222 protein-coding genes and 1 tRNA gene (2 of these 223 cut by a window edge) are annotated in these 220,751 nt (G+C 68.5%); 92 read left to right on the top strand and 131 right to left on the bottom strand.

Translation table 11 applies throughout. From position 1 onward, the window contains the following. Both VPA02S_RS31710 and VPA02S_RS14850 read right to left on the bottom strand, forming a co-directional pair. Positions 1 to 3, bottom strand: partial view of a DUF6088 family protein gene (locus VPA02S_RS31710; RefSeq protein ID WP_062364335.1) — the start only. The gene continues 609 nt to the left of window position 1, outside the view; 3 of the gene's 612 nt are visible here — the first part of the coding sequence; the start codon lies at positions 1 to 3; its stop codon lies beyond the left edge, outside the window. 77 nt (positions 4 to 80) lie between these two features. Next, positions 81 to 1,148: a fumarylacetoacetate hydrolase family protein gene (locus tag VPA02S_RS14850; RefSeq protein ID WP_062364333.1), complete on the bottom strand. Its 1,068-nt coding sequence runs from the start codon at positions 1,146 to 1,148 to the stop codon at positions 81 to 83. 134 nt (positions 1,149 to 1,282) lie between these two features. Between VPA02S_RS14850 and VPA02S_RS14845 the strand changes: the two genes are divergently transcribed. Beyond that, entirely contained in the window at positions 1,283 to 2,515 is a 1,233-nt protein-coding gene (locus tag VPA02S_RS14845) for a DUF3108 domain-containing protein (protein WP_062364331.1), read from the top strand. A gap of 87 nt (positions 2,516 to 2,602) precedes the next feature. Next, on the top strand, positions 2,603 to 2,914 hold the full coding sequence (locus VPA02S_RS14840) for a BTH_I0359 family protein (protein ID WP_018907341.1): 312 nt from the start codon (positions 2,603 to 2,605) through the stop codon (positions 2,912 to 2,914). 77 nt (positions 2,915 to 2,991) lie between these two features. On the opposite strand, the gene VPA02S_RS14835 is transcribed toward VPA02S_RS14840, so the two are convergent. After that, positions 2,992 to 4,053: an AbrB family transcriptional regulator gene (locus tag VPA02S_RS14835; RefSeq protein ID WP_062364330.1), complete on the bottom strand. Its 1,062-nt coding sequence runs from the start codon at positions 4,051 to 4,053 to the stop codon at positions 2,992 to 2,994. Positions 4,054 to 4,179: 126 nt separating this feature from the next. Here VPA02S_RS14835 and VPA02S_RS14830 point away from each other — a divergent pair, with 126 nt between their 5' ends. Next, complete coding sequence (locus tag VPA02S_RS14830) at positions 4,180 to 4,950, top strand: ChaN family lipoprotein (protein WP_081247536.1); 771 nt, start codon at positions 4,180 to 4,182, stop codon at positions 4,948 to 4,950. 37 nt (positions 4,951 to 4,987) lie between these two features. Here the strand turns inward: VPA02S_RS14830 and aptA are convergent, their stop codons facing one another. Then, positions 4,988 to 6,322: an omega-aminotransferase AptA gene (gene aptA, locus VPA02S_RS14825; RefSeq protein ID WP_062364326.1), complete on the bottom strand. Its 1,335-nt coding sequence runs from the start codon at positions 6,320 to 6,322 to the stop codon at positions 4,988 to 4,990. A gap of 67 nt (positions 6,323 to 6,389) precedes the next feature. Between aptA and purU the strand changes: the two genes are divergently transcribed. Continuing rightward, positions 6,390 to 7,247, top strand: coding sequence for a formyltetrahydrofolate deformylase (gene purU / locus VPA02S_RS14820; protein WP_062364324.1), 858 nt, complete (start codon positions 6,390 to 6,392; stop codon positions 7,245 to 7,247). Between the two features lie 27 nt (positions 7,248 to 7,274). Here the strand turns inward: purU and VPA02S_RS14815 are convergent, their stop codons facing one another. The 4 genes from VPA02S_RS14815 to VPA02S_RS14800 form a co-directional block, all read right to left on the bottom strand. Continuing rightward, a complete protein-coding gene (locus VPA02S_RS14815) occupies positions 7,275 to 7,652 on the bottom strand; it encodes a YXWGXW repeat-containing protein (protein ID WP_015867551.1) in 378 nt (125 codons plus the stop codon). 132 nt (positions 7,653 to 7,784) lie between these two features. Next, positions 7,785 to 9,053 carry a GDSL-type esterase/lipase family protein gene (locus VPA02S_RS14810; RefSeq protein ID WP_062364322.1) on the bottom strand — a complete coding sequence of 423 codons (1,269 nt, stop codon included), beginning with the start codon at positions 9,051 to 9,053 and terminating at the stop codon, positions 7,785 to 7,787. 122 nt (positions 9,054 to 9,175) lie between these two features. Continuing rightward, positions 9,176 to 12,472: a carboxyl transferase domain-containing protein gene (locus tag VPA02S_RS14805; RefSeq protein WP_062364320.1), complete on the bottom strand. Its 3,297-nt coding sequence runs from the start codon at positions 12,470 to 12,472 to the stop codon at positions 9,176 to 9,178. A gap of 11 nt (positions 12,473 to 12,483) precedes the next feature. Further along, positions 12,484 to 14,097: an AMP-binding protein gene (locus VPA02S_RS14800; protein WP_062364318.1), complete on the bottom strand. Its 1,614-nt coding sequence runs from the start codon at positions 14,095 to 14,097 to the stop codon at positions 12,484 to 12,486. Between the two features lie 86 nt (positions 14,098 to 14,183). On the opposite strand from VPA02S_RS14800, the gene VPA02S_RS14795 reads away from it, so the two are divergent. The 3 genes from VPA02S_RS14795 (at position 14,184) to VPA02S_RS14785 (ending at position 19,833) form a co-directional block, all read left to right on the top strand. Further along, positions 14,184 to 14,882 (top strand): TetR/AcrR family transcriptional regulator, encoded by a 699-nt coding sequence (locus VPA02S_RS14795; RefSeq protein ID WP_062364316.1) that lies wholly within the window; start codon positions 14,184 to 14,186, stop codon positions 14,880 to 14,882. Between the two features lie 29 nt (positions 14,883 to 14,911). Beyond that, complete coding sequence (locus VPA02S_RS14790; protein ID WP_062364314.1) at positions 14,912 to 16,174, top strand: branched-chain amino acid ABC transporter substrate-binding protein; 1,263 nt, start codon at positions 14,912 to 14,914, stop codon at positions 16,172 to 16,174. A gap of 434 nt (positions 16,175 to 16,608) precedes the next feature. Next, positions 16,609 to 19,833: a bifunctional cytochrome P450/NADPH--P450 reductase gene (locus tag VPA02S_RS14785; protein ID WP_062364311.1), complete on the top strand. Its 3,225-nt coding sequence runs from the start codon at positions 16,609 to 16,611 to the stop codon at positions 19,831 to 19,833. A gap of 16 nt (positions 19,834 to 19,849) precedes the next feature. On the opposite strand, the gene VPA02S_RS14780 is transcribed toward VPA02S_RS14785, so the two are convergent. The 5 genes from VPA02S_RS14780 to VPA02S_RS14760 all read right to left on the bottom strand — a co-directional run bounded on the left by VPA02S_RS14780 (position 19,850) and on the right by VPA02S_RS14760 (position 24,326). After that, the gene (locus VPA02S_RS14780) at positions 19,850 to 20,623 is read right to left on the bottom strand and encodes an esterase/lipase family protein (RefSeq protein ID WP_062364309.1); all 774 of its coding nucleotides are present in this window, start codon (positions 20,621 to 20,623) and stop codon (positions 19,850 to 19,852) included. A gap of 89 nt (positions 20,624 to 20,712) precedes the next feature. Beyond that, entirely contained in the window at positions 20,713 to 21,348 is a 636-nt protein-coding gene (locus VPA02S_RS14775; RefSeq protein ID WP_015867559.1) for a TetR/AcrR family transcriptional regulator, read from the bottom strand. Between the two features lie 50 nt (positions 21,349 to 21,398). Next, the gene (locus tag VPA02S_RS14770) at positions 21,399 to 21,944 is read right to left on the bottom strand and encodes a phasin family protein (protein WP_062364307.1); all 546 of its coding nucleotides are present in this window, start codon (positions 21,942 to 21,944) and stop codon (positions 21,399 to 21,401) included. Positions 21,945 to 21,961: 17 nt separating this feature from the next. Continuing rightward, positions 21,962 to 22,519, bottom strand: a complete 558-nt coding sequence (locus tag VPA02S_RS14765; protein ID WP_062364305.1) for a hypothetical protein — start codon at positions 22,517 to 22,519, stop codon at positions 21,962 to 21,964. 136 nt (positions 22,520 to 22,655) lie between these two features. After that, positions 22,656 to 24,326, bottom strand: a complete 1,671-nt coding sequence (locus tag VPA02S_RS14760) for a WS/DGAT/MGAT family O-acyltransferase (protein ID WP_062364303.1) — start codon at positions 24,324 to 24,326, stop codon at positions 22,656 to 22,658. 153 nt (positions 24,327 to 24,479) lie between these two features. Here VPA02S_RS14760 and VPA02S_RS14755 point away from each other — a divergent pair, with 153 nt between their 5' ends. Together VPA02S_RS14755 and rocF are read left to right on the top strand one after the other, a co-directional pair. Beyond that, a complete protein-coding gene (locus tag VPA02S_RS14755) occupies positions 24,480 to 26,573 on the top strand; it encodes a prolyl oligopeptidase family serine peptidase (RefSeq protein ID WP_062364301.1) in 2,094 nt (697 codons plus the stop codon). Then, positions 26,570 to 27,493 (top strand): arginase, encoded by a 924-nt coding sequence (gene rocF, locus VPA02S_RS14750; protein ID WP_015867564.1) that lies wholly within the window; start codon positions 26,570 to 26,572, stop codon positions 27,491 to 27,493. The genes VPA02S_RS14755 and rocF overlap by 4 nt, the downstream gene beginning before the upstream one ends. 6 nt (positions 27,494 to 27,499) lie before the next feature. Here rocF and VPA02S_RS14745 read toward each other — a convergent pair whose 3' ends face one another. From VPA02S_RS14745 to VPA02S_RS14725, 5 genes are all read right to left on the bottom strand, one after another. Beyond that, the gene (locus tag VPA02S_RS14745; protein WP_244883464.1) at positions 27,500 to 28,549 is read right to left on the bottom strand and encodes an FUSC family protein; all 1,050 of its coding nucleotides are present in this window, start codon (positions 28,547 to 28,549) and stop codon (positions 27,500 to 27,502) included. Positions 28,550 to 28,554: 5 nt separating this feature from the next. Beyond that, entirely contained in the window at positions 28,555 to 29,046 is a 492-nt protein-coding gene (locus VPA02S_RS14740) for a MarR family winged helix-turn-helix transcriptional regulator (protein WP_018906600.1), read from the bottom strand. 50 nt (positions 29,047 to 29,096) lie between these two features. Beyond that, complete coding sequence (locus VPA02S_RS14735; protein ID WP_155736568.1) at positions 29,097 to 29,789, bottom strand: DUF2242 domain-containing protein; 693 nt, start codon at positions 29,787 to 29,789, stop codon at positions 29,097 to 29,099. Positions 29,790 to 29,872: 83 nt separating this feature from the next. Next, positions 29,873 to 30,526 carry a nucleoside/nucleotide kinase family protein gene (locus VPA02S_RS14730; RefSeq protein ID WP_062364297.1) on the bottom strand — a complete coding sequence of 218 codons (654 nt, stop codon included), beginning with the start codon at positions 30,524 to 30,526 and terminating at the stop codon, positions 29,873 to 29,875. Between the two features lie 31 nt (positions 30,527 to 30,557). Then, positions 30,558 to 31,829 (bottom strand): Glu/Leu/Phe/Val family dehydrogenase, encoded by a 1,272-nt coding sequence (locus VPA02S_RS14725; protein ID WP_015867569.1) that lies wholly within the window; start codon positions 31,827 to 31,829, stop codon positions 30,558 to 30,560. Between the two features lie 201 nt (positions 31,830 to 32,030). Here VPA02S_RS14725 and VPA02S_RS14720 point away from each other — a divergent pair, with 201 nt between their 5' ends. Further along, a complete protein-coding gene (locus VPA02S_RS14720; RefSeq protein ID WP_018906597.1) occupies positions 32,031 to 32,492 on the top strand; it encodes a hypothetical protein in 462 nt (153 codons plus the stop codon). A gap of 25 nt (positions 32,493 to 32,517) precedes the next feature. Here VPA02S_RS14720 and VPA02S_RS14715 read toward each other — a convergent pair whose 3' ends face one another. Further along, the gene (locus tag VPA02S_RS14715; protein WP_062364295.1) at positions 32,518 to 35,499 is read right to left on the bottom strand and encodes an L-glutamate gamma-semialdehyde dehydrogenase; all 2,982 of its coding nucleotides are present in this window, start codon (positions 35,497 to 35,499) and stop codon (positions 32,518 to 32,520) included. A gap of 88 nt (positions 35,500 to 35,587) precedes the next feature. Here VPA02S_RS14715 and VPA02S_RS14710 point away from each other — a divergent pair, with 88 nt between their 5' ends. Continuing rightward, positions 35,588 to 36,061: an Lrp/AsnC ligand binding domain-containing protein gene (locus tag VPA02S_RS14710; RefSeq protein WP_062364293.1), complete on the top strand. Its 474-nt coding sequence runs from the start codon at positions 35,588 to 35,590 to the stop codon at positions 36,059 to 36,061. Positions 36,062 to 36,067: 6 nt separating this feature from the next. Here VPA02S_RS14710 and VPA02S_RS14705 read toward each other — a convergent pair whose 3' ends face one another. Beyond that, positions 36,068 to 36,766, bottom strand: a complete 699-nt coding sequence (locus VPA02S_RS14705; RefSeq protein WP_062364291.1) for a YggS family pyridoxal phosphate-dependent enzyme — start codon at positions 36,764 to 36,766, stop codon at positions 36,068 to 36,070. A 51-nt stretch (positions 36,767 to 36,817) separates the two neighbouring features. Between VPA02S_RS14705 and VPA02S_RS14700 the strand changes: the two genes are divergently transcribed. The 3 genes from VPA02S_RS14700 to VPA02S_RS14690 are packed head-to-tail and all read left to right on the top strand — an operon-like array spanning position 36,818 to position 39,977. Then, a complete protein-coding gene (locus tag VPA02S_RS14700; RefSeq protein ID WP_015867574.1) occupies positions 36,818 to 37,861 on the top strand; it encodes a type IV pilus twitching motility protein PilT in 1,044 nt (347 codons plus the stop codon). 27 nt (positions 37,862 to 37,888) lie between these two features. Beyond that, a complete protein-coding gene (locus VPA02S_RS14695; RefSeq protein WP_015867575.1) occupies positions 37,889 to 39,025 on the top strand; it encodes a PilT/PilU family type 4a pilus ATPase in 1,137 nt (378 codons plus the stop codon). A 43-nt stretch (positions 39,026 to 39,068) separates the two neighbouring features. After that, complete coding sequence (locus tag VPA02S_RS14690; protein ID WP_015867576.1) at positions 39,069 to 39,977, top strand: NAD(P)-dependent oxidoreductase; 909 nt, start codon at positions 39,069 to 39,071, stop codon at positions 39,975 to 39,977. Between the two features lie 47 nt (positions 39,978 to 40,024). On the opposite strand, the gene VPA02S_RS14685 is transcribed toward VPA02S_RS14690, so the two are convergent. The 3 genes from VPA02S_RS14685 to VPA02S_RS14675 form a co-directional block, all read right to left on the bottom strand. Further along, positions 40,025 to 40,801 carry a BON domain-containing protein gene (locus tag VPA02S_RS14685; RefSeq protein ID WP_015867577.1) on the bottom strand — a complete coding sequence of 259 codons (777 nt, stop codon included), beginning with the start codon at positions 40,799 to 40,801 and terminating at the stop codon, positions 40,025 to 40,027. After that, positions 40,798 to 41,442: an SIS domain-containing protein gene (locus VPA02S_RS14680; protein WP_018906593.1), complete on the bottom strand. Its 645-nt coding sequence runs from the start codon at positions 41,440 to 41,442 to the stop codon at positions 40,798 to 40,800. Before VPA02S_RS14680 ends, VPA02S_RS14685 begins: the two co-directional genes overlap by 4 nt. A gap of 87 nt (positions 41,443 to 41,529) precedes the next feature. Next, positions 41,530 to 41,901, bottom strand: a complete 372-nt coding sequence (locus VPA02S_RS14675) for a YraN family protein (protein WP_015867579.1) — start codon at positions 41,899 to 41,901, stop codon at positions 41,530 to 41,532. A 45-nt stretch (positions 41,902 to 41,946) separates the two neighbouring features. On the opposite strand from VPA02S_RS14675, the gene rsmI reads away from it, so the two are divergent. After that, on the top strand, positions 41,947 to 42,903 hold the full coding sequence (gene rsmI / locus VPA02S_RS14670) for a 16S rRNA (cytidine(1402)-2'-O)-methyltransferase (protein WP_018906592.1): 957 nt from the start codon (positions 41,947 to 41,949) through the stop codon (positions 42,901 to 42,903). A gap of 9 nt (positions 42,904 to 42,912) precedes the next feature. Here the strand turns inward: rsmI and VPA02S_RS14665 are convergent, their stop codons facing one another. Further along, a complete protein-coding gene (locus VPA02S_RS14665) occupies positions 42,913 to 43,752 on the bottom strand; it encodes an IclR family transcriptional regulator (protein ID WP_026284233.1) in 840 nt (279 codons plus the stop codon). Between the two features lie 100 nt (positions 43,753 to 43,852). On the opposite strand from VPA02S_RS14665, the gene VPA02S_RS14660 reads away from it, so the two are divergent. The 4 genes from VPA02S_RS14660 to VPA02S_RS14645 are packed head-to-tail and all read left to right on the top strand — an operon-like array spanning position 43,853 to position 48,018. Then, entirely contained in the window at positions 43,853 to 44,845 is a 993-nt protein-coding gene (locus VPA02S_RS14660; RefSeq protein ID WP_062364289.1) for a tripartite tricarboxylate transporter substrate binding protein, read from the top strand. A 37-nt stretch (positions 44,846 to 44,882) separates the two neighbouring features. Beyond that, positions 44,883 to 46,397 (top strand): class I adenylate-forming enzyme family protein, encoded by a 1,515-nt coding sequence (locus VPA02S_RS14655; RefSeq protein WP_062364287.1) that lies wholly within the window; start codon positions 44,883 to 44,885, stop codon positions 46,395 to 46,397. Between the two features lie 17 nt (positions 46,398 to 46,414). Beyond that, entirely contained in the window at positions 46,415 to 47,200 is a 786-nt protein-coding gene (locus VPA02S_RS14650; RefSeq protein WP_062364285.1) for a citryl-CoA lyase, read from the top strand. Then, the gene (locus VPA02S_RS14645) at positions 47,197 to 48,018 is read left to right on the top strand and encodes an SDR family NAD(P)-dependent oxidoreductase (RefSeq protein WP_015867585.1); all 822 of its coding nucleotides are present in this window, start codon (positions 47,197 to 47,199) and stop codon (positions 48,016 to 48,018) included. The genes VPA02S_RS14650 and VPA02S_RS14645 overlap by 4 nt, the downstream gene beginning before the upstream one ends. A gap of 30 nt (positions 48,019 to 48,048) precedes the next feature. Here the strand turns inward: VPA02S_RS14645 and VPA02S_RS14640 are convergent, their stop codons facing one another. Both VPA02S_RS14640 and VPA02S_RS14635 read right to left on the bottom strand, forming a co-directional pair. Next, a complete protein-coding gene (locus VPA02S_RS14640) occupies positions 48,049 to 48,780 on the bottom strand; it encodes a glutathione S-transferase (RefSeq protein WP_015867586.1) in 732 nt (243 codons plus the stop codon). 54 nt (positions 48,781 to 48,834) lie between these two features. Then, positions 48,835 to 49,467, bottom strand: coding sequence for an FMN-dependent NADH-azoreductase (locus tag VPA02S_RS14635; protein ID WP_015867587.1), 633 nt, complete (start codon positions 49,465 to 49,467; stop codon positions 48,835 to 48,837). Positions 49,468 to 49,571: 104 nt separating this feature from the next. Between VPA02S_RS14635 and VPA02S_RS14630 the strand changes: the two genes are divergently transcribed. Next, a complete protein-coding gene (locus VPA02S_RS14630; protein ID WP_062364284.1) occupies positions 49,572 to 50,474 on the top strand; it encodes a LysR family transcriptional regulator in 903 nt (300 codons plus the stop codon). Positions 50,475 to 50,696: 222 nt separating this feature from the next. Here VPA02S_RS14630 and VPA02S_RS14625 read toward each other — a convergent pair whose 3' ends face one another. Further along, positions 50,697 to 51,269, bottom strand: coding sequence for a helix-turn-helix domain-containing protein (locus VPA02S_RS14625; protein ID WP_062364282.1), 573 nt, complete (start codon positions 51,267 to 51,269; stop codon positions 50,697 to 50,699). A 188-nt stretch (positions 51,270 to 51,457) separates the two neighbouring features. Between VPA02S_RS14625 and VPA02S_RS31375 the strand changes: the two genes are divergently transcribed. Beyond that, on the top strand, positions 51,458 to 51,787 hold the full coding sequence (locus VPA02S_RS31375) for a helix-turn-helix domain-containing protein (RefSeq protein ID WP_307595564.1): 330 nt from the start codon (positions 51,458 to 51,460) through the stop codon (positions 51,785 to 51,787). Positions 51,788 to 51,885: 98 nt separating this feature from the next. Here the strand turns inward: VPA02S_RS31375 and VPA02S_RS32390 are convergent, their stop codons facing one another. From VPA02S_RS32390 to VPA02S_RS14615, 3 genes are all read right to left on the bottom strand, one after another. Beyond that, the gene (locus tag VPA02S_RS32390) at positions 51,886 to 52,308 is read right to left on the bottom strand and encodes a hypothetical protein (RefSeq protein WP_162269814.1); all 423 of its coding nucleotides are present in this window, start codon (positions 52,306 to 52,308) and stop codon (positions 51,886 to 51,888) included. A gap of 235 nt (positions 52,309 to 52,543) precedes the next feature. Next, positions 52,544 to 52,618, bottom strand: a tRNA-Arg gene (locus tag VPA02S_RS14620). 43 nt (positions 52,619 to 52,661) lie between these two features. After that, positions 52,662 to 53,342, bottom strand: a complete 681-nt coding sequence (locus VPA02S_RS14615) for a TetR family transcriptional regulator (RefSeq protein WP_015867590.1) — start codon at positions 53,340 to 53,342, stop codon at positions 52,662 to 52,664. Positions 53,343 to 53,518: 176 nt separating this feature from the next. Here VPA02S_RS14615 and VPA02S_RS14610 point away from each other — a divergent pair, with 176 nt between their 5' ends. The 4 genes from VPA02S_RS14610 (at position 53,519) to VPA02S_RS14595 (ending at position 60,115) form a co-directional block, all read left to right on the top strand. Next, positions 53,519 to 54,793 (top strand): efflux RND transporter periplasmic adaptor subunit, encoded by a 1,275-nt coding sequence (locus VPA02S_RS14610; protein ID WP_015867591.1) that lies wholly within the window; start codon positions 53,519 to 53,521, stop codon positions 54,791 to 54,793. A 16-nt stretch (positions 54,794 to 54,809) separates the two neighbouring features. Beyond that, complete coding sequence (locus VPA02S_RS14605; protein ID WP_015867592.1) at positions 54,810 to 57,974, top strand: efflux RND transporter permease subunit; 3,165 nt, start codon at positions 54,810 to 54,812, stop codon at positions 57,972 to 57,974. Next, on the top strand, positions 57,967 to 59,391 hold the full coding sequence (locus VPA02S_RS14600; protein WP_015867593.1) for an efflux transporter outer membrane subunit: 1,425 nt from the start codon (positions 57,967 to 57,969) through the stop codon (positions 59,389 to 59,391). Before VPA02S_RS14605 ends, VPA02S_RS14600 begins: the two co-directional genes overlap by 8 nt. Positions 59,392 to 59,506: 115 nt before the next feature. Further along, positions 59,507 to 60,115, top strand: a complete 609-nt coding sequence (locus VPA02S_RS14595; RefSeq protein WP_015867594.1) for a c-type cytochrome — start codon at positions 59,507 to 59,509, stop codon at positions 60,113 to 60,115. A gap of 68 nt (positions 60,116 to 60,183) precedes the next feature. Here VPA02S_RS14595 and VPA02S_RS14590 read toward each other — a convergent pair whose 3' ends face one another. The 3 genes from VPA02S_RS14590 to VPA02S_RS14580 are packed head-to-tail and all read right to left on the bottom strand — an operon-like array spanning position 60,184 to position 62,256. Next, positions 60,184 to 60,735 (bottom strand): DUF2946 family protein, encoded by a 552-nt coding sequence (locus VPA02S_RS14590; RefSeq protein WP_027729890.1) that lies wholly within the window; start codon positions 60,733 to 60,735, stop codon positions 60,184 to 60,186. Between the two features lie 5 nt (positions 60,736 to 60,740). Beyond that, complete coding sequence (locus tag VPA02S_RS14585) at positions 60,741 to 61,751, bottom strand: YheT family hydrolase (RefSeq protein WP_038107951.1); 1,011 nt, start codon at positions 61,749 to 61,751, stop codon at positions 60,741 to 60,743. A gap of 52 nt (positions 61,752 to 61,803) precedes the next feature. Then, positions 61,804 to 62,256, bottom strand: coding sequence for a YybH family protein (locus VPA02S_RS14580; protein ID WP_015867597.1), 453 nt, complete (start codon positions 62,254 to 62,256; stop codon positions 61,804 to 61,806). Between the two features lie 218 nt (positions 62,257 to 62,474). Between VPA02S_RS14580 and rutA the strand changes: the two genes are divergently transcribed. From rutA to rutF, 6 genes are read left to right on the top strand one after another with little or no spacing between them, the layout of a single operon-like run. Continuing rightward, positions 62,475 to 63,590 (top strand): pyrimidine utilization protein A, encoded by a 1,116-nt coding sequence (gene rutA, locus VPA02S_RS14575; RefSeq protein WP_018906585.1) that lies wholly within the window; start codon positions 62,475 to 62,477, stop codon positions 63,588 to 63,590. A 13-nt stretch (positions 63,591 to 63,603) separates the two neighbouring features. Continuing rightward, a complete protein-coding gene (rutB, locus tag VPA02S_RS14570) occupies positions 63,604 to 64,362 on the top strand; it encodes a pyrimidine utilization protein B (protein ID WP_018906584.1) in 759 nt (252 codons plus the stop codon). 34 nt (positions 64,363 to 64,396) lie between these two features. Then, positions 64,397 to 64,789: a pyrimidine utilization protein C gene (rutC, locus tag VPA02S_RS14565; RefSeq protein WP_062364280.1), complete on the top strand. Its 393-nt coding sequence runs from the start codon at positions 64,397 to 64,399 to the stop codon at positions 64,787 to 64,789. Between the two features lie 2 nt (positions 64,790 to 64,791). Then, positions 64,792 to 65,592: a pyrimidine utilization protein D gene (gene rutD / locus VPA02S_RS14560; RefSeq protein ID WP_027729892.1), complete on the top strand. Its 801-nt coding sequence runs from the start codon at positions 64,792 to 64,794 to the stop codon at positions 65,590 to 65,592. Beyond that, positions 65,589 to 66,188 carry a malonic semialdehyde reductase gene (locus VPA02S_RS14555; RefSeq protein ID WP_018906582.1) on the top strand — a complete coding sequence of 200 codons (600 nt, stop codon included), beginning with the start codon at positions 65,589 to 65,591 and terminating at the stop codon, positions 66,186 to 66,188. Before rutD ends, VPA02S_RS14555 begins: the two co-directional genes overlap by 4 nt. Positions 66,189 to 66,219: 31 nt before the next feature. Then, a complete protein-coding gene (rutF, locus tag VPA02S_RS14550; protein ID WP_015867603.1) occupies positions 66,220 to 66,762 on the top strand; it encodes an NADH-dependent FMN reductase RutF in 543 nt (180 codons plus the stop codon). A 160-nt stretch (positions 66,763 to 66,922) separates the two neighbouring features. Here the strand turns inward: rutF and rutR are convergent, their stop codons facing one another. Next, on the bottom strand, positions 66,923 to 67,681 hold the full coding sequence (gene rutR, locus VPA02S_RS14545; protein ID WP_015867604.1) for an HTH-type transcriptional regulator RutR: 759 nt from the start codon (positions 67,679 to 67,681) through the stop codon (positions 66,923 to 66,925). A 202-nt stretch (positions 67,682 to 67,883) separates the two neighbouring features. Between rutR and VPA02S_RS14540 the strand changes: the two genes are divergently transcribed. From VPA02S_RS14540 to VPA02S_RS14510, 7 genes are all read left to right on the top strand, one after another. After that, positions 67,884 to 68,888: an isopenicillin N synthase family dioxygenase gene (locus tag VPA02S_RS14540; protein ID WP_027729893.1), complete on the top strand. Its 1,005-nt coding sequence runs from the start codon at positions 67,884 to 67,886 to the stop codon at positions 68,886 to 68,888. A 325-nt stretch (positions 68,889 to 69,213) separates the two neighbouring features. Next, positions 69,214 to 69,600, top strand: coding sequence for a VOC family protein (locus tag VPA02S_RS14535; protein ID WP_015867606.1), 387 nt, complete (start codon positions 69,214 to 69,216; stop codon positions 69,598 to 69,600). A 67-nt stretch (positions 69,601 to 69,667) separates the two neighbouring features. After that, positions 69,668 to 70,783: a BMP family ABC transporter substrate-binding protein gene (locus tag VPA02S_RS14530; protein WP_062364277.1), complete on the top strand. Its 1,116-nt coding sequence runs from the start codon at positions 69,668 to 69,670 to the stop codon at positions 70,781 to 70,783. A gap of 25 nt (positions 70,784 to 70,808) precedes the next feature. Next, entirely contained in the window at positions 70,809 to 72,347 is a 1,539-nt protein-coding gene (locus tag VPA02S_RS14525) for an ABC transporter ATP-binding protein (RefSeq protein WP_062364275.1), read from the top strand. Then, positions 72,340 to 73,491, top strand: a complete 1,152-nt coding sequence (locus tag VPA02S_RS14520; protein ID WP_062364273.1) for an ABC transporter permease — start codon at positions 72,340 to 72,342, stop codon at positions 73,489 to 73,491. The genes VPA02S_RS14525 and VPA02S_RS14520 overlap by 8 nt, the downstream gene beginning before the upstream one ends. Then, complete coding sequence (locus VPA02S_RS14515; protein ID WP_062364271.1) at positions 73,488 to 74,420, top strand: ABC transporter permease; 933 nt, start codon at positions 73,488 to 73,490, stop codon at positions 74,418 to 74,420. Before VPA02S_RS14520 ends, VPA02S_RS14515 begins: the two co-directional genes overlap by 4 nt. Next, positions 74,417 to 75,091, top strand: coding sequence for a cysteine hydrolase family protein (locus VPA02S_RS14510; RefSeq protein ID WP_062364270.1), 675 nt, complete (start codon positions 74,417 to 74,419; stop codon positions 75,089 to 75,091). The genes VPA02S_RS14515 and VPA02S_RS14510 overlap by 4 nt, the downstream gene beginning before the upstream one ends. 7 nt (positions 75,092 to 75,098) lie before the next feature. On the opposite strand, the gene VPA02S_RS14505 is transcribed toward VPA02S_RS14510, so the two are convergent. After that, a complete protein-coding gene (locus VPA02S_RS14505; RefSeq protein ID WP_062364268.1) occupies positions 75,099 to 75,860 on the bottom strand; it encodes a hypothetical protein in 762 nt (253 codons plus the stop codon). 56 nt (positions 75,861 to 75,916) lie between these two features. Here VPA02S_RS14505 and VPA02S_RS14500 point away from each other — a divergent pair, with 56 nt between their 5' ends. The 3 genes from VPA02S_RS14500 to VPA02S_RS14490 are packed head-to-tail and all read left to right on the top strand — an operon-like array spanning position 75,917 to position 77,992. After that, positions 75,917 to 76,510 carry a LemA family protein gene (locus VPA02S_RS14500; RefSeq protein ID WP_027730126.1) on the top strand — a complete coding sequence of 198 codons (594 nt, stop codon included), beginning with the start codon at positions 75,917 to 75,919 and terminating at the stop codon, positions 76,508 to 76,510. A gap of 16 nt (positions 76,511 to 76,526) precedes the next feature. After that, positions 76,527 to 77,465 carry a TPM domain-containing protein gene (locus VPA02S_RS14495; protein ID WP_027730127.1) on the top strand — a complete coding sequence of 313 codons (939 nt, stop codon included), beginning with the start codon at positions 76,527 to 76,529 and terminating at the stop codon, positions 77,463 to 77,465. 2 nt (positions 77,466 to 77,467) lie between these two features. After that, positions 77,468 to 77,992, top strand: a complete 525-nt coding sequence (locus VPA02S_RS14490; RefSeq protein WP_027730128.1) for a TPM domain-containing protein — start codon at positions 77,468 to 77,470, stop codon at positions 77,990 to 77,992. A 116-nt stretch (positions 77,993 to 78,108) separates the two neighbouring features. Here the strand turns inward: VPA02S_RS14490 and pdeM are convergent, their stop codons facing one another. Beyond that, on the bottom strand, positions 78,109 to 78,792 hold the full coding sequence (gene pdeM, locus VPA02S_RS14485; RefSeq protein ID WP_062364267.1) for a ligase-associated DNA damage response endonuclease PdeM: 684 nt from the start codon (positions 78,790 to 78,792) through the stop codon (positions 78,109 to 78,111). 76 nt (positions 78,793 to 78,868) lie between these two features. Here pdeM and trxC point away from each other — a divergent pair, with 76 nt between their 5' ends. Then, positions 78,869 to 79,318: a thioredoxin TrxC gene (gene trxC / locus VPA02S_RS14480; protein WP_015867617.1), complete on the top strand. Its 450-nt coding sequence runs from the start codon at positions 78,869 to 78,871 to the stop codon at positions 79,316 to 79,318. A gap of 15 nt (positions 79,319 to 79,333) precedes the next feature. Here trxC and VPA02S_RS14475 read toward each other — a convergent pair whose 3' ends face one another. The 20 genes from VPA02S_RS14475 to VPA02S_RS14380 form a co-directional block, all read right to left on the bottom strand. Then, positions 79,334 to 82,102, bottom strand: a complete 2,769-nt coding sequence (locus tag VPA02S_RS14475) for a ligase-associated DNA damage response DEXH box helicase (protein ID WP_062364265.1) — start codon at positions 82,100 to 82,102, stop codon at positions 79,334 to 79,336. Then, on the bottom strand, positions 82,099 to 83,754 hold the full coding sequence (locus VPA02S_RS14470; RefSeq protein ID WP_028254167.1) for an ATP-dependent DNA ligase: 1,656 nt from the start codon (positions 83,752 to 83,754) through the stop codon (positions 82,099 to 82,101). The genes VPA02S_RS14475 and VPA02S_RS14470 overlap by 4 nt, the downstream gene beginning before the upstream one ends. Beyond that, the gene (locus VPA02S_RS14465; protein WP_028254168.1) at positions 83,751 to 84,881 is read right to left on the bottom strand and encodes a ligase-associated DNA damage response exonuclease; all 1,131 of its coding nucleotides are present in this window, start codon (positions 84,879 to 84,881) and stop codon (positions 83,751 to 83,753) included. The genes VPA02S_RS14470 and VPA02S_RS14465 overlap by 4 nt, the downstream gene beginning before the upstream one ends. A gap of 72 nt (positions 84,882 to 84,953) precedes the next feature. After that, the gene (locus VPA02S_RS14460; protein WP_062364263.1) at positions 84,954 to 85,478 is read right to left on the bottom strand and encodes a DUF3617 domain-containing protein; all 525 of its coding nucleotides are present in this window, start codon (positions 85,476 to 85,478) and stop codon (positions 84,954 to 84,956) included. 71 nt (positions 85,479 to 85,549) lie between these two features. Next, a complete protein-coding gene (locus tag VPA02S_RS14455) occupies positions 85,550 to 86,257 on the bottom strand; it encodes a phosphatase PAP2 family protein (protein WP_062364261.1) in 708 nt (235 codons plus the stop codon). Positions 86,258 to 86,306: 49 nt separating this feature from the next. Further along, positions 86,307 to 87,470: a Gfo/Idh/MocA family protein gene (locus VPA02S_RS14450; protein WP_062364259.1), complete on the bottom strand. Its 1,164-nt coding sequence runs from the start codon at positions 87,468 to 87,470 to the stop codon at positions 86,307 to 86,309. A 151-nt stretch (positions 87,471 to 87,621) separates the two neighbouring features. Next, complete coding sequence (locus tag VPA02S_RS14445; RefSeq protein ID WP_027730147.1) at positions 87,622 to 88,587, bottom strand: substrate-binding domain-containing protein; 966 nt, start codon at positions 88,585 to 88,587, stop codon at positions 87,622 to 87,624. Positions 88,588 to 88,645: 58 nt separating this feature from the next. Continuing rightward, the gene (locus VPA02S_RS14440) at positions 88,646 to 89,647 is read right to left on the bottom strand and encodes an ABC transporter permease (RefSeq protein WP_028254172.1); all 1,002 of its coding nucleotides are present in this window, start codon (positions 89,645 to 89,647) and stop codon (positions 88,646 to 88,648) included. After that, positions 89,634 to 91,175, bottom strand: coding sequence for a sugar ABC transporter ATP-binding protein (locus VPA02S_RS14435; RefSeq protein ID WP_028254173.1), 1,542 nt, complete (start codon positions 91,173 to 91,175; stop codon positions 89,634 to 89,636). The genes VPA02S_RS14440 and VPA02S_RS14435 overlap by 14 nt, the downstream gene beginning before the upstream one ends. Next, positions 91,172 to 92,341 carry an ROK family protein gene (locus tag VPA02S_RS14430; protein ID WP_028254174.1) on the bottom strand — a complete coding sequence of 390 codons (1,170 nt, stop codon included), beginning with the start codon at positions 92,339 to 92,341 and terminating at the stop codon, positions 91,172 to 91,174. The genes VPA02S_RS14435 and VPA02S_RS14430 overlap by 4 nt, the downstream gene beginning before the upstream one ends. Positions 92,342 to 92,578: 237 nt before the next feature. Beyond that, on the bottom strand, positions 92,579 to 92,998 hold the full coding sequence (locus tag VPA02S_RS14425) for a F0F1 ATP synthase subunit epsilon (protein ID WP_015867628.1): 420 nt from the start codon (positions 92,996 to 92,998) through the stop codon (positions 92,579 to 92,581). A 12-nt stretch (positions 92,999 to 93,010) separates the two neighbouring features. Further along, positions 93,011 to 94,411: a F0F1 ATP synthase subunit beta gene (gene atpD / locus VPA02S_RS14420; RefSeq protein ID WP_015867629.1), complete on the bottom strand. Its 1,401-nt coding sequence runs from the start codon at positions 94,409 to 94,411 to the stop codon at positions 93,011 to 93,013. Positions 94,412 to 94,538: 127 nt separating this feature from the next. Next, entirely contained in the window at positions 94,539 to 94,928 is a 390-nt protein-coding gene (locus VPA02S_RS14415; RefSeq protein WP_018906554.1) for a hypothetical protein, read from the bottom strand. Positions 94,929 to 95,015: 87 nt separating this feature from the next. Further along, the gene (atpG, locus tag VPA02S_RS14410) at positions 95,016 to 95,891 is read right to left on the bottom strand and encodes a F0F1 ATP synthase subunit gamma (protein WP_018906553.1); all 876 of its coding nucleotides are present in this window, start codon (positions 95,889 to 95,891) and stop codon (positions 95,016 to 95,018) included. Positions 95,892 to 95,912: 21 nt separating this feature from the next. Then, positions 95,913 to 97,466, bottom strand: a complete 1,554-nt coding sequence (atpA, locus tag VPA02S_RS14405; RefSeq protein WP_015867632.1) for a F0F1 ATP synthase subunit alpha — start codon at positions 97,464 to 97,466, stop codon at positions 95,913 to 95,915. A 48-nt stretch (positions 97,467 to 97,514) separates the two neighbouring features. Beyond that, on the bottom strand, positions 97,515 to 98,045 hold the full coding sequence (locus VPA02S_RS14400; RefSeq protein ID WP_062364257.1) for a F0F1 ATP synthase subunit delta: 531 nt from the start codon (positions 98,043 to 98,045) through the stop codon (positions 97,515 to 97,517). Between the two features lie 8 nt (positions 98,046 to 98,053). Further along, on the bottom strand, positions 98,054 to 98,524 hold the full coding sequence (locus VPA02S_RS14395) for a F0F1 ATP synthase subunit B (RefSeq protein WP_007830193.1): 471 nt from the start codon (positions 98,522 to 98,524) through the stop codon (positions 98,054 to 98,056). A gap of 77 nt (positions 98,525 to 98,601) precedes the next feature. Beyond that, positions 98,602 to 98,865, bottom strand: a complete 264-nt coding sequence (gene atpE, locus VPA02S_RS14390; RefSeq protein WP_007830191.1) for a F0F1 ATP synthase subunit C — start codon at positions 98,863 to 98,865, stop codon at positions 98,602 to 98,604. 60 nt (positions 98,866 to 98,925) lie between these two features. Next, positions 98,926 to 99,795: a F0F1 ATP synthase subunit A gene (atpB, locus tag VPA02S_RS14385; RefSeq protein ID WP_015867634.1), complete on the bottom strand. Its 870-nt coding sequence runs from the start codon at positions 99,793 to 99,795 to the stop codon at positions 98,926 to 98,928. Between the two features lie 4 nt (positions 99,796 to 99,799). Beyond that, positions 99,800 to 100,285 carry an ATP synthase subunit I gene (locus tag VPA02S_RS14380; RefSeq protein ID WP_015867635.1) on the bottom strand — a complete coding sequence of 162 codons (486 nt, stop codon included), beginning with the start codon at positions 100,283 to 100,285 and terminating at the stop codon, positions 99,800 to 99,802. A 157-nt stretch (positions 100,286 to 100,442) separates the two neighbouring features. Between VPA02S_RS14380 and VPA02S_RS14375 the strand changes: the two genes are divergently transcribed. Genes VPA02S_RS14375 through lipA form a run of 4 tightly spaced genes read left to right on the top strand, consistent with a single transcriptional unit; the run spans position 100,443 to position 103,353 of the window. Beyond that, a complete protein-coding gene (locus VPA02S_RS14375) occupies positions 100,443 to 101,348 on the top strand; it encodes a D-amino acid aminotransferase (protein WP_062364255.1) in 906 nt (301 codons plus the stop codon). Next, positions 101,345 to 101,662, top strand: a complete 318-nt coding sequence (locus VPA02S_RS14370; RefSeq protein WP_062364253.1) for a YbeD family protein — start codon at positions 101,345 to 101,347, stop codon at positions 101,660 to 101,662. Before VPA02S_RS14375 ends, VPA02S_RS14370 begins: the two co-directional genes overlap by 4 nt. 19 nt (positions 101,663 to 101,681) lie before the next feature. Beyond that, positions 101,682 to 102,362 (top strand): lipoyl(octanoyl) transferase LipB, encoded by a 681-nt coding sequence (lipB, locus tag VPA02S_RS14365; protein WP_062364252.1) that lies wholly within the window; start codon positions 101,682 to 101,684, stop codon positions 102,360 to 102,362. A 7-nt stretch (positions 102,363 to 102,369) separates the two neighbouring features. Continuing rightward, complete coding sequence (gene lipA / locus VPA02S_RS14360) at positions 102,370 to 103,353, top strand: lipoyl synthase (RefSeq protein ID WP_062364250.1); 984 nt, start codon at positions 102,370 to 102,372, stop codon at positions 103,351 to 103,353. A 20-nt stretch (positions 103,354 to 103,373) separates the two neighbouring features. On the opposite strand, the gene VPA02S_RS14355 is transcribed toward lipA, so the two are convergent. Then, a complete protein-coding gene (locus tag VPA02S_RS14355; protein ID WP_015867640.1) occupies positions 103,374 to 104,942 on the bottom strand; it encodes an MFS transporter in 1,569 nt (522 codons plus the stop codon). A 112-nt stretch (positions 104,943 to 105,054) separates the two neighbouring features. Here VPA02S_RS14355 and VPA02S_RS14350 point away from each other — a divergent pair, with 112 nt between their 5' ends. The 6 genes from VPA02S_RS14350 to VPA02S_RS14325 all read left to right on the top strand — a co-directional run bounded on the left by VPA02S_RS14350 (position 105,055) and on the right by VPA02S_RS14325 (position 110,792). Next, positions 105,055 to 105,960: a LysR family transcriptional regulator gene (locus tag VPA02S_RS14350; protein WP_015867641.1), complete on the top strand. Its 906-nt coding sequence runs from the start codon at positions 105,055 to 105,057 to the stop codon at positions 105,958 to 105,960. A gap of 111 nt (positions 105,961 to 106,071) precedes the next feature. Further along, the gene (locus VPA02S_RS14345; RefSeq protein WP_015867642.1) at positions 106,072 to 107,604 is read left to right on the top strand and encodes a class I adenylate-forming enzyme family protein; all 1,533 of its coding nucleotides are present in this window, start codon (positions 106,072 to 106,074) and stop codon (positions 107,602 to 107,604) included. Next, positions 107,585 to 108,721 (top strand): SLC13 family permease, encoded by a 1,137-nt coding sequence (locus VPA02S_RS14340; protein ID WP_015867643.1) that lies wholly within the window; start codon positions 107,585 to 107,587, stop codon positions 108,719 to 108,721. Before VPA02S_RS14345 ends, VPA02S_RS14340 begins: the two co-directional genes overlap by 20 nt. A gap of 37 nt (positions 108,722 to 108,758) precedes the next feature. After that, positions 108,759 to 109,472 (top strand): helix-turn-helix transcriptional regulator, encoded by a 714-nt coding sequence (locus VPA02S_RS14335; RefSeq protein WP_015867644.1) that lies wholly within the window; start codon positions 108,759 to 108,761, stop codon positions 109,470 to 109,472. A gap of 71 nt (positions 109,473 to 109,543) precedes the next feature. Further along, positions 109,544 to 110,395, top strand: a complete 852-nt coding sequence (locus tag VPA02S_RS14330; protein WP_015867645.1) for a DMT family transporter — start codon at positions 109,544 to 109,546, stop codon at positions 110,393 to 110,395. A 73-nt stretch (positions 110,396 to 110,468) separates the two neighbouring features. Further along, entirely contained in the window at positions 110,469 to 110,792 is a 324-nt protein-coding gene (locus tag VPA02S_RS14325) for a hypothetical protein (RefSeq protein ID WP_015867646.1), read from the top strand. A gap of 78 nt (positions 110,793 to 110,870) precedes the next feature. On the opposite strand, the gene VPA02S_RS14320 is transcribed toward VPA02S_RS14325, so the two are convergent. The 12 genes from VPA02S_RS14320 to VPA02S_RS14265 all read right to left on the bottom strand — a co-directional run bounded on the left by VPA02S_RS14320 (position 110,871) and on the right by VPA02S_RS14265 (position 120,357). Further along, a complete protein-coding gene (locus VPA02S_RS14320) occupies positions 110,871 to 111,914 on the bottom strand; it encodes an NADP-dependent oxidoreductase (protein WP_015867647.1) in 1,044 nt (347 codons plus the stop codon). A 104-nt stretch (positions 111,915 to 112,018) separates the two neighbouring features. Beyond that, positions 112,019 to 113,416 (bottom strand): HAMP domain-containing sensor histidine kinase, encoded by a 1,398-nt coding sequence (locus tag VPA02S_RS14315; protein ID WP_015867648.1) that lies wholly within the window; start codon positions 113,414 to 113,416, stop codon positions 112,019 to 112,021. After that, positions 113,413 to 114,111, bottom strand: a complete 699-nt coding sequence (locus tag VPA02S_RS14310) for a response regulator transcription factor (protein WP_026284223.1) — start codon at positions 114,109 to 114,111, stop codon at positions 113,413 to 113,415. The genes VPA02S_RS14315 and VPA02S_RS14310 overlap by 4 nt, the downstream gene beginning before the upstream one ends. 50 nt (positions 114,112 to 114,161) lie before the next feature. Further along, positions 114,162 to 114,569, bottom strand: coding sequence for a hypothetical protein (locus tag VPA02S_RS14305; RefSeq protein ID WP_018906539.1), 408 nt, complete (start codon positions 114,567 to 114,569; stop codon positions 114,162 to 114,164). Further along, positions 114,563 to 115,063: a DUF4260 domain-containing protein gene (locus VPA02S_RS14300; protein WP_015867651.1), complete on the bottom strand. Its 501-nt coding sequence runs from the start codon at positions 115,061 to 115,063 to the stop codon at positions 114,563 to 114,565. The genes VPA02S_RS14305 and VPA02S_RS14300 overlap by 7 nt, the downstream gene beginning before the upstream one ends. Then, the gene (locus VPA02S_RS14295; RefSeq protein ID WP_015867652.1) at positions 115,056 to 115,523 is read right to left on the bottom strand and encodes a Spy/CpxP family protein refolding chaperone; all 468 of its coding nucleotides are present in this window, start codon (positions 115,521 to 115,523) and stop codon (positions 115,056 to 115,058) included. Before VPA02S_RS14295 ends, VPA02S_RS14300 begins: the two co-directional genes overlap by 8 nt. Before the next feature lie 42 nt (positions 115,524 to 115,565). Continuing rightward, on the bottom strand, positions 115,566 to 115,937 hold the full coding sequence (locus VPA02S_RS14290) for a hypothetical protein (protein WP_015867653.1): 372 nt from the start codon (positions 115,935 to 115,937) through the stop codon (positions 115,566 to 115,568). Positions 115,938 to 116,073: 136 nt separating this feature from the next. After that, positions 116,074 to 117,870, bottom strand: coding sequence for a phosphoenolpyruvate--protein phosphotransferase (ptsP, locus tag VPA02S_RS14285; protein ID WP_015867654.1), 1,797 nt, complete (start codon positions 117,868 to 117,870; stop codon positions 116,074 to 116,076). 10 nt (positions 117,871 to 117,880) lie between these two features. Further along, entirely contained in the window at positions 117,881 to 118,150 is a 270-nt protein-coding gene (locus VPA02S_RS14280; RefSeq protein WP_015867655.1) for an HPr family phosphocarrier protein, read from the bottom strand. Then, positions 118,119 to 118,574, bottom strand: coding sequence for a PTS sugar transporter subunit IIA (locus VPA02S_RS14275; protein ID WP_015867656.1), 456 nt, complete (start codon positions 118,572 to 118,574; stop codon positions 118,119 to 118,121). The genes VPA02S_RS14280 and VPA02S_RS14275 overlap by 32 nt, the downstream gene beginning before the upstream one ends. After that, on the bottom strand, positions 118,571 to 119,818 hold the full coding sequence (locus VPA02S_RS14270; RefSeq protein ID WP_062364248.1) for an MFS transporter: 1,248 nt from the start codon (positions 119,816 to 119,818) through the stop codon (positions 118,571 to 118,573). The genes VPA02S_RS14275 and VPA02S_RS14270 overlap by 4 nt, the downstream gene beginning before the upstream one ends. Next, complete coding sequence (locus VPA02S_RS14265; protein ID WP_015867658.1) at positions 119,815 to 120,357, bottom strand: hypothetical protein; 543 nt, start codon at positions 120,355 to 120,357, stop codon at positions 119,815 to 119,817. Before VPA02S_RS14265 ends, VPA02S_RS14270 begins: the two co-directional genes overlap by 4 nt. An 89-nt stretch (positions 120,358 to 120,446) precedes the next feature. Here VPA02S_RS14265 and VPA02S_RS14260 point away from each other — a divergent pair, with 89 nt between their 5' ends. Both VPA02S_RS14260 and VPA02S_RS14255 read left to right on the top strand, forming a co-directional pair. Further along, positions 120,447 to 120,944, top strand: a complete 498-nt coding sequence (locus VPA02S_RS14260; RefSeq protein ID WP_015867659.1) for a TlpA disulfide reductase family protein — start codon at positions 120,447 to 120,449, stop codon at positions 120,942 to 120,944. A 202-nt stretch (positions 120,945 to 121,146) separates the two neighbouring features. Continuing rightward, on the top strand, positions 121,147 to 121,734 hold the full coding sequence (locus VPA02S_RS14255) for a GNAT family N-acetyltransferase (protein ID WP_049808416.1): 588 nt from the start codon (positions 121,147 to 121,149) through the stop codon (positions 121,732 to 121,734). A gap of 12 nt (positions 121,735 to 121,746) precedes the next feature. On the opposite strand, the gene VPA02S_RS14250 is transcribed toward VPA02S_RS14255, so the two are convergent. The 23 genes from VPA02S_RS14250 to VPA02S_RS14140 all read right to left on the bottom strand — a co-directional run bounded on the left by VPA02S_RS14250 (position 121,747) and on the right by VPA02S_RS14140 (position 138,910). Continuing rightward, a complete protein-coding gene (locus tag VPA02S_RS14250) occupies positions 121,747 to 122,253 on the bottom strand; it encodes a peroxiredoxin (RefSeq protein WP_028256245.1) in 507 nt (168 codons plus the stop codon). A 94-nt stretch (positions 122,254 to 122,347) separates the two neighbouring features. Continuing rightward, positions 122,348 to 122,617, bottom strand: a complete 270-nt coding sequence (gene rpsQ / locus VPA02S_RS14245; RefSeq protein ID WP_015867662.1) for a 30S ribosomal protein S17 — start codon at positions 122,615 to 122,617, stop codon at positions 122,348 to 122,350. 9 nt (positions 122,618 to 122,626) lie between these two features. Next, on the bottom strand, positions 122,627 to 122,836 hold the full coding sequence (rpmC, locus tag VPA02S_RS14240; RefSeq protein ID WP_026284221.1) for a 50S ribosomal protein L29: 210 nt from the start codon (positions 122,834 to 122,836) through the stop codon (positions 122,627 to 122,629). 55 nt (positions 122,837 to 122,891) lie between these two features. Beyond that, entirely contained in the window at positions 122,892 to 123,308 is a 417-nt protein-coding gene (gene rplP, locus VPA02S_RS14235; protein WP_015867664.1) for a 50S ribosomal protein L16, read from the bottom strand. Positions 123,309 to 123,336: 28 nt separating this feature from the next. Continuing rightward, positions 123,337 to 124,263 carry a 30S ribosomal protein S3 gene (rpsC, locus tag VPA02S_RS14230; protein WP_015867665.1) on the bottom strand — a complete coding sequence of 309 codons (927 nt, stop codon included), beginning with the start codon at positions 124,261 to 124,263 and terminating at the stop codon, positions 123,337 to 123,339. A gap of 17 nt (positions 124,264 to 124,280) precedes the next feature. Continuing rightward, on the bottom strand, positions 124,281 to 124,613 hold the full coding sequence (rplV, locus tag VPA02S_RS14225; protein WP_007838134.1) for a 50S ribosomal protein L22: 333 nt from the start codon (positions 124,611 to 124,613) through the stop codon (positions 124,281 to 124,283). A 9-nt stretch (positions 124,614 to 124,622) separates the two neighbouring features. Next, positions 124,623 to 124,901, bottom strand: coding sequence for a 30S ribosomal protein S19 (gene rpsS / locus VPA02S_RS14220; RefSeq protein WP_007838132.1), 279 nt, complete (start codon positions 124,899 to 124,901; stop codon positions 124,623 to 124,625). Positions 124,902 to 124,911: 10 nt separating this feature from the next. Then, a complete protein-coding gene (gene rplB / locus VPA02S_RS14215; protein WP_015867666.1) occupies positions 124,912 to 125,736 on the bottom strand; it encodes a 50S ribosomal protein L2 in 825 nt (274 codons plus the stop codon). A gap of 2 nt (positions 125,737 to 125,738) precedes the next feature. After that, positions 125,739 to 126,074 (bottom strand): 50S ribosomal protein L23, encoded by a 336-nt coding sequence (gene rplW / locus VPA02S_RS14210; RefSeq protein WP_007838129.1) that lies wholly within the window; start codon positions 126,072 to 126,074, stop codon positions 125,739 to 125,741. Further along, entirely contained in the window at positions 126,071 to 126,691 is a 621-nt protein-coding gene (gene rplD, locus VPA02S_RS14205) for a 50S ribosomal protein L4 (RefSeq protein WP_013543942.1), read from the bottom strand. The genes rplW and rplD overlap by 4 nt, the downstream gene beginning before the upstream one ends. Then, entirely contained in the window at positions 126,691 to 127,371 is a 681-nt protein-coding gene (gene rplC, locus VPA02S_RS14200) for a 50S ribosomal protein L3 (RefSeq protein ID WP_015867667.1), read from the bottom strand. The genes rplD and rplC overlap by 1 nt, the downstream gene beginning before the upstream one ends. A 255-nt stretch (positions 127,372 to 127,626) precedes the next feature. Then, positions 127,627 to 128,178, bottom strand: a complete 552-nt coding sequence (locus VPA02S_RS14195; protein ID WP_062364246.1) for a hypothetical protein — start codon at positions 128,176 to 128,178, stop codon at positions 127,627 to 127,629. A 17-nt stretch (positions 128,179 to 128,195) separates the two neighbouring features. After that, positions 128,196 to 129,776, bottom strand: a complete 1,581-nt coding sequence (locus VPA02S_RS14190) for a hypothetical protein (protein ID WP_062364244.1) — start codon at positions 129,774 to 129,776, stop codon at positions 128,196 to 128,198. A gap of 145 nt (positions 129,777 to 129,921) precedes the next feature. Further along, the gene (gene rpsJ, locus VPA02S_RS14185) at positions 129,922 to 130,236 is read right to left on the bottom strand and encodes a 30S ribosomal protein S10 (RefSeq protein ID WP_007838118.1); all 315 of its coding nucleotides are present in this window, start codon (positions 130,234 to 130,236) and stop codon (positions 129,922 to 129,924) included. Between the two features lie 21 nt (positions 130,237 to 130,257). Further along, complete coding sequence (gene tuf / locus VPA02S_RS14180; RefSeq protein ID WP_012745744.1) at positions 130,258 to 131,451, bottom strand: elongation factor Tu; 1,194 nt, start codon at positions 131,449 to 131,451, stop codon at positions 130,258 to 130,260. A gap of 196 nt (positions 131,452 to 131,647) precedes the next feature. Further along, positions 131,648 to 133,747 carry an elongation factor G gene (gene fusA / locus VPA02S_RS14175; RefSeq protein ID WP_015867670.1) on the bottom strand — a complete coding sequence of 700 codons (2,100 nt, stop codon included), beginning with the start codon at positions 133,745 to 133,747 and terminating at the stop codon, positions 131,648 to 131,650. A gap of 96 nt (positions 133,748 to 133,843) precedes the next feature. Then, entirely contained in the window at positions 133,844 to 134,317 is a 474-nt protein-coding gene (gene rpsG, locus VPA02S_RS14170; RefSeq protein ID WP_007829591.1) for a 30S ribosomal protein S7, read from the bottom strand. Between the two features lie 153 nt (positions 134,318 to 134,470). Next, on the bottom strand, positions 134,471 to 134,848 hold the full coding sequence (gene rpsL, locus VPA02S_RS14165; protein ID WP_013543948.1) for a 30S ribosomal protein S12: 378 nt from the start codon (positions 134,846 to 134,848) through the stop codon (positions 134,471 to 134,473). 190 nt (positions 134,849 to 135,038) lie between these two features. Continuing rightward, on the bottom strand, positions 135,039 to 136,208 hold the full coding sequence (locus VPA02S_RS14160; RefSeq protein WP_015867671.1) for a D-alanyl-D-alanine carboxypeptidase family protein: 1,170 nt from the start codon (positions 136,206 to 136,208) through the stop codon (positions 135,039 to 135,041). 52 nt (positions 136,209 to 136,260) lie between these two features. Next, complete coding sequence (locus tag VPA02S_RS14155; RefSeq protein ID WP_062364242.1) at positions 136,261 to 136,893, bottom strand: alpha/beta hydrolase; 633 nt, start codon at positions 136,891 to 136,893, stop codon at positions 136,261 to 136,263. Between the two features lie 72 nt (positions 136,894 to 136,965). Then, entirely contained in the window at positions 136,966 to 137,319 is a 354-nt protein-coding gene (locus VPA02S_RS14150; RefSeq protein ID WP_015867673.1) for a (2Fe-2S) ferredoxin domain-containing protein, read from the bottom strand. Between the two features lie 32 nt (positions 137,320 to 137,351). After that, on the bottom strand, positions 137,352 to 138,467 hold the full coding sequence (locus VPA02S_RS14145; RefSeq protein ID WP_018905078.1) for a VanZ family protein: 1,116 nt from the start codon (positions 138,465 to 138,467) through the stop codon (positions 137,352 to 137,354). A 14-nt stretch (positions 138,468 to 138,481) separates the two neighbouring features. After that, complete coding sequence (locus VPA02S_RS14140; RefSeq protein ID WP_015867675.1) at positions 138,482 to 138,910, bottom strand: CopD family protein; 429 nt, start codon at positions 138,908 to 138,910, stop codon at positions 138,482 to 138,484. Between the two features lie 364 nt (positions 138,911 to 139,274). On the opposite strand from VPA02S_RS14140, the gene hemB reads away from it, so the two are divergent. Both hemB and VPA02S_RS14130 read left to right on the top strand, forming a co-directional pair. After that, positions 139,275 to 140,264 (top strand): porphobilinogen synthase, encoded by a 990-nt coding sequence (gene hemB, locus VPA02S_RS14135; RefSeq protein ID WP_018905079.1) that lies wholly within the window; start codon positions 139,275 to 139,277, stop codon positions 140,262 to 140,264. Positions 140,265 to 140,267: 3 nt separating this feature from the next. After that, positions 140,268 to 141,428, top strand: coding sequence for a magnesium transporter CorA family protein (locus VPA02S_RS14130; protein WP_018905080.1), 1,161 nt, complete (start codon positions 140,268 to 140,270; stop codon positions 141,426 to 141,428). Between the two features lie 90 nt (positions 141,429 to 141,518). On the opposite strand, the gene VPA02S_RS14125 is transcribed toward VPA02S_RS14130, so the two are convergent. Next, a complete protein-coding gene (locus VPA02S_RS14125; RefSeq protein ID WP_018905081.1) occupies positions 141,519 to 141,887 on the bottom strand; it encodes a LamG domain-containing protein in 369 nt (122 codons plus the stop codon). 259 nt (positions 141,888 to 142,146) lie between these two features. On the opposite strand from VPA02S_RS14125, the gene VPA02S_RS14120 reads away from it, so the two are divergent. Beyond that, entirely contained in the window at positions 142,147 to 143,046 is a 900-nt protein-coding gene (locus VPA02S_RS14120; RefSeq protein ID WP_018905082.1) for a LysR family transcriptional regulator, read from the top strand. A 21-nt stretch (positions 143,047 to 143,067) separates the two neighbouring features. Here VPA02S_RS14120 and VPA02S_RS14115 read toward each other — a convergent pair whose 3' ends face one another. Both VPA02S_RS14115 and VPA02S_RS14110 read right to left on the bottom strand, forming a co-directional pair. Then, positions 143,068 to 143,751, bottom strand: coding sequence for a dienelactone hydrolase family protein (locus VPA02S_RS14115; protein WP_015867680.1), 684 nt, complete (start codon positions 143,749 to 143,751; stop codon positions 143,068 to 143,070). A 40-nt stretch (positions 143,752 to 143,791) separates the two neighbouring features. After that, positions 143,792 to 144,397 (bottom strand): 2-hydroxychromene-2-carboxylate isomerase, encoded by a 606-nt coding sequence (locus VPA02S_RS14110; protein WP_174545063.1) that lies wholly within the window; start codon positions 144,395 to 144,397, stop codon positions 143,792 to 143,794. A 73-nt stretch (positions 144,398 to 144,470) separates the two neighbouring features. Between VPA02S_RS14110 and VPA02S_RS14105 the strand changes: the two genes are divergently transcribed. Then, positions 144,471 to 145,217, top strand: a complete 747-nt coding sequence (locus tag VPA02S_RS14105; protein WP_062364240.1) for an SDR family oxidoreductase — start codon at positions 144,471 to 144,473, stop codon at positions 145,215 to 145,217. Positions 145,218 to 145,219: 2 nt separating this feature from the next. Continuing rightward, complete coding sequence (locus VPA02S_RS14100) at positions 145,220 to 145,870, top strand: MarC family protein (RefSeq protein WP_062364238.1); 651 nt, start codon at positions 145,220 to 145,222, stop codon at positions 145,868 to 145,870. A 6-nt stretch (positions 145,871 to 145,876) separates the two neighbouring features. Here VPA02S_RS14100 and VPA02S_RS14095 read toward each other — a convergent pair whose 3' ends face one another. From VPA02S_RS14095 to purT, 10 genes are all read right to left on the bottom strand, one after another. After that, on the bottom strand, positions 145,877 to 146,338 hold the full coding sequence (locus VPA02S_RS14095; RefSeq protein ID WP_062364236.1) for an EVE domain-containing protein: 462 nt from the start codon (positions 146,336 to 146,338) through the stop codon (positions 145,877 to 145,879). A 7-nt stretch (positions 146,339 to 146,345) separates the two neighbouring features. Continuing rightward, complete coding sequence (locus VPA02S_RS14090) at positions 146,346 to 147,512, bottom strand: ABC transporter substrate-binding protein (RefSeq protein ID WP_018905086.1); 1,167 nt, start codon at positions 147,510 to 147,512, stop codon at positions 146,346 to 146,348. 43 nt (positions 147,513 to 147,555) lie between these two features. Then, positions 147,556 to 149,436: an AMP-dependent synthetase/ligase gene (locus VPA02S_RS14085; protein ID WP_062364234.1), complete on the bottom strand. Its 1,881-nt coding sequence runs from the start codon at positions 149,434 to 149,436 to the stop codon at positions 147,556 to 147,558. Between the two features lie 4 nt (positions 149,437 to 149,440). Beyond that, the gene (locus VPA02S_RS14080) at positions 149,441 to 150,214 is read right to left on the bottom strand and encodes an ABC transporter ATP-binding protein (protein WP_018905088.1); all 774 of its coding nucleotides are present in this window, start codon (positions 150,212 to 150,214) and stop codon (positions 149,441 to 149,443) included. Positions 150,215 to 150,689: 475 nt separating this feature from the next. Next, a complete protein-coding gene (locus VPA02S_RS14075; RefSeq protein WP_062364232.1) occupies positions 150,690 to 151,511 on the bottom strand; it encodes an ABC transporter ATP-binding protein in 822 nt (273 codons plus the stop codon). Further along, positions 151,508 to 152,584: a branched-chain amino acid ABC transporter permease gene (locus VPA02S_RS14070; RefSeq protein ID WP_018905090.1), complete on the bottom strand. Its 1,077-nt coding sequence runs from the start codon at positions 152,582 to 152,584 to the stop codon at positions 151,508 to 151,510. Before VPA02S_RS14070 ends, VPA02S_RS14075 begins: the two co-directional genes overlap by 4 nt. 94 nt (positions 152,585 to 152,678) lie before the next feature. Next, a complete protein-coding gene (locus VPA02S_RS14065) occupies positions 152,679 to 153,554 on the bottom strand; it encodes a branched-chain amino acid ABC transporter permease (RefSeq protein ID WP_018905091.1) in 876 nt (291 codons plus the stop codon). Between the two features lie 17 nt (positions 153,555 to 153,571). Next, on the bottom strand, positions 153,572 to 154,402 hold the full coding sequence (locus tag VPA02S_RS14060; RefSeq protein WP_062364230.1) for a helix-turn-helix domain-containing protein: 831 nt from the start codon (positions 154,400 to 154,402) through the stop codon (positions 153,572 to 153,574). Positions 154,403 to 154,522: 120 nt separating this feature from the next. After that, on the bottom strand, positions 154,523 to 155,467 hold the full coding sequence (lipP1, locus tag VPA02S_RS14055; protein ID WP_062364228.1) for a LipP1 family hormone-sensitive lipase: 945 nt from the start codon (positions 155,465 to 155,467) through the stop codon (positions 154,523 to 154,525). Positions 155,468 to 155,530: 63 nt separating this feature from the next. Then, a complete protein-coding gene (gene purT / locus VPA02S_RS14050; RefSeq protein WP_018905094.1) occupies positions 155,531 to 156,733 on the bottom strand; it encodes a formate-dependent phosphoribosylglycinamide formyltransferase in 1,203 nt (400 codons plus the stop codon). 178 nt (positions 156,734 to 156,911) lie between these two features. Between purT and VPA02S_RS14045 the strand changes: the two genes are divergently transcribed. From VPA02S_RS14045 to VPA02S_RS14035, 3 genes are read left to right on the top strand one after another with little or no spacing between them, the layout of a single operon-like run. Then, positions 156,912 to 157,760 (top strand): 3-hydroxybutyryl-CoA dehydrogenase, encoded by an 849-nt coding sequence (locus tag VPA02S_RS14045; protein ID WP_018905095.1) that lies wholly within the window; start codon positions 156,912 to 156,914, stop codon positions 157,758 to 157,760. Positions 157,761 to 157,794: 34 nt separating this feature from the next. After that, on the top strand, positions 157,795 to 158,610 hold the full coding sequence (locus VPA02S_RS14040; protein WP_062364226.1) for a crotonase/enoyl-CoA hydratase family protein: 816 nt from the start codon (positions 157,795 to 157,797) through the stop codon (positions 158,608 to 158,610). A gap of 10 nt (positions 158,611 to 158,620) precedes the next feature. Further along, positions 158,621 to 159,955 carry a serine hydrolase domain-containing protein gene (locus tag VPA02S_RS14035; protein WP_062364225.1) on the top strand — a complete coding sequence of 445 codons (1,335 nt, stop codon included), beginning with the start codon at positions 158,621 to 158,623 and terminating at the stop codon, positions 159,953 to 159,955. An 18-nt stretch (positions 159,956 to 159,973) separates the two neighbouring features. On the opposite strand, the gene VPA02S_RS14030 is transcribed toward VPA02S_RS14035, so the two are convergent. After that, positions 159,974 to 160,744 (bottom strand): type III pantothenate kinase, encoded by a 771-nt coding sequence (locus tag VPA02S_RS14030; protein ID WP_015867697.1) that lies wholly within the window; start codon positions 160,742 to 160,744, stop codon positions 159,974 to 159,976. A 134-nt stretch (positions 160,745 to 160,878) separates the two neighbouring features. Here VPA02S_RS14030 and lysM point away from each other — a divergent pair, with 134 nt between their 5' ends. Beyond that, positions 160,879 to 161,340 (top strand): peptidoglycan-binding protein LysM, encoded by a 462-nt coding sequence (gene lysM, locus VPA02S_RS14025; RefSeq protein WP_018905098.1) that lies wholly within the window; start codon positions 160,879 to 160,881, stop codon positions 161,338 to 161,340. A 355-nt stretch (positions 161,341 to 161,695) separates the two neighbouring features. Here the strand turns inward: lysM and VPA02S_RS14020 are convergent, their stop codons facing one another. Next, positions 161,696 to 162,109 (bottom strand): rhodanese-like domain-containing protein, encoded by a 414-nt coding sequence (locus tag VPA02S_RS14020; RefSeq protein ID WP_062364223.1) that lies wholly within the window; start codon positions 162,107 to 162,109, stop codon positions 161,696 to 161,698. A gap of 221 nt (positions 162,110 to 162,330) precedes the next feature. Here VPA02S_RS14020 and VPA02S_RS14015 point away from each other — a divergent pair, with 221 nt between their 5' ends. The 3 genes from VPA02S_RS14015 to VPA02S_RS14005 all read left to right on the top strand — a co-directional run bounded on the left by VPA02S_RS14015 (position 162,331) and on the right by VPA02S_RS14005 (position 166,106). Beyond that, a complete protein-coding gene (locus tag VPA02S_RS14015; RefSeq protein WP_062364221.1) occupies positions 162,331 to 163,443 on the top strand; it encodes a TRAP transporter substrate-binding protein in 1,113 nt (370 codons plus the stop codon). 81 nt (positions 163,444 to 163,524) lie between these two features. Continuing rightward, the gene (locus VPA02S_RS14010) at positions 163,525 to 164,193 is read left to right on the top strand and encodes a TRAP transporter small permease subunit (protein WP_062364219.1); all 669 of its coding nucleotides are present in this window, start codon (positions 163,525 to 163,527) and stop codon (positions 164,191 to 164,193) included. Next, complete coding sequence (locus VPA02S_RS14005; protein ID WP_081247519.1) at positions 164,190 to 166,106, top strand: TRAP transporter large permease; 1,917 nt, start codon at positions 164,190 to 164,192, stop codon at positions 166,104 to 166,106. Before VPA02S_RS14010 ends, VPA02S_RS14005 begins: the two co-directional genes overlap by 4 nt. 49 nt (positions 166,107 to 166,155) lie before the next feature. Here the strand turns inward: VPA02S_RS14005 and VPA02S_RS14000 are convergent, their stop codons facing one another. Beyond that, positions 166,156 to 168,219, bottom strand: coding sequence for a PEP/pyruvate-binding domain-containing protein (locus VPA02S_RS14000; RefSeq protein WP_062364217.1), 2,064 nt, complete (start codon positions 168,217 to 168,219; stop codon positions 166,156 to 166,158). A 138-nt stretch (positions 168,220 to 168,357) separates the two neighbouring features. On the opposite strand from VPA02S_RS14000, the gene VPA02S_RS13995 reads away from it, so the two are divergent. Together VPA02S_RS13995 and gorA are read left to right on the top strand one after the other, a co-directional pair. Further along, on the top strand, positions 168,358 to 170,298 hold the full coding sequence (locus VPA02S_RS13995) for a DUF6600 domain-containing protein (RefSeq protein ID WP_062364215.1): 1,941 nt from the start codon (positions 168,358 to 168,360) through the stop codon (positions 170,296 to 170,298). 98 nt (positions 170,299 to 170,396) lie between these two features. After that, on the top strand, positions 170,397 to 171,755 hold the full coding sequence (gene gorA, locus VPA02S_RS13990; protein WP_062364213.1) for a glutathione-disulfide reductase: 1,359 nt from the start codon (positions 170,397 to 170,399) through the stop codon (positions 171,753 to 171,755). On the opposite strand, the gene VPA02S_RS13985 is transcribed toward gorA, so the two are convergent. Then, positions 171,752 to 172,648 carry a ketopantoate reductase family protein gene (locus VPA02S_RS13985; RefSeq protein WP_062364211.1) on the bottom strand — a complete coding sequence of 299 codons (897 nt, stop codon included), beginning with the start codon at positions 172,646 to 172,648 and terminating at the stop codon, positions 171,752 to 171,754. The two genes, gorA and VPA02S_RS13985, sit on opposite strands and share 4 nt — an antisense overlap. Positions 172,649 to 172,756: 108 nt before the next feature. Here VPA02S_RS13985 and VPA02S_RS13980 point away from each other — a divergent pair, with 108 nt between their 5' ends. Then, positions 172,757 to 174,274, top strand: coding sequence for an AMP nucleosidase (locus VPA02S_RS13980; RefSeq protein ID WP_015867707.1), 1,518 nt, complete (start codon positions 172,757 to 172,759; stop codon positions 174,272 to 174,274). A 150-nt stretch (positions 174,275 to 174,424) separates the two neighbouring features. Next, complete coding sequence (locus VPA02S_RS13975; RefSeq protein WP_018905106.1) at positions 174,425 to 175,384, top strand: Bug family tripartite tricarboxylate transporter substrate binding protein; 960 nt, start codon at positions 174,425 to 174,427, stop codon at positions 175,382 to 175,384. A 9-nt stretch (positions 175,385 to 175,393) separates the two neighbouring features. Here the strand turns inward: VPA02S_RS13975 and VPA02S_RS13970 are convergent, their stop codons facing one another. Next, positions 175,394 to 176,095 carry an ArsR/SmtB family transcription factor gene (locus VPA02S_RS13970; protein ID WP_062364209.1) on the bottom strand — a complete coding sequence of 234 codons (702 nt, stop codon included), beginning with the start codon at positions 176,093 to 176,095 and terminating at the stop codon, positions 175,394 to 175,396. A gap of 83 nt (positions 176,096 to 176,178) precedes the next feature. Here VPA02S_RS13970 and VPA02S_RS13965 point away from each other — a divergent pair, with 83 nt between their 5' ends. Continuing rightward, positions 176,179 to 177,357, top strand: coding sequence for a cytochrome P450 (locus VPA02S_RS13965; RefSeq protein WP_244883461.1), 1,179 nt, complete (start codon positions 176,179 to 176,181; stop codon positions 177,355 to 177,357). A 20-nt stretch (positions 177,358 to 177,377) separates the two neighbouring features. Here VPA02S_RS13965 and VPA02S_RS13960 read toward each other — a convergent pair whose 3' ends face one another. Next, a complete protein-coding gene (locus tag VPA02S_RS13960; protein WP_062364208.1) occupies positions 177,378 to 178,349 on the bottom strand; it encodes a pyridoxamine 5'-phosphate oxidase family protein in 972 nt (323 codons plus the stop codon). After that, positions 178,346 to 179,008: a glutathione S-transferase family protein gene (locus tag VPA02S_RS13955; protein WP_028254222.1), complete on the bottom strand. Its 663-nt coding sequence runs from the start codon at positions 179,006 to 179,008 to the stop codon at positions 178,346 to 178,348. The genes VPA02S_RS13960 and VPA02S_RS13955 overlap by 4 nt, the downstream gene beginning before the upstream one ends. Before the next feature lie 133 nt (positions 179,009 to 179,141). On the opposite strand from VPA02S_RS13955, the gene VPA02S_RS13950 reads away from it, so the two are divergent. The 7 genes from VPA02S_RS13950 (at position 179,142) to VPA02S_RS13920 (ending at position 185,954) form a co-directional block, all read left to right on the top strand. After that, positions 179,142 to 180,032 carry a LysR family transcriptional regulator gene (locus tag VPA02S_RS13950; RefSeq protein WP_028254223.1) on the top strand — a complete coding sequence of 297 codons (891 nt, stop codon included), beginning with the start codon at positions 179,142 to 179,144 and terminating at the stop codon, positions 180,030 to 180,032. A 56-nt stretch (positions 180,033 to 180,088) separates the two neighbouring features. Beyond that, positions 180,089 to 181,072 (top strand): ATP-binding cassette domain-containing protein, encoded by a 984-nt coding sequence (locus VPA02S_RS13945; protein ID WP_018905112.1) that lies wholly within the window; start codon positions 180,089 to 180,091, stop codon positions 181,070 to 181,072. A 12-nt stretch (positions 181,073 to 181,084) separates the two neighbouring features. Then, complete coding sequence (locus VPA02S_RS13940) at positions 181,085 to 181,927, top strand: ABC transporter permease (RefSeq protein ID WP_062364207.1); 843 nt, start codon at positions 181,085 to 181,087, stop codon at positions 181,925 to 181,927. Between the two features lie 664 nt (positions 181,928 to 182,591). Next, positions 182,592 to 183,050, top strand: coding sequence for a MarR family winged helix-turn-helix transcriptional regulator (locus tag VPA02S_RS13935; RefSeq protein ID WP_062364206.1), 459 nt, complete (start codon positions 182,592 to 182,594; stop codon positions 183,048 to 183,050). 89 nt (positions 183,051 to 183,139) lie between these two features. Continuing rightward, complete coding sequence (locus tag VPA02S_RS13930; RefSeq protein WP_015867717.1) at positions 183,140 to 183,565, top strand: organic hydroperoxide resistance protein; 426 nt, start codon at positions 183,140 to 183,142, stop codon at positions 183,563 to 183,565. Between the two features lie 202 nt (positions 183,566 to 183,767). Then, complete coding sequence (locus VPA02S_RS13925; protein WP_174545062.1) at positions 183,768 to 184,886, top strand: DUF2855 family protein; 1,119 nt, start codon at positions 183,768 to 183,770, stop codon at positions 184,884 to 184,886. Between the two features lie 33 nt (positions 184,887 to 184,919). Continuing rightward, positions 184,920 to 185,954: a serine/threonine protein kinase gene (locus tag VPA02S_RS13920; RefSeq protein ID WP_062364204.1), complete on the top strand. Its 1,035-nt coding sequence runs from the start codon at positions 184,920 to 184,922 to the stop codon at positions 185,952 to 185,954. 5 nt (positions 185,955 to 185,959) lie between these two features. On the opposite strand, the gene VPA02S_RS13915 is transcribed toward VPA02S_RS13920, so the two are convergent. After that, positions 185,960 to 186,931, bottom strand: coding sequence for a LysR family transcriptional regulator (locus VPA02S_RS13915; protein WP_062364202.1), 972 nt, complete (start codon positions 186,929 to 186,931; stop codon positions 185,960 to 185,962). A 91-nt stretch (positions 186,932 to 187,022) separates the two neighbouring features. Between VPA02S_RS13915 and VPA02S_RS13910 the strand changes: the two genes are divergently transcribed. The 3 genes from VPA02S_RS13910 to VPA02S_RS13900 all read left to right on the top strand — a co-directional run bounded on the left by VPA02S_RS13910 (position 187,023) and on the right by VPA02S_RS13900 (position 191,218). Then, the gene (locus VPA02S_RS13910) at positions 187,023 to 188,735 is read left to right on the top strand and encodes an acyl-CoA dehydrogenase family protein (protein ID WP_062364200.1); all 1,713 of its coding nucleotides are present in this window, start codon (positions 187,023 to 187,025) and stop codon (positions 188,733 to 188,735) included. 34 nt (positions 188,736 to 188,769) lie between these two features. Continuing rightward, entirely contained in the window at positions 188,770 to 189,756 is a 987-nt protein-coding gene (locus tag VPA02S_RS13905; protein WP_062364198.1) for a Bug family tripartite tricarboxylate transporter substrate binding protein, read from the top strand. 310 nt (positions 189,757 to 190,066) lie between these two features. Continuing rightward, entirely contained in the window at positions 190,067 to 191,218 is a 1,152-nt protein-coding gene (locus tag VPA02S_RS13900) for a CaiB/BaiF CoA transferase family protein (protein WP_062364195.1), read from the top strand. Here the strand turns inward: VPA02S_RS13900 and VPA02S_RS13895 are convergent. The 5 genes from VPA02S_RS13895 to VPA02S_RS13875 form a co-directional block, all read right to left on the bottom strand. Beyond that, positions 191,213 to 192,118 carry a LysR family transcriptional regulator gene (locus VPA02S_RS13895; protein WP_062364193.1) on the bottom strand — a complete coding sequence of 302 codons (906 nt, stop codon included), beginning with the start codon at positions 192,116 to 192,118 and terminating at the stop codon, positions 191,213 to 191,215. The genes VPA02S_RS13900 and VPA02S_RS13895 overlap by 6 nt on opposite strands. Positions 192,119 to 192,155: 37 nt before the next feature. Further along, on the bottom strand, positions 192,156 to 192,641 hold the full coding sequence (locus VPA02S_RS13890; protein ID WP_028254072.1) for a hypothetical protein: 486 nt from the start codon (positions 192,639 to 192,641) through the stop codon (positions 192,156 to 192,158). Further along, positions 192,638 to 194,674, bottom strand: a complete 2,037-nt coding sequence (gene htpG / locus VPA02S_RS13885; RefSeq protein WP_015867726.1) for a molecular chaperone HtpG — start codon at positions 194,672 to 194,674, stop codon at positions 192,638 to 192,640. Before htpG ends, VPA02S_RS13890 begins: the two co-directional genes overlap by 4 nt. A 110-nt stretch (positions 194,675 to 194,784) precedes the next feature. Further along, positions 194,785 to 195,828 carry an ABC transporter substrate-binding protein gene (locus VPA02S_RS13880; protein WP_018905121.1) on the bottom strand — a complete coding sequence of 348 codons (1,044 nt, stop codon included), beginning with the start codon at positions 195,826 to 195,828 and terminating at the stop codon, positions 194,785 to 194,787. Between the two features lie 57 nt (positions 195,829 to 195,885). Then, complete coding sequence (locus VPA02S_RS13875; protein ID WP_015867728.1) at positions 195,886 to 196,803, bottom strand: LysR family transcriptional regulator; 918 nt, start codon at positions 196,801 to 196,803, stop codon at positions 195,886 to 195,888. 97 nt (positions 196,804 to 196,900) lie between these two features. Between VPA02S_RS13875 and VPA02S_RS13870 the strand changes: the two genes are divergently transcribed. After that, entirely contained in the window at positions 196,901 to 197,911 is a 1,011-nt protein-coding gene (locus VPA02S_RS13870) for a zinc-dependent alcohol dehydrogenase family protein (RefSeq protein WP_062364191.1), read from the top strand. A 174-nt stretch (positions 197,912 to 198,085) separates the two neighbouring features. Then, positions 198,086 to 198,802: an aquaporin Z gene (aqpZ, locus tag VPA02S_RS13865; protein WP_062364490.1), complete on the top strand. Its 717-nt coding sequence runs from the start codon at positions 198,086 to 198,088 to the stop codon at positions 198,800 to 198,802. 3 nt (positions 198,803 to 198,805) lie between these two features. On the opposite strand, the gene VPA02S_RS13860 is transcribed toward aqpZ, so the two are convergent. From VPA02S_RS13860 to VPA02S_RS13840, 5 genes are all read right to left on the bottom strand, one after another. Continuing rightward, a complete protein-coding gene (locus VPA02S_RS13860; protein ID WP_062364189.1) occupies positions 198,806 to 199,144 on the bottom strand; it encodes a hypothetical protein in 339 nt (112 codons plus the stop codon). A 111-nt stretch (positions 199,145 to 199,255) separates the two neighbouring features. Then, positions 199,256 to 200,659, bottom strand: coding sequence for a sensor histidine kinase (locus VPA02S_RS13855; protein ID WP_062364187.1), 1,404 nt, complete (start codon positions 200,657 to 200,659; stop codon positions 199,256 to 199,258). Beyond that, positions 200,656 to 201,312, bottom strand: a complete 657-nt coding sequence (locus VPA02S_RS13850; protein ID WP_018905127.1) for a response regulator — start codon at positions 201,310 to 201,312, stop codon at positions 200,656 to 200,658. The genes VPA02S_RS13855 and VPA02S_RS13850 overlap by 4 nt, the downstream gene beginning before the upstream one ends. Before the next feature lie 86 nt (positions 201,313 to 201,398). Then, on the bottom strand, positions 201,399 to 202,520 hold the full coding sequence (locus VPA02S_RS13845) for a winged helix DNA-binding domain-containing protein (RefSeq protein WP_062364186.1): 1,122 nt from the start codon (positions 202,518 to 202,520) through the stop codon (positions 201,399 to 201,401). A 10-nt stretch (positions 202,521 to 202,530) separates the two neighbouring features. Further along, complete coding sequence (locus VPA02S_RS13840; RefSeq protein WP_015867735.1) at positions 202,531 to 203,352, bottom strand: pseudouridine synthase; 822 nt, start codon at positions 203,350 to 203,352, stop codon at positions 202,531 to 202,533. Between the two features lie 148 nt (positions 203,353 to 203,500). Between VPA02S_RS13840 and VPA02S_RS13835 the strand changes: the two genes are divergently transcribed. The 4 genes from VPA02S_RS13835 to VPA02S_RS13820 all read left to right on the top strand — a co-directional run bounded on the left by VPA02S_RS13835 (position 203,501) and on the right by VPA02S_RS13820 (position 206,934). Continuing rightward, complete coding sequence (locus VPA02S_RS13835) at positions 203,501 to 204,640, top strand: MGDG synthase family glycosyltransferase (RefSeq protein ID WP_026284077.1); 1,140 nt, start codon at positions 203,501 to 203,503, stop codon at positions 204,638 to 204,640. After that, complete coding sequence (locus tag VPA02S_RS13830; RefSeq protein WP_062364184.1) at positions 204,637 to 205,128, top strand: hypothetical protein; 492 nt, start codon at positions 204,637 to 204,639, stop codon at positions 205,126 to 205,128. The genes VPA02S_RS13835 and VPA02S_RS13830 overlap by 4 nt, the downstream gene beginning before the upstream one ends. After that, a complete protein-coding gene (locus tag VPA02S_RS13825) occupies positions 205,125 to 205,703 on the top strand; it encodes a dual specificity protein phosphatase family protein (RefSeq protein ID WP_062364182.1) in 579 nt (192 codons plus the stop codon). Before VPA02S_RS13830 ends, VPA02S_RS13825 begins: the two co-directional genes overlap by 4 nt. Before the next feature lie 100 nt (positions 205,704 to 205,803). Next, complete coding sequence (locus VPA02S_RS13820; RefSeq protein WP_062364181.1) at positions 205,804 to 206,934, top strand: zinc-binding dehydrogenase; 1,131 nt, start codon at positions 205,804 to 205,806, stop codon at positions 206,932 to 206,934. A 148-nt stretch (positions 206,935 to 207,082) separates the two neighbouring features. On the opposite strand, the gene kdpE is transcribed toward VPA02S_RS13820, so the two are convergent. After that, entirely contained in the window at positions 207,083 to 207,775 is a 693-nt protein-coding gene (kdpE, locus tag VPA02S_RS13815; protein WP_062364179.1) for a two-component system response regulator KdpE, read from the bottom strand. A gap of 4 nt (positions 207,776 to 207,779) precedes the next feature. After that, positions 207,780 to 210,536 (bottom strand): DUF4118 domain-containing protein, encoded by a 2,757-nt coding sequence (locus VPA02S_RS13810; RefSeq protein WP_062364177.1) that lies wholly within the window; start codon positions 210,534 to 210,536, stop codon positions 207,780 to 207,782. Positions 210,537 to 210,665: 129 nt separating this feature from the next. Here VPA02S_RS13810 and VPA02S_RS13805 point away from each other — a divergent pair, with 129 nt between their 5' ends. Then, the gene (locus VPA02S_RS13805) at positions 210,666 to 212,039 is read left to right on the top strand and encodes an MFS transporter (RefSeq protein WP_062364175.1); all 1,374 of its coding nucleotides are present in this window, start codon (positions 210,666 to 210,668) and stop codon (positions 212,037 to 212,039) included. Between the two features lie 36 nt (positions 212,040 to 212,075). On the opposite strand, the gene kdpC is transcribed toward VPA02S_RS13805, so the two are convergent. Genes kdpC through VPA02S_RS32305 form a run of 5 tightly spaced genes read right to left on the bottom strand, consistent with a single transcriptional unit; the run spans position 212,076 to position 216,728 of the window. Continuing rightward, positions 212,076 to 212,657, bottom strand: a complete 582-nt coding sequence (gene kdpC / locus VPA02S_RS13800) for a potassium-transporting ATPase subunit KdpC (protein WP_062364173.1) — start codon at positions 212,655 to 212,657, stop codon at positions 212,076 to 212,078. A 13-nt stretch (positions 212,658 to 212,670) separates the two neighbouring features. After that, positions 212,671 to 214,767, bottom strand: coding sequence for a potassium-transporting ATPase subunit KdpB (kdpB, locus tag VPA02S_RS13795; RefSeq protein ID WP_062364488.1), 2,097 nt, complete (start codon positions 214,765 to 214,767; stop codon positions 212,671 to 212,673). 11 nt (positions 214,768 to 214,778) lie between these two features. Continuing rightward, positions 214,779 to 216,506, bottom strand: coding sequence for a potassium-transporting ATPase subunit KdpA (gene kdpA, locus VPA02S_RS13790; RefSeq protein ID WP_062364170.1), 1,728 nt, complete (start codon positions 216,504 to 216,506; stop codon positions 214,779 to 214,781). A 1-nt stretch (position 216,507) separates the two neighbouring features. Next, positions 216,508 to 216,606: a K(+)-transporting ATPase subunit F gene (kdpF, locus tag VPA02S_RS13785; protein ID WP_018905139.1), complete on the bottom strand. Its 99-nt coding sequence runs from the start codon at positions 216,604 to 216,606 to the stop codon at positions 216,508 to 216,510. Beyond that, positions 216,603 to 216,728: a hypothetical protein gene (locus tag VPA02S_RS32305; protein WP_018905140.1), complete on the bottom strand. Its 126-nt coding sequence runs from the start codon at positions 216,726 to 216,728 to the stop codon at positions 216,603 to 216,605. The genes kdpF and VPA02S_RS32305 overlap by 4 nt, the downstream gene beginning before the upstream one ends. Positions 216,729 to 216,904: 176 nt before the next feature. Here VPA02S_RS32305 and VPA02S_RS13780 point away from each other — a divergent pair, with 176 nt between their 5' ends. After that, positions 216,905 to 217,573 carry a helix-turn-helix transcriptional regulator gene (locus tag VPA02S_RS13780; RefSeq protein WP_062364168.1) on the top strand — a complete coding sequence of 223 codons (669 nt, stop codon included), beginning with the start codon at positions 216,905 to 216,907 and terminating at the stop codon, positions 217,571 to 217,573. Between the two features lie 41 nt (positions 217,574 to 217,614). After that, positions 217,615 to 218,196 (top strand): superoxide dismutase, encoded by a 582-nt coding sequence (locus tag VPA02S_RS13775; RefSeq protein WP_062364166.1) that lies wholly within the window; start codon positions 217,615 to 217,617, stop codon positions 218,194 to 218,196. 31 nt (positions 218,197 to 218,227) lie between these two features. Here VPA02S_RS13775 and VPA02S_RS13770 read toward each other — a convergent pair whose 3' ends face one another. Further along, positions 218,228 to 218,605 (bottom strand): VOC family protein, encoded by a 378-nt coding sequence (locus VPA02S_RS13770; protein ID WP_062364164.1) that lies wholly within the window; start codon positions 218,603 to 218,605, stop codon positions 218,228 to 218,230. A 256-nt stretch (positions 218,606 to 218,861) separates the two neighbouring features. On the opposite strand from VPA02S_RS13770, the gene VPA02S_RS13765 reads away from it, so the two are divergent. Further along, entirely contained in the window at positions 218,862 to 219,839 is a 978-nt protein-coding gene (locus tag VPA02S_RS13765) for a Bug family tripartite tricarboxylate transporter substrate binding protein (protein ID WP_062364162.1), read from the top strand. Between the two features lie 60 nt (positions 219,840 to 219,899). Next, positions 219,900 to 220,751 carry the 5' portion of an MBL fold metallo-hydrolase gene (locus VPA02S_RS13760; RefSeq protein ID WP_062364160.1) on the top strand. The gene runs 198 nt beyond the window's last position, so only the first 852 of its 1,050 coding nucleotides appear in the window; it begins with the start codon at positions 219,900 to 219,902; its stop codon lies off the right edge, out of view.

Below are 220,751 nucleotides of genomic sequence, written 5' to 3'. Positions count from 1 at the left end.
CATTTTTGCCACGAAAAATAGCAGTTATTCGTGGCAAAAACAAGGCATTCAGCTTTTCACAACCCAGAAAGCGCGCTGCTTCAATCGTCCGAGACTTCAGATGACGGATCGACCAGCGACACCGACGCCACCTTCGGCCGCCCCGCCGCCGACACGATTTCCTGGTCGATCGCGCCGAACAGCGAGCGGCCATCGAGCCCCTTCATCTCGATGCGGATGGTGTCGCCGAACTTCATGAATTCGGTCACGGGCTCGCCGCCCTGGATGGTTTCGATGCAGCGCTTCTCGGCAATGCACGAATAGCCCTTGGGCCAGTCCATCTGGCCGTTCTTTTCCACGCCCTTGTTGCTCACGGTGCCGCTGCCGACGATGCTGCCGGCACGCACGTTGCGCGTCTTGGCGATGTGGGCGATGAGCTGGCCGAAATGGAAGGTCATCTCGGGCCCGGCGTCGCACATGCCGACCTTGCGGCCGTTCCAGCTGCTTTGCAGCGTGAGGTGCACGCGGCCGTGCTGCCAGGCTTCGCCGATCTCGTCGAGCGTCACGGCCACGGGGCCGAAGGCGGTGGCCGGCTTGCTCTGGAAGAAGCCGAAGCCCTTGGCCAGCTCGGCAGGGATCAGGTTGCGCAGGCTCACGTCGTTGGCCAGCATCACCAGGCGGATGCCGTCGAGCGCCTGGTCGGGCGTGGCGCCCATCTTCACGTCGCCGGTGATCACCGCGATCTCGGCCTCGAAGTCGATGCCCATGGCTTCGCTGGGCACGACCACGTCGTCTGTCGGGCCGAGGAAGTCGTCGCTGCCGCCCTGGTACATCAGCGGGTCCTGGTAGAAGCTCTCGGGCACTTCGGCATTGCGCGCCTTGCGCACCAGCTCGACATGGTTCAGATAGGCCGAACCGTCGGCCCACTGGTAGGCGCGCGGCAGCGGCGCCATGCACTGGACGGGGTCGAACGGGAAGGAATGGCGTGCGCGGCCGGTGTTGACCGCGTCGTACAGGTCCTGCAGCTGCGGGCTCATGAAGCCCCAGTCGTCCAGCACCTGCTGCAGCCGGCTGGCAATGCCGGTGGCGTAGTGGGCGAGCGTGAGATCGCGCGAGACGACGACGAGCTGGCCGTCGCGCGAGCCGTCCTTCAGGGTGGCGAGTTTCATGATGGCAAATGCGTGATGAAGGACACGGCGCGAACACGAGAGCCGGCGCCGCGCCCACTAAACTGGTTGAACGGGCGGCAGTGTACCGAGGTGCTCCCGGTGAACCTCGGCACCGGCGCCCACTCCACCACCTCATGCCGACGCTTGTCGCCTCCCAGTTGCCGTCCTCCGCCGCCCCGCCCGCACGCCCGTCATGGCGGGCGCTGGCCGGGCTGACGCTGGCGGTGGCGCTGGCCCACGTGCTGCTGCTGGACCTCGCGCCCACGGCGATCGGGCCCGACCCCTCGCCGCTCGCGAACAAGTTCATCACCCGGACCATCGTGATTGCGCCGCCGGCCGCGGAAAAACCGGCCGCGCCGGCCGCCGCAGCGCCGGTGGCCGAGGCCAAGCCGCCGCCGCCCGCAAAGCCGCGCCGGCCGCGCGAACCCTCCAGGCCCCGGCCGGTGGCGCCACCACCACCCGAGCCGGTGCCGCAGCCGGCGCCCCAGGTTTCGGAACAGCCCCCGGCGCCCCCCGCACAGACGCCCGACCTCACGGCGCAGAACGCTACCGATTCAGGAGCGCCAACTGCCGAGCAGCCGGCCAGCGCCCCGGCAGGCGCGGCACTGGGCGGGGCGGGCAGCACGGCCAACGCCGGCGTCGGAAACGGCGCGCCCGGCGAGGCTGCCGGCGCCGCCAGCGCCGCAGCGGGCAATGTCGTCGGACCCGAAGCGCTGCGCATCCCCGGTTCGGTCAAGCTCGCCTTCGCGGTCACGGGCCAGCAGGGCGCCTCGCCGATGCAGGGCGTTTTCGGCGACCTGGTCTGGCTGCAGGACGGCAGCAGCTACGACGCCCGGCTCTCGCTCAAATTCCTGTTCCGGACCATCCGCAGCCAGCACAGCACCGGCCGGATCGGCCCCACCGGCATCGAGCCGGCGCGCTTTTCGGAGAGCCGCAAGGGCGAGGTCGCCTCGCACTTCCTGCGCGACCAGGGCCAGATCATGTTCAGCAACAACGCGCCCAGCGTGCCCCTGCTGCCCGGCGCGCAGGACCGGCTCAGCGTGGTGATGCAGTTGGGCGGCATGCTGGCGGGCGATCCGGGCCGCTACCCGGCCGGCAGCCGCATTTCCATCCAGACCGCCGGGCCGCGCGACGCGGGCGTCTGGGTGTTCAACATCGAGGGCGAGGAGCAGATGAGCGTGCCGGCGGGCGACTACGCCGTGCGCAAGCTCACGCGCAGCCCGCGGCGCGAGTTCGACGACAAGATCGAGATCTGGCTCGCGCCGGCGCTGGGGTACCTGCCGGTGCGGATGAAACAGACACAGCCCAACGGCGATTTCGCCGACATGCAGTTGCGCGAATCCCTTCCCGCGGGGCCGTCCAGCTGATAGTACAAATGAGGTAAAGAAACACCGTTGTGACCGCAATGCGACAACCCTTCTTGAAACTGGCGCGTTGATTGCTATCTAAACCCCATGAACGCCATCGACATCCTCACAGGCCCCGCAATGAACATGCTCTATGACTCGGAGTCCTTCGTCGTCGTGCACGTGCAGCCGAACGAAAGCGACGCCCCGGACCAGCCCAACGTCCCGGTGCTGGAACGCCACGGCTTCGAGATCGTCGACAAGCGCTCGGGCAAGGAGGTCTACCTCGACGGTTCCTGGGCCGAACTGTTCCAGCAGCAGATCGCCGCCTGGCAGCTCAACACGCCCACGCAGGAAGAAGTGGAAGACACGCTCGAGGGCTATGCCGAGCTGGCGCACACGCCGGTGCTGGTGCACTGAAAACCCGGGTTCCCCGCCCGCCCGAACAAGAAAGCGCCCGAGCGGCGCTTTTTTTGCGTCTTTTCAGCGCCTGCCGCTCATTTCCGTTGGTAAATCCATCGGTACATCGGCCCCACGAGCAACAGCACCGCCACCAGCCGGCAGACCTGGAACGCCGTCACCACCGGCACGCCCAGCTGCAGCACCTTGGCGGTGATCGACATCTCGGCAATGCCGCCCGGCGAAGTGCCCAGGATCATGGTGGCGGGGTGCAGCCCCGTCGCCCAGGCCAGCAGCCAGGCGGCCCCCGCGCACAGCACCAGCATGCCGACGGTGCCCAGCGCCACCGATCCCAGCCAGCGCGGCGCCGTGTGCAGGAATTCGCGGCTGAAGCGCACGCCCAGGCTGACCGCAATCACGAGCTGCGCGGTGTTCGACATCCAGCCGGGCACGGCCGACAGCGGCTGGCCGGCGATGGTGAAACCCATCGCCACCACCAGCGGCCCCATGAACCAGGGGTTGGTGCGGCCCAGCGCCCGCATCGCAAGCCCGCCGGCGGCGGTGGCCAGCGCGAGCAGCAGGAGCCCGCCCGCATTCACTTCGCGCACCGTGGACGGATTGACTTCGAGCCCGTGCAGGCCGCTCCACTGCATTGCGAACGGAATGGCGATGGTCACCACCACCAGCCGCAGGCTGTGCGCCGCGGCCACGAGGTCGGTGCGCGCGCCGGCCGATTCGGCCAGCAGCGTCATCTCGGAGGCGCCGCCGATGGCGCCAGCGAAGTAAGTCGTGGCTCTCATGGAGCTGTCCGGCACATGCGGCATTCGCCGGGCGTGCAGCCCATGCAGCCAGCGCCCGAACCCCCAGCCGAGCAGCAGGGCCCAGGCGATGGCCAGCGCAATGGCCCACCAGACGCCGGCCACCAGCGCCACCACCTGCGGCGTGAAATAAAGGCCCAGCACCGTGCCGATGGTCCATTGCCCGGCATTGCGCAGCGGCGTGAAGCTGGCCGTGGGCGCGCCGGCAATCGACGCCAGCGACACCGCCAGCAGCGGGCCGATCATCCACGGCAGTGGGGTGTGCAGGGCGAGGCAGATTTCGGCCGCGGCGAGCGCGAGCAACAGCGTGGCCAGCACGCGAACCAGGAAGCGGAGAGACACGGGCAGGAAGGGAAGAAGCGGAATTGGATGGCACTGCGTGCGAGCGCCAGCGCATAGTATGGCGCGATGCGATGCCAACCCTTTTCCGCACGGGCTTCCCGATTGCTGCTGCCCCTGTTCGCTGTCATGGCCCTTGCGGGTTGCACCGCGTTTCAGGACGGCCCCGATGCGCCGGTGGCGCGGCGCGCGGCGGCGCTGCTGCCGGTGGACGCGCTGATCCTCGGCGAGCAGCACGACGCCCCCGAGCACCATGCGATCGAGCGCGAAACCGTCCAGGCGCTGGCCAGCCGGGGCCAGCTGGCCGCGCTGCTGCTCGAAATGGCCGAGGAAGGCCACAGCACCCTCCGCCTCGACGCCGTGGCCACCGATGCGCAGGTGCGCGACGCGCTGGCCTGGAACGACAAAGCCTGGCCCTGGCAGAGCTACGGCCCCGTGGTGATGGCCGCGGTGCGCGCCGGCGTGCCCGTCATCGGCGCCAACCTGCCGCGTTCGCGCATGAAGAACGCCATGGCCGACGTCTCGCTCGACGTGCAGCTCAACGGCGAGGCCTACACCGCGCAGCAGGACGCCGTGCGCGAAGGCCACTGCAAGCTGCTGCCCGAGCCGCAGATCGTGCCGATGACGCGCATCCAGGTGGGGCGCGACCGCGCCATGGCGCAGGCCATCGTCAAGGCGCGCCAGCCGGGCAAGACGGTGCTGCTGGTCAGCGGCGCGGGCCATGCCACCAAGGTGCTGGGCGTGCCGCAGCACCTGCCGACCGACGTGTCGGTCAAGTCGGTGCGGCTGCAGGCCGGCGAATCGCCGGACGAGGAGCAGGACAAGGAAGCCTACGACGCCGTCTGGCGCACGGCCCCGCTGCCGCCGAAGGACTACTGCGCGGACATGCGCACCCGATAGCCGCGGCCATCGCCCTGGATGAAGGCCGCGCGCCGGCTCAGGCGAACTTCCTGATCGAATCCGCGAGCGTGTTGACCAGCGTGTCGATGTGCTGCTTCTCCACGATGTAGGGCGGCGCAATCACCAGCACGTCGCCCGCGGGCCGCACCAGCGCGCCCTTGTGGAAGCAGTCCAGGAAGATGTCGTAGGCGCGCTTGCCCGGCATGCCCGCGATGGGCGCGAGCTCCACCGCGGCGGCCAGGCCGAGGCTGCGGATGCTGACCACGTTCGGCAGGCCCTTGAAGGCGCTGTGGAAGGCATCGCCCAGCACCTTGCCCATTTCGCCGGCGCGCGCGAACAGGTTTTCTTCCTTGAACAGGTCGAGCGTGGCAATGGCGGCGGCGCAGGCCACCGGATGGCCCGAGTAGGTGTAGCCATGGAAGAACTCGACCACGTGCTCGGGCGCGTCGGTCTTCATCATCGCGTCGTAGAGCTTGTCGCGGCAGATCACGCCGCCCAGCGGAATCACGCCGTTGGTCACGCACTTGGCAAAGTTCAGCATGTCGGGCACCACGCCGAAATAGTCCGACGCGAAGTTGGTGCCCATGCGGCCGAAGCCGGTGATGACCTCGTCGAAGATCAAGAGGATGCCGTGCCTGTCGCAGATCTCGCGCAGGCGCTTCAGGTAGCCCTTGGGCGGCAGGTACCAGCCGGCCGAACCGGCCACCGGCTCGACGATGATCGCGGCGACGTTGCTCGGATCGTGCAGCGGCAGGATGCGCGTTTCGAGTTCGACCAGCGGGTCTTCGGCCCACACCGGCTCCTCGTTGTGGATGTAGGCATGGTTCACCGGATCGTGGATGAAGCGCATGTGGTCCACGCGCGGCAGGAAGGCCGAGCCGAACACCTTGCGGTTGCCCGGGATGCCGCCCACCGACATGCCGCCGAAGCCCACGCCGTGGTAGCCCTTCTCGCGGCCGATGAACACGTTGCGGTGGCCCTCGCCGCGCGCGCGGTGGTAGGCCAGCGCCACCTTCATCGAGGTGTCGGCCGCCTCGGAGCCCGAATTGCAGAACAGCACCTTGTTGAGGTCGCCGGGCGCCAGCGAGGCGATCATCTCGGCCGCCTTGAAGGCCTTGTCGTTGCTGACCTGGAAGGCGGTGGCGTAGTCCAGCGTGTCCAGCTGCTTCTTGATCGCCTCGTTGATGGGCTTGCGGTTGTGGCCCGCGCCCACGCACCAGAGCGACGAGATGCCGTCGATCACCTTCTTGCCGTCGTGCGTGGTGAACTCCATGCCGTCGGCGGCCACGAAAACGCGGGGGTCTTTCTGGAAGTGGCGGTTGGGAGTGAAGGGCAACCACTGGTTGCCCATGTTGAAGTCCTGATAAGCCATCGATTGCTCCTGCTTAACGCGCACCAAAAAACGGCATTCTGGCACCCCTGCGACAATCGTGCCCCTCATGACGACCACAACGCCCGCTTACATCCTGACCCTCTCCTGCCCCGACCGGACGGGTATCGTGCATGCCGTTTCGGGCTTCCTGCTCGAACGCGGCGGCAACATCGAGGAAGCCGCCCAGTACAACGACCACGACACGGGCCTGTTCTTCATGCGCGTGCGCTTCGCCTGCATCGACCACCCCGAGGCGGCGCTGCGCGAACAGCTCGCCACCTTCGGCGCCGGCTTCGGCATGAGCCTGCAGCTGCACGCCGCGGCCGAGCCCATGAAGACCGTGATCCTGGTCAGCAAGGAAGGCCACTGCCTGAACGACCTGCTGTTCCGCTGGAAGAGCGGGCTGCTGGCCATCGACGTGCGCGCCATCATCTCGAACCACCGCGACTTCTACCAGCTGGCCGCCAGCTACAACGTGCCCTTCCATCACATTCCCGTGACGGCCGCCACCAAGGCGCAGGGCGAAGCAAAACAGCTGGAGATCATCGAGTCCGAGGGCGCCGAACTCGTGGTGCTCGCGCGCTACATGCAGATCCTGAGCAACGGCCTGTGCAAGAGCCTGGCGGGCCGGGCCATCAACATCCATCACTCGTTCCTGCCCAGCTTCAAGGGCGCCAAGCCCTACTACCAGGCGCACGACCGCGGCGTGAAGCTCATCGGCGCCACCGCGCACTACGTGACGGCCGACCTCGACGAAGGCCCGATCATCGAGCAGGACGTGGCGCGCGCCGACCACACCGATACGGTCGAGGACCTCACGGCCCGCGGCCGCGACACCGAGAGCCAGGTGCTGGCCCGCGCGGTGAAGTGGCACAGCGAGCACCGCGTGCTGTTGAACGGGCACCGCACGGTCGTGTTCCGGTAGGCGGCGCCCGTCCAGGCATACCGCTAGTCAATACCGGTTCGGATTGTCCGGGCGGCGGTCGTAGCGGTTCGGCACGCCGTCGCGGTCGCGGTCCCAATAGCCGCGGCGGTATTCCCAGCGGCCATCGCGCTCGCGCCATTCCGGCGGACGGTAGGCGTAGCCCGGGCGGGCGCGCACCCACATGCCCCGGACCCACACATGGTTTCCACCGCGCCATTCATAGTGCCCCGGCGCCCACACGTAGCCGCGGCGCGGCGGCGGAATGCGCTCGTGGCGGGGCGGGGGCGGCGGCACTTCGACATACACCCCGGGCTGCGCCTGGGCGGCGGTCGGCACCATCAGCGCGCCACCCACCGAGAACAGCGAAGCAGCGGCAACGGAAAGGGTCATTGCGAGTTTTTTCATGGGGATCCCCTCATGAGTGGTTGGAGCCTTCATGCTGACCAACCCATGTGAAGCGCCTGTAAGCACTCGGCGGGACTTTGTGTAGAGGTGTTTCCTCGAAAGTAGTACCTTTGTAGGCACTTACTGCGCCCGCTACTCCTGCAGTTCGCGCAGATCGACGGCCGCGGCCATGGCGGCATGGCCTGCCTTGTTGGGGTGCAGGTGGTCGCCGTTGTCGTAGGCGGGGTTCAACGTCGTCGGATCGGCCGGGTTGCGCAGCACGGCGTCGAAATCGATCATGCCGTCCACGTCCTGGCGGCTGCGGATCCAACGGTTGACCTCGCCACGCATGGCCTCGGTGGCCTCGGTCCAGTAGGGCGTGTTCCTGAACGGCGGCACGGTGCCGATCAGCACCTTCACGCCCTTGGCGCGGGCCTGCTTGATCAGCTGCTGCAAACCGTCGGTGATGCGCTCGGCCGTCGCCACCTCATGGTCCGGCGTCGGCCGCCCCGGCAGCACGAACACGCTGCGGCCGATGTCGTTGGTGCCCAGCAGGATCATCACGTGCGTCACGCCGCTCTGCCCGAGCGCATCGCGCGCAAAGCGCGACAGGCCGTTGGGGCCGATGCCATCGACCAGCAGCCGGTTGCCGCCGATGCCCATGTTCAGCACCGAGACCGCCTGCGCCGCCGCAGGACTGTTGCGCAGGCGCGTGGCGAGCAGTTCGGGGTACGAGCCGTCGCCCGCCTCGCCGCCGCCCGCGGTGATCGAGTCGCCGAAGGCCACCACGGTGCGCACGGGCTGCGTCGCCATCACGTCGAGTCCGGTCACGATGTGGTTCAGCGGCAGGGGCGCGGCATCGTGCAGCCTCGGCGTTGCGACCGCATTGCCGCCCGCCACCCAGCTGGTGTCGGGCGACCGCAGGTGAACGGTCGCAAAGGGCACGGCGCGATCGAAGAAGGCACTCACCGCCACCGCCTGCCCGGCCTCGACCTTCAGGTCGGTGCCGTCGCTCCAGACTTCGGCGCCCGGCGCGACGACCGTGCTTGCGCGCCCGCCGAAGCGCAGCTTGCGCAGCGTGGCCGGCGAGACCGCGCCGCCACCGGTGCCCCGCCCCACGCTGGCCTCGGCGATGCGCAGGGGCGTCTTGCCGAAGCGGTTGGAAAAGCGGATGCGAACGCGTTCGCCACGCAGCGCAGACTCGAGCTGCTGCCGCAGCGTCTGTCCGCGGAACGCATCGCCGCCGGGCCGGGGCGCCGCAGCCGTGAGGAGCGGATTCGCACTGAGTTCGCGGAAATCCACTGGCGCGGCCGCCCATCCGGCCACCCAGTGCGCCTCGGCAGGCTGCTTCGGCCGCGCGTCGGGCTGAACGGCCTGCACGGCCACGGCCACGACGAACAGCAGGCAACCCACTGCGGCCATCCAATGCCGCAGAGCACCTCGGCGAAGAGCGAAGAACCAATGCGAACCCAGTTTCATGCGCGCAAAGCGCTTCAGTTTACGAAGCCGCCTTGCCATTGCATGTGACGAGGTCTAGTGCATGGTTACCAAGTGTCTACATAGGGCGACACGGTTTGCGCAGAGCGCCCCGCGGAGGCGAGTCCGCGCACCAGCCAGGTGCGGGTTTCGGCGGGATCGATCACCGCATCGATCTCGAGCGTCTGCGCCATGTGGATCGCCTCGCCATTGGCGTATTGCTGCGCCACCAGCGTCTTGAACAGCGCGTCGCGCTCGGCGCCCTCGGCCGCCGCCGCCAGCTCCTTGCGATAGCCCAGGCGCACCGCGCCCTCGAGCCCCATCGCGCCGAATTCTCCGGTCGGCCAGGCCACCGTGAACACCGGCGCATCGAAGCCGCCGGCCGTCATGGCCTGCGCGCCCAGGCCGTAGCCCTTGCGCAGCACCACCGCAAAGAAGGGCACGCGCAGGTGCGAAGCCACCATGAACATGCGGCAGACATGGCGCACCTGCGCCTGCGCCTCGATCTCGGGGCCGACCATGAAGCCGGGCGTGTCGCACAGCGAGACGATCGGCAAGCCGTGCGCATTGCACAGCTGCATGAAGCGCGCCGATTTGTCGGCCGCCTCCACGTCGATCGCGCCGCCCAGGTGGTGCGGGTTGTTGGCCATCAGCCCCACCGGCTTGCCCTCGATGCGCGCGAGCGCAGTGACGATGCCGGCGCCGAAGCCCGCGCGCAGCTCGAGCAGCGAGCCCGTGTCGGCCACGCCGCGCATCGCGGCGCGCACGTCGTACACGCGCAGCCGGTTCTCGGGCACCACGTGGCGCAGCGCGCGCGGGTCGGCGCATTGCCAGTCGCTCACCGGCCCCTGGAAATACGAAAGGTATTGCTTTGCCGCAGCCACTGCCGCAGCCTCGTCTTCCACCAGGATGTCGATCACGCCGTTGCGCGACTGCACGCTGCTCGGCCCGATCTGCTCGGGCGCGAAGCTGCCGAGCCCGCCGCCTTCGATCATCGCGGGGCCGCTCATGCCGATGTTGCTGCCGCGCGTGGCAATGATCACGTCGGCGCAGCCCAGCAGCGCCGCATTGCCCGCGAAGCAGCGGCCATGCACGATGCCCACCACCGGCACCTTGCCCGAGAGCGCCGCGAACTGGCTGAAGGTGTGGTTGTTGAGGCCCGCGACGATGGGCATGTCGGTGTCGCCGGGCCGTCCGCCGCCGCCTTCGGCGAACAGCACCACCGGCAGCCTGAGCTGGTGCGCGATCGACAGCATGCGGTCGGTCTTGTGGTGGTTGCGCATGCCCTGCGTACCGGCCAGCACCGTGTAGTCGTAGGCCAGCACCGCGCAACGCGAAGCCTCGGGGCCGAACTGCTTCGCGTTGATGCTGCCCAGGCCCGTCACCATGCCGTCGGCCGGCGTGTTGGCGATCAGGTCTTCGAGCGTGCGGCGGCGCGTTTGCGCGGCGATGGCGAGCGCGCCGTATTCGATGAAGTTGCCGAGGTCGGAGGCGGTGTCGCACAGGTCGGCGATGTTCTCGCGCGCGGTGCGGCCGCCCTGCGCATGCCGCTTGGCCACGGCCGCGCCGCGGTTGGCATCGAGCGTGAAGGCATGGCGGTCGATCACCTTCTGCAGGTCGGGGCGGATCGCATCGAGGTCCTGTTCGGTGCGCGCCTCGGCTGCCGCCGCCTCGGCATCGACCGGCTCCAGCCGCACCAGCGACTGGCCTTCGACGAGGTAGTCGCCGGGTTCGGCCAGCAGCGCAACCACGCGGCCCGCGACCGGCGCGTGCAGCAGGTGCTCCATCTTCATGGCCTCGAGCACGCCGAGCTGCGCACCGGCAGGCAGCACATCGCCCACCGCCACTTCGAACTGCACCAGCTTCGCGGGCATCGGCGCCTTGACCGTCAGGCCGTCCGCATCGTCGTTTTCGATTGCCGCCGCCTGCGCATCGACAGGTGCGATCTTCTTCGCATGCTTTTCAAGCGATGCCGCGGCGGCCAGCAGGTCGCCCAGATGCGCTTCGACGAAGCGCGTGTGCACCGCCTGGCTTGCGAACTCGGGCCGCGCCGCAATGGCGCGCAGCAATGCAAGATTGGTCGCGATGCCGTCGATGTGGCATTCGTCGAGCGCGCGCAGCGAGCGGCGCAGCGCGTCGGCAAAACGCGGCGACGGCGAATGCACGATCAGCTTGGCAAGCAGCGTGTCGTAGTGCGGCGATGGCGCAAGCCCTGCATAGCCGTGCGTGTCGACGCGCACGCCGGGCCCGCTCGGCAGGTCGAAGCGCGCGAGCGTGCCGCCCGAAGGCCATGCGCTGCCATGGGCATCGAGCGTCTCGGCGTTGATGCGCCATTGCACTGCAAACCCGCGCTGCACCGCCGTGCGGCCGGCTTCCACGCCGAGCGCCTTCAAGGACTGGCCGGCTGCCACAGCCATCTGCAGCTGCACGAGATCCAGGCCCGTCACGGCCTCCGTCACCGTGTGCTCGACCTGCAGCCGCGGGTTCGCCTCGATGAAGACGAAAGGGAGCGTGGCCGATTCGGCATCGACGAGGAATTCGAAGGTGCCCAGGCTGCGGTAGCCCGCGGCCTGGGCCATGCGCAGCGCGGCCTGCGTGATGGACGTGCGCAGCGCATCGGGCAGCGAGGGGCTGGGCGCGATCTCCACCAGCTTCTGGAAGCGCCGCTGCAGGGTGCATTCGCGCTCGCCGAGGCTGGCCACGGCCTGGCCGTCGCCGAGCACCTGAATTTCGATATGGCGCGCATTGCGCATCAGGCGCTCCACGTACACGCCTTCGACGCCGAAGGCCGCCTTGGCCTCGGACATGCAGCGCGCATGTGCTTCGGCGAGCTCGTCCGCATTCATGACAGCGCGCATGCCGCGCCCGCCGCCGCCGCCAATGGCCTTGATCATCACGCCCGCGGCGCCCTGCGCCTGCTGCTCGGCAAAGAAGGCCTGCGCCTGCGCGAGCGTCACGGCGCCGGCGCTGCCGGGCATCACGGGAACGTCGCATTGCGTGGCAAGCGCGCGTGCGCGCGCCTTGTCGCCGAACAGCGCCAGCTGCTCTGGCGCGGGGCCGATGAAGACCAGCCCCGCCTCCGCGCAGGCCTCTGCAAAGTCCGCGCGTTCGCTCAGGAAGCCGTAGCCGGGATGCACCGCGTCGCAGCCCTGCGCCTTTGCTACGCCGATCAGCGCGGCAACATCGAGGTAGGCCGAGGGCCCGGCCGCATCGAGCGCGACGGCCACGTCGGCCAGCTGCACATGCAATGCCGAGGCATCGTCGCGCGCATGCACCGCCACGCTCGCAATGCCGAGGTCGCGCAGCGCACGCACCAGGCGCACCGCGATCTCTCCGCGGTTGGCAATCAGGACTTTGGAGAACAAGGGAGGACCTTTCAGGCTTTGTCTTTCAGCAGGCGCCGCAGCACCTTGCCGGCACCGGTGGTCGGCAGGGCATCGATGAAGCTCACGGCGCGCGGGGCCTTGTAGCTGGCCATGTTGTCGCGCGACCAGGCGATGAGCGCATCGGCCTCGAGCGCCGCGCCGGGCTTGCGCACGATGAAGGCCTTGACCACCTCGCCCTTCTCGGCATCGGGCTGCGCGATGACCGCGGCCTGGGCCACCGCGGGATGCTTGATGAGGATGGTCTCGACCTCCTCGGGGAACACGCTGTAGCCCGAGACCTTGATCATCTCCTTGAAGCGGCCGATGAAGGTCAGGTAGCCATCGGCATCGAGCTTGCCCATGTCGCCGGTGTGCACCCATCCATTGCGCAGCGTGGCTGCCGTGGCCTCGGGCTTGTTCCAGTAGCCCTTGAAGGAGCCGGGGCTCGCGAGCACGATCTCGCCGACCTCGCCCGCGGGCAGGTCGGCTTGCGTGTCGGGGTCGACGATGCGGATGCGCACGCCCGGCACCGCAACGCCCTGCGTGCCCCAGCGCGGCGCATGGTGCGGCGTGTAGGTGTCGCAGGTGTGGGTTTCGCTGAGCCCGTAGGCGGCCTCGAACGACGTGCAGTTGGGCGCATGCGCGCGCCACTGCGCGGCCAGCGGCTCGGTGAAGGCGATGCCGAAGCTCGTGACCGGATTGCGCCGCAGGCTCGAGAGGTCGAAGCTGGCGATGTCGGGCACCTGCATGCAGGCCACGTTCATCGGCGCGATGCTGTACCACCAGCTCACCTTGTAGCGCGCAATGGCCTGCAGCACCGCGCGCGGATCGAAGCGGTGCAGCAGCACCGAGGCCGCGCCGCTGAGCACCGGCACGTTCACGCCCATCAGCATGCCGGCGATGTGATAGAGCGGCGCAATGGAAAGCAGCACGTCGTCGCCGGCCACGCCGTTGCAGTCGGCCGCCGCGCGGGTCTTGAAGAGCGCATTGCCGTAGCTCAGCATCGCGCCCTTGGGCAGCCCGGTGGTGCCGGAGGTGTAGGTCATGAGCGCCACGTCGTCGAGGTCGATGGCCACGGGCCGGGGCACCGCGCCGCCCTGCATCACGGCCAGGAAGTCTTCGCACCCTTCGGGCACGCTGCGCGGGGCGCTGCGCTCGGCGAGCAGTTCGGCGGGAAGGTCGGGCACGGGCTCTTCGGGCAGCAGGTCGGCGTAGTGCACCACGAACACATGAGCGAGCGCGCTCTGCGGCTGCACCTTGCGCACCACCGGCAGCAGCGGCGCGGCGGCGACGATCACGCGCGCCTGCAGGTCGTTGACCTGGTAGGCCAGCTCGTGCTCCTTGTTGAGCGGGCTGCCCGGGCAGACGATGGCGCCGATCTTCTGGATGCCGAAATGCGCGACCAGGTACTGCGGGCAGTTGTTGAGGAACAGCACCACCGGCTCGCCCTTCTTCACGCCGATGGCCTGCAGCCGCGCCGCGAAGGCGTCGCTCGCGCGGTCGAGCTGGGCCCAGCTCATGGCGTGGCCGTACCAGAGGCAGGCCGGGCGTTCGCCGCGCTCGCGCGCGTGGGCGCGCAGGTATTCGTGCAGGGGCTGTTGCGGACGGTCGGGCAATGTCTCCATGGCGTCACTTTCTCAGGGTTATCGATAGCCGGCTGCAGGAGCCAAGCGCTTGCCAATGGGTGCATGGTGCACCAACAATCCTACCCATGGGTATAACTTCCGCGACACGGCACAAACCCTCTGGCAAGGCCGAAACCTCGGCCGCCGCCACGGCACGGCCGCACCTGCCCCAGGGCACCGGGCGCCAGCGCGCGGCCACGCAGGGCACCGACCTGCAGCGCGAGCGCATCCTGCAGGCCGCGGCGCAGCTCTTTGCGGCGCAGGGCTATGCCAACACCACCATGGCGCAGATCGTGCGCGCGCTGGGCATGACCAAGCCCTTCGTGTACTACTACTTCCGCGACAAGCAGGAGATCTTCGAAACGCTGTCGTGGCGCCCCGCGGTCGACTGCTTCACCGCACTCGACTTTGCGGCCGGCGATCCGCGCCGCGCGAGCGAGAAGGTGCTCGAAGGCATCGAACGGCTGATCCGCGCGACCATTGCGCACCATCCCTGCGCCTTCTTTCCGTACCGCGAGCCGCAGGTGTACCGGCCCGAATACATCGCGGCGCAGAAGAAGCTCGCACATCACTTCTACGACCTGCTCTGTCCGCTGCTCGAAGAAGCGCGCCGTGACGGCGACCTGGACTTCGAGGAAACCAAGATCACGGCCCTCGCGGCCTGCAGCCTGCCGGGCTTTCTCTACAGCTGGTACCGGCCGAACGGCCGCCTCTCGCCCGACGAGGTGGCGACCGAGCTCACGAAGCTCGCGAGCCGCGTGATCGGCCTTCGCAGCCCGGACTGACTTCCCCCAAAAACCGAGAGAGACAAACCATGAAGCCCAAGCACGCGCCACTGGCGCCGATCGCCCTCGCCTGCCTGCTGGCCGTTGCCGGCGGCGCCCAGGCACAGCAACAGCAGCCCAGCTACAAGATCGCCTATATCGACCCGCTCTCGGGGCCGTTCGCGAACGTGGGCGAGCTGATGCTCACGCACACGCAGTACGCCATCGAGGAGATCAACGCCAAGGGCGGCGTGCTCGGCGGCACGAAGCTGCAGCTGCTGCAGTTCGACAGCAAGCTCTCGGCGCAGGAGAGCCAGAGCGCGCTGCAGGCGGCCATCGACCAGGGCGCCCAGGCCATCGTCACGGGCGGGTCGGGCTCCTCGGTGGTGACGGCGCTGGTGCAGTCGGTGGCGCGCTGGAACCAGCGCAATCCGGGCAAGGAGCTGATCGTGCTGAACCATTCGTCGATCGATCCCGAGATGACCGGCAAGAACTGCAGCTTCTGGCACTTCCAGACCGAGGCCAACACGGCGATGAAGATGAAGGCGCTGGCCAACTACATCAAGAAGACGCCGGACGTGAAGAAGGTCTACCTGCTGAACCAGGACTACGCCCACGGCAAGCAGTGGGCGAGCTACGGGCGCCAGCTGGTGGGCCTGGCGCGGCCCGACGTGCAGTTCGTCGGCGAAACGCTGCATCCGATCGGCCGCGTGAAGGACTTCTCGCCCTACATCGCGAACATCAAGCAAAGCGGCGCCGACTCGGTGATCACCGGCAACTGGGGCCAGGACATGACGCTGCTGCTCAAGGCCGCGGGCGATGCGGGCTACAACCTGCGCTACTTCAACCACAGCGCGGGCTCGGTGCCGGGCACGGTGCTGGCGGTGTCGCAGGCCAAACTCGGGCAGCTGACCTGGGTGGCCGAATGGCATCCGGGGCAGACCGACACGCCGCGCGCCGATGCGCTGGCCAAGGCCTACAAGGCGAAGACGGGCAAGGACTTCCTCGCGCCGCGCATCGACTTCACGCCGCGCCTGCTGGCCGCCGCCATCAACAAGGCCGGCTCGACCGACACGGTGAAGGTGGCGCGTGCGCTCGAGGACATGAGCTACGACTCGGTGGTGGGGCCGATCCGCATGCGCGCCGAGGACCACCAGCTGCTGCTGCCGCAGGTGGTCAACACGATTGCGCCGGTCGATGGCAAGACCGTGAAGGTGGGCTGGGAAGGGACGAACTACGGCTTCCGGACGGACGCTGTCTACACGGGCAACGAGCTGGCGCAGGGGTCTGACTGCAAGATGGTTCGGCCTTGAGGGCTTCTGCTTGCTGTTGCGGCTGAAGTCCTTCAGGGCGCGTGCACAGATCACCGGGTACTCCCCTCCGCGAATGTCCCCCGGGCTTCGCCCTCCTCCTTGATTTCGCTGCGGGGAGCACCCGATGCTCTGTGCACCAGGGCACGCTCCGGGTGCACCACTGATCAACCAGTGCCCTGATCACGCTCCCGCCGATGGGGTGCCTTGCGCAGCGAAATAAAGGAGGAGCGCGAAGCGCGGGGGACATTCGCGGAGCAAGGTACCCCGTCGGCGGGAGCGCGCCCTGAATCAGCGGCGCCACTAAACAAACAAAGGCAAAGGCACCGAACCAGCCTAAGGGAAACCCCGTCCTGCCCCCCACCGGTGCCCTCGGGATACTCCGGAGTCACACGCCGGAATCTCCGAAGCGGGTCCACTCCAAAGGCACGACACCCATGGCAGGCAAAAACTCGCTCCATCCGATCCCGCATCCCGCAAAGAAGCCCTTCGTCGGCAACCTGCTGTCGATCGGCTCCGACTCCCCCGTGCTCGACATGTGGAAGATCGCGCAGGACCTCGGCGGCATCTACTGGCTCGACATGCCGGGCATGCCGGTGATCGTGGTGTCCTCGCCCGCGCTGGTCGACGAGCTGTGCGAAGAGGCGCGCTTCGACAAGAGCACGCGCGGCGCGCTGCGGCGGCTTCGCGCAGCGTCGCACGGCCTCTTCACCTCCGACACGCACGAGGAAACCTGGTCGAAGCCGCACAACATCCTCCTGGCCAACTTCAGCCAGCGCGCGATGCAGGCCTACCACCCGATGATGCTGGACATCGCGGGCCAGCTGGTCACCAAGTGGGAGCGCCTGAACTTCGACGAAGAGGTGGACGTGGTGCGCGACATGACCGCGCTCACGCTCGACACCATCGGCCTGTGCGGCTTCGGCTACCGCTTCAATTCGTTCTACCGCGAGGGCTTCCATCCTTTTGTCGATGCAATGGTGCGCACGCTGGAGACGGTGCAGAACCGCCGCGGCCTGCCGCTCGAGGAGTTCATGCTCAAGAAGGAGCTCGCGCAGCAGCGCAAGGACATCCGCTTCATGCACAAGATGGTGGAGGACATCATCGAGGAGCGCCGCGCGGGCGGGGCCGACATTGCCACCAAGCCCGACCTGCTGAGCTACATGATCGCGGGCGTCGACAAGAAGAGCGGCGAAAAACTCACCGACAAGATGATCCGCGACGAGTGCATCGAATTCCTGATCGCGGGGCACGAGACCACCAGCGGCCTGCTCTCGTTCGCGATCTACTTCCTGCTGAAGAACCCCGAGGCGCTGGCCAAGGCGCAGGCCGAGGTCGACAACGTGTTCGGCCCCGACACCTCGCAGAAGCCGACCTATGCGCAGGTCAACCGCCTGCAGTACGTGATGCAGGTGCTCAAGGAGGCGCTGCGCCTGTACCCGACCGCGCCCGCCATCGCGATGCGCGCGAAGGAAGACACCACCATCGGCGGCCAGTACACGATCAAGAAGAAGAACATGGTCATCATGCATGCGCTGGCGCTGCATCGCGACAAGGGCATCTGGGGCGAGGACGCCGACGAGTTCAACCCCGACCACTTCAGCCGCGAGGCCGAGCGCGAGCGGCCGGTGAATGCCTTCAAGCCCTTCGGCAACGGGCAGCGCGCCTGCATCGGGCGCCAGTTCGCATTGCAGGAAGCGGTGCTCACGCTGGGCATGATCCTGCAACGCTTCGACCTCGTCGACCACACGGGCTACAAGCTCCGCATCAAGGAGGCGCTCACGATCAAGCCGGAAGGCCTCAAGATCAAGGCGCTGCTGCGCGACCCGGCCACGCGGCCGCGCGGCAACACCGCCGATGCGGCCGCCGCGCCGGTGCAGCCCAGGCAGGCCGCCGCGCGCAAGCCGCAGGCCGCGCGGCACGGCACCTCGCTGCTGGTGCTGCAGGGCTCCAACCTCGGCACGGCCGAAGACCTGGCGCGCCAGCTGGCCGAGGCCGGCGAGCTGCGCGGCTTCTCGACACAGGTGGCTTCGCTCGACGACTACGCCGAGCGGCTGCCCGCCAATGGCGCCGTCGCCATCGTCTGCGCCTCGTACAACGGCGTGGCGCCCGACAACGCGGCCGAGTTCCACCGCTGGCTCGACAAGGCCGACGATTCGCTCAACGGCGTGCGCTTCAGCGTCTTCGGCTGCGGCAACACCGACTGGGCCGCCACCTACCAGGCGGTGCCGCGGCGCATCGACGAGCGGCTCGGCGCGCTCGGCGCCACGCGGGTGCATCCGCGCGGCGAGGGCGATGCGCGCGAGGACATGGACGGCGCCTTCCAGGACTGGAGCGACGCGCTCTGGCCCGAACTGGTGAAGGCCTTCGGCATCCAGTCCGGCGCCGACACGCCCGCCGAGGCCGAGCCGCTCTACACGCTCGAGGAACTGCCGCCGCCGCAGAAGAACGCTCTCGTCGACGCGCTGGGCGCGGTGGCGCTGCGCGTGATCGAGAACCGCGAGTTGCAGAAAGATCCCGGCAGCGCCGGCGAAGCGGGCCGCTCCACGCGCCACGTCGAGCTGATGCTGCCCGAAGGCGTGGACTACCGCGCTGGCGACCACCTGAGCGTGGTGCCGCGCAACAGCCCGGCGCAGGTGGAACGCGCGATGGCGCGCTTCGGATTCGACCGCGCCGCGCATGTGCGGCTGCATGCCGACTCAGGCCGCAAGACGGCGCTGCCGGTCGACCAGGTGATCGCGGTCGATCGCCTGCTCGGCGACTATGTCGAGCTGCAGGACGTGGCCACGCGCAAGCAGATCGCCACGCTCGCGGCATACACCGAGTGCCCGGCCACCCGGCCAAAGCTCGCCGCGCTCTCGGGCAGCGACGACGCCTCGCAGGCTGCCTACAAGGCGCAGGTGCTGCACAAGCGCAGGTCGCTGCTCGACCTGCTCGAGGAGCACCGCGCCTGTCAGCTGCCGTTCGCGGTGTTCCTCGAGATGCTGTCGCCGCTCTCGCCGCGCTACTACTCGATCTCTTCCTCGCCCACGATGACGCCGGGGCGCTGCAGCGTCACCGTGGGCGTGGTGAGCGCGCCGGCGCTGTCGGGCAAGGGCACCTTCGAGGGTGTGTGCTCCAACTACCTGGCGCGCGCCGAAGCGGGCGACACGGTGCACGGCGTGATCCGCGAAACCACGGCCGAAGGCTTCCGCCTGCCCGAGGATGCGCAGCGCCCACTCGTCATGATCGGCCCCGGCACCGGCCTTGCGCCGTACCGCGGCTTCCTGCAGGAGCGCGCGGCACAGGCCGAGCGCGGCCAGGCGCTGGGCGACGCGATGCTGTTCTTCGGCTGCCGCCATCCCGAGCAGGATTTCATCTACGCCGAGGAGCTCGAAGCCTGGTCGCACCGCGGCCTGATGAAGCTACACACCGCGTTCTCGCGCGCGGGCGAGCGCAAGGTCTATGTGCAGGACCTGATCCGCGAGCAGGGCGCGGCCGTGTGGAAGCTGCTCGAAGCGGGCGGCGTGATCTACGTGTGCGGCGACGGTTCGCGCATGGAACCCGACGTGCGGCGCACGCTGGCCGACCTGGCGCGGGGGCACGGCCACGACGGCGCGGCGTGGATGGACCAGATGATTGCCGACCAGCGCTATGTGCTGGACGTCTGGGCGGGAGCGTAGCCCCGCCGCAGTTCAGTCAGGCCTTGCGGCTCGGATCGGGATAGACCAGCGGCCCGAGCAGGCCGCGGTTGAAGGGCTTCCACTCGCCCTCCGGCTGCGCCAGCCGGTCGGCCAGCGCATAGAGCACCGCCGGATGCGCGCCCAGCCCCAGGTGGCTCGCCACCACCTCGATGTTTTCCGCCTGCGGCCCCGGCTTCTCGAGGCTGCAGCGCCAGGCGACGACGCCGTCGGTGCGGCTGAAGATCGAGGTCGTGGGCACCGGCGGCGTGGGCTGCACGAACTTCATGCGGCGCGGGTCGTGCGAGCTCTGGCCGCTCACGCCCTCGTACACGCGCCATGCATTGGTGGCGCGCGGGCTGCCGGAGAACGGGCTGCCCAGGGTGATGACGTTGCGCACCAGCGCCGGCTGCGCCGATGCCAGCAGCCGCGCATAGACGCCGCCCAGGCTCCAGCCGATCACGCTGACCTTCCGGCCGCTCTTTTCGGCGAGGGATTTCAGCAGCGCGAGCATGCCGTCTTCCACGCCTTCGCGCGGACCGAAGTTGCGGCCCTGGCCCCAGCCGTGCGCGTCGTAGCCGCGGCTGCACAGGTAGCGGCGCAGCACCAGCGTGGAGCCGTCGCCCGCCACGAGGCCGGGCAGCACGAGCACCGGATGCCCGTCGCCGCGCGGCGCGAGCTGCAGCAGCGGCCACATCGCGATGCCGGCGCCCGTTTCCCAGAGTGCGCGCGCCTCGGCCAGCAGCAGCAGGCCGGACGGCGGCGCGATGGGGTCTCGGGTGGCGGTGGTCATGAGGGCGGCTTTCCTTTCTGTGCCTGGTTGCTGGGTGGGACGAGCATGGCGAACCAAAGTTTCACCGCCGCGTCGGACAACAGCGATCTTTATCCGAGGTATTTGCCCCGCAGGTAATCAAGGTAAGCCCTCGATTCGCTGGAAACATACGGGGAAATCAGGGTGAGCGTGTAGAAGGCCGCCAATCCCGGGTCGGCCTGCGCGAGCGCGTCGCGCCCCGGCACCAGGCGTTCGAACGAGAGCCAGCAGGTGGTGGTGAAGACCATCTGCAGGGCGAGGATGCGGGCCTGCTCGGCGCTGGTCTCGATCACGCCCGAGGCCACCAGCCCTTCGCACAGCGCCTGGGCCGCCAGCAGGTTCTGCGCGGTGAGCGCCTGCGCGCGCTGGCCGAGCGCGGGGTATTCGCCGGCCAGGAAGGCCATGTCGCGGTAGATGAAGCGGTACTGGTCGATGGCCTCGAAGCGCAGGTGCAGCGCGAGCCAGAGGTCGTCGATGGCGGTGATCGAGCCCGCGGAGCCGTCGAGCACTTCGAGCCGCTGCTCGAAGCGCCGGAACAGCCATTCGACGATCAGCTGCTTGGCCTTGAAGTGGTAGTGCAGGTTGCCCGGGCTGATGCCGAGCTCGGCCGCGATCTTGTGCGTGGACACCGCCGCCAGGCCCTGCGCATTGAACAGCGCGAGGCTGGCCTGCAGGATGCGGTCGCGCGTGGTGTTGGAACTGGCCACAACCGGCTGGTGCTGCTGCGTGCGTCGGTGCTTCGCCGGGCTGCCGGCGCTCAGCGCTTGCCGCTGCCGCGCGGGCCGGCGTTCCTGGGCTCGAGTTGCTTTGGCTCGAGTTGCGCGAGGCGTTCACGCAGGCGAATGACTTCTTCGCGCAGCGCCTGCACCTCTTGCGCGCTGGGCATGCCCAGGCGCTGCAGCGCGGTGGCCACGCGCTGGTCGAACACGTCTTCGAACTTGCGCAGGCCGAAGCTGTCGAGGCCCGGAAAGCCGCGAGGGACTGCAGCCTTGGCAGCCGCTGCCGGATCGAACCTGGCCTGGCCGATGCCCAGCAGCCCTTCGATCACGTTGGCCTGGCGCTTGGCGACGTCGTCGCGCACATTGCCGAGCACCTTGAGGCCGGCGCGCAGCAGGCCCTCGGCGCCGACGGCCTTCTTGCCCGGCGCGGTGTCCGGTGCGGCAGCGGCCGTTCTTTTCTTCGGTGCCGCAGCCCTCTTCCCGGCTGCGGGCGCCTTCCTGGCCGCAGGAGTTTTTCTTGCAGGCTTCGCAGGCGCCGCCCTCTTCTTCCTGGAATCGTCCGTCGGATCGGGGCGGGTCGCCATGCGTTGTTGCTCCAGGGTCAGGCCGCCTTGCGGGCGGCGGTGCGGCGAACCGGCTTCTTGGCAGCGGCGGCCTTGGCCTTCACGCTGCGCACGGGCTTGGCTTCTTCGGTGCCGCTCACGCGCACTTCGATCTGCCTGGCACCGGCAGCGACCTTGTCGGCGATCTGCACCGACACGTTGGCGATCGGCTGGTTCAGCGCATTCAGCGTCTTGACCACCGAGGTGACGACGGGCGACTCGACGCGCGCCACGCGGCCGGCCACGGTTTCGATGCCGCTCGTGGTGCCCGCGGCGACGCGGTCCATCACCGAGACGATGCGGCCGGTGTCGATGTCCAGGCGGTTGGCCAGGAAGCCGTTGATCTTTTCCTGCGCGCCGATCAGGTTGGCCTTGACCTGCTCGCTCACCAGCGGAATCTGGCGGCTGCCGAGGAATTCGCTGTAGCGCGACGCGGCGCCGCCGAGCAGGCGATGGACGCCGGCGCGGTAGGCACCCACCAGGGTCTTGCCGGCGTCGTTGTACTGGCCGATGACGTGGATGGCGGCGGAAGAGAAGGAGGCTTGCGTGGTGGTCATGTGGATTTCCTGGAAGTTGATCGGTCGCTGGATTCGCGATGAAGTGATCTTCTTCCAGAGTGCCTAGGCCTGGAAAGCTAGAACAGTCGGAAAACTAGTCCAACTGCCCCAATTTTCCGGCCCTCGTGCCTGGCGATCATGCCGCAGTGGCCACCCTGGCGCGTTTGGCGGGCGCCGCGGGCTTGCGCGGCGCGGCCTTGGGTGCGGCCGCCTTGGCCGGTGCCTTCCTGGCGGCGGTCTTGGCGGCCGGCGCCTTGGCCGCGGCGGCTTTGGCTGCCGGCGGCTTCTTCGCCGCCGCCTTTTTTGCAACCGGCCTCGGCGCCGCCTTCACGGCGGGTGCCGGCTCGGGAGCCGCCGCTGTCTTCGCGGGCGCCGCGCCCGCCGCTGCCGGGTGCGTCTGCGTCAGGCCCAGCAGCAGCTGGTGCTCGGCCAGCATGTAGTCGCCGATCTCGGTGATGTCGGGCACCGCGCGGCGGCAGGCGATGAGGCCGTAGTCCATGCGTCCGTTGTAGCTCTGCACCGTGACATTGAGGGCCGTGCCGTGGCTCGCGATCGACACCGGGTAGTAGCTGGTGACCAGCGCGCCCGCAAAGTACATCGGGAACGGCGCGCCCGCCACGTTGGAGATGGCCACGTTGGCGGCCGGCGGCAGCAGGTTCACGAGGCCCGAGCGGCCCACCATCGAGGCGATGCCCGACACCAGCCAGGGCGCGGCAAAGGTCGGGAAGTCGTCGAGGATCACCGCCTTGAAGCGGTTCATGGTCGACTTCGAGCTGGTCGACGACGCATTGATCGCCTTCAGCCGCTGCACCGGGTCGGTGATGTCGGTGGCCAGGCTCACGAGGATCATGCTGGCCTGGTTGTTGGCCGTGTCGTCGCCCGCTTCGCGCAGGCTCACGGGCACGCCGGCCACCAGCGGCTTGGCGGGCAGCTCGTTGTTGTCGGCCAGGTAGTGGCGCAGCGCGCCGGCCACGGTGGCCATCACCACGTCGTTGAGCGACACGCCGAAGTGCCTGGCGATGTGCTTGGTCTCGGCCAGCGAGATGGTGCGGCCGGCAAAGGTGCGCTGGTTGGTGATCGACACGTTCAGCGAGGTGCGCGGCGCAAACAGGTTGAACTTCTTGGGCGCGGTGGCGGCGTCCTTCTCGGCCGCCTTCTCGTCGGGCTTGGCGAGGCCGCCGAGCGCGCGCGCGATGGCCGGCGCCATCTTGAACAGCTTGACGTACTGCTGCGCCGTGTTGCGCAGCGCCGCGGTCGCAAGCTCGGCCATGCCCAGCTGGTAGCCGCTGCTGCGCGCGCGGGCGCGCGGCGGCTTGACCACGCGGCCCGTGGGCTCGAGGTCGAAGATGGCCTTGCCGAGCGCCACGCCGGCCTGGCCGTCGATGCCCGCATGGTGCACCTTGGTGTAGAGCGCCACCTGGCCGCTCTTCAGGCCGTCGATGATGAAGAACTCCCACATCGGGCGGCTGCGGTCGAGCAAGGTGGAATGCAGCCGCGCCACGTACTGCTGCAGCTGGCGGTTGGTGCCGGGCCTGGGCAGCGTGATGTGGCGCACGTGGTAGTCGAGGTCGATGTCCTCGTCGGCCACCCACACCGGGTTGGTCATGTCGAAGGGCATCAGTGCGAGCTTGCGCGTGAACACGTCGGCCAGGTGGATGCGGCTGGCCATGAACTGCTTGGCATCCTCGTAGAAATCGCCCTTGTAGCCCTTGGGCAGGTCGAGCACGTTGAGCGAACCCACGTGCATCGGCATCTCGGGGGTTTCCAGGTGCAGGAAGGTGGCATCAAGACCGCTCAGGTGTTTCATGTGTCGTGTCTCCTTGTGTGCGCAGGCGCCGTCCGGCAGGATACCCGTGGGAGCCCCGCGCATCGAGGCCAAACCGCCGAACGCGGGTTTGTCACTAGGCCGGCGCGCGGTGCGCTATGAATTCAGTAGCTTCGGCCGACCCTGACGGCAGGCATGCCTTTCTTCACGGCGGATTCGTACACTGCGCCCATGACATCCACCGCTTCCACGCAGACCGACGAGCACCAGTGGCTCGAAGACATCGACGGCGCCGAACAGCTCGAATGGGCGCGCCAGCACAACGCGAAGACCGTGCGGCGCTACGCGCTGTCGCCCGCCTTCGAGCGGATGGAGCAGGGCATCCTCGAAGTGCTCGACTCCGAGGCCCGCATTCCGATGGTGCGCAAGATCGGCCCGCTCTTCTACAACTTCTGGCGCGACAAGAAGAACCCCAAGGGCCTGTGGCGGCGCACCACGCTGGCCGAATACCGCAAGCCCCAGCCGGAATGGGAAACCGTGCTCGACCTCGACGCGCTGGCCGAGGCCGACAAGGAAAACTGGGTCTGGCACGGCGCCGATTGCCTGCAGCCCGGCTACAAGCGCTGCCTCGTCTCGCTCTCGCGCGGCGGCGCCGATGCGAACGTCGTGCGCGAGTTCGACCTCGAGCTCAAGCAGTTCGTCGCAAGCGGCTTCACGCTGCCCGAGGCCAAGAGCAACGTGGCGTGGAAAGACATCGACCACCTCTACGTGGCCACCGACTTCGGCCCCGGCTCTATGACCAGTTCGAGCTACCCGCGCATCGTCAAGGAATGGAAGCGCGGCACGCCGCTGGAAAGCGCGGCCACGGTCTACGAGGGCGGCGAGGACGACATGACGGTCAGCGCCTGGCGCGACAACACGCCGGGCTTCGAGCGCGACTTCGTCTCGCGCCAGATGGACTTCTACGACAGCGAGACCTGGCTGCGCACGGGCGACGGCCGGCTGGTGAAGATCGACGTGCCCGACGACGCCAGCACCGAGGTCACGCGCGAGTGGATGCTGGTCGAGCCGCGCAGCCCCTGGACCGTGGGCGGCACCACCTACAAGCCGGGCTCGCTGCTGGCAATGCGCTTCGACGACTACATGGCCGGCCGGCGCGAGATCACCGTGCTGTTCGAGCCCGACGACACGACCGCGCTCGACGACTATTCGTGGACCCGCCACCACCTGATCCTCAACGTGATGCACGACGTGGTGAACCGGCTCGAAGTGCTCACGCCAGGGGCCAGCTCCAAGGCATGGAAGCGCGAGGGCCTGGGCGGCGCGCCCGAGCTCTCGACCATTGCGGCCGGGGGTGTCGACGAGGACGAGAACGACGACTACTTCCTGACCGTGAGCGGCTTCCTGCAGCCGACCACGCTCTACATCGGCACCATCGGCCGGGGCGAGCCCGAGCCGCTGAAGGACAGCCCCGCCTTCTTCGATGCCTCCGGCTACCGCGTGAGCCAGCATTTCGCCACCTCGAAGGACGGCACGCGCGTGCCCTACTTCGAGATTGCGCCCAGGAACCTGCAGGCCGACGGCAGGAACCCCACGCTGCAGTACGCCTACGGCGGCTTCGAGATCTCGCTGCAGCCCAGCTACAGCGGCGCCATCGGCCGCGCATGGCTCGAGCGGGGCGGCGTCTACGTGGTGGCCAACATCCGCGGCGGCGGCGAGTACGGGCCGCGCTGGCACCAGGCCGCGCTGCAGCGCGACCGCCTGCGCACCTGCGAGGACTTCGCCGCGGTTTCGGAGCACCTCGTCGCGCGCAACATCACTTCGCCGCCGCACCTGGGCGCCATGGGCGGCAGCAACGGCGGGCTGCTGATGGGCAACATGCTCACGCTGTATCCCACGCTCTACGGCGCCATCGTGAGCGAGGTGGCGCTGCTCGACATGAAGCGCTACACGCATCTGTCGGCCGGCGCCTCGTGGATTGCCGAATACGGCGACCCGGACGATCCGGAAGAATGGGCCTGGATCCAGGCCTTCTCGCCCTACGAGAACGCGAAGAAAGGCCAGCCCTATCCGCCGGCGCTCTTCACCACGTCGACGCGCGACGACCGCGTGGGCCCGGTGCATGCGCGCAAGATGCATGCGAAGCTGGCCGCCATGGGCTACGACAGCAGCTTCTACGAGAACATCGAAGGCGGCCACAGCGCGGCCACCGACAACAAGGAGGCCGCCTTCATGGACGCCCTGGGCTACGCCTACCTGTGGGAGCACATCGGACGGACATCCGCATGAGCAACGACAACGGCACCACCCTCGAACTGATCGGCGCGCCCACCGACGTCGGCGCCAGCGTGCGCGGCGCCGGCATGGGCCCCGATGCGCTGCGCGTGGCCGGGCTGCCGGAGGCGCTCGCGCGGCAGGGCTTCACCGTGATCGACCGCGGCAACCTCGCGGGCCCCGCCACGCCGTGGACCGCGCCGGCCAACGGCCTGCGCCACCTCGACGAGGTGATTGCCTGGAACCGCTCCGTCTACGCCGCCGTCGACACCGCCCTGGGCACCGGCCACGTGCCGCTCATGATGGGCGGCGACCACTGCCTGGCCATCGGCTCGATCAGCGCCGTGGCCTGGCATGTGCGCAAGCGCGGCAAGAAGCTGCGCGTGCTGTGGCTCGATGCGCACTCCGACGTCAACACCGAAACCACCAGCCCGAGCGGCAACCTGCACGGCATGCCCGTGTCCTGCCTGCTGGGCCACGGGCCCGCGGCGCTCACCGGCTGGAGCGGCGAGCGCGCGGCGCTGGAGCACGATGCCATCCGCTTCATCGGCATCCGCAGCGTCGACGCGGACGAGAAGGACGCCATCCGCACACTCGGCCTGCATGTGTTCGACATGCGCCACATCGACGAGCACGGCATGCGCACCACCATGACCGAGGCGCTGCAGGACGTGGACGAAGACACCCACCTGCACGTGAGCTTCGACCTGGATTGCCTCGACCCGAACATCGCGCCCGGCGTGGGCACCGGCGTGCGCGGCGGCCCGACCTACCGCGAGATGCAGCTGTGCATGGAAATGGTCGCCGACACCCGCCGCCTCGGCTCGGTCGACGTGGTGGAGCTGAACCCCGCGCTCGACGTGCGCAACCAGACCGCCGAAGTGGCGGTGGAGCTGATCGAGAGCCTGTTCGGAAAGTCGACGCTGGTGCGCTGAGCGGTTTCAGGCCGCGGATGCCGCGGATGCCGCTGCCGCCACACAGCGCTGCATGCGCTGCAGGTCTTCGAGCAGCAGGCACACCGGTGCCGCCAGCAGCAGCAAGGCGGACGAGGCGCCCGGCGACTCATGCCGGCGTGCGAGCTGCGCAAGCTTGGCAAGATCAGGCACGCCCTGGCCATCGAGCGCATCGGCCATGGCGGCGAGCGCGGCGGCCGCGGCCCGGGCGGTGTCCTGCCACGCTGCGCCGCCAGCCGGCATGCGGCGCAGCATGCGTTCGAGCACGGTGGCGTCCTGGAAGATCCGCGCCGCGAGCCGCGCCTTGCTGCGGCAGGACTGCGCCGCCGGCACGGCAGCGCCGCGGCGCCACCAGCGGGCTTCCAGGTCGGCACTGCCCGCGAGCAGCGCCAGCCGGGCGAGCGCCGCGCGCGCGGCGGCATTGGCACGCTCGGCCTCGGACTCGGCAGGCAGCCCGGCAGCGTCGCCCGGGCCGAGTGCGGCCAGCGTGGCCAGGCGCTTCGCCATGCCGCGCAGCAACGCGGCACAACCCGCATCGAAGCGCGGACCCGCGCGGTACTCCGACGCGACGAGCGCCACCGCCAGCGCCACGCCCACCCCGATGCCGATTTGCAGCATGCGCAGCAGCGCCACGTCGAGCGCCGAGTGGCCGGGGATGGCGCCGGCCGAAAGAATGAGCAGCGCGGCCACCGGCGCGCTGCGAAAACCCGGCAGCGCGGCGCCGGCAAAGGCCAGCAGCATCACGGTGGCCAGCGTGGTCGCGAGCACCGGCGCGCCCCGGTGCTGCAGGTAGACCCCCGCGAGTCCGCAGAGCGCGCCGGCGGCCGTGCCGCGCAGGCGCTCCCAGCCCGCGCCGAGCGTGCCGCCGGCGCTCGGCCGCATGACGATCAGCACGCTCATCACGGCCCAGAAGCTCTCGGGCAGCCGCATCGCCACGGCCACCAACCATGCCAGCGCCACCGCGGCCGCCAGCTGCGCGCCCGCGCGCCAGCGGCCCTCGCGCCAGAAGCCGCCGATGCGCTGCAGGGCCGGTGCCATCGGCATCATCGCGGCCGCGCCGCGCCCGTCGAGGACTCGCCGCCCTCTTCGAGTGCGCCGGCGATGCGGTCGAGCAGCCCGCAGGCCTGCAACAGCAGCGCGCGCTGTTCGGCGCCCAGTGTGGCGCCGATGGCGCGGGCCAGGGCGGCCTCGCGCGAGCGCATCAGCGCCTTGAGCCGGCGCAGGCCCTCGGGCGTGAGCGACAGCAGCCACTGGCGCCCGTCGGTGGCATGCGGCGCGCGGCCGATCCAGCCCTCGGCTTCCAGTTCGGCCAGCAGCCGGGTCAGCGATTGGAGCTTGACGCGTTCATGCGCCGCGAGCGCGGTGGGCGTGCACGGCCCGTGCCGGTGCAGCTGGCCCAGCACGCTGAGCTTGGCCACGCTCGGGCCGTCGGGCGCGGCCGGGCCGCTGCGCAGCTGGCGCGAGAACTGCGACACCGCGGTGCGCAGGCGCGCGGCGCACTGCAGCGCGTCGGCGGAGTCGAGGTTGGAAGCCATGCCAGATTGTAAGACGCATCTTGCTATCTGGCGCGGCGGCCGCAGGACGCTCAGCCCGGATTCGGCACCGGCTTCACGGGAAAGGTGGTGGCCGGCGCCGCAGGGTTCAGCGGCGCGGCGGGCCGCGGCGCCTCGGGCGCCACGCTCGGCACGTCGGGCTCTTCGCCGCCCTGGCCTTCGAGAAAACGGTCGAGCAGCGCGAAGAAGCGGTCGTAGAACAGCTCGTCGGTGAGCGTTTCGCTGGCCACCTTGACCATCGCGTCGTCGCTGCCGGCAAAGGGCAGCGAGAGCGAGCCGAAGGCGCCCACGCCCACGCTGGCCGAGTTGTTGACCTTCTTGATGCCGTAGCGGTCCTGCAGCGCGGTCGCGAAGGCCACGGTGCTGCGCTTGCCGGCCTTGCCGCCCTCGCGTGCGCACACCACGCGGAACTCGACCTCCACATGCACCTCGGACGCCGGCTGGAAGCTCTTGCGCCCGGTCACCAGGTCGGCGTTGGCCGCGCTGATCATGTAGCCCTGGCTCAGCAGCGCACGGCGCGCGGCTTCGCAGGTCTGGGCTTCGGTGGCGGCGTAGGTGCGCGTGTGGGTGGTGGTGGAGTCGAACTCCTCGGTCTCGTACGACACGCGGCGCGTGCCGCCATTGCTGCCGCAGCCGGCGAGCACCAGCAGGGACGCGAGGCCGAGGACCAGAACGGGCGTGCGAAGGACGGAAAGAACCGAAGTGGAAAGGGGAGGCATGGTCATGGAGCGGCGAATCCTAACCGGCGTGTCCGCCGGCGAAGCTTCGAGCATGCCCGGGCGCCGGTGTTCCCCGGCGGCGCGAATTTTCAGGACCAGTGCAACACGTGGTGCGCCCGCCCGCGCGTGGCGGCAATCAGGCGCGCGTTGGGTGCATCGGTGCCGGCCACCCAGTCGCGCGCGGCCTCGGCGCTGCGGCCGAACTGCTGGTGGCGCTTCAGCAAACGCTCCTCGCGCACGGCGTCGTCGATGTCGACGTACCAGGCCTCGTCGAGCATGGCCGCCGCGCCGGCCCAGGGGCCGTCGTCGTGCAGAAGATAGTTGCCTTCGGTGATGATCAGTTGCGTCGAAGGCAGCACCGCGATGGCGCCGGCGATCGGCTCCTCGATCTCGCGGCGGAATTCGGGCGCATAGACGATCGGGTCGTCCGGGCCCTGCTCGCGCAGCCGCTGCAGCAGCGCCACGTAGCCGGCGCTGTCGAAGGTGTCGGGGGCGCCCTTGCGGCCGGCGCGGCCGAGCCGCTGCAGCTCGACGTTGGCCAGGTGGAAGCCGTCCATCGGCACGACCTGCGCGCGCCCGGCGCCCACGGCCCGCAGCAGCGCCAGCGCGAGCGTGGACTTGCCCGCGCCGGGCGCACCGACGAGCCCCAGCAGCTTGCGCCGCCCGTCGGCCATCAGGGCCTGCAGGCGCGCGAGGGCGTCTTCGGGAATGGACGGAAGTTGTTGCTCGGGAGAGATGCTCATCCCCCGAGCGTACAACCTTGGCTTCAGCGGATCAGGGGTACAGGCCGCGCTCTTGACGGGCCATCAGGATGCGCTCGCAGGCCACCGCGTAGGTCGCCGTGCGCAGCGTGATCTTGTGCCTGTCGGCCGTGTCCCAGATCTGGTTGAGCGCCTTCATCATGATGCGGTCCAGGCGCACGTTGATCTCGTCCTCGTCCCAGAAGAAGGACGAAAAGTCCTGCACCCATTCGAAGTACGAGACCGTCACGCCGCCGGCGTTGCAGATCACGTCGGGCACCACCAGCACGCCGCGCTCGGCCAGGATGTCGTCGGCCGTGGGCACCGTGGGGCCGTTGGCGCCTTCGAGCACCAGCTTGGCGCTGGTCTTCTGCGCGCGTTCGGCGGTGATCTGGCCTTCGAGCGCCGCGGGAATCAGGATGTCGCAGGCCACGTCCCAGAAGGCTTCGTTGGGCACCACGTCGCCGCCCTTGAAGGCGACGACGCCTTCCTTGTTGGCCACCGGGATCAGCGTCGCAAGGTCGAGGCCGTTGCTGTTGACGATGGTGCCGGTGTGGTCCTGCACCGCGACGATCTTGGCACCCGCCTCGGCAAAGAGTTCGGCCGCGACCGAGCCCACGTTGCCGAAGCCCTGCACCGCGATGCGCGCGCCGCGCAGGTCCAGCCCCAGGCGGCGCGCCGCTTCGCGGCCGGTGACGAACACGCCGCGCCCGGTGGCCTTGACGCGGCCCAGCGAGCCGCCCAGGTGCAGCGGCTTGCCCGTGACCACGCCGGTGGCGGTGCCGCCGACGTTCATCGAGTAGGTGTCCATCATCCACGCCATGATCTGGGCGTTGGTGTTGACGTCGGGCGCGGGAATGTCGGTGTGCGGGCCGATGATGATGCCGATCTCGCTGGTGTAGCGGCGCGTGACCTTCTCCAGCTCCTGCAGCGAAAGCTTCTTCGGGTCGACGCGGATGCCGCCCTTGGCGCCGCCGTACGGCAGGTTGACGGCGGCGGTCTTGATGGTCATCCAGGCCGACAGCGCCATCACTTCTTCCAGCGTGACGTCGGGGTGGAAGCGCACGCCGCCCTTGCCCGGGCCGCGGCTCATGTTGTGCTGCACGCGGTAGCCCTCGAAGTGGGCGATGGTGCCGTCGTCCATCTCGATCGGCACGTCCACGATCAGCGCGCGCTTGGGGCGCTTGAGCGTCTCGACCCAGCGGGCCAGCGGGCCGAGGTACGGCACCACGCGGTCGACCTGCGAAAGGTAGGTGCCCCAGGGGCTGTTGGCGGTCGGATTGACGAAGGAGAGCTTTTCACTCATGGGAGATCCCTTGGTTGGAATGGATGGCCGCAACGATAGACCTCTCGCGCCCGCCGCGCCATGTCTTATGCGCGCCGCGATGGCGGTTATGCAAGAGAGGTTTGGCCGAGCATGACAAAACGGTCATCGCCGGGTCATCGGCCGCCGAACTGCGGTTCCTAGAGTGGGGGCTGCCAACCACCGATCGAAAGGACCGATTCCATGACCCGCTCTTGCACCCGCCTCCTGGCCACGGCCGCCGTCTCGTCGCTGCTGGGCCTGGCCGCCGCGCCGAGCCTTGCCGGCAACTATGCGGAGGGCGATCCGCGGCCCGTGCCGTTCGCCTCCTCCACCACGCGCGCCGCCGTCTCGGCCGACGCGCGGCAGTGGTTCGCGGGCGCGCCCACGCAAGGCTATGCCGAAGGCTCGCCGCAGCCCGAGCCGCGGGTGTCGGCCAACAGCCGCGCGGCCGTGGCGGCGGACACGCAGCTGTGGATCCGCTCGGGCCTGGCCGCGCGGCAGCACGGCGAAGCGGGTGCCGATCCGTCGAGCCCCGCCTACCGGCAGGCGGCCGCCGAATATGCGCGGCTGCGCACCAGCCCGGCCTACGGCGCGCTGATCGACCAGTTCAACAGCCGGTCATCGTCCGCACGCGCGGAAGAAGACGGCCATTCCCTGCGTTGAAAGAAGACGAACGGGCCCCTGCCCCTCAGGCCACCGCGCTCAGCAGCGCCGCGTTGCCGCCGGCCGCCGTGGTGTTGACCGTGACCGTCTGCTCGGCACAGAAGCGGTAAAGGTAGTGCGGCCCGCCGGCCTTGGGTCCGGTGCCGCTCAGCCCCTCGCCGCCGAAGGGCTGCACGCCGACCACCGCGCCGATGATGTTGCGGTTCACGTAGATGTTGCCCACGTGCGCCCGCGCCGCGAGTGCCTGCGCACGCGAGTCGATGCGGGTCTGGATGCCGAGCGTGAGGCCGTAGCCGAGCGCGTTGATGCGATCGATCACCTCGGCGGGATCGCGCAGCGCGCCCGAGCCCCAGCGCGCGATCTGCAGCACCGGCCCGAAGATCTCGCTGGTCACGCTGTCGATCGAGGGCACCTCGTAGGCCTGCGGCGCGATCAGGTTGCCCTCGGTTGAAGTAGAAGAAGAAGAAGCCGGCGCGAGCAGCCGCTTCGCTTCCGAATCCAGCCGCTTCAGGTGGCGCCGGATGTTGTCGGCCGCCTCGCCGTCGATCACCGGCCCCACGTCGGTCGAAAGCAGCGCCGGGTCGCCGGCGGCCAGCTCCCCGGCCGCGCCGCGGATCATCTCGATCACCGCATCGGCAATGCCCTCGTGCAGCACCAGCAGGCGCAAGGCCGAGCAGCGCTGGCCGGCCGAGCGGAATGCGCTCTGCACCACGGCGTCGACCACCTGCTCGGGCAGCGCGCTCGAATCGACCAGCATCGCGTTGATGCCGCCGGTCTCGGCGATCAGCGGCACGATCGGGCCGTCCTTGGCCGCAAGCGCACGGTGGATGATGCGCGCCACCTGGGTCGAACCGGTGAACACCACGCCCGCCACGCCCGGCGCCGCCACCAGCGCGGCGCCCACGGTTTCGCCGGGGCCATGCAGCAGCTGCAGCGCATCGGCCGGCACGCCCGCGGCGTGCAGCAGCTTCACGGCTTCGAGCGCGATGGCCGGCGTCTGCTCGGCCGGCTTGGCGAGCACCGTGTTGCCGGTGGCGAGCGCCGCCGCCACCTGGCCCGCGAAGATCGCGAGCGGAAAATTCCACGGGCTGATGCACACCCAGGGGCCGCGCGCCGTGAGCCGCAGTTCGTTGCTCTCGCCCGTCGGGCCGGGCAGCGCCACCGGCTGCATGATGCGTTCGGCCTCGTCGGCGTAGTAGCGCAGGAAGTCGACAGCCTCGCGCACTTCGGCCACCGCGTCGCCCCAGGTCTTGAAGGCCTCCTTGACCAGCAGCGCGCAGAAGCGCGGCAGCTCGCGTTGCAGCGCGTCGGCGGCCTCGCGCAGCATGGCGGCGCGCGCCTCGACCGGCGTCTTGCGCCAGCTGCGGAAAGCGGCAGCGCTGGCGGCCACGGCCTTGGGCGCGCTGGCGGCATCGAACAATTCGACATGCGGCACCGCCGTGGTCTCCAGCGCGGCCAGCAGCGGCGCGCGCATCGGCTCGACGGCAAGGTCGATGCCTTTGCTGTTGCGCCGCGCCGGCGGCGGGCCGTAGAGCGCGGGCGGCAGCGGCAGGGCGGGGTTCGCCTCCTCGAGCCAGAGCGGCGACATCAGCAGCTCGCCGATGTCCACCTGCTCGTCGCCGAGCTGGTTCACGAAGGACGAGTTGGCGCCGTTTTCCAAGAGGCGCCGCACGAGGTAGGCGAGCAGGTCCTTGTGCTGGCCCACCGGGGCGTACACGCGCACCGGCGCTGTGGTGCTCTTCATCACTTCGCGGTAGACGCCCTCGCCCATGCCATGCAGACGCTGCAGCTCGAAGGGCGCGCCGGCCGCCTCGGCCATCTGCAGGATGGCGGCGATGGTGCCCGCGTTGTGGGTGGCGAACTGCGGATAGACCGCATCGGGCGCCGACAGCAGCGCACGCGCGCAAGCCAGGTAGCTCACGTCGCTGTGGTGCTTGTGCGTGAAGACCGGGTAGTGCGGCAGGCCGAGTTCCTGGGCCCGCTTGATCTCGGCGTCCCAGTAGGCGCCCTTCACGAGGCGGCACATCAGCCGCAGCTTGTGCCGGCGCGCCACCGCCGTGACGTGCGCAATCAATTCGAGCGCGCGCGTCTGGTAGGCCTGCAGCGCCAAGCCGAAGCCGCGCCATTGCGGCCGTTCGGCGGCCACGCGCGCGGCCAGCGCCTCGAACACGTCGAGCGACAGCTCGAGCCGGTCCACTTCTTCGGCGTCGATGGTGAGGTTGAGGCCGGCATCGGCCGCCAGCTCGCACAGCTGCCACACGCGCGGCACCAGCTCGCGCATCACGCGCTCGCGCTGCGCGTCCTCGTAGCGCGGATGCAGCGCGCTGAGCTTGATGGAGATGCCGTCGTTGTGCTCGGGCCCGCGCGCCGCATCGGCACCGGCCGCAATGGCGCCGATGGCCTGCGTGTAGCTCTCGAGGTAGCGCAGCGCATCGGCGTCGGTGCGCGCGCCTTCGCCGAGCATGTCGTAGCTGAAGCGCAGCGCGCCCTGCCGGCGATGCGCCGAGCGGGCCTCGTCCATGGCTTCGACGATGGTCTGTCCGAGCACGAACTGGCGCCCCAGCAATTGCACCGCGCGCAGCGTGGCGGCCACCACCGTGCGGGAGCCGAGCTTGGCCATGAGGCCGGGCGGATGGTCGCCTTCGGGCAGGAATTTCTTCGACATCGCGATGGCGGCGGACGACAGCCGCGACAGCGTGGAATCGGCCGTGCCCTCGAAATCAGCCCGGCCCAATTGGTCGGCCGTGAGCGCGATGGCCGTGGCGGCGTCGGGCACGCGAAGCAGCGCCTCGGCCAGGCGCATCAGCGCAAGGCCCTCGGCGCTGGAGATCGGGTACTCGCGCAGCAGGCTTTCCATGGCCCAGAACGGCGGCGGATGGCGGCGCACCGCCTCCACCCAGGGCGTGGCGGCGGCGGCCGCGGCGCGCCAGTCGAGCGCGCCTTCGAGCGAGGCGAGCCGGTGCGAGACGACATCGGCTTCAGGGCGGTAAGGGATGGGCAGGTGCATGGCAGTTCCTTGGTTCTATCCCCTATAGTCTTTGGATATAGGCCGAATCTTTTGCCAAAAAATATGAGCTCAACCGGATAATCCACCAATGCCCGACCTGGATCTGGATCGCATCGATCTCCGGCTGCTGAAGATTCTTCAGGAAGACGGCCGCATCACCAACCTCAAGCTGGCCGAGATGGTGGCGCTCTCGCCCACCGCCGTGCTGGCGCGGGTGCAGCGGCTCACGCGCGAGGGTTTCATCCAGGGCTACGAGGCGCGGCTCGATCCGCACAAGCTCGGGCGCGGGCTCACGGTATTCGTCGAGATCCTGCTCGACCGCACCACGCCCAACGTGTTCGACCAATTCAAGGCCGCGGTGCAGGTGCGCGACGAGATCATGGAATGCCACATGGTCGCGGGCGGCTTCGACTATCTGCTCAAGACCCGCATGGCCGACATGGCGGCCTACCGCGAGTTCGCGGGCACGGTGCTGTGGCAACTGCCGGGCGTGCGCGAAACCCGCACCTACGCGGTGATGGAAGAAATCAAGAGCAGCGCGCGGCTGCCGCTGGCCGTTTAGCGCCCTTCAGGCGGGCTTGGGCCGGCCGCCGAAGATCGCCGTGCCGATGCGCACCATCGTGCTGCCGGCGCTCACGGCTGCTTCGAGGTCGGCGCTCATGCCGAGCGAAAGGGTGTCGAGTTCGATGCCCGCATCGCAGATCGTGTCGTACACGGCCCGGGCGCGCAGGCACAGTTCGCGCTGCGCGGCGAAATCCGGCGCCGGTTCGGGAATGGCCATGAGCCCGCGCAGCCGCAGATGTGGCAACGCCGCCACAGCGCGCGCGAGCGGCAGCGCCTCTTCGGGCGGCACGCCGGACTTGTTGGCGCCGCCGTCCACATTGACCTGCAGGCACACCTGAAGCGGCGGCAGATGCGCCGGCCGCTGCGCCGAAAGGCGCTCGGCAATCTTGAGCCGGTCGATGCCGTGCACCCAGTCGAAATGCTCGGCCACGGGCCGCGTCTTGTTGCTCTGCAGAGGGCCGATGCAGTGCCATTCGAGCTCCGCGCGCAGGTCCGACAGCGCGGCGATCTTGTCCAGCCCCTCCTGCACGTAGTTCTCGCCGAAGGCCCGCTGGCCCGCCGCATGGGCCTCGCGCACGGCCTCGGGCCCGAAGGTCTTGGACACCGCCAGCAGCCGGACATCGGCCGGGTTGCGCCCATGTTCGGCGCAGGCCTTTGCGATCCGGTTCTTTACTTGCTGGAGGTCGTCGCCAATCATCGTCATAATCTTCCAAAATCGTATCAAAACGTCACCGAACTCGAGCCGAGGACCCCCGTGGACATTACCCAGCTGCTGGCATTCAGCGTCAAGAACAAAGCCTCCGACCTGCACTTGTCGGCCGGCCTGCCGCCGATGATCCGCGTCCACGGCGACGTGCGGCGCATCAACGTCGATGCGCTCGACCACAAGTCGGTGCACGCCATGGTGTACGACATCATGAGCGACACGCACCGCAAGCACTACGAAGAGTTCCTGGAGGTCGACTTCTCGTTCGAGATCGACGGCCTCGCGCGCTTCCGCGTGAATGCCTTCAACCAGGCGCGCGGCGCGGCCGCGGTGTTCCGGACCATTCCCTCGAAGATCCTCACGCTGGAGCAGCTCAACGCACCCAAGATTTTCGCGGAACTGGCGCTCAAGCCGCGCGGGCTGGTGCTGGTGACCGGGCCCACCGGCTCGGGCAAGTCGACCACCCTGGCCGCGATGGTCAACTACCTGAACGAAAACGAGTACGGCCACATCCTCACGGTGGAAGACCCGATCGAATTCGTGCACGAATCGAAAAAGTGCCTGATCAACCAGCGCGAGGTCGGGCCGATGACGCTGTCGTTCTCCAACGCGCTGCGCTCGGCGCTGCGCGAAGACCCGGACGCCATCCTGGTGGGCGAGCTGCGCGACCTGGAAACCATTCGCCTGGCCATGACCGCGGCCGAAACGGGCCACCTGGTGTTCGGCACGCTGCACACCTCGTCGGCCGCCAAGACCATCGACCGGATCATCGACGTGTTCCCGGGCGAGGAAAAGGAAATGATCCGCGCCATGCTGTCCGAATCCTTGCAGGCCGTGATCTCGCAGACGCTGTGCAAGACCAAGGACGGCCAGGGCCGCGTGGCGGCGCACGAGATCATGCTGGGCACGCCGGCGATCCGCAACCTGATCCGCGAGGCCAAGGTGGCGCAGATGTATTCGGCCATCCAGACCGGCCAGGGCGCGGGCATGCAGACGCTGGACCAGAACCTGACCGACCTCGTGCGCCGCAATGCCATTTCGGCCGCCGAGGCGCGCGGCAAGGCCAAGATCCCCGAAAATTTCCCAGGCTGATCCAGCCCTTCGGAGCACCGACACATCATGGAACGCGATCAAGCCAGCCAGTTCATCAACGACCTGCTCAAGCTCATGGTGAGCCGCAACGGCAGCGACTTGTTCATCACCGCGGACTTTCCGCCCGCGATCAAGGTCGACGGCAAGGTCACCAAGGTGTCGCAGCAGGCGCTGGGGGCGCAGCACACGCTGGCGCTCACGCGCTCGGTCATGAACGACCGCCAGACGGCGGAGTTCGAGCGCACCAAGGAATGCAACTTCGCGATCTCGCCGACCGGCATCGGCCGCTTCCGCGTGAACGCCTTCGTGCAGCAGGGCAAGGTCGGCATGGTGCTGCGGACCATTCCGGCCAAGCTGCCGACCATCGACGGCCTGGGCATGCCGCAGATCCTGAAGGACGTGTCGATGACCAAGCGCGGCCTCACCATCCTGGTGGGCGCCACGGGCTCGGGCAAGTCGACCACGCTGGCGGCCATGATCGACTGGCGCAACGAAAATTCCTACGGCCACATCGTGACGGTGGAGGACCCGGTCGAATTCGTGCATCCGCACAAGAACTGCGTGGTCACGCAGCGCGAAGTGGGCATCGACACCGACAGCTGGGAAGCCGCGCTCAAGAACACGCTGCGCCAGGCGCCCGACGTGATCCTGATGGGCGAAATCCGCGACCGCGAGACCATGGAGCACGCCGTGGCCTTTGCCGAGACCGGCCACCTGTGCATGGCCACGCTGCACGCCAACAGCGCCAACCAGGCGCTGGACCGGATCATCAACTTCTTCCCCGAAGAGCGTCGCGCGCAACTGTTGATGGACCTGTCGCTGAACCTGCGCTCGCTGATCTCCCAGCGCCTGGTGCCCACCGAGGACGGCCAGGGCCGCGTGGCGGCGGTGGAAGTGCTGCTGAACACGCCGCTCATTTCCGACCTGATCTTCAAGGGCGAGGTGGGCGAGATCAAGGAGATCATGCGCAAAAGCCGCAACCTCGGCATGCAGACCTTCGACCAGGCGCTGTTCGACCTGTTCGAAAGCCACTCGATCACCTTCGAGGACGCCATCCGCAACGCCGATTCGGCCAACGACCTGCGGCTGCAGATCAAGCTCAACAGCCAGCGCGCGCGCAGCACCGACCTCTCGGCCGGCACCGAGCACTTCGCGATCGTTTAGACGCAGGTGACGGGGGCTTCGCGTTGGCTTTAAGCTCTCGCCCATGAGCAGCATCAATCCCCGAACCTACGAATCCACTCCCTCCCAGACGGTGGCCTTCCTGGGCCTTGGCGTCATGGGCGGCCCGATGGCCGGGCACCTGGCCAAGGCCGGCCACAAGGTCACGGTCTACAACCGCACGCCGGCCAAGGCCGAGGCCTGGGTCGCCGAATTCGGTGCGCCCGGCCGCCACGCCGCTACCCCGCGCGAAGCGGCCGCGGGCGCCGACATCGTCTTCAGCTGCGTGGGCAACGACGACGACCTGCGCGCCGTGGTGCTGGGCCCGAACGGCGCCTTTGCCGGCATGAAGAAAGGCAGCGTGCTGGTCGACCACACCACCGCCTCGGCCGACGTGGCGCGCGAGCTCGCGAACGCGGCGGCGGCAGCCGGCCTGCAGTTCATCGACGCGCCGGTGTCCGGCGGCCAGGCCGGCGCGCAGAACGGCGCGCTCACCGTGATGTGCGGCGGCGACAAGGCGAGCTTCGAGCGCGTCAAGCCGGTGATGGAGGCCTTCGCGCGCGCCGTCACGCTGCTGGGCGCGAGCGGCGCCGGCCAGCTCGCCAAGATGGTGAACCAGATCGCCATCGCGGGCCTGGTGCAGGGCCTGTCCGAAGCCATTGCCTTCGGCCAGCGCGCGGGCTTGGACATGAAGCTGGTGCTCGAGGTGATCGGCAAGGGCGCCGCCCAGAGCTGGCAGATGGACAACCGCGGCAAGACCATGATCGACGGCAAGTTCGACTACGGCTTTGCGGTCGACTGGATGCGCAAGGACCTGGGCCTGGTGCTCGACGAGGCCAAGCGCAACGGCGCGCGCGTGCCCGTGACGGCGCTGGTCGACCAGTTCTACGCCGACGTGCAGCAGGCCGGCGGGCGGCGCTGGGACACGTCGAGCCTGATCATCCGGCTCAAGTAAAAACAAAAAACAAAGCCCGCGCGAAGCGGGCTTTGTTTTTTGCGGGGTCAGCGCACCGGCGTGGCCGTGGCGCCGCCGGGCTGGGCCGGCGGCAGCGGCTCCATCGGCGGCAGCGGCACGCGCGACGACGACGAAGAAGACCCGGGCGCCGACGACGGCGCGGGTGCCGGTGCAGGCGATCCGGTGCCGCCGCGCTGCGCCTGCTGCGCCTGGCTGGCCAGCTCGGCTTCGCTCACCACCTCGACCACGCGCACCACCTTCTGCACGCCCGAGATGCCGCGTGCGATTTCGGTCGCGCGGTCGGTCTCGCGGCGCGTCGCAATGCCCATCAGGTAGACCACGCCGCGCTCGGTCACCACCTTGAACGAGTTGGCGAAGATGTCCTTGGCATCGAGCAGCGAGGCCTTGACCTTGCCGCTGATGAACAGGTCGTTCGAGCGGTCCTGGAAGGTGCTGGGCGGGCCGACGGTGAGCTCGTTGACCACCGAGCGCACGTTGTCCACGCGCTGCACCAGGTCCTCGACGCGGCGGCGGTCGGCGTCGCTGCCCACGGCGCCGGTCAGCAGCACCTGGCGGTTGAAGCTGGTGACGCTCACGTACATGTTGTCGTTGGCGATCTCGCGCACGCGGGCCGCTGCGCGCAGCTCGATGCCCTGGTCGTCGAGCTGCGCGCCGGAGCTGCGGCGGTCGGTGGCCACCATGCCCACGCCCACCGCCGCGGCCCCTCCGACCACGAGCGGCACGCAGGCCGAAAGCCCGGCAACCAGGACGGTTCCCGAGGCAAGTGCAATGGCGAAGCGCTGGAACGGTGTCGTTGTCGTCATGTGGAAGCTTCCTGTTCTCCGAGTAGCTGGGCATCCACGCCGTCGCACAGGCAATGCAGCGCGAGCAGGTGGATTTCGTGGATACGCGCCGCACGTTCGTGCGACACGCCGATCTGGACGTCCGTTTCGCGCAGCGCGCGGCCGATGGCGCCACCGGTTCCGCTGCTGCCCGCGCCGGGCGAGGCCGGCTGGCCCGCGCTGGCGTTGCCCAGCAGCGCCACCACCGTCATGTCGCGCTCGTGCGCAGCCAGCACCGCGGCCAGCACGGCCGCCGACTGGCCGCTCGCGCTCAGCGCCAGCAGCACGTCGCCGGCCTGGCCGAGCGCGCGCACCTGGCGGGCAAAACGGTCGGCGTCGGTGGCAGCGGCGCTGTCGGCCGACGGGTCGGTGGGATCGCCGGGCAGCGCGATGGCGCCGAGCTCGGGGCGCTCGCGCTCGAAGCGGCCGACGAACTGCGCCGCGAACTGCGCCGCCAGCAGGCCCGAGACGCCCGCGCCGCAGGCCAGCACCTTGCCGCCGCTGGTCACGCAGGCCAGGATCGCCTGCATGGCCTGCGAAATGGGTTTGCTGAGGATGGGGCCGGCCTGGTACTTGAGGTCGGCGCTGTCGATGAAGTGTTGCTGAATCCGTTGCTCGAGCATGGGGCGCGATGATACCGGGGGGCGTTGAAACAAGACGTTTGCGATGGATGGGAGGATGAATGTGTGGGTGGAGCCCGCGGCGCGCTTTCAGTTCCCGCCCGCGTCGAACGCGCCCTGCAGCCAGGTGATGCGCTCCTCGACCAGCACCACGTCGAAACGGCAGGGCGGCAGCGTGCGCAGCCCGTTCAGGTAGTGCCGCGCCGCAAACACGATGCGCCGCTGCTTGAGCCCCGTGATGCTGCCGCCGGCGCCGCCGTGGGTGCCGCTGCTGCGCTGGCGCACCTCCACGAACACCAGCGTGGCGTCGCGCGGATCGCGCATGATCAGGTCGATCTCGCCGCCGCCGCGCCCGGGCGTTCGATAATTGCGCGCTACCAGCGCCAGGCCGGCGCATTGGAGGTGGTCGAGCGCGGCGTCTTCCGCCGCATCGCCGCGATGCTTGGTCGTGATGGTCTTCATGCTGGCTCCCTGCCCGCTTCTTTTTTGTTCCTACGGAGAAACTTCTTGGCTTCACTAGCACCCGCTTCCTTCGGCGCCGCCCTTTCGGCCGCGCGCGATGCCTCGGGTGCACAGCATTATCCGCAGGGCACGCTCTACGTGGTGGCCACGCCCATCGGCAACCTGGCCGACATCACGCTGCGCGCGCTGCACGTGCTGCAGCTGGTCGATGCGGTCGCCTGCGAGGACACGCGCCACACGCAGAGCCTGCTGCGCGCCTACGGCATCGACCGGCCGAATGCCCAGCTCCTGGCCGTGCACCAGCACAACGAGGCCGAGGCCGCGCAGGCCGTGGTCGCGCGGCTCGCGCAGGGCGAGCGCATCGCTTACGTGAGCGATGCCGGCACGCCCGGCGTGAGCGACCCGGGCGCGCGGCTGGTCGCAGCCGTGCGCGGTGCCGGCCAGCGCGTGCTGCCGCTGCCGGGCGCGAGCAGCGTCACCACGCTGGTCGGCGCCGCCGGCCTCGTGGCGGCGGGCGGCGAAAGCAGCGCCTTCGTGTTCGCGGGCTTCCTGCCGACCAAGGCCGGCGAGCGCGACGCGGCCGTGCAGGCGCTCGCACAGGAGCGGCGCGCCGTGGTACTGCTGGAAGCGCCGCACCGCATCGAAGCCGTGGCCCGCGCGCTTGCGACGCTGGGCGAGCGCCGCATCACCGTCGGCCGCGAGCTCACCAAGCAGTTCGAGGAGATCGCGACCGTCGCCGCCGCCGAGCTGCCGGGCTGGTTCGCAGCCGGCCGCGACCGCACGCGCGGCGAATTCGCGCTGGTGCTGCACCCCGTGGCCGCGGCCGCCGACGACGGCGCCGAAGGCGAACGCGTGCTGCGCCTGCTGCTGGCCGAGCTGCCCGTGAAGACTGCTGTGCGGCTTGCGGCCGAGATCAGCGGGGCGCCGCGCAATGCGCTGTATGAAGCGGCGCTGCGCATTCGCAACGACGACGGCAACGAAGACGACGAGAGCGGCGCGTAGCCGCCAGCCTCAAAGCCCGCCCGGCAGCAGCGCGGCCAGTGCCTCGCGCATCCAGCGCGCGATCAGCTGCTGGCGCTCGCGCGGCATGCGGTCCAGGGTCGACGCCACGCTGATCGCGGCCACAGGCTCGCCTTCGCTGTTGCGCACCGCCATGCCCACGGCCAGCACGCCATCGGTGGCATGGTTGCCGATGACCGACCAGCCGCGCTCACGCGTGGCGCGCACCAGCAGCGCCATGCGCTCGGGCGTCATGCCGCCGTAGCGGCCCAGCACACGCGCATTGGCGGCGACGGCGGCATGGACCTCGTCGTCGGGCAGCGCCGACAGCAGCGCCAGGCCCGCCGCGCCCACACCCAGCGGCTGGCGCGTGCCCACCTGGATCACGAGGATCTGCACCGGATGCGTGCCCACATGGCGCGCGATGCAATGCGACGCCGGGCCTTCGCGCACGATCGCGAAAGCCGCATCGCCGCAGGCCGCACTCACGCGCTCCAGCACCGGACGCAGGCGCACCGCCATGTTGGGCATGCCGGCCGGTTGCGCCATGGCCGCGAGCCGCGGCCCCGCCACATAGCGAAAGCGCCCGCGCTGCGCGGCATAGCCGCTCTCCACCAGCGTGGCCAGCAGGCGGTGCACCGTGGCGCGCTCCAGCCCCGCTGCGCGGCACAGGTCGACCACGCGCAGGCCTTCGCGGCCGCTGGCCAGCACCGCGTCCAGCAACTGCAGGCCGCGCCGCAGCGTGCGGCTGCCGGGGTCGTCGCCGGGCTCTGCGCTGGAGATGCGCGCGGCCGCGGCGCGGGCCGAAACGTCCGCCTGGCGGACGTTCTTATTCACGGTTCGCGAAGGCATGCGAAAGAATTTCTCGGTCGACGGAGCCATCGCGCAGTGTGCCGCAGCACGGCAGGACGCAGCCCGCGACAGGCATTGCATACCCAACTGGAGACAAGAAGTGAGCTCGTATTCCGCACCCCGCCGGCATTGGCTGGCATTCGCCGCCGCCCTCGCCTGCAGCGCCGCGCTGCCCCTGCAGGCGCAGCCCGCCACCCCCTGGCCGTCCAAGCCCGTGAAGCTCGTGGTCGGCTATGCCGCCGGCGGCGCCACCGACGTGATCGCGCGCCTCGTCGCCATCAAGCTGGGCGAGCAGCTCGGCCAGCCCCTGCTGGTGGACAACCGAACGGGCGCCAACAGCAACGTGGGCGCCGAGTACGTGGCCCGCGCGCCCGCCGACGGCTACACGCTCTACGTCTACACCATCGCGAACACCATCAACGCCTCGCTCTACGGCAAGCTGGGCTACGACCCGGTCAAGGACTTCGAGCCCGTCGGCCTGATCGCCAAGATTCCCAACATCCTCGTGGTGAACCCGTCGTTGCCCGTGAAGAACGTGGCCGACTACGTGCGCTTTGCCAAGGAGTCGAAAGAGGGCATCACCTTCGCGTCGTCCGGCAGCGGCTCGTCCATCCACCTGTCGGGCGAGATGTTCAAGATGCAGGCCGGGCTCAACATGCTGCACGTGCCCTACCGCGGCAGCGCGCCCGCCATCACCGACCTGCTGGGCGGCCAGGTGCAGTCGATGTTCGACAACACGCCATCGGCCCTGCCGCACGTGCAGGGCGGGCGCCTGCGCGCCATTGCCATCACCAGCGCCCGGCGTTCGCCGCTGCTGCCCGACGTGCCCACGCTGGCCGAGTCGGGCTATCCGGGCTTCGACGTGCAGTCGTGGTTCGGCTTGGCGGCCCCCGCGGGCACACCGCGCGCCGTGATCGACCGCCTGAATGCCGCGCTCGGCAAGGTGCTGGCCGCGCCCGATGTGCGCCAGCGCCTGCAGGAGCTGGCCGCCACCCCCGAACCCGGCACGCCCGAGCAGATGCGCAGCTTTGCCGCGGCCGAGATCAAGCGCTGGCACGACGTGGTGAAGGCATCCGGCGCCAAGGCCGACTGACAGCGACCACCAGAGCCTGCAAGGAGCACACCCACCCATGTTTCCGATCGACTTCTTCTGGCGCGCCGCGGTGCGCTGGCCCGACAACATTGCCATCGACGCCCCCGAGGGCGCCATCCGCTACCAGGAACTTGCTGCCCAGGTGGCGGCACTGGCGGCCGCGCTGGTCGCGCTCGACCCCGCGCCGCAAAGCCGCGTGGCCATCTGCGCGAAGAACAGCGCGGAGCACATTGCCGCGCTGCTCGCGGTGCTGGCCTGCGGCAAGGTCTGGGTGCCGCTGAATCCGCAGAGCACGCGGCCCGAGATCCGCCGCATCGTCGATGCCACCGAACCTTCGATCCTCGTGCTCGACGCGGCCTGCGCCGGGCTGCTCGACGGTGCGCCCGGCGCGCGCATCCACACCGGCACCGCGCCGCAGCACGAAGCCACCATCGCGGCGCTGGTGGCCCGGCATGCAGGCGCGCCGGGCCCTTCCTTCGCGCTGCCGCTGGACGCCACGCAGGCGATCAAGTTCACCGGCGGCACCACCGGCGCGCCCAAGGGCGTGATGCAGCCCTACCGCGCATGGCTCGCCAACATCGCCAACCAGATCCACGCCTGGGGCTTCGACGAGCACGAGCGCTATGTGGTGGCGGCGCCAATCACGCACGGCACCTCGACCTACGTGCTGCCCATCCTGGCGCAGGGCGGCTGCCACGTGGTGCTGCCCGCGGCCGGCGCCGAGGCCGTGCGCACGGCCTTCCGCGAACGCGGCGGCACGACGTGCTTCATGCCGCCCACGCTGGTGTACATGCTGATGGCGCTGCCGGGCGTGTCGCGCGCCGACTTTCCGCACCTGCGCCGGCTGATCTACGGCGGCGCGCCGATGCCTTCGGAAAAGATCCGCGAGGTGCGGGAATTCTTCGGCCCGGTGCTGGGCACCACCTACGGCCAGACCGAGGCGCCCCAGATCCTCACGGTGATGCGCGCCGAAGACTTCGAGGACGAGCGCAACTGGGCCGCCGTGGGCCGCACCGCCTGGTTCAGCGATGTGGCCATCATGGCGCCGGACGGTCGGCTGCTGCCCGCGGGCGAGGTCGGCGAAGTGGTGGCGCGCGGCGACCTGCTGATGGCCGGCTACTGGCGCCTGCCCGACAAGACCGCCGAGACGCTGGTGGACGGCTGGCTGCACACCGGCGACCGGGGCCTTGTCGACGAGCGCGGCTACCTCTACCTGAAGGACCGCCTGAAGGACATGGTCATCACGGGCGGCTTCAACGTGTACCCGGTGGACGTGGAGAACGCGCTGGGCCAGCACCCCGCCGTGCACGAATGCGCCGTGTTCGGCATTCCCGACGACAAGTGGGGCGAGGCGGTGCAGGCCGCCGTGCAACTGCGCCCCGGCCGCCATGCCACCGAAGCCGAGCTGATTGCCTTCGTGCGCGAACGCCTGGGCCCGGTGCAGACGCCCAAGCACATCCATTTCCACGAGGCCCTGCCGCGCTCGCCCGTGGGCAAGGTGCTCAAGAGCGCCGTGCGCGAACTCGCCATGGCGGCCGCCGCCACATCCTGAACGAAAGAAACCACGCGATGACTTCCTCCTCCGCCACTCCCGTCACCCGCCTGTGCACCCACACGCTCACGAGCCTGCACTACCGCGACGCCGACCTGGTCGAAGACCTGCTCGGCAAGAAGACCTTCACCGAGGTGATGCTGATGCAGATCCTCAACCGCACGCCGCGCGGCGTGGACCTGCGCATCACCGATGCGGTGCTGGTGGTGCTGATGGAGCACGGCCTCACGCCCAGCGCCATTGCCACGCGCCTGATCTACATGAGCGCGCCCGAGAACCTGCAGGGTGCCGTCTCGGCCGGGCTGCTGGCCGTGGGCAGTTCGTTCGTGGGCACCATGGAGAACTGCGCCGGCCTGCTCGACCGCATCGGCGCCGCCGCCGACCCGGATGCCGAGGCCATGGCCATCGCGCGCCACTACAAGGAGATCAAGAGCCCCGTGCCCGGCTTCGGCCACCACCTGCACAAGCCGGTGGACCCGCGCGCCTACAAGCTGCTCGACATGGCGCGCGCCGAGCCCGAGCTGGCCGGCCACAAGGTGCGAGCGCTGGAGCGCCTGTCCGCCGCGGTGGACGCCGTGGCCGGGCGCCCCATCACCATCAACGCGACCGGCGCGGTGGCCGCGCTGCTGGGCGAGATCGGCGTGCCCACCGGCGTGATGCGCGGCTTTGCCGTGATTTCGCGCGCCGCGGGGCTGGTGGCGCACATCGTCGAGGAGCAGCAGAGTCCGTCGGGCCGCTTCATCTGGGACACCGTCGAGCACGCGATTCCGTTCGTCGGCGCGAGCGGGAAGGATGACGCATGAGCTTCACTCCTCCTGCGCTGCCACTGGACCTGTCGGGTCGGGTCGTCTTCGTGCTGGGCGCGGGCTCGGCGGGACCGGGCTGGAGCATCGGCCGGGCGTCGAGCGTCACCTACGCCCGGCTCGGCGCGCACGTGTGCGTGGCGGACCGCGACGCCGCCTCCGCCGAGGAAACCACTGCGCTGATCCGTGCCGAAGGCGGCACGGCCGAGACCTTCGTCGGCGATGCGGCGGACGAAGCCGACGTGGTTCGGCTCTTTGGCGAAGCACGCGAGCGCTTCGGCACGGTCGACGTGCTGCACCACAACGTGGGCATCGGCAAGACCGGCGGCCCCATGGAAACCAGCGCCGAGGACTTCGATCGCATCCACGCAGTGAACGTGCGCAGCCTGCTCCTGGCCACCCGGCAGGTGCTGCCCGGCATGGTCGAGCGCGGGCGCGGCGCCATCGTCGCCATCTCGTCGATCGCGGGCATGCGCTACCTGGGCTATCCGCACCTGGCCTACGGCGTGACCAAGGCCGCGGTCACGCAGTTCACGCGCATGGTGGCGCAGCAATATGCAGCCCAGGGCGTGCGTGCCAACACCGTCGTGCCAGGGCTGATCGACACGCCGCGCATCGCCACCACGGTGGCGAAGATGTTCTCGGACACCAGCCTGGAAGAGGCCAAGGCAGCCCGCGCGCGGCAGGTGCCCGTGGGCCGCATGGGCACGGCCTGGGACGTGGCTCATGCCTGCGCGTTCCTGGCGTCGGATGCGGCAGCCTATGTGACCGGCACCGAGCTGCTGGTGGATGGCGGCATCACCGGCAAGTTCGTGTAGCCCCATGGCATGCCTGCCGATGCGCAGGCCTCAACCATCCAGCTCCGCATACCGCCTGAAGATCCCGTCCTCGTTGAACGCGATGCGGCGCGGGCTTTGCAGGTAGTCGTGCACGCGCTGGCGGCGCCGGACGTTGTCGTGCAGCTTCTCGACCGCGGGCGTGGCGGCCAGCGCCCGGGCCGCGGCTTTCGGGAAGGCGTAGCGCAGGCCGTCCACCAGCTGGAACAGCGACAGGTCGGCATAGGTCAGCACATCGCCCACGAGGTGCGACGGCCCCGCGGGGTTGCGCTGCAGCACGCGCTCGAACCAGTTCAGGTACTTGGGTATCCGCTCTTCGCGGAAGGCCCGCGCGCGCTGCACCGCCGCATCGCGCTGGTCTTCGTAGTAGGCGCCGGTGGAGATCGGGTGGTGCGTGTCGTGCGCCTCGGCCACCACGTCGGCAATGGTGAGCTGCAGCTGGTGCGTCCAGAGGCCGTCGGATTCGCCGACGCCCGAAAGGCCGAGCCGCGGCCCGAGGTACAGCAGGATGGCCGCGGTCTGCCCGACGACGATGTCGCCGTCGATCAGGAACGGCGGCGCGAACGAAGGGCGGACGATGTCGGGGTCATCGAGCCGGTCGCCCAGTGCGGACCCGCCGCCGCCCTTCGATTCGGGCAGGCGCGCCACGTCGACATAGTCCGCACCGGCCGCCTCGAGCGCGAGCCGCACGAATTCCCCGCGGCCCTGGATGGTGGGCCAGTAGTGGAGTTGATAAGTGGTCATGGGGCCATGGTGTCAGGCTCCGCATGCCCCTGCAACCGCCGCGCCCTTGGGCCCTCAGAGCCCCTCGGCAAGCTCCACCGCGCGGCGCCTGGCCTCGGCCCTGGCGCCGGCATCGACCTCCGGGCCCATCAGCGTTTTCTCGACCACCACGGAGCGCACCTCGCGCACGCCGATGAAGCGCAGCCAGGTCTCGATGTAGGGCAGCTGGAAGTCGAGCGCATGCGCGGAGCCGTCCTTGCCCAGGGGGTAGTCCAGGCCCCTTGCGCACACCACCGTCGCGCGCCGGGTCTGCAGCATGCCCGACAGGCCCGAGGCGTCGAAGCGGAACAGCACGTCCTTGTGCGACACCACGTCGATCAGGTGCTTCAGCTTGTAGGGAATGCCAAAGTTCCACAGCGGCATCGCCAGCACGATGTGGTCCGCGGCGTGGAAAGGCACGGCAATGCGCCGGACCTCGTCCCAGGCCACTTGCTGGGCGTCGCTCAGCGGCACGCCGTTGATGCCGGCGTACTTGGCATCGAGCATGTCCTGCGACAGCTCCGGCAGCTGCATGGTCCAGGGGTTCAGCGTGGTGACATGGCAGGCCGGGTGGATGCGCGTCACTTCATTGATGAAGGCGCCGGCCACCTCGATGCTGGCGGAGCGCGTCTTCCTGGGCGAGGTCTCGATGTAGAGCAGTTCTTTCATGGCGTGCAGGGGTGAGTGGTTCGGAACGCCGAGGCTAGGCAGCACGGACCCTGCACACAAGCAACATAATTTGCATCCATTCAGAACGAATTTCACTGAAACCCATGCTCGACTCCCAACAGCTGCGCGCCTTCGTCTCGGTGGCCGACCACGGCAGCGTGACCCGCGCGGCCGACGCCATGCACCTGACGCAATCGGCCGTGAGTGCGCAGATCCGGCGGCTCGAAGAGCAGCTGGGCTGCCGCGTCTTCGATCGCACCACCCGCTCGCTGCAGCTCACGGCCCAGGGCAGCGTGCTGCTGAGCTATGCGAGGAGCATCCTCAAGCTGCAGCAGCAGGCGGTCTCGCGGCTTGCGGCGCCGCGCCATGCGCCGGCCACGCTGCGCCTCGGATGCTCGGAGGGCTTTCCCAGCGAATGGCTGTTCAGCGCGCTCGCGGGCTTTCGCGAGCGCAGGCCCGACGTGCATGTGGAAATCAGCTGCGGCATCAGCACGATGCTGGCCAAACAGGTGCGGCAGCACTCGCTCGACCTGATGGTCGGCACGGTCTGCGACGCCGGCAGCGACACCGAAACGCTCTGGATGGAGCCGCTGGTCTGGGCCTTTTCGGCAAAGGCGCTGCTCGACCCCGAGGCGCCCGTGCCGCTCGCGTTCCTGTCGGAGCCCTGCCCGTTCCGCGAAGCCGCGCTCGCCTCGCTGGCCGGGCATGGCACGACCCACTGGCAGATCGTCCTTACTGCGCAGAGTTCTGGCGCATTGGTGGCGGCTGCAGCCGCCGGTTTGGCCATCACCGTGCTGACGCCTTCGGGCATGCCGTCTGGCCTGCGCTCCATTCCGCCGGGAAGCTTTTTGCCGGTGCTGCCGGCGGCGCGGTTTGTGATTCAGCACTGGAAAAGTGGCACTCCTTCCGAAGCTCTGTCAGCGCTGGCCGACGACGTTCGCGAGGCTTGTTTTCGGTGGCGCGGGGCGCATGCCGGTGCGTTCGAGTCGCGGGTGCGCACGGCGTGAGTCGAATCAAATTGCGGTCAAGCTACCGATCGTCGCCGTGTTGGGCTTGAAGCGACAACGCATCTTTCACGCGTGGCGCGTGGGCGAGCAATCAACCGACCAAACTGCGGTCTGCCCGAGCACAATCGCACCGCCACACACGGCCGCAGAGTTCTGGCAGCACCCCAGGGGCGAGAACTCGCCAGGTATCTCTTCCGAGAATATTGGCGCCGCTCTCCCCTTTCACTCGCGCAGCGTGAACACCACCGACAAGTAGGACACCGGCTGCACTTGGATCGTCTCAATCCCGTGCAGTGCGGTCGCATCGAACAGCAGCGAGTCCCCCGCCCCTACCGCCACCGACTTGCCGCCGTAGCGGTAGCTGACCTCCCCGGACAGGAAGTACAGGAACTTGAGGCCTGGATGCTGGAAGGTCACATAGGGATCGGCGCCGGGCAGCAATGTGACCAGGTAGGGCTCGACGAACAGGTTGCCCGACAGCAGGTGGCCCAGCAGCTCGTAGCGGTAGTCCGCCACGGCGCCGATGCGATCGACCAAGACACCATGTCCTGCACGCACATGGCAAAAGTCAGTGCGCCGTGCCTGATCACTGAAGAAGCGTGAGGTCGGCACATGCAGGCCCTGCGCGAGGCGCTCCAGGGTCTCCACCGAAGGCGAGACCAGCCCGCGCTCGATCCGAGAAAGCATCGAGGCAGAAATCCCCGAGGTCTTGGCCAGTTCGCCGCCAGACACATCGGCCGCCATGCGCAGCGCCCTCACCTGCGCGCCGATACGCGCCGCGGACAGACTGCGCACGACGGGCGTTGGCTGCCGTGACCGGGCACGTGTTACCGAAGCTGGCAGCCGCAAAGGCCGGGCGGTAGGTAACGGGGATGCAATTGCTCGATTGGGCATGTAGAGACTTGCCTTGAAGCGGAGTTCGCAAGTTCATATTCTACGAAAAACGTAGAGACTCGAAAAGGCGAACTTACGACTATCGTAGAGTGCCTCTCACGCCATCTCCTCGCTCAGTCTTCGGTGCACGCTTGAGGCTTGCGAGATTGGCGGCAGGTTTGCCACAAGACAAGCTTGGCGTTAAGGCGGGACTGGATGAAGGTACTGCCAGCGCACGCATTTCGCGCTACGAGAGCGGAATCCACGAGCCAAGCATTTCTTTTGCGCATCGGCTGGCAGACGAGCTTGGCGTCCCAGCCCCCTACTTTTACGCAGCGGATGACGAGCTCGCCAAGCTCATCCTGTGGTTCGGTCAGCTAAACACCCAACAGAGGAAGTCGCTGCTCGAATTCGCAAGTCATATCAAATCGTCTTCGTAGATGAGGATTGCGGCGCCCGATAACATCGGCTGAATAGCGATAGGGCGGATACGCCATGACGCAAGGGGTCGGGTGTTGAATGCGGCCAAGCTCTGAATCTAGGGGGTGCGGATGAAAACTTGGACTGGTTTTATGTCGCAGTTTCGAGACTGGGTCGGTACTTGATGGGGGTGCGAGAGCCAAGGGATATCTTGATCCGCTTCTCGTTGTACCAACGGATGTTTCAGCCGTCCGACAGATCCTTCACATGCGGAGTTGTCGGGCGAGCACGCCTTGCGGGACCTTAAGCGGATGAGCTTCGCTTCTCCGATACACGGCGGCCAACCCGGCAAGAGAAAGTAGGCGCCGCGATCTGAGTGACGATGGCCGGGTGTCGCGGTCGGCTGCCGTCTCGATGGCTGCATCCAGGATCGTATCAACCAACGAGCATCTGGATGCGCTCCGATAGACCAGCTGAAGACCGGGCCTTCGAAGCAGTCGATGATCGGCGACAGGTACGCCTTGCCGGACGGGATCTGCAACTCGGCGATGTCGGTCAGCCACTTTTCGTTCGAAACCGCCGCCTGCGATTGATGAGATCCTCAGGTGCCGGACTGATCTCTCCCAGATAGGAGCCGTATCGGCGCGGCGCGGCGCGGCTTGGCTTGGCTTGGCTTGGAGGACGATCAGGCTCTCTTGCTTGTGGACAAGAATTCCCCAGACGAGAAAACAAAAAAGCCGGACACCTTTTGAAAGTGTCCGGCTTGCTTTGCTATCTGGTCCCGCCGCCAGGAATCGAACCTGGATCTCAGCCTTCGGAGGGCCGAATTCTATCCGTTGAAATACAGCGAGGAATCTGGGCTCCGGCAGAACCGGAGCCTCGCATTATCGCCCATCAGGCGGCGATTTCTTCTTCACCTGCTTCGTTTCCGATGCCCGCCGGGGAGTTCCGCACAAAGCCCAGGCCGGCCAGGTAGACGCGGAAGGTGCGGCGGCCGGTGGGCACCAGGTCGAAGGCGGTGGGGTCGAGCAGCCAGTTCTGGATGAGCCCGCTGATCAGCGCGTGCAGGCCCTGGGCGGCGGCGGGGCCGGGCACGGGCAGCTTGATGCGGTCCCGCCGCGCGGCCAGGCGCAGGGCTTTTTCGAAATCGCCCACGCAGGCGTTGCGGGCGTCCAGGTGGCGCTGCTGCACCGAGGCCATGTCGTGGGTGTATTCGACCTTGTGGGTGGCCACGTCGAACACGCGGCGCACCTGGGGGTCGGTGGTCATGAGGGTGAGGGCGTGCACCATGCCCTCTTCTATCTCGGCCAACGGGTCGTCGTCGGGGCCCGCGGCTGCGGCGGCAGCGCGGGGGCCGGCCTCCAGCGGGAGGATGACGCGTTCCATCATGGCGTTGAAGAGGGCGGCCTTGTCCTTGAAGTGCCAATAGATGGCGCCGCGCGTGGCCCCGGCCTGCTGCGCAATCTGCTGCAGCGAGGTCTGCGAGACGCCTTGCGCCTGAAACAGCAGCTCCGCGGCATCGAGCAAGCGATTCCGCGTGGCCAGTGCCTCTTCCTTCGTACGACGTGCCACCAAGTCTCCCAATTTGTAAAGCCAAGCCCTTTCCCAGGCGTAGGGCCATTCGACACTGTCACTATACATCCATGAATGTATGTAAACTAGCGGGCTTCCCCGATGGCCCGGCTGTTTATGCTGGCTTTCTGTTCGCTTCGCGAACGCGCCATCTCCCGTCTTTGCTTCAAAGGATTCGCATGCCTCTCCTGCATGTTTCGCGTCAATCGTCGTTCTCGCCGCGCCTCGCGATCGTGGCCGCTGCTGTGGTGTTGGCGCTCGCGGCCTGTTCCAAGGGCGATGCGCCGGCCGGCCCGGGTGGCGGTGCCGGCGGCGGCGGTGCCCGCCCTGCCCCTGAGGTGGGCGTGGTGGTTGCCGCGCCCACCGACGTGGGCCTGGTGACCGAACTGCCGGGCCGGCTCGAAGCCTCGCGCGTGGCGCAGGTTCGCGCCCGCGCCTCGGGCATCCTGCTGAAGCGCGAGTTCCGCGAAGGCAGCGACGTGAAGGCCGGCCAGCTGCTGTTCCGCATCGACCCGGCACCGCTGGTGGCCGCCGCGCAAAACGCGCAGGCCACGCTGGCCCGTGCCGAAGCCAACGCGGTGCAGGCCAAGGCACTGGCCGACCGCTACAAGCCGCTGGTCGAGGCCAACGCGGTGAGCAAGCAGGAATACGCGACGGCCGTGGCTTCGCAAAAGACGGCCGAGGCCGACGTGGCCGCGGGCCGCGCCGCAGTGCAGACGGCCAAGATCAACCTGGGCTATGCCGACGTGACTTCGCCCATTGCCGGCCGCATCGGCCGCGCGCTGGTGACCGAAGGCGCGCTGGTGGGCCAGGGCGACGCGACCGAACTGGCCGTGGTGCAGCAGATCAACCCGATGTACGTGAACTTCACGCAGTCGGCGTCCGACGTGCTGAAGCTGCGCCGCGCACTGGCCGCCGGCCAGTACAAGCGCGCGAGCGGCGAAGAAGCCGCCAGCGTGAACGTGGTGCTGGAAGACGGCACCGACTACGCCCTGCCCGGCAAGCTGCTGTTCTCCGACCTGACGGTGGATTCGACCACCGGCCAGGTCACGCTGCGCGCCGAGGTGCCCAACCCGAAGGGCGAGCTGCTGCCCGGCCTGTACGTGCGCGTGCGGCTGGAGCAGGCGCAGGCCACCAACGCGATCACGATTCCCCAGCAGGCGGTCACGCGCACGCAGCAGGGCGACACGGTGTCGGTGGTGAGCGCCGACGGCAAGATCAGCCAGCGCACGGTGAAGATCAGCGCCGCCAAGGACAACCAGTGGGTGGTGCTCGATGGCCTGAAGGCGGGCGAGCAGGTGATGGTCGACGGCTTCCAGAAGCTGCAGATGATGCCGCCCGGCACGCCGGTGAAGGCGGTGCCATGGAAGAAGCCGGACCCGAGTGCGGCTCCGGCGCCCGCGGCACCCGCTCCTGGTGCCGCCCCCGCGGCCGCACCGGCCGAGAAGAAGTAATCAGGAGCGCGCCCGCATGGCCAAATTCTTTATCGACCGACCGATCTTCGCCTGGGTGATCGCGCTGTTCATCCTGGTGGGCGGCAGTGTCGCCATTACCCAGCTGCCGATCTCGCAGTACCCGCCGGTGGCTCCGCCGGCCATCGTGATCAACGTTGCCTACCCGGGCGCCTCGGCCCAGACGCTGGAGGACAGCGTGCTGTCCGTGATCGAGCGCGAGATGAACGGCTCGCCAGGCCTGATCTACATGGAATCGGTGGCCCAGGCCGACGGCACGGGCACCATCACCATCAGCTTCGAGGCGGGCACCAACCCCGACCTCGCGCAGGTGGACGTGCAGAACCGGCTCTCCCGCGCCACGCCGCGCCTGCCGGCCGCGGTCACGCAGCAGGGTGTGCGCGTGGACAAGTCGCGCAACAACTTCCTGATGTTCGTGATGCTGTCCTCGGACAACCCGAACTTCGACCCGGTGGCGCTCGGCGACTATGCCGCGCGCAACGTGGTGCCCGAACTGCAGCGCGTGGTCGGCGTGGGCCAGGCCCAGCTGTTCGGCTCCGAGAACGCGATGCGCATCTGGATCGATCCGAACAAGCTGCAGGGCTACAACCTGTCGGCCACGGACGTGAACAACGCGATCCGCGCGCAGAACGCGCAGGTGTCCTCGGGCACCATCGGCGACCTGCCCAACATCCCCGGCCAGGCCATTGCGGCCACGGTGGTGGTGAACGGCCAGCTGGCCAACGTCGACCAGTTCAAGGACATCGTGCTGCGCGCCAACACCGACGGCTCGACCGTGCGGCTGAAGGACGTGGCGCGGGTGGAGCTGGGCGGCCAGTCGTATGCCACCTCGGCGCGCCTGAACGGCGTGCCCGCGGTGGGCATTGGCGTGCAGCCCACGCCCAACGGCAACGCGCTGCAGTCGGCCAAGGCGATCCGCGCCAAGATGGCGGAGCTGGAGCGCTTCTTCCCGCAGGGCGTGAAGTGGAACATTCCGTACGACAGCTCGCGCTTCGTGCAGATTTCCATCACCGAAGTGGTCAAGACGCTGCTGGAAGCCATTGCGCTGGTGTTCATCGTGATGTTCCTGTTCCTGCAGAACTGGCGCTACACGATCATCCCGACCATCGTGGTGCCAATTGCATTGCTGGGCACCTTTGCCATGCTGCTGGCCATGGGCTTCTCGATCAACGTGCTGACCATGTTCGGCATGGTGCTGGTGATCGGCATCGTGGTGGACGACGCCATCGTGGTGGTGGAGAACGTCGAGCGCATCATGAGCGAGGAGGGGCTGTCGCCGCTCGAAGCCACGCGCAAGGCCATGAAGCAGATCTCGGGCGCCATCATCGGCGTGACGGTGGTGCTGATCTCGGTGTTTGTGCCGCTGGCGTTCTTTGCGGGCTCCACGGGCAACATCTACCGCCAGTTCTCGGCGGTGATGGTGACCTCGATCGCCTTCTCGGCCTTCATGGCGCTGTCGCTCACGCCGGCCTTGTGCGCCACGCTGCTCAAGCCGGTGGAAGCGGGCCACCACCACGAGAAGACCGGCTTCTTCGGCTGGTTCAACCGCGGCTTCACGCGCACGGCCAAGGGCTATGAAAGCGTGGTCGCGCGCATTTTGCGGCGCGCCGCGCGCTACCTGGTCATCTACGTGGCGATCATCGGCGCGGTGGTGTTCACCTACCTGCGGCTGCCGAGCTCGTTCCTGCCGGCGGAAGACCAGGGCAACATCATCGTGAACGTGCAGCTGCCCCCGGGTGCCACGCAGGAGCGTGCGCTGTCGGTCATGCAGCAGGTCGAGGGCTTCATCCTGAAGCAGCCCGAAGTGCAGAGCATCGTGGGCGTGATGGGCTTCAGCTTCTCGGGCCAGGGGCAGAACGCGGGCCTTGCCTTCGTGACGCTGAAGGACTGGGAGGAACGCAAGGACCCGGCCCATTCGGCCAGCGCGCTGGCGGGCCGTGCCTTTGGTGCGCTCTCGGGCATTCGCGATGCGTTCATCTACCCGCTGAGCCCGCCGCCCATTCCTGAACTGGGCAATGCGAGCGGCTTCAGCTTCCGGCTGCAGGACCGCTCGGGCGCGGGCCACGAGGCGCTGATCAATGCGCGCAACCAGCTGCTGGGCATGGCCGGGCAGAGCAAGATCCTGTCGCAGGTGCGCCCCGACGGCCTGGAAGACGCGCCGCAGCTGCAGATCGACATCGACCGCGACAAGGCGAATGCCCTGGGCGTGACCTTCGATGCGATCAACGCCACGCTGTCGACGGGCCTGGGTTCGAGCTACATCAACGACTTTCCGAACCGCGGCCGCCTGCAGCGCGTGGTGGTGCAGGCCGATGCGCCGGCGCGCATGCAGCCTGACGACCTGCTGCGCCTGAACGCCAGCAACACCAAGGGCCAGCCGGTGCCGCTGTCGGCGTTTGCGACCACCAAGTGGGTCAAGGGCGCGACGCAGACGGTGCGCTACAACGGCTACCCGGCGATCCGCATCAGCGGCGACGCCGCGCAGGGCTACAGCACGGGCGCCGCGATGGCCGAGATGGAAAAGCTCGCCGGGCAGCTGCCGCAGGGCTTTGGCTTTGAATGGACGGGCCAGTCGCGCGAAGAAAAGCTCGCGGGCTCGCAGGCGATCGTGCTGTACGGCTTTGCGATTCTGGCGGTGTTCCTGTGCCTGGCCGCGCTGTACGAGAGCTGGTCGATTCCGCTGTCGGTGATCCTGGTGGTGCCGCTGGGCGTGCTGGGGGTGCTGCTGGCGACCATGCTGCGCGCCTACTCGAACGACGTGTACTTCCAGGTGGGGCTGATCACCATCATCGGCCTGTCGGCGAAGAACGCGATCCTGATCATCGAGTTTGCGAAGGACCTGCAGGCGCAGGGCAAGGGCATCGTCGAATCGGCATTGGCCGCGGCCCACCTGCGGTTCCGCCCGATCATCATGACCTCGCTGGCCTTCGGCCTGGGCGTGGTGCCGCTGGTGCTTGCCTCGGGGGCCGGCTCGGCCAGCCAGCGCGCCATTGGCACGGGCGTGCTCGGCGGCATGGTGACGGGTACGGCGCTGGCCGTGATCTTCGTGCCGGTGTTCTTCGTGGTGGTGCGCAGCCTGTTCAAGGGCAGTGCGCGCCAGCATGAAGCCGACAAGCGGCACGCGGAAGCAGCCGGCATCACGGAAGAAAAAGCACATGACTAAGAAACTGATTCCCACAGCCTTGGCCGCGGCAATGCTGCTGGCCGGCTGCTCGCTGATTCCGACCTACGAACGCCCGGCGGCGCCGGTGCCCACCACCTTCCCGGGCGACCCGGCGCAGCCGGCCGGCCAGGCTGCGGCCGCGGTGCCCTGGGAAGAGTTCTTCACCGATTCGCGGCTGAACGGGCTGATCCGCACCGCGCTGGAAAACAACCGCGACCTGCGCGTGTCGGTGCTCAACATCGAGCAGGCGCGCGCGCAGTTCCAGATCGAGCGCGCGGCGCTGTTCCCGGCGCTGGGCCTCACGGGCAGCGGCTCGCGCTCGAGCCCCAACCCCTACCAGGCGTTCGACAGCAGCGCGGGCAGCGTGTCGTCGCAGTACAGCGTGAACCTGGGCGTGACCGCCTGGGAGATCGACTTCTTCGGCCGCATCCGCGCGCTGAAGGACCAGGCGCTGGCGCAGTACCTGGCCACCGAGGAATCGCGCAAGGCCGCGCAGGTGAGCCTGATCGCGGCGGTGGCCACCGGCTGGCTCACGCTGATTGCCGACGACGAGCTGCTCGAGCTCACGCGCCAGACCTTGGTGACGCGCGAAGAGTCGGTGCGGCTGACCAAGATGCGCTTCGACAACGGCGTGTCGTCCGAGCTCGACTTCCAGGCCGCGAACTCGCTGGCCGAGACCGCGCGCGCCTCGTACGCGCAGCAGCAGCGCACGCGCATGCAGGACGAGAACGCGCTCGCCCTGCTGCTGGGCGCGCCGGTTCCGGCCGATGCCACCGCGGGCGGCATCAAGGGGCTGGACAGCGTCAAGCCGATGCCCGACGTGCCGGCGGGCCTGCCCTCCGACCTGCTGGCCGAGCGGCCCGACATCCGCGCCGCCGAGCAGCAGCTGATTGCGGCCAACGCCAACATCGGCGCGGCGCGCGCCAACTTCTTCCCGCGCGTGTCGCTGACCACCACGCTGGGCACCGCGAGCAGCGAGTTCTCGGGCCTGTTCGACCGCGGCTCCAGGGCCTGGTCGTTCGCGCCCTCGGTCACGCTGCCGATCTTCGATGCGGGCCGCAACCGGGCCACGCTCGATTCGGCCAAGGCCGGGCGCGAGATTGCCGTGGCGCAGTACGAGAAGTCGATCCAGACCGCGTTCCGCGAAGTGGCCGACGCGCTGGCCGGGCGCGCCACGCTGGGCGAGCAGGTGCGTGCGCAGCGCGCGCAGGCCGATGCCGAGGCGGTGCGCTTCAGGCTCTCGGACATGCGCTACCGCAACGGCATTGCCAGCGCGCTGGACCTGCTCGATGCGCAGCGCTCGCTGTACACGGCGCAGCAGTCGGCGGTCACCACGCGCCTCTTGCAGCTGCAGAACCAGGTCACGCTCTACAAGACATTGGGCGGCGGCTGGGCCACGCCCGGCAGCAAGGGCTGAGGCTTTCGCGCGACGGACGGTGAGCGGCCTTGCGTCCTTTGGGCGGAGGGCCTCTCTATAATCGCCGGTTGATTCGAAAAAGCCCCCCGACGAGCCCCCGTTATTGAGGACGCCAATGAGCGCAGACCCGCACTACCAGGCCACAGAAGACGCCCACACCGGCCCGATCAAGAACCCGAAGCAACTGCTGCTGGCGGTATTTTTCTCCTTCGTAGCACCCATCCTGATCATCGTGGGCCTTGTGGCCTATGTGGTTTCGGGCAACAAGCCCGCGGGCACGGCCGAGGGCGACAACATGTCGCTGTACGGCGTGTCGCAGGATGCGCGCGACCGCGAAGTGGCCGAACGGCTCAAGAAGGTCGGCGCCATCGAGATCCGCGATGCCAACCGTCCGCTGGCAGCCGGCGAGGCCGTCTTCAAGGCGCAGTGCGCAGCCTGCCACGGCGCGCCCGGCATTCCCGGCGCTCCGCACTACGGCGACGCCGCAGCCTGGGGCCCGCGCATCGGCCAGGGCTACGAAACGCTGCTCGATCATGCGCTGCATGGCAAGGGCGCGATGCCGCCCCAGGGCGGCGGCGACTTCGAAGACCTCGAAATCGGCCGTGCCGTGGTCTACATGGCCAATGCCGGCGGCGCCAAGTTCGCGGTGCCCGACCGCCCCGCGGCGGCGGCGGCGCCTGCCGATGGCGCGGCTTCGGCGCCCGCGGCGGCTGCCAGCAAGTAACCGGGCCCAGGCCCCCAAAGAGAAAGCCGGCTTCGCGCCGGCTTTTTCATGTCCGCTGCCAGCTGCAGCTACTCATTTGATAGCAAGACGAGCCGGCGCGCCGAGGGGCTCAGCACATGGCCGAAGCGCTGCGGCAGGTCGGCCGCATGCACCGGCTCGGGGGTCCACAGGCCCTGCTCCACCGCGTCGGCGGCCAGGCCCACGTCCTGCGTATGGACCAGCCCGACCCCGAGGGGCGCCGCCAGGAAAAGGCGCCCGTGCTCGTCGAGCAGGCAGGCCGAGATGGCGCCCGCCGCCTGCCCGGTGTGGGCCGTGACGGCAAAGCCCGCGCCATCGGCAATGCGCCAGACGAAGGGCGCGGCCTCCAGTTCGACATACACGCGCTGCGGGCCGTTCTGGAAGAACCACTGGCCTTCTTCATCGTGGTCGTAGTTGCGCTGGATGAAGTCGATCAGCTTCTCGTGCCGCAGCATCGAGCCCTTGGCCGCGGGGAAGGCGCCTTCGGCCTGGGTGCGGTCGTCGCGCATGTACCAGTTGCCGCGCGCGTCCAGGCCGAGCCAGCCGTAGCAGTGCGGCACGTTGGGCCACTTGGCGAGCGCCTGTTTGACGATGTCGTCCATGGGCGTTATTTTGCGCGCGCCTGCGCCGCCGTGGAGGGTGCAAACCCGGCCAGCCAGCCGCCCACGCGCTCGGGCATGCCCTGCACATGGCCCGGCGGCGGCCCGAGCGGAAAGCCCACGTGGCCGCCGTGCGCGGGCTGCCACAGCGTGACATGCGGGCCGACCTCGCCGGGGCCGGGCAGGCTCTGCGCCGGAATGAACGGGTCGTTCCGCGCATTCACCACCAGCGTGGGCACGCGGATCGCCCTCAGGTGCGGCTTGGACGAGCCGCGGGCCCAGTAGTCGTCGGTGTTGCGAAAGCCGTGCAGCGGCGCGGTGAACACGTCGTCGAAGGCATAGAGGTCGCGCGCCGCAAGCAGCCGCTCGCGGTCGAACAGGCCCGGAAACTGCGCCAGCTTGGCCAGTGCCTTGGGCTTCATGGTGGCAAGGAACATGCGCGTGTAGACCAGCCGGTTGAAGCCGCGGCCAATGGCCGCGCCGCCGGCCGCCAGGTCGAGCGGCGCGGACACCGAAGCCACCGCATTCACCGAGGCGCGGGCCGTGTCGCCGGCCTCGCAGGCCCAGCGCAGCAGCGCATTGCCGCCGAGCGAGACGCCCGCGGCCAGCACCGGGCCGCCGCCGCGCTGCGCATGCTGCTCGCGCATGCGCTGCAGGATCCAGCCGATCTCTTCGTAGTCGCCCGAGTGGTAGGCGCGCGGCGCCAGGTTGAGCTCGCCGCTGCACCCGCGGAAATGCGGCACGGCAAAGGCCATGCCCTGCGCGGCGGCAAAGGCCGCGAAGGCTTCGGCGTAGTGGCTGCGCGACGACCCCTCCAGCCCGTGGAACAGCACAAGCAGCGGCTGCGGGCCGGGCAAGGCCGCATCGATGAAGTCGACATCGATGAAGTCGCCGTCGGGCGTGGTCCAGCGCTCGCGGCGGTAGGCCGGCGCAGAGCCCTCGAAGCGGCGCGCATAGAGCGCCGGCCAGATGGTCTGCAGGTTGCCGCCGGGCAGCCAGCGCGGCGCCATGTAGCCCATGGCCGCGTGCAGGGAAGAGGAAGAAGAATTCGGCGCGGCGGCGGTCATCGCTTCAGTGCAGGGTCTGGGGCAGCTCGTTCACGTCGCTGGGCTCGCGCGCGCTGCCGGGGCTCGCGTGGTGCGCCACCAGGCGCCACCCTTCGACGGTCTTGTGATAGACGTTGGTGGCCAGCACGAAGGCGTGCTTGGGGCCTTCGGAGGTGAGTACCTCGATGCGCTCGAGCACGTTGTGCACGGCGCTTGCCAATGACTCGATCTTGCGCACGCGCGCTGGCGTCGCGTGGATGGCGCCGTTGCCGAACATCTGCTCGAAGGCGGCGCGGATGGCGGTGGCGCCTACCAGCCGCGGGCCGCCGGGATGCACGCAGAACACCTCGTCCTCGTCGGCCCAGCACGCCATCAGGGCATCGATGTCGCCGCGCTGCAGCGCTTCGTAGAAGGCGGCTTCGACGTCGTCGGCAGTGCCGCCGATGGCCGCGGCGGCGCGGAGTGGGGTCTTGGGCATGGGGTGATTTTGCCGCGCGATCGATGACATGGGGCTGCACCGCTTTGGCCTTGCGGCGCACCGCGTTGCCGCAGCGCGGGCGGTTCGTCCGCTCCACTTTGGACCAAATGGTCAAAACACAACATCCAAAAGCACTCAAACCGTTGATTTAAAACGGCTTTTCCAACTGGCACGGGCCATGCATAGGGCTTTGCGACCCCGCAACAGGAGCTTTTTGCATGAACGTCGGCATCTTCATTCCCATCGGCAACAACGGCTGGCTGCTCTCGGAGAACGCGCCGCAGTACAAGCCCAGTTTCGAGCTCAACAAGGAGATCACGCTGGCGGCCGAGCGCTACGGCGTGGACTTCGTGCTTTCGATGATCAAGCTGCGCGGCTTCGGCGGCAAGACGGAGTTCTGGGACCACAACCTCGAGTCGTTCACGCTGATGGCCGGGCTCGCGGCCGTGACCACGAAGATCAAGCTCTTTGCCACCGCCGCCTCGCTGGTGATGCCGCCGGCCATCGTGGCGCGCATGGCGTCGACCATCGACTCCATCTCCAACGGCCGCTTCGGCCTGAACCTCGTCACCGGCTGGCAGCGGCCCGAGTATTCGCAGATGGGCATGTGGCCGGGCGACCAGTTCTTCGGCACGCGCTACCAGTACCTGTCCGAATACATCCAGGTGCTGCGCGAGCTCTGGGGCAAGGGCCAGTCCGACTTCAAGGGCGACCACTTCCAGATGGACGACTGCCGCCTGAGCCCGCAACCGCAGGCCGACATGAAGGTGATCTGCGCGGGCCAGAGCGATGCGGGCATGGACTTCTCCGCAAAGTACGCCGACTACAACTTCTGCTTCGGCAAGGGCGTGAACACGCCCAAGGCCTTTGCGCCCGCGGCCGAGAAGCTCATCGAGGCCACGCGCAAGACCGGCCGCCACGTCACCACCTACGTGCTGATGATGGTGATTGCCGACGAGACCGACGAGGCCGCGCGCGCCAAGTGGGAGCACTACAAGGCCGGCGCCGACCACGAGGCCATCGCCTGGCTGGGCCAGCAGGGCGCGGCCGACACCAGGTCGGGCGCCGACACCAACGTGCGCCAGATGGCCGATCCGACCTCGGCCGTCAACATCAACATGGGCACGCTGGTCGGCTCCTACGCCACCGTCGCGCGCCTGCTCGACGAGATGGCCGAGGTGCCGGGCACCGAGGGCGTGCTGCTGACCTTCGACGATTTCGTGCAGGGCGTCGCGGCCTTCGGCGAACGCATCCAGCCGCTCATGAAGAGCCGCGTGCACGTGCAGAGCCCCGTGCCCTCGCAGGCCGAAGCCGAACAACGCCTTGCGGCCTGAGCAGGAGCGCCACGTGAGCACGCCAGCACGCAACACCACCCTCACATCGGACACTCCCGTCGGCGCGCCGCGCCTGCCCGGCGCACCGGCGCCGCAGGTGCTGTCCGCGCGGCCCGAACCGCTCGCGCTGCATGCCAGCGACTCGGCGCTGATCGTGGTCGACATGCAGAACGCCTATGCGTCGATGGGCGGCTATGTCGATTCGGCCGGCTTCGACATTTCCGGCGCGCAGGGCACCATTGCCAACATCGCGCGCACCATCGCGGCGGCGCGCGCGGCCGGCATGCTGGTGGTGTTCTTGCAAAACGGCTGGGACGCCGCCTATGTCGAGGCCGGCGGGCCGGGCTCGCCCAACTGGCACAAGTCGAATGCGCTCAAGACCATGCGCGCGCGGCCCGAGCTTGCGGGCAAGTTCCTCGCCAAGGGCGGCTGGGACTACGAACTCATTGCCGAGATGAAGCCGCAGCCCGGCGACATCGTGGTGCCCAAGACGCGCTACAGCGGCTTCTTCAACAGCACGCTCGACAGCACGCTGCGCGCACGCGGCATCCGCCACCTGGTGTTCACCGGCATCGCGACCAACGTGTGCGTGGAGTCGACCCTGCGAGACGCCTTCCACCTCGAATACTTCGCCGTGATGCTGGAAGACGCGACGCACGAGCTGGGCGGCGCGGCCATCCAGAAGGCCTCGGTCTACAACGTCGAGACCTTCTTCGGCTGGGTCTCCACCGTCGACGACTTCGTGCGCAGCTTCGCGCCAAGCGCCGCCTGACTTTCAATCGTTCAACCCACAGCAAGGAACCCCCATGCCCAAGCAAGCCATCATCCCGGCCGGAACCACCACGCCGATCGCTCCCTTCGTGCCCGGCACCATGGCCGACGGCATCGTCTACGTGTCGGGCACGCTGCCCTTCGACAAGGACAACAACGCGGTCCACGTGGGCGATGCCTCGGCGCAGACGCGCCACGTGCTCGAGACGATCCAGAACGTGATCGCAACGGCCGGCGGCACCATGGACGACGTGACCTTCAACATGATCATGATCAAGGACTGGGCCGACTACGCCAAGGTCAATGCGGTGTATGCCGAGTTCTTTCCGGGCACCAAGCCTGCGCGCTACTGCATCCAGTGCGGCCTGGTGAAGCCCGATGCGCTGGTCGAGATTGCGTCTATCGCCCACGTCGGCAACAAGGCCTGAGCATGCCGCTGCACTACGAAGTGCATGGGCCGGCCGATGGCGAGGCGGTGCTGCTGTCATCGGGCCTGGGCGGTTCGGCCGCCTTCTGGCAACCGCAGCTTGGCGCGCTGGTCGAAGCGGGCCACCGCGTGATTGCGTACGACCAGCGCGGCACGGGCCGCAGCCCCGCCGCGCTGGATGCGGGCTATGCCATTGCCGACATGGCGCGCGACGTGGTGCAGATTCTCGACGCCACGGCCACGCCGCGCTGCCACCTGGTGGGCCATGCGCTGGGCGGGCTCGTGGGCCTGCAGCTGGCGCTCGACGAACCGGCGCGCGTGGCCAGCCTGGTGCTGGTCAATGCGTGGTCGAAGCCCAACGCGCATTCGGCGCGCTGCTTCGATGCGCGGCTTGCGCTGCTCGATGCCTGCGGCCCGCGCGCGTACGTGGAAGCGCAGCCGATCTTTTTGTACCCCGCGGCCTGGTGCGCGGAACATGCGCAGCGCGTGGCCGACGAGGTCGACCATGCGTTTGCGCACTTCCCCGGAGAAGCCAACATGCGCGCGCGCATCGGTGCGCTGCGCGCCTTCGACGTCGATGCACGCCTGGGCGCCATCACCGCGCCCACGCTGGTGGCCGCCGCCATGGACGATGCGCTGGTGCCGTGGACCTGCTCACAGCGCCTGGCCGATGGCCTGAAGGACGTGACGCTCCACTTCCTGCCGCACGGCGGCCACGCGCACAGCGTGACCGAGGCCGCCGCCTTCAACCGCAGCCTGCTCGACTTTCTCGCCCGGGTCAGCGCACCCGGCGTTCCCGCATGACCATGATGAAACCCGCCCTCGACGACGCCGCACTGGCCCTTCTTTTTACCGAGGCGCGCAGCCACAACGGCTGGACCGCCGAGCCCGTGACCGATGCGCAGATCCGCCAGGTCTACGCGCTGGCCTGCATGGGACCGACCTCGGCCAACTGCTCGCCCGCGCGCTTCGTGTTCGTTCGCACGCCCGAAGGCAAGCAGCGCCTCGCGCCGGCGCTTTCGAAGGGCAACCTCAACAAGACCATGGCTGCGCCCGTCACCGTGATTGCCGCGTGGGACCGCAAGTTCTACGACAAGCTGCCCACGCTGTTTCCGCATGCCGATGCGCGCAGCTGGTTCACCGGCAGCCCCGAGGCCGCGCATGAAACCGCCTTTCGCAACGCCAGCCTGCAGGCGGCCTACCTGCTGCTGGCCGCGCGCGCGGTGGGGCTCGACGCCGGGCCGATGTCGGGCTTCGACAAGGCGAAGGTCGATGCCGCGTTCTTCGAGGGCACCGACTGGAGCGCCAACTTCCTGATCAACCTCGGCCATGGCGATTCGGCCAAGGTGTTCGGGCGCCTGCCGCGGCTCGGCTTCGACGAAGCCTGCGTCCTCGCCTGAAGCCCGTCTTCACAACGGAGACTTTTTTCTCATGCTGCCCAACGCAATGGCCTCCAACCACGTCATGCCGAGCGGTGCGCCGCCTGTGCTGCCCAAGGCCGACTACCGCAACGCCATGGCGCGGCTGGGTGCGGCGGTCAACATCATCACCACCGACGGGCCCGCAGGCCGCGCCGGGTTCACCGCCTCGGCCGTGTGCAGCGTGACCGACGAGCCGCCGATGCTGCTGGTGTGCCTGAACCGCTCGGCCTCGGTGTACCCCGCGTTCACGGCCAACGGCGTGCTGTGCGTGAACGTGCTGGCCGCGGGGCACCAGGCGCTCTCGGGCCTGTTCGGCGGCAAGACGCCGATGGACGAGCGCTTTGCCGCAGGCCGATGGAGCCGCAAGGCCACGGGCTCGCCGGTGCTCGAAGATGCCGCGGCCTCGTTCGACTGCCGCGTGGTGCAGGCCACGAGTGCGGGGACGCATGACGTGCTGTTTTGCGAGGCGTTGGCGATTGCGATTGGGGGGGCGGCGCAGAGCTTGATTTATTTCGATCGGCGGTATCACGAGATTGCAGCGCCGCCGCACTGACTTTCTTTCCTTTCCCCTCTCCCTTGTCTTCTCCCCTCTCCCTCCGGGAGAGGGTCAGGGTGAGGGCAGCGGCCTTTCCAACCGCAGCGCATCTTCCAACGCCGCCGGCCCTCACCCCAGCCCTCTCCCGGAGGGAGAGGGAGCAAGAGAGAGAAGCTCGTTAGCGCGGTGCAATGCCCTGCAGCACGATCCGCTGCACGTTCTCCACCGTCTGCTCGAAGAACGCCGGATCCTCCAGCGTATGCCCCGTCAGCGCCTGCACCTGCACGCCGAAATCCGCATAGTGCTGCGTGACGGCCCAGAGCGTGAAGATCAGGTGATGCGGATCGACCGCTGCGAGCTTGCCGGCGGCAATCCATGAACGGATGACCTCCGACTTGCGCTCCACCAGCGTGCGCAGCTCGCGGTCGAGCTCGTCGCGCAGGAGCGGCGCGCCCTGGATCATCTCGAGGCAGAACAGGCGCGATGCATCGGGCCGGTCGCGCGAGACCACGAGCTTGCGGCGGATGTAGCCACCGATGGCTTCGGCCGGGTCCTGCTCGGCGCTGAAGCCGCGCAGCGGTTCGAGCCACAGCGCGAGCAGGTCGCGCAGCACGTTGACGTACAGCTCCTCCTTGTTCGCGAAGTAGTAGAGCAGGTTGCTCTTGGACACATCGGCGCGCGCCGCCACTTGGTCGATGGACGTGCCATGCAGGCCAAAGCGCGAGAACAACCCAAGCGCGGCGCCGAGGATGGCGCTGCGCTTGTCCTCGATCTGGCGCAGCCTGCGGCTCACCGCGGATGCGCTGCGCACGGCGGGCTTCGCGCGCTTGCGCGCCGGGCCCTTCACCGGAAGGGTCACCGGGATCTTCACCGGGCTTTTTTTGGCCGGGATCTTCTTCGTGCTGCTGGCTGCGGCCAGCGCCTTGGTCTTCGGCATCTTCCCTCGCTTCATCGATTGCTTGCTGGTTCTTCTTTCAACGCGCACCACTGTAAGGCCGCGATGCATCGCGTTGCGCCAGCGCGGCCTTCGCGCGCCGCCGGCACGCACCATGCTGACGCGGCCAACGCGTTTTGTCCATTTGGTCCAACTGGCACAGACGTTGCATGGCGAAAGGCATGCCAAGCACGAGGACCGACACATGACAACGCTGCTGTCCGTACCCATCATCGATCTCGCGCCCTACTTCGCCGGCACGGCCGAAGGCAAGGCGCAGGTTGCGGCCAAGGTGGACGAGGCCTGCCGCAGCATCGGCTTTCTGGTCATCACCAACCATGGCATTCCGGCCGAGCTGATTGCGCGCGTGTCGCAACTCTCGCGCCGCTTTTTCGACATGCCGCTGGCCGAGAAGCGCAATGTCGACCGGCCGCGCGAGGACGCGGTGCGCGGCTACAGCGCGGTGGGCGAAGAGGGGCTTTCGTACAGCCTGGAAGAGGCCGCGCCCGGCGACCTGAAGGAATCGTTTTCCATCGGCCCCTCCAACGTGCCCGATGACGACTACCACCGCGGCCCCGCCGCCGGCCCGCACTTCGAGCCCAACAGCTGGCCGCCGATCGACGGTTTCCGGGAGGCTTATGAAAGCTACTTCGAGGCCATGAGCGATCTCTCGCGCTCGATGATGCGCATCTTCGCGCTCGGCCTTGCGCTGCCCGAGCCGTTCTTCGACGACAAGATCGACCGGCACATCAGCATGTTCCGCGTGCTGAGCTATCCGCCGCAGCGCGAAGCGCCGCTGCCGGGCCAGCTGCGCGCAGGCGCGCACAGCGACTACGGCAGCCTCACGATCGTGCTGCCCGACGACAAGGGCCTGCAGGTGTTCAACAAGGCGGGCCAGTGGGTCGACGTGCCGCAGGTGGAAGGCGGCCTGGTGGTCAACATTGCCGACCTGATGATGCAGTGGACCAACGACCAGTGGGTGTCGACGCTGCACCGCGTGGTCAATCCGCCGTTCGAGATGGCCAGCACCAACCGCCGCCAGTCGCTGGTGTTCTTTCACCAGCCCAACTACGACGCGATGGTCGAGTGCCTGCCGAGTTGCCTGGCACCGGGCGAGCAGCCGAAGTACGCACCGATTTCTTCGGGCGACCACCTGACCTCCAAGTTCGTCAAGCAGACGACCTTTGGGGGGACCAAGGTCGCGGTCTAAATGAAACCCCGCGATCGTTGTTGTTCGGGGCGCGCTCCCGCCGACGGGGTACCTTGCTCCGCGAATGTCCTCCGGCCTGCGGCCTCCCCCTTGATTTCGCTGCGCAAGGCACCCCATCGACGGGAGCGTTGTACAGAGCAGTCGTTGATCGGCCAGCACCACAGCCGCGCCCATCGTGCACAGGGCATCGGGTGCTCCCCGCAGCGAAATAAAGGAGGAGGCCGCAGGCCGGGGGACATTCGCGGAGGGGAGTACCCGGTGGCCTGTGCACGCGCCCTGAACAAGAGCGCCGCGAACAAGAACAACAGCGCCAAGAAAAACTGACATGCCCCACCTCTCCTACGTCAACGTCTTCGCAAAAGACGTGGTCGCGCTCAGCGGCTTCTACCAGCGCGTGTTCGGCTTCCCGGAGATCGAGGCCATTCGCTCGCCGATCTTTCGCGGGCTCGACACCGGCAAGTCGAGCCTCGGCTTCAACGCGCTCGATGCCTACGAGCTGCTGCACCTGGCCGAATTTTCCGACACGCGCGGCGTGAAGTTTCTGCTGAACATCGACGTCGACAGCAAGGACGACGTCGACCGCATGGTGCCCATTGCGCTGGAGGCCGGCGCCACGCTGGTGAAGCCACCGTACGTCACCTACTACAACTGGTACCAGTCGGTGCTGCTCGATCCCGAGGGCAATGTGTTTCGCATCAACTTCATGATGTGACGCACGCGGCCCGCCCTCTTCTTCTTTCTCCCCGTTCTTCGACACGCTCCCCACGAAAGGTTGCTCCATGCTGATGCTGCTGCGCACTCCCACCCACGGCTTCGCCTTCGGCCTTGCATCGGCGCTTGCGGCCGGCGGCGCGTTGTTCACGCTGCCCGCCTTGGCGGCCGACGGCTTCACGCTCAAGGACAAGCCGAAGATCGCGATGCTCTACTTCGGCCCGAAGAACGACGGCGGCTGGACGCAGGCCTTCGACGAGGCGCGCGTGAAGATCGAGAAGGAGATCGGCCAGAAGATCCAGTTCGTCGAGAACGTGCCCGAAGACGCATCGGCCATCAAGCCCGCGGCCGAGAAGTTCATCCAGCGCGGCGCCAACATCGTGATCGGCACCGCCTTCGGCTACTCCGACAGCTTCAAGGACCTGGCCGCCAAGTACCCCGAAGTGGCCTTCCTCAACGGCTCGGGCACCACCAACGGCAGCAACCTCGAATCGTTCTACGGCCGCACCTACGAGAGCCAGTACCTCTGCGGCATGGCCGCGGGCGCGGCCTCCAAGACCGGCAAGCTCGGCTTCGTTGCGGCCAACCCCTTCGGCGTGGTGAACTGGACCATCAACGCCTTCGCGCTCGGTGCGCAGAAGATGAACCCCAGCGCCACGGTCAACGTGATCTACACCGGCGCCTGGAACGACCCGGTGAAGGAACGCGCCGCCGCGGCCGCGCTGATCGACCAGGGCGCCGACGTGATCGGCCAGCATGTCGATTCGCCCACGCCGCAGATCGTGGCGCAGGAGCGCGGCGTGTACGGCACCGGCCACCACCGCGACCTGCGCCAGTTCGCGCCCAAGGCCACGCTGTGCTCGTCGGTGTGGGTGTGGGACCGCTTCCTTTCGCCAGAGCTCAAGAAGATCATGGCCGGCAACTGGAAGCCCGGCCAGTACGGCGCCTTCATCGAGATGAAGGACGGCGGCACCGACATCGCGGGCTTCGGCCCTGCGGTGCCCAAGGACAAGGCGTCGCAGATCACGGCCGAACGAGACGCCATCATGAAGGGCAAGCAGGTCTACGCCGGCCCGCTCGCCGACCGCGACGGCAAGGAGCGCGTGGCCAAGGGCGCGGTGCTGTCGGATGCCGATCTCTGGAAGATGGACTGGTTCGTCAAGGGCGTGGTCACGCAGAAGTAAGTAAGAAAAAAAGAAGGCAACGCCAATGCCCAACGCGCTCGAGCTCACCGGCATCCGCAAGTCCTTCGACGGCTTTGCGGCACTGACCGACGCGCACTTCGAAGCGCGCTGGGGCGAGGTGCATGCGCTCTTGGGCGAGAACGGCGCGGGCAAGTCGTCGCTGATGAACATCGCGGCCGGGCTCTATGCGCCGGAGGCGGGCCAGCTGCTGGTCGACGACAACCCGGTGCGTTTTGCCGGACCGCGCGATGCAGCCAGGCACCGCATCGGCATGGTCCACCAGCATTTCAAGCTGGTGCGGCCGTTCACGGTGGCAGAGAACATCTTGCTCACCGCGCCGGCGCCGGCGCCGGCCGAGTTCCAGAGCCACGGGGAGCGCCTGCGCGAAATCTCTCGCGTCATCCGCAACAAGGCCTCGGAGCTGGGCTTCGAGATCGATCCATCAAAGCGCGTCGATGCGCTGTCGATTGCCGAGCAGCAGCGCGTCGAGATCCTCAAGGTGCTGCTGGCGGGCGCGCGCATCCTGATCCTCGACGAGCCCACCGCGGTGCTCACCGACCAGGAAGCCGCGCGCCTCTTGCAGACGGTGCAGGGCCTCGCACGCGGCGGCTCGGCCGTGGTGCTTGTCACGCACAAGATGGCCGACGTGAAGACCTATGCCGACCGCGTGACGGTGATGCGCGGCGGCCGCACGGTCGCCACGCTGGCGCCGGGCGCCACCTCGGTGGCCGAGCTCGTGAAACTTACCGTGGGCGAATCGATTGCCACGCAAAGCTATCAGGCCGCAAAGTCGCCGCGTGGCCCGGTGCGGCTCACGGTGCGCAGGCTGCGCTCGGCGGCATCGCCCGAGGGCCGCCGCGTGCTCGACGGCGTCGAGCTCGAACTGCATGCGGGCGAAATCTACGGCCTGGCCGGTGTCGGCGGCAACGGACAGGGCGAGCTGGCCGGCGCCATCATGGGCCTGCCGGATGCGGGCGGTGCGCTCGAAGGCGAGATCCATCTGAACGGCCACGGCGACCTCAAGGCCATGAGTGCACCGGAGCGCCGCAACGTGGGCATTGCCGCGATCCCGGCCGACCGCTACGGGCTCGCGCTGGCTGGCGGCCTTTCGGTGGCCGAGAACTACGCCATCGGCCGTGTGCACACCGGCCGCTACGGCCCGGCCTGGCATCTGCGGCGCGGCCGCATGCAAGACGACACGCAGCAAGCGGTGCGCGCCTTCGACGTGCAGGGCGTGCGCTCGGTGGCGCAGAAGGCCGCGCTGCTGTCCGGCGGCAATGCGCAGAAGCTGGTGCTCGCGCGCGAGTTCGGCAAGGCGCCCTCGCTGGTGCTCGCGCACAGCCCGAGCCGCGGGCTCGACGTGCGCGCGAGCGCCGAGGTGCATGCGCGCCTGCGCGCCGCGCGCGACGGCGGCGCCGCGGTGCTGCTGATCAGCGAGGACCTCGACGAGGTGCTGCAGCTGGCCGACCGCGTGGGCGTGATGGCGCGCGGGCGCATCGCCGGCGAATTCGCGCAGCCGGCCGACCGGCAGGCCATCGGACAGGCGATGGTGGACCATGGTTGACGCCACGCTCGCGGCCATCGCGCAGCCGGCGCAGACCGATCCGGAGGCCGCGCAGCGCGCACGGCGCCAGCCGCTGGCGCGCCGGCGTTACGCGCTGGAGATCCGCCAGCACATGGGATGGCGGCGGCAGGCGCTGATCCTTGCGGCGGCGCTCCTTGCGGGCCTTGCGATTTCCGCCGCCATCCTGGTGGCGGCCGGCGTTCCCGCGGGCGAGCTCGCCAACGAGTTCGTGATGCAGACCTTCTTCGACGGCCAGAACTTTCGCGCCGTGCTGTTCCAGGCCGCCCCCATGATCCTCGTGGGCCTGGCTGGCGCGCTGGCGTTTCGCGCGCGCTTCTGGAACCTGGGGCTCGAGGGCCAGATGATCTGGGGCGCCATCGGCGCGACGGCCGTCTCGATGTGGCAGGTCGGGCCCGAGCCGCTGCGCCTGCCGCTGATGTTCGCGGCCGCCATCGGCTGCGGGCTGCTCTGGGTGCTGGGGCCGGCGTGGCTGAAGATCAGGCTCGGCGTGAACGAGATCATTTCCACGCTGATGCTCAACTACATGGCGGCCAACTTCCTGCTGCACCTGGTCTATGGCAGCTGGAAGGACCCGAAGGACAACTTCCCCTATTCGCCGCAGTTCCGCGCCTTCGAGCGGCTGCCCGAACTGGGGGCCGGCGTGAGCAGCGCCATCGTGCTCGCGGCCGTGGTGGCGCTCCTTGCATGGTGGCTGGTGGGCCTGAGCCGCGCCGGGCTGTACCTGCGCTTCGTCGATGCCAATCCGCGCGTGGCGCATGCCAATGGCGTGCCGGTGCGCCGCACCATCTACGGCGCCGTGCTGCTGTCGGGCGCGATGGCCGGGCTCGCGGGCCTGGCGGTGGCCTCCGGGCAGGAGGGGCGGCTCACGCAGGCCTTCTACCAGGGATACGGCTTCTCGGGCATCCTGATTGCCTTTCTTGCGCGCAACAACCCGCTCGCGGCCACGGTGGTGGCGCTGCTGGTGGCGGCCCTGTTCGTCACCGGCCGCAGCCTGCAGGTGTTCTACCAGGTGCCGTTCTCGATGGTGCAGCTGATCCAGGCCATCATCGTGGTGTGCGTGGCGTCGAGCGATTTCTTCATTCGCCATCGGCTGCGGCGCGTGGGTGCGGAGGCGGTGCAATGAGCGGAAGCATCGTTCTCAACTGGCTCGCAAGCACGCCCGACTTCGCGGTGCCCTATGCGCTCGCGGCGCTGGGCCTGATCATCAGCGAGCGCGCGGGCGTGCTGTCGCTCGGCGCCGAAGGGCTGATGTTGGTCGGCGCGCTCGCGGGCATCGGCGCGCAGATCGCCATGGGGCAGCCGGCCGTGTCGCTGGTGCTGGCGATGCTCGCGGCCAGCGCGGTGTCGCTGCTGTTCGCGGCGATGGTGATCTGGCTGCGCGTGAACCAGGTGATCGCGGGGCTCGCGCTGGTGTTCTTCTGCCAGGGCCTCACGGCGCTGGTCGGCTCGCTCGCCGAATGGACCAACCATGCCACCGGAGGCATCGGCGCGATGGCGCTGTGGCCGCTGTCGCTCCTGCCCGGCGCCGGCCGGCTGTTCGAGCAGAACGCCATGGTCTGGCTCACGCTGCCGATCTTCCTTGCCGTGGCGTGGTTTCTCTCGCGCAGCTCGGCCGGGCTCCGGCTGCGGGCGGTGGGCGAGAACCCGCAGGCGGCCGATGCGGCCGGCATCCGCGTTGCCCTGTGGCGGCTGGCCGCGGTGCTCGCGGGCTCGGCGCTGGTGGGCCTGGCGGGCGCGTACATCTCGGTGGTCAGCACCAAGCTGTGGATCGCGGGCATGACCGGCGGGCGCGGCTGGATCGCGGTGGGGCTGGTGATCTTCGCGCGCTGGTCGCCGTGGAAGGCGCTCGTGGGCGCGCTGCTGTTCGGCTGCATCGAGGCGCTGATCCCGCAACTGGCCGCGGCCGGCGTGCAGCTGCCGCAGTACTTCGTGATGATGACGCCCTATGCGGTGACGCTCGCGGTGATGGTGTGGGTCGCGCTCTCGCGGCGCGGCGCCGACGAAGAGCCCGGCGCGCTGGGCCAACCCTACGTGCGGGAAGAACGCCGGTGAAGGCCTGGGTCTACAACGAGGAGCGCGAGCTCGACGCAGCGCAGTTCGCCGACTACCTGGACCCGGCCAGCACCGCGGTCGTGTCCATCGACATGCACCGCGGCCACCTGGACGACAGCCCCGACTGCCCCTGCCCCGCCCCGCGGGCGCGCGACGTGGTGGCGCCCATCGACGGCTTCCACGACGCGGCGCGCGCGCTGGGCGTGCGCATCGTGCACATCCGGTCGGTGCTGCGGCCCGGCGGCGTGGACGACGTCCACGGCATTCCGTCCGCATGGCGCCGCACCTTTCCGCTGCACGTGGGCGAAATTCCGAATGCCGACGCGCACGCCATCGAAGGCTCCAAGTGGACCGAGTGGGTCACGCGCGTGGCGCCCGGCGACATGCGCGTGGACAACAAGCGGCGCCTCTCGGCCTTCTACCCGACCGACCTCGACTTCCTGCTGCGCAACCAGCGCATCGAGACGGTGGTGCTCAACGGCGGCTTCACCGACTGCTGCGTGCTCAACACGGCCTTCGACGCGAGCAACCGCAACTACCGCGTGATCGTGCTGCGCGACCTGGTGCGCGGCACCGATGCGCACTTGGAAGGCGCGGCGCTTGCGATGGTGTCGCTGCACCTGGGGCTGGTGCTCGACTCGGCCGAACTGCTGCGCCAGTGGCGCGGCTGAGGGTCCGTCAGCCCGCCAGTCCCAGCCAGCGCCGCACCACGGCCTGCATGTCGCCCTGCGCGGATTCCCACACCAGCTCGGGCGCCGCCACATGCACGCCCGGCGGCGCGATGCGCAGCGCGAGGTCGACCAGCTCGGCCACCTTCGATGCGCGCACCGGCTGCTCGCTGCTCGGCACCATGAAGCGCACGATCGAGAGCATCCAGGCCGCGAGCCTTTCGGCGGGGTTGGCGAACCTGGCGTTGAGCGGCTTGCGCGCCGAGCGCACGAGGATCACGCGGTCGAAGCCGTTGGCGACCACGGCCTGCTCGTCGAGGCTCGCGAGCCCGCGCTTGAGCGCCTCGGGCAACTTGCCCTGGTCGTGCGGCTGCACGATGGCCAGCGTGCGCACGCCGCAGGCGCGCAGCCAGCGCGCGAGCTCGGGCAGGTCCGAAGGCTGCGGCACCCAGAGCGCGCGTTCGCGGTCGTGATAGAGCCGCGGCGGGTCGAAGGCGATGACGGCGCTGTCAGCCGATGCCAGCGGCCATTGCGCGATCGGCAGGCCGGGGGCGAGGTAGGTTTCAACGCCGCGCAGCCCGTCGCGGATCGGCTCGCATGCCAGCACGCGCGCATGGGCAACCCGGTGGCTGCCCGCAAGCCGGCGCAGCAGCTCCTGGCCCAGGGCGCCGGTCGCACCGGCCACCAGCAGCGTGCCGGTGGCCGCCGCTGCAGCGGGCAATGCGGCCGCGCGGTTGGCGCCCCGCAGGGCATGGAGAGGATCGAGGGCCATGGAGCCTTCTATGCTAACTTCGGCTTCCATCTGCGGAGGTAATGCAAATGACGATGATGAAACGCTGGCTCCTGATTCTTGCTGCGGCGCTTTCGCTGAGCGGCTGCGGCTACAACCAGTTCCAGTCGCTCGACGAGGCCAGCAAGTCGGCCTGGAGCGAGGTGCTCAACCAGTACCAGCGGCGCGCCGACCTGGTGCCCAACATCGTGGCCACCGTGAAGGGCGAAGCCAGCTTCGAGCAGGACACGCTCACCAAGGTGATCGAGGCGCGCGCCAAGGCCACCTCGATCCAGGTGACGCCCGAGACGCTCAACAACCCCGAGGCCTTCAACAAGTTCCAGCAGGCGCAGGGAGAGCTCTCTTCGGCGCTGTCGCGGCTCATGGTGGTGGCGGAGCGCTATCCGGAGCTCAAGGCCAACCAGGCCTTCCGCGACCTGCGCGTGACGCTCGAAGGCACCGAGAACCGCATCACCGTGGCGCGCAACCGCTACATCCAGACGGTGCAGGAGTACAACGTGCTGGCGCGCAGCTTCCCGACCAACATCACGGCCAAGATCTTCAGCTACCAGCCCAAGCCCAACTTCTCGGTTCAGAACGAAGCGCAGATCTCGACGCCGCCGACGGTCGATTTCTCGGCACCCAAGAAGTAAGCAAGACACCCGCCTGATGGCCCTTGCCCTCTTCCGCCGTGTGCTGGCCACCGTCCTGCTGGCCGCGGCTGCATGGGCCGGCCTTGCGGGAGCGGCATGGGCGCAGGGCCTGCTGCCGGTGCCCGCGCTCACGGCGCGGGTGATCGACCAGACCCAGACGCTGGCCGAATCCGAGCGCGCCGATCTCGAAGCCAAGCTGGCCGCGTTCGAGCAGCGCAAGGGCTCGCAGATGGTGGTGCTGATGGTGCCCACCACCGCGCCCGAAGACATCGCGAGCTACGCCAACCGCGTGGGCAATGCCTGGAAGATCGGGCGCAAGGAGGTCGGCGACGGCATCCTGGTGATCGTGGCCAAGAACGACCGCAAGATGCGCATCGAAGTGGCCAAGGCGCTCGAGGGCGCGGTGCCCGACCTCGCGGCCATCCGCATCATCGACGAGGAGATGAAGCCGCGCTTTCGCAACAACGACTTCGCGGGCGGGCTGAACGCGGCCGTGGCCCGGCTCATCGGGCTGGTCGACGGCGAGGCGCTGCCCGCGCCTTCCAGCAGCGGCGGCAACAGCAGCAAGGATTCCGGCGAAGGCATCGACTGGGAGAACCTCGCGATCTTCCTGTTCGTCGGCGTCTTTGTCGCGGCGCCGATCGTGCGCTCGATCGCCGGCAAGAAGCTGGGCTCGGTGGTCATGGGCGGCGGCATCGGCGTGATTGCCTTCCTCATCACGACCAGCATCGTCATCGCGGTGCTGGCGGGCCTGGCGGCGCTCATGGTGTCGCTGTTCTCGGCCGTGGCGGCGACGAGCCCGGCGCGGCGCGGTGGTGGCGGATTCGGCGGCTGGGGCGGCGGCGGTAGTGGCGGCGGCTGGAGCAGCGGTGGCAGCAGCGGAGGCGGAAGCGGTGATTTCAGCTCCGGCGGCGGCGGCGATTTCGGGGGCGGCGGCGCCTCGGGGGACTGGTAGGCATGGCAACGGCAACGCTTTTCTCGAAGCTCGCCCGCATCTGGCGCCACCAGTGGATGGACGAGGCCGATGTGCGGCGCGTGCTGCCCGATGCCGCCATGGAGCGCCTGGCGGCGCGCGTGGCCGCGAGCGAGCGCCGCCACAGCGGCGAGATCCGCATCTGCGTGGAAGCGGGCCTGCCCTGGTCCTACCTGCGGCGCCATGCCTCGGCGCGCGAGCGTGCCGTCACGCTGTTCGGCAAGCTGCGCGTGTGGGACACCGCGCACAACAACGGCGTGCTCATCTACCTGCTGCTGGCCGAGCATGCGATCGAGATCGTGGCCGACCGCGGCATCGATGCGCACGTCGACGATGCCGAATGGGCCGCGATGGCGCAGCGCATGGGCGCGGCCTTCCGCGAGGGCCGCTTCGAGGACGGGCTCACGCAGGCGCTGGAAGAAATGTCGGCCTTGCTGGTGGCGCACTTTCCGCTGGCCGAGAACGAGCCCGACACCAACGAGCTGCCCGACCAGCCCGTCGTCCTTTGAATTTCTCCCTCCCCTCCCGGGGGAGGGCCGGGGTGGGGGCGAGCGGCGGTGGCATGGGGCACGCTCTGGCAGCCCCCATCCCAACCATCCCCCGGGAGGGGAAGGAGCTCAACCCCTTACTCCGATGGCGGCAGCGCCCACACGCTTTTTCCGCCCACCGCATAGAAGCGCCGCCCCGGCGCGCGCTCCATCAACCAGCCGCCCGTGAACTCGCCGAAAGCCGGCAGCACGGCCTGCTGCGCATCGCTCGCGAAGCACGGCAGCCGCACGCTGTCGCGCCCCGGCCCGTAGAGCCGGCAGACGGGATGCAGGTGCCCCGCGAGCACGAAGTGCGTGGCATGCGCCTGCGGATGGTGGCAGCAGGCAAAAGGGCCGAGCAGATAAGGCTCGTCGACCACCTCGATGCCGAGCTCGGCGGGCGGATCGCCCGCGCGGCTGTCGTGGTTGCCCCGCACCAGCGTCATGCCGATGGACGCATGCGCCGCGCGCCAGGCGGCCAGCGCCGCCAGCACCTGAGGCGTGCGCGCCTGCGCCGCATGCAGGAAATCGCCAAGGAACACGATGCGCTGCGGCGCATGGGCCGCAATGAGCGCGTCGAGCCGCGCCAGGTTCTCCTGCGTGGTGCCGCCCGGCACCGGCTGGCCGAGCGCGCGGTAGGTCGCGGCCTTGCCGATGTGCAGGTCGGCAATGAACAGCACGCGGCCATCGGGCCACCAGATGGCGTGCTCGGGCAACAGGTGCAACAGTTCGCCGGCCCACTGGACCGGGAGCGCCGATGCTGGGAGATTCGAAGCGGTCACGGGCCACGAGTGTCGCAAAAGACGCGCAGGCCGGCGGCCTTCTTGCAATTCACCCCGCGAGCCCCAGTTCTTCAGAATGACCGACACGCCTTCGCTGCACATCGTCTGCCCGCACTGCCACACCACCAACCGCGTGCGCGCGGCGCAGCTGGGCAGCGCGCCCGACTGCGGCAACTGCCACCGCGCGCTGTTCACCGGCCACTCCACCGCGCTGCCGGACGAAAAGACCTTCGACCGCCACATCGCACGCAATGAAATCCCGGTGCTGGTGGACTTCTGGGCGCCCTGGTGCGGCCCCTGCCGCCAGATGGCGCCGGGCTACGAACAGGCCGCGGCCCAGCTCGAACCGCAGGTGCGGCTCGCCAAGGTCGACACGGAGGCCGTGCCGGCACTGGGCGCGCGCTTCAACATCCGCAGCATCCCGACGCTGGCGCTGTTCCGCGGCGGCCGCGAAGTGGCGCGCCAGGCCGGCGCCATGGGCGCGGCGGACATCGTGCGCTGGGTCAAGGCGCACGGCGCGGGTTGAGCTGAACCGGGCGGCTCAGAGCGGCGGCAAGGGCCGTGAGGGCCGCCTGCGCTCGCGGCGCGGCGCAGCCGGCGGCTTGCCCGGCCCTTCCTGGCCGAACGCGAGCGTGCTCTTCACGCGTTCCACGCCGCCGGCCGTGACCACGCCGCCCGCGGCCTTTTCGAGCTGCTCGACCATGCGCGCAATGCGGTCGGCCACGTTCTCGTTCGACAGCTTCTCGCGGAACAGCTCGACCATGAGCGGAAACGAAAAAGGCGTGGGCCGCTCGAGCGGCTTCAGCACCAGCTGCTGGGTCGCCATGCGTGCGAGGCTGGCCGCCAGTCGCCCGATTTCGAGCTCCTGCGCAAGCAGTTCCTGCTCGGCCTGCAGCAGCAGCTTGTTCGCCGGGTCGTACTTGCGGAACACCTCCCAGAACAGCGAGGACGAGGCCTGCAGCTGCCGGCTGCTGCGCTTCTCGCCCGGATAGCCCTGGAAGATCAGCCCCGAAACGCGGGCAATCTCGCGGAAGCGGCGCTGCGCGAGTTCGCCCGCGTTGAGCGAGGCCAGCACCTCGTGCAGCAGCGTGGCATGCGCATCCTCGCCCTGCGGCAGGCGCAGCACCTGGGGCAGCAGCGCGGGCCAGTCGACCGGCGTGGCGCTCAGCAGCTCGAAGCCGTAGTCGTTCACCGCAATGGAGAAAGTGCGCGCCTCGTGCTGCGCCACGCGCCAGGCCAGGAGGCTCGCAAGCCCCATGTGCACGTGGCGTCCCGCGAAGGGATAGAGGAACAGGTGCGAGCCTTCGCGCGTGGCGAGCGTTTCGGCCAGCAGCGTCTCTGGCGTGGGCAGCGCCGACCATTGCTGCTGGATCTCGAGCAGCGGCCGCACGCACTGCAGCTCGGGCGAGTTGTAGCGCCCCGCGCCGGCCAGCGCGAGCTGCTGCACCACCGCATCGGCCAGCGTGGTCGACAGCGGCATGCGCCCGCCGTTCCAGCGCGGCACCGCGGCGCGCTTGCCAGTGGCGCGCCGCACCCAGGCCGTCATGTCGTGGATGCGCACGAGCTCGAGCAGCCGGCCGCCGAACAGAAAGCAGTCGCCGGGCTTCATGCGCGCGACAAAGCCTTCCTCGACGCTGCCGATCCTGGCGCCGCCCATGTACTGCACCGCCATGCTCGCATCGCTCACGATGGTGCCGATGTTCATGCGGTGGCGCCGCGCGAGCCGCGCATCCGGTACGCGCCAGACGCCCTCCGCATCAGGCACCGCGCGGCGGTAGTCGGGATACGCGGCCAGCGATGGCCCGCCCTGCGACACGAAGGACAGGCACCACGCCCAGCTCTCGCGCGAGAGCTGGGCATAGGCGGCGGTGCCGCGCACTTCGGCATACAGGTCGTCAGGCACGAAGCCGCCGCCGAGCGCCACCGTCACCAGGTGCTGCACCAGCACGTCGAGCGGCTGCACCGGCGTGTGGCGCGCCTCGATGTGGCCGGCCGCAATGGCCGCGCGCGCCGCGGCGCCTTCGACCATCTCGATGCTGTGCGTGGGCACGAGCGTGATGCGCGAGGGCCGGCCCGGTGCATGGCCCGAGCGCCCCGCGCGCTGCAGCAGCCGCGCCACGCCCTTGGGCGAACCGATCTGCAGCACGCGCTCGACCGGCAGGAAGTCCACGCCCAGGTCCAGGCTCGAGGTGCAGACCACGGCCTTGAGCTCGCCGTTCTTGAGGCCCAGCTCGACCCACTCGCGCACCGCGCGGTCGAGCGAGCCGTGGTGCAGCGCGATGAGGCCGGCCCATTCGGGCCGCGCCTCGAGCATGGCCTGGTACCAGATCTCCGATTGCGAGCGCGTGTTGGTGAACACCAGCGTGGTGCTGCTGGCGGCAATCTCGTCGAGCACCTGCGGCAGCATCGTGAGGCCCAGGTGCCCGCCCCACGGAAAGCGCTCGGCGCGGCCGGGCAGCAGCGAATCGACCACCAGCTTCTTGGGCACCGCGCCCTGCACCAGCACGCCTTCTTGTTCACCGAGCAAGGCGTGCATGGCCTCCTGCAGGTTGCCGAGCGTGGCCGACATGCCCCACACCGCGAGCCCCGCATTCCAGCGCCTGAGCCGCGCGAGCGCCAGCTGCACCTGCACGCCGCGCTTGTTGCCGAGCAGCTCGTGCCATTCATCGACCACCACCATTCTCACGCGGCCCAGCACCTCGCTCGCGTCGGCGCGCGCGAGCAGCAGCGACAGGCTCTCGGGCGTGGTGACGAGCACCGTGGGCAGGCGCTCGTTCTGCGCGCTGCGCTCGGCCGACGAGGTGTCGCCGCTGCGCGCGCCGGCGCTCCAGCGGTGCACGTCGATGCCCTGGGCATCCATGGCTTCGAGCGGTTGCTGCAGCGCACGCAGCGTGTCGGCCGCGAGCGCGCGCATGGGCGTGATCCACAACACGGTGAGCGGCGGCGGCGTGGCCTTTGCGCTGCGCGAGGGCGGCGGCGCCGCGGACGAAAACGCCTGCAGTGCGCCGAGCCACACCGCGTAGGTCTTGCCCGCGCCGGTGGTCGCGTGCAGCAGCCCGGAGCGGCCCGCGGCCACGGCCTTCCATACGTCGCGCTGGAACTTGAAGGGCTTCCAGCCGCGCGCGGCAAACCAGGCGTCGAGCGCAGCCTTGACTGCCGCTGCCTTGCCCCTTCCCCTTCCGGGGGAAGGCGGGGATGGGGGCTCGCGGCCTTCGACAGCAGGCGGTGGATCCTTGATGCGCCGCTTGCCCCCACCCCGGCCCTCCCCCGGAAGGGGAGGGAGAAATTCAGGGTCCACGGGCGCGGTCATGACGGCAGCAATGCAGCGAGCGTCTGCAGGGTATCGGCTTCCGCCACCGGCTTGTCCTCGCGCCAGCGCAGCATGCGCGGAAAGCGCACCGCGATGCCGCTCTTGTGGCGCGTGCTGCGCGCAATGCCTTCGAAGCCGAGCTCGAACACCAGCGTGGGCGCGACGCTCTTCACCGGGCCGAAGCTCTCGACCGTGGTCTTGCGGATGATCGCGTCCACGCGCGCCATCTCGGCGTCGGTCAGGCCCGAATAGGCCTTGGCAAAGGGCACGAGCTTGCGGTCCTCCTGTTCGGGCGGGCCGTCCCAGACGGCGAAGGTGTAGTCGCTGTAGAGGCTCGCGCGCCGGCCGTGGCCGCGCTGCGCGTAGACGAGCACGGCGTCGATGCTGAGCGGATCGATCTTCCACTTCCACCACACGCCCACGTCCTTGGTGCGGCCCACGCCGTACTGCGCGTCGCGGCGCTTGAGCATCATGCCCTCCACGCCCAGGCTGCGCGCGGCTTCGCGCTGGCGTGCGAAGTCGCTCCACGCGATGCCGGTGAGCATCGGGCTCGGTAGCAGCGACGGGTGCTGCATGCGCGTGACCAGTTCGTCGAGCAGCAGCCGGCGCTCCGATTGCGGCAGCGCGCGCAGTTCGCGTCCTTCCCATTCGAGGATGTCGTAGGCCAGCAGTACCACCGGGATCTCGCGCAGCAGCTTCGCGCCCAGCGTCTTGCGGCCGATGCGCTTCTGCAGTTCCGCGAAGGGCTGCACGCGGTCGTCGCGCCAGACGGCAATCTCGCCGTCGAGCACCGTGCCGTCGGGCAGCGCATCGCCCAGCACGGCCAGCTCGGGAAAGCGCTCGGTCACCAGTTCCTCGCCGCGCGACCACAGCCAGCTGGCGCCCGCGCGCTTGACCAGCTGCGCGCGGATGCCGTCCCACTTCCATTCGACGATCCAGCCGGCCGGCGGGCCGAGCGCGGCATCGAACTGCTCGAGCGGCAGGTTGAAGGCATGCGCAAGAAAGAACGGGTAGGGCTGCCCGCTGGTCTTCTGCACCTGCTCCGCGCCCGACTCCGGCGCGATCAGCGCGCGGTAGTCTTCCGCCCGCGGCCGGCCGCCGATGTGGGTGTAGCCCATGAGGCGCTGCGCCACGCGCTTGGGATCGATGCCGCCCACGCCCGCGAGCGCCTGCGTGACCAGCAGCTTCGACACGCCCACGCGGAAGGCGCCGGTGATGAGCTTGAAGTACACCAGCCGCTCTTCGGCCGCGAGCTGGCGCCACTGCGCGCGCAGCCGCGCGGGCAGTTCGTCGGGCGCCGCCTTGCCGGCTTCGCGCAGCGGCAGCAGGTGCTCCTCGACCCAGCGCGCCAGGCCGAGGTCGTGCGCCTCGGTGGGCGGCGGCAGCAGCAGCGCGATGGTCTCGGCCAGGTCGCCGACCGCCTCGTAGCTCTCGTCGAACAGCCATTCGGGCAGGCCCGCGGCCTCCTGCGCGAGCAGCCGCAGCAGCTTGGTGGGCACCAGCTGGCGCGGCTTGCCGCCGGCCAGGAAGTACACGGCCCAGGCGGCATCGGCCGGATCGGCCTCGCGCAGGTAGCGCTGCAGTGCGGACTGCTTGGCAAGGCTCGAAGTGCTGGCGTCGAGCTCGCGGTAGAGCGCGGCGAAGTCCTTCATGGCCCTGTTGCTCCTTCCCCTTCCGGGGGAAGGTCGGGATGGGGGCCAGCAGCGTCCGCATCGGGCGCCGTTGGCCCCCATCCCGGCCCTCCCCCGGAAGGGGAGGGAGTTTGCTGCTCGTCGTCCTCGTCGCCGTACTCGGTCCTGAAGCCCTGCGCCTCCAACCCGTTCTCGCTGAGCCAGCGCACCATCACCGCCACGCTGCCGTGGGTGACGAACACCCGCTCGGCCCCTGTGCCCGCGATGGCCTGCTGCAGGCCGGGCCAGTCGGCGTGGTCCGACATCACGAAGCCGCGGTCCACGCCGCGCCGGCGGCGCGTGCCGCGCAGTTGCATCCAGCCGCTCGCGAAGGCGTCGGCATGGTGGCCGAAGCGGCGCATCCACGGCGTTCCCTGGGCCGAGGGCGGCGCCAGCACCAGCGCGCGCTTGAGCAGCGCGGCATCGACGCCCGCATCGGTCACGCGCAGCGTCTGGGGCAAGGCCACGCTCGCGGCGCGGTACACGGCATTGAGCGGCTCCACGGCGCCGTGCACCACGATCGGCCCGATGGAAGCGTCCACGCCATGCAGGATGCGCTGCGCCTTGCCGAAGGCATAGCAGAACAGCACCGACGCGCGGCCGGCCTCGGCGTTGGCGCGCCACCAGGCGTCGATCTCGGCGAACAGCACGGCCTGCGTGGGCCAGCGGTAGATCGGCAGGCCGAAGGTCGACTCGGTGATGAAGGTGTCGCAGGGCACGGGCTCGAAGGGCGCGCAGGTGCCGTCGGGCTCGGTCTTGTAGTCGCCCGAGGCCACCCACACGCGGCCGCCGTGTTCGAGCCGCACCTGCGCCGAGCCCAGCACGTGGCCGGCCGGATGCAGCGAGATGCGCACGCCGTGGTGCGCGATCGCCTCGCCATACGGCAGCGTCTGCAGCGCGATGTCGCCGCCCAGGCGGGTGCGCAGCGTGCCGGCGCTGTCGGTGTGCGCGAGGTAGTGGCCGTGGCCGACGCGCGCGTGGTCGGAATGCGCGTGAGTGATGACGGCGCGCGCCACCGGCCGCCAGGGGTCGATGTAGAAATCGCCCGGCGGGCAGTAGAGCCCCTCGGGGCGAGCAACGACGAGATGGTCTTCTTCCTTCGCGGCCATGGCCCGCCATGGTAGGCGCTGGCGGGCCGCTGCGGCGCCGAACACGGGCCGCGAAGCGCTGTGGGCCGGCGCCTACTTCTGCTTCTTGTGTCCGCCCATCATCTCGAGCACGTTCATCTTCATGCCGTTGGACATCACCATGTCGCCGGGCTTCTGGTCCGCCTTGCAGGGGCCGATCCAACGGGCTTCCATGACGGCCGAGCCTTCGGCGCGCCCCATCAGCGGCGGGCTGTAGCTCGACTTGCTTTCCATGCGGTAGGCCGAGCTGAAGTCGCCGCTCATCACCGCGTGCGTGGTGGCGGTGGTGGGGCCGACCTTGCAGACCGAATCGACCACCAGCTTGCCGCCTTCGTTGCGCAGCTCCTGCTTCGAGCAGCTGTCCTTGCCCATGCCCTGCCCCATGTCGCGCAAGGCCTTGTCGGTGGCCGCGTCGATGCGCTGCTGGACGGTCTGGCTCGCGCCCTTGGCGCCGGTGCCGTCGCCGGTCTGTATTTCCCACAGGCCGGGCTTGCGCGCGGGATAGTCGATGGCCAGCGCGGGCAAGGCCGTGCTGCAGGCCAGCGTGAAGAGGGCAATGGCGGATGGGCGGATCTTCATGGCGGGCTCCCGGTCGAGACGATGCCCGGGTTCTACAGCGCGCGCGGCGCCGGTGGAATAGCGCAATCGGCCTACGCCGGCCGTGCCTGCACGGCCGCTGGCGCCGCCACGGCCTTGCGGGGACGCGAGGCCAGCCCGAAGCCGATGCCCAGCGCCAGCCCGCCGAGCACGTCGACCAGCACGTGCTGGCGCACCGCCATCGTCGAATAGACGATGGCCACGGCCCAGGCAATGTTGAGCGCGCGAGCCCACGCGGGCGCCGCCACCTCGCGCAGCTGCCGCGCGAGCACCACGCAGGCGAACACGGAGAACGACACATGCAGCGACGGAAACGCGTTGCCGGCCGCATCGACGGTTTTCAGCAAATGCAGCGAGGTGCCCGGGCGGGTGTCGATGCTGAAGTTCGGGATGGCGGTCGGCACGAACCAGAACACCACCAGCGCGATGCCGGTCATGAAGGCGCAGCCCAGCGCAAAGCTCCAGAGCTCCCGCCTGTCCTTGGCCAGGAACACCGGCAGCGCGATGTAGAGCCACAGCGAAAGATAGACCGGCAGCAGCGCCGGCCAGAAGGCGATCAGCCGGTCGAACGCGGTGAGCGGCAGCGTCCAGGGCGGGCCGGCGTTCTTCATGATCCAGAAATACAGCGGGAAGAACCCCGCGGTCGCGACCGTGTTGCCGACCAGCTTCAGCGGCCAGAGCGCACGGCACCGCCAGCCCAGGGCGCGAAGCCAGGGCTGCGGGTTCGAAGGCGGCGGATGCTCGGAAGAAGAAGGTGTCATGAACGCCCGATGCGGTGCGCCCGGGACTCGCGCAAGCGAGCCCGCGGCCCTACCAGGGCGTCCATTTTGATTCGCTTTGGGCCGAGGCCACCGTGCGCTCGATGAAGCGCACGCCGCGCGCGCCGTCTTCCACGCGCGGGTAGTCGGCCGCAATGGGATCGGCCGGCTGGCCTGCGTTCCGTGCGCGGATGTCCGCCACCACGCCGGCGTAGATGTTGGCAAAGGCCTCGATGAAGCCTTCGGGATGGCCGGCAGGCAGGCGGCTGGCGCGCTGCGCCGCCACGCACAGCCAGGGCGAGCCGCGCGTGAAGATCTGCTTCGGGCCGTCGTGCGGCAGGTGCACCAGCTGGCTCGGCTGCTCCTGCCGCCATTCGAGCGTGCCGAGCGTGCCCGACACGCGCAGCCGCAGGTCGTTCTCCAGGCCGGTGTTGATCTGCGAGGCAATCAGCACGCCGCGCGCGCCGCCCTTGAAGCGCAGCAGCAGGCTGCCGTCGTCGTCGAGCATGCGGCCCGGCACCAGCGCGCTCAGGTCGGCGCACAGGCTCTCGATCTCCAGACCGGTGACGCTCGCGACCAGGTTCTCTGCGTGCGAGCCGATGTCGCCGATGGCGCCGGCCGCGCCGCTCCGCGCGGGGTCGGTGCGCCAGTCGGCCTGCTTGTTGCCGGCGCCTTCGAGCTGGCTCGCGAGCCAGCCCTGGTTGTATTCGACCACCACCTTGCGCAGTTCGCCGAGCCGGCCCGAGCGGACCATCTCGCGCGCCTGCCGCACCATCGGATAGCCGGTGTAGTTGTAGGTCACGCCGAACAGCGTGCCCTGCTTCTTCACGGCCGCGACCAGCGCGTCGGCCTGCGCGCGCGTGTGCACCAGCGGCTTGTCGCACACCACGTGGAAGCCGGCTTCGACGAAGGCCTGCGCGACCGGAAAGTGCACGTGGTTGGGCGTGACGATCGAGACGAAGTCGATGCGCTCTTGCGGCGGGCGCTTGAGCTCATCGGCCAAGAGCGACTGCCAGTCGCCGTGGTTGCGGCCATCGGCCAGGTGCAGGTCGCGGCCCGAGGCGCGCGCCTTGTCCGGACTCGACGACAGCGCGCCGGCCACGAGCTCGATCTGCCCGTCGAGCGCCATGGCGTTGCGGTGCACGGCGCCGATGAAGGCGTTGCGGCCGCCGCCGACCATGGCGCAGCGGAGCTTGCGGGGAGGTGTATCGCTCATCAATATCCTCGATGGTCCTGGGTCACTGTCCCCTCTCCCTCCGGGAGAGGGCTAGGGTGAGGGCATCGGCGCTTGCGAGCACATGGCCTCGGCCATCGCCGCTGGCCCTCACCCCAACCCTCTCCCCGAGGGGAGAGGGAGCAAGGCAATCTCAGAACGGCGAGTTCGGGTGGTAGAAGTCCTTGGCGTTTTCCTTGGTGATCAGCACCGAAGGAATGATCGTGGTCGCAGGCAGCTTCTCGCCCTTCAGCCGCGCCTCGGCCGTGAGCTTGATCGCGTCGTAGATGAACTTGGGCGAGTAGCTCACGTCGGCGCCGATGCGCTTGTCCTTGCCGTCCATGATGGTCTTGACCATGCCCTTGGCGCCCGCGCCGCCGAAGACGATCTTGATGTCGTCGCGCTTGGCCTGCTCGATGGCCTTGAGCACGCCCACGGCCATGTCGTCGTCGGCCGCCCAGATGGCGTCGATGTTCTTGAAGCGCGTGAGGTAGTCCTGCGTGACCTTGAAGGCGTCGTCGCGGTTCCAGTTGGCGTACTTGGCGTCGAGCAGCTTGATATCGGGATAGTTCTTGAGCACCGCGTTGAAGGCGTCCATGCGCTCGTTGTCCAGCGTGGTCGCAATGCCGCGCAGCGCCACCACGTTGCCCTTGCCGCCGAGCTGCTTGGCGATGTACTCGGCCGGAATGCGGCCGAAGGCGGTGTTGTCGCCGGCCACGTAGGCGTCCTGCGCGCTGATGTCGGTGAGGCCGCGGTCGACCACGGTCACGTAGGCGCCCTTGGCCTTGACCTGCGCCACCGGCTTGGTCAGCGCGGCCGATTCGAACGGAAACACCACGAGCGCATTGATCTTGGTGACGGTCGACAGGTCTTGCAGCTGGTTCGCCTGCTCAGGCGCGTTGGCCGCGGTCTTGATCGTGATCTTCAGGTCCTTGTGTTCCTTCTCCAGGTCCTTCTTCGCCTGGTTGGCCCAGTAGTTGATGCCGCCCATGAAGCTGTGCGTGGCCGCCGGAATCGAGACGCCGAGGTTCACTTTCTCGGCGGCGAATGCGGGCAGGCTCGCGAGCGCCGCGGCCGCCACGGCCGTGAGTGCGATGCGACGTGTGAAGAAGCTTGTCATGCTGGATGTCTCCTTGTGGTTGATGAGTGATGAAGAGAAGGAACGAAACACGAGCGCACTAGCGGCGCCCTCTTTGCAGGAACGCGACGATGATGATCACGAAGCCCTGCACCGCGGCGTTGAGGTACACGCTGATGATGCTGGTGAGGTTCAGGATGTTGCTGATGACCGAGAGCAGGATGGCGCCCACCACGGTGCCCGTGATGCTGCCCGCGCCGCCCTTGAGCGCGGTGCCGCCGACGATCACCGCGGCAATCGCCTCGAGCTCCCACAAGAGGCCCGTGGTCGGCGAGGCCGATCCGAGGCGCGGCACGTACAGCAGCGTGGCAATGCCCACGCACACGCCCAGCAGCACGTAGGTGAGGATCTTCACGCGGTCCACGTCCACCGCCGCATAGCGCGCGACCTGCTCGTTGGAGCCGATGGCCTGCACGTAGCGCCCGTAGGCCGTGCGGTTCAATATGACGCCGCCGATGATCGCGACGATCACGAACACCCACACCGGCACCGGAATGCCCGCCAGGCTTGCGTAGTACACCGGCGCATAGAGGTCCGACAGGTCGTTGTCGAGCGTGAGCGCGCCGCCATCGGCAAAGTACGTGAGGTAGGCGCGGAAGATACCGAGCGTGCCCAGCGTGACGATGAAGGGCTCGATGCGCCCCTTGGTGATCAGGAGCCCGTGCGCCAGGCCGAACAGCGCGCCCAGCACCACCGCGAGCACCGCGCCCAGCACCACCGCCATCAATGGCGAGCCCGAGGCCGGACCGGCCCAGTTGATGAACATGATCACGCTGCCTGCAATGAGTGCCGCCATCGAGCCCACCGACAGGTCGATGCCGCCCGAGATGATCACGAAGCACATGCCCACCGCGATGATGCCGATGAAGGCCGTGCGCGTGAGCACGTTCGTCGCGTTGTCGACGGTCGCGAAGTCGCTGTTGAGCAGCGTGCCGCCGATGCACAGCAGCACCAGGCCGATGACCGGGCCGAGCCCGTGCAGGTGCTCGGTCCAGCGCGGCTTGCCCTCGCTGCGGTGTTGCGCGGCTTCAGGCTGCGGCATGGGTGTCTGCTGTTCCGGTGGCATGAGCGATGAGCTCCTCTTCAGTCAAGTGGTCGGCGTTGAGCATGGCAACCAGGCGGCCCGCGCGCATCACCGCGACGCGGTGGCACAGGCCGATGAGTTCCATCAGCTCCGACGAGACGACGATCACCGCGAGCCCTTCGCGGGCGAGTCGCTGGATCAGAAAGTAGATGTCGCGCTTGGCACCGACGTCGACGCCGCGCGTGGGCTCGTCGAGCACCACCACCTTGGGTTTGGGCTGCAGCACCTTGGCGAGCGCGAGCTTCTGCTGGTTGCCGCCCGAGAGCGACGAGGCGCGCACGTCGAGCGAGCCGGTGCGGATGCCGTAGTCCTTCACCGCCTCGGCGAGCGCGCCGCGTTCGGCCTCGGGCTGCAGCCAGGGCTGCGCATAGCGTTCGAGCGCCATCAGCGTGAGGTTCTGGCGCAGGCCGAAGTTCACGTGCAGGCCCTTGCCCTTGCGGTCTTCGCTCAGGTAGGTGAGACCGTGCTTCGCGGCGTCGCGCGGGCTGCGCCAGCCCTTGTGGTGCGGCACGGGCTTGCCGAGCATCTCGACCTGGCCGCTCGCGGGTCTGAGGCCCAGCAGGCCTTCGAACAGCTCGGTGCGGCCCGCGCCCACCAGCCCCGCGAAGCCGAGGATCTCGCCGGGGCGCACCTCGAAGCTCGCGTCCTGCGCCCAGCCGGGCACGCTGAAGCTGCGCACGCGCATGGCGGGCGCATCGGCGGCCACCACCAGGTCGCGCGGCGGGTACAGGTCGGCCAGCTCGCGGCCCACCATGAGGTTGGCCATCTGCTGGCGCGTGAGCTCGGGCGTGGGCGCACGCGCCACGAAGCGGCCGTCGCGCATCACGATCACCTCGTCGGTCACCTGCTCCACTTCGTCGAGCTTGTGCGAGATGTAGACGATGGTCACGCCATCGGCGCGCAGTTGCGCGATGAGCTTGAAGAGCCGTTCGGTTTCGCCCGGGGTCAGCGTGGCGGTCGGCTCGTCCATCACCAGCAGGCGCGCGCGGCGTGCAATGGCCTTGGCGATCTCGACGAGCTGCTTCTCGGCCACGATGAGCCTTCGCACCTTGGTGCGCGGGTCGACCTGCAGGCCGACGGCAGCGAGTGCAGCGGCGGCGTCGCGCTCCATCGCGGCGTCATCGAGCAGCCAGCCCTTCTTCTTCTCGTGGCCGAGGAAGATGTTCTGCGCCACGCTCAGGTCTTCGGCAAGGTTGAACTCCTGGTGGATCAGCACGATGCCCAGCGCCTCGGCGTCGCGCGAGCTCGTGAACTGCTGCGGCTGGCCGTTGATGCGCAGCGTGCCGCCGGTGAGCGGCTCGTAGCCCGACAGGATCTTCATCAGCGTGGACTTGCCCGCGCCGTTCTCGCCGAGCAGGCCGTACACGCGTCCAGGCGCCAGCGAGAAGCTCACGCCGTGCAGCACCTGCACCGGGCCGAAGGCCTTCACCACGCCGTCGAATTCGACCGCCACGCTTCCCTTGCCTTGTGCTTCTGCGTTTGTCATGGCGCCACTCCGCGGACCTTCAGTGTCTCGTGCATCGCGAGCACGCCGGCACCGACCAGGCCGCCCTGCACGCCCAGCGGCGTGTACTGGATTTCCAGGTGCCGCGTGGAGAGCGCGAGCGAGCGCTGGTACACGCTCTGCCGCACGGCCGCCAGGAACAGCGGCCCGATGCGCGTGATGCCGCCGCCGATGAACACATGCGAGGGATTGAAGAAGTTCACCACCGACGCCAGCATCTGGCCGATGAGGTTGCCGGCGCGCTGGATGATGCCGTTGGCCGCGGTATCGCCGGCGCGGCTCGCCTGGCCCACGTCGATGGCATCGATGCGCCCGTGCAGGCGCAGGCACTCGGCCAGCATGGCGCTTTCACCAGCCTCGGCCGCCTGCACCGCCATGCGCGTGATGGCCGGCCCTGCCGCCATGGCCTCGACGCAGCCGACGTTGCCGCAATGGCAGCGCGGCCCGTCCTGGTCCACGCAGATGTGGCCCACGTCGCCGGCCGAACCGGCCGCACCGCGATAGACCTCGCCATGGCAGACGATGCCGCAGCCGATGCCGGTGCCGATCTTGATCACGAGGAAGTTGTTGAGCGAACGCTTCAGCCGCCAGAGCTCGCCGAGGGCCATCAGGTTCACGTCGTTGTCGACGAAGACGGGCGCCGCGTAATCCTCGCGCAGGTAGTCGCGGATCGAGAAGCTGTCCCAGGCCGGCATCAGCGGCGGATTCACGAGCTGGCCGATCTCGAAGTTGACGGGGCCGGGCACGCCGATGCCGATGCCCAGCACGTCCTTCGCGCCGTGGCCGCAGCGCGCGAGCAGTTCGCGCATCAGCACACGCACCCGCGCCAGCACCACGGCCGGGCCTTCGCGCACATCGGCTGGCTCGTCGTGCTGCGCGAGCACCGTGAGGTCGGAGCGCAGCACCGCGACGTCGAGGCTGGTGGCGCCGATGTCGATGCCCACGAGCACGCCAAGCCCGGCATGCAGCTGCAGGTTCTCGGCGCGGCGCCCGCCCGACGAGCGCTGCAGGCCCGCTTCGGCCAAGAGGCCCTGTTCGACCAGGCCGGCGATCAGCGCATTGGCCTTGCTCTTGGAGAAGCCGAGCTGTTCGGCCATGGCATGGCGCGAGCCGCCGGCCGACCAGAAGGTGGTCTCCAGCAACCGCATCTCGTCTGCAGTGATGCCACTCCAGGGTGCCACGCGCTTTGTCTCCAATATTCTTTTGGCCGCCGGCTGCAGCAACCGCAGTCCGGGGCGAAGGCGAATACTAGGGGCGCAGCTTCAGCCGGACAAGGCCAAACTTCGACCATGTTCAGACCAAAGTGAGGCTTTTTGCAGGAGCGGCGGACGCAAAAAAGCCGCCCGGAGGCGGCTTTTTCGTGGAGCGCTTTTCTTCGCTCCTGCTTACTTCTTCTGGCGGTACTTGCGCAGCGCAGCGATCTGCGCAGCCATCACGGCCAGTTCCGACTGCGCCATGGCGATGTCGATGTCGCTCTTGGCGTTCTTGAGCGCTTCCTCGGCGGCTGCCTTGGCCTGGTTGGCCTTCTCGTCGTCGAGGTCCTTGCCGCGGATCGCGGTGTCGGACAGCACGGTGACGGCGTTGGGCTGCACTTCGAGAATGCCGCCGGCCACGAAGACGAACTCCTCGCCGCCGTCGGCCGTTTCGATGCGCACGGCGCCGGGGCGGATGCGCGTGATCAGCGGCGTGTGGCGCGGGTAGATGCCGAGCTCACCGGCTTCACCGGGCAGCGCGACGAACTTGGCTTCGCCCGAGAAGATCGACTCTTCCGCGCTGACCACGTCCACATGAATGGTGCCTGCCATGGTGATTCCTTGTTAAGCGACCTTCTTGGCCTTTTCGAACGCTTCGTCGATGCCGCCCACCATGTAGAACGCTTGTTCGGGCAGGTGGTCGGCTTCGCCGTTCACGATCATCTTGAAACCGCGGATGGTTTCGGCCAGCGGCACGTACTTGCCGGGCGAACCCGTGAACACTTCGGCCACGTGGAACGGCTGCGACAGGAAGCGCTGGATCTTGCGCGCGCGGGCCACGGCCAGCTTGTCTTCCGGTGCCAGTTCGTCCATGCCCAGAATCGCGATGATGTCGCGCAGTTCCTTGTAGCGCTGCAGCGTGCCTTGCACGGCGCGGGCCACGTTGTAGTGCTCTTCGCCGACCACGTTCGGGTCGAGCTGGCGCGAGGTCGAGTCGAGCGGGTCCACGGCGGGGTAGATACCGAGCGAAGCGATGTCGCGCGACAGCACCACGGTGGAGTCCAGGTGGGCGAAGGTGGTGGCGGGCGACGGGTCGGTCAAGTCGTCGGCCGGCACGTACACGGCCTGGATCGAGGTGATCGAGCCGACCTTGGTCGACGTGATCCGCTCCTGCAGGCGGCCCATTTCCTCGGCCAGCGTCGGCTGGTAGCCCACGGCGGAAGGCATGCGGCCCAAGAGAGCCGACACTTCGGTACCGGCCAGCGTGTAGCGGTAGATGTTGTCCACGAAGAACAGCACGTCGCGGCCTTCGTCGCGGAACGACTCGGCAATGGTCAGGCCGGTCAGTGCCACGCGCAGGCGGTTGCCCGGGGGTTCGTTCATCTGGCCGTAGACCATGGCGACCTTCGAGTCCTCGAGCTTCTCGAGGTTCACGACGCCGGAGTCGGCCATCTCGTGATAGAAGTCGTTGCCTTCGCGGGTACGTTCACCCACACCGGCGAACACCGACAGGCCCGAGTGAGCCTTGGCGATGTTGTTGATGAGTTCCATCATGTTCACGGTCTTGCCCACGCCGGCGCCGCCGAACAGGCCCACCTTGCCGCCCTTGGCGAACGGGCACACGAGGTCGATCACCTTGATGCCGGTTTCCAGCAGGTCCTGCGAAGGCGACAGTTCGTCGTATGCGGGGGCCTTGCGGTGGATCGATGCGGTGAGGTCCTGGCTCACGTCGCCGCGCTCGTCGATCGGACGGCCGAGCACGTCCATGATGCGGCCGAGCGTGGCCTTGCCGACGGGCACCGTGATGGGTGCGCCGGTGTTGGTGACGATCAGGCCGCGGCGCAGGCCGTCGGACGAGCCGAGCGCAATGGTGCGCACCACGCCGTCGCCGAGCTGCTGCTGGACTTCGAGGGTCAGCCCGCCGCCTTCGAATTTCAAGGCGTCATAGACCTTGGGCATCTGGTCACGCGGGAACTCCACGTCGACCACGGCGCCGATACATTGGACAATTTTTCCTTCAGCCATGGCGTTTCCTTCTGGATCTCAATAATGTTGCGACAGGTTCTTGCAGAAGCGTCCTTGTGCCATCGCGGGCCGCTTTTGCAAGAATGCCGGACGGGCCGGCACCCTTGATTTCTTCAGTTGCTTCCGATCAGCACTTCAGCGCCGCGGCCTGTGCGGCAAAGGCATCGCTGGCAGCCTTGCAGGCCTGGCCCAGCGCGGCCTTGTCGGTGCCCATCGAAGCCCAGGCTGCCTTGGTCTGCTCGACGCTTGCCTTCATCGCATCGGCGGCAGCGCCGCTTTGCGCCGACACGCACGCCTGGGCCTTGGCCAGGTAGTCGTTGCACTCCTGCGGCAGGTCCGCGGCCGATGCCGTGGGAGCGGCGGCTGCGGGCGCGGCCGGTGCAGCCGGAGCGGCAGGCGCCGCGGGAGCGGGCGCCGGTGCAGCGGCAGGTGCCGGCGGTGCAGCAGGCGCCTCTTCCTTCTTGGAGCAGGCAGTCAGCGCGGCGGCCATGGCCACCAGAACGAGAAGTTTCTTCATTTGTGCAGAGTCCCCAGAAAAAGGCCTTCGGTTATCGGTTCGCAGTGCGAAGCGCGAATGGCAATGTGGCCCGGTCCATTGCCGCAATCAAACACCGGCGGCCGCAGCGGCGCCGGACACGATTTCCGAAAGCTCCTTGGTGATGCCTGCCTGGCGGGTCTTGTTGTAGACCAGCTTGAGCTCGTTGATCACGTTGCCGGCGTTGTCCGTCGCCGCCTTCATTGCAACCATCCGGGCCGAGTGCTCGGACGCCATGTTCTCGGCCACGGCCTGGTAGACCAGCGACTCCACATAGCGCACCAGCAGCTCGTCGATCACGCTCTGCGCATCGGGCTCGTAGATGTAGTCCCACGAATGCTGGCCGGCCTCGACCTGCAGCGAGTCTGCGGCCAGCGGCAGCAGCTGCTCGACGAGCGGCTCCTGCTTGATCGTGTTGATGAACTTCGTGTAGCACAGGTACACGGCCGAGAGCTTGCCTTCTGCGTAGGCGTCGAGCAGCGTCTTGACCGGACCGATGAGCTTGTCCAGGTGCGGCGTGTCGCCCAGGTGGGTGACGTGGGCCACCACGCGCGCACCGATGCGGTTCAGGAAGCCCAGGCCCTTGCTGCCGATGGCCACCGACTCGATCGCGATGCCCGCGCCCTGGGCTTCCCGCAGCTTGCCGGTGACGGCGCGCAGCAGGTTGGTGTTCAAGCCGCCGCACAGGCCCTTGTCGCTCGTGACGATGATGAAGCCGATGGCCTTGGCCTCGTTCTTCTTCATGAACGCGTGCGTGTACTCGGGATTCGCCTTGCCCAGGTTGGCCGCGATGTTGCGGATCTTTTCGCTGTAGGGGCGGGCGGCACGCATGCGCTCTTGCGCCTTGCGCATCTTGGAAACCGAGACCATTTCCATGGCCTTGGTGATCTTCTTGGTGTTTTCCACCGATTTGATCTTGCCGCGGATTTCCTTACCAGCTGCCATGAGTGCTCCTTGTCCGGCCGATCAGGCGAACGACTTCTTGAACGACGTGATGGCGGCGGTCAGCTCGGCCTCGGCGTCCTTGTCGAGCGCCTTGGCCTTTTCGATCTTGTCGAGCAGCGCAGCATGGCTGGACTTCAGGAACTGGTGCAGGCCGTGTTCGAACGGCAGCACCTTCTTGATCTCCAGGTCGTCCATGAAGCCCTTGTTCACCGCGAACAGCGTGGCGCCCATCAGCGAGATCGGCAGCGGGCTGTACTGGGCCTGCTTGAGCAGTTCGGTCACGCGGGCACCGCGGTCGAGCTGCTTGCGGGTGGCTTCGTCCAGGTCGGAGGCGAACTGCGCGAATGCAGCCAGCTCACGGTACTGGGCGAGGTCGGTACGGATACCGCCCGACAGGCCCTTGATGACCTTGGTCTGCGCCGACGAACCCACGCGCGACACCGAGATACCGGCGTTGATAGCGGGGCGGATACCGGCGTTGAACAGGTTGGTTTCCAGGAAGATCTGGCCGTCGGTGATGGAGATCACGTTGGTCGGAACGAAGGCGGACACGTCGCCGGCCTGCGTTTCGATGATCGGCAGCGCCGTCAGCGAACCGGTCTTGCCCTTGACTTCACCCTTGGTGAAGGCTTCGACGTAGTCGGCGTTCACGCGGGCTGCGCGCTCGAGCAGACGCGAGTGGAGATAGAACACGTCGCCGGGGTAGGCTTCGCGGCCCGGCGGGCGGCGCAGCAGCAGCGAAACCTGGCGGTAGGCCACGGCTTGCTTGGAGAGGTCGTCATACACGATGAGCGCGTCTTCGCCGCGGTCGCGGAAGTATTCGCCCATGGTGCAGCCCGAGTAGGCCGACACGTATTGCATGGCGGCCGATTCGGAGGCCGATGCGGCCACCACGATGGTGTAGTCCATCGCGCCGGCTTGTTCGAGTGCGCGCACCACGTTCTTGATCGACGAAGCCTTCTGGCCGATCGCAACGTAGACGCAGGTCATGTTCTGACCCTTCTGGTTGATGATCGCGTCGATTGCCACGGCGGTCTTGCCGGTCTGGCGGTCGCCGATGATCAGCTCGCGCTGGCCACGGCCGATCGGCACCATCGAGTCGATCGACTTGAGGCCGGTCTGCATCGGCTGGTCGACCGACTTGCGGGCGATCACGCCCGGTGCGACCTTCTCGATCACGTCGGTCATCTTGGCGTTGATGGGGCCCTTGCCGTCGATCGGCTGGCCCAGGGCATTCACCACGCGGCCGATGAGCTCGGGGCCGACGGGCACTTCCAGGATGCGGCCCGTGCACTTGACGGTGTCGCCTTCGGAGATGTGCTCGTACTCGCCCAGGATCACGGCGCCGACCGAGTCGCGCTCGAGGTTCAGCGCGAGGCCGAACGACGGCGTGCCGTCGGCCGTGGGCGGGAACTCGAGCATTTCGCCCTGCATCGCGTCGGACAGGCCGTGCACGCGCACGATGCCGTCGGTCACCGAAACCACGGTGCCCTCGTTGCGGATGTTCGCGCTGACTCCGAGGCCCTCGATGCGGCTCTTGATCAGTTCGGAAATTTCTGCGGGATTGAGTTGCATGACTCTTTCCTTCTTTCTTTGAGGCTACAAGTAGAGGGCTGAAGACCGTCAGGCCGCCAGCGCAACTTTCATTTGTTCAAGGCGCGCTTTGACGGAGGTGTCGAGCACCTCGTCGCCGACCACCACACGAATGCCGCCGATCAGTTCCGGCTCTTGCTGGACCGTGACCTGCAGCTTGCGGCCGAAGCGCTTTTCGAGCGCAGCCGCCACATTGGCCAGGGCCGATGCGTCGATCGGGAAGGCGCTGTAGACCACGGCGTCGGACGAACCGCTCTTCGCGTTGGCCAGTGCCCGGAACTGCTTCGCAATTTCCGGCAGCACCGAGAAGCGCCCGTTCTCGAGGAGCGCACCCAGGAAGTTCTGGGCATGGGCGGGCAGCGGCACACCGAAGGCGCCGGCGACCACGCCGAGAACCTGCTCGGCCGTGGCCTTGGGGTTGTCGGCGAACTGCTGGAGCTCCGGATTGGCCGCGATGACGGCCATCTTTTCGAGCCAGGCGCTGGTGCCGGCAACGTCGGACGACGAGGCCTTGAAGAGCGCCTCGGCGTAGGGGCGTGCAATGGTGGCGAGTTCTGCCATGGCTTCTATCAGAGTTCGGTCTGCAGGCGGGCGAGCAAATCGGCGTGAACGCCTGCATTCACTTCCTTGCGCAGGATCTGCTCTGCGCCCTTGACAGCCAGGGCCGCGACTTGCTCGCGCAGTGCTTCGCGCGCCTTCAGTGCCTGCTGGTCGGCTTCGACGCGTGCGGCTGCAACGATCTTGTTGCCTTCCTCGGTCGCGCGGGCCTTGGCCTCTTCAACGATGGCCTGGGCGCGACGTTCGGCGTCGGCAAGACGTTGTGCGGACTCGTTGCGTGCCTGGCCCAGTTCGGCTTCCACGCGCTTGTTGGCGGCGGAGAGTTCGGACTTGGCCTTGTCGGCGGCAGCGAGGCCTTCGGCGATCTTCGCAGCGCGGTCGTCCAGCGCCTTCGCGATCGGCGGCCACACGAACTTCATCGTGAACCCGACCAGGATCAGGAACACGATCATCTGAACGATCAGGGTACCGGTAATGCTCACTTTTCACCCTCTCTTTGGGATTGAATGCGAAGCCATTCCACAGAGGGGAACGACGACACGGGTCCGACGAGAAAGACTTACTTCGGCAGGTTGGCGATCTGAGCCAGGAACGGGTTGGCCGTTGCGAACCAGAGGGCGATACCGGTGCCGATAATGAAAGCAGCGTCGATCAGACCGGCCAGCAGGAACATCTTGGTTTGAAGTTCACCCATGAGTTCAGGCTGACGTGCGGCCGACTCGAGGTACTTGCTGCCCATGATGCCGATGCCGATACATGCGCCCACAGCGCCCAGACCGATGATCAGGCCGGCGGCCAGTGCAACAAAGCTAATAACTTCCATGATGACTCCTAGAGGACTTTGGTTGAAGAGAAAACAAAAAACGAAAACGAAAACGGATGATCAGTGGTGATCGTGGGCCTGGCCGATATAGACCAGCGCCAGCATCATGAACACGAACGCCTGCAGCGTGATGATCAGGATGTGGAAGATGGCCCAGGCGGTACCCGCAACGATGTGGCCGAGCGCCAGCAGCACGCCGGTGGTCGACAGCGTCCAGGCGCCGCCCATCAGCGCGATCAGCAGGAAGATCAGCTCGCCGGCATACATGTTGCCGAACAGCCGCATGCCGTGCGAGACGGTCTTGGCGACGAACTCGATCATCTGCATGGCGAAGTTGAACGGATACAGCGCCCAGTGGTTGCCGAACGGCGCCGTGAAGAGCTCGTGCACCCAGCCGCCCAGGCCCTTGATCTTGATGTTGTAGTAGAGGCAGACCAGCAGCACGCCCACCGACAGGCCCATTGTCACGGAGAGGTCGGCCGTGGGCACGACGCGCAGGTAGGCGTGGTGCGGGTCTTCGCCGGCGATGTGGAAGATCTTGGCCCAGATCGCCGGGAACAAATCGACCGGGAACAGGTCCATTGCATTGAGCAGGAAGATCCAGACGAAGATCGTGAGCGCCAGCGGGGCAACGAACTTGCGGCTGGTGGCGTTGTGGACGATGCCCTTGGCCTGCTGGTCGACCATTTCTACCAGCAGTTCGACGGCCGCTTGAAAACGGCCGGGAACGCCCGAAGTAGCCTTGCGGGCAGCCAGCCAGAGCAGCCAGCAACCCAGGATGCCCAGTGCTATCGAGAAGAAGAGCGAGTCGAAATTGAAAACCGAAAAGTCCGCAACACCCCCAGGCTTGGAGCTTTGCAGGTGCGTCAAGTGGTGAATGATGTATTCACCCGCGGTCTGACCATGTTCCGCAGCGTTTTCAGCAGCCATTCAGTTACTCGTCTCTATGTTGCCGGCGCCGGGGCGAGAACATCACCGCCAACCAGGCCGCCTTCATTGTCACCACCAGGCCGATCAGCATTGCTGGCCAGCTCAGCGCCGTTATCAGCCTTGGCGCTGCGAACAACATCGCAATCGACAAGGCCATCTTGACCATTTCCCACAGGAAGAACCCAACCACCGCAGTGCCCGGATTCAGGGAAGAAAACCGGCCGGTCAGCCCCCGCGCGAACACCGCAGCAGGAATGACCACCGCAATCGCGCCGTAGCCGGCGGACCACCCCAGATTTTGCCTCCCCGTCAGTCCCCAGGCGGCCAAAGCCACCAGCAGACCGACAACCAACTGCCCCGCGATGACCCACCAGGGGGAGATCGAGGGATGCCTTGCTCGCAGTTCACGCGCCTCATCGGCGGTCAACGGCTTGTATTCTGCGTCGAGGTCTTCCGCGACTTGTTCATCTTTTCGGGCGATTGTTTTCATTTCGAATGAAGCCCGGATGACGACCCAGAATTTCTACAAAGCCATTGATTATAAGTAAAAACCCAGCCCATCCGACCACCCGAGCTGTCGCGTTTGCAAATCGAGGCTTCATCGGCTGACGAGAACCCGACCTGCCGCGCGCAACCATAATTCCAGCATGCACCCTCTTACCGCCGCACTCCCCTCCACGCTCTGCTATCTCGACGGCGAGTACACCGCGCTCAAGGACGCACGCATCAGCGTGCTCGACCGCGGCTTCATCTTCGGCGACGGCGTCTATGAAGTCGTCCCCGTCTACGGCGGCCAGCCCTTCTGCTTCGAGGAGCACATGGCGCGCCTCGATCGCTCGCTGGCCGAACTGCAGATCGCCAATCCGCTCACGCTCGCCCAGTGGCGAGGCATCGTGATGCGGCTCGTCGAGCCGGGCGGCGATGCGCCCCAGGCCGTGTACTTTCAAATTACCCGCGGTGTCGCGCCGCGCGATCATGCCATGACCCGTGGCGTGCACCCGACCGTGTTCGTGATGGTGAACCCGCTGCCGCCGGCGGCCGACGCCGTGCGCGCCAAGGGCGTGGCCTGCGTGAGCGCGGACGACTTCCGCTGGCAGAAGGCGCACATCAAGAGCACCAGCCTGCTGGGCGCGGTGCTGGCGCGGCAGATCAGCGTCGAGGCCGGCGCGGCCGAGACCATCATGTTCCGCGGCGAATGGCTCAGCGAGGCCTCGTCGAGCAACGTGTGGATCGTGAAGGACGGCGGCCTCGTGGGGCCGCCCAAGGACAACCTGGTGCTGACCGGCATCCGCTACGGCCTGCTCGAACGCCTGTGCGCCGAGTGCGGCATCCCGTTTGCGCTGCGCCGCATCTCTCGCGACGAGGTGTTCGGCGCCGACGAGCTGCTGCTCTCGTCGGCCAGCAAGGAAGTGCTGCCGGTCGTGACGCTCGATGGCCAGGCGATTGGAAATGGCCGTCCCGGCCCCATCTACCAAGCCTTGTACGCGGCTTACCAAGAGGCCAAGCAGCGCAATGCCCAGCAGCCACACAAGCAAGGAGCGACCACCGCATGAGCAGCAGCACCACCAACGACATCACCGACACCGGCGCTCCGATTCCCGATCCGCGCAAGGAATCGCTGATCGAGTACCCCTCGCAGTTCCCGATCAAGGTCATGGGCGTCAAGGCCGATGGCTTCGTGCACGCGATCACCCAGATTGCCGAGCGCTTCGATCCGGCCTTCGACGCCGCCACGGTCGAGCTGCGCGACAGCAAGGCGGGCAACTACCTGGGCGTGACGATCACCGTCACCGCCACCAGCCGCGAGCAGCTCGACGATCTCTACCGCGCGCTGTCGGCCCATCCGATGGTCAAGGTCGTTCTCTGAAGAAAGCGCCGGGTACGCGATGAGCACGGGCATCGAAGCGACATGGCTGGGCGCCGCCGACTACGCCGCCACCTACGGCGCAATGAAGCAGTTCACGCTCGAACGCCAGCCCGAGACGCCCGATGCGCTGTGGATCTGCGAGCATGCGCCGGTCTTCACGCAGGGGATCGCGGGCAAGCAGGACCACATCCTGAACCCTGGCGCGATCCCGGTCGTGCAGACCGACCGCGGCGGCCAGGTCACCTTCCACGGCCCGGGCCAGGTGGTGGCCTATCCGCTGATCGACCTTCGGCGCGCGGGCTACTTCGTGAAGGAATACGTCTACCGCATCGAGGAATCGGTGCTGCGCACGCTGGCCCACTTCGGCGTGACGGGCCACCGCGTGGCGGGCGCACCCGGCATCTACGTGCGACTCGACGATCCTTTCTCGCATGCCGCGCTGACCGGCCCGCTGCCCGCCGGCGACCCGTTCCGCGGCCTCGGCAAGATCGCCGCGCTCGGCATCAAGGTGAGCCGCCATGCCACCTACCACGGCGTGGCGCTCAACGTCGCGATGGACCTCGAACCCTTCTCGCGCATCAATCCTTGCGGCTATGCGGGGCTGCAAACGGTCGATCTTTCTACAATCGGGGTCCAAACCACATGGGAAGAAGCTGCCCGGGTCCTGAGCCAGAAGCTCGGCACCTACCTGGCGCCTTAGCAATCCAATGAGCACCACAGAAGTCGTCCGCGACGCCCAGAGCGCCGAAACCTACAACCCGCTCGCCAAGCAGAAGGCCGCGGCCAAGCTCTCGCGCATCCCCGTCAAGGTGGTGCAGCAGGGCGAGGTGCTCAAGAAGCCCGAATGGATCCGCGTGAAGGCCGGCAGCCCCACCACGCGCTTCTACGAGATCAAGCAGATCCTGCGCGAGAGCAACCTGCACACGGTCTGCGAGGAAGCCTCGTGCCCGAACATCGGCGAATGCTTCGGCAACGGCACGGCCACCTTCATGATCATGGGCGACAAGTGCACGCGCCGCTGCCCGTTCTGCGACGTGGGCCACGGCCGCCCCGACCCGCTCGACAAGGACGAGCCGCTCAACCTCGCCAAGACCATCGCCAAGCTGCGCCTGAAGTACGTGGTGATCACCAGCGTCGACCGCGACGACCTGCGCGACGGCGGCAGCCAGCATTTCGTCGACTGCATCACGAACATCCGCGAGCTCTCGCCGATGACGCAGATCGAGATCCTGGTGCCCGACTTCCGCGGCCGCGACGACCGCGCGCTCGAGATCCTCAAGGCCGCGCCGCCGGACGTGATGAACCACAACCTCGAGACCGCGCCGCGCCTCTACAAGGAAGCGCGCCCCGGCAGCGACTACCAGTTCAGCCTCAACCTGCTGAAGAAGTTCAAGGCGCTGCATCCGCAGGTTCCGACCAAGAGCGGCATCATGGTGGGCCTGGGCGAAACCGACGAAGAGATCCTGCAGGTGATGCGCGACATGCGCGCCCACGACATCGACATGCTGACCATCGGCCAGTACCTGTCGCCGTCGGGCTCGCACCTGCCGGTGCGCCGCTACGTGCACCCCGACACCTTCAAGATGTTCGAGGAAGAGGCCTACAAGATGGGCTTCAGCCACGCGGCCGTGGGCGCGATGGTGCGTTCGAGCTACCACGCGGACCAGCAGGCGCACGCCGCGGGCGTCTGACAAACGGCCGCCGGCGCGCCTTATCGCCCGCCGGCCATCCCCGGTGACGCGTCCCGCACGGACGCAGCCTGCCGGCCGCCGAACACCGCGAAGCTGAGCGCCGCGGTCAACCAGGCGCCGAGCGCGCCGTACAGCATGACCCATCCGAAGCCGTGGGTCACGGCGGCCTGCAGGAGCGCACCGGAAGCATCCGGCACCGCCAGCGTGGCCGCCAGCGCCTGCTGCGCCCCCGCCACGTCCCCGCCCGCGAGCTGCTCGGCCAATGCGCGCAGCCGCGCCGCATCGAGCGCCGTCCCCAGCGAGCCCCGCAGCGCGGCCAGGATGCCCGCCACCAGCACCAGGCCCATCACCGCGATGTTGATGGCCAGCGAGATGAGGCGCGCGCTGACGTCCATGCCCGAGGCCATGCCGGCGCGGTGCGCGGGCACCGAGGCGGTGGTCATGTTGGTCGCGGGCGTGGTGGTCAGGCCCAGGCCGATGCCGGCGACCAGCGCACCGGGCAGCACCGTCCAGCCGCCCAGCTGCGCGAGGCCGCTGCCCCACTTCATCGCGATGAAGCCCAGGCCGATCAGGAACAGGCCTGCGGGAATCACGAAGCGCGCCTGGTAGCGCAGCAGCAGCCACTGCGCGATCGGCGGCATCACGAGGAAGGGCACCGTGTAGACCAGCAGCGCCAGGCCGGCGGCGGTCGTGCCGTAGCCCAGGCCGGCGGAGAAATACAGCGGCAGGTAGATCATGAACGGCCAGTAGCTGCAGTTCATGCCGATGCAGCCGAGGATGGCGCCCGAGAAGTCGCGGATGCGGAACACCGAGAAGTCGAACATCGGGTGCGGATGGAAGCGCTCGACCGCGACGAAGGCCGCGAGCCCCGCCGCGGTGGCGGCCATCAGGCCCAGCGCGGCCGGGCTGCTCCAGCCCAGGCTGTCGCCCTGCGTGATCAGCCAGGTGAGCCCGAGCACCGCGGTGGTCAGCGTGACGATGCCCGCCAGGTCCAGCTTCTGCTGGCGGGCCAGCGGATCGCGCGACTCCGCCACGCCGGCCATGATCAGCGCCAGCCCCAGCAGCGCCAGCGGCACGTGCGCAAGGAAGACCCAGTGCCAGCTGGCCAGCGCAATGATCGCGCCGCCCACCACCGGCCCGAACCCCAGGCCGATGCCGGCCACCACGCCCCAGATCGCGAAGGCGCGGCCGCGCGCCCGGCCGTCCGGAAACTGGTGCGACAGGATCGCAATCGAGCAGATGAACATCGCGCCGCCCGCCATGCCCTGCAGGAAGCGCGCGGCAATCAGCGCCGGCGTGCTGGGCGCCAGGCCGCACAGCAGCGAGGCCAGGCCGAAGGCCAGCACCGTGAGCGCGAACATGCGGCGCCGTCCGTAGCGGTCGGCCAGGGTGCCGGTGGCCATCAGCACCGTGGTGCAGGCGATGGTGTAGGCGTTCATGATCCATTGCAGGTCGCGGAAGCCGGCGTGCAGCCGCGCTTCGAGCACCGGCAGGATGATCGGCACGCTGGAAATCTCCAGGCCGAACATCAGCGCCGCCAGGCAGATGGCGGCCAGCGCGAGAGAGGGATGGCGGGGGGAAGAGGACATGGGGACGTGAAGGGAAAGTAGGTGGTCCGGGGCATTCTCAAGACCCCGATTTCATTAGGCAAATGATTAAATTTACTTCCACTCAGGAAGCGACTTCATTAATCTGGCGGCCATGAACTTCGATACCGGCCTCCTGCAAGCCTTCACCGCCGTCCACCGCGCCAATGGCTTCACGCGCGCCGCCGAGCAGCTGCACCTGACGCAATCGGCGGTCAGCCACCAGATCCGCCGGCTCGAGGAACTGGTCGGGCGCCCGCTGTTCCACCGCACCACGCGGCGCCTGCGCCTGACCGCCGACGGCGAAGACTTTCTTCGCCATGCCGAGCGCATCCTGCAGGCGCAGGACGCGCTGGCGCGGCACTTCCGCTGCTCGCCGATCGAAGGCACGGTGCGCTTCGGCGTGCCCGAGAGCTTCATGAGCGAGGGCCTGCCGCAGCTCCTGCAACAGTTCGCGCGCAGCTGCCCCAACGTGAGGCTGGAGGTGAGCGTGGGCCTGACGCTCGACCTGGCGACGATGGTGCGCGAGCGCGAGCTCGACCTGGCGGTGGTGGTGTCGGTCTCGGGCGAGGTCGAGGGCACGCTGCTGCGGCGCCTGCCGATGGTGTGGGCCGCGGCCGAGGGCTTCGAGCGCACGGACGGCGCCTCGCTGCCGCTGGCCTATTCGCCGCCGCCCTGCGTGTGCCGCCAGGTCAGCATCGATGCGCTGAACCAGGCCGGCATTCCCTGGCACGGCGCCTTCAGCTCGCACAGCCTGCAGGACCTGCGCACGGCCGCGCTGAGCGGCCTGGCCGTGGCCACCTTCACGCGCGACAACCTGCGCCCCGGCATGGCGGTGCTGGACGAGCGCCATGGCCTGCCGGCGCTGCCGATGCTGGACTTCACCTTGGCCTACGGCGAAGGCGATGCGGGGGAGCGCAGCCCGGCCGTGGCCGAGCTCGGCCGACTGATCGAGCAGGCCGAGTGGGCGCACCGGGACAAGGCCGCGCGGCGGCCGCGCCGCACGCTGCGCGCGGCGTAGGCGCACGCCCGTCGCGTGCGGCTCACCGCCGGGCCGGGGTCTTCGCTATCCTGCCGTCTGGCCAAGACGAAGGATCGAATTTTGCAAACGCACCCTGCCATTCAAGCCGCCATGGAGCGCGGCTTCGGCGCCATCGCCGACCTGGTTCGCCTCCACGCGCAACACACGCCCGGCCACGCCGCGCTCGCGGACGCGCAACAGGCGCTGGACTACAGCGCGCTCGACGCGCTGATGGACCGCGTCGCGGCCGCCCTGCAGCGCGACGGCCTCGGGCCGGGCGATGCCATCGCGGTCTGCGCGGCGTCCTCGGTGAACTATGCGGCGGTGTTCCTCGGCGCCTTGCGCGCGGGCGTCGCGGTCGCGCCGCTGGCGCCCGGCTCCACGCCGGCCAGCCTGGCTCGCATGATCGAGGATGCCGATGCGCGCGTTCTCTTCACCGATGCCTCGGCGGCCGAGGTGGTCGGCCCTGCGAAGGAAGGCGGCATCCCGCGCGTGGCGCTCGACGGCTCCGCCGCGGGGCAGGCCCTCGAGGGCTGGCTGGCCCCCGCGGGCACGCAGCCGCGCGCCGTCGAGACGCAGCCTTCCTGGCCCTTCAACATCATCTATTCGTCGGGCACCACCGGCGAGCCCAAGGGCATCGTGCAGGGCCACGGCATGCGCTGGGCCCATGTGCAGCGCGGCGCCAGGTACGGCTACGGCCCCGACACCGTCACGCTGCTGTCGACGCCGCTCTATTCGAACACCACGCTGGTGGTGTTCTTTCCGACCATCGCCTTCGGCGGCTGCGTGGTGCTGATGCCCAAGTTCGACGCGCTCGGTTATTTGCAGCTGGCCGCGCAGCGCCGCGTGACGCACACGATGCTGGTGCCGGTGCAGTACCAGCGCCTGATGGCGCATCCGCGCTTCGATGCGCACGACCTCTCGTCCTTCCGCTTCAAGTTCAGCACCAGCGCGCCCTTCAACGCCGCGCTCAAGGCCGACGTGCTGGGGCGCTGGCCCGGCGGGCTGATCGAGTTCTACGGCATGACCGAAGGCGGCGGCACCTGCATCCTCGAAGCCCATCTGCACCCGGACAAGCTGCACACCGTCGGCCAGCCGGCCGAAGGCAGCGACATCCGCCTGATCGACGAGGAGGGCCGCGAAATCCCGCGTGCCAACATCGAACTGGCCGGCGAGGTGGTGGGCCATTCGGGCGGCATGATGACCGGCTACCACCGCCAGCCCGAGAAGACGCGCGAAGCGGAATGGTTCGACGCCGCCGGCAAGCGCTTCATCCGCACAGGCGACATCGGCCGCTTCGACGCCGAGGGCTTCCTCACGCTGTTCGACCGCAAGAAGGACATGATCATCAGCGGCGGCTTCAACATCTATCCGAGCGATCTCGAAGCCGTGCTGCGCGGCCATGCCGCCGTGGCCGACGTGGCGGTGGCCGGCGTGCCGTCGGAGCAATGGGGCGAGACGCCGGTGGCCTTCGTGGTGCGCCGCGAGGGTGACGGCACGTCCGAGGACGCGCTGCTGCAATGGGCCAACGCGCAGCTCGGCAAGACGCAGCGCCTGGCGCGGCTGCAGTTCATTGACGAGTTGCCGCGCAGCGCGATCGGCAAGGTGCTCAAGCGCGAACTGCGTGAACTCGCCGGCCGCTGAAACGCAGGCGCGGGCAGCCGCGCCCTCCGAACACGGCGGCGGCAACGGCCTGCTGTGGCTGCTGGCCGCCGTCGCGCTGCTGTTCGCCTTCCTGCGCCCGCGCGCGCCGATGGACTGGCTCCGGCTGGTCGACTGGCAGACCGTGGGCGCGCTCGCGGGGCTGCTCGCGATCACGCAGGGGGTCGAGAAAAGCGGCATGCTGCAGGCCGCCGCGCAGCGCCTGCTCGCGCGCACGCACAGCCAGCGCAGCCTGGCGCTGCTGCTGACCGCCAGCGCGGCGTTCCTGTCCGCGCTGGTGACCAACGACGTGAGCCTGTTCCTGCTGGTGCCGCTCACGCGCGTGCTCGCCAGCCAGGCGCACCTGCCGCTCGCGCGGCTGGTGGTGCTCGAGGCACTGGCGGTCAATGCGGGTTCGGCCCTCACGCCCATCGGCAATCCGCAGAACCTTTACCTCTGGCACCGCTCGGGCGAGAGCTTCGTCGGCTTCATGGGCATGATGCTGCCGACCGTGGCCGTGATGCTGTTCTGGCTCTTCGCGGCGGCCTGGCTGCTGGTGCCGCGCACGCCCATCGCGCTCAAGCCCGAGACCGAAGCCGTGCCGGTGCAGCCGCGCCTCCTTGCACTGGCGGGCGTCCTGTTCATCGGCTTCGTGGTCGCGCTCGACCGGCACTGGCTGCTCGCGGGCCTGGGCGTGGTGTTCGCGGTGTTCCTGCTGAGCTATCCGCGCGTGCTGAAAGACATCGACTGGGCGCTGCTCGCGATCATTGCGCTGATGTTCGTGGACCTGCGCCAGCTGGCCGAACTGCAGGCGATCGGGTCGCTGCTGAACCACTGGCCCATCACCGAAGGATGGCGCGCCTACCTTGCCGCCATCGTCACTTCGCAATTCATCAGCAACGTGCCGGCGGCGATCCTGCTCGACGGCCATGTGCGCGACCTGCCGGCGCTCGCGGCCGGCGTGAGCGTGGGCGGCTTCGGCTGCGTGCTGGGCTCGCTGGCCAACCTGATCGCGCTGCGCCTGGCCAGGCTGCCGCACGGGCTGCGCGAGTTCCATCGCATCAGCATTCCGTTCCTGCTGGTGTGCGCGGCCTCGGCGCTGCTGCTGCGGCTCGGGTGACAGGCGGGGAGCGCCGCAAGACAATCAGCCCTTCACCATGCACCAGCCCGCCCCGCCCATCCTTTCGCTGCGCCACTACGGCAGCTCGCGCGGCAGCCATGCGCACGACCACTTCCAGGTGCTGGTCGGCCTGGAAGGCGTGCTGGAGATCGAGATCGAAGGCCGCGGCGGCGGCATCGGCGCCGGCCAGGCGCAGGTGGTCGCGCCCGGCGACCGGCACGACTTCGAAGCACGCGGCAGCGGCGGCAGCAGTTGCCTCGTGCTCGACACCGCGCATGCGCCGTGGGCCCGGTGTGCCGGACGCGCGCCGGCCGACCCGCTTCAGCTGCATGCGCTGGCGCGCTATCTCGCGCACTGCACGGCGCAGCCACGGCAGTTCGCGCTCGCGCTGCAGCACGGCCCCGCGCTGCTGCTGGAAGCCTGGAGCCCCGCGCCTTCTTCTTCAATGCCGCACACGCGCCGCCGCCGGATCGACTGGCCGGCGCTCGCGGCCTGGGCCCGGGCGCGGTGGCACGAGCCGCTCACGGTCGCCGACCTGGCCGAAGTCGCCTGCCTGAGCCCCAGCCAGCTCGCGCAGCGTTGCCGCGAGGAACAGGGCCTGAGCGCGATGCACTGGCTGCGCGGCCTTCGGCTGGCGCATGCGCGCGAACTGCGGCTCGAAGGCATGGGCGTGGCCGAAACCGCGCGCCGCACGGGCTACCGCTCGCCCTCGGCGCTCACCGCCGCGCTGCGCCGGCGCGATCGCTGCTGATCGGCCACACCGTCGTTGCGCGACGATGCACCGGCGCTGCGCGACGGCCGGCCGGGTTAGCCTTGCCCTCCATGTCGCCCACCTTCCTTGCCTTGTTCGCGATCGCGCTCTGGGCCACGCTCGCCTCGCTCGGCACCGCCCTTGCGCACCTGCCGCCCTTTCTTCTGACCGGGCTCGCGCTGATCATCGGCAGCGTGCCGAGCTGGCCGCTGGTGCTGCGGGACCGCGCGGCCTGGCGCGTGCCGCCGCGCACGCTGGCGCTGGGCGTCTACGGGCTGTTCGGCTTTCACTTCCTGCTGTTCATCGCGCTGCGAAATGCGCCGCCGGTCGAGGCCAACCTGGTCAACTACCTGTGGCCGCTGTTCATGGTGGTGCTCGCGCCAGTGCTGCTGCCGGGCCTGTCGCTCAGGCCGCTGCACCTGGCGGCGGCGCTGCTGGGCTTTGCGGGCGCGGCGGTCGCGATCCTCGGCACGCGCGGGGGCAGCGGCGCCGGTGCCAGCGCGATCCAAGGCTACTGGGGCTTCCTGCCGGCGCTGGGCTCGGCCTTCATCTGGGCCAGCTATTCGCTGTGGACCAAGCGAGTCGAAGCCTTTCCGACCTCGGCCATCGGCCTGTTCGGGCTGGTCTCGGGCGTGCTCTCGCTGGCCTGCCATGCGCTGCTCGAAGCGCCCGCCACGCTGTCCGGCAAGGACTGGCTGCTGCTCGTGCTGTGCGGCCTCGGCCCGCTCGGCGCGGCCTTCTTCGTGTGGGACATGGCGCTCAAGCGCGGCGACCCGCGGCGCATCGGCATCCTGAGCTATCTCACCCCTTTGGGCTCGACGGCGCTGCTGCTGCTCGTGACCGGCCGCCCGCTGACCTGGACCATCGCGCTGGCCGCCCTGCTCATCATTTCGGCAGCCGTCATGGGCACACGCGCACGCTGAATGGCGTTCGTCCGACGGAAGCGCGCGTTTTTATGGCTAGAGTGGAGGCTCAGGAATAAAGGAGCCCCCACTCATGGAAAACAAGAACAAGAACGAAGATTTCGAGATCACGCCCAAGCTGGTGTTCGACCTGAACCTGGCGCTGTACCTCGACCTGGTGGCCGCCCTGGAGGGCGCGGGCGCCATCACCTACCGCCAGATGGCGGCCCGGGTGCTCAACATCAGCATGGATGCGCGCGCCGACGGCGAGAACGGCCTCGCAACCGCGCTCGAGGGCGTCGCCAAGGGCTTTGCCGGCCAGGGCGGCGGCCTGTCGATCGAACTGCTGAAGGCCGCGCGCAGCCTGCGCGAGGACGACGCAATGGGCGACATTCCGATGCGGCCGACCGACGAGTGAACTGAGCGGCGAGCGCCGCCAAGAGCGCCCAGGTCGTCGTCGGGGCCCGACTGCGGCCGTCCGATCGACGCCTGCGCTTCAGTCCTGCGCCACCTGCAGCACCAGCTTGCCGAAGTTCTCGCCGCTGAACAGCCGGTTCAGCGCATCGGGGAAGGTGTCGAGCCCCACGACCACGTCTTCCTTGCTCTTCATGCGGCCGTCCTTGAGGTAGCCGGCCAGCTCGGCCGCGGCAATGGGGAAGCGATCCGCGTAGTCGAACACCACGATGCCTTCCATGCGCGCGCGGTTCACCAGCAGGCTCAGGTAGTTGCGGGGGCCGGCCGCGGGCATGCTGTTGGCGTTGTTGTACTGGCTGATGGCACCGCAGATGATCACGCGGGCCTTGCGTGCGAGCCGCGCGAGCACCGCGTCGAGGATCTCGCCGCCGACGTTGTCGAAGTAGATGTCCACGCCCTTGGGGCAGTGCGCCTTGAGGCCGTCGCGCACGGCACCCGCGCCGGCCTTGTAGTCGATGCAGGCGTCGAAGCCCAGCTCCTTCACCACCCAGTCGCACTTGGCCTGGCCGCCGGCGATGCCGACCACGCGGCAGCCCTTGATCTTGGCGAGCTGCCCGACGGTCTGTCCCACGGCGCCCGCGGCACCGGAGATGACCACCGTTTCGCCCGCCTTGGGCTGGCCCACGTCCATCAGCCCGAAGTAGCCGGTCATGCCCGGCATGCCGAGCACGTTGAGCCACTGGCGGATGGTGCCGGCGCGCAGGTCGATCTTGGCGAGCCCGTTGCGCTTGATCTCTTCCTGGGGCACGAGCATGTATTCCTGCACGCCCAGCGTGCCGTAGACCGTGTCGCCGACCGCGAAGTCCGGATTCTTCGACGCGATGACGCGGCCGATGCCGCCCGCGCGCATCACGGCGCCGATTTCCACCGGCGCGATGTAGCTCTTGGCGTCGTTGAGCCAGCCGCGCATGGCGGGGTCGAGCGAGAGCGAGAGGGTCTTGACCAGCACGCCGCCCTCGGCGGGCTCGCCGACCGGCTCGGTGGTGAACTGCCAGTGTTCGCGCGTTGCCGCGCCCTCGGGCCGCTTGGCGAGCCTGACCTGGTGATTGACGGGCGTTTCGGCCATGGGAGGTCTCCTTGGGAAAGGTCGTTGTTGCGGCGCCATGCTAGCGGCGCGCGGCGCCGTTGGCCGTAGCGCAGGCGACAGCACCACGCCCTGCCGCCAGCCGCTCAGGCCAGGCGAACCACGATCCGCAGGCCCGGATTCGCGTTGTGCACCGCGAGGCTGCCGCCGTGCGCCTCGGCGATCAGCCGGCAAAGGTACATGCCCAGCCCGACGCCGCCGGTGGCGCGTGCGCGCGCGCTGTCGGTGCGGTAGAAGGCCTCGGTCAGGCGTTCGAGCTGGGCCTCGTCGACGCCGGGGCCGTGGTCGCGCACCTCGATCTCCACGCCCTGCGCCGGCCCGTCGACCACGGCGCGCAGCGACACGCAGGGCGGGCGGGGCGCATCGGTGCTGTAGCGCAAGGCGTTGTCCAGCAGGTTGCGTACCAGCAGGCGGATGCGCATGCGGTCGACGGCGTGCGGCGGCAGTCCCTCGGCCAGGTCCAGGTGCACCTGCGGGGCGCCCGGCATCTCGGCCGCGACTTCGCGCACCAGTGCCGCCAGGTCGACCGGCTCGCGCTGCAGCGCCACGTGCGGGCTTGCGAGCCGCTCGCTCTCGAGCAGGTCGCTGATCAGGTCGCGCATCTCGTTCAAGTCGCGCAGCAGCGCCTCGCGCTCGGCCTGGCTTTCGGGCGTGGCCGGCAGCAGCTCGGCATTGAGCCGGGCGCGCGTGAGCGGCGAGCGCAGTTCGTGGCTCAACGCCAGCAGCAGCCCGCGCTTGGCATCGAGCATGGCCTGGATGTCGTCGGCCATGGTGTTGATGTGCTCGGCGAGGTCGCCCAGGTCGTCGTTGCGGCGGATCGGGATCGGCTGCGTGAACTCGCCGCGGCCGAAGCGCTGCGCGCCTTCGCGGATGTCGATCAGCGGCCGCAGCAGCCGGCTGACATAGGCATAGCCCAGCACCACGAGCAGCAGCAGCGCGCAGAGCGTGGCCCAGCCGACGATGCGCGGCGCGAGCTGCCAGAGCCTGGGCGACCAGCCGAAGATGACGCGGTGGCCATCTGCCGTCGGGCGGACGAACCACTTGTCGTTCCAGGGTTCTTCGTCGCGGTCGTGCATCCAGCCGCCGCGGCCGTTGCTGCCGCCGGGGTTGGAGTCCCAGTTGACCTTGGGGCCGGTGATGCGGATCGTGATCGGCAGCCGAGCGACCAGCGCCTGCGCGCGCGCCACGTCGGGCGGCGTGCCGATCTCGGCGACGAGCCGGTCGGCATAGTCGACCAGCATCGGCTTGGCGGCCTCGGCCCAGCCGGTGGAAAAGGACTTCTTCATGCCGCCCATGAACACCGCCGCCATCACCAGCGCCAGCATCACGAACATCATGACCAGCCGTATGCGCAGCGAGCGGCGCCAGCGGCGCTTGCCCTGCACCTTCTCGTGCCACTGCGCATGCCATTGCCTGTGCAGCTCCGCGCGGCGCGATGCGATCCCGTGCAGCGCCTCGCGCAAACTCCGCCGCCTGCGCCTCATGCAGGCTCGCTGCGCGCGACGGCCAGCGCATAGCCGGCATTGCGCAGCGTCTTGATGCAGTCCAGCGGCTCGAGCTTCTTGCGCAGGCGGCTCACCACGATGTCGACGGCCCGGGTGTAGAGCTCGGCCTCGTGGCCGCGCAGGCGGTTCAGGATGTCGTCGCGGCTGAACACCTTGCCGGGCTCGGCCGCCAGCAGCGCGAGCAGTTCGAACTCGGTGCCGGTGAGCTCCACGCGCTCGCCATGGCGCAGCACCTGACGCCGGTCGAGGTCGATCGACAGCCCGTCGAACACGCGGTGCTGGGTGCCGTTGCCGTTGGCCGCCGCCGGCGTGCTGCGCTGGCGGCGCAGGATGGTCTGCACGCGCGCCACCAGCTCGCGCGGCTCGAAGGGCTTGGGCACGTAGTCGTCGGCGCCCAGCTCGAGGCCGACCACGCGGTCCATCACCTCGCCGCGCGCGGTGAGCATCACGATGGGAATGTCGCTCTCCTTGCGGATCTCGCGGCACAGCGCAAAGCCGTCCATCTCGGGCAGCATCACGTCGAGGATCGCCGCGTCGAACGGGCCCGCGCGCAATTTGGCGAGCCCTTCGCTCGGGCGCACCGCGCTCTCCAGCGTGTAGCCGAAGCGGGCGAAGTAGGTGGTCAGCGGCGCGGCGAGATGTTCGTCGTCGTCGATCAGCAGGATGCGCGGCATGGCGGGATTGTGCCTCCTGACAAGAAGGTGGCGAATGACCTCGCCGACCATCAGGCCCGCCGGCATCGCACCGCCCAGGCCAGGCCCGCCACGAGAACGCAGAGCAGCAGCGCGTGGTAGACCACGTCGGGCACCGTGCGCGGACCGATGCCCGCGATGATGGTGCCGAGCCCGACCAGCGTGCCCAGCAGCGCGAAGCCCTGGCCGATGATGGCGGCGCGGCGCGCATGATGGGGACGCAGCCAGGTCGCGGCCGAGGCCAGCACCAGCACGGTGGCTATCACCGCCTCGGCATTGCGGGCCGCGGCATGCGCGTAGCCGGACACCAGCAACCCCGCGTGCACCGTCGACGCGAGGCCGAGCATGGACGCCTCCGCCAGCATCCATGCGCGCGCGGCCGGCGCGTGCACGGCGGGGGAAGCGCTGCGGCCGCTGCGCATGGACGCGTCGCTCACCATGGATCGGCCCTGCCGATGCGGCCCAGGTGGGTGGCAGCGAAGCCCGCCGCGTACTTGAGCCCGTAGCCCAGCGCACGGTCGACGCCGATGTGGGCCAGCCAGATCAGGCTGCCGGCCACCGCCCAGGGCATGGCCGCGAGTACGCCGAGCGCCAGCAGCAGCACCGGGCCGACGTACGAGTGCGCGGCGTTGTAGAGCGCCGCGCCCGTGCGCGGGCCCGCGAGGTAGCCCAGCAGCGACAGATCGGGCACGAGCAGCCAGAGCGCGAACACGCCCCAACCCGCGCCGAACTGCGCGTAGGCGGCGAGCGCCGCGCCCAGCACCACGGCGCCTTCGAGCCGCAGCAGCGCGCGCACGCCGCCCGCCGCGGCCACGGCCTGCTCGGGGGATGCCGCGGAACCGGCTTCGGCGGGCCGAAGGTATCGCCCCCTGGCAGGGAGGTGGCGAAGCGACACGAAGTGCGCGAAGCCCGGGGGCGAGCCAAGCCTAGCCATGATGGCGCCAGCGGCGTCCGCCGCGATCCATGAAGTCACGCACCTTCTGCTGCTGCGCGGCGTTCAGGCTGTCGAAGAAATCGGCGGCGGCGGCGATGATTTCCGGGCTGCCGTTGCGCACGGCCGAGGTCTTCTCGTCGACGAGCCGCGTGGCGGCCGCCTGGTCGAGCTTGTTGCCCGCGAACAGCGCCTTGAACTGCGAACGCGGATCGCCCGCCCCGCCCGCGCCGCGCATGGCTTCGCGCTGCGCCTGCAGCTTCTCGGCCAGCACCGTGAGCTTCTGCTTCTGCGAGGCGTCGAGCTCCAGCTTGCTGCCGACGCGTTCGACCATCCTGGTGCGGAACTCGGCGGAATCGCCGCTGCCCCAGCCGTGCCGATGGCCGGCGCAGCCGGCAATGCTGCCCGCCACCACCGCAAGGCCGGCGAAACCGAAGAGAGTGCGTTTGATCCAGTGTTTCATGATGTTCCTTGCGGCCCGCGGAGTGCCCTGCGGGCGTGGGTCTTAGAGCCTGTTGCTGTTGCCGGCGGCTGCGGCACGTGCATCGACGGGGTTCTGCAGGGTCGAGACGACCTTGCTGTTCACGCGCGAACCCGAGGTCACGTTCTGGTCGGGTGCGGCGGCGGTGCGCATGGCTTCGAAGACGACGCCTGCGCGGTCTCTGGAAACGGCCATGGTCTCGGCGCCGCGCGAGCCGCGCACAACGTTCTGGTCCGGTGCGGAAGCCGTGCGAGCGGCTTCGGCGTTGACTTCGGCGCGGCTCTTGGCCGAGGCGAGCGGCTGGACGCCTTCGTAGGATTCGGCCTTGGCACCGGCTGCAGCGAGCAGCGCGAAGGAGCCGATGGCAACGACTTGGGTCAGGGAGAGGGATTTCATGGTCAGGCCTTTCTGTAGTGGAAGAGGAGACCTGATGGTGCTTGCGACGCGTCTGCAAGTCCTTTCGCCGCAGTTTCGGCGTGTTTCGTTTTATTTCGACTCCGCCCTGCCTCTGAGCGGATTGAAATAGTAAGAACTAATTTCCGGCCAGCACCGACGCCGGATCGTCCGACTCGAGCACGCCCTTGGCCCATTCCTCGAGCTTGCCGGTGTCCGCGCGCAGCACCTCCTGCTTGACGGCGAGGATGCGCGACGGATGCATCGAGAAGCTGCGCAGTCCGAGGCCGAGCAAGAGGCGCGTGAAGGCCACGTCGCCCGCCATCTCGCCGCACACGGCCACGCTCTTGCCCTGGCGGCGGCATTCGGCAATGGTGTCGGCCACCAGCCGGAGCACTGCGGGATGGGCCGGGTCGTAGAGGTGGGCCACGGCCTCGTCGGCGCGGTCGATGGCCAGCGTGTACTGGATCAGGTCGTTGGTGCCGATCGACAGGAAGTCGAAGTACTTCAGGAAGGTCTTGAGCGTGAGCGCGGCGGCGGGAATCTCGATCATCGCGCCGAGCTTCACCTTGCCGTACACGGCGCCGCGGCTGTCGAGCTCCGAGCGCGCGAAGTCGATCAGCGACAGCGTCTGGCGGATCTCGCTGACGTGCGCGAGCATGGGAATCAGCAGGTGGATCTCGCCGTGCGCCGCCGCGCGCAGGATCGCGCGCAGCTGCGTGAGGAACATCGCCGGGTCGGCCAGGCTCCAGCGGATGGCGCGCAGGCCGAGCGCGGGATTCAGGTGCTCCTGCTTGCTGACGGCCTTGCCGTCGAGCGGCTTGTCGGCGCCCACGTCGATGGTGCGGATGGTGACCGGCATGCCCTGCATGCCTTCGACCGCGCGCTTGTAGGCCTGGTATTGCTCTTCCTCGTCGGGCAGGCGGGTCTGGTGCTGCGACTCGCGGCCCATGAAGAGGAACTCGCTGCGGAACAGCCCGACGCCCACTGCGCCGGCCTTGACGGCACCCACGGTGTCCTCGGGCATCTCGATGTTGGCGAGCAACTCGACGCGCTGGCCGTCGAGCGTCACCGCGGGCTTGTGGCGCAGGCGTGCGAGCCGGCCGCGCTCCAGGTCGCCCTGGCGCTGCTTGAAGCCGTACTCGGCCAGGATGATCGGCGAGGGATCGACGATCACCACGCCGGCATCGCCGTCGATGATCACCCAGTCGTCCTGGCGCACCAGCTGGCTCGCGGTGCGCGCGCCCACCACGGCCGGAATGTCCATGCTGCGCGCGACGATCGCGGTGTGCGAGGTGCGCCCGCCCACGTCGGTCACGAAGCCGGCGAACACGCTCTTCTTGAACTGGAGCATGTCGGCCGGCGACAGGTCATGCGCGATCAGCACCAGCGGCGCGTCGATGCCGTCGCCGGCGGTGGGGTCGTCGTCTTCCTCGGCCGCGGGGCGCTTGCGGCGCGGCGGGCTCGGCGCCAGCACCGCGGCCGTGCCCTTCATGCGGTGCAGCAGCCGCTCGACCACCTGCTCGAGGTCGGCCTTGCGCTCGCGCAGGTACTCGTCCTCCATCTCGTCGAACTGGCGCGCGATGATTTCGAGCTGCGTGGTCAGCGCCCACTCGGCGTTGTAGAGCCGGTCGGTGATCCAGTGCTTGACGCCGCCGGTGAGCGCCTCGTCCTGCAGCAGCATCTGGTGCACCTCGAGCAGCGCGGCGAGCTCGTGCGGCGCATCGTTGGGGCCCATCAGCGCGACGCTGGCCTGCAGCTTGGCAAGCTCGTCGGCCACCGCATTGCGGGCCATGCGCACCCGGTCGATCTCGGTCTCCACTTCCTCGGGCTTGATGAAGTAGTGGGCCACGTCGATGCGGCTGGACACCACCAGCACCGCGCGGCCAATGGCAATGCCACGGGCGACGGGGAGGCCGTGGACTGCGAAGGTCATGGGGGCTCCCTTACTCGCCTTCGCCGAACTTGTCGTTCATCAGCTGGACGAGGGCATCCATCGCCTCTTCTTCCTGCGGGCCGTTGGTCTCGAGTTCGACGGTCGAGCCGAGCCCGGCGGCCAGCATCATGACGCCCATGATGCTCTTGGCATTGATGCGGCGGTCGCCGCGCGAGAGCCACACCTCGCAGGGAAAGCTGCCTGCGATCTTGGTGAGCTTGGCCGATGCGCGCGCATGGAGGCCCAGCTTATTGCTGATGGTCACGGATTTCTTGATCACTGTGCTTTCTCTTCGCCTGGTTCTGGGGTGCCGCCACCGCCACCTGCATGACGCCCGCGGTGCCGCCCGCGATGGCGCGCTGCACCAGCGTCTCGAGCGGCTCGTGGCGGTAGGTCACCGCGCGCAGCAGCATCGGCAGGTTGACGCCCGCCACCAGCCGCGAGCGGACGCCGTCCACCAGCTTCTGCGCCACGTTGCAGGGCGTCGCGCCGAACACGTCGGCCAGCACCAGCACCTGCGAGCGCGGTGCATTGAGCTGCTGCTCGAGCGTGATGCGGGCTGCCGCCAGCGTTTCTTCGGGCGACACGTTGGGCAGCACGTCGAGTGCGACGATGGCCTGTTCGCAATCGGGGAACACATGCAGCGCGCACCGCCGCAGCGCCTGCGCGAACGGTGAGTGGGCGATGATGAGGATGCTGTTCATGCGGGTCGGGGGACTACGCACCGATTATGCGGGGGCGCCCAAAGGAAGTAGACATACGACATAACGCAGCAGGCGAGGAAAACGGACAGCGCCGCACGGAATGACGCCGCCTGGTCGAGCCCGGCGCTGGCGAACAGGTCGATCAGCAGGCCGATGCCCCACTGCACGACAAATACGCCTGCAAAGACCGCCAGGTTGTAGGCCGACAGCGCGCGACCCGCGAGCGCAGTCGGCAAGGCCAGGGCGACGGCGGGCTGGGCCAGCGTGACAACGGTGGAAACGCACAGGAAGACCACCCAGGCCATCGTCCCCGCCGCCGGGCCAGCTATCAAAACCAGAGCAAGCACGAGCATCCCGAGCGGCATGCCCCAGGCCAGCAGCCGGGCGGCGGGAATGCCGCGGTGCGCGAGCCGCGGATTGACCATGCCCCAGAGCCCATAGGTGGCGAGCAGCGCGATGCTGATCCAGAACAGCGCGCCGGCGGCCTCCTGGGGCGTGTAGCCCGCCACGCGCGTGAGCCATGGCACGACCCAGAGCGTCTGCATCGCGACGAAGCCGCCGTAGTTGAAGAAGCCGATCGGCGCGAGCTTGCGGAAGAAGGGATCGCGCCACACGGCCGCATAGCTGCCTCCGCCCTGGTTCTTTTCCCGGGTGGCGGCGCCGTCATGCCATGCCGGCGCGGCCCATGCGATCAGCACCATCGACACGAGCGCGCCCGCCGCCAGCAGCCAGAACAGCGGCCGCCAGCCGAGGTAGGGCATGAGCCACTGCACCGGCAAGGTCGCGCCGACCAGGCCGAAGGAGCCCACCATCAGCATCCACGAATTGCTGCGCAGCTGCATGGGCGGCGTCAGCCAGCGCCGGTAGCCGGTGAGCGGCGCCATCAGGCAGGCGCTCACGCCGACGCCGGTGAGCACGCGCGCCGCCAGCAGCAGCCAGAAATGCGTGGCCACCGAAAACAGAAGGCAGCCGGCCACCGCGGCAGACAGGAAGCAGACGATCACGCGCTTGGGCCCATGGCGGTCGAGCCAGGTGCCCATGGGCAGCTGCGTGAACGCGAAACCCAGGAAATAGCCGCCCGCGAGCAATCCAAGGTCGCGCGACTCGAGTCCGAACTCGGCGGTGAGCGCGGGCGACAGCGTGGCCGTGATGGCGCGCACCAGCGTCGAAAGGAAATAGGCGAAGGCAAAGGCCAGGAAGACGGTGGCGATGCGCCGCCGTCCGGCAAGCAGGCCGCCGCTCATGGGAGACGCAGGCCCTCGAAGAAGGTGGTCGCCGCCTCGGGCGCGGAGGGGCGGCCGAGCACGGTGGCCTGATAGAGCGCGACACCGCCGTTCTTCTTCGACTGGGCGAACCAGAGCACCTGGACCGGCGCGGCGCCCTTTTGCGGCGGCTGGGCATCGAGCCGCACCGGCGCGGGCGCCGCGATCGCGCGTTTCAGTACGGCAGGGGCTTCGGTCATCTGCGCCTCGCCCAACTGGCTGCGGGTGGCAGCGCGCCACGCCCGGAGCCAGGCCTCGGCCTGCGCCGGGCTCTCGGCCGAGGCATGGGCCACCGCGAAGGTCGCACCGCCGGTCTCGCAGCCCGCCATGTCGACCTGCACCGACTCGGCGCCGAGCGGCAAGGCGCGGTCGGCGCGGTCCGCCTTGCAGGGCAGGAGGACGACCAGGCCGTCGTCGGCAATCGGCACCTCGCGCCAGTTGAAGGTGGGGCTGCAGGCGGCAAGCGCGAGCGTGGCGGCTGCGGCCAGCGCGGGCCGGAAACGGGAGTCGGACGATGGCATCGGAAAGCCATTATCGAGCCGCCCGCACGCCCGCCGGCACGATCCGGCCGGCGGAACTAAAATCGGCCGGCCCCTCTCCATCCGCTGCCATGAAAAAATACATCACCGTCGCCGCAGTCGCCCTTGCATTGGCCGCGGGCGTGGGGGTGTACCTGGGTTCCGGCACCACCGAGGCACCGGCCTCGACCTTCGTGCTGCTCGACGGCAGCAAGAAAAGCACCAACGACCTGAAGGGCAAGGTCACCCTGGTGAACTTCTGGGCCACCAGCTGCGTGACCTGCGTGGCGGAAATGCCCAAGGTCATTGCCACCTACGACAAGTACAAGTCCAAGGGCTACGACACGCTGGCCGTGGCCATGAGCTACGACCCGCCAAGCTACGTCGTCAACTTTGCCGAGACCCGCAAGCTGCCGTTCAAGGTGGCGATCGACAACACCGGCAGCGTGGCCCAGGCCTGGGGCGACGTGAAGCTCACGCCCACCACCTACCTGGTCAACAAGAAGGGCGAAATCGTGAAGCGCTATGTGGGCGAACCCGATTTCGCCGAGCTCCACAAGCTGATCGAGAAACTGCTCGCCGAGGCTTGATCCGCACGAGGTGCAGGGGCGAACGCATAGCAACAACCCGAAGCATGCTTCGGCCCGGACTTTGCTAATCTGCGCCTTCCGCAGTTCTTGCGCACCCCGCCTCTTCGATGACCGACTCTCCCGTGGCCGCCTCGCGTGAGCCCGCACCGATCCTGTTCGCCGCATGCGCAGGCATGGCCTACTGGATCTCATCGCTGCGCGTATGAGCTTTTCGGTTTCACGCCCGCTGCCGCTGGCCGACACGCCCGCCGTCGTGCTCCTGACGCCGGAGGAACCCGCCGAACTCGATGCGGCGCGCGCGATCTTCCGCGACTACGCCGCCTCGCTGGACATCGACCTGTGCTTCCAGAATTTCGAGGAAGAGGTCGCCACGCTGCCTGGCGACTACGCCGAGCCGCGCGGCGCCCTGCTGCTCGCGCTGGTCGATGCCGCCCACATCAAGGAGGAAGCCGGGCAACGCGCGCCGACCCTCATGCGCGCCAACGGCACGCTGGCGCACGTGGCCGGCTGCTGCGCGCTGCGCCCGCTCGACAACACCGACTACGCCAATGCCGCGGAGATGAAGCGGCTGTTCGTGCGGCCCGGCTTTCGGGGGCTGGGCGTCGGGCGGCAGCTCGCCGAAGCCATCCTCGACGCCGCGCGCGGCGCAGGCTATGCCTGCGTGCTGCTCGACACGCTGGACGAGATGGAATCGGCCCGCGCGCTCTACGAAGACCTGGGATTCGAGGAAGTGCCGCCCTACTATCACAACCCGATCGCGGGCGCGCACTACCTCAAGGTGGACCTTTAGCCAGTTCAGCCGTCAGCCGCGGGCCTGGGCCAGCAGCGTCTCGGCATTGCTGACCTCGAACTTGCCCGGTGCCTCGACGTTCAGCGTGGCCACCTTGCCGTCCTTCACGAGCATCGAATAGCGGTTGCTGCGCAGGCCCATGCCGCGGCCGGTCAGGTCGAGCGTGAGGCCGGTGGCCTTGGCGAAATCGGCGCTGCCGTCGGCCAGCATGCGCACCTTGGTGCCGGTCTTCTGGTCGCGCGCCCAGGCGCCCATCACGAAGGCGTCGTTCACGCTCACGCACCAGATCTCGTCCACGCCGGCGGCCTTGAAGTCTTCGTAGTGCTGCACATAGCCGGGCACGTGCTTGGCCGAGCAGGTGGGCGTGAAGGCGCCCGGCAGCGCGAACAGCGCAATGGTCTTGCCGGCCGTGGCCTTGCTCACGTCCACCGGGTTCGGGCCGATGCTGCAGCCTTCGCCTTCGACCTCGGAATATTCCTGCAGGGTTGCCGAAGGAAGGGTGTCGCCGACTTTGATCATCTGAGTGCTCCTGAAAAAGAAAAACGGCCCACATTGTGGGCCGTTTCCGGATGGGTTGCCTTCAAGAGGCTTCCCGAGGTCGATCAGCCGGTGATCAGACCAGCACGGCCTTCTCGACCAGGCGGGTCACGACCCAGTTCTTGGTCTTGGAGATCGGACGGCTTTCCGTGATCTCGATGGTGTCGCCCAGCTTGTACTCGCCCTTTTCGTCGTGGGCGTGGTACTTGCTCGTCTTGGCCACGATCTTGCCGTAGAGCTCGTGCTTCACACGGCGCTCGACCAGCACGGTCACGGTCTTGGCACGCTTGTCGCTGACCACCTTGCCGATCAAGGTGCGCTTGAGGGATTTTTTAGCTTCCGTCATGTTCACTCCTTACTTGGCGGCTTGGGTTTCTTGCTGCTTCTGAGCAAGAATGGTCTTGGCGCGCGCGATGTCGCGGCGCGTCACGCGCAGCGTCGAGGTGTTCGACAGCTGTTGCGTGGCTTTCTGCATGCGCAGGCCGAAATGGGCCTTCTGCAGGTCCTTGATTTCGGCTTGCAGGCCTGCGACGTCCTTCGTGCGCAGGGTTGCAGCCTTGGTCACCTTGGCCGGAGCCGCGGTTTCTTTTTTCTTACGTGTTGCCATGGATGTTCTCCTCTCAGGCGCCGAGCTGGCGAGCGACGAAGGTCGTACGCAGCGGAAGCTTGGCGGCGGCCAGGCGGAACGCTTCGCGGGCGAGTTCTTCGGGCACGCCGACGATCTCGAACACGATCTTGCCAGGCTGGATTTCAGCGACGTAGTACTCGGGGTTGCCCTTACCGTTACCCATCCGCACTTCGGCGGGCTTGGTAGAGATCGGCTTGTCCGGGAACACGCGGATCCAGATACGGCCACCGCGCTTCACGTGACGCGAAATCGCGCGGCGAGCGGCTTCGATCTGGCGCGCCGTGAGGCGGCCGCGGTCGGTGCATTTGAGACCGAAGTCACCGAAGGCAACCGAGTTGCCCCGGGTTGCGACGCCGGTGTTGCGGCCCTTTTGTTCCTTGCGGAACTTTCTGCGTGCAGGTTGCAGCATTTTTAATACTCCGTAGTTCTAAGACCGATCACTCGGTCTTGGCACCGTCAGCTGCTGCAGCTGGCGCGGCTTTGCGGACGCGCTTAACGGCGGGTTTCGAGTCTGCACCCGGAGCAGCGGGAGCTGCGCCAGTGGCTTCTGCGGGCTTGTCGCTGCCGTCGGCCGGGGCGGTGTTGCCACCGATCGGGCCACGGGCACCGGCGCGCGGGCCGGGACCACGACGGTCCGAACCCGGACGGTCGCCACCCGGGCGGCCATCGCGGCGCGGACCACGCGGACGACGCTCGTCGTCCGGACGCGGCGTTTCGACGGCCGGCAGGTCGTTGCGGCCCAGCGTGTCGCCCTTGTAGACCCAGACCTTGACGCCGATGACGCCGTAGGTGGTCTTGGCTTCCGAGGTGCCGTAGTCGATGTCGGCGCGCAGCGTGTGGAGGGGCACGCGGCCTTCGCGATACCACTCGGTACGGGCAATTTCGATGCCGTTCAGGCGGCCAGCCGACATGATCTTGATGCCCTGGGCACCCAGACGCATGGCGTTCTGCATGGCGCGCTTCATGGCGCGGCGGAACATGATCCGCTTTTCGAGCTGCTGCGTGATGCTGTCGGCGATCAGCTGGGCATCGATTTCGGGCTTGCGCACTTCTTCGATGTTCACTGCCACCGGCACGCCGAGCTGCTTGCCCAGTTCGCGCTTGAGGTTCTCGATGTCTTCGCCCTTCTTGCCGATCACGACGCCCGGACGAGCCGAGTAGATCGTGATGCGTGCGTTCTTGGCGGGACGCTCGATCATGACGCGCGACACCGAAGCGTTCTTCAGCTTCTTCTTGAGGTATTCGCGGACCTTGATGTCTTCGGCCAGCATGCCCGCGAAATCGCGGTCGCTTGCGTACCAGCGGCTGGACCAGTTACGGGTAACCGCAAGGCGGAAGCCGGTCGGATGGATTTTCTGTCCCATATTTCTTCCAGGCGTTCTTAGTTGCCAACCGTCACGTACACATGGCACGTGGGCTTGCTGATGCGGTTACCGCGACCCTTGGCTCGCGCCGTGAAGCGCTTGAGCGTTGCGCCCTGTTCGACGTAGATGGTCTTGACCTTCAGTTCGTCGATATCGGCGCCATCGTTGTGCTCGGCGTTGGCAATTGCCGACTCGAGCACCTTCTTGATGATCACAGCGGCCTTCTTCTGCGTGAATTGCAGGACGTTGAGCGCTTGATCAACCTTCTTGCCGCGGATCAGGTCAGCGACCAGACGGCCCTTGTCGACCGAGAGGCGGACACCGCGGAGGACTGCACGTGTTTCAGACATGGTCGTTCCTTACTTCTTCTGGACTTTCTTGTCCGCGGGGTGCCCCTTGAACGTGCGCGTGAGCGCAAATTCGCCGAGCTTGTGGCCGACCATCTGGTCGGTGATGTAGACAGGCACGTGCTGCTTGCCGTTGTGCACGGCAATGGTCAGGCCGATGAACTCGGGCAGGACCATCGAGCGGCGCGACCAGGTCTTGATCGGCTTCTTGTCCTTCGTCGTCACGGCCTTGTCGGCCTTGGCCACGAGGTGATGGTCAACAAACGGACCCTTTTTGAGAGAGCGAGTCATTTGCTATCCCTTACTTCTTGCGGCGCGACACGATGAAGACCTGCGTGCGCTTGTTGTTACGGGTACGGTAGCCCTTGGTCAGGTTGCCCCATGGGTCGACAGGATGGCGGCCTTCGCCGGTCTTGCCTTCGCCACCACCGTGCGGGTGGTCGACAGGATTCATCACCACGCCGCGAACGGTCGGGCGAATACCCATGTGACGCTTCACACCGGCCTTGCCGAGCTGGCGCAGGCTGTGCTCTTCGTTCGCGACTTCACCGATGGTGGCGCGGCATTCGATGTGGATGCGGCGCACCTCACCCGAACGCATGCGGACCTGGGCGTAGACGCCTTCGCGAGCCAGCAGCGTGGCCGACGTGCCGGCCGAACGCGCGATCTGCGCGCCCTTGCCGGGTTGCAGTTCGATGCAGTGGATCGTCGAGCCGACCGGAATGTTGCGGATCGGCAGCGTGTTGCCTGCGCGGATCGGGGCTTCCGAACCGCTCAGCAGCGTTGCACCAGCCTCAAGACCGCGCGGGGCGATGATGTAGCGGCGCTCGCCGTCGGCGTAGCAGACCAGGGCAATGTGGGCGGTGCGGTTCGGGTCGTATTCGATGCGTTCGACCTTGGCCGGGATGCCGTCCTTGTTGCGCACGAAGTCGACAACGCGGTAGTGGTGCTTGGCACCGCCGCCACGATGACGGATCGTGATGTGGCCGTTGTTGTTGCGGCCGGCCTTCTGGAACTGGGGTTCCAGCAGAGGCGCGTGAGGAGCACCCTTGAACAGGTGGTCCCGCGAGATCTTCACCGCGCCGCGTTGGCCCGGCGAAGTGGGTTTCATCTTGATGACGGCCATGATTAAGCGCCTTCCCCGACGAGGTTGAGCTCTTGACCGGGCTTCAGGGTCACATAGGCCTTGCGAACGTTGTCGCGGCGGCCGATGGACTTGCCAAAGCGCTTGGTCTTGCCCTTGGTGTTGAGCACCGACACGCCCTGGACTTCGACCTTGAACATCAGTTCGACAGCGGCCTTGATCTCGGGCTTGGTGGCGTCTTGCAGCACCTTGAAAGTGACAGCGTTCGACTTCTCGCCGACCATCGTGGCCTTTTCAGACACGATCGGGGCGACCAGCACCGCCATCAGGCGGCCTTCTTCGAACGTACGTTCAGCGGCGGTAGGGTTCACGCGGCTCATGCGAACATCTCCTTGAGCTTGTCGACGGCACCCTTGGTGACCAGCACCTTCTTGTAGTGGACCAGCGACACCGGATCGGCGTAGCGGGGTTCGACCACGAGAATGTTCACCAGATTGCGCGAGGCAAGGTACAGGTTTTCGTCGACTTCTTCGGCGATCACGAGCACGGACTCGAGATTCATCGCCTTGAAACGGGCTGCCAGCGGCTTCGTCTTGGGCGAATCCACGGTCAGCGAATCCACCACGGCCAGACGGCCTTCGCGAGCGAGCTGCGAGAAGATGGCGGCCATGCCGGCGCGGTACATCTTCTTGTTGATCTTCTGCGAGAAGTTTTCGTCAGGCATGTTCGGGAAGATCCGGCCACCCCCGCGCCACAGCGGCGAGGACGTCATACCGGCACGGGCGCGGCCCGTTCCCTTTTGCTTGAAAGGCTTCTTGGTCGAGTGCTTGACCTGCTCGCGGTCCTTCTGGGCGCGCGTGCCTTGGCGGGCGTTGGCCTGGAATGCAACGACGATCTGGTGGACCAGGTCTTCGTTGTAGTCACGGCCGAACACGGTCTCGGGGGCATCGTATTTCGACGCGGCCTGGCCCTGTTCGTTCAGGAGTTCGAGTTGCATTACTTCGCTCCTTCAGCCGCTTGCGGCTTGGCCTTGATGGCGGGACGCACGGTGACGAAGCCACCCTTCGAACCCGGGATCGCGCCCTTGATGAGCAACAGTTGACGCGCTTCGTCGATGCGGAAGACATCGAGGTTCTGCGTGGTCTTGGTGACGTCGCCGAGGTGGCCCGTCATGCGCTTGCCGGGGAACACGCGACCGGGGTCTTGTGCCATGCCGATCGAGCCGGGAACGTTGTGCGAACGGCTGTTGCCGTGCGACGCGCGCTGCGAGCTCATGTTGTGGCGCTTGATGGTGCCGGCGTAGCCCTTGCCGATCGAGGTGCCTTGCACGTCGACCTTCTGGCCCACCGAGAACACGCTGCTCGCGGCGATCACGGCGCCAGCCTTGTGCTGGCCTGCGGTATCGGCGGTCACGCGGAATTCGCGGATGATTTCACCAGCTTCGACACCCGCCTTGGCGAGGTGGCCGGCTTGGGGCTTGGTCACGCGCGATGCCTTGCGCGAACCGAACGTCACTTGCAGTGCGACGTAGCCGTCGGTCTCTTGCGACTTGATCTGGGTCACACGGTTGTTGGACACATCCACCACCGTGACAGGAACTGCGTCCCCGTCATCGGTGAAGAGACGCATCATCCCCACCTTGCGGCCCAGCAACCCGAGGGAGTTGCTCAGACTCATTTGTTTTCTCCAAAAATGGAAACTCCCCTCGCCGCTGCCACTTCAATTGGCGACAGCGTTTGGCAGATTCCCCTGGGGGTACCCGGCCTGCGAAGGAAGGTTGATAAATCTCCGCTCTCAAGGCGCCCGAATGGACGCACGAAGGGCAGAGCCAGCGATTATAGCCCGCGATGCGGGCGCAGTGCAAGCTGCATTGCGAGGCGGCCCGGAGGGCGCCTGCCCCCTGTCTTGGGCCGCTTTTTTACTGCTTCCGGCCTATTTGACGGGCATCGTGATGATGCTGTCGCCACCCGGCGTGGACTTCATTTCGCCGCTGGATTTCAAGGTCGGCGCGGCCGTGCCGGTCTGGATGGGGACCGAAACCGCGCTCGAGGCGCCGCCGTGCCTGATGAACACGTTGAGGTAGGCCAGCCCCTCGGCCTCGCTCACCACGACGACGGTGGCCGTGGTCCGCTTGCCGGCCGGCAGCGCGAGGGTGCTGCTTCCCTGGAGGGCCAGCCCCTTGTCGGCGCTCAGGCGGACCGTGGCACCCTCGGCGTCGATCACGCCGTCGAATTGCAGCACGACAGGCGTGGCCTGGCCCACTCGCGGCGTGGCGTCGAGCCGGTATTCGAGCTTGACGCCGGCGCCGCCGGGCTTTTGCGGCGCCGTGGTCATGGGGGCGGCCTGGCGCTGCTGCTGCGACGCTGCATGCCTGGCGCTGCGCGACCCGGGGTCGCCGTCTGCCGCGGCCGGTACCGACAGCATTGCCAGTGCGGGGCACACGAGGCACGCGAGGGCCATCATCGAATTCGATCGGATGTTCATGGCGGCCTTTCTTGCTACTACTGAATGGAGACGTTGAAGCATGCGTCGAGACTGCTGCGGTCCGTCACTGCCAGAACGTACTCGCCAGCCGACAGGCTGACCGTATTGCCGGTTCGGGCAACCAGGCCGCCCCTGAAGATGTCGAAATCGGGGTTGGATCCCGCCGGACCGCCATTCACGACAATCTGGTAGCTGCGGTTGGCAGGCGCGGTGAAGCGGACATAGGAGAAGTTGCCGAGCTTGTTGCCCGTGCCGGCGTCGTTGGAGACGCAGGCCTGGGTCACGGCGCCGCCCACGGTCGCCACCCTGTACATCGGGATCGCAACCGGAATTGCGCCGTCGTTGGTTTCGGCGCCGCCGAACGGATCGTTGTCCGTCGCGTTGATGCCCTGCCCGCCCAGCAGGGTGGCCAGGGCCGAAGCGCTGCCCGGCGCGGTCGCGTTGAAGGCCGCCGAGAAAGGATGGATCGAGGTGACGGCCGCGCCGCTCCTGAACTGGAAGCCGGTCAGCGTGTCGTGGATCGGCTTGAAGCCCACCTGCTGGTTGAGATTCCAGAAGATCGACTGGATCGAGGTCTCGCGGTACCAGCCCGGCTGGGTTGCCGCACCGGCGGAAAGGTCGATGTTGATGCTCTCCCGGACGGACGCCTGTTGCGCCCCGCCCGAATCGACATAGTTCCGGCGCCCGAGCGCAATGCCCGACCAGGCATTGCCCCAGCCTTCCGAGAACGCGAGCCGGCGATCGGTACGCTGGCTCTGGCTGTGGTCCCCGCCCATCGAGTCGTCGCGGCTGAAGGAGGACTGGTAGTAGTGCCCCCACTCGTGGGCAATCACCGAGGTGTCGTATTCATCGGTATCGACGTCTTCCTTGCCCAGCACATAGATTTCGCGGCCGTTGCTGCCCCTGTCGACGAAGAAGGTGGTGCCGATCTGCCCCGCCGCGACGCTGCCGGGGGACGGCGCATTGTTGATGCTCCAGAACACGCGCAAGGCCGGAAATGCCGTTGCAGGCGCCGCCGAGACCACCTTCTGCATGGCGGTGTAGACCGTATCGAGGATGGCAAAGGGCGCCGCCACCCGGTCCCCCGTGTAGCTCGAACCACCCCAGCCCGAAGGTGCATGGAGGTCGCGCACCGAGGCGGCCACGCCCGACGAGAAGGCGGGGCTCTGCATGGTGTAGAGGCCACTGGAGCGCGTGTTGTCGCGCACCGTCACATCCCAGCTTGCGCCCGGGCCGCTTCGGACCAGCTGCGCCTTGACCCGCACCGCGATCGCCGTGTTCGCGGGCACGGACACCGCATAGGCGCCGTTGTCGTCGGTGGTGGCCGTGGCCAGTGGCGCGGACGTTGCCGCATTGAGCACTTCCACACTGGCCCCTCGCACGGGCCTGGGCGCCGAGCTGGCATAGACGAGGGTGCCGTTCGGATTCGGCACGGATTCATAGGTGGCCGTGCCGCTCAGGGTGACCGGACCCGCCACCGGCAGCGGGAAGCCGGCGAAGCCGCCGCCACCACCTCCCCCGCCTCCGCCACCGCAGCCGGCCAGCAGCGCCACGGCAACACATGCCACGATCCATGCAGAAGAGTTCTTGTAGCTCATAGCTTGTACTGCCCTCGTTTCAGCCCCGGCCCCGCTGGCCCCGAAGAACACCGGTGCGCGAGGATGCCACAGTTGGAAGACAAATGAAAAAGCCCGCTTGCATTTCTGCAAGCGGGCTTCTCAGGAAACGCAGCGCGAGGCTGGTTTACTGCAGCTTGATCTCGACGTCCACGCCGGCCGGCAGGTCGAGCTTCATCAGCGCGTCCACGGTCTTGTCGGTCGGGTCGACGATGTCCATCAGGCGCTGGTGCGTGCGGATCTCGAGCTGGTCGCGCGAGGTCTTGTTGACGTGCGGCGAACGCAGGATGTCGAAACGCTTCATGCGGGTCGGCAGCGGCACGGGGCCCTTGACGATCGCGCCGGTGCGCTTGGCGGTATCAACGATTTCGGCTGCCGACTGGTCGATCAGCTTGTAGTCGAACGCCTTCAGGCGGATGCGGATTTTTTGCTTGGTGGCCATGGTGATTCCTTTGCGTGCGGCTTAGATGTCGAGGATCTTTGCCACGACGCCCGAACCCACGGTGCGGCCGCCTTCGCGGATGGCGAAGCGCAGGCCTTCTTCCATCGCGATCGGGTTGATCAGCTTCACGGTGATGCTGACGTTGTCGCCAGGCATGACCATTTCCTTGTCCTTGGGCAGCTCGATCGCGCCGGTCACGTCCGTCGTGCGGAAGTAGAACTGCGGACGGTAGTTGTTGAAGAACGGCGTGTGACGGCCACCTTCGTCCTTGGACAGCACGTACACCTCGGCGGTGAAGTGCGTGTGCGGCTTGATCGAGCCGGGCTTGCACAGCACCTGGCCGCGCTCGACTTCTTCGCGCTTGGTGCCGCGCAGCAGCACGCCGACGTTGTCGCCCGCCTGGCCCTGGTCCAGCAGCTTGCGGAACATTTCCACGCCGGTGCAGGTGGTCTTGACGGTCGGGCGGATGCCGACGATCTCGATTTCCTCGCCGACCTTGATCACACCGCGCTCGACGGCGCCGGTCACCACGGTGCCGCGGCCGGAGATCGAGAACACGTCTTCCACAGGCATCAGGAAGGTGCCGTCCACGGCGCGCTCGGGCGTCGGGATGTAGGTGTCGAGGGCTTCGGCCAGCTTCATGATGGCTTCTTCACCGAGCTTGCCCTTGTCGCCTTCCAGGGCGAGCTTGGCCGAGCCGTGGATGATGGGGGTGTCGTCGCCCGGGAATTCGTACTTGTCGAGCAGTTCGCGCACTTCCATCTCGACGAGCTCGAGCAGTTCGGCGTCGTCCACCATGTCGCACTTGTTCAGGAACACGATGATGTAGCCCACACCCACCTGGCGCGCCAGCAGGATGTGCTCGCGGGTCTGGGGCATGGGGCCGTCGGCGGCCGAGCACACGAGGATGGCGCCGTCCATCTGGGCCGCGCCGGTGATCATGTTCTTGACGTAGTCGGCGTGGCCGGGGCAGTCGACGTGGGCGTAGTGGCGGTTGGCCGTCTCGTACTCGACGTGGGCGGTGTTGATGGTGATGCCGCGGGCCTTTTCTTCGGGCGCCGCGTCGATCTGGTCGTAGGCCTTGGCTTCGCCGCCGAACTTGGCCGACAGCACCGTGGCGATGGCCGCCGTCAGCGTGGTCTTGCCGTGGTCAACGTGACCGATCGTGCCCACGTTCACGTGCGGCTTGGTGCGGGTGAATTTACCTTTTGCCATTTTTCAATCCTTGAAAGAGCATTCCCGTGTATTGGTTTTATGTCTGCACCCGATTGCTGGTTCGCCTCGCACGGGAACGTGGCGGCACCGGATCGCAGACAAAGAGAGCCGCGCACTGCGCGACCCCACATTCTTTTTAATCAGTTGGGGACAGAGCAGATCTGCTGCGCAAATCCTGGTCTGTCCCGCAAAGACATTACTTTGCGCGAGCAGCCACGATGGCTTCGGCAACGTTGCGCGGAGCTTCGGCGTAGTGCTTGAACTCCATCGTGTACGTGGCGCGGCCTTGCGACATCGAACGCAGCGTGGTCGAGTAGCCGAACATTTCCGACAGCGGCACTTCGGCCTTGATGGACTTGCCGCCACCGATCATGTCGTCCATGCCCTGCACCATGCCGCGGCGTGACGAGAGGTCGCCCATCACGTTGCCGGCGTAGTCTTCAGGCGTTTCGACTTCCACGGCCATCATCGGCTCGAGGATCACGGGGTTGGCCTTGCGGGCGCCTTCCTTGAAACCGAAGATCGCGGCCATCTTGAACGCCATTTCGTTCGAGTCCACGTCGTGGTACGAGCCGAAGTGCAGCGTGACCTTGACGTCGACGACGGGGTAGCCCGCCAGCACGCCTTGCGTCAGTGCTTCCACAACGCCCTTTTCCACTGCGGGGATGTATTCGCGAGGAACCACACCGCCCTTGATGGCGTCGACGAATTCGAAGCCCTTGCCGGCTTCCTGCGGCTCGAGCTTGAGCACGACGTGGCCGTACTGGCCCTTGCCGCCCGACTGGCGCACGAACTTGCCTTCGGCTTCCTCGACGGTCTTGCGGATCGTTTCGCGGTAGGCCACCTGCGGCTTGCCCACGTTGGCTTCCACGCCGAACTCGCGCTTCATGCGGTCCACGATGATTTCGAGGTGCAGCTCGCCCATGCCGGCGATGATGGTCTGGCCCGATTCCTCGTCGGTCTTGACGCGGAACGACGGGTCTTCCTGGGCAAGGCGCTGCAGGGCGATGCCCATCTTTTCCTGGTCGGCCTTGGTCTTGGGCTCGACGGCCTGCGAGATCACCGATTCCGGGAAAACCATGCGCTCGAGCGTCACGACGGCTGCCGGGTCGCACAGGGTTTCGCCCGTGGTGACTTCCTTCAGGCCCACGCAGGCAGCGATGTCGCCGGCGCGGATTTCGTTGACTTCTTCGCGGTTGTTCGCGTGCATCTGCACGATACGGCCGATGCGCTCCTTCTTGCCGCGCACCGGGTTGTAGACGCTGTCGCCCTTGGTCAGCACGCCCGAGTAGACGCGCACGAAGGTCAGCTGGCCCACGAACGGGTCGGTCATCAGCTTGAATGCGAGCGCCGAGAACTTCTCGTTGTCGTCAGCCTTGCGGGTGACGGGGGCTTCGTCTTCGTCGGTGCCGTTGACCGGCGGAATGTCGGTCGGAGCGGGCATGTATTCGACGACGGCGTCGAGCATGGCCTGCACGCCCTTGTTCTTGAAGGCCGAGCCGCACAGCATCGGCTGGATTTCGCCGGCGATGGTGCGCTGGCGAATGGCCTTCTTGATTTCCTCTTCGGACAGCTCGCCGCCTTCGAGGTACTTGTTCATCAGCTCTTCGCTCGCTTCGGCAGCGGCTTCGACGAGCTTTTCGCGGTATTCGTTGCAGACGTCGGTCAGGTTCGCGGGGATTTCACCGTAGGTGAAGGTCACGCCCTTGTCTTCGTCCCAGATGATGGCCTTCATCTTCACGAGGTCGACGATGCCCTGGAAGTGCTCTTCGGCACCGATCGGGATCTGGATCACGACGGGGTTGGCCTTCAGGCGGTCCACCATCATCTGGCGCACGCGCAGGAAGTCGGCGCCGGTGCGGTCCATCTTGTTGACGAACGCGAGGCGCGGAACCTTGTACTTGTTGGCCTGGCGCCAGACGGTTTCCGACTGGGGCTGCACGCCGCCGACCGCGTCGTACACCATGACGGCGCCGTCCAGCACGCGCATCGAGCGCTCGACTTCAATGGTGAAGTCCACGTGGCCGGGGGTGTCGATGATGTTGATGCGGTGTTCTTCGAACTTGCCGGCCATGCCCTTCCAGAAGCAGGTGGTGGCAGCCGAGGTGATCGTGATGCCACGCTCTTGCTCTTGCTCCATCCAGTCCATCGTGGCGGCGCCATCGTGCACTTCACCGATCTTGTGGTTCACACCGGTGTAGAACAGGATGCGCTCGGTCGTCGTGGTCTTGCCGGCGTCGATGTGCGCGGAGATGCCGATGTTGCGGTAGCGCTCGATGGGGGTCTTGCGGGACATGATTTACTTTCGGGTTAAATGCGTTGAGCGCTGGGCCTCGAGCACGGGCGACGTCGCCCGACACTCAACACCCAACGCCCAAGCGAAGTTTGATTCTTAGAAGCGGAAGTGGCTGAATGCCCGGTTGGCTTCTGCCATGCGGTGCACTTCGTCGCGCTTCTTCATGGCGCCGCCACGGCCTTCCGTGGCTTCCATCAGCTCGTTGGCCAGGCGCAGGGCCATCGACTTCTCGCCGCGCTTGCGGGCGGCTTCCTTGATCCAGCGCATCGACAGGGCGAGGCGGCGGACAGGACGGACTTCGACCGGCACCTGGTAGTTCGCACCACCGACGCGGCGCGACTTGACTTCGACCATCGGCTTCACGTTGTTGATGGCAACGGTGAAGGCCTCGAGCGGGTCCTTGTCGGGGTTCTTCTTTTCGATGAAGTCGAGCGCGCCATAAATGATGCGCTCGGCAACAGCCTTCTTGCCGCCTTCCATGATCACGTTCATGAACTTCGACAGCTCGACATTGCCGTACTTGGGATCCGGCAGGATTTCACGTTTGGGGACTTCGCGACGACGTGGCATTTTTCTAACCTCTTTGCTTCAGTTGGCACCGTTTCCGATGCCGCGAGAGCCATTCCGGACTCTCACTTACTCGACCCGACATTGGGTCACTTCGTTCGATGTGCCCGCCAAGGCAACCGAACACCGCTTGTTTGTTTTCTACGACAGGAAGGCTTAAGCCTTCTTGGGACGCTTCGCGCCGTACTTGGAACGCGACTGCTTGCGGTCTTTCACGCCTTGCAGGTCGAGCGAACCGCGCACGATGTGGTAGCGAACACCGGGCAAGTCCTTGACACGACCGCCGCGAACCAGCACGACGCTGTGTTCCTGCAGGTTGTGGCCTTCGCCGCCGATGTAGGAGATGACTTCGAAGCCGTTGGTCAGGCGGACCTTGGCAACTTTACGAAGCGCCGAGTTGGGCTTCTTGGGCGTCGTGGTGTAGACGCGGGTGCAGACACCGCGGCGTTGCGGCGAGTTCTGCATGGCAGGGCTCTTCGAATTGATCTTTTCGACCGTTCGACCCTGACGCACCAGTTGATTGATGGTTGGCATGAATGAATTAGTCCCAAAACAACCCGGCCCTGGCTGTGAAGCCGCCCCTGCCTTGTCGTGACGCAAGGCAAGGAAACCGGGAATAACGAAAACGTGAAACCCTTCGGAAAATTCCGAAAAGCCCACGAGTATAGCAGGCGGGCTTGAAACGGCAAGGACAGCGTCGGCCGGCGCTGCCTGGCGCCCTTCCTTACTTGATCCAGAGCCGGACGGCGTCCCAGGCGCGGCCGAGGATGCCGGCCTGCTCGACGCCTTCCAGCGCCACCAGCGGCACGTCCGCCAGCGGCTGGTCGTCCAGGGTCACCTTGAGCGAGCCCACGGGCTGGTACTTGGTGAACGGCGCCACCAGCGGATCGGGGCGCGCCACCTGGGTCTTGATCTTGCTGGCGGTACCGGCCGGTACCGCGACCACGATGGCTTCCGGGCGGCCCAGCTTGAGCGTGTTGGCCTTGCCCTTCCAGACCGCCGGCGTGGCGGCCGGCTGGCCGGCGTCGAACAGGCGCACGGCGTCGTAGGCGGTGTAGCCCCAGTTCAGGAGCTTTTGCGATTCGTTCGCGCGCACGGTCTCGCCCGAGGTGCCCAGCACGATCGACAGCAGCCGGCGCCCGCCGGTCAGGTTGGGGAAGTCGCGCTTGGCGGTGGCGATCATGCAGTAGCCGGCCGCTTCGGTGTGGCCGGTCTTCAGGCCGTCGACGGTCGGGTCGCGGAACAGCAGCAGGTTGCGGTTGGTGTCGTTGGTCGAGGGCGTGCCCGGGTAGCGGTACTTCTTGATCGCGTAGTACTTGGCTTCTTCCGGGAAGTCGCGCACCAGGCGCGTCGCAAGGATGCTCAGGTCGCGCGCCGTGGTGGTGTGGCCGGGCGCGGTGAGGCCTTCGGGGTTCTTGTAGCTCGTGTTCTTCATGCCCAGCGCCTTGGCCTGGGCGTTCATGAGCTCGACGAAATGCTCCACGGTGCCGCCCACGCCTTCGGCCAGCGCCACGGTGGCGTCATTGCCCGACTGCACGATCAGCCCCTTGATCAGGTCTTCGACCGGCACCTGCATCTTGGGATCGATGAACATGCGCGAGCCGGGCATCTTCCAGGCGCGCTGGCTGACCGGCATGGTCTGGGTCAGCGTGATCTTCTTGGCGCGCAGCGCGTCGAACACGATGTAGGCCGACATCAGCTTGGTGAGCGACGCCGGTTCGACCGGGCTGTCGATGTCCTTCTGCGCAAGGATCTGGTTGGCCGTGACGTCGAGCAGCAGGTAGCTGCGCGCGGCGATCTCGGGCGGTGCCGGCACCTGGGCAGCGGCGATCATGCCAACCGATGCGGCGGCGGCCAGCACCAGCGCGCGAAACGCGTCAAAAAAACGATTCATGGGAGCAATAGGAGAGACGGGAGGAGACGAAAACGCAAGCCCGTGAGGCTTTTCATGCGGCGCCCGCGCGCAGATGGCGGACGACCAGGCTTTTGAGGAGGGGCAATTGTCCGTGAAAGAAATGGCCGCCGCCCGGAATAACCGTGACAGGCAGTGACTGCGGCCGCGCCCAGTCCATGACCGCCGCCAGCGGCACCGTGTCGTCGGCCTCGCCGTGGACCACCAGCGTGCGCTCGTGCGCCTCGGCCGGCAGCGTGGCGACCGAAAAGCGCGAAGCCGCCGTTCCAACCAGCACGAGCTGCCGCAGGTCGCGAGCGGCCCAGAGCTTTTCGGCCGCGCAGCTTGCCACGAAGGCGCCGAACGAGAAGCCGGCAATCGCCAGCGGGCCTTCGGGCGCGAGCTGGGAGACGACGTTCATCATGTCTTCGCATTCGCCGCGCCCCTCGTCGTGCACGCCTTCGCTCGCACCCACGCCGCGGAAGTTGAAACGCACCGCGGTCCAGCCGCAGGAGACAAACGCGCGCGCCAGGGTCTGCACCACCTTGTTGTCCATGGTGCCGCCGAACAGCGGATGCGGATGGGCGATCACGGCGATGCCGCGCGCGGCCTCGGCTGGCTGGTCGCGCTGCACCTCGATGGCGCCGGCGGCGCCCTGGAGGCGGATCTTTTCGGTCTGGGAATTCATGATGCGAGGAATGGAACTGACCGGCCCCGAGGGCTTGGGTGCACGGTACGAGCGCGGGATCCCGCCAAAAGTTCAGCGGCCCACATCGGGAGGCAGCAGCAGGCGCTCGACGACCTGGCCGTTCTTCAGGTGCGAGTCGACGATCTCGTCGATGTCGTCGGCATCGACGAAGGTGTACCAGACCGCTTCGGGATAGACCACCGCCACCGGGCCGCCGGCGCAGCGGTCCAGGCAGCCCGCCTTGTTGACGCGCACCTTGCCGGGACCGGCCAGCCCCGCCTCCTTGACCTTCGCCTTGCAGCGATCGAAACCCGCCTGGGCGTTGTGCAGGGCGCAGCAGTCTTCGCCGTTCTTGCGCTCGTTCAGGCAAAAGAAGATGTGGCGGCCGTAGTAGCCGCGCGGCGCGGCAGAAGAGGAACTGGGCATCGGTAGATTTTAGTGACGCCCGCCGCAGGCCATCAGCCGGCCGGCCGCCCCCGGCGCGACAGCGCGGCCACCACATAGGCAAGGACCGCGAACGGCCACAGCCACCCGAGCCACTGCGCCAGCCCGTGGAAGCGGATGAAGCGCCCCTGCTCCCAGGTGGCGAGGGTCTGTGCGAAATAGGCGCTCTCGGGCGCCTGGTTCAGCAGGCTCAGCTGGATCACCAGCGCCACCAGCAGCAGGGCCGCGCAGAGCCGCCGCGGCGCTCCGAGCAGCAGCACGCCGGCCACCAGCGCCGTCGCAATGCCGACCTGCACCGGCAGGCCCAGCCAGGCCCATGCGTGCTCGGGGCCGTAGCTCAGCGCCGCCGACAGCGCCGAGGCGCCGATGCCCGCCAGCAGCGTGAGCGGCAGCAGCACGGCACGCCGGGCGACCGTGCGCGTCACCATGAAAGCCAGCAGGCACGGCACCAGGGCACCGAGCATCACGCACAGCAGCTCGACGGCCGGCACCAGCGGCTCCAGCTCGAACTGGCGCAGCGGCATCCAGTCGATGAAGGGCGTGTCGAGCAGCCACTCCGAGACCGCGACTTCGAGCCGCTCGAACACCTGGCCGAGGCCGAAGGTCACGGCTGCCGGGAACAGCAGCGCCAGCGGCCACAGCGCGAGCAGCACCAGCGCGCCGCGCGAATCCTCGACGAACCACAGCGAGCGCGTGCGGCTCCAGTGCGCCACCGCGCCGAGCCGCTCGAGCCCCGCCGCGAGCAGGGCCCCCAGCAGCGCGCCGGAGCTGTTCAGGCCCAGGTCGACATTGGAGGGAATGCGCGCAGGCAGATAGCTCTGCAGCGTTTCCATGGCAAAGGCCACGGCCGCGCCGGCCAGCGTGGCGCGCAGCACCGCACGCCAGACGCTGGCGTCGCGCCGCGTCCGCAATACCGCCAGCGCGCACAGGAAGCCGAAGGGCACGTAGCCGCCCACGTTGATCGCGAAGTCGAAGCCCGTCCAGTACTTGGGCCACGAGGCCGACAGGTAGGCCCACGGCGCAATGCCCTGGTCGCGCCAGTCGGCGAACGGGTACAGGCTGGCATAGACGATCAGCGCCGCGTAGGCCAGCGCCAGGGGCAGCGCGGCGGACTTGTGCTGCGTCTCCACCGTGGCTTTCGGGCTCAGAACGGCTTGACCACCACCAGCACCACGATGCCGAGCAGCAGCAGGACCGGCAGTTCGTTGAACCAGCGGTACCAGCGGTCGTTGCGCTGGGTGCCCCCGGCCACGAAACGGCGCAGCAGCACGCCGCAGGCATGGTGATACCCGATCACCGCCAGCACCAGCGCCAGCTTGGCATGCAGCCAGCCGTTGCCGGGGCCGCGCCCGATGCCATAGCCCAGCCAGAGCCAGAGGCCGAAACCCAGCGCCGGAATGGCCAGGAAGGTCGTGAAACGCAACAGCTTGCGTGCCATCAGAAGCAAGCGCTCGCGTTCGGCCACGGACTCGGGCGGCACCATCGCCAGGTTGACGAAGATCCGGGGGAGGTAGAACAACCCCGCGAACCAGCTGGCAATGAAGACGATGTGAAGAGATTTAACCCAGAGCATGGGGCCAGTTTAGTGGCGGGCCGCGCCGTGCAGGCCGGGCTTTGGCGCCGGCGCGGATGCACCGGGCAAAAAAAAGCCCGACGTCTTCACGTCGGGCTGGGAAGCCCTTTTGCTGTCACACATCAAGGCACCCGCTCAGGGAGGAAAAGCGGGGAGCGGTAAACCGCCCGCTTTTGAATTTAACAAAGGCGAAACAAAGTTTCAAGCGGCTCGGGTCAGATTCTTTGACAATTCCGCACGAAAAAACGAGAACCTTCGATTTACGCCGCCGGCGTGGTTGTCGGACAACCCGCGGACGAGCGCCCGATGCACGAACTGGCGCTTCAGGCACAATTTTCCGCCTATGACGCCATCTTCCTTTGCCATGTATCCCGCCGGCCGGCCGCGCCGCCTGCGCCGCGACAGCTTCACCCGCAACCTCGTCAGGGAGCATGCGCTGACGGCGCACGACCTCATCTACCCGGTGTTCGTGCAGGAAGGCGAGAAAAAGCGCGATGCCGTGGCGTCGATGCCCGGCGTGGATCGCCTGAGCCTCGACCTGCTGCTGCCGGTGGCCGAGCAGTGCGTGGAGGCCGGCATCCCGGTGATGGCCCTCTTCCCGGTGATCGATGCCGGCCTCAAGACGCCCGCGGGCGACGAGGCCTTCAATCCCGACGGGCTGATTCCGCGCGTGGTCGCGGCGCTGAAGTCGCGCTTTCCGGAGCTCGGCGTCATGACCGACGTGGCGCTCGACCCCTACACCAGCCACGGGCAGGACGGCCTGCTCGACGACACCGGCTACATCCTCAACGACGCCACCGTCGAAGTGTTGGTGAAGCAGGCGCTCACACAGTCGCAAGCCGGCGTGGACATTGTGGCGCCCAGCGACATGATGGACGGGCGCATTGGCGCGATCCGCACCGCGCTGGAAGCCCGCGGCGACATCCACACCCGCATCATGGCCTACAGCGCCAAGTACGCGAGCGCCTTCTACGGGCCGTTCCGCGATGCCGTGGGCTCGGCCGCGACGCTCGGCAAGAGCAACAAGAAGGTCTACCAGATGGACCCGGGCAACAGCGACGAGGCGCTGCGCGAAGTGGGCCTGGACATTGCCGAGGGCGCCGACATGGTGATGGTCAAGCCCGGCATGCCGTACCTGGACATCGTGCGCCGCGTGAAGGACGAATTCCATGTGCCGACCTTCGCCTACCAGGTGAGCGGCGAATACGCGATGCTCAAGGCCGCGGCCCAGAACGGCTGGCTCGACCACGATGCGGTGGTGCTCGAAAGCCTGCTCGCCTTCAAGCGCGCCGGCGCCGACGGCGTGCTCACCTACTTTGCGCTCGACGCCGCGCGGTTGCTGCAAAAACAATAGCGCATGCGCATCTTCGAAATCGACCGCTCGCGCGTGAGCGAGCACCCGGCGCTGGCTCCGCTCGCGCTGCCCGGGGCCTGCGCGGCGCAAGGCTATCTCTGGATTTCGCTCACGCGGGACGAATTCCGCGCCTCGCTGCCCGCGGTCCAGCAGATCCTGCAGTCGCTCTGCCAGGCGCAGCTGGTCGACCTGCATGTGGCGGACCTGCTCAACGACCAGCTGCCGTCGCACTACGACTACACCTCGCAATACGACGTGCTGGTGTTCCGGCGTCTTTCGAGCGGTCCCGGCCAGGCGGCGCTGGGCAATGGCAAGGGCACCACGGGCGGCGAGCCGCCCCTTCCCGCACCCTTGCGCCGCGGCCCTCCGGTGCTGCGCCGGGTCGACACCCGCCCCGTGGGTTTCGCGCTGTTCGACCGCGTGCTGCTGTCGGTGCACCCCGAGGACGGCGCGGTGCGCGACTTGTTTGCCGCCCGGCTGCTCGCCGCCGGCTCGCCGGACGACAAGGGCGCCCCCGCGCTCGACGTGCGCGCCACCTCGGCCCGCGTGCCGACCGGCACCGCCGACCTGATGCTGCGCGTCATCAACCAGATCGTCGACGGCTACCTGGACATGCGCCGCGAACTCACGCGCCAGCTCGACCATTGGCAGACCGAGCTGATCGATCCGCGCAGCCGCTTCACCAACTGGGGCGCGCTGATGGAAGCCCGGCAGTCGCTGCACCACCTGGACGAGATCTGCGAGGACCAGCGCGCGGCCATCCAGGACTGGATCGACTCGCTCGAGACGCTGCCCCCAGCCAAGGGCGAGGCGGAGCAGCGCGAGCGGGAACTGATCATGGTGCGAAGCCGCGACGTGCTCGAGCACATCGAGCGCGTGGTGCACCACGTGCGCCGGCTCGAACAGAACGCGGAGACCGCGGTGCAGATGCATTTCAGCGTGCAGGGCCACCGCGCCAACGACATCATGCGGGTGCTCACCGTGCTGACCGCCATCTTCCTGCCGCTCAACCTCATTGCCGGCATCTTCGGCATGAACTTCGAGTTCATTCCGCTGGTGCACAAGGCCGACGGCTTCTGGATTGCCATGATGGCGATGCTGGTGATCGCGCTGCTGCTGGTGCTTGTGTTCTGGCGCAAGCGCTACCTGGCGCGCACGCGCTGAAGCGCGCAACCCGCCCTGAAAGCAAAAAGGCCACGCAATTGCGTGGCCTTTTTTGCCTGCCCGCGAGGGGCAGCAGCGGTTTCGCCGGTCTTACTTGGCGACGGCGCCCGAGCCTTGCTGGGCCTGGACGCGTGCGTCCATCGGGTGGGGCATGGTCGAGACGACCTTGCTGTTGACGCGCGAGCCCGAGGTCACGTTCTGGTCGGGAGCGTAGGCGGTGCGGACGGCTTCGGCTTCCACGAGCGCACGGTCCTTCGACACGGCGACCGTTTCCGGGCCGCGCGAACCGCGGGTCACGTTCTGGTTCGGAGCCGCTGCGGTGCGCACGGCTTCGGCGTTGACTTCGTCGCGGCTCTTGGTCGAGACGGCGGTGTTCACGCCATCATAGGTTTCGGCTTGGGCGCCGGTGGCGGCCAGCAGGGTCAGGGCAGCGGCGGCGAGGATGTGCGAGGTCTTCATGTCAATTCCTTGTGTTGGTTGGATGGTTCGTCCACCAGGCTCGCTCGTTCGTTCGTTCGTGCTCACCTGTGCGGCGAGTTTCCGACTGAACGGCCTGTGTAAATCACGCGGAACAGAGACACGGTGTTTCCTCTATTGAAACAATGACGCGCCGGCGGCATGCGCACGAACCGAGCGCGCACCGGCGCCTGCAAATGCCGGGTCTTCCCCGAAAATCGAAGCGGGCCGGCCGCAGAACGGAAACAATGGGCGCTTTGACATGGACAGTCTCGATCTGATCAGAACCTTCCGGGAAGTGGCCTCGCATGGCAGCTTCTCGCACGCGGCCAAGAAGCTCGACATGTCGAAGGCGACGGTCAGCAAGTACGTCGCGGAGCTCGAAACGCGCTTCGGCGTGCGCCTTCTCAACCGCTCCACGCGTTCCGTGAGTCTGACCGATGCCGGGCAATTGCTGCTCGAGCGCAGCACCCCGGTGCTCGAAATGGTGGAGCTCACGCAGGCCGAGCTGCAGGAGCGCGCCAGGCAGCCCGGCGGCCGGCTGCGGATTTCCGCGCCGCACGGCATGGGCAACGGCGAGTTCCCGGGCCTTCTGGCCGACTTCATGCGCTACTACCCGGACGTGAGCATCAGCCTGCAGCTGACCAACCGCACGGTCGACCTGGCGGAAGAAGGCATCGATGTGGACATCCGCAGCGGCCCGGTGGCGGACGCCAACCTGATCGTGCGCAAGCTGATGCTGATGGAGATGGTGGTCTGCGCCTCGCCGGTGTACTGGAAGAAGCACGGCAAGCCCGGGCATCCGCGCGACCTTGCGGGACACGAGGCGCTCACGCATTCGCTGCTGGGCGCCCAGCCGGTCTGGCGCTTCGACGACGGCGGCGAGCCGCTGGACGTGCCGGTGAAGAGCCGCATGGACTGCACCGAGGGCGCGCCGCTGATCCGGGTGGCGATGCGCGGCTTCGGCGTGATCTACCTGCCCTCGATCCTGGTGCAGTCGCACATCGACCACGGCGAACTGGTGCCGGTGCTGCAGGGCTATGCGCGCAAGGACATGTGGCTGTCGGCGGCCTACCTGCAGCGGCGCCACAACAGCGCCGCGCTGCGTGCGCTGCTCGACTTTCTGCAGACCCGCATCGGCGCGGGCGCGCGCAAGCAATAGACCGCCGGGCTCCGGCCGCGCTCAGCCGACGTGCTTGGCGAAGAATTCGAGCGTGCGCGTGCGTGCGAGCTTGGCGGCCTCGGCGTTGTAGGAGCCGCGCTGGTCGCAGTTGAAGCCATGGCCCGATTCGTAGACGTGCACCTGCACCTCGGGATGCGCCTTCTTGAAGGTCTCGATGGTGTCCAGCGGGATCCAGTGGTCCTGGTTGCCGAAGTGCGCGAGCACCGGCACCTTGGGCTGGCGCGCGGTTTCTTCGGGCGTGGTCATGCCGCCGCCGTAGTAGGGTGCTGCGGCGGCAATGCCCGGAACCAGGCTGGCGGCGCGCCAGACCAGCAGGCCGCCCCAGCAATAGCCCACGATGCCGACCTTGCCGGCCTTGGAGGCATAGGCCACGGCGGCCTCGATGTCCTGCAGCACGCCGGGCGCGGGCAGCGCCTCGACCGCGGTCTTCAGCGCGAAGCCGGCCTTCATGTCCTCGTCGCTGTAGCCGAGCTCGACGCCCGGCTTCACGCGGTGGAAGGTCGAGGGCGACACCGCCAGGTAGCCGTCGGCCGCGTAGCCGTCGGCCACCGAGCGGATGTGCGAATTGACGCCGAAGATCTCCGGCACCACGACCACCGCGCCGCGCGGCTTGCCGGCGGGCTCGGCCACGTAGGCGGGAAAGGTGAAGCCGTCCTTGGCTTTCAGATCGATGAATTGACCCATGATGTCTTGCTCCTTGAATCGCAACTGAATGGAATGCCGGTTACTGGCGCAGCGCGCGCTCGACGAAGTCGAGCCGGTCCTGGCCCCAGAATATCTCGCCATCTATGACATAGCTTGGCGCACCGAACACCTGGATGTCGATCGCTTCCTGCGTGTAAGCCTCGTAACGCTCCTGCACCGCCTGGCTCTGCGACTGCTCCGCGCGCTTGGGCGACAGCCCGCATTCGACCACCAGCGAATCGAGCACCTTCGGGTCGCCGATGTTGCGCTCCTGCACCCACACGGCCGCGAACACCGCCGCGCACATGCGCATGGCGGCCTCGGTGCCGTCGTGCATGTCGACCGCGATGATGACCCGGGCCGCGTCGTCGCTGGCCACCGGGAAGAATTTCGGCTTGGTGTTCAGCGGCAGGCCGAGGTGGCGCGAGCAGCGTGCGAGGTCGACCAGCCGGTACGCCTGGCGCTGCGGCGCGCGCTTGCCCAGCGGCAGCCCGCCCGACACCGGGAACACGCTGCCCAGGTCGATCGGCCGCACGCGCACCGTCGCGCCGGCGGCCGCGGCGATCGCGGCAAAGCGGGAATGCCCCAGATAGGTCCACGGGCTCTGTGGCGCAAAGTAATAGTCAATGGTCTTGTCAATGCTCATGCGCATGCCCCCGATGATGTAATCCAAGCCAACGGTTTTAACTGACACGCAGTTTCTCTGCAGGAGGTAGGTTTTGGACCAGGTGCTCTTGATCACGGGCGGCGGCCGCGGCATCGGTGCCGCCACCGCCCTGCTGGCGGCGCAGCGCGGCTACGCGGTGGCCGTCAACTACGCGAACAACTCGCTCGCCGCCGACGAGGTGGTGCGCGCCATCCGTGCGGGCGGCGGCACCGCCATGGCCGTGCAGGCCGACGTGGGCGACGAGGCCCAGGTGCTGGCCATGTTCGAGAAGGTCGATGCCAGGCTCGGCCGGCTCACGGCGCTGGTCAACAATGCCGGCGTCGTCGACGTGCAGGCCCGTGTCGACGAAATGAGCGTGGCGCGCCTGGAACGCATGTTCCGCATCAACGTGATCGGCAGCTTCGTCTGCGCGCGCGAGGCGGTGCGGCGCATGAGCACCCGGCACGGCGGATCGGGCGGCGCCATCGTCAACGTCTCGAGCGCCGCCGCGCGGCTGGGTTCGCCCGGGCAGTACGTCGACTATGCGGCCGCCAAGGGCGCGATCGACACCTTCACCATCGGCCTGGCCAAGGAAGTGGCCGCCGAGGGCATTCGCGTCAACGCGGTGCGCCCGGGCCTGATCGACACCGAGATCCACGCCTCCGGCGGCATGCCCAAACGCGCCTTCGAGCTCGCGCCCACCGTGCCGATGCAGCGCACCGGCAGCGCCGAGGAAATTGCCGGTGCGATCCTGTGGCTGCTGTCCGCCGAGGCGAGCTACGCCACCATGGCGCTGCTCGACGTGACAGGGGGAAGATAGCCATGAGCACCTCGATGGACCTGATCAAGCCGCTGGTCACGCTGGTGGCCATCGTCAACCCGCTGGCCATCGTGCCCTTCTTCATCCACTACACGCAAGGGTATTCCGACGCGCAGCGCCGGCACACGGTGCGCATGTCGGCCTTCAGCGCCTTCGTGGTGATTGCGGTCAGCGCGCTGATCGGGCTGCAGCTGCTGGCGTTCTTCGGCATCTCGATTGCCAGCTTCCAGGTGGGCGGCGGGCTGCTGCTCATGAGCTCGCTGTCGATGCTCAACGCCAAGCCGGCCGAGAGCAAGACCAATGTCGAGGAGCTGCGGGCCACCGAAGTGAAGGCCTCGATGGGCGCATCGATCGCGGTGGTGCCGCTCACCATTCCGCTGCTCACCGGGCCGGCCACCATATCGACCGTGGTGATCTACGCCGACAAGACCCAGCACCTGTGGGAGCTCGGGCTCTTGGTGGGCTACGGCGTGGTGGTGGCGCTGGCCACCGCGCTGGCGTTTTCGCTCGCTCAGCCGATTGCGCGCGTGCTCGGCAAGACGGGCATCAACATCATGACCCGGCTCATGGGCCTGATCCTCGCGGCGCTCGCGGTCGAGGTCATGGCCGACGGCCTGGGCAAGCTGTTTCCGATCCTGCAGCGCGTGGGCTGATGCCCTTCAGCCCAGCATCTTCTCGATGACTCGCCAGTGCGCGGGCTCGACCGGCGTGATCGACAGCCGGTTGCCCTTGCGCAGCACGACGAGGTCGGCCAGCTCGGGCCTGGCGCGCAGCTCGGGCAGCGGCAGCAGCCGCGTCTTGCGCACGGCCTGCACGTCGACCAGCAGCCAGCGCGGATCGTCCTTCTTCGACGCCGGGTCGTAGTAGGGCGACTTGGGGTCGAACTGCGTCGGGTCGGGCTTGATGCCCGAGGCCACGCGCGCAATGCCCGCGATGCCGGGCTCGGGGCAGCTCGAGTGATAGAACAGCACGCCGTCGCCGATCTTCATGCCGTCGCGCATGAAGTTGCGTGCCTGATAGTTGCGCACGCCGGTCCACGCCACGGTGGCGTTGGGCGCGGCGAGCGCATCGTCGATCGAGACCTCGTCGGGCTCGGATTTCATCAACCAGTAATTGGGCATGGTCCCGTTATGGTGTCACATAGTCGGAAACCACGACCCATTTCCCGTCCTTGATCTGCGACAGGCGCGACTGGTCGTTGCCCAGGCGCTTGGTGGCGGTGTAGCTGCTCTTCGGGCTGCCGAACATGTCGGGCTCGAAGGTCATGCTGTCCATGGCCTTGATGAAGCTGTCGGTCGTGAGGTTCGGGCCGGCCTTCTGCGCCGCCTTGATGAACGAATCGATGATGACGTAGCCGTACACCGAGAACACCGTCGGGTCTTCGTTGAACTTGGTCTTGTACTTGTTGGCCCAGAAGCGCAGCGGCTGCGACTGCTCGTCGGTGTAGGGGTTCTGCACCGTCATGGTGGCGTAGATGCCGTCCATCGCCTTGCCGCCGAGCTTGTGGATCAGGTCGGTGTAGGACGCGCTCGAACCCAGGAAGGTCGGGTTGAAGCCGGTCTTGCGCGCCTCGCCCACGGTGCCGATGGTCTCGCGGATGATGGTGCCGAGCACCACGAGGTCGCAGTTGGCGGCCTTCATCTTGGCGACCTGCGAGCTGAAGTCGGTGGCGCCCCGCTTGAACGAGGTTTTTTCGGCCAGTTCCATGCCGGCGGTCTTCAGGCCCGCCTCGGCGCCGCGCTGCACCTCGAGCCCGAACTCGTCGTCCTGGTAGATGGTGCAGACCTTCTTGGCGCCCTTCTCCTTGATCATCTTGGGCAGCGCCAGGCGGATCTGGTCGTAGTAGGTGGCGGCGAACGAATACTTGAGCCGGTTCAGCGGCTCGTACATTTCGCGCGCCGCGGTGATCGGCATGAAGTTGACGATGTTCTTCTCGAACTGCACCGGCATGGCCGCCATGTTCTGCGCGGTGCCGATGTGGCCGGCCATGATGAAGATCTTCTCCTGGTTGACCAGCTTCTGCGCCGCGAGCACGGCCTTCTTCGGGTCGTAGCCCGAGTCCTCGACGAAGAGCTTGAGCTTGCGGCCATTGATGCTGCCCTGCTCGTTGAGCTCGTCCACGCGCAGTTGCATGCCGTTGCGCGCCTGCTTGCCGAAGCCCGCGAGCGGGCCCGACAGGTCCTGGATGGTGCCGATGCGGATCTCGTCCTTGCCCACGCCCTGTTGCTGCTGCGCCGACGCGAACGCTGCGGCCAGGCCCAGCACGGCCAGGGTCGTCACTGTCTTGAGCTTCATGGGGTTGTCTCCTCGGGTTGGCGAAAAATGGATCAGCGGTGAATCAGCGGTACATGGCCTCGATGCGCTCGGCGTACTTGGCCTGGACCAGCTTGCGCTTGAGCTTCATCGTCGGCGTGAGCTCCTCGTCCTCGGCGGAAAGCTGTGTTTCGAGCAGGAAGAACTTCTTGATCTGCTCGACCCGCGCAAACTTCGCGTTGACGCGGTCGATCTCGCCCTGGATCAGGTCCAGCACCTCCTGCGCGCGCGTCAGGCTCTCGTAGTTGCCGAACGGCACGTCGTGGTCCTGCGCAAACTTCTCGACGTTCTCCTGGTCGATCATGACGATCACCGTGAGGTAGGGTTTCTTGTCGCCGATCACCACAGCGTCGGTGATGTAGGGGCTGAACTTGAGCTCGTTCTCCAGCTCGCTCGGCGTGATGTTCTTCCCCCCTGCCGTGATGATGATGTCCTTCATGCGGTCGGTGATGCGGAAATACCCTTCCGCGTCGACCGTCCCCACGTCGCCGGTGTGCAGCCAGCCGTTGGCGTCGATGGTCTCGGCGGTCTTCTCGGGCAGGTTGAGGTAGCCCATGAAGACATTGGGGCCGCGCACCAGGATCTCGCCGGTCTGCGGATCGAGGCGCACCTCGTTGTAGCTGGTGGCCGGGCCGATCGACCCCGGCCGGATGCGCGAGGGCGGCACGCCCGTGGAGGCGCCGCACGATTCCGTCATGCCCCAGACCTCGAGCATGGGCACGCCCAGCGCGAGGTACCAGCGCACGAGCTCGGGCGAGATCGGCGCCGCGCCGGTCACGAGGAAGCGCGCGCGGTGGATGCCGATGAGCTTGCGGACGTTGTCGAGCGCGAGCCAGCGCGCCAGCCGGAACTTCAAGCGCAGCCAGGCGCCCACCGGCTGGCCCAAGAGCACGCGATCGACGATCTGCCGGCCGACGCCGATGCTCCAGCCGTAGGCGGCCTGCTGCAGGCGGCTGGCTTCCTTCAGCGCGATCATCACGCCCGAATAGAACTTCTCCCACACGCGCGGCACGGCGGTGAACACGGTGGGCGATATCTCGCGCACGTTCTCTGGCACCGTCTCCGGGTTCTCGACGAAGTTGAGGATCGAGCCGGTGTACATCGCGAAGTATTCGCCGCCCATGCGCTCGGCAATGTGGCACAGCGGCAGGAAGCACATGCGCTCGTCGCCCTCGCCCTGCGCCAGCAGGGTGTTGTAGCCGCGCATGGTGTAGACCAGCCCGCGATGGCTGTGCATCGCGCCCTTGGGCTTGCCGGTGGTGCCCGAGGTGTAGACCAGGATCGCGAGGTCTTCGGGCCGGCAGGCGGCAATGCGCTGCGCCAGCGCCTGCGGATGGGCCTGCAGGTGGTCGCGGCCGAGTGCGCGCAGGGCATCCAGGCTGATGACGCCGGGGTCGTCGAGCTCGCGCAGGCCTTCCATGTCGAACACGACGACCTTGCGCAGCATCGGCAATTGCGCGCGCACCTCGAGCGCCTTGTCGAGCTGCTCGTCGTCCTCGACGAAGAGCACGGTGGTGCGCGAGTCCTCGCAGAGGTAGTGCACCTGCGAGGCCGCGTCGGTGGGATAGATGCCGTTGGACACGCCGCCGCAGCTGAGCACGGCCACGTCGCACAGCACCCATTCGATGACGGTGTTGGCAAGGATCGACGCGCACTCGCCCTGGCCGAAGCCCAGCGCCAGCAGGCCGCCCGCGATCTCGCGCACGGCCTCGGCGGTCTGGCGCCAGGTCCAGGCGCGCCAGATGCCGAATTCCTTCTGCCGCATCCAGACCTTGTCGGCGCGCAGCTCCACGGCCTTCCAGAACACGGCCGGGATGGTGTCGCCCGGCACGGCAATGCCCGGACTCGGCTGCAGGTGCGCCAGGTCCCAGAGGCCGGCGGGAGCGCGCAGGGCGGTTGTGCTCATGCCGTCATCTCCAGGTCTTCTTCTTTTTCCAGCGCCGCTCGCCGCGCACGCCATCGTCCTTGACGCCGAGGTAGAACTCCTTGATGTCCTCCTTCTCGCGCAGGCGTTCGCAGGTGTCTTCCATGACGATGCGGCCGTTCTCGAGCACGTAGCCGTGGTCGGAGGCGTTGAGCGCCATGTTGGCGTTCTGCTCGACCAGCAGGATGGTGGTGCCGCGTTCGCGGTTGATGCGCACGACGATCTCGAAGATCTCCTTCGTCAGCTTGGGGCTGAGGCCGAGGCTGGGTTCGTCGAGCAGGATGAGATGCGGCGCGGCCATGATGGCGCGCGAAATGGCGAGCATCTGCTGCTGGCCGCCCGAGAGCAGGCCGGCGTCCTGCGTGGCGCGCTCGCGCAGGATCGGAAAGTAGGCATAGACGCTTTCCATGTCGCGCGCCACGCCGTCGCGGTCCTTGCGGGTGTAGGCGCCCATCAGCAGGTTGTCCTTCACCGACAGCAGCGGGAACACCTCGCGGCCTTCGGGCACATGGCTCAGGCCCTGCTGCACGATGTGGGCCGGGTCCTTGGCGGTGATGTCCTTGCCCTGGAATTCGATGCTGCCTTTTCTCGGGTCGATGATTCCGGAGATCGTTTTCAGGATGGTTGTTTTTCCGGCGCCATTCGAACCCAGGACGGTCACTATTTCGCCCTGCCTGACTTTCAGGCTCACGCCGCGGATGGCCTTGATCGGGCCGTAGGCGCTTTCGACGTTGAGCAGTTGGAGGACGACGTCGGTCACTTCGTTGTCCCTTGAGGATTTGCTCGATCGTTTGACAAGGGCGGGGAGCGGCGTTGGGGCCCATGCCCCGGGCGGGCCGACGTCACCGGCCCTTCGGGCTTCCCTGCGCTGCTCACGACAAGCGGGGTCTCGCAGAACTCGCTTCGCTCAAACAGCTGCGAGCCCTGATCCGCTTGTCGCTCCGCTGCTCGGCGGTGCCTCAACGGCCCGCCCGGGGCATGGGCCCCAACGCCGTGGGCACGCTCAGCGTGTTTGCCCCACCGCCAAGCCCGGTGTGCGGTGCGGTGTGGGCGCCCCCTCTGTGCCGCCGAGGAGCGCAGCGTTTCGCGGATCAGGGCTCGCAGCTGTTTGAGCGAAGCGAGTTCTGCGAGACCCCGCGAAACGCGAGCACCGCAGGGGAGCCGCGAAGCGGCCGGCATAGTGGGGGCGCCCGCGCCGCGCCGCACACCGGGCGTCTCCAACGAAGCAGCGGACTTCACGCAACCCTCCTCAAGCTGCTCACGTCATCCACAGTCCCAAGATAGGCCTCGACAACACGCGCATCCGCTTGCACCTCACGCGGCGTACCGGTGGCCAGCACCTCGCCCATGTTCATGGCAAGCACGCGATCCGACACCTTCGACACCAGAGACATGTCGTGCTCGACCATCAGCACCGAAACGCCCAGTTCATGCTGGATGTCCTGGATCCAGAACGCCATGTCCGCCGTCTCTTCGACGTTGAGCCCTGAAGAAGGCTCGTCGAGCAACAGCAGCTTCGGCTCGGTGCACAGCGCACGCGCGAGCTCCACCACCTTGCGCACGCCATACGGCAAGCCGGCCACCATCGAGTCGCGGTGATGCTGCAGGTCCAGCAGGTCGATCACCTGCTCCGCCTTCTCGCGCGCCGCAACCTCAGCGCGCCGCGTCGCGGGCGTGAAGAACACCTCGCTCCAGAACCCCGTCTGCCGGTGCGTGTGGCGGCCGATCAGCAAGTTGTGCAGCACCGTCGCATGCTCGAACAGCTCGATGTTCTGGAAGGTCCGCGCAATGCCCAGCGCCGCAATCGCGTGCGGTGCCTGCTGCGTCAGCGCCAGAGGCCCCGCGGCCTCGCCATGCCATGTGATCTCGCCCATTGTCGGCGTGTAGATCCGGCTGATCAGGTTGAACACCGTCGTCTTGCCCGCACCGTTCGGGCCGATCAGCGTGAACACCTCGCCGCGGCGCACGTCGAAGCTCACCTTGTTGACCGCGAGCACGCCGCCGAAGCGCACGCTCAGGTCCTTGGCCGAAAGAAGAACGTCGCTGCTGCTAGTCATCTCAGGCGATCCGACTTGGTGAACGACTTCTGCCGCTTGAACAGGCCCTTGCGGTAGAACGGGAAGAGCTGCAGCCAGGTGCGGATCTTGAGCCAGCGGCCATAAAGCCCCAACGGTTCGAACAGCACGAACGCGATCAGCACCACGCCGTACACCAGCCCCTGCAGCCCCGGTGCCTGGCCGACCACGGCCGGCAGCCAGTCCTTGCCCATCGAGATCAGCTGCGGCATCGCAATCAGGAAGATCGCACCCAGGAACGCGCCATGCACCGAGCCCAGGCCGCCGATCACCACCATCAGCAGCAGGTCGATCGACTGCAGGATGTTGAACTGGTCCGGCGAGATGAAGCTCAGCTTGTGCGCATACAGCGCACCGCCCAGGCCCGCGAGCGCGGCCGAGATCGCGAACGACATCGTCTTGTAGCGCGCCAGGTGAATGCCCATGCTCTGCGCCGAGATTTCCGAATCGCGGATCGCGACGAAGGCGCGGCCGGTCGGCGAGCGCAACAGGTTCAGGATGCCGAGCGTGCTGAGCACCGCCACCACCAGGCACAGAAAGTAGAAGCCGTTGCCCGACCCGAGCGACCAGCCGAAGAGCTGCGGCGGCTTCACATGCAGCCCCGCGTTGCCGCCCGTCACGCTCTCCCAGCGCGCGAACACTTCCTCCACGATGAAGCCGAACGACAGCGTGGCGATGCCCAGGTAGATGCCCTTCACGCGCAGGGCCGGCAGCGCGACCACCACGCCCACCGCCGCCGACAGCGCCGCGGCCGCGAGCAGCGCCATCGGAAACGGCACACCCAGGTTCGTCAGCACGCCTTGCGTGTAGGCGCCCGCGCCAAGGAATGCTGCATGCCCGATCGAGAACTGCCCCGTGAATCCCGCCAGCAGCATCAGGCCCAGGCCGACGATGCCGTAGATCAGCACGAAGGTCAGCTGCGCGAGCCAGTACTCGTCGATCGCCCAGGGCGCGACGACGAGGAACGCCGCGAGCAGGCCATACCAGAACACATGGCCGCCGTGCCGCGCAAGGCGGATGTCCTGGTCGTAGCTGGTCTTGAAGATGAAGCGCATGAATCAGGTCCGTCGCCGGGCCGCCCCAAGGCGGACCTGCGCCCCCTCGGGGGGCAGCGAGTACACGAAGTGACGAGCGTGGGGGCACATGCTTCTAGACTTTTTTTCGCAGCTTCTCGCCGAACAATCCGTTGGGCTTGATCATCAGCATCAGCAGCACCACGATGTACGGGGCCGTGTCCTTGAAACCATCGGGCAGGTAGAAGCCCGCGAACGATTCGACGATGCCGATCACCAGCCCGCCGACGATCGCGCCCGGCAAGCTGCCGAAGCCGCCCACCACCGCGGCCGGAAAGGCCTTGAGCCCGATGAAGCCCATGTTGGCGTGCACGAAGGTGATGGGCGCGAGCAGCATGCCGGCAATGGCCGCGACCGCCGCCGCCAGCCCCCACACCAATCCGTTCAGGCGCTTCACCGGAATGCCCATGTAATACGCCGCGAGCTGGTTCTGCGACGAGGCCTGCATCGCGATGCCGAGCTTGCTGTAGCGGAACATCGCGAACAGCAGGGCGCACAGGATGGCGGTGGCAACGATGATCGCGAGCTGTTCGAGGTTGACCACCAGTTCGCCCAGCTTCCAGATCTGGTCCTTGTAGGGCACCGGCAGCGTGTGGGTGTCGGTGCCGATGCCCGGCACCATGGTGATGAGCCCGCGCGCCACGTAGGCGATGCCGATGGTCAGCATCACGATCGAGAACTGCGGCTGGCCGAGGATCGGGCGGATCACCACCAGCTCGAGCAGCACGCCGAAGGCCGCCATCGCCACCACCGCCAGCAGGGCCGCGAGCCAGAACGGCAGGCCGAACAGCGACATGCCGGCAAACGCACCGAAGGCGCCGAGCATCATCAGGTCGCCCTGCGCGAAGCTCACGGTTTCGGTGGCCTTGTAGATCAGCACGAAGCCCAGCGCGATCAGCCCGTAGATGCAACCTTGCGCAATGCCCGACAGCAGGAGTTGGAGGATCTGCATGGGGCCTCTTCTTGCGGCTAGTGCCTGAAGCCGCCGGCCGCGTCGTGCAGCGCGAGGCGGCGCGAGCCGGCCAGGATGTCGCTGGGCTTCAGGCCGTAGACCTGGCGGATCGAATGGCTGAAGTGCGTCGAATCGGGGTAGCCGGTGTCCAGCGCGATGTCGGTCAGCGTGCCGGCCTGGCGCACGTAGCGCAGCAGGCTGCGCGCACGCTTCCAGGCGCGGAAGGCGCGAAACGCCATGCCGGTTTCCTGCTTGAACAGATGCAGGAAGCGCGAGAAGGAAAGATGCACCGAGGCCGCGCAGTCTTCGGCCGAGGCGGGTGCGGCCGGGTCGGCGTTGATGGCGTCGATCACCTTGCGGATGCGCGCATCGAGCGCGCGCGGCGCCAGCGGCTCGCCGAAGAACAGCGCATCGAAATCGAAGCCCTCGAAATTCATGCCGCGGCCCGACGCGACAAGCAGGTGCGCATGGGCATCGTGCATGCGCCGCACGAAGGCCGGCGCATCGACCGGACCGCAGTGCTGCATGAAGGCCGGCATGCGCGCGGGATCGACCGACTCCGATTCGATCAGCAGGTTGAAGATGAGCGGATGCGCGCTTTCCACGCGGTGCGGCACCTGCGGCGGCACCACCAGCAGCTCGCCCGCCTGCCAGGCGCCGCCGCCAATGCACAGGCGGTTGGGCGGCGCGCCCGCGGGCGACACGTACACGCCGTGCCCGCCCATCGTGCGCTCGGCCGCAGCCCCGAGCAGCCCGGCGTAGAACACGCGCTGGTGCGTGAGCCACATCAGGCGCTCCCCGCGCTGCGCGCCGCCGCTTTCGGGCGGCGCCGTCTTCGTTCGCTGCATGGTGTCTGTCTCCTGCATCGGGCCGCCGCCGGCCTGGGGCCGGCGTTGCGTTGGCTGGATCGTAGCGGCGGGGGCCGGCGGCGCGGCGTGCATTTGCGCGGGGACTTTCCCTAGGCCAGCCTAGGCCGGCGCGAGCGCGCGGCGCAGCTCGGCGCAGCACAGCGCGATGGCCGTATCGGCCTCGTCGAGCACCTTGCCCATGGTGATGAAGCCGTGGATCTGGCGCTCGAAGCAGACGTACGCGGCGCGGTTGCCGGCGGCGGTCAATGCCTCGGCGTAGGCCATGCCTTCGTCGCGCAGCGGGTCGTAGCCGGCCGTGAGCACCAGCGCGGGCGGCAGGCGGGAGAGATCGGCATGCAGCAGCGGCGACGCGCGCCAGTCGAGGTCGTGCAGGGGGTCGTCGATGTAGTGGTCGTGGAAGTAGGCCATCGTGTCGCGGGTCAGGAGGTAGCCCTGGCCGTTGGCCTGGTGCGAGGGATGGCCGCGGCGCATGTCGGTGGCCGGATAGATCAGCAGCTGGAAGGCGATGGGCAGGTCGCCGGCATCGCGCGCCGCAATGGCCGCCACCGCCGCGAGGTTGCCGCCCGCGCTGTCGCCGCCCACCGCGAGGCGGCCGGCATCGAGGCCGAGCGAGGCGGCCTCGCGGCGCACCCAGCGGGTGGCGGCCAGCACGTCGTCGACCGCGGCCGGGAAGCGATGCTCGGGCCCCATGCGGTAGTCGACCGAGGCGACCGCGCAGCCCGCGCCGTTGGTGAGCGAGCGGCACAGCACGTCATGCGTGTCGAGGTCGCCGATGACCCAGCCACCCCCGTGGAAGTACACGAGCACCGGCAGCGCGGCACCGGCCGTGGACCCCAGCGGGCGGTAGAGGCGCACCGGGATGGTGCCGTGCGGCCCGTCGGCGTTCAGCTCGCGGACTTCGGCGACCGGCGGGGCTTCGGGTTGGGTGGTGGTGCGGCGTTCGCGATAGAAGGCGCGCGCCTCGGCCGGCGAAAGCGTGTGGGTCGGCGGGATGCCGCGCGCCTCGATGAAGTCGAGCAAGGCGCGCGCCTGGGGATGCAGCATGGTGTCTCCGGTGGATCGCTCCGACCATGCCCGCGCCGCCCTGGCGCGGCTTGCGAAAACTGGCTAAGCCTTGCGCGGCTTCACGCGCGAGGCGGCATCCTTGGCCAGCCTGCGGGCCGTGCCGGTGTCGGCCGCATGCACCAGCGCCACGCCCATGCGGCGCTTGGCAAAGCTCTCGGGCTTGCCGAACAGGCGGATGTCGCTGCCGGGCACCTGCAGCGCCTCGGCCACGCCGTCGAAGGCAATGCCGGTGGCATCGACGCCGCCATAGATCACCGCGCTCGCGCCCGGGCTCTTGAGCGAGGTGTCCACCGGCAGGCCGAGGATGGCGCGCGCATGCAGCTCGAACTCGTTCTGCCATTGCGTGGCCATGGTCACCATGCCGGTGTCGTGCGGACGCGGGCTCACTTCGCTGAACCAGACCTCGTCGCCCTTCACGAACAGCTCGACACCGAACAGGCCCTGGCCGCCGAGGTCGGAGGTGACGGCCTCGGCAATCTGCTGCGCCTTCTGCAGCGCGGCCGGCGCCATGGGGTGCGGCTGCCAGCTTTCGACGTAGTCGCCGCTCACCTGCACATGGCCGATGGGTTCGCAGAACCGGGTCTGCACCGCGCCGGCCGCGTCCTTGGCACGCACGGTCAGCAGCGTGATCTCGTAGTCGAAGTCGATGAAGCCTTCGACGATCACGCGGCCGTGGCTCACGCGGCCGCCGGCCATGGCGTAGTCCCAGGCCTTCTGCACGTCGGCCGGGCCGTCGATCTTGCTCTGGCCCTTGCCGGAGCTGCTCATCACGGGCTTGACGATGCAGGGGTAACCGATGCCGGCGTCGATGGCCGCCTGCAGCTCGGCCAGCGAGTCGCAGAACTTGTAGGGGCTGGTGGGCACGCCCAGCGTCTCGGCCGCCAGGCGGCGGATGCCTTCGCGGTCCATCGTGAGGCGGGCGGCGCGGGCCGTGGGAATCACGCGCACCACGCCGGCGTCCTCGAGCTGCTGCAGCATCGGCGTGGCGATGGCCTCGATCTCGGGCACCACCAGCGTGGGCTTCTCGGCCTCGATCAGCGCCTTGAGCTGCTCGGGGTCGCTCATGGTGATGGTGCGCGCATGGTGGGCCACCTGCTGGCCGGGCGCGTTCTCGTAGCGGTCGACCGCGATGGTCTCCACGCCCAGGCGCTGCAGCGCAATCAGCACCTCCTTGCCGAGTTCGCCGGAGCCCAGCAGCATCACGCGGGTGGCCGAGGGGGAAAGAGGGGTGCCGAGGGTGGTCATGGTCGGAGTCGAAAAGAGGGAGGAAAAAGCAATCGCCGCACTGTAAGCCACCCGCGCACCGCCCGTGTCACGCGCGGCAACGGCGCGCCGGCGGGGCTGCTTCACAATCGATCTCCTGCCGCGGTGGCGCGTCCACCCGCTCGCTTTTTTCCGCTTTTATTCTTCAAGGAGTTTTCTCATGACGATTCAGACCGTCGGCATCATCGGCGCCGGAACAATGGGCAACGGCATTGCGCAGGCCTGCGCGGTGTCGGGCGTCAACGTGGTGATGATCGATGTCGCCCAGGCGGCGGTCGACAAGGGCCTGGCCACCGTCTCGGGCAGCCTGGACCGCCTGATCAAGAAGGAAAAGCTCACGGCCGGGCAGAAGGCCGCGGCGCTTGCGCTGATCAAGGGCTCGACCGATTACAACGACCTGAAGGGCGCGCAGCTGGTGATCGAGGCCGCCACCGAGAACCACGCACTCAAGCTCAAGATCCTGAAGCAGGTCGACGAACTGGTGGCGCCCGAGGTGATCATCGCCTCCAACACCTCGTCGATCTCGATCACGCAGCTCGCAGCCGCCACCTCGCGCCCCGACCGCTTCATCGGCATGCACTTCTTCAACCCGGTGCCGATGATGGCGCTGGTTGAGCTGATCCGCGGCTACCTCACGAGCGACGCCACGCACGATGCGGTCAAGGCGCTGGCCGAGAAGCTGGGCAAGTCGCCCATCACGGTGAAGAACGCACCGGGCTTCGTGGTCAACCGCATCCTGGTGCCGATGATCAACGAGGCTTTTTTCGTGCTGTCCGAAGGCATCGCCACGGCCGAGGACATCGACGCCGGCATGAAGCTGGGCTGCAACCAGCCGATCGGCCCGCTGGCGCTGGCCGACATGATCGGCCTGGACGTGTGCCTGGCCGTGATGGAGGTGTACCTCGAGCAGTTCGGCGACTCCAAGTACCGGCCGTGCCCGCTGCTGAAGGAGATGGTCGCGGCGGGCCAGCTGGGCCGCAAGACGGGCCGCGGCGTCTACACGTACTGATCCGGCGTCCAACAAAAACAAGGAGACAAACGCCATGACCGCCACCCCCACCACCCCACCGGCAGAAGGCTGCATCGACACCCAGGTGATCGGCCACGTGCTCTTGATCGGCATCAACCGCCCGGCCAAGCGCAACGGCTGGACGCCGCCGATGTTCCGGCAACTGGCCGAGGCCTACACCCGGCTGGACGACGACCCCGAACTGCGCGTGGGCGTGCTGCATGCCTTCGGCGACCACTTCACGGCCGGGCTCGACCTGCCGGCGGTCACCGAGTACATGAAGCGCGGCGAGAAGGCGGTGCCGGCGGGCCTGGTGGAGCCGCATGATTTCGGCCTGCCCGGCTACCGCCGCCGCACCAAGCCGATGGTGGCGGCGGTCAAGGGCATCTGCTTCACGGTGGGCATCGAGCTGATGCTGGGTGCCGACATCGTGGTGGCGGCCGACAACTGCCGCTTCTCGCAGATGGAAGTGCAGCGCGGCATCATGGCCACGGGCGGCGCCACGCTGCGCATGGCCGAGCGCGCGGGCGTGGGCAACGCCATGCTGCACCTGCTGACGGCCGACGAGTTCGACAGCGCCGAAGCCTATCGCCTGAACTTCGTGCAGAAGGTGGTGCCGGCCGGGCAGGAGCTCGACGTGGCGCTGGCCATTGCGCAGCGCATCGCGGCGCAGGCCCCGCTGGCGGTGGTGGCGACCCGGCTCAACGTGATCAAGGCCGTCGAACAGGGACCGCTCGCAGCCGTGTCGGAATTCATCGAGACGCAGAAGCACCTCTCGAACAGCGAGGACGCGGCCGAAGGCGTGCGCTCCTTTGTCGAGCGCCGGCCCGCGCGCTTCAGCGGCCGCTGAGACCCCGACGATGATGACGATCCACTTCAAACGCACGGCGCTCGCCGCCGTCTTCGCACTGCTCGCCGTGAACACCACCACCTCCCTGGCCCAGGCGCCCGCCGCCTCCCCTCCCGATCCCGCGGCCACCTCGGTCGAGGCCATGGGCTGGATGAAGGGCTTTCCGCCCCCGCCCGACAGGCTCATCACCTTCGACGATCCGGCGGGCGGCGTGTTTCCGCGCACGCGCTGGAGCTTCTCGCATGTGCGCGAAACCGTGCCCACGGCCAATGTGTGGCGCGGCAGCGGCGTGCCGAGCCCCCTGCCGGCCGCGCCGCGCAGCGACCTCGAGGCCGTGACCTTCAAGCCGCTGGGCAGCGAGGAGACGCTGAGCTTCGGCCAGATGATCCCGCGCACCTACACCGACGGCATCCTGGTGCTGCACCGCGGCCGCGTGGTCTACGAAAAGTACTTCGGCGCGCTCACGCCCGAGCGGCCGCACATTGCGATGTCGGTCACCAAGTCCTTTGTCGGCACGCTGGCGGCCATCCTCGCGGACGAGGGCAGGCTCGACCCGTCGGCGCCGGTCACGCGCTACCTGCCCGAGCTCAAGGACACGGCCTATGGCGACGCCACGGTGCGCCAGGTGATGGACATGACCATCGGCGTGCACTACTCCGAGAACTACGCCGACCCGAAGGCCGAGATCTGGGACTATGCGCGCGCCGGCGGCATGCTGGCGCAAGGCCCGAACTACACGGGCCCGAAGTCCTTCTACGAATTTCTCGCCACGCTGAAGAAGGAAGGCGCGCACGACGCCGCCTTTGCCTACAAGACGGTGAACGCCGAGGTGCTCGCCTGGATCCTGCGCCGCGCCAGCGGCCAGTCGCTGGCCGACCTGCTGAGCGAGAAGATCTGGCGCCGCATCGGCGCCGAGCAGGACGCTTACTTCATGGTCGACCGCATCGGCACCGAGTCGGGCGGCGGCGGCCTCAACACCGTGCTGCGCGACCTCGCGCGCTTCGGCGAGACCATGCGCAACGGCGGCCGCGCGCCCAACGGGCAGCAGGCCATTCCCAAGGCGGTGGTCGAGGACATCGCGCGCGGCGCCGACCCGGCCAAGTTCGCCAAGGCCGGCTACGCGCTGCTGCCGGGCTGGTCGTACCGCAACATGTGGTGGGTCACGCACAACCCGCACGGCGCCTACATGGCGCGCGGCATCCACGGCCAGAGCATCTATGTCGATCCGAAGGCGGAAATGGTGATCGTGCGCTATGCCGCGCACCCGGTGGCGGCCAGTGCGGGCAACGATCCGCTCACGCTGCCGGCCTTCCAGGCCGTGGCCGAGGCGCTGATGCGGCCCTGACCTAGGCCCTGGATGGGGTCAGCCCCGCGCCTGGGCGATCACCAGCAGGCCGTCCATGATCAGGCTCTCGACCAGTTCGAAATGCCCGTTCATCACGGGCGCCATCTTCCAGCCCGCGCCGCCGGTCATGTAGCAGGCCGGCTCGGCGCCGCAGTGCGAGCGCACGTGCTGCACCATGCGCTCGACTGCACCGGCAATGGCATAGGTACCCCCGCTGGTGAGCGCGTCGCTGGTGTTGGTGGGGAATTCGCGCACCTCGCCGGTCGGCACGTGCAGCCCCGCGGTGCCCGACTCCAGCGCGCGCAGCATGATGCCGTGGCCCGGCAGGATCAGTCCGCCCAGGAACTTGCCGCCGGCATCGATGGCCTCGACCGTCACGGCGGTGCCGATCATCACCACCACCATCGGCCGCGCCGGCCCCGCGTCCAGCATCCGGTGGCGCGCGCCGATCATCGCCACCCAGCGGTCGGCGCCCAGCCGCGTGGGATGGTCGTAGCCATTGACGATGCCGGCCTCGGCCGCGCTCGACACCACCCAGCGCGGCGCGCAGTCGAAGCGCTCGACGATCTGCTCCTCGGCGCGGCGGCGCACCGCGTCGCCGGCCACCACGCAGCCGAGCATGGAGCCGGGCGCGGGCAGGTCGGCCCAGGGGCCGTCGGCCAGCCGCTCGATGTGGTCGAGGAACTCCGCCCCATGCGCCTGCAGCGCGGCCCCCGGATGCGCCGCATCGTAGAGCGCCCATTTGAGGCGGGTATTGCCGATGTCGATCGCGAGGAAGGGGGATGCCATGGGCGGGATTATTGCGACTTTGTTGTCGCGGATGCTGGCGCATCGTTGACACACGCGGCGCGGACCTACGCGGCCGTGCCCGGTTTCGCCGCTACATTCGCGATTCCCCTCAACCAAGGCGCAAGGAGAGAACCATGGGTTTGCTTAGTTTCATCAAGGAAGCCGGCGAGAAGCTGTTCGGCGGATCGTCGGCGCAGGCGGCCGAGCCGGACGCCAACGCCAAGGCCGCGGCCGCCATCAAGACCTACATCGAGACGCAGAATCTCGGCCTCACGGGCCTGGAAGTGACCTACACCGCGAGCAGCGGCGTGGTGACGCTGGCCGGCCAGGCGCCTTCGCAGGAAGCCAGCGAAAAAGCCGCGCTGGCCGCGGGCAACGTGGCGAACGTGACGAGCGTCGACAACAACCTGGTCGCACCGCCCGCCCCGCCGGCGCAGTACCACGACGTGGTGAAGGGCGACACGCTGTCGGCCATCTCCAAGAAGTACTACGGCGACGCCAACAAGTACAACGCGATCTTCGAGGCGAACAAGCCGATGCTGAGCCATCCGGACAAGATCTATCCGGGGCAGAAGCTGCGCATTCCGGCGCTGTGAGCTGATTCGCTCGTGGCTGCAACGCGAAGGGCCCACTGGTTTCAGTGGGCTTTTTTATTGGGTGGTTTTGTTTGGCGCTGTTGTTCAGGGTGCGTGCACAGGCCACCGGGTACTCCCCTCCGCGAATGTCCCCCGCCTTCGGCTCCTCCTTTATTTCGCTGCGGGGAGCACCCGACGCCCTGTGCACTGGGCACGCTCGTGGTGTACCGCTGATCAACCAGTGCTCTGATCACGCTCCCGCTGATGGGGTGCCTTGCGCAGCGAAATTAAGGGGGAGGCCGAAGGCCGGAGGACATTCGCGGAGCAAGGTACCCCGTCGGCGGGAGCGCGCCCTGAACAAAGCCCGAACCCGAACCTAGTTCTGCTTCCAAGGCAGCCCGCGCTTGCGCCAGCCGCCGATCTGCCCGCGGTGGCCGCTCTCGTCCGGATTGCCCTCGAAACCTTCGAGGATGTTGTAGGCCTCCAGGCCCAGTTCGGTGGCGCGCCGGGCGGCGGCGATGGAGCGCACGCCGCTGCGGCACAGCAGCACCAGCTTCTTGTTGCCGTCTTCGCCCGCGGCACGGATGCCGCCGTCGAAGGCCGGGTTGAGCGCCATGCCCGGCCACTGCTTCCAGGCCAGCGGCACGGCGCCGGGCACGTAGCCGACCCATTCGCGCTCGGCATCGGTGCGCACGTCGACCAGGACCGCCTCGCCACTCGCCATCCACTGCGCGGCCTGCTCGGGCGTCACGTCGCCGGCATAGCCTTTTTCACCAACGGGTTCGGTCATCTCTTTCTCGTCCTTCCAATCGATAGGGTTACTTCAAGGGCAGCGGTCTTCTTTCGTTGCCCGGCGCCCTCGCCGGATGACGGAATTTTTCACCAGTTCGTGAAAACCCTGTTTGTCGCGTTTTCCTGCGCGCCAAAGATGCGGCTTGGGCCTGCCACACGATAACGCCAAGAGGCGGGCAGGGTTTCCTTGTCATCAGAACTTGTACGGAGAGAGACAACATGACAGACAGCAAATCGCCCCGCCGCCGCAGCCTGCTCAAGGGCGCGGCCGTGGCCGCCGGCGCCATGTCGGCGCCGATGGTCAGCATGGCCCAGACCACCTCGCTGCGCTTCCAGAGCACCTGGCCAGCCAAGGACATCTTCCACGAATATGCGCAGGACTTCGCGAAGAAGGTCAATGACATGGCAGGCGGCCGCCTGAAGATCGAGGTGCTGCCCTCGGGCGCGGTGGTGCCGGCCTTTCAGCTGCTCGAGGCGGTGAACAAGGGCACGCTGGACGGCGGCCATGGCGTGGTCGCCTACCACTACGGCAAGAACTCGGCGCTCGCGCTGTGGGGTTCGGGGCCGGGTTTCGGCATGGACGCCAACACGGTGCTGGCCTGGCACAACTACGGCGGCGGCAAGGCGCTGCTCGACGAGATCTACAAGAGCCTGAACATGGAGGTGGTGTCGTACCTCTACGGCCCCATGCCCACGCAGCCGCTGGGCTGGTTCAAGAAGCCGGTGGCCAAGGTGGAGGACATGAAGGGCCTCAAGTTCCGCACCGTGGGGCTCGCGGTGGACATGTTCACCGAGATGGGCACGGCGGTGAACCCGCTGCCCGGCAGCGAGATCGTGCCCGCGCTGGACCGCGGGCTGATCGATGCGGCCGAGTTCAACAACGCGTCGAGTGACCGCGTGCTCGGCTTTCCCGACGTGGTGAAGAACTGCATGCTGCAGAGCTTCCACCAGTCGGGCGAGCAGTTCGAGGTGCTGTTCAACAAGGGCAAGTACAGCGCGCTGCCGCAGGAGCTGCGCTCCATCATCGACTACGCCGTGCAGGCCGCGAGCGCCGACATGAGCTGGAAGGCCGTGCAGCGCAACTCGCAGGACTATGCCGACATGAAGAAGGCCGGCATCAAGTTCTACAAGACGCCCGATGCGGTGCTGCGCGCGCAGCTCGCGGCATGGGACAAGACCATCGAGAAGAAAGCCGCGGAGAACCCGTTGTTCAAGAAGGTGCTGGATTCGCAGCGCATCTTCGCTGAACGCGCGCTGCAATGGCAGAACGACTACGGTGTCGATTTCAAGATGGCCTACAACCACTACTTCGGCAGCAAGAAGAAGAGCTGAACCCCTCCGGGGAACACAACACCTGTGGAGCGGCACAGCCGGCTCCACGGTGTTCCACGAACGGTCTCTGTCCATCTCGCCATGACCATCCAACGCTTTCTCCACGCCGTCGACCGGTTCAGCATGGTCGTGGGCAAGACCTTCTCGTGGCTCATCGTGGCGCTGATGCTGCTGGTGTGCGGCGAGGTCTTCAAGCGCTATGCGCTCAACGCGCCCACTGCCTGGATCTTCGATGCCAACAACATGCTCTACGGGACGCTCTTCATGATGGGCGGCGCCTACACGCTCTCGCAGGCCGGCCACGTGCGCGGCGACTTCCTCTACGGCAGCATGAAGCCGCGCACGCAGGCCGCGCTCGACCTGGTGCTGTTCATCCTCTTCTTCCTGCCCGGCGTGGTGGCGCTCACCTGGTCGGGCTGGACCTACTTCGGCGAATCGCTCGCCATGCGCGAGCAGACCTTCAATGCCGTCCCGATTCCGCTCTACCCCTTCAAGTTCGTGATTCCGATGGCCGGCGCCGTGCTGCTGCTGCAGGGCATTGCGGAGATGGTGCGCTGCGCGCTGTGCCTGAAGACCGGCGAGTGGGCGCCGCGCCTGAAGGACGCGGAAGAAATGGACGTGGTCGGCGAACAGCTCGCCGGCAGCACCCTCGTCGACGAGGCCGACAAGCGCGAGGTGATCGACAAGGCCAAGGCCATCGAGCAGGCCGCGCAGCAGCGCAAGAGCGGCACGACGGGAGGCACCCAGTGAGCGAACCCGCACTCGGCCTCTCGATGCTGGGCCTGATCGTGGTCGTGATCATGCTGGGCTTTCCCACGGCGTTCACGCTGATGGGCCTGGGCATGTTCTTCGGCTTCATCGCCTTCTACGATCCCGCCGCGCACTGGCTGGACAACAGGATCTTCGACCTGATGGTGCAGCGCGCCTTCGGTGCCATGACCAACGAGACGCTGCTGTCGATCCCGCTGTTCGTGCTGATGGGCTACGTGATGGAGCGCGGCGCGCTGGTCGACAAGATGTTCCACAGCGTGCAGCTGGCCTTCCGCCGAGTGCCGGGGTCGCTGGCGGTGACCACGCTGATCGTCTGCACCTTCTGGGGCATCGCGAGCGGCCTGGTCGGCGCGGTGGTGGTGCTGATGGGCGTGATCGCGATGCGGCCGATGCTCAACGCCGGCTACGACACGCGGCTGGCGGCCGGCGTCATCACGGCGGGCGGCACGCTCGGCATCCTGATTCCGCCCTCGGTGATGATCATCGTGTACGCGGCCGTGGCCGGGCAGTCGGTGGTGAAGCTCTATGCGGCGGCGATGTTCCCGGGCTTCTTCCTCGCCTTTCTCTACCTGGTCTACGTGATCGGCTGGGCCATGCTGCAGCCGAAGGTCGCGCCCAAGCTGCCGGCCGACCAGCAGCGCGCACCCGTCTCGCCCTGGGTTGCGCACATCGCGGCCAGCTATTCGCCGCGCATGCTGCCCGCTCTCGCGGCGGCCGTGGCGTCGCCGGCGCGCGCGCTGCGCGGCGCGGCCGAGGGCGTGCGCATCACCTGGTGGATGCTGCTGCGCGGCCTGCTGAGCGCGCTGGTGCCGCTGGCGCTCGCGGCCGCGACGCTGGGGTCGGTCTGGTGGTACGTGGCGATCTACTCGCAGGCGGACAACAGCAGCAGCGGCAAGGCACCGGTGGCGCAGCAGCAGCAGCAGGCGGCGCCCGAAGCTTCGTCGTCCGGAACCGGGCTGGCCGAACCGCCGGCGTCCGATGCACCGAAGGAGCCCTCGGCGGAAGACGGCCTGCAGGAGCCGCCGGGCGGCGTCGAGGAGCCCCCCGGCAGCGAAGCCCCGGCGCCCGCGGCGGCCGAGGGCGGCCTGCAGCAGCTGGGCGAAGCGGTCGATGCGCCGAAGACCGCCGCCGTGCCCGAGGCCTTCTACACCGGCTTCCTGCTGGCCAGCCTCTTCACGCTCGCGCTGCTGGCCTGGTACTACTGGCGCATGGACGCGGAGCAGTTCGAGATCCTGCGCATGCTGGTGTCGTCGGTGATGCCGCTGGCCACGCTCACGCTGGTGGTGCTGGGCGTGATCCTGTTCGGCATCACGACCGCCACCGAGTCGGCCGCGGTGGGCGCGGCCGGCGCCTTCCTGATGGCGTGGCAGGCCGGCACGCTGAACTTCAAGAAGACCAAGGAGGCCGTGTTCCTCACGCTCAAGACCACCTCGATGGTGTGCTGGCTGTTCGTGGGCTCGGCGCTGTTCTCGGCGGTGTTCGCGCTGCTGGGCGGCCAGCGCATCGTCGAGGAATGGGTGCTGGGCATGAACTTGAGCCCGCTGCAGTTCCTGCTGCTGTCGCAGGCGATCATCTTCATCCTGGGCTGGCCGCTCGAATGGACCGAGATCATCGTGATCTTCGTGCCCATCTTCCTGCCGCTGCTCGCGCACTTCCAGATCGACCCGCTGCTGTTCGGCGTGCTGGTGTTCGTGAACCTGCAGGCGGCGTTCCTCTCGCCGCCGGTGGCGATGTCGGCCTTCTACCTGAAGGGCGTGTCGCCGCCGCACGTGACGCTCAACCAGATCTTCGCGGGGATGATGCCCTACATGCTGATCGTGATCCTGTGCATGGTGTTCATGTACATCTGGCCGGGGCTGACGCTGTGGCTGCCGCAGTACCTGTATGGATGAAGCGCCGCTGGCAGCACTGTGAGCGGAACCGGCCGGCGAAGGCCGGCGCTCAGCGCCGCCGCTCCACGTACGGCCGCGCCTGCAGCAGCACGATGCGCTCGCCCACGGTGGCCCATTCGATGTCCTGGTCGACGCCGTTGAACGCACGCTTCACGGCCGCCCCCACGGTGGCCAGCCGCACCACCAGATCGTCGGTCAGCACGTTGCGGCCGGCCTCCACCGGTACTTCCTTCACGCCGCCGTCCTTGTCCAGCTGCAGCGCGGTTTCTTCGGCCGAGCGGCTCAACACCTGGATCGCCTTGGACCAGCTCGAGTACATCACCTGCTCGGCCACGCGCCGGCCCTCCACCACGCGGATGCCGATGCCGCGCTTGGCCGAGATGTAGGTGGCGTGCGGGTGGCCGGCGTCGAAGGGGTCGCGCGTGATCATCACGCCGGCGCTGGTGGCATCGATGGCCGTCTGCACGAACACGCCCATCAGCACCGACTCGGCGCCGAAGCCCGCGGCGCTGCGCGCCTCCCAGGCCTCGGGGTTGAACACCGAGGCCCAGACCTTCTTCACCGCGAGTTCGAGCGCGTCGCCGGTCTTGACGTTGGGCACCGTGGTGTAGAGCCCCGCGCCGCTGAAGCCCGGCAGGTCTTCCGAGTTGGACGAGCTGCGCACGAACACGCCGCCACCGCCGAGCTGCGCCTGCCATGCGGCGCGCCACGCCGCCGCATCGGCCGCATCGACGGGCCACTGCACGATTTCCCCCTGCAACTGCGCCAGTGCCTTCTGCCGGACCTGCGGATCGCCCGCGAAGCCGGGCTGCTGCTGCATGCGCGCGATGTGCTCGGCCAGGCCGTTCGCGTGCATGAAGCGGTCGTAGTGCGCAAAGGGAATGCAGAAGCCGTCGGGCACGGTCGTGCCTGGAATGCGCGCGGCCAGCACGGCGCCGAGGTTGGCGGCCTTGGCGCCGCACTGCGCGCTGTTGCGGGCGCGCAATGACGCGAGCGGCAGCAGGCGGGTTTCACGCAGGTCCGGCTTCGCGGCCTTGCCGCTGCCTGGCAGTGCGCCGGTGGCCGCGGCACGTGCTGCGCGCGGCGGCAGCGCGGCAATTTCTTCCGCCGTGAGGCGGCGCACCTGGTAGCCCGATGCGGCCACCTTGAGCGCCACCCACTGCCCCGCATGCTCGCGCAGCACGGCCGCGGCATCGCGCACATAGGCGTTGGGAATGCCCCAGCCCTTGGCCAGCAGGTTGACGTGCGACAGCGCCGTGGACGGCCGCTCGGTCAGCACGCCGGCCACGGGCGGCAGGCCGATCGGCACCTGGCGCAGCACGGCGATGTCGCCCGGCAGCAGCGCGTTCAGCGCATTCGCGCCCGAGGCCTCGTCCACGATGCGCACGCGGCCAGTGGCCGTGCCCAGGTTCATCGGCATGTAGGGCTGCTCGCGGATCAGCGCCTCCTGGCTGACGAAGTCGACGCCCGCCTCGTTCGCGACGCGTTCATGCAGCGTGGAATTGGTCTTGAACTTCACGGGCGCGAAGAAGCCGGCCTTCACCTGTGCATCGGCCTCGCGCAGCAGCGCGGGAGTGAGCCGGTCGCCTTCCCAGAACTCGTAGGTGAAGCTGCCGATGTTCTGCTGCCAGCTCAGCGTGCCGAACAGGAAGCGGCGGTCGGGCACGAGGTAGTTGCGGTCGATCTCGCGCTTGCCCGCGCGCGGCGCGAGCCCGGTCTCGCGCACGAAGCGCACATGCAGCTGGTAGCGCGGCGTGTCGATGTAGTAGGTGCGCACGGGCCGGGCCCGGCGGTCGACGGCAAACAGCACGTGGGCCAGCTGCATCGGCGTGCCGGCGTCGTAGACGCGGGCCAGCGCGTCGAAGTCGCCGCGGCTGCGCAGCGCCGGCAGCGAGGCGAGCGCAGTCGGCCGCGCGGGAAGCTGTGCGCCTTCCGGGGCGGACTTGTTGCTGTTCTGCTGCTGGTAGTAGGAAGGCTTGCGCGCGAGCTGCGCGTGCGCGGGCGCGGCGGCCATGGCCATGGCGGCGCACGCGAGCGCCGCGGTCCATTGCGCCGCGCTATGGTTTGGGTAGCGCAATTCGCCCGGTGCACAGGCGTTCTTGTTGTTTTTCATGCCGAGTCCTCGATTACAAGCGGTTGCCGAATGTGCGCGCGCTTCACCAAGCAGGGGACATGCGCTGACAGCGGCAGCGGATTCTCGCGCGTTACATATCCACCGCTTTCATCCGCCCCCGGGAACCGGAGACAAACCATGAACCGCCCCGCCTTTCTCGATCTTCACCGGCCATGGCACCGATGGCTGCTCGGCCTCGCGCTGCTGTGCCTCGGTGCGGCGGCCAGCGCGCAGCAGGACCCGCCGGGACGCGTGGCGCGCCTGAACCTGCAGCAGGGCACCGTGAGCTTCGCGCCCGCCGGCGAAGACAGCTGGTACGACGCGCAGCCCAACCGCCCCCTCACCACCGGCGACCGGCTCTGGACCGACCGCAATGCGCGCGCCGAAGTCCACATCGGCTCGGCCGCGCTGCGCATGGACGGGCAGACGCACATCGAATTCTCCGAACTCGACGACGACACCATGCGCCTCACCGCGAACCAGGGCAACCTGCAGCTGCGCGTGCGCGACGAGCTGGCGGGCCAGCGTGTCGAGGTGGACACCGGCAACCTCGCGGTCGTGATCGACGCGCCCGGCGAATACCGCGTGGCGGCCGACCCCGCTGCCGGCACCACCTGGATCGCAGTGGCTTCGGGCCATGTCACGCTGCATGGCGAGAACGGCGAATCGCAAGCGCTGGGCGCGCGGCAGCAACTCACCGTGTCGGGCCGCAACCTGGCCGCTGTGGGCGGCGCACCAGCGCAAAGCGGCAGCTTCGATGCCTGGGTGGCCGAGCGCAACCGCATCGAGGACCAGTCGATCTCCGCACGCTATGTGTCGCGCGAGGTCGTGGGCTACCAGCAGCTCGACGCCTACGGCGACTGGCAGAGCGACCCGAACTATGGCGATGTCTGGTTCCCGCGCAGCGTGGATGCCGACTGGGCGCCCTACCGCGACGGCCAGTGGGTCAACATCGCGCCCTGGGGCCTGACCTGGGTCGACGCTGCGCCCTGGGGCTTTGCGCCCTTCCACTATGGCCGCTGGGCGCGCGTGGGACCGCGCTGGGCCTGGGTGCCGGGGCGGCCGGCCGCACGGCCCGTGTACTCGCCCGCGCTGGTGGGCTTCGTGGGCGGCAGCGGCGCCAATGCCGCCTTGCAGATCGGCAACGGCCGCAGCGGCGTGGGCTGGTTCCCGCTGGCCCCCGGCGAGGCATGGCGGCCCGGCTATGACGCGAGCCAGCGCTACCTCGACCAGGTGAACCGCATGGCGGCCTACCGCAACCGCCAGGCCGAGCTGCGCAACGGCTTCTATGCCAACCAGCAGATGGCGGGCGCCGTGACCGTGCTGCCGGCCGACCGCTTCGGCCGCGGCCCCTTCGGCCGGCGCGACCTGGTGCGGCTGCCGGACGACCGCTTCGCGCGGGTGCCGGTGGCGCCGGCGCCGGGCGTCCCGATGCAAGGCTTCGGCGGCGGCTTCGGCCGGCCGGCCGCTGCGCTGCCGCCGACGCAGCTGATGGCGCGCGAACAGCAGGAACTGCGCTACGAGCAGGCACGGCGAACCCGGCAGATGCAGCAGGCGCAGGCGCTCCAGCAACAACAGCAGCCAATGGAATGGCAGCGCCAGCAGGGCTTGCGCCAGCAGCAGGAGTGGCAGCAGCGCGGCGCGCATGACCAGTGGCAACAGCAACGCCAACAGCAGCAGCAGTTGCAGGTCCAGCAACAGCAGCAACAGGCGCTGCGGCAGCAGCAGGAGGCGCAGCAGCGCGCCGCCCAGGCGCAAGCCCTGCAGCAGCAACAACAAATGCAGCAGATGCAGCAACAACAGCGCGCGGCGCAGCAGCAGGCATTGGCCCAGCAACAGATGCTGCGCCAGCAGCAGGAGATGCAGCAGCGCGCCGTGCAGGCGCAGCAGCAGGCCCAGGCGCAACAGCAGGCCCAGCAGAACGCGATGCGCCAGGCGCAGGAAGCGCAGGTGCGCGCCCTCCAGCAGCAGCGCGGCTTCGCGCCTGCACCATCACCTCAGCAGCAGCCGCAGCTTCAGCCAGGCCAGCGCGGCGGCGACGACCGGCGCAGGTTGATGACCTCTCCGGACCAGCGCTGAACCTCCAGGGCTTGCACGGTGCCATCGCTCCGCGCAAGTCCCGCCGCAAGCGGCGCCCTCGGCCGGCGGCTACAGTCGCCGCCAAGGAGCGTCTTTTCATGCCCACATTCGACTTCGATCTTTTCGTCATCGGCGGCGGCAGCGGCGGCGTGCGCGCCGCGCGCATGGCGGCCCAGCAGGGGGTGCGCGTGGGCCTGGCCGAGGCGGCCGACCTTGGCGGCACCTGCGTCAACGTGGGCTGCATTCCGAAGAAGCTCTACAGCTACGCGGCCGGCTATGCCGAATCCTTCGAGGAAGCCGCGGGCTACGGCTGGCAGCTGCCGCAGGCGCCGCAGTTCGACTGGGCGCATCTCAAGGCGCAGCGCGCGAAGGAAATCAAGCGGCTCAACGGCGTCTATGCCTCGCTGCTGAAGAATTCCGGCGTGGTGCTGGTCACCGGCTGGGCGCAGCTGCTCGACGGCCACACGGTCGAGGTCGACAGCAAGCGCCACACCGCGCGCCATCTGCTGGTGGCCACCGGCGGCACACCCTACGTGCCCGACTTTCCGGGCCGCGAGCACATCGCCACTTCCGATGCGATGTTCGACCTCGACCCGTTCCCCAAGCGCCTGCTGGTCGTGGGCGGCGGCTACATCGCCTGCGAGTTCGCATCGATCTTCAACGGCCTGGGCGCCCAGGTGACGCAGCTGCACCGCCGCGCGCACCTGCTCACCGGCTTCGACGACGACGTGCGGCAGTTCCTGGCCAACGAGATGGGCAAGGCGGGCGTCGACGTGCGGCTGAACTGCGAGGCCACCTCGATCACGCGCGGGGCGCACGGGCTCACGGTCACGCTCGCGCGCGGCCAGCAGATCGAAGCCGACACGGTGCTGTTTGCGACGGGGCGCGTGCCCAACACCCAGGGACTCGGCCTGGAAGCGGCGGGCGTGAAGCTCGACGAGCGCGGCGCCATCGCGGTCGATGCGCACTACCGCAGCTCGGTGCCGTCGATCCATGCGGTGGGCGACGTGTCCACGCGCGTGCAGCTCACGCCGGTGGCGCTGGCCGAGGCGATGGTGGTGGTCGACGAACTCTTCGGCAAGGGCCGGCGCCGGCTCGACTACGAGTTCATTCCGACGGCCGTGTTCACGCACCCCAACATCGGCACCTGCGGCTACACCGAGCTCGACGCGCGCGCGAAGTTCGGCGACGTGGCGGTGTTCTCGAGCGAATTCAAGTCGCTGCGCCACACGCTGTCGGGCCGCACCGAGCGCACCTTCATGAAGCTGGTGGTCGACAAGGCCAGCGACCGCGTGGTCGGCCTGCACATGGTGGGCGCCGATGCGGGCGAGGTGGTGCAGGGCTTTGCCGTGGCGATGCGCGCGGGCGCGACCAAGGCGCTGTTCGACAGCACCATCGGCATCCACCCGACGGCGGCCGAAGAGTTCGTGACGATGCGCGAACCCATGCCAGGCTAGCGCTGCTTGCCCTCGAGCAGCTTCACCATCACGAACAGCACGCGGTTGGCGGGCGTGGGCACGCCGAGCGCCTCGCCGCGGCGCACGACGAAGCCGTTGAGGTGGTCGATCTCGCTGGGCTTGCCGCGTGCGAGGTCCTGCGCGGTCGATGAATACTGCGAGGGCATCGATTGCGCGATGCCGCGGATGGCCGCATCGGTATCGCCCGGAATCTCGACGCCCTCGGCCCTGGCCACGGCCAGGCATTCTGCGACCACGTCGCGGATCACCTCGGCCACGCCAACGCCCTTCACGAGCTCGCCGTAGGGCAGCTGCGACACGGCCGACAGCGCGTTGTAGGCGCAGTTCAGCACCAGCTTGGCCCAGAGCGAGCCGCGCACGTTGCCGGAAATCTGCGTGGGCACGCCGGCGGCCACCAGCTGCTGCGCCACTTGCTCGCTGTGGCGCGACGGCGCGATCACCAGCTCGCCGCGGCCGTGGTGCTTCACGTGGCCGGGGCCGGCCATCTCGGTGGCGACATAGACCACGGCGGCGGCCACCTCGCTGGACGGCAGCGCCGCGCGCACGCGCTCGTCGTTGTCGACGCCGTTCTGCAGCGTGAGCACCAGCGCATCGCGCGACAGATGCGGCCCGATCTGCGCCGCGGCCGCTTCGGTGTCGGTGGACTTCACGCAGAAGAGCACAAGCTGGGCGCCCTGCACCGCGCTGGGCTCGGTGCTTGCGCCGAGCGGCACGTGCTCGTCGAAGGTCTTCGTCTCCAGCCGCAGCCCGTGGGCGCGCACGGCCTCCACGTGCGAAGGCCGGCCGATCAGCACCACCTCGTGGCCCGCGCGCGCCAGCATGGCGCCGTAGTAGCAGCCGACTGCGCCGGCGCCCATGACTGCGACTTTCATCGATTCGATTCCTTGGTTGTCTGCAGGAGGCTTCGAGGTTAGCCGTTCGGCCGCCGCGCCGCAGCGGGCGGGCATGCCGGCGCCGCATTGGCATTGCACAATGCCGTCATGCCCTACATGCCCACTTTCGTCGCTCCCGCCCGCTTCAACGACGCCGCCGCCGCACTCGAACAGGTCAAGTCCATCTACCAGGGGGGCCTCGCGCACCTGCGCGAATCGATGCTGCGCTTCGTGGCCGGGGAGGCGCTGCCGGGCCGGGTGCGGGCCTGCTACCCGTTCGTGCGGGTGCACACGCACACCGTCTCGCGCCACACGCCGCCGGCCAATGCGGGGCTGAGCTATGGCTTCGTCGCCGGGCCGGGCCGCTACGAGACCACGCTGACGCGGCCCGACCTGTTCTCGCGCTACTACCTCGACCAGTTCCGCCTGCTGCTGGAGAACCACCAGGTCGAGATCGAGGTGGGCACCAGCACGCAGCCGATTCCCATCCACTTCTCCTTTGCCGAGAACGACCACATCGAAGGCACGATGAGCGAGGAGCGCCGCGCGCTGATGCGCGACGTGTTCGACCTGCCCGACCTGGGCGTGATGGACGACGGCATTGCCAATGGCACCTACGAGGCGCTGGCGGGCGAGGCGCAGCCGCTGTCGCTCTTCACGGCGGCGCGCGTGGACTATTCGCTGCACCGGCTGCGGCACTACACCGGCACCGCGCCCGAGTGGTTCCAGAATTTCGTGCTGTTCACCAACTACCAGTTCTACATCGACGAGTTCGTGCGGCTGGGCCACGAGGCCATGGCCGACGAGAAGAGCGAGTACGTGGCCTTCATCGAGCCCGGCAACGTGGTCACGCGCCGGCGCGGGCTGGCCGCGGGCGCCAGCACCAACTACGGCGGCCTGCTCGACGGCAGCCAGGGCACGGCGCCGCCGCGCCTGCCGCAGATGCCGGCCTACCACCTGGTGCGCGAGGACTGCAGCGGCATCAGCATGGTGAACATCGGCGTCGGCCCGGCCAATGCCAAGACCATCACCGACCACATCGCCGTGCTGCGCCCGCATGCCTGGATGATGCTGGGCCACTGCGCGGGCCTGCGCAACGCGCAGCAGCTCGGCGACTACGTGCTGGCGCATGCCTATGTGCGCGAGGACCACGTGCTCGACGAGGAACTGCCGCTGTGGGTGCCGATTCCGGCGCTTTCGGAAATCCAGCTCGCGCTGGAAAAAGCCGTGGCCGACGTCACGCGCTACACGGGCCCGGACCTCAAGAAGATCATGCGCACCGGCACGGTGGCGAGCACCGACAACCGCAACTGGGAGCTGCTGCCGGGCAACCAGCCGCAGCGCCGCTTCAGCCAGAGCCGGGCCGTGGCGCTCGACATGGAAAGCGCCACCATCGCGGCCAACGGCTTCCGCTTTCGCGTGCCCTACGGCACTTTGTTGTGCGTGAGCGACAAACCGCTGCACGGCGAGATCAAGCTGCCGGGCATGGCCAACCACTTCTACCGCGAGCGCGTGGAGCAGCACCTGCGCATCGGCATGCGGGCCATCGACATCCTGCGCGAGCAGGGTTCGACCCGGCTGCACAGCCGCAAGCTGCGCAGCTTCGCGGAGGTCGCCTTCCAGTAACCGCCGGGCTTACCTAGGGTTTTCACCTACTTTCGAAAGTAGGTGGGCGACGCATTTCGCGGACATCATCCGGCAACCTTTCTCACAACCGGAAACAAAATGTCTCGCTCGTCGCCCGGGAAGCTTTCTCGCCGCAACTTCAATGCATGGATGGCGGGCGCGGCCGCTGCCGCCGGGGCCGGGCCTGCGCTGCTGTGGCCCCGTCTGGCCGGCGCGGCCGAGCCGCAGCTCGTTTCGAAGCTGCGCATCGTGATTCCGGCCAACGAAGGCGGCGGCTGGGACCAGACCGGCCGCGCGCTCGGCGCGGCGCTGCTGGCCTCGGGCGCGGCGGGCGATGTGGTCTACGAGAACATCGGCGGCAAGGGCGGCACCATCGGCCTCGCCAAGTACGTCGAGAAATACGACGCCGACCCCGACACCCTGCTGATGAGCGGCATGGTCATGGTCGGCGCGGTGGCGCTGCAGAAGCCGGCCGTCACCATGGCGCAGGTGGCGCCGGTCGCGCGCCTCACCAGCGACTACGAGGTGGTGGCCGTGAAGGCCGATTCGCCGATCAAGACGCCCAAGGACCTGATCGCCCAGCTGCGCACCGATGCGGCCAAGGCCGTCATCGCGGGTGGCTCGGCCGGCGGCGTGGACCACATGTACGCCGGCATGCTGGCCCGCGTGGCCGGCAACACCGCGGGCCTGGTCTACCAGCCCTACCCGGGCGGCGCGCAGGTGGTGGAAGCACTTGCCACCGGCAAGGCCGTGGCGGGCATCTCGGGCTTCAGCGAGTTCAGCGCGGGTCTTTCCAACGGCACGCTGCGCGCGATCGGCGTGTCGTCGAAGCGGCCCTTCCTGGGCATTCCGTCGGTGCGCGAGCAGGGCGTGGACGCCGACCTGGCCAACTGGCGCGGCGTGCTCACCGGCAAGAAGGTGACGGCGGAGCGCCGGGCCGTGCTGCTCGAGGCGGTGCACCGCGCCACCAACGCCGATGTCTGGCAGAAGACCATCAAGCGCAACAACTGGGATGCGTACTGGATGGCGGGCAAGGATTTCGAGAGCTTCCTCGAATTGGACCTGGCGATGGCCGGGCCGATGATCTACCTGCTCAAGCTGAAGGCCTGAGCGCGCGCTTCAGGCAAAGAGCTCGGGCATCTCGCGCTGCGCCTTGGGCGTGAGCGCCAGCGCGCGGCCGTCGAGCTCCTGGCGCACCCAGCCGCGGCGCAGCGACAGCTGGAGCCATGCCGCGCCGAGTGCGCCGCCCAGGTGCGGGCGCCGCTCGCTCCAGTCGAGGCAGGCGCAGGCAAAGCGCCGGCGCGAGCGGCGCACCGCATCCACCTCCACGCCCAGGCTCTCCAGCGCGATGGCGCCTTCGGGCGTGAGCTCGTACGAGCCGCTCTGCAGGCCGCTGAGCCAGCCCTGCGCATGCAGCCGGTCGTGCAGCGCGACGCCCGCGGCGCCGGCCATGTGGTCGTAGCAGGTGCGCGCGGCGCGCAGGCGGCTCGGCGTGCTGGGCTTGAACTGCGCGGCGTGCGGCGCGCCGGCCACCACCATCAGGCTTTCGAGCGCGGCCGCCACGTTGTCGCCCGCCAGCCGGAAGTAGCGGTGCTTGCCCTGCACGAGCAGCTCGACCAGCCGCTCTTCCTTGAGGCGCGCGAGGTGCGCGCTGGCGGTGGAGGCGGCCACCTCGGCCACGGTGGCCAGCTCGGTCGCGGTGCGCGCATGGCCGTCCATCAGGCAGCTCAGCATGCGGGCGCGCGCGGGCTCGGCGATGGCGCCGGCCAGGCGGGCCAGCTGCACGTCGGCATTGGAGGAAGAAGAAGAGCTCGTGTCCATGCGCCGATCCTAAGACGCCGCCGCATCCCACACTTCGTTCGCGGCCGAAGTGTGGCGGCGGCGGCAATTGCACACTGCGCGGCATGAACACAAGCCCCACGCCCTCCGCCTTCGACGGCATGCCGCTCGACCCCGTCGCGGCCGTCACGCATGCCGATCCCTATCCCTACTACGCCGAACTGCGCGCGGGGCCGCCGCTCGCGTGGAACGAGGCGCTGCGCCTGTGGGTCGCGAGCCGCGCGGAGGTGATCGAATCGCTGCTGCTCGCGCACGGCGCGCTGCGCGTGCGGCCGGCGGCCGAGCCGGTGCCGCGCGCCATTGCGGGCAGCGCGGCAGGCGAGGTGTTCGGCCACCTCGTGCGCATGAACGACGGCACGGCGCACCAGGCCCATCGGCCCGCGCTGCAGCGTGCGCTGGCGGGACTGGACCTGGGCGCAGTGCGCACGGCGGCCTTGCGGGTTGCTCGCGATGTGCCGGCGCAGCCTCTATCGGACGCGCTGTTTTCCATGCCGGTGCGGACTGTCGCGCACCTGCTGGGCTTTGCCGATGAGGCGCTGCCGCAGGTGGACCGGTGGATGCGCGATTTTGTCGCCTGCCTGTCGCCGCTGTCCACGGAGGAGCAGTTGCAGGATGCGAGCGCGGCCGCGGGCGCACTCATGACGCGCTTCGAGGCGCTGGCCGCGGGCGCAGCGCCACGCGATGGAACACTGCTCGCGGCCGCGCTCGCCGAAAGCCAGGCCAGTGCGCCGCTCTCGCGCGCGCTGCTCGCGAACCTCGTCGGCCTGCTCTCGCAGACCTGCGATGCGACGGCCGGCCTGCTCGGCAACAGCCTGGTCGCGGTGATGCGCGAGCCGTCGCTGCAAGAGGCCGCGCAGACCCAGGGCGGGCTGCTGGCGATCGTGGAAGAAACGGCGCGGCACGACCCCTCGGTGCACAACACGCGGCGCTTCGTGGCCGAGCCCGTCACCATCGCGGGCACGCCGCTGGCGGCGGGCGATGCGGTGCTGCTGGTGCTGGCCGCGGCCAACCGCGATCCGGCGTTCAACCCCGAGCCCGAGCGCTTCAGCCTCGTGTGCGCGCGGCGCCGCATGCTGGGCTTCGGCCACGGCATGCACGCCTGCCCGGGCCAGGCGCTGGCCTGCACGCTGGCGGCGGCGGGGCTCGAGGCCGTGCTGCATCGCACGCCCGATCTCGCGGTGCTGCGCGAGCGCGGCTGGCACTACCGGCCCTCGGTTGCCGCGCGCATTCCCGTCTTTCATTGATGACGGGAGCGCGAAGTCCGTCAGGCGCGCGCGGCAGCCCAGCGCCCGGTGCCTTCGAGGTGCGGCGACAGCGCCGCGTCGCCCCAGCGCAGCGGCAGGGCAGCGGGCCGGCGCAGTGCGTGCTCCACATGCAGCCGCAGCAGCCGCTCGGCGCCTTCGAACTCGGCGATCTCGGGGCCGTCCAGCACCAGCTCCGCGGTGGCCGCCACATGCAGCAGATCGCCGTTGTCGTAGTCGATGAACAGCAGGCCCGCACGCGGATGGGCCACCAGGTTGCCCAGCGTGTTGAAGAAGCGGTTGCCGTTGAAGTCGGGCACCGTGAGCACGCCGCCCGCGTCGACGCGAACAAAGCCGGGCCGCCCGCCGCGATGCGACACGTCGACACCGTGCCAGCGCGCATCGGCCGCGTCGCCCCTGGCCGCATCGCCTGGGTACGCTGTGGCGATGAACAGCGTGTCGGCGCTGCCGATGAGGCGCTGTGCGTCGAGGTCGAGCGCGTCGAGCCGCTGCACGGGCGCGCGGCCGCCGCGTGCGGCCACCAGTTCCGGCTCGCGCGCCTGGATGTAGCGCGGGCAGTTGCCGAAGCTCTGCTGCACCGCGACCATGAAGCCGCCCGCATCGAGCGACTCGACCGTGCCGTTCATGCGGTTGCGCCGCCGCGTGTGCGGCTCGATGCCCAGCAGGCCGAGCGTGGCACCCTGCGCGAGCTGCCTGGCCAGCGGATCGCCGGCCGCCGGCAGCGCATCGACGCGCAGGTGCGTGGCATCGGGCGAATGCGCGAAGCCGGCGGGCGCGGCGAGCACGCTGGCCCAGGGCTGCAGGTCGGCGTCGAGGCTGCCAACCACGAGGAAGGGCAGCTGCGCGAAGAATTCGCGGTGCTGGTCGGGCATGTAGTCGCGGATCACGCGCGGGCCCATGGCCTCCATGCGGTCGCGCCAGCCCGTCTGTATTTGCAGCGCGCGCTCGCCGGCGTGGAAGGGTGCGGCGATCATGATTCAGCCGCCGCCGCAAGTCCGACCGGCGTGCGCACCATCGGCACGAAGCCGGGCAGCGCCTCCACGCGCGCGAGCCAGGCGCGCACCTGCGGGTAGGCGTCGAGCGACACGCGGCCTTCGGGTGCATGCGCGACATAGGCGTAGTTCGCGATGTCGGCCAGCGTGGCCGCAGGCCCGGCCAGGAAGGGCTGCTGCCCCAGGTGAATCTCCATCACCGCGAGCAGCGCATGCGAACGCGTGACCGTCTCGGCGGGATCGGCGGCCAGGCCGAACAGCGCCATGACGCGCGCGGCGGCCGGCCCGTAGGCCAGCGGCCCCGCGGCCACCGAGAACCAGCGCTGCACGCGCGCCGCGCCCACCGGGTCGCGCGGCATCCAGCGTGCCGGATCGGGCGAATAGCGCTCGTTGAGGTAGACCAGGATCGCGTTGGAATCGGCCAGCGTGGTTTCGCCGTCCTCGATCACCGGGACCTGCCCGAAAGGGTTGCGCGCCAGGAACTCGGGCGTGCGGTGGGCGCGCTGCTTCAAGTCGAGCTCGATCACTTCGAAAGGCAGGCCGAGCATCGAGAGGAACAGCCGCACCCGGTGCACGTGGCCCGAGATGGCGCTGCCGTAGAGCTTGATGGGTTGTGCGGGGCGGGCGGCAATGGCGTTCATGGGAGGTTCTCTGGAATGTGGAGTGGGCGTGATCCGGATTCTTCTCTCTTGCGCTGAATGAAGGAATAGCCGTTCCTGCATTTGACTGCTGCGTAAATCGGCTTAATCCGGTTTATTCCGGTTTAATGGCGCCATGGATCGTTTCAAGGCCATGCAGACCTTCGTGCAGATTGCCGACCAGGGCAGCCTGACCCGCGCCGCCGAGGCGCTCGGCAGTTCGCTGCCCGCGGTGGTGCGCGCGCTCGCCGCGCTGGAGGCCCACCTGGGCGTGCGCCTGTTCCACCGCACCACGCGCCGCCTCTCGCTCACCGAGGAGGGCCGCCACTACCTGCCGAGCGCGCGCGAGGTGCTGCTGGCCGCGGACGCCGCCGACCTTGCGCTCAAGGCCGAGGCGCGCGAGCCCGCGGGCCAGCTCACCATCACCGCGCCGGTGCTGTTCGGCCACATGTACGTGGCGCCCGCCATCACGCGCTTCATGCAGCGCCACGACAAGGTGCGCTGCACCGTGCTGCTGCACGACCGCACGGTGAACCTGCTGGAGGAAGGCATCGACGTGGGCATCCGCATCAGCCCGCTCGCGGATTCGTCGCTCGTGGCGCAGACGCTCGGCACCATCCGGCGCGTGGTGGCGGTCAGCCCCGACTACCTCGCGCGGCACGGCACGCCGCGCCATCCGCGCGAGCTCCATGGCGCGCCCTGCGTGCGCGGCCGCGTCGACGCGCCGCCGCAATGGGTGTTCCACGAACGCGGCAGGACCGTGAGCGTGACGCCGAGCTGCCGCCTCGAGTTCAACCACCTTGCGCCGGCCATCGAGGCCTGCGCCGCGGGCATGGGCTTCGGCACCTTCTTCTCCTATCAGGTGCTGCCGCATGTGGCGCAGGGCCGGTTGAAGCTGGTGCTGGAAGACTTCGAGCCGCCGCCGCGGCCGGTGAGCGTGATCTACCCGAACGCGCGGCTGCTGCCGGCCCGCACGCGCGCCTTCATCGACTGGATGAAGACCGAGTTCAGCGGCCTGCGCATGTAGGGCGGCGGCGGCAGCAGTGGCTCCGAACTCGTGCGGCTTGTCCATCGGTTGAAGCGATGGCGGCAGGCTTCGCGGGCCTGCGTCAGAATGGCCGCGTGCCCTCCTCTTCTTCTTCCTCCGCCCCGCTCTTCCACGCCAGCCGCCTTTGCAAGCGCTACGGCGGCACCACGGTCGTGGACGACCTGTCGTTCGAGATCGCGCCCGGCGAATGCCTGGGCGTGATCGGCCCGAACGGCGCCGGCAAGACCACCACCATCCGCATGTGCCTGGGCCTCACCACGCCCGACGGCGGCGACATCTGCGCGCTGGGCCTGCAGATGCCGCGCGATGCGCTGGCCATCAAGGCACAGCTCGGCGTGGTGTCGCAGTTCGACACGCTCGACCCCGACTTCAGCTGCGCCGAGAACCTCGTGGTGTACGGCCGCTACTTCGGCTTCAGCAAGGCGCAGGTGCGCGAGCGCGTGCCGCAGCTGCTGGAGTTTGCGGCGCTCTCTCACAAGGCCGATGCCAAGCCGGGCGAGCTCTCGGGCGGCATGCGCCGGCGCCTCTCGCTGGCGCGCGCGCTGGTGAACGACCCCAAGCTGCTGCTGCTGGACGAGCCCACCACCGGGCTCGACCCGCAGGCGCGCCACCTGATGTGGGAGCGCCTGCAGGTGCTGCTGCAGCAGGGCAAGTCGATCCTGCTGACCACGCACTTCATGGACGAGGCCGAGCGCCTGTGCTCGCGCCTGCTGGTGCTCGACCACGGCCGCAAGATCGCCGAGGGCCGCCCGCGCGACCTGATTGCCGAGCACCTGGAGCCCGACGTGGTCGAGGTGTATGGCAACGGCGCGCTCTCGCTGGCCGAGTCGCCGGAACTGAAGGCGATGGCAGCGCGCGTGGAAGTGAGCGGCGAGACCGTGTTCTTCTACACGCAGGATGCACGCCGGCTGCTCGACGCGCTCAGCCGGCACGGCCGCCTGCGCACCTTTCATCGGCCCGCGAACCTCGAAGACCTTTTTCTCAAGCTCACGGGCCGGCAGATCCGCGAGGACGGCTAGGCCACGACGATCATGAATACCACGACTGCAAGTTCTTCTTCTGCCGCGCCATCGCCGCCGGCCCGTTCCGTGTGGCGCGCGCCCGAGCTCTCGCTGCGCTGGTGGCCCGTGTTCCTGCGCAACCTGCTGGTGTGGCGCAAGCTCGCGATCCCCAGCCTCATCGGCAACATCGCCGAGCCGCTGATCTGGCTCGTGGCCTTCGGCTACGGCATGGGCGCGCTGGTCGGCGAGGTGTCGGTCGACGGAACCCGCGTGCCCTACATCCTGTTCCTCGCGAGCGGCTCGATCTGCATGAGCGCGATGAATGCCGCGAGCTTCGAGGCGCTGTATTCGGCGTTCTCGCGCATGCATGTGCAGAAGACCTGGGACGGCATCATGAACGCGCCGGTCGGCCTGGACGACATCGTGCTGGCCGAGATGCTGTGGGCCGCGTTCAAGTCGATCTTCACCGTGACCGCGATCCTGTTCGTGATGCTCGGGCTGGGCATCAGCCACAGCCCCAAGCTGATCGTCGCGTGGATGGTGCTGATCGGCGCGGGGATCACCTTCTCGTCGATTGCGCTGATCTTCAATGCGCTCGCGAAGGGGTACGACTTCTTCACTTATTACTTCACGCTGTTCATGACGCCGATGATGTTCTTGAGCGGCGTGTTCTTTCCGCTGGAGCAGCTGCCTTCCGCCGTGAGGGCCGTGGCGGCGTGGCTGCCGCTGACCAATGCGGTGGCGCTGGTGCGGCCGCTGTTCATGGATCAATGGCCTGGCGGGTGGTGGGTGCATGCGGGGGTGCTGGTGGTTTATGGGGTTGTTTCTTTTTGGGTGGCGTTGGCTTTGACTCGGAAGAGGTTTCGGGGGTAGGTTTTTTGGAGTTCCGGGGCCGGGTCTCGCCCCGGCGGGCGACTCACTTTCTTTGCTTCGCTTCGCCAAAGAAAGTAAGCAAAGAAAGGCGACCCCTACTGTCTGCGTCCCTTCGCTTCGCTACGGGCAACCTGCGGTGCTCGATTACGGCGGGGGTCCGCAGAACTCGCTTCGCTCAGACAGCTGCGGCCCTGATCCCGCCTCCATCTGCGCTCCTCGGCGCATACAGAAGGGGTGGGAACGGGCAGCCTTCGCTTCGCTCGGCCCCAATACCAACAGCCAATACCAACGGCCCAATCCAATCCCAACCACCGCGGCGCTGCGCGCCGCGGTGGCTTGGTGGCCGAGCGAAGCAAAGGCCCGAGTGGTTTGCCCTCCCCTCTGTATGCGCCGAGGAGCGCAGCGTTTTGCGGATCAGGGCTCGCCCTTGTTTGAGCGAAGCGAGTTTGGGCGAGACCCCGCGAAACGCGAGCACCGCAGGTTGCCCGTAGCGAAGCGAAGGGACGCAGACAGTGGGGTCGCCTTTCTTTTGCCTACGTTTCTTTGGCGAAGCAAAGAAAAGTAGGTCGCCCGCCGGGGCGAGACCCGGCCGGAAAATAACCCGACAACAGCATCCAAAAATATTACATTGCACGCAATTCAATTGCGAACTACAATTCCAGCCATGCGCAGCAGCACCAAGCAAGCCTCAGACGAAATGCTCAAGCTGGACAACCAGCTCTGCTTCGCCGTCTATTCCGCCTCCTTGGCCATGACCCGCCTCTACAAGCCGGTCCTGGAAAAGCTGCAGCTCACCTATCCCCAATACCTCGTCATGCTCGCGCTGTGGGAGCAAGACGGCCCCACGGTCTCCGAGCTCGGCGAGCGCCTCTCGCTCGATTCCGGCACGCTCACGCCGCTGCTCAAGCGGCTCGAAGCCATCGGCTATGTCACACGGCTGCGCGACGTGGCCGACGAGCGCCGCGTACACATCACGCTCACCGCCGCGGGCCGCAAGCTCAAGGCGCGCGCCGCCAGCGTGCCCGGCTGCCTCATGGCCGCGGCGCAATGCTCGGTGCCTGAACTCATCTCGCTCACCCAGCAGATCCAGACGCTGCGCGACCGCATCAGGAAAGCGGCCTGACACGCACGCACCCAAGACAGGTTTCCCCCGCTTCGATTCAAAAAAGAAGCTCTTTTTCACCACCCTCACCAACCCAAGGAATCACCACCATGACCACCAAGCTCGACAAGGTTCTCTACACCGCTGAAGCCCACACCATCGGCGGCCGCGACGGCGCAGGCAAGTCCAGCGACGGCGCCATCGACGTCAAGCTCAGCTCGCCCGGTTCGGGCAAGCCCGGCACCAACCCCGAGCAGCTGTTCGCGGTCGGCTATGCCGCCTGCTTCATCGGCGCGATGAAGGCCGTCGGCCCGAAGATCGGCGTGAAGGTGCCCGAGGACGTGGCGATCGACTCCAGCGTTTCCCTTGGCCCGACGAACGGCGGCGCCGCCTACGGCATTGCGGTGAAGCTGGCCATCACGCTGCCGGGCCTGGACGCCGAGCAGAAGCAGAAGCTGGTCGATGCGGCCCACCAGGTCTGCCCGTACTCGAACGCCACGCGCGGCAACATCGACGTCGAACTCTCGATCGCCTGATTCCGCCCCCTGCGCAAGGGGTTAAAAAAAGAAGAGCGTCCCGGCCACAAGCCGGGGCGCTTTTTCTTTTTCATGGCCGGCGTTGTCCCGCGGGTGACGCGGAACAGGGAAACGCGATAGCGCCTTTCATCGAGCTTGGCTAATGTGGCTGCAGCACGCGCCATCCCGCGCAACTCACACCACCACCATGGAGATCCACACCATGAGCACCACCACCAGCTTCCTGGTCCGCAAGGGCGAACTCGCCACCACGCAACTGCACACGGCCACCGACCAGCCGCTGGCCGACGGCCAGGTGCGCGTGCGCATCGACAGCTTTGCGCTCACCTCCAACAACATCACCTACGCCGCCTTCGGCGATGCGATGAGCTACTGGCAGTTCTTTCCGTCCACGGAAGAAGGCTGGGGCAGCATCCCGGTGTGGGGCTTTGCCAGCGTGGTGCAGTCGCTGCACCCGGGCGTGGCGGCGGGCGAGCGGCTCTACGGCTACTGGCCGATGTCGTCGGGCGCTGTGCTGAGCCCCGACCGCCTCTCGCCCGGGCGTTTTACCGACGCCGCCGCGCACCGTGCCGAGCTGCCCGCGGTCTACAACCAGTACTTCCGCTGCAACGCCGATCCGCTCTACACCGCGGACACCGAGGACGTGCAGGCGCTGCTGCGCCCGCTGTTCATCACCTCGTGGCTGATCGACGACTTCATGGCCGACAACGATTTCTTCGGCGCCAACACCATGCTGCTGTCGAGCGCATCGAGCAAGACGGCCTACGGCACCGCCTTCCAGCTGCACCAGCGCGAAGGCGTCGAGGTGATCGGCCTGACCTCCGCCGCCAACGTGGCCTTCTGCGAAAGCCTGGGCTGCTACCACCGCGTGCTGAGCTACGACGCGCTCGACGACATCGCGGCCGCCACGCCCTGCGTCTATGTGGACTTTGCGGGCAACGCCGGGCTGCGCAACGCGATCCACACGCGTTTTTCCAACCTCAAGTACAGCTGCTCGATCGGCGGCACGCACGTGGAGCAGCTCGCGGCCAAGGGCGCGGGCAAGGACCTGGCCGGTCCGCGCGCCACGCTGTTCTTTGCGCCGGCGCAGATCAAGAAGCGCACCGCCGAATGGGGCGCCGACGAATTCGGCCGGCGCATGGTGGCCGCCTGGCACCACTTCCTGGCGAGCGTGACCGACGCGAAGAACCCCTGGCTGCGCGCCGAGCACCACCACGGCGGCGAAGCGGTGCAGGCCGCCTATGCGCAGGTGCTGGCCGGCAAGGGCGACCCGCGCATCGGCCATGTCCTTTCGCTTTACAAACAACCGGGCGGCCTCTGACATTCCGGGCGCCGGGGTAGCGACAATCGCCGCATGACCCTTTCCCCCGCTGCGCCCGCGAATACCCATCCCTACGAGAACCTCACGCCCGATGTGGTGCTGGACGCCCTGGCAACGCTCGGCCTGCACGGCGATGGCCGGCTCACGGGCCTGAACTCGTACGAGAACCGGGTCTACCAGGTCTACCTGGAAGACCGCAGTGCGGTGGTGGTCAAGTTCTACCGCCCCGAGCGCTGGAGCGAAGCCGAGATCCTCGAAGAGCACGGCTTCTCGCTCGAACTGGCGGCGGCCGAAGTGCCCGCCGTGGCACCGCTGGCCTTCGACGGCAGCACGCTGCACCGCCACGGCGGCTTCGCCTTCAGCGTGAGCCCCTACCGCGGCGGCCGCGCGCCGGAGCTCGACGATTTCGAAGTGCTCGAGTGGGTCGGCCGCTTTCTCGCGCGCATCCACACGGTGGGCAGCGCACGGCCCTTCGAGGCCCGGCCCGCGCTCGACCTGCAGACCTTCGGCATCGCCTCGCGCGACTGGCTGCTGGCCAACGACAAGGTGCCGCTCGACGTGCAGCGCGACTGGGAAAAGGCCTGCAACGAAGCACTGGACATGATTGCCGCCACGGCACTGGCGGTGAGCGCCCCGGCCTCCGATTTCAAGCCGCGCAAGCTGCGCCTGCACGGCGACGTGCATCCCGGCAACATCCTTTGGACCCCCACTGACCGCCCCGGCGGCGGGCCGCACTTCGTCGACCTGGACGATGCGCGCACCGGCTTCGCGGTGCAGGACTTGTGGATGCTGCTGTCGGGCGAGCGCGCGCAGCGCACCGCGCAGCTCTCGGGGCTGCTCGACGGCTACGAGCAGTTCCGCGAATTCGACCGCCGCGAGCTCGCGCTGATCGAGCCGCTGCGCACCCTGCGGCTCATCCATTACAGCGCCTGGCTCGCGCGCCGCTGGGAAGACCCGATCTTCCCGATCAACTTCCCGTGGTTCGGCTCCAGCGACTACTGGAAGGGCCAGATCCTCGTGCTGCAGGAGCAGTGCGAGCAGATGGCCGAAGAGCCGCTCTACGCCTAGAAATGTCAGCCCCCCGGCTTTTCACTTCGCTTCGCTGCGTGTAATTCTCCACCCCCCGAGGGGGAGGCCCGGTCGCCTTGGGGCGGCCCGGCGGCGGCCGGTTGCACGTTGGCCACGCCCTGCAGCAGCCGTTCGGCCAGCACGTTCGGCGGCCCGCTGCGCCACACGCCATGCGCCTCCGATTGCGCCACCGCGCGGTCGAGCGGCCGGAACACCGCGCCGCGCAGGGCCGAATGCCGCATGGCCTGCGGCACCAGTGCCACGCCCATGCCCTGCGACACCAGCGAGACCACCGCGAGCCAGTGGCGCACCTCGTGCCGCACCTCGGGCAGGAAGCCGGCGTCGGCGCAGATCGACAGGATGCGCTCGTGGTAGTCGGGCGAGGCCTCGCGCGAGAACAGCACGAAGGGCTGGTTGCGCAGGTCGGGCGGCGCCAGCACGCGCTTGCGCGCGAGCGCGTGGCCCGAGGGCAGGCAGCACACGAAAGGCTCGGACAGCAGCAGCCGGTGCTGCAGCTCGGGCGGCATGCGGCTGGTGTGGACGAAGCCCAGGTCGAGCCGGTCGTGCAGCAGCTCGGCGATCTGCACGCCTGAATTGAGTTCGGCGAGCGTGATGCGCACCGCCGGGTGCCGGGCCTGGAACGCGCGCAGCGCCTGCGGCAGACCGCGGTAGAGCATCGCACCGACGAAGCCGATGCGCAGCCGCCCGGCCGAGCCCGCGGCCACGTCGCGCGCCTCGAGCGCCGCCTCTTCCGCCTGCAGCAGCAGCCGCCGCGCCGAAATGCGCAGCGCCTCGCCCGCATGCGTGAGGCGCACCTCCTTGCTGTTGCGCTCGAACAGCCGCGCGCCCACCGACTCCTCGAGTTGGCGGATCGCCACCGACAGCGGCGGCTGCGAGATCGACAGGCGCCGCGCGGCGCGCCCGAAGTGCAGCTCCTCGGCCAGCACGGAAAAGTAGCGCAGGTGTCGCAGTTCCATGAATAGGCAAATCGAATCGAACAAGACCTATTCGATATTAGACACGGATCGCCTGGAAACCAACAATGCGGCGAACCAGGAGACACAACGCATGGCCCAGAACGACGCCACCGCCGCGCACGCGCACCCGATTCCCGACCGCCACGGCCAGAACCTGTTCAGCACCGACACCGAGCTGCACAAGCTGCTCGCGCTCTACCTGCCCGCCGACCTGCTGGCCCACATGCAGCCGCACTTCGAGCGGCTGGGCGGCCTCGCGGGCGGCCTGCTCGACGACTTGGCCGGCACCGCCGACCGCAACCCGCCCACGCTGGAGCAGCGCACGCGCACCGGCCTGGACGAGCAGAAGATCGTCAAGCACCCGGCCTACGTCGAGATGGAACGCCTCGCGCTCAGCGAATTCGGCCTGGCCGCGATGTCGCACCGCGATGAGACGCTGGGCTGGAAGGGCAGGATGCCGCCGCTGGTCAAGTACGTGCTGACCTATCTCTTCGTGCAGGCGGAGTTCGGCCTGTGCTGCCCGGTCTCGATGACCGACTCGCTCACGCGCACGCTCAGGAAGTTCGGGGGCCCCGAGCTGGTCGCGCGCTTCCTGCCGCGCCTGACCTCGCTCGATTTCGACGAGCTTGCGCAGGGCGCGATGTTCATGACCGAGCAGGCCGCGGGCTCCGACATCGCGGCCACCGCGACGATGGCGCGGCAAGAGACGGATGGCAGCTGGCGCCTCAGCGGCGACAAGTGGTTCTGCTCCAACCCCGATGCCGACTTTGCGATGGTGCTCGCACGCGCCGACAACGGCCCGGCCGGCATGAAGGGCGTGTCGCTGTTCCTGCTGCCGCGCCGGCTCGAAGACGGCAGCCTCAACCATTACCGCATCATTCGCCTCAAGGACAAGCTGGGCACGCGCTCGATGGCCAGCGGCGAGATCCGGCTCGAAGGCGCCATCGCCTACCTGGTGGGCGAGGAAGGCCGCGGCTTCGTGCAGATGGCCGACATGGTCAACAACTCGCGCCTATCGAACGGCGTGCGCGCCGCCGGCCTCATGCGCCGCGCGGTGGCCGAGGCCGAATACATCGCCGCCGAGCGCCGCGCCTTCGGCCGCACGCTCGAGCAGATGCCGCTGATGCAGCGCCAGCTCGACAAGCTGCGCCTGCCGGCCGAGCAGGCGCGCACCATGGTGTGCCAGACCGCGCTGGCGCTGGCGCGCTCCGACGCCGGGGAGCCTGATGCCTACGCGCTGCTGCGCATCCTCACGCCGCTCATCAAGTTCCGCGCCTGCCGCGATGCGCGCAAGGTCACGGGCGACGCGATGGAAGTGCGCGGCGGCTGCGGCTACATCGAGGAATGGAGCGATCCGCGGCTCGTGCGCGATGCGCACCTGGGCTCGATCTGGGAAGGCACGAGCAACATCGTGGCGCTGGACGTGATCCGCGCCGTGAAGCGCGAGGGCTCGCTGCCGGTGCTGCGCGCGCACTGCGAGCAGCTGCTGGCCGATGCGGCGCTGCCGCCGGCCTTTGCCAAGGCGCTGCGCGATGCACTGGCGCGCGCCGCCGCGCTGGCCGAGACGGCCGCGCGAGAAGGCGGCGACGTGCTGGCGCGCCAGGCCGCCTCGGCGCTCTACCACTGCACGAGCAGCATCGCGATGGCCTGGGAGGCCGCGCGCAGCGGTTCCGCCCCGCGCCTTCGCTGGGCCCAGCTGGTGCTGCTGCACCGCGTGCTGCCGCGCGACCCGCTCGCGCCCGACGCGATGCCCGCGGACTGGAACAGCGCGGCCACCACGCGCACCGCCAAGGCCACGGCCTGATTCACGACGACAGAGAAAAAACGGAGACATCATCTTGCGACACCTCACCCTCTTCTTCGCGGCCCTGACCGCCTGCGCCGCGCTGCTGGGCGCCGCTCCCGCCGCACAGGCCCAGGGGCCTTTCCCCTCCAAGCCCCTGGTGCTGGTCGTGCCCTTCCCGCCCGGCGGCCCGACCGACGCCATGGCCCGTACGCTGGCCGCCGAGATGAAGGACCGCCTCGGCCAGCCGATGATCGTGGAGAACCGCGCAGGCGCGGGCGGCAACATCGGCGCCGACTACGTGGCGCGCGCCGAGGCCGACGGCCACACGCTGCTGTTCGGCACCTCGGGCCCGCTGGCCATCAACGCGAGCCTCTACCGCAAGATCAGCTACGACCCGGTCAAGAGCTTCGCGCCGGTGATCCAGGTCGGCTACCTGCCGAACATCCTGGTGGTGAACCCTGCGCTGCCGGTGAAGGACGTGAAAGAGCTGGTCGCCCATGCCAGGGCGAACCCGGGCAAGCTCAGCTATGCGTCGTCGGGCAACGGCGCGTCGTCGCACCTGGCGGGCGTGCTGTTCAACTCGGTGGCCGGCACCGACCTGCAGCACATCCCCTACAAGGGCACCGGCCCCGCGCTCAACGACCTGCTCGGCAACCAGGTGAGCATGACCTTCACCGACATCCTCACCGCGCTGCCTTATGTGAAGGCCGGCAAGCTGCGCGCGCTGGGCGTGGCGACGCTCGCGCGCTCGCAGGCGCTGCCCGAGGTGCCGACGATTGCCGAGCAGGGCTACAAGGGCTACGACGTGAGCGTGTTCTTCGGCATCGTGGCGCCCGCCGGCACGCCCGCGGACCGCGTGGCCAGGCTCAACCAGGCCTTCGCCGAGGTGCTGAACTCGCCCAAGGTCAAGCAGATGTTCGCGGCGCAGGGCCTCGAGGCCTCGGCGGACACGTCGCCGCAGAAGCTCGGGCAGTTCATCGTGAGCGAGTCGGCCAAGTGGAAGGACGTGGTGAAGAAGTCGGGGGCGCAGCTGGATTGATTTGAGTCCGAAGTTGTTCAGGGTGCACTCGCGCCGACGGGGTACCTTGCTCCGCGAATGTCCTCCGGCCTTCGGCCTCCCCCTTGATTTCGCTGCGCAAGGCACCCCATCGACGCGAGTGTTTTCAGAGCCGTGGTTGATCAGCGATATGCCAGCGGCGTGTCCCAGTGCACAGAGCATCGGGTGCTCCCCGCAGCGAAATCAAGGGGGAGGCCGAAGGCCGGGGGACATTCGCGGAGGGGAGTACCCGGTGATCTGTGCACACGCCCCTGAACAAAAAACCCAACACACAAAAACACGGAACACCGAAATGACACAGCACCAAGGCGCCCTCGCAGGCATCCGCGTCCTCGACATCTCGCGCATCCTCGGCGGCCCCTACTGCGGCCAGATCCTTGGCGACCACGGTGCCGACGTGCTCAAGGTCGAGCCGCCGCAAGGCGACGACACGCGCACCTGGGGCCCGCCCTTCAAGGACGGCGTGGCTTCGTACTACCACGGCCTGAACCGCAACAAGCGCGTGCAGCACCTCGACTTTTCCACGGACGAAGGCCGCGAGGCGCTGCTCGCGCTCGTGGCCGAGGCCGACGTGCTGATCGAGAACTTCAAGACCGGCACCATGGAGCGCTGGGGCATCGGCTACGAGGCGATCTCGGCGCGCTTTCCGCGCCTCGTGTGGTGCCGCGTCTCGGGCTTCGGCGCCGATGGCCCGCTGGGCGCGCTGCCCGGCTACGACGCCGCCGTGCAGGCCATGACCGGCATCATGAGCATCAACGGCGAAGCCGACGGCGGCCCGCTGCGCGTGGGCCTGCCGGTGGTCGACATGGTGACCGGGCTCAATGCGGTGATCGGCGTGCTGCTCGCGCTGCAGGAGCGCAACCGCAGCGGCCGCGGGCAGTTCGTGGAAGCCGCGCTGTACGACAGCGGGCTCTCGCTGCTGCATCCGCATGCGGCCAACTGGTTCATGGATGGCACCGAGCCCCGCCGCACCGGCAACGCGCATCCCAACATCTATCCCTACGACGCGCTGGCCACCGGCACCGACCCGGTGTTCGTGGCGGTGGGCAACGACCGCCAGTTCGCGAGCCTGTGCCGCTGCATCGGCCTGCCCGCGCTGGCCGACGATCCGCTCTACCGCACGGCCGGCGCGCGCTCGGTGCACCGTGCGGGGCTCAAGCAGCAGCTGGAAGCGGCCATGGCGGCGTTCGACGGCCGTGCGCTGGTCGAGCAGCTGATGGCCGCGGGCGTGCCCGCCGCGCCGGTGCTGCCGGTGGCTGCGGCGCTCGAGCATCCGCACACGGCGCACCGCGAAATGGTGGTGGAAATGGAAGGCGGCTACCGCGGCATCGGCGCGCCCGTGAAGCTCAGCCGCACGCCGGCGAGCTACCGGCACGCGCCGCTCACGCCGGGCGAGCGCTTCCTGCCCGATGCCGCGGCCGGCACTGGCACCAGCGGCTCATAGCCCGGGCCGCGCGCCGGCGCGCGCCTTGGGCGCATGGAAAGCCTGCATGAACGCGCCCTGCAGTTCCGCCGGCAGGTCGGGCCGGTGGCACATCGCATAGCCGAGGCTCGGCGGATCGTCGGCGAGCGCAACAAAACGGATGTCGGGCCGTGCGATGCAGGCGAGCGATTCCACCACCAGCCCGATGCCCGCACCGGCCGCCACCAGCCCCACGAGCGAGATCGACGAGCTTGCGCACTGGTTGACCTGCGTGGTGATGCCGGCACGCGCAAGGTAGGCGGCGATGCGGTCGAACACCACCGGCCCGATGTCGCGCCGCACGCCGACCAGCGTCTGCTGCCGCAGGTCCGCCGCCGCAATGCGGCTGGCGCCCGCGAGCGGATGCGCGGCCGGCATCACGGCCATGAAGCGGTCGCGGGCCACCTCGCGCACCACGAGGTCGTCGCGCGAGGACGGCGGATGCACCACCGCGAGGTCGAGCCTGCGGTGCGCCACGGCCTCCTCGAGTTCGTCCGACAGGCCCTCGGTCAGCGCCAGCACCACGCCCGGATGCGCGGCCGAAAAGGCACGCATCGCATCGGGAAAGAAGGACAGCGCTGCGATGGGCGTGACGCCGATCTCCAGCCGGTCGAAGGCGCCGCGCCCGATGGCGCGCGCGGCCTCGTCGGTCTCGGCGGCGCGCGACAGCAGCCGCCGCGCGTGCGGCAGCAGGCGCGCACCCTGCTCCGTCAGCCGGACGCCGCGCGCCTGCCGGTCGAACAGCGCAAAGCCCAGGGCCTCCTCGAGCCGCTGCACCCGCACGCTGAGCGCGGGCTGCGAGATGGCGAGCAGCGAGGCGGCGCGCCGGATGTTGCCGATCTCGGCCAGCGTGACGAAGCATCGCCATTGCTTGAGTTCCAAGGAGCGGTCTCCAGCACAGCGCCGCGGGCTGCGGCGGTCAGGGCGCGACGGGATTGCCCGGCGTGCCGGGGCTGCCGGCCGCAGCGTCGGCGGCATTCGCGGGCGGGCGGTAGGAGACGCGCACCGCGGAAGGCTGCGGCGCGGAGACTGCAGCCGCCGTCGTGACCGGCGCGGCGCCGCCCGCCGGCGCGTACCCGGCCTTGCCCGCATTGGGATCGTGCAGCACCACGCTCTTGCCTACGCCCACGCCGGTGCCGACCGGCCCGACGCCAACGCCCACTCCCACGCCAGCCGTGCCGGCCACCACGCCGGTGTTGTTGACCGCCACGCCCGCGCCGAGCGGGCCCCAGCCGGTGTTCAGGCCGACGGAGAAATTGCCGTCCTTGGTGGCGCCCAGGCCGAGCGAGAGCCCGGGCACCAGCGGAATGCCGATGTGATAGTGCGAACAGCCGCTCACCATGGCCAGCAGGAGCGCCGCCGCAAGGGCGGCTGCTGCACGGGCGGTGCGCGGCCGGGCCTTCACACCAGCAGCGCGTTGACGCGCCTCACGTAGGCCGCGGGATCGGCCGGCAGGCCGCCTTCGGCCAGCAGCGCCTGGTCGAAAAGAATGTTCGCAAGATCATCGAAATGCTCGGAGCCGTCGAGCTTCTTCACGAGCGCGTGCTCGGCGTTCACTTCGAGCACGGGCTTGAGGTCGGGCGCGGGCTGGCCGGCCTGCTTGAGCATGCGCGCGAGCTGCGTGCTCATGCCGCCGTCCTGCACCACCAGGCAGGCCGGCGAATCGACCAGGCGCGTGGTCACGCGCACGTCCTCGGCCTTGTCCTTGAGCGCTTCCTTGAGCTTCTCGAGCAGCGGCTTGAAGGATTCGGCGGCTTCCTCGGCGGCTTTTTTCTCGGCCTCGTCCTGCAGCTTGCCGAGGTCGACCGCGCCCTTGGCCACGCTCTGCAGCGGCGTGCCGTCGAACTCGGTGAGGTAGTTGAGCGCCCACTCGTCGACGCGGTCGGTCATGAGCAACACCTCGATGCCCTTCTTCTTGAAGACTTCGAGCTGGGGGCTGTTCTTGGCGGCGGCGAGCGTGTCGGCCGTGATGTAGTAGATCGCGTCCTGGCCTTCCTTCATGCGCGCCTTGTAGTCGGCAAAGCTCACGCTCACGGTGTCGCTCGTGGTGGAGGCGAAGCGCAGCAGCTTGGCGATGCGGTCGCGGTTGCCGAAGTCCTCGCCCAGGCCTTCCTTGAGCACGGCGCCGAACTCGGCATAGAACTTGGCGTACTTGCCCGATTCGTCGGCGGCGGCCGCGGCGGCTTCGGCGGCCGTGGGGGCGTTCTTGTCGACCACATCGGTCACGGCCTCGGTCGGCTCGGGGGCCGGCACCGATTCGCCCGAACCCACGTCGATCTTGCCTTCGCCGCTTTCCGGCCCGGTCTTCTGCTTCCTGGCCAGGTCCTCGAGCATGCCGAGCACGCGCTTGGTGCTGCCTTCGCGGATGGCCTTCACGTCGCGGCTTTCCTGCAGCAGCTCGCGGCTCACGTTGAGCGGCAGGTCGGACGAATCGATCACGCCCTTCACGAAGCGCAGGTAGCTGGGCAGCAGCGCCTCGGCGTCGTCCATGATGAAGACGCGCTTCACGTAGAGCTTGACGCCCGCGCTCTTGTCGCGGTTCCACAGGTCGAATGGCGCCTTCGAAGGGATGTAGAGCAGCTGTGTGTACTCGGTGCTGCCTTCCACGCGGTTGTGGCTCCAGGCGAGCGGCGCCTCGTAGTCGTGGCTGATGGTCTTGTAGAACTCTTCGTACTGCTCGGGCGTGATGTCCTTCTTGGGGCGGCTCCAGAGCGCGCTGGCCTTGTTGACCGTTTCCCATTCGCCGGTCTTGACCATGTCGCCGGGCTGGTCGTTCTCGCCTTCCTTCCACTCCTCCTTTTCCATGAGGATGGGCAGCGAGATGTGGTCGGAATATTTGCCGACGATCTGCTTGAGCTTCCAGGCGTTGAGGTATTCGTCGGCGTCGTCGCGCAGGTGCAGCGTGATGCGGGTGCCGCGCTCGGGGCGCGTGATGTCGGCCACCTCGAAGTCGCCCGCGCCGCCGCTCGTCCAGCGCACGCCCTGCTCGGGCGGCAGGCCCGCGCGGCGCGATTCGACCGTGATCTTGTCGGCCACGATGAAGCCCGAATAGAAGCCCACGCCAAACTGGCCGATCAGCTGGGCGTCGGCCTTCTGGTCGCCGCTGAGCTTGCTCACGAAGTCCTTGGTACCACTTTTGGCGATGGTGCCGAGGTTCTCGATGGCCTCCTGGCGCGACAGGCCGATGCCCTTGTCGGTGATGGTGATGGTGCGCGCGGCCTTGTCGAAGGAAAGCCGCACGTCCAGCTCGGTCTGGTCTTCATACAGCTCGGGGTGGTCGAGCGCCTCGAAGCGCAGCTTGTCGCAGGCGTCCGATGCGTTCGAGATCAGCTCGCGCAGGAAGATTTCCTTGTTCGAGTAGAGCGCATGCGTGACAAGGTGCAGCAGCTGCGCGACTTCAGCCTGGAACGGGAGTTTCGTGTTGGAAGAATCAGCCATGGGAAGAGAAGAAATATCGAAGCCAAAAAATTCTAAGCCGGGCGGCCTTGACCGCACGCCCGACTCGCCAACTCTGCGAGTTGGGGCTTTCGCCCCGAAAAACAATAGGCCTACCGGGCCTGCGATTCCACCTCGCGGGTCCAGCGGTCGATCAGCCGCTTGCGCTCGGCGGCCCTGCCGTATTTCTCGAAGTCGTACTTGATGAGCTTGACCTCGCTCATGGGCGGAATGCGCGGATCGGGCTTGAAGGTCTTGTTGGCGGGCGACTGCAGGCTGCCGACCTGCCCGCCGATCGCCTGGCCGGCCGGGCTCATGAGCCAGTCGTAGTAGCGCTTCGCATTCTCCTTGTTGCGCGCGCCCTTGACCAGCGCGATGCCGCCGACCTCGTAGCTCGTGCCCTCGCAGGGCGCGGCCGTCTTGACCGGGAATTTGTCGTACCGCCAGCGCTCGAAGCCGAAGATGAAGCTCACGCCCACTGCCACCTCGCCCTTGGCCACGTTGGGCGCCTGCGCCTGGCCGCTGCGGGTGTAGCTGGTGACGTTGCGGTGCAGCTTCTTCAGATAGTCGAAGGCCGCGTCCTCGCCCATCTGCTGCACCAGGCCCGCGATGATGGTGTAGGCCGTGCCGCTGGAGGCCGGATGCGAGATCTCGATCTCGCCCCGGTATTCGGGCTTGGCGAGGTCGGCCCAGCACTTGGGCTCGTGCAGCTTCTTGCGCCTGAGCAGCTCGGTGTTGAAGCCGAAGCCGATGGCGCTGGTGTAGAAGCCGCCCACCATGTTCTGCGACATGGCGTACTGGCGCACCGACCAGTCGTGCAGGTCGTTGATGTAGGCCGGCCGGTAGGCTTCGAGCAGGCCTTGCTCGGCCGCCTGCAGGAACGGGTCGCCGGTGCCGCCCCACCAGATGTCGGTCTTGGGATTGGCGGCCTCGGCGCGCAGTTGGGCGCCGATCTCGCCGGTGCCCTTGTGCGCCTGCTGCACCCGGATGCCGGTCTCGCGCGTGAAGGCGGCGGCCGCGGCTTCGCACCAGCCCGCGTCGGTGCTGCACAGCGCATTCACCGTGCCCTCGGCCGCCGCGCCCGAAGCAAAAAGCAAGGCCATGGCGCCCGCGCAGGCGGCAAGGGCCGCGGCATTCCTCTGGACAAAGGGGCGCATGCGTTCTCCGGTGGATGAGTGGATGAAAGGCGACCCGAGGATAGCGGGCAAAGCCGCTCAGCGGGCCGCCAGCAGCGGCGGCAGGTGCTCGGCCAGCCAGTCGACCACCACGCGTGTCTTGTGCGGCAGGTAGCGGCTGCGCGAGCGGATCACGTTGAGCGCGAATCCGAAGGGCCGCGGCTCCTCGAACACGCGCACCAGCGTGCCGGCCGCCAGCGCATCGGCCGCGAGCCAGGCCGGCAGGCGCGCCAGCCCCATGCCGCCGATGGCGGCTTCGAGCAGCACCTCGGCGCTGTCGCAGCGCAGCCGCGAGGGCAGCACCACTTCGACCAGCCGGCCATCGGCGTCGTGGAAGCGCCAGGGCGAGACCTGCCCGTCGCGCGCATAGAACACGGCCTCGTGCGACGGCGATGCACCCAGCTCGGCCACGCTGCCCGGGCGCCCGCGCTCGGCCAGGTAGGCGGGCGCGGCGCACAGCGCCATCCATTGCACGCCGACCGGCCGCGCGACCAGCTCGGCGCTGTCGGCCAGCTCGCCGCTGCGGATGGCCAGGTCCAGACCGTCTTCGACGAGGTCCACGCGCCGGTCGTTGAAGGACAGCTCCAGCGACAGCCCCGGATGCCGGCGCGCCAGCGCGAGCAGCAGCGGCCCGACCTTCAGCCGCCCCAGCATGGCCGGCATGCTCAGGCGCACCAGCCCGGCCGCGGTGCTGCGCGCGGCATCGGCCATGGCCTCGGCGGCGTCGAGCTCGGCCAGCACGCGCCGGCAGCGCTCGTAGTAGCCGTGGCCTTCCTCGGTGAGGCTCTGGCTGCGCGTGGTGCGCAGGAAGAGCCGCGTGCCCAGCCGCGCCTCGAGCCGCCCGATGCTCTTGGCCACCGCCGAGCGCGTGACGTGCAGCCGCTCGGCCGCGCGCGCAAAGCTGCCGGCCTCCACCGCGGCCACGAACTCTTCGATGCCTTGCAGGCGTGGACTCATTGGATACTTTCAGGCGCCATGACGTTGAAAATTATCCGCCACTGGATAGATCAACTCGCCAATAGCATGAAGGCTTCTTTTTTGTGGAGGCTTTTTCATGCAGGCAAGCAGAACGCTCAGGCGCTGGCAACTTTCTTCCTTCGGCCGCGAGCAGCTCGAACAGGTGGCGCTGCCGCTGCCCACGCCCGGCCCGGGCCAGGTCCTCGTCGAGGTGGGCGCGGTGTCGCTCAACTACCGCGACCTGCTGATGATCCGCGACGGCATGGGCATGAAGTTCGACCTGCCCTTCACGCCCGGCTCCGACATGGCCGGCACGGTGGTGGCCGCGGGCCCCGGCGTGCAGCGGCTGGCCGTGGGCGACCGCGTGGTCAGCACCTTCTGGGGCGGCTGGATCGACAGCCACTGGCCGGCCGAGGCCGTGCCGATGGGCGGCCCCGGCCCGGGCATGCTGGCCTCGCACGTGCTGATCGACGCCGCCTGGGCCGTGGCCGCGCCGGCCACGCTCGATTTCGCGCAGGCCAGCACGCTGCCGTGCGCCGGCCTCACGGCCTGGTTCGCGCTGGCCGAGACCGGCGCGCTGCGGCCCGGCCAGACCGTGCTGGTCCACGGCACCGGCGGCGTGGCGCTGTTCGGCGTGCAGCTGGCGCGGCTGCATGGCGCGCGCGCCATCGTGGTCACGGGCAGCGAGGAGAAGCGCGCGCAGACACTGGCGCTGGGCGCCAGCGAGGTGCTGATGCGCGAGGGCGACTGGCCGGCCGAAGTGCGCCGCCTCACGCAAGGGCGCGGCGCCGACCACGTGCTCGAACTTGCGAGCGGGCCGAACCTCGACCGTTCGCTGCAGGCGGTGGCGCAGGGCGGGCGCGTGTCGATCATCGGCATGCTCGGCGGCGAGACGCTCAGCGCATCGTTCTACGCGATGGTGCTCGGCCGCGTCACGGTGCAGGGCATTGGCGTGGGCCATCGGCGTGCGCTCGAAGACCTGGTGCGCGCCGTCGACGCCAATGCGCTCGAGCCCGTGATCGCGGCGCGCTACGCCTTCGACGACGTGCCCGATGCGCTCGACCACCTCGCGCGCGGCGCCTTCGGCAAGATCGTCGTCGTGCCCTGACCACGCCCTTTAGCGGTTTGCGCAACGCATGTCAGAAACAAAAGACCGCTCAACTGTGAACAGGTTCCGCCAGCTGCAACAACATGCGTGACGCATGCTGTTTACGTTCCTAGAATCCGCCCGCGCATGGCCCTGGGCCACGCAATTTTTTCAACTTCTGGAGGGATGGAGCAGATGGAACATAGCACCTACAAAAAGTGGTCGGCCGAGTTCATTGGTACTTTCTGGCTCACGCTGGGCGGCTGCGGAAGCGCGGTGCTGGCGGCGGCCTTTCCCAACAACCTGGGCATCGGCTTCCTGGGTGTCGCGCTGGCGTTCGGCCTCACGGTGGTGACCGGTGCCTATGCGCTCGGCCCCATCTCGGGCGGCCACTTCAATCCCGCGGTGTCGATCGGCCTCGCGGCCGCGGGGCGCTTCAAGGCCTCGCAGCTCGCGGGCTACATCGTGTCGCAGGTGCTGGGTGCAATTATCGCGGCCGGCGTGCTCTACCTGATTGCCACCGGCAAGCCCGGCGCCGACATCGGCGGCTTTGCCACCAACGGCTTCGGCGAGCACTCGCCCGGCAAGTACGGCATGACCGCCGCGCTGGTGTGCGAGGTGGTGATGACCGCGGTCTTCCTGATCGTGATCCTCGGCGCCACCGCCAAGCGCGCGGCCGGCGGCTTCGCGGGCCTGGCCATCGGCCTGTGCCTCACGCTGATCCACCTGATCTCCATTCCGGTCACCAACACCTCGGTGAACCCCGCGCGCAGCACGGGCCCGGCGCTGTTCGGCCCGTCCTACGCGGTGTCGGAGCTGTGGCTGTTCTGGGTTGCGCCCATCGCGGGCGCGATCATCGGCGCGCTGATCTACCGCGCGCTGCTCGCGAACAGCGACGCGACGACTGACTGATCGTCAGCTGCCGTTGGCCGACTGCACGAGCGGCAGCGCGGTCGACTGCCCGATCGATTCGGTGCCCGTCGCATGCGAGGCCGCATAGGCGCCGGCCTGCACGTCGGACACCGGTGTCGTCGAGTTCATGGCCGGTGCGCTGGTCGACTGGCCGATGGACTCGGTGCCGGCGGGCCGCGCGGCGGCCATCGCGCCGGCCTGCACCTCGGGGTTCTCGGGCGAATTCATCTGCAGCGGGTGGTAGTCGGAGCCGTCGGTCGTTTCGGCCGATGCATTCACGGCACCGAGCGCCGCGAACGCGGCGAAAGAAGCAAGGGCAAGAAGCTTGGAGGAAGTGCGCATGGTGTGTGCTCCTGAGGGTTTGTCTCCGGCCGCGTGCCAGCGCGCGAACTGCGCGTGGCAGGGCCTGCATGCACTCTAGGCAGCCCGGCTGAGCGGGCCGTGAGCAGGAAATTAGCCTGGCGTGAGCGGCATTGATGCCGCAGGCAGGTGCACCCGTGCCAGCAGCCCCGGACTGCCGCCCTCTTCTGCTTCATCGCGGTTGCGCAGCTCGATGCGCAGGCCGTGCCGCTCGGCCGCGGTGCGCGCAATCGCCAGCCCGAGGCCGCTGCCGCCCGCCGGCGCACCCGGCACGCGAAAGAAGCGGTCGAACACGCGGCCGATGGCCGAGGCCGGAATGCCCGGGCCGTTGTCGAGCACATCGACCACCGCATGGCCGTCGACCTCGTGCAGCCGCACGTCGACCACGCCGCCTTCGGGCGCATAGCGCAGCGCGTTGTCGATCAGGTTGTCGAACACGCTGCGCAGCTCGGCGGCCGGCGCCTGCACCACGGGCGCGATCGAGCCCTCGAAGCCGATGTCCACGCGCCGCGCATCGGCCAGCACCATCAGCTGGCTCACGCTCTCGCGCAGCAGGGTTTCGATGTCGACCGGCTCGCCCGGCATGGGACGCCCCGGCGCGTCCTGCCGCGAGAGGCTCAGCAGCTGCTCGATGAGGTGCTGCGCGCGCGTGACGCCGGCTTCCAGCTGGTTGAAGCGCTCGGTGGCTTCGCCCGCGGGCACGTGCGCGCGCAGGTTCTCGATCTGCAGGCCGATCGCGGCCATCGGCGTGCGCAGCTCGTGGGCCGCGTCCTGCACGAAGCGGCGCTGCGTGGCGAAGGCACTGCGCATGCGCGACAGCAGCTGGTTGAAGGCCTGCACCAGCGGCGCGATCTCGTCCGGCACGCGCGCCAGCGACAGCTCGGTGGGGCGGCGCTCGTCCTGCGAGGCCACGTCGCGCGCCACCGCGCGCAGCGAGCGCGAAGCCGCCGACACGATGAGCCAGAGGATCAGCAAGGCCAGCGGCAGCAGCAGCGCGATGGGCAGGCCTTCGAGCAGCGCACGGCGCAGGGCGCGGCGCCGGCGGTAGTCCTCGTTCTGCAGCACCTGCACGCGCGGCTGGTCGGCGCGCGGCCCGGCCTCGGCCGTGAACACGCGCCAGCGTGAGGGCGCGGGCGCATCGGCGCTCGCATCACTGAAACCCGGCTGCGGCTGCAGCGGCACCACCGCCAGCGGCGGCCACGAGCTTGCGCGCAGCGTGCGGCCGTCGGCGCTCCAGAGCTGCACCACGAAGGCGCCGCGCACGAGCGCGGCGTTGCCGTCGAGCGGGCGCGGCGTGCGCGGCGGATCGCTGCCCGCATAGGAATCGGCCACCAGCCGCATCTGCTCGTCGAGCGCGTTGTGCACCAGGTCGCCGTAGGCCACGAAGGTGAACCACGCCGTGAGCGCGGCCGCCACCAGGTGCAGCGTGACGAGCCAGAACAGGAGCTGCGTGCGCAGCGAGCGCGGGCGCCACCAGCGGCCCGGCACTGCGCTCATGCCGCCACGCGCCAGCCGAGCCCGCGCACGTTGCGGATCGATTCCGCGCCGAGCTTGCGGCGCATGCCGTGGATCAGCACGTCGATGGCGTTGCTGGTCACTTCCTCGCCCCAGCCGTAGATGCGGTTCTCGAGCTGCTCGCGCGAGAGGATGGCGCCGGGCCGCTCGAGCAGGGCGTGCAGCAGCGCGAACTCGCGTGCGGTGAGCGCCTCGCGCACGCCATCGACCAGCACCTCGCGCGTGGTGAGGTCCAGCTGCATCGTGCTGCCGCCGATCAGCGAATGCGCGGCGCCGTCGCGACGGCGCACCACGGCCCGCATGCGCGCGAGCAGCTCGCGGAATTCGAAGGGCTTGAGCAGATAGTCGTCGGCGCCCAGGTCGAGGCTGTGGATGCGGTCGTCCAGGCCGTCGCGCGCGGTGAGCACCAGCACCGGCGTGGCGTCGCCGCGTTCGCGCGCGCGGCGCAGCACCTCGGTGCCGTCCTGCCGCGGCAGGCCCAGGTCGAGCAGCACGCAGGTGTAGCCGCCGTCGCCGAGCGCGCTTTGCGCGAGTTCGCCGTCGCGCACCCAGTCGGCCGACCAGCCCGCGCCCTCGAGCGCCTGCTTCAGGCTGCGCCCGATCATCTCGTCGTCTTCCACCAGCAGCACTCGCATCGCGTCGACTCCTTGGGCGGCAAGGTAGCACGCGGTCGGGATGACCGGTAGTGCCCTGCGCCGTGGCGCAGCGTAGGAGCGGAGTCTTAGGCGGGGCTTAGCACGCGGACCTCGTGCCGCCCGCCCTCGCCATCCGCCGCAAAGGCCAGCAGGCGCAGGGCCTCTTCCTCCACGCCGAGCCGGCCGGCCTTCGGCCAGCGCGTGAAGGGCTCCAGCACCACCGCGGCCGCGTTGTTCTTCGCCGCGCGCTCGATCTTCCAGACGCCCGCGACGAAACCATCGAGCAGCACCGTGCCGCGCACGATGCCGTTGGCGGTGAACACGCGCGCGCGGTGCGCCTCGCTCATCACGCGGCTGCGGTCGGCGTGCGAGAGCAGCAGGTTGTCCCATTCGGCGACCAGGCGCGGCGGCGCGGGTGTGCCCGGGTCGGGACGCGGCGCGCGCGGCAGGTCGAACAGCTCCTGCCCCTGTTCGCCGATGAAGCTGCGCAGCTGCGGCCGCAGGCGCTCGGCCACGGCCCTCCAGCCCGTGAGGCCCGACCATGCGCCCGCATCGGCCAGCGTGGCGGGGCCGAAGGCCGCGAGGTAGCGCAGCAGCAGCGCGTCCTGCGTGGCCGGCGCGATGTCGGCGGCGGGTTCGCCGAGCCACTGCGCGATGGGCTGCAGCCGTGCGCTCTGGTGCGCGTTCCAGCTGCCCGCGGGCGGCAGGTGCACCAGCGGCACGCTGTTGCGAATGAGTGCGGCGAGCGAGGCGGGCTCGCGGTCTTCAAAGCGCGCCGCCAGGGCCTGGCCGAGTTCGGCGCTGGTGAGCGGCGCTTCGCGCAGCAGCGCGAGGCCCGCCTCCACCACCGCCGCGCGATCGATGCCTTCGAGCGCCCGCGCATGGCTGCTGCCCTTCAATCCGCGCTGATGCACGGGCTCGAGCAGCGGCCGCCAGGCCAGTGCATCCGATGCAGCCATCAGGTGCAGGGTCGCGCGCATCGCCGACATGCGCACGACGCGGCGCTGCTTCAGGGCTTCGGTCAGCTGCTCGCGGCGAAAGCCTTCGAGCCGGCTCCACAGGCCGATGTAGGGTGGGTTGGGCGCCTGCGCCTGCAGGCCCGCGAGCTTTTCGATGGCCTGCGCGGGAGCCGCCTTGCGCCGCTCCAGCAGCATCTGCCGCGCCAGCGTGGCCCGGTTCAGTGCGCGCTGGCTCAGCACCACGGCCATCGGCGGCGGCTCAGAACTTCTCGTGCGGGCCGAGGTAGCGCCACTGCCCCACAGGCAGGTTGCCGAGCATCACCTTGCCGATGCGCACGCGCTTCAGGCCCACCACCTTCAGGCCGACCAGCTCGCACATGCGGCGGATCTGGCGCTTCTTGCCCTCGGTGAGCACGAAGCGCAATTGCTCGGGGTTCTGCCATTCGACCCGCGCCGGCTTGAGCGGCTGGCCGTCGAGGCTCAGGCCGTGGCGCAGCCTGGCGAGCATCGCGGGCGGAAAGACCGCCTGCACATTGGTGGTGACGGGGTCGTCGTCGTCCATGCGCACCAGCTGCCCGGTGGGCGCGGGCTGGCCCAGGCCGTGGTAGGCCACGCGCACCAGGTACTCCTTCTCCATCACCGAGTCTTCGCCGATCAGCTGGCGCGCGATGCGCCCGTCCTGCGTCATCACCAGCAGGCCGATCGAATCGATGTCGAGCCGCCCGCAGGGCGCCAGGCCGCGCAGCTGCTGCGGACTGAAGAAGAAGCGCGCGTTGTCCTCGGCCCAGCGGTTCTGCGGCGTGAAGAGCGTCACCGCGGGCTCATGGCCGTCTTCGGCCTGGCCGCTCACGTAGCCGATGGGCTTGTTGATGAGGATGGTGACCTGGTTCGCCTGCTGGCCCTTGGCGGCCTTGTCGACCTCGATGCGGTCGGACGGCGTGACCTTCACGCCCATTTCGGCCGGCTTGCCGTTCACCTTCACCCAGCCGTTGGCGATCCATTCGTCGGCCTCGCGGCGCGAGCAGAGGCCGAGCTCGGCCATGCGTTTGTTGAGGCGGATCGGGGCGGGGGCGTCGGTCATGCGGGGGCGCGGTCGGTTTGGGGGCAGGCGGGTCACGCCCGGTGGAGCGGTGCGCAGCCGCATTTTCGCCGATGGCGGCCGCCCGCGGGATGTGTCGCAATGCATGGGGATAATGCGCGCCAATGGCCCGCCGGCGGCCTCCACCCGCATGACCAAAATCCTGATCCTCAGCGTGAGCGCCGGCAACGGCCACGTGCGCGCAGCACAAGCCCTCGAAGCCGCGGTGCAATCGACCCCGCCGCACACGGCGGTCCACATCGATGCCATGGCCCATGTGGCCGGCGGTTTCCGCAAGGTCTACACCGACTGGTACATCCAGCTCGTGAACCGCGCGCCCGAGCTGTGGTCCTACCTGCACCAGCGCACCGATGCCACGCCGCACCATGCGCCTTCGCAGCGCCTGCGCCGCGGCATCGAACGGCTGAGCACCGGCGCCCTCGTGCGCGAGATCCGCCGCGAAAAGCCCGACGCCGTGATCTGCACCCATTTCCTGCCCGCCGAGCTGCTGATGCGCGAGCGCAACCGCGGCCGCATCGACTACCCGGTGTGGCTGCAGATCACCGACTACGACCTGCACAACATGTGGCTGGTGCCGGGCATGGCGGGCTACCTGGCCGCGACGGAGGAAGTGGCCTTCAGGCTGCGCGCGCGCGGCATTCCCGAAGGGCGCATCCACGTGACGGGCATTCCGGTGATGCCGGCTTTCTCCGAACCCGATGCGCCGGCGCTCGCGCGCCATGCCTGCGCCGCGGCGCTCGGCCTCGATCCCGCGCGGCCGGTGCTGCTGATGGCCTCGGGCGGCGCGGGCGTCGGCGACCTGGCGAGCATGGTCGAGCGCGTGCTCTCGCTCGGCGGCGACAGCGGCCTGCAGGTGATTGCCGTGGCCGGCCGCAACGCCGAGGCCCACGGCAAGCTGCAGGCCCTGGCCGCCCGCCATCCGGGGCGCGTGGTGGCCATCGGCTTCACCAACGAGATGCACAAGCTCATGGCCGCGGCCGACCTGGTCGTGACCAAGCCGGGCGGGCTCACGGTGTCGGAGTGCCTGGCGCTCGGCAAGCCGATGCTGCTGATCTCGCCGATTCCAGGGCAGGAAGAACACAACGCCGGCTTCCTGATGGAAGAAGGCGCGGGCTGGCTCGCCTACGACGCCATCGGCCTCGACTACAAGGTGGCGCGCCTGATGGCCGACCCCGCCAAGCTCGCATCCATGGCCCAGCGCAGCCGCGCGCTCGGCAAGCCGCGCGCGGCGGCCGCGGTGCTGCGCCACGTGCTGGGCGAAGCCGCATGACGGGCGCCGTGGAGAAGACGGGCGTGGCCCGCACGCTCGGCTACCTCGCGTGGGTGGTGGTGATGGCGTTCTTCTTTGCCAACGCCGAGATCCAGATCGAAGGCGGCGCCGGCTGGGCCACCTCGCTGCCCACCTGGCGCATCGAGAACAGCATCTGGCTCGACATCTTCTGGGGCGGGCGCGCCATGACGGGCTACCATGCCTGGGTCTTCACCTTCATGGTGCTGGTCTTCTTTGCGCCTCTGGCCTTCAACGGACGCTGGACCTGGCGCGACGCAGGGCTGGCCGTGGCGGGCCTGATCGTGTTCTGGGTCTGCGAAGACTTTCTCTGGTTCATCATCAACCCGGCCTTCGGCTGGGCCCGCTTCAATGCGGTGGATGCGTTCTGGCACAAGCACTGGATCTGGGGCGCGCCGGTCGACTACTGGGGCGGGCTGGCAGTGGCCCTGCTGATCCTGGTGGCGCGGCACTGGCGGCGCGCGAAATGAGCGCAAGGAAGCACAAGCGCAGGAACGGCAGCGAGGCCGCCGCGGCGCACGCCGCGCCGCGCCCCGGGCACTGGGCCGATCCGCTCGACACGCTCGGCATCGAGAACCTGCACCGCATCACGCCCACGCTGTACCGCAGCGCGCAGCCGCGCATCGCCAACGTGGCGGCGCTGAAGGCGCTGGGCATCCGCACCATCGTGAGCCTGCGCTCCTTCAACGACGACCGGAAGGTGTTCGCGGGCAGCGGCATCCGCCTGGTGCGCGTGCCGATCAACACCTGGTCGATCGACGATGCCAAGGTGCTGCGCGCGCTGGTGGCCATCCGCGAGGCCGAGAAGCAGGGGCCGGTGCTGATCCACTGCATGCACGGCGCCGACCGCACCGGCGTGGTCGCGGCGGCCTACCGCATGGCGGTGCAGGGCTGGGACAAGGAAAGCGCGCGCCAGGAGATGTTGCGCGGCGGCTACGGCTACCACACGCTGTGGCGCAACATCCCGCGCTACATCGAGCGCTTCGATGCACAGAAGATGGGCCATGCGCTGGCCCATGCGCCGGCGGTTCCTGCCGTGTCCTGAAGGCGTCTGCAGCTTTCGCGCACCGCTCCTATACTGGCCGCCCCGTGGCCCTGGGCCACCTTCGAACTCGCCTCTTCCACGAGGCACAAGGGGCTCATCCATGGCACTGCAACTGCGCTCCCTCGTCCGCGCGAACGGCGAACTCGAACTCTCGCTGCACGACGAGCCGATTCTCGAACCCCAGGCACACGAAGTCGTGATCCGCATCGAGGCCTCGCCGATGAATCCGTCGGACCTGGGCCTGCTGTTCGGCGCGGCCGACATGGGCACCGCCAAGGTTTCCGGCACGCCCGAGCGGCCGATCGTCACAGCCACGGTGCCCGAGCGCGCCATGCCGGCGATGGCCGGGCGGCTCGACCAATCGATGCCGGTCGGCAACGAAGGCGCCGGCGTGGTGGTCAAGGCCGGTTCGTCGCCCGCGGCGCAGGCGCTGCTGGGCAAGACGGTGGCCGCGATCGGCGGCGCGATGTATTCGCAGTACCGCGCGGTGGCCGCGGCCCAGTGCCTGGAGCTGCCCGCGGGCACGGCGCCGGCCGAAGGCGCATCGTGCTTCGTGAACCCGCTCACTTCGCTCGGCATGGTCGAGACGATGCGGCGCGAAGGCCACAAGGCGCTGGTGCACACGGCCGCGGCATCCAACCTGGGCCAGATGCTCAACAAGATCTGCCAGAAGGACGGCATCGCGCTGGTCAACATCGTGCGCAAGCCCGAGCAGGAGGCGCTGCTGCGCGGCATCGGAGCAAAGTACGTGTGCAGCACGAGCTCGCCCACCTTCCTCGAAGACCTGACGCAGGCGCTGGTCGAGACCGGCGCCACGCTGGCCTTCGACGCCACGGGCGGCGGCAAGCTCGCGGGCCAGATCCTCGGCTGCATGGAAGCGGCACTCAACAGAACCGCCAAGGAATACAGCCGCTACGGCTCGACCACGCACAAGCAGGTCTACATCTATGGCGGCCTGGACCGCTCGCCGACGGAGTTCGTGCGCAACTTCGGCATGGCGTGGGGCATGGGCGGGTGGCTGCTGTTTCCGTTCCTGCAGAAGCTCGGGGATGAAGGCGTGCAGCGCCTGAAGGCGCGGGTCGTTGCGGAGTTGAAGACCACGTTTGCGAGTCACTACACGCGGGAGGTTTCGTTGCTCGAGGCGCTGCAGCTCGATGCGATCGGCGTGTATGGGAAGCAGGCGACGGGGGAGAAGTTCTTGTTGAATCCGAACAAGGGTGTGGCGGCGTAAGTGCCGTTGCCCTCACCCCAGCCCTCTCCCGGAGGGAGAGGGAGCAACACACAGCCTGACGCCATGCATTCGGTCTTGTCCCCTCTCCCTCCGGGAGAGGGCTAGGGTGAGGGCTCTGTGCCCCCAACAAAGCGCGGCGCCCGCAAGGCTAAACCACCAGCCGATACCCCACCGCAGTCTCAGTCAACAAATGCCGCGGCTGCGCCGGATCCGCTTCCAGCTTCTGCCGCAGATGCCCCATGTAGATGCGCAGATAGTGGCTCTGGTCCGTATGCGACGGCCCCCACACCTCGCGCAGCAGCTGGCGCTGCGTGAGCACGCGGTCGGCGTTGGCGACGAGCACTGACAGCAACCGGTACTCGGTCGGCGTCAGATGCACTTCGGCGCCGGCCCGGCGCACGATGCGCGCGGCGCGGTCCAGCTCGACCTCGCCGAAGCGGAACACCGCTTCTGCCGCTTCGTCGCCGCCCGCCGCGCGTGGCCGGCGCAGGTTGGCGCGCACGCGCGCGAGCAGCTCGCCGGTGCCGAAGGGCTTGGTCAGGTAGTCGTCGGCGCCGGCGTCGAGCGCGGCGATCTTGTCGGCCTCGTCGCTGCGCGCGGACAGCACGATGATCGGCACGGCCGACCAGCCGCGCACATCGCGGATCAGCGACACGCCATCGCCATCGGGCAGGCCGAGGTCGAGCACCAGCAGGTCGGGCTGGCGCGTGCCGGCCGCCGCCAGGCCGTCGCGCAGCGTGCCGGCCTCGTGCACCAGCCAGCCCTCGGCCTCGAGCGCGCCGCGCACGAAGCGCCGGATCTGCGGCTCGTCCTCGATCACGATGGCGGTGGGCGATGGCATGGGTTCAGGGTTGGGCTTCTTCGGCAGTTTCCGGTGGCTCCCGGCGCGGCAGGGTGACCGTGAATTCTGCACCGCCGCCCTGCGCATTGGCCGCGGCAATCTCGCCGCCGTGCGCGCTCACCACGGCGCGGCAGATCGCCAGGCCCAGGCCCACGCCCGGCGTGGCCGATTCGGTTTGGCCGCGCGTGAACTTGTCGAACAGCTTCTGCTCGCGGCCCAGGAGGGCGGCGGGCAGGCCCGGGCCGTGGTCGCGCACCGTGAGCCTCAGCATGCCGGGCTCGGCCCGCGCGCCGACCACGATGGGCGGCGCGCCGTACTTGGTGGCGTTCTCGATCAGGTTGACCAGCACGCGCTCGATCAGCACGGCATCGAACTCGACCAGCGGAAGCCCGGGCTCGAGCGCGGTCTGCACCACGGTAGGGCCGAGCGCGGGGCGCGCCGCGCGGATGGCCGAGCCGACCACCTCTTCCACCGACTGCCAGTCGCGCCGCAGGTTCACCGCGCCGCCCGCAAGGCCGCTTTCGAGCCGCGCCATGTCGAGCAGGTTGTTGACCAGCGCATGCAGCTCGTGCGCCTGCGCGACGATGGCGCGCGCCGCCTCGGCGTGCGCTTCGGGCGGCAGCGTCTGCAGCGATTCGGCCAGCGCGATCAAAGCGGTAAGCGGCGTGCGCACGTCGTGCGAGATGGCGCCGAGCAGCGCATTGCGCAGGCGCTCCGATTCCATCTCGACCACCGCCTGCTGCGCCACCTCCACATAGTGCACGCGCTCCAGCGCAATCGCGATCTGCCGGGCCAGCGTGTCGAGCTGCTGCGCCTGCTCCGGGATCAGCAGCCAGCGCGGCTGCGCCGGCGACAGCGCGAGCACGCCGCGCACGCGCATCGGCGCCTGCAGCGGCACGTAGTGCCAGGGCTGCGCCGCCAGCGTGGCGGTGGCCAGGCCGGCGGGTTGGCCGTGGCGGAAGGCCCAGTCGGCCACCTGCGCATCGAAGCCTTCGGGCGGGCTCTTGGGCAGCACGAGCTGGTCGGCCGCGTCGGTGACCAGCACCAGCGCCTGGCCGCCGAAGTGCCCCTGCACCGCGGCGGCGCCCAGCGCCACCACCTGCGTGCTTTCGAGCGCGGCCGAGAGTTCGCGCGTGAGCTCGAACAGCGAGCGCGCACGCCGCTCGCGGCTGGTCGACACGCCGGCCGCAAAGCGCAGCCCCGCCATCAGCTGGCCCACGAGCAGGCCCACGCCAAGCATGATCGCGAAGGTCAGCACGTACTGCACGTCGCTCACCGCGAACGACAGGCGCGGCGGCACGAAGAAATAGTCGAACGCCGCCACGTTGAGCAGCGCCGCGAGCGCCGAGGGCCCGCGGCCGAAGCGCATGGCCACGCCGACCACGCCCAGCATGAACAGCATCACGATGTTGGACAGCTCCAGCACATGGGCCAGCGGCGTGCACAGCAGCGTGAGCGCGATGCTCGCAGCCGTGGCCCAGGCGTAGCCCGGCCAGTGGACGGGTGCCTTCTCGTGGTCGTCGTCATCGGCGCGCGTGGCGGCGATGGGCGCACGCGCCAGGCGGCGCGAACTGTCGGCGCGGCCGACTTCCATGATGTCGAGCGCAGGCGCGCGCCGGGCCAGCGCGCGCGGCAGCGGCACGGCGGGCCACCAGCGGCGCCAGCCGGTGGGCGGCTCCGGGCGCCCCAGCACCAGCGTGGCGCAGTTGAGCCGCCGCGCCTCGTCGGCCAGTTGCTCGGCCACGTCGGAACCGGTGAGCACCGCGGTGGCCGCGCCCAGTTCCTCGGCCAGCTTGAGCACCGCGAGGATGCGGTCGCGCTCCTCGGCGGCGAGCCGCTGCAGCCGCGGCGTCTCGACGTATGCCGCATGCCAGCGCACGTTGAGCTGGCCCGCGAGCCGCGCCGCGGTGCGCACCGTCTGCGCGTCGCCCTCGTGCGGCCCGACGCACGCGAGGATCGCGCCCGAGGTGTTCCAAGCCTGCAGTTCGCCGCCCTGCCCGTCCTTTGCGTTGCGCCCGGCCGCGCCCGACTGCTCGACGCGCCAGCCGCGCACGTCGTCTTCCACATGCTCGGCGGTGCGGCGCAGCGCAATCTCGCGCAGCGCGATCAGGTTGCCCTTGCGGAAGAAATTCTGCGCAGCGCGCTCGGCCTGCTGCGGAAGGTAGACCTTGCCGGCCGCAAGCCGCGCCGCGAGTTCGTCGGGCGTGACGTCGACCAGCACCACCTCGTCGGCTTCGTCGAGCACGGTGTCGGGCACGGTCTCGTGCACCCGCACGCCGGTGATGGCGCCGACCGTGCCGTTGAGGCTTTCCAGATGCTGCACGTTGAGCGCCGACCACACCTCGATGCCCGCGGCCAGCAGCTCCTGAACGTCCTGCCAGCGCTTGGCGTGGCGCGAGCCGGGCGCATTGGTGTGGGCCAGTTCATCGACCAGCAGCACGGCGGGCCTGCGCGCGAGGGCGGCATCCAGATCGAACTCGGCGAGCCTGCGGCCACGGTGGTCCACCTCGCGCAGCGGCAGCAGCTCGAGCCCCGCGAGCAGCGCGGCAGTTTCGCTGCGGCCATGGGTCTCGGCCACGCCGACCAGCACGTCGCGCCCCGCGGCACGCTCGCGCTGCGCGGCGCTCAGCATGGCCCAGGTCTTGCCGACGCCGGCGCTGGCGCCGAAGTAGATGCGCAGCTTGCCGCGCAGCGCACGCGCCTCGTCGCTGCGCAGTTGCGCGAGCAATGCGTCGGGGTCGGGGCGGGGAATGTCGCTCATCGGCCACGCAGGTTAGCGCATCGTCCGACACGCATGCCAGCCGCGCACCGAACGATTCGGCCGGGGGCGAAGCATCGAATCTGCGGCGTCCCCAGAATGAACCACGTTGCAACCCGGAAGCTGCGCCCCATGAACATGGCCTCTCTCTTCAGCCCGGCACGCGCCGCCGGCAAGCGCCAGGGCCTGGCGCTCATCACGCTGTGCCTTGCCGTGCTGGTCGCACAGATCGACATGGCGGTAGTCAACCTCGGCACACGCCCCATCGGCGAATATTTCTCGGCGAGCGTCATCGCGCTGCAGTGGGTGCTCGACAGCTACAACCTGGTCTACGCGGTGCTGCTGCTCACCGGCGGCCTGCTGGCCGACCTCTACGGCCGGCGCCGCATCTTCATGATGGGCGCGGCGGTTTTCACGGGCGCATCCCTGCTGTGCGCCATGGCGACTTCGGTCTGGCTGCTGGTCGCCGGGCGGGCGCTCGCGGGCCTGGGTGCGGCGCTGCTGATGCCCGCATCGCTCGCGATCATCCGCGTGACCTGGCAGGACAGCGCGGAGCGCGGCCGGGCGCTCGGGATCTGGGCGGCATGCAACGGGCTCGCGATGGCCATCGGCGCACCGCTGGGCGGCGTGCTGATCCGCCACTTCGGCTGGCGCAGCATCTTTCTCGCGGTGATTCCGCTGGGCCTTGCCGCGCTGGTGCTGGCGCTGCCGTCCATTGCCGAGTCGTCGGACCCCGAAGACCGCAGCTTCGACGCCATGGCCCAGGCCTTCGGCGCCCTGGCGCTCGGCGGCCTGGCCTTTGCGGCCATCCAGTCGCACGATGCACCGCGGCTCGCCGCCGCCGCGTGGGTGGCGGCCGCAGCCGCCTTCGTGCTGTTCGTGCGCATCGAGCGCGGCAAGGGCGCCGCCGCGCTGGTGCCGCTCGACATCTTCGGGGTGCCGGCGTTCCGCGGCGCGATGGCCGCCACCATCGGCATGACCTTCGGCATGTACGGCGCGCTGTTCCTGCTGCCGCTGACCTGGCAGGGCACCGGCATGCTCGATGCCGCGCACGCCGGCCTCGCGCTGATTCCGATGTCGCTGGTGTTCGTGGCGGTCTCTCCGTTCAGCGGCCGGCTGGCCGGGTGGCTGGGGCCGCGCGCCCTGACTTGCGGCGGGGTGGCGGTGATCGGCTGCGGGCTGCTGCTGATCGGCCTGGGCGCGCAGCGCGCCTCCATCGTGCCGGCCGAGCTCGGGCTGATGCTCACCGGGCTGGGCATGGGCCTGGCGACCGGGCCGCTGATGGGCGAAGCCGTCGGCGCCGTGGATGCGGCGCGCTCGGGCACGGCCGCTTCGCTCATCAACGTTGCGCGCATCGCGGGGGCGACGCTCGGCGTGGCGGTGCTCGGCGCGGTGTACGCCGCGGCGCACGGCGGCCCCGGCGGGTTGCGCCTGGCGATGTTCTGCGGCGCGGCGATGCAGATCGGCTGCGCGGCTTTCGCCTGGCACACGGCTCGCCCGCGTTGAACTGCGGCGGGGCTCGGCGGCCATGGCTTTGCCTCCTCAGCGTGCCGGTGCCGAAGCATCGAGCGCGAGATTCAGCGCCAGCACATTGACGCGCGGCTCGCCCAGCCAGCCCCAGAGCGGCGCCTGCGTATGGCTGGCGACCAGCGCATTCATCTGTTCGACCGACACGCCGCGCATGCGTGCCACGCGCGCCGCCTGGTAGTGCGCGGCGGCGGGGCTGATGTCGGGGTCGAGCCCGCTGGCCGAGGCCGTGACCAGGTCGACCGGCACGGCCGCGGCATTGCCCGGGTCGGCGGCGCGCAGCGCCTCGATGCGCTGCTTGACCGCATCGGCCAGCGCCGGGTTGAGCGGCCCGAGGTTCGAGCCGCCCGAAGCGCTCGCGTTGTAAGGCTGCGGCGCGGTGGCCGAGGGCCGGCCCCAGAAGTGCTTCGGATCGCCGAAGTCCTGGCCGATGAGGCTGGAGCCCACGGTGGTGCCGCCCTGCACGACCAGGCTGCCGGCCGCCTGCGACGGGAACAGTGCCTTGGCGGCGCCGGTGACGGCCAGCGGATAGGCCAGGCCCGTGAGCGCGCTCAGCAGCGCGAAGAGCACGAGCGCGGGACGAATGACGTTGTTCATGGTGAAGAACTCCTCAGACCAGATGGACTGCGACCAGCAGCCAGTCGATCAGCTTGATGCCGATGAAGGGAACGAGCAGGCCGCCGAGGCCGTAGATGGCCAGGTTGCGGCGCAGCAGCGCGGCCGCGCCCACCGGCCGGTAGCGCACGCCCTTGAGTGCGAGCGGAATCAGGAACACGATCACGAGCGCGTTGAAGATCACCGCCGACAGAATGGCCGACGACGGGCTCGCGAGCCGCATCACATTGAGCGCGCCGAGCTGCGGATAGGTCGAGACGAAGATCGCCGGAATGATCGCGAAGTACTTCGCCACGTCGTTGGCAATCGAGAAGGTGGTGAGCGAACCGCGCGTCATCAAGAGCGCCTTGCCGGTCTCCACCACCTCGAGCAGCTTGGTCGGATTCGAATCCAGGTCGACCATGTTGCCGGCCTCCTTCGCGGCCTGCGTGCCGCTGCCCATGGCCACCGCCACGTCGGCCTGCGCGAGGGCGGGCGCGTCGTTGGTGCCGTCGCCGGTCATCGCGACCAGGCGGCCTTCGGACTGGTACTGGCGGATCAGCGCGAGCTTGTCCTCGGGCGTGGCCTCGGCCAGGAAGTCGTCCACGCCGGCCTCGGCCGCAATGGCCGCGGCGGTGAGCTTGTTGTCGCCGGTGATCATCACGGTCTTGATGCCCATGCGGCGCAGTTCGGCAAAGCGCTCCTTGATGCCGGTCTTGACGATGTCCTTGAGCTCGACCACGCCGAGCACGCGGTTGCCCTCGGCCACGGCCAGCGGCGTGCTGCCGCGGCGCGCCGTTTCCTCGGACGCGCGCAGCACCTCGGCCGGCATGCTGCCGCCCAGCGATTCGACATGCCGGCGGATCGCATCGACGGCGCCCTTGCGCAGCAGCACCGCGTCGGTGTCGAGACTGTTCGGTGCAGCCGGCAGGTCGACGCCGCTCATGCGGGTCTGGGCCGTGAAGGATACGAAGCGCGCGCCCTCGACAGATGCGGCCTCCAGGCCATCGCGGCGAGCGAGTTCGACGATGCTGCGGCCCTCGGGCGTCTCGTCGGCCAGCGACGCGAGCATGGCGGCCCGCGCGAGGCGGCCCTTCGGCACGCCGGGTGCGGGCAGGAAGGCACTCGCCTGGCGGTTGCCGTGCGTGATGGTGCCGGTCTTGTCGAGCAGCAGCACGTCGACGTCGCCGGCGGCTTCCACCGCGCGGCCCGAGGTCGCGATCACGTTGGCCTGCATCATGCGGCTCATGCCGGCCACGCCCACGGCCGAGAGCAGGCCGCCGATGGTGGTCGGGATCAGGCACACCAGGAGCGCCACCAGCGCGGTGAGCGACACCACGGTGCCTGCGCCCGCGGCCTCCACGCTGAACACCGAGAACGGCAGCAGCGTGACGGTGACCATCAGGAACACCAGCGTGAGCGCCACCAGGAGGATGGTGAGCGCGATCTCGTTGGGCGTCTTGTGGCGCTTGGCCGCCTCGACCATGCCGATCATGCGGTCGAGGAACGACTCGCCCGGGTTCACCGAGATGCGCACCACGAGCCAGTCGGACAGCACGCGCGTGCCGCCGGTCACGGCCGAGAAGTCGCCGCCCGACTCGCGCACCACGGGCGCCGATTCGCCGGTGATGGCGCTCTCGTCGACCGAGGCCACGCCTTCGATCACTTCGCCGTCGAGCGGGATCACGTCGCCCGTTTCCACCAGCACCACGTCGCCCTTGCGCAGGTTGGGCGCCTGCTCGGGAAGCCACTGCCCGCCGTAGCGCGGCTCCTGCAGCTTCTTGGCCCAGGTATCCTTGCGCAGCCCGCGCAGCGAAGCGGCCTGCGCCTTGCTGCGGCCCTCGGCCAGGGCTTCGGCAAAGTTCGCGAACAGCACGGTGAACCACAGCCAGACGGTGATGGCCAGCACGAAGGCGGGCTTCATGCCGGTGTCGCCGGGGAAGCTCAGCGAATGCACCCAGAGCAGCGTCGTGAGGATGCTGCCGATGTAGACGATGAACATCACCGGATTGCGCCACTGCGTGCGCGGATCCAGCTTGGCGAAGGCGCCCCACAGCGCGGGCTTCACCAGTGCCGCGTCGAGCAGCGAAAGGGAGGTCTTCGAGTTGGTCATGGTGCGCTCCTTCATTTCCAGAGCACGAGGTGTTCGACCACCGGCCCCAGGGCCAGCGCCGGCACGTAGTTGAGAAGGCCGACCAGCAGCACCGTGCCGATCAGCAAAGAGACGAACAGCGGCCCGTGCGTGGGCAGCGTGCCGCCGGTGACCGGCAGGCGCTGCTTGGCCGCGAGCGAACCGGCAATGGCCAGCACCGGCACGATCACCGCGAAGCGGCCGAGCCACATCGCAAGCCCGAGCAGCCCGTTGTAGAACGGCGTGTTTGCCGACAGGCCTGCGAAGGCACTGCCGTTGTTGTTGGCGGCCGAACTCAGCGCGTAAAGAATCTCGGAGAAGCCGTGCGCGCCGGGGTTCGCAATGCCGGCCTTGCCCGCGCCGGCCAGCACCGCCACCGCCGTGCCGGCCAGCACCAGCACCGGCGTGACCAGGATGGCGATGGAGATCAGCTTCATCTCGCGCACCTCGATCTTCTTGCCGAGGTACTCGGGCGTGCGGCCGATCATCAGCCCCGCGATGAACACCGCGAGCATCGCGAAGATCAGCATGCCGTAAAGCCCGCTGCCCACGCCGCCGAACACCACCTCGCCCAGCTGCATCAGCACCATGGGCACCATGCCGCCGAGCGGTGTGAAGGAGTCGTGCATCGCGATCACCGCGCCGCATGAGGCGGCGGTGGTGACGGCGGCGAACAGCGCCGAGGCATCGATGCCGAAGCGCACCTCCTTGCCTTCCATGTTGCCGCCGCTCTGCAGCGCGCCGTGCAGCTGGTCGACGCCCAGCGCGCCGAGGAGCGGATTGCCGGCCTGCTCGGCGGGAATGACGACCATCACCGCGGCCACGAACATCACCGTCATCGCCGCGAGCACCGCCCAGCCCTGCCGCAGGTCGCCCGCCACGCGCCCGAACGCGAAGCACAGCGCCGCCGGGATCAGGAAGACCGCGATCATCTGCAGCAGGTTGGCGAGCGCGCTCGGGTTCTCGTACGGGTGCGCCGAGTTGGCGTTGAAGAAGCCGCCGCCGTTGGTGCCGAGCATCTTGATGGCTTCCTGCGAAGCCACCGGACCCATGGCGAGCGTCTGCCCGCCCGCCGCCGTGGCCTCGACCGTCTGCACGGTCTTGTAGGCATCGAAGTTCTGGATCACGCCCTGGCTCACGAAGAACACCGCGAGCACGAACGACAGCGGCACCAGCACCCAGAGCGTGATGCGCGTGAGGTCGGCCCAGAAGTTGCCGACCAGGCCCCTGGCCTTGCCGTCGCCGCGCCGCGCGAAGCCGCGTATCAGCGCGAAGGCCACCGCAATGCCCGTGGCGGCCGAGAAGAAGTTCTGCACCGCGAGCCCGAGCATCTGCGTGAGATAGCTCATGGCCGACTCGCCGGCATAGCCCTGCCAGTTGGTGTTGGAGACGAAGCTCACCGCGGTGTTGAAGGCCGAGTCGGGCGATACGGCGCCCATGCCCGCGGGATTGAGCGGCAGCCAGCCCTGCAGGCGCTGCAGCGCATAGACGAAGACCGCGCCCACGGCGTTGAAGGCCAGCAGCGCGATGGCATAGCGCAGCCAGTGCATCGACTGCTCCGGCCTGGTGCCGGCGAGCCTGTAGAACGGCGCCTCGATGCGCTGCATCCAGCGCGGCACACGCTCGTTGCACAGCGCGGCAAGGAACTTGCCGACGGGCCAGGCCAGCACCAGCAGTGCGGCCAGGAAAAGAGCCAACAGGCCCCATGCGGAGGAAGTCATTTCAGAACTCCTCGGCACAGATCAGCGCGAACACGAGGTACGCGAACAGGACCACGGCCACCAGCGCGCCGAAGCCATAGAGCGCTTCGAGGCCGATCACGATGCATCCCCTTCTGCCGATGCCGCCGCGTGCTTCGGCGCGCCGAGCCGGTCCAGCCCCAAGGCCATGGCCGCCACCACGGCCCACAGCGCCAGCAGGGCGCCCATCCAGACGAAGTCCATTCATCACTCCTCAAGCGAAAACAAGGACTCGAGTCTCGGCAGGCGCCCGTAAAAACGGGGAACAGAGTCGGCCGGGGCGCATAAAGAAACCGTAAAGGCGTCCCTCCTTTTCAAAGGGCTCGACAACACCTCGGCTGTCATTTGATAATCAAAGCAAGCTCTTTGAATAAAAAAGGATGACCACGCGCCCCCTCGACGCCAAGCCCGGCTGGATCCCGCACCAGCCGGCGGACCGCATCCTGTCCACGCTCAAGACCCGCGGCGCGCTCGGCATTCCCGACATCGCCAAGGTGCTCGACGTCACGGTGGAGGCCGTGCGCCAGCAGATGGCCAAGCTGCAGGCCGAGGGCCTGGTCGATGCCGAGAGCCGCCCGGCGGGCCGCGGCAGGCCCACGCAGATATGGCGCCTCACCGGCGCCGGCCACGCCCGCTTTCCCGACACGCACGCCGAGATGACGGTGCAGATGATCAGCGCCGTCATCAGCGTGTTCGGCGAGAAGGGCATGGACCGGCTCATCGGCGCGCGCGAGGAGGCCATGCGCACCAACTACCGCGAGGCCATGCGCGGCGCGCGCAGCCTGAAGAACAAGCTCGAGCGGCTGGCCGAAATCCGCAGCCGCGAGGGCTACATGGCCGAGCTGCGGCCCGAGGGCGACGGCTTCCTCTTCATCGAGAACCATTGCCCCATCTGCACCGCGGCGCGCGCCTGCACCGGCTTTTGCCGCAGCGAGCTCCAGCTCTTCGACGAAGTGCTGGGCCCCGGCGTGAGCGTGAGCCGCGTCGAACACGTGCTCGCCGGCGCGCGGCGCTGCGCCTACCAGGTGAGCCCGAAGAGCGCGCCCTGATCCGATTCGATTTCCAAACCAACCCGAAAGGAAAACCCACCATGGAACACACCCTGCCGCCCCTGCCCTACGCCCTTGACGCGCTGGCACCCGAGTACTCGAAGGAAACCCTCGAGTACCACTACGGCAAGCACCACAATGCCTACGTGGTGAACCTCAACAACCTGCAAAAGGGCACTGAGTTCGAGTCGATGCCTCTCGAGGACATCGTCAGGAAGTCCAGCGGCGGCATCTACAACAACGCCGCCCAGATCTGGAACCACACCTTCTTCTGGAACTGCATGAAGCCCCAGGGCGGCGGTGCTCCCACGGGCGCGCTGGCCAAGGCCATCGATGCCAAGTGGGGCAACTACGACGCCTTCAAGGAAGCCTTCGTGAAGTCGGCCGTGGGCAACTTCGGCTCGGGCTGGACCTGGCTGGTGAAGAAGGCCGACGGTTCGGTAGACATCGTGAACATGGGCGCCGCGGGCACGCCGCTGACCACCGGCGACACCCCGGTGCTGACGGTGGACGTCTGGGAGCATGCCTACTACATCGACTACCGCAACCTGCGCCCGAAGTTCGTCGAGACCTTCCTGGCCAAGCTGGTGAACTGGGACTTCGCGGCCAAGAACTTCGGCTGAGGAGCCGGATCCGGCCCGGCGGGCATCCTCATCACCCGTTGATGAGGTTGAGGATGTTGCCGTCCGGGTCCTTGAACCATGCGACCTTCATGTCGCCCATGACATGGATGTCGCCTTCGAGCTTTGCGCCGGGCATGTCGTAGTGCTCGAAGCGCACGCCCTTGGCCTTGAGCGCGGCCACGAGGCGCTCGATGTCGCCATCGACCGGCCAGGTCACGGCCGTGGCCTGGTTGGTGCCCGCAAAGGCCGAGCGGTACACGTTGATGCGCGAGTTGCCGCTGCGGTAGACGACCACCTCGTCGCCCTCGGCATCGACCTGCGCCAGCCCCAGCGTGCCTTCATAGAAACGGCGCGCCACGGCGAGGTCCTTCACCGCGAGATTGGCCACCGCGTTGATGTTTCCGAGCATGAGAGTCTCCTGTGAAGCCCATCGCGCAGTGGACGCGCGGCGGGCGAGCCAAAAATACTCAACCATTTGGTGGAGTATTTGGCGTTGGCGGGCTGCTGTCAATCCATCGGAAAATACCCCGCCAGCCGATATGGGCCCCATCGCGAATGAAGAATCCGCAAGGCCCCGCTTCCGGCACACTGCACCCCCGGTGCAGTGACCGCCATCCACGGCTGCTGCAACCCCGAATCGCTCAGACAAAGAGACAAGCAAACCCATGATCCGCAGACACTTCGGCACGCTGGCCATCGCGCTGGCACTTCCCCTGGCCTTCACCGCCCCTGCGCAGGCACAGTCCTACCCCGCCAAGCCCATTCGCATGGTCGTGCCCTTCCCGCCCGGCGGCGGCACCGACATCCTGGCGCGGCTGGTCGCGCAGAAGCTCACCGAGGCCAACCACTGGACCGTGGTGCCCGACAACCGCGGCGGCGCCGGCGGCACCATCGGCATTGCGGAGGCCGCGCGCGCCGCGCCCACGGGCTACGACATCGTGATGGGCCAGAAGGACAACATGGTCGTCGCGCCCTGGCTCTACAAGAACCTGAACTACAACCCGGTGAAGGACCTCACGGCCGTGGCGCACGTGGCCTACACGCCGGTGGTGATCGTCACGCAGGCCAACTCGAAGTTCAAGACGCTCGACGACGTGGTGAAAGCCGCGCGCGCGGCGCCCGACACCGTCACCTACGGCTCGCCCGGCAACGGCACCACCATCCACCTGGCCGGCGAGATCTTCAACAGCGCCGCCCAGATCAAGATGCGCCACGTGCCCTACAAGGGCTCCAACGCGGCCATGATGGACGTGCTCGCGGGCAACGTCGACCTGATGGTGTCGTCGGTGCCCTCGGCGCTGGCGCAGATCAAGGCGGGCAAGCTGCGCCCGCTGGCCGTGACCTCGGCCAAGCGCAGCACCTCGCTGCCCGAGACGCCCACCGTGGCCGAGCTCGGCTACAAGGGCTTCGACGTGTCGACCTGGTACGGCCTCTTCGTGCCCGCCAAGACGCCGAAGGACGTGATCGCCACGCTGAATACCGAAGTCAACAAGCTGCTGGCCACGCCCGAAATGAAGGCCGCCATCATCGCGCAGGGCGCCGAGCCGCAGGGCATGACGCCCGAACAGTTCGAGACGCTGCTGAAGACCGACTACGAGAAGTGGAAGGGCATCGTGCAAGCCTCGGGCGCGACCATCGAATAAGCGCGGCCGCCGCACAATGGCGTCTCCACCACAGGCCGCAGCGACGGCACGGAGACACCGATGGCAGCACAGCGCAAGAGTTCGAAGAACAACACCCTCCTGCTGAAGGCCACCACCCTGGCAGCGGTGGCCGCCCTGGTGCAGGGCTGCGCGCAGACGCCGGCCGGCACCACCGCAGGGCTGCCCGCCGCGCCGTCCGAGGCCAGCGTGGCGGCCCATGTGGCGACCGCCACGCGCGCAGCCGGCACCGACCTCAAGCCCCTGCTGACCCTGTGCCAGCCCGCCCCCGCCGCCCGGCCGCCGCAGGACGCGCTCGACAAGAGCCTCACGGGCTTCATCAACCGGCCCGCGCCGCCGCCGGGCCAGGCCTTCAACAACCTGTACTTCGTGGGTGCCGACTGGGTCAGCGCCTGGGCGATCAAGACCTCGCAGGGCATCATCCTGATCGACGCGCTCAACACCCAGGCCGAGGCCGCGGCGCTGATCGAAGGCGGCATGCGCAGGCTGGGGCTCGACCCGGCGCAGATCAAGTACGTGATCGTGACGCATGGCCACGGCGACCACTACGGCGGCGCCAGCTACCTCGCGCAGAAGTACCGCGCACGCGTGGTGATGAGCGAGGCCGACTGGACCATGACCGAGACCAGGCTTGAATTCGCGACGCCGATCTGGGGCGCGCCGCCCAAGCGCGACATCTCGGTGAAGGACGGCGACCGCATCACGCTCGGCGACACCAGCGTCACGCTGTACCTCACGCCGGGCCACACCATGGGCACGATCTCTCCGGTGTTCGACGTGAGCGCGGGCGGGCGCAAGCACCGCGCGATGCTCTGGGGCGGCACCGGCTTCAATTTCGGCAAGGACGTGCCGCGGCTGGACGCCTACATCGGCGCCACGCAGCGCATGGGTGCG

It is taken from the genome of Variovorax paradoxus NBRC 15149 (assembly GCF_001591365.1).
GTDB classification, from domain to species: domain Bacteria; phylum Pseudomonadota; class Gammaproteobacteria; order Burkholderiales; family Burkholderiaceae_C; genus Variovorax; species Variovorax paradoxus.
This window is presented reverse-complemented; position numbering and strand designations above follow the sequence as displayed.

Bases quoted from the DNA above. Each gene is read 5' to 3' on its own strand.
- VPA02S_RS14850 (WP_062364333.1), bottom strand. From the start codon at position 1,148: ATGAAACTCGCCACCCTGAAGGACGGCTCGCGCGACGGCCAGCTCGTC.
- VPA02S_RS14845 (WP_062364331.1), top strand. From the start codon at position 1,283: ATGCCGACGCTTGTCGCCTCCCAGTTGCCGTCCTCCGCCGCCCCGCCC.
- VPA02S_RS14840 (WP_018907341.1), top strand. From the start codon at position 2,603: ATGAACGCCATCGACATCCTCACAGGCCCCGCAATGAACATGCTCTAT.
- VPA02S_RS14830 (WP_081247536.1), top strand. From the start codon at position 4,180: ATGGCCCTTGCGGGTTGCACCGCGTTTCAGGACGGCCCCGATGCGCCG.
- aptA (WP_062364326.1), bottom strand. From the start codon at position 6,322: ATGGCTTATCAGGACTTCAACATGGGCAACCAGTGGTTGCCCTTCACT.
- purU (WP_062364324.1), top strand. From the start codon at position 6,390: ATGACGACCACAACGCCCGCTTACATCCTGACCCTCTCCTGCCCCGAC.
- VPA02S_RS14815 (WP_015867551.1), bottom strand. From the start codon at position 7,652: ATGAAAAAACTCGCAATGACCCTTTCCGTTGCCGCTGCTTCGCTGTTC.
- VPA02S_RS14810 (WP_062364322.1), bottom strand. From the start codon at position 9,053: ATGGCCGCAGTGGGTTGCCTGCTGTTCGTCGTGGCCGTGGCCGTGCAG.
- VPA02S_RS14800 (WP_062364318.1), bottom strand. From the start codon at position 14,097: ATGGAGACATTGCCCGACCGTCCGCAACAGCCCCTGCACGAATACCTG.
- VPA02S_RS14795 (WP_062364316.1), top strand. From the start codon at position 14,184: ATGGGTATAACTTCCGCGACACGGCACAAACCCTCTGGCAAGGCCGAA.
- VPA02S_RS14790 (WP_062364314.1), top strand. From the start codon at position 14,912: ATGAAGCCCAAGCACGCGCCACTGGCGCCGATCGCCCTCGCCTGCCTG.
- VPA02S_RS14785 (WP_062364311.1), top strand. From the start codon at position 16,609: ATGGCAGGCAAAAACTCGCTCCATCCGATCCCGCATCCCGCAAAGAAG.
- VPA02S_RS14780 (WP_062364309.1), bottom strand. From the start codon at position 20,623: ATGACCACCGCCACCCGAGACCCCATCGCGCCGCCGTCCGGCCTGCTG.
- VPA02S_RS14770 (WP_062364307.1), bottom strand. From the start codon at position 21,944: ATGGCGACCCGCCCCGATCCGACGGACGATTCCAGGAAGAAGAGGGCG.
- VPA02S_RS14765 (WP_062364305.1), bottom strand. From the start codon at position 22,519: ATGACCACCACGCAAGCCTCCTTCTCTTCCGCCGCCATCCACGTCATC.
- VPA02S_RS14760 (WP_062364303.1), bottom strand. From the start codon at position 24,326: ATGAAACACCTGAGCGGTCTTGATGCCACCTTCCTGCACCTGGAAACC.
- VPA02S_RS14755 (WP_062364301.1), top strand. From the start codon at position 24,480: ATGCCTTTCTTCACGGCGGATTCGTACACTGCGCCCATGACATCCACC.
- rocF (WP_015867564.1), top strand. From the start codon at position 26,570: ATGAGCAACGACAACGGCACCACCCTCGAACTGATCGGCGCGCCCACC.
- VPA02S_RS14745 (WP_244883464.1), bottom strand. From the start codon at position 28,549: ATGGCACCGGCCCTGCAGCGCATCGGCGGCTTCTGGCGCGAGGGCCGC.
- VPA02S_RS14740 (WP_018906600.1), bottom strand. From the start codon at position 29,046: ATGGCTTCCAACCTCGACTCCGCCGACGCGCTGCAGTGCGCCGCGCGC.
- VPA02S_RS14735 (WP_155736568.1), bottom strand. From the start codon at position 29,789: ATGACCATGCCTCCCCTTTCCACTTCGGTTCTTTCCGTCCTTCGCACG.
- VPA02S_RS14730 (WP_062364297.1), bottom strand. From the start codon at position 30,526: ATGAGCATCTCTCCCGAGCAACAACTTCCGTCCATTCCCGAAGACGCC.
- VPA02S_RS14725 (WP_015867569.1), bottom strand. From the start codon at position 31,829: ATGAGTGAAAAGCTCTCCTTCGTCAATCCGACCGCCAACAGCCCCTGG.
- VPA02S_RS14720 (WP_018906597.1), top strand. From the start codon at position 32,031: ATGACCCGCTCTTGCACCCGCCTCCTGGCCACGGCCGCCGTCTCGTCG.
- VPA02S_RS14715 (WP_062364295.1), bottom strand. From the start codon at position 35,499: ATGCACCTGCCCATCCCTTACCGCCCTGAAGCCGATGTCGTCTCGCAC.
- VPA02S_RS14710 (WP_062364293.1), top strand. From the start codon at position 35,588: ATGCCCGACCTGGATCTGGATCGCATCGATCTCCGGCTGCTGAAGATT.
- VPA02S_RS14705 (WP_062364291.1), bottom strand. From the start codon at position 36,766: ATGACGATGATTGGCGACGACCTCCAGCAAGTAAAGAACCGGATCGCA.
- VPA02S_RS14695 (WP_015867575.1), top strand. From the start codon at position 37,889: ATGGAACGCGATCAAGCCAGCCAGTTCATCAACGACCTGCTCAAGCTC.
- VPA02S_RS14690 (WP_015867576.1), top strand. From the start codon at position 39,069: ATGAGCAGCATCAATCCCCGAACCTACGAATCCACTCCCTCCCAGACG.
- VPA02S_RS14685 (WP_015867577.1), bottom strand. From the start codon at position 40,801: ATGACGACAACGACACCGTTCCAGCGCTTCGCCATTGCACTTGCCTCG.
- VPA02S_RS14680 (WP_018906593.1), bottom strand. From the start codon at position 41,442: ATGCTCGAGCAACGGATTCAGCAACACTTCATCGACAGCGCCGACCTC.
- VPA02S_RS14675 (WP_015867579.1), bottom strand. From the start codon at position 41,901: ATGAAGACCATCACGACCAAGCATCGCGGCGATGCGGCGGAAGACGCC.
- VPA02S_RS14665 (WP_026284233.1), bottom strand. From the start codon at position 43,752: ATGCCTTCGCGAACCGTGAATAAGAACGTCCGCCAGGCGGACGTTTCG.
- VPA02S_RS14655 (WP_062364287.1), top strand. From the start codon at position 44,883: ATGTTTCCGATCGACTTCTTCTGGCGCGCCGCGGTGCGCTGGCCCGAC.
- VPA02S_RS14650 (WP_062364285.1), top strand. From the start codon at position 46,415: ATGACTTCCTCCTCCGCCACTCCCGTCACCCGCCTGTGCACCCACACG.
- VPA02S_RS14645 (WP_015867585.1), top strand. From the start codon at position 47,197: ATGAGCTTCACTCCTCCTGCGCTGCCACTGGACCTGTCGGGTCGGGTC.
- VPA02S_RS14640 (WP_015867586.1), bottom strand. From the start codon at position 48,780: ATGACCACTTATCAACTCCACTACTGGCCCACCATCCAGGGCCGCGGG.
- VPA02S_RS14635 (WP_015867587.1), bottom strand. From the start codon at position 49,467: ATGAAAGAACTGCTCTACATCGAGACCTCGCCCAGGAAGACGCGCTCC.
- VPA02S_RS14630 (WP_062364284.1), top strand. From the start codon at position 49,572: ATGCTCGACTCCCAACAGCTGCGCGCCTTCGTCTCGGTGGCCGACCAC.
- VPA02S_RS14610 (WP_015867591.1), top strand. From the start codon at position 53,519: ATGCCTCTCCTGCATGTTTCGCGTCAATCGTCGTTCTCGCCGCGCCTC.
- VPA02S_RS14605 (WP_015867592.1), top strand. From the start codon at position 54,810: ATGGCCAAATTCTTTATCGACCGACCGATCTTCGCCTGGGTGATCGCG.
- VPA02S_RS14600 (WP_015867593.1), top strand. From the start codon at position 57,967: ATGACTAAGAAACTGATTCCCACAGCCTTGGCCGCGGCAATGCTGCTG.
- VPA02S_RS14595 (WP_015867594.1), top strand. From the start codon at position 59,507: ATGAGCGCAGACCCGCACTACCAGGCCACAGAAGACGCCCACACCGGC.
- VPA02S_RS14590 (WP_027729890.1), bottom strand. From the start codon at position 60,735: ATGGACGACATCGTCAAACAGGCGCTCGCCAAGTGGCCCAACGTGCCG.
- VPA02S_RS14585 (WP_038107951.1), bottom strand. From the start codon at position 61,751: ATGGGCTACATGGCGCCGCGCTGGCTGCCCGGCGGCAACCTGCAGACC.
- VPA02S_RS14580 (WP_015867597.1), bottom strand. From the start codon at position 62,256: ATGCCCAAGACCCCACTCCGCGCCGCCGCGGCCATCGGCGGCACTGCC.
- rutA (WP_018906585.1), top strand. From the start codon at position 62,475: ATGAACGTCGGCATCTTCATTCCCATCGGCAACAACGGCTGGCTGCTC.
- rutC (WP_062364280.1), top strand. From the start codon at position 64,397: ATGCCCAAGCAAGCCATCATCCCGGCCGGAACCACCACGCCGATCGCT.
- rutD (WP_027729892.1), top strand. From the start codon at position 64,792: ATGCCGCTGCACTACGAAGTGCATGGGCCGGCCGATGGCGAGGCGGTG.
- VPA02S_RS14555 (WP_018906582.1), top strand. From the start codon at position 65,589: ATGACCATGATGAAACCCGCCCTCGACGACGCCGCACTGGCCCTTCTT.
- rutF (WP_015867603.1), top strand. From the start codon at position 66,220: ATGCTGCCCAACGCAATGGCCTCCAACCACGTCATGCCGAGCGGTGCG.
- rutR (WP_015867604.1), bottom strand. From the start codon at position 67,681: ATGCCGAAGACCAAGGCGCTGGCCGCAGCCAGCAGCACGAAGAAGATC.
- VPA02S_RS14540 (WP_027729893.1), top strand. From the start codon at position 67,884: ATGACAACGCTGCTGTCCGTACCCATCATCGATCTCGCGCCCTACTTC.
- VPA02S_RS14535 (WP_015867606.1), top strand. From the start codon at position 69,214: ATGCCCCACCTCTCCTACGTCAACGTCTTCGCAAAAGACGTGGTCGCG.
- VPA02S_RS14530 (WP_062364277.1), top strand. From the start codon at position 69,668: ATGCTGATGCTGCTGCGCACTCCCACCCACGGCTTCGCCTTCGGCCTT.
- VPA02S_RS14525 (WP_062364275.1), top strand. From the start codon at position 70,809: ATGCCCAACGCGCTCGAGCTCACCGGCATCCGCAAGTCCTTCGACGGC.
- VPA02S_RS14520 (WP_062364273.1), top strand. From the start codon at position 72,340: ATGGTTGACGCCACGCTCGCGGCCATCGCGCAGCCGGCGCAGACCGAT.
- VPA02S_RS14515 (WP_062364271.1), top strand. From the start codon at position 73,488: ATGAGCGGAAGCATCGTTCTCAACTGGCTCGCAAGCACGCCCGACTTC.
- VPA02S_RS14505 (WP_062364268.1), bottom strand. From the start codon at position 75,860: ATGGCCCTCGATCCTCTCCATGCCCTGCGGGGCGCCAACCGCGCGGCC.
- VPA02S_RS14500 (WP_027730126.1), top strand. From the start codon at position 75,917: ATGAAACGCTGGCTCCTGATTCTTGCTGCGGCGCTTTCGCTGAGCGGC.
- VPA02S_RS14495 (WP_027730127.1), top strand. From the start codon at position 76,527: ATGGCCCTTGCCCTCTTCCGCCGTGTGCTGGCCACCGTCCTGCTGGCC.
- VPA02S_RS14490 (WP_027730128.1), top strand. From the start codon at position 77,468: ATGGCAACGGCAACGCTTTTCTCGAAGCTCGCCCGCATCTGGCGCCAC.
- trxC (WP_015867617.1), top strand. From the start codon at position 78,869: ATGACCGACACGCCTTCGCTGCACATCGTCTGCCCGCACTGCCACACC.
- VPA02S_RS14475 (WP_062364265.1), bottom strand. From the start codon at position 82,102: ATGACCGCGCCCGTGGACCCTGAATTTCTCCCTCCCCTTCCGGGGGAG.
- VPA02S_RS14470 (WP_028254167.1), bottom strand. From the start codon at position 83,754: ATGAAGGACTTCGCCGCGCTCTACCGCGAGCTCGACGCCAGCACTTCG.
- VPA02S_RS14465 (WP_028254168.1), bottom strand. From the start codon at position 84,881: ATGGCCGCGAAGGAAGAAGACCATCTCGTCGTTGCTCGCCCCGAGGGG.
- VPA02S_RS14460 (WP_062364263.1), bottom strand. From the start codon at position 85,478: ATGAAGATCCGCCCATCCGCCATTGCCCTCTTCACGCTGGCCTGCAGC.
- VPA02S_RS14455 (WP_062364261.1), bottom strand. From the start codon at position 86,257: ATGACACCTTCTTCTTCCGAGCATCCGCCGCCTTCGAACCCGCAGCCC.
- VPA02S_RS14450 (WP_062364259.1), bottom strand. From the start codon at position 87,470: ATGAGCGATACACCTCCCCGCAAGCTCCGCTGCGCCATGGTCGGCGGC.
- VPA02S_RS14445 (WP_027730147.1), bottom strand. From the start codon at position 88,587: ATGACAAGCTTCTTCACACGTCGCATCGCACTCACGGCCGTGGCGGCC.
- VPA02S_RS14440 (WP_028254172.1), bottom strand. From the start codon at position 89,647: ATGCCGCAGCCTGAAGCCGCGCAACACCGCAGCGAGGGCAAGCCGCGC.
- VPA02S_RS14435 (WP_028254173.1), bottom strand. From the start codon at position 91,175: ATGACAAACGCAGAAGCACAAGGCAAGGGAAGCGTGGCGGTCGAATTC.
- VPA02S_RS14430 (WP_028254174.1), bottom strand. From the start codon at position 92,341: ATGCGGTTGCTGGAGACCACCTTCTGGTCGGCCGGCGGCTCGCGCCAT.
- VPA02S_RS14425 (WP_015867628.1), bottom strand. From the start codon at position 92,998: ATGGCAGGCACCATTCATGTGGACGTGGTCAGCGCGGAAGAGTCGATC.
- atpD (WP_015867629.1), bottom strand. From the start codon at position 94,411: ATGGCTGAAGGAAAAATTGTCCAATGTATCGGCGCCGTGGTCGACGTG.
- VPA02S_RS14415 (WP_018906554.1), bottom strand. From the start codon at position 94,928: ATGAAGAAACTTCTCGTTCTGGTGGCCATGGCCGCCGCGCTGACTGCC.
- atpG (WP_018906553.1), bottom strand. From the start codon at position 95,891: ATGGCAGCTGGTAAGGAAATCCGCGGCAAGATCAAATCGGTGGAAAAC.
- atpA (WP_015867632.1), bottom strand. From the start codon at position 97,466: ATGCAACTCAATCCCGCAGAAATTTCCGAACTGATCAAGAGCCGCATC.
- VPA02S_RS14400 (WP_062364257.1), bottom strand. From the start codon at position 98,045: ATGGCAGAACTCGCCACCATTGCACGCCCCTACGCCGAGGCGCTCTTC.
- atpE (WP_007830191.1), bottom strand. From the start codon at position 98,865: ATGGAAGTTATTAGCTTTGTTGCACTGGCCGCCGGCCTGATCATCGGT.
- atpB (WP_015867634.1), bottom strand. From the start codon at position 99,795: ATGGCTGCTGAAAACGCTGCGGAACATGGTCAGACCGCGGGTGAATAC.
- VPA02S_RS14380 (WP_015867635.1), bottom strand. From the start codon at position 100,285: ATGAAAACAATCGCCCGAAAAGATGAACAAGTCGCGGAAGACCTCGAC.
- VPA02S_RS14375 (WP_062364255.1), top strand. From the start codon at position 100,443: ATGCACCCTCTTACCGCCGCACTCCCCTCCACGCTCTGCTATCTCGAC.
- VPA02S_RS14370 (WP_062364253.1), top strand. From the start codon at position 101,345: ATGAGCAGCAGCACCACCAACGACATCACCGACACCGGCGCTCCGATT.
- lipB (WP_062364252.1), top strand. From the start codon at position 101,682: ATGAGCACGGGCATCGAAGCGACATGGCTGGGCGCCGCCGACTACGCC.
- lipA (WP_062364250.1), top strand. From the start codon at position 102,370: ATGAGCACCACAGAAGTCGTCCGCGACGCCCAGAGCGCCGAAACCTAC.
- VPA02S_RS14355 (WP_015867640.1), bottom strand. From the start codon at position 104,942: ATGTCCTCTTCCCCCCGCCATCCCTCTCTCGCGCTGGCCGCCATCTGC.
- VPA02S_RS14350 (WP_015867641.1), top strand. From the start codon at position 105,055: ATGAACTTCGATACCGGCCTCCTGCAAGCCTTCACCGCCGTCCACCGC.
- VPA02S_RS14345 (WP_015867642.1), top strand. From the start codon at position 106,072: ATGGAGCGCGGCTTCGGCGCCATCGCCGACCTGGTTCGCCTCCACGCG.
- VPA02S_RS14335 (WP_015867644.1), top strand. From the start codon at position 108,759: ATGCACCAGCCCGCCCCGCCCATCCTTTCGCTGCGCCACTACGGCAGC.
- VPA02S_RS14330 (WP_015867645.1), top strand. From the start codon at position 109,544: ATGTCGCCCACCTTCCTTGCCTTGTTCGCGATCGCGCTCTGGGCCACG.
- VPA02S_RS14325 (WP_015867646.1), top strand. From the start codon at position 110,469: ATGGAAAACAAGAACAAGAACGAAGATTTCGAGATCACGCCCAAGCTG.
- VPA02S_RS14320 (WP_015867647.1), bottom strand. From the start codon at position 111,914: ATGGCCGAAACGCCCGTCAATCACCAGGTCAGGCTCGCCAAGCGGCCC.
- VPA02S_RS14315 (WP_015867648.1), bottom strand. From the start codon at position 113,416: ATGAGGCGCAGGCGGCGGAGTTTGCGCGAGGCGCTGCACGGGATCGCA.
- VPA02S_RS14310 (WP_026284223.1), bottom strand. From the start codon at position 114,111: ATGCCGCGCATCCTGCTGATCGACGACGACGAACATCTCGCCGCGCCG.
- VPA02S_RS14305 (WP_018906539.1), bottom strand. From the start codon at position 114,569: ATGGTGAGCGACGCGTCCATGCGCAGCGGCCGCAGCGCTTCCCCCGCC.
- VPA02S_RS14300 (WP_015867651.1), bottom strand. From the start codon at position 115,063: ATGGCTAGGCTTGGCTCGCCCCCGGGCTTCGCGCACTTCGTGTCGCTT.
- VPA02S_RS14295 (WP_015867652.1), bottom strand. From the start codon at position 115,523: ATGAAACACTGGATCAAACGCACTCTCTTCGGTTTCGCCGGCCTTGCG.
- VPA02S_RS14290 (WP_015867653.1), bottom strand. From the start codon at position 115,937: ATGAAATCCCTCTCCCTGACCCAAGTCGTTGCCATCGGCTCCTTCGCG.
- ptsP (WP_015867654.1), bottom strand. From the start codon at position 117,870: ATGACCTTCGCAGTCCACGGCCTCCCCGTCGCCCGTGGCATTGCCATT.
- VPA02S_RS14275 (WP_015867656.1), bottom strand. From the start codon at position 118,574: ATGAACAGCATCCTCATCATCGCCCACTCACCGTTCGCGCAGGCGCTG.
- VPA02S_RS14270 (WP_062364248.1), bottom strand. From the start codon at position 119,818: ATGAGCGGCGGCCTGCTTGCCGGACGGCGGCGCATCGCCACCGTCTTC.
- VPA02S_RS14265 (WP_015867658.1), bottom strand. From the start codon at position 120,357: ATGCCATCGTCCGACTCCCGTTTCCGGCCCGCGCTGGCCGCAGCCGCC.
- VPA02S_RS14260 (WP_015867659.1), top strand. From the start codon at position 120,447: ATGAAAAAATACATCACCGTCGCCGCAGTCGCCCTTGCATTGGCCGCG.
- VPA02S_RS14255 (WP_049808416.1), top strand. From the start codon at position 121,147: ATGAGCTTTTCGGTTTCACGCCCGCTGCCGCTGGCCGACACGCCCGCC.
- VPA02S_RS14250 (WP_028256245.1), bottom strand. From the start codon at position 122,253: ATGATCAAAGTCGGCGACACCCTTCCTTCGGCAACCCTGCAGGAATAT.
- rpsQ (WP_015867662.1), bottom strand. From the start codon at position 122,617: ATGACGGAAGCTAAAAAATCCCTCAAGCGCACCTTGATCGGCAAGGTG.
- rplP (WP_015867664.1), bottom strand. From the start codon at position 123,308: ATGCTGCAACCTGCACGCAGAAAGTTCCGCAAGGAACAAAAGGGCCGC.
- rpsC (WP_015867665.1), bottom strand. From the start codon at position 124,263: ATGGGACAGAAAATCCATCCGACCGGCTTCCGCCTTGCGGTTACCCGT.
- rplV (WP_007838134.1), bottom strand. From the start codon at position 124,613: ATGTCTGAAACACGTGCAGTCCTCCGCGGTGTCCGCCTCTCGGTCGAC.
- rpsS (WP_007838132.1), bottom strand. From the start codon at position 124,901: ATGACTCGCTCTCTCAAAAAGGGTCCGTTTGTTGACCATCACCTCGTG.
- rplB (WP_015867666.1), bottom strand. From the start codon at position 125,736: ATGGCCGTCATCAAGATGAAACCCACTTCGCCGGGCCAACGCGGCGCG.
- rplW (WP_007838129.1), bottom strand. From the start codon at position 126,074: ATGAGCCGCGTGAACCCTACCGCCGCTGAACGTACGTTCGAAGAAGGC.
- rplD (WP_013543942.1), bottom strand. From the start codon at position 126,691: ATGCAACTCGAACTCCTGAACGAACAGGGCCAGGCCGCGTCGAAATAC.
- rplC (WP_015867667.1), bottom strand. From the start codon at position 127,371: ATGAGTCTGAGCAACTCCCTCGGGTTGCTGGGCCGCAAGGTGGGGATG.
- VPA02S_RS14195 (WP_062364246.1), bottom strand. From the start codon at position 128,178: ATGAACATCCGATCGAATTCGATGATGGCCCTCGCGTGCCTCGTGTGC.
- VPA02S_RS14190 (WP_062364244.1), bottom strand. From the start codon at position 129,776: ATGAGCTACAAGAACTCTTCTGCATGGATCGTGGCATGTGTTGCCGTG.
- rpsJ (WP_007838118.1), bottom strand. From the start codon at position 130,236: ATGGCCACCAAGCAAAAAATCCGCATCCGCCTGAAGGCGTTCGACTAC.
- tuf (WP_012745744.1), bottom strand. From the start codon at position 131,451: ATGGCAAAAGGTAAATTCACCCGCACCAAGCCGCACGTGAACGTGGGC.
- fusA (WP_015867670.1), bottom strand. From the start codon at position 133,747: ATGTCCCGCAAGACCCCCATCGAGCGCTACCGCAACATCGGCATCTCC.
- rpsG (WP_007829591.1), bottom strand. From the start codon at position 134,317: ATGCCACGTCGTCGCGAAGTCCCCAAACGTGAAATCCTGCCGGATCCC.
- rpsL (WP_013543948.1), bottom strand. From the start codon at position 134,848: ATGCCAACCATCAATCAACTGGTGCGTCAGGGTCGAACGGTCGAAAAG.
- VPA02S_RS14160 (WP_015867671.1), bottom strand. From the start codon at position 136,208: ATGAATCGTTTTTTTGACGCGTTTCGCGCGCTGGTGCTGGCCGCCGCC.
- VPA02S_RS14155 (WP_062364242.1), bottom strand. From the start codon at position 136,893: ATGAATTCCCAGACCGAAAAGATCCGCCTCCAGGGCGCCGCCGGCGCC.
- VPA02S_RS14150 (WP_015867673.1), bottom strand. From the start codon at position 137,319: ATGCCCAGTTCCTCTTCTGCCGCGCCGCGCGGCTACTACGGCCGCCAC.
- VPA02S_RS14140 (WP_015867675.1), bottom strand. From the start codon at position 138,910: ATGCTCTGGGTTAAATCTCTTCACATCGTCTTCATTGCCAGCTGGTTC.
- hemB (WP_018905079.1), top strand. From the start codon at position 139,275: ATGTATCCCGCCGGCCGGCCGCGCCGCCTGCGCCGCGACAGCTTCACC.
- VPA02S_RS14130 (WP_018905080.1), top strand. From the start codon at position 140,268: ATGCGCATCTTCGAAATCGACCGCTCGCGCGTGAGCGAGCACCCGGCG.
- VPA02S_RS14125 (WP_018905081.1), bottom strand. From the start codon at position 141,887: ATGAAGACCTCGCACATCCTCGCCGCCGCTGCCCTGACCCTGCTGGCC.
- VPA02S_RS14120 (WP_018905082.1), top strand. From the start codon at position 142,147: ATGGACAGTCTCGATCTGATCAGAACCTTCCGGGAAGTGGCCTCGCAT.
- VPA02S_RS14115 (WP_015867680.1), bottom strand. From the start codon at position 143,751: ATGGGTCAATTCATCGATCTGAAAGCCAAGGACGGCTTCACCTTTCCC.
- VPA02S_RS14110 (WP_174545063.1), bottom strand. From the start codon at position 144,397: ATGAGCATTGACAAGACCATTGACTATTACTTTGCGCCACAGAGCCCG.
- VPA02S_RS14100 (WP_062364238.1), top strand. From the start codon at position 145,220: ATGAGCACCTCGATGGACCTGATCAAGCCGCTGGTCACGCTGGTGGCC.
- VPA02S_RS14095 (WP_062364236.1), bottom strand. From the start codon at position 146,338: ATGCCCAATTACTGGTTGATGAAATCCGAGCCCGACGAGGTCTCGATC.
- VPA02S_RS14090 (WP_018905086.1), bottom strand. From the start codon at position 147,512: ATGAAGCTCAAGACAGTGACGACCCTGGCCGTGCTGGGCCTGGCCGCA.
- VPA02S_RS14085 (WP_062364234.1), bottom strand. From the start codon at position 149,436: ATGAGCACAACCGCCCTGCGCGCTCCCGCCGGCCTCTGGGACCTGGCG.
- VPA02S_RS14075 (WP_062364232.1), bottom strand. From the start codon at position 151,511: ATGACTAGCAGCAGCGACGTTCTTCTTTCGGCCAAGGACCTGAGCGTG.
- VPA02S_RS14070 (WP_018905090.1), bottom strand. From the start codon at position 152,584: ATGCGCTTCATCTTCAAGACCAGCTACGACCAGGACATCCGCCTTGCG.
- VPA02S_RS14065 (WP_018905091.1), bottom strand. From the start codon at position 153,554: ATGCAGATCCTCCAACTCCTGCTGTCGGGCATTGCGCAAGGTTGCATC.
- VPA02S_RS14060 (WP_062364230.1), bottom strand. From the start codon at position 154,402: ATGCAGCGAACGAAGACGGCGCCGCCCGAAAGCGGCGGCGCGCAGCGC.
- lipP1 (WP_062364228.1), bottom strand. From the start codon at position 155,467: ATGCTGCATCCCCAGGCGCGCGCCTTGCTCGACTTCATCGAGGCGCGC.
- purT (WP_018905094.1), bottom strand. From the start codon at position 156,733: ATGACCACCCTCGGCACCCCTCTTTCCCCCTCGGCCACCCGCGTGATG.
- VPA02S_RS14045 (WP_018905095.1), top strand. From the start codon at position 156,912: ATGACGATTCAGACCGTCGGCATCATCGGCGCCGGAACAATGGGCAAC.
- VPA02S_RS14040 (WP_062364226.1), top strand. From the start codon at position 157,795: ATGACCGCCACCCCCACCACCCCACCGGCAGAAGGCTGCATCGACACC.
- VPA02S_RS14035 (WP_062364225.1), top strand. From the start codon at position 158,621: ATGATGACGATCCACTTCAAACGCACGGCGCTCGCCGCCGTCTTCGCA.
- VPA02S_RS14030 (WP_015867697.1), bottom strand. From the start codon at position 160,744: ATGGCATCCCCCTTCCTCGCGATCGACATCGGCAATACCCGCCTCAAA.
- lysM (WP_018905098.1), top strand. From the start codon at position 160,879: ATGGGTTTGCTTAGTTTCATCAAGGAAGCCGGCGAGAAGCTGTTCGGC.
- VPA02S_RS14020 (WP_062364223.1), bottom strand. From the start codon at position 162,109: ATGACCGAACCCGTTGGTGAAAAAGGCTATGCCGGCGACGTGACGCCC.
- VPA02S_RS14015 (WP_062364221.1), top strand. From the start codon at position 162,331: ATGACAGACAGCAAATCGCCCCGCCGCCGCAGCCTGCTCAAGGGCGCG.
- VPA02S_RS14010 (WP_062364219.1), top strand. From the start codon at position 163,525: ATGACCATCCAACGCTTTCTCCACGCCGTCGACCGGTTCAGCATGGTC.
- VPA02S_RS14000 (WP_062364217.1), bottom strand. From the start codon at position 168,219: ATGAAAAACAACAAGAACGCCTGTGCACCGGGCGAATTGCGCTACCCA.
- VPA02S_RS13995 (WP_062364215.1), top strand. From the start codon at position 168,358: ATGAACCGCCCCGCCTTTCTCGATCTTCACCGGCCATGGCACCGATGG.
- gorA (WP_062364213.1), top strand. From the start codon at position 170,397: ATGCCCACATTCGACTTCGATCTTTTCGTCATCGGCGGCGGCAGCGGC.
- VPA02S_RS13985 (WP_062364211.1), bottom strand. From the start codon at position 172,648: ATGAAAGTCGCAGTCATGGGCGCCGGCGCAGTCGGCTGCTACTACGGC.
- VPA02S_RS13980 (WP_015867707.1), top strand. From the start codon at position 172,757: ATGCCCTACATGCCCACTTTCGTCGCTCCCGCCCGCTTCAACGACGCC.
- VPA02S_RS13975 (WP_018905106.1), top strand. From the start codon at position 174,425: ATGGCGGGCGCGGCCGCTGCCGCCGGGGCCGGGCCTGCGCTGCTGTGG.
- VPA02S_RS13970 (WP_062364209.1), bottom strand. From the start codon at position 176,095: ATGGACACGAGCTCTTCTTCTTCCTCCAATGCCGACGTGCAGCTGGCC.
- VPA02S_RS13965 (WP_244883461.1), top strand. From the start codon at position 176,179: ATGAACACAAGCCCCACGCCCTCCGCCTTCGACGGCATGCCGCTCGAC.
- VPA02S_RS13960 (WP_062364208.1), bottom strand. From the start codon at position 178,349: ATGATCGCCGCACCCTTCCACGCCGGCGAGCGCGCGCTGCAAATACAG.
- VPA02S_RS13955 (WP_028254222.1), bottom strand. From the start codon at position 179,008: ATGAACGCCATTGCCGCCCGCCCCGCACAACCCATCAAGCTCTACGGC.
- VPA02S_RS13950 (WP_028254223.1), top strand. From the start codon at position 179,142: ATGGATCGTTTCAAGGCCATGCAGACCTTCGTGCAGATTGCCGACCAG.
- VPA02S_RS13945 (WP_018905112.1), top strand. From the start codon at position 180,089: ATGGCGGCAGGCTTCGCGGGCCTGCGTCAGAATGGCCGCGTGCCCTCC.
- VPA02S_RS13940 (WP_062364207.1), top strand. From the start codon at position 181,085: ATGAATACCACGACTGCAAGTTCTTCTTCTGCCGCGCCATCGCCGCCG.
- VPA02S_RS13935 (WP_062364206.1), top strand. From the start codon at position 182,592: ATGCGCAGCAGCACCAAGCAAGCCTCAGACGAAATGCTCAAGCTGGAC.
- VPA02S_RS13930 (WP_015867717.1), top strand. From the start codon at position 183,140: ATGACCACCAAGCTCGACAAGGTTCTCTACACCGCTGAAGCCCACACC.
- VPA02S_RS13925 (WP_174545062.1), top strand. From the start codon at position 183,768: ATGAGCACCACCACCAGCTTCCTGGTCCGCAAGGGCGAACTCGCCACC.
- VPA02S_RS13920 (WP_062364204.1), top strand. From the start codon at position 184,920: ATGACCCTTTCCCCCGCTGCGCCCGCGAATACCCATCCCTACGAGAAC.
- VPA02S_RS13915 (WP_062364202.1), bottom strand. From the start codon at position 186,931: ATGGAACTGCGACACCTGCGCTACTTTTCCGTGCTGGCCGAGGAGCTG.
- VPA02S_RS13910 (WP_062364200.1), top strand. From the start codon at position 187,023: ATGGCCCAGAACGACGCCACCGCCGCGCACGCGCACCCGATTCCCGAC.
- VPA02S_RS13900 (WP_062364195.1), top strand. From the start codon at position 190,067: ATGACACAGCACCAAGGCGCCCTCGCAGGCATCCGCGTCCTCGACATC.
- htpG (WP_015867726.1), bottom strand. From the start codon at position 194,674: ATGGCTGATTCTTCCAACACGAAACTCCCGTTCCAGGCTGAAGTCGCG.
- VPA02S_RS13880 (WP_018905121.1), bottom strand. From the start codon at position 195,828: ATGCGCCCCTTTGTCCAGAGGAATGCCGCGGCCCTTGCCGCCTGCGCG.
- VPA02S_RS13875 (WP_015867728.1), bottom strand. From the start codon at position 196,803: ATGAGTCCACGCCTGCAAGGCATCGAAGAGTTCGTGGCCGCGGTGGAG.
- VPA02S_RS13870 (WP_062364191.1), top strand. From the start codon at position 196,901: ATGCAGGCAAGCAGAACGCTCAGGCGCTGGCAACTTTCTTCCTTCGGC.
- aqpZ (WP_062364490.1), top strand. From the start codon at position 198,086: ATGGAACATAGCACCTACAAAAAGTGGTCGGCCGAGTTCATTGGTACT.
- VPA02S_RS13860 (WP_062364189.1), bottom strand. From the start codon at position 199,144: ATGCGCACTTCCTCCAAGCTTCTTGCCCTTGCTTCTTTCGCCGCGTTC.
- VPA02S_RS13855 (WP_062364187.1), bottom strand. From the start codon at position 200,659: ATGAGCGCAGTGCCGGGCCGCTGGTGGCGCCCGCGCTCGCTGCGCACG.
- VPA02S_RS13850 (WP_018905127.1), bottom strand. From the start codon at position 201,312: ATGCGAGTGCTGCTGGTGGAAGACGACGAGATGATCGGGCGCAGCCTG.
- VPA02S_RS13845 (WP_062364186.1), bottom strand. From the start codon at position 202,520: ATGGCCGTGGTGCTGAGCCAGCGCGCACTGAACCGGGCCACGCTGGCG.
- VPA02S_RS13840 (WP_015867735.1), bottom strand. From the start codon at position 203,352: ATGACCGACGCCCCCGCCCCGATCCGCCTCAACAAACGCATGGCCGAG.
- VPA02S_RS13835 (WP_026284077.1), top strand. From the start codon at position 203,501: ATGACCAAAATCCTGATCCTCAGCGTGAGCGCCGGCAACGGCCACGTG.
- VPA02S_RS13830 (WP_062364184.1), top strand. From the start codon at position 204,637: ATGACGGGCGCCGTGGAGAAGACGGGCGTGGCCCGCACGCTCGGCTAC.
- VPA02S_RS13825 (WP_062364182.1), top strand. From the start codon at position 205,125: ATGAGCGCAAGGAAGCACAAGCGCAGGAACGGCAGCGAGGCCGCCGCG.
- VPA02S_RS13820 (WP_062364181.1), top strand. From the start codon at position 205,804: ATGGCACTGCAACTGCGCTCCCTCGTCCGCGCGAACGGCGAACTCGAA.
- kdpE (WP_062364179.1), bottom strand. From the start codon at position 207,775: ATGCCATCGCCCACCGCCATCGTGATCGAGGACGAGCCGCAGATCCGG.
- VPA02S_RS13810 (WP_062364177.1), bottom strand. From the start codon at position 210,536: ATGAGCGACATTCCCCGCCCCGACCCCGACGCATTGCTCGCGCAACTG.
- VPA02S_RS13805 (WP_062364175.1), top strand. From the start codon at position 210,666: ATGAACATGGCCTCTCTCTTCAGCCCGGCACGCGCCGCCGGCAAGCGC.
- kdpC (WP_062364173.1), bottom strand. From the start codon at position 212,657: ATGAACAACGTCATTCGTCCCGCGCTCGTGCTCTTCGCGCTGCTGAGC.
- kdpB (WP_062364488.1), bottom strand. From the start codon at position 214,767: ATGACCAACTCGAAGACCTCCCTTTCGCTGCTCGACGCGGCACTGGTG.
- kdpA (WP_062364170.1), bottom strand. From the start codon at position 216,506: ATGACTTCCTCCGCATGGGGCCTGTTGGCTCTTTTCCTGGCCGCACTG.
- VPA02S_RS32305 (WP_018905140.1), bottom strand. From the start codon at position 216,728: ATGGACTTCGTCTGGATGGGCGCCCTGCTGGCGCTGTGGGCCGTGGTG.
- VPA02S_RS13780 (WP_062364168.1), top strand. From the start codon at position 216,905: ATGACCACGCGCCCCCTCGACGCCAAGCCCGGCTGGATCCCGCACCAG.
- VPA02S_RS13775 (WP_062364166.1), top strand. From the start codon at position 217,615: ATGGAACACACCCTGCCGCCCCTGCCCTACGCCCTTGACGCGCTGGCA.
- VPA02S_RS13770 (WP_062364164.1), bottom strand. From the start codon at position 218,605: ATGCTCGGAAACATCAACGCGGTGGCCAATCTCGCGGTGAAGGACCTC.
- VPA02S_RS13765 (WP_062364162.1), top strand. From the start codon at position 218,862: ATGATCCGCAGACACTTCGGCACGCTGGCCATCGCGCTGGCACTTCCC.